This is a genomic window from Paenibacillus dendrobii, assembly GCF_009807035.1.
Classification (GTDB): Bacteria; Bacillota; Bacilli; order Paenibacillales; family Paenibacillaceae; genus Paenibacillus_AQ; species Paenibacillus_AQ dendrobii.
Genome location: NZ_WUBI01000004.1, coordinates 1 through 230,686 on the forward strand (window position 1 = coordinate 1; position 230,686 = coordinate 230,686).

At 47.9% G+C, this 230,686-nt stretch carries 198 protein-coding genes, 1 tRNA gene, 1 rRNA gene and 3 pseudogenes (1 of these 203 cut by a window edge); 151 read left to right on the forward strand and 52 right to left on the reverse strand.

Features of this window, described 5'->3' with window-relative positions:
* From GRF59_RS21375 to gyrA, 3 genes are all read right to left on the reverse strand, one after another.
* A 16S ribosomal RNA gene (locus GRF59_RS21375) occupies nt 1-96 on the reverse strand; the annotation flags it as partial.
* Nucleotides 97-410: 314 nt separating this feature from the next.
* Nucleotides 411-1,511, reverse strand: coding sequence for an HD-GYP domain-containing protein (locus GRF59_RS21380; RefSeq protein WP_160499767.1), 1,101 nt, complete (start codon nt 1,509-1,511; stop codon nt 411-413).
* A gap of 271 nt (nt 1,512-1,782) precedes the next feature.
* The gene (gene gyrA, locus GRF59_RS21385; protein ID WP_160499768.1) at nt 1,783-4,341 is read right to left on the reverse strand and encodes a DNA gyrase subunit A; all 2,559 of its coding nucleotides are present in this window, start codon (nt 4,339-4,341) and stop codon (nt 1,783-1,785) included.
* Nucleotides 4,342-4,816: 475 nt separating this feature from the next.
* On the opposite strand from gyrA, the gene GRF59_RS21395 reads away from it, so the two are divergent.
* Entirely contained in the window at nt 4,817-5,647 is an 831-nt protein-coding gene (locus tag GRF59_RS21395) for a YheC/YheD family protein (RefSeq protein WP_160499770.1), read from the forward strand.
* Nucleotides 5,648-5,717: 70 nt separating this feature from the next.
* On the opposite strand, the gene gyrB is transcribed toward GRF59_RS21395, so the two are convergent.
* From gyrB to dnaA, 6 genes are all read right to left on the reverse strand, one after another.
* Nucleotides 5,718-7,631 carry a DNA topoisomerase (ATP-hydrolyzing) subunit B gene (gene gyrB / locus GRF59_RS21400; RefSeq protein ID WP_160499771.1) on the reverse strand — a complete coding sequence of 638 codons (1,914 nt, stop codon included), beginning with the start codon at nt 7,629-7,631 and terminating at the stop codon, nt 5,718-5,720.
* Between the two features lie 69 nt (nt 7,632-7,700).
* The gene (gene remB / locus GRF59_RS21405) at nt 7,701-7,952 is read right to left on the reverse strand and encodes an extracellular matrix regulator RemB (RefSeq protein WP_127607229.1); all 252 of its coding nucleotides are present in this window, start codon (nt 7,950-7,952) and stop codon (nt 7,701-7,703) included.
* A 12-nt stretch (nt 7,953-7,964) separates the two neighbouring features.
* Nucleotides 7,965-9,077: a DNA replication/repair protein RecF gene (recF, locus tag GRF59_RS21410; RefSeq protein WP_160499772.1), complete on the reverse strand. Its 1,113-nt coding sequence runs from the start codon at nt 9,075-9,077 to the stop codon at nt 7,965-7,967.
* Between the two features lie 62 nt (nt 9,078-9,139).
* On the reverse strand, nt 9,140-9,358 hold the full coding sequence (yaaA, locus tag GRF59_RS21415; protein ID WP_160499773.1) for a S4 domain-containing protein YaaA: 219 nt from the start codon (nt 9,356-9,358) through the stop codon (nt 9,140-9,142).
* A gap of 36 nt (nt 9,359-9,394) precedes the next feature.
* Nucleotides 9,395-10,537, reverse strand: a complete 1,143-nt coding sequence (dnaN, locus tag GRF59_RS21420) for a DNA polymerase III subunit beta (RefSeq protein WP_160499774.1) — start codon at nt 10,535-10,537, stop codon at nt 9,395-9,397.
* 202 nt (nt 10,538-10,739) lie between these two features.
* Nucleotides 10,740-12,086 carry a chromosomal replication initiator protein DnaA gene (dnaA, locus tag GRF59_RS21425; protein ID WP_160499775.1) on the reverse strand — a complete coding sequence of 449 codons (1,347 nt, stop codon included), beginning with the start codon at nt 12,084-12,086 and terminating at the stop codon, nt 10,740-10,742.
* Between the two features lie 839 nt (nt 12,087-12,925).
* Here dnaA and rpmH point away from each other — a divergent pair.
* The 12 genes from rpmH (at nt 12,926) to GRF59_RS21485 (ending at nt 25,238) form a co-directional block, all read left to right on the forward strand.
* The gene (gene rpmH / locus GRF59_RS21430) at nt 12,926-13,060 is read left to right on the forward strand and encodes a 50S ribosomal protein L34 (RefSeq protein ID WP_039295761.1); all 135 of its coding nucleotides are present in this window, start codon (nt 12,926-12,928) and stop codon (nt 13,058-13,060) included.
* 456 nt (nt 13,061-13,516) lie between these two features.
* Entirely contained in the window at nt 13,517-13,867 is a 351-nt protein-coding gene (rnpA, locus tag GRF59_RS21435; RefSeq protein ID WP_160500261.1) for a ribonuclease P protein component, read from the forward strand.
* Nucleotides 13,868-13,940: 73 nt separating this feature from the next.
* Nucleotides 13,941-14,861 (forward strand): membrane protein insertase YidC, encoded by a 921-nt coding sequence (yidC, locus tag GRF59_RS21440; RefSeq protein WP_160499776.1) that lies wholly within the window; start codon nt 13,941-13,943, stop codon nt 14,859-14,861.
* Nucleotides 14,858-15,556: an RNA-binding cell elongation regulator Jag/EloR gene (gene jag, locus GRF59_RS21445; RefSeq protein ID WP_160499777.1), complete on the forward strand. Its 699-nt coding sequence runs from the start codon at nt 14,858-14,860 to the stop codon at nt 15,554-15,556. The genes yidC and jag overlap by 4 nt, the downstream gene beginning before the upstream one ends.
* Before the next feature lie 204 nt (nt 15,557-15,760).
* Nucleotides 15,761-17,137 (forward strand): tRNA uridine-5-carboxymethylaminomethyl(34) synthesis GTPase MnmE, encoded by a 1,377-nt coding sequence (gene mnmE, locus GRF59_RS21450; RefSeq protein ID WP_160500262.1) that lies wholly within the window; start codon nt 15,761-15,763, stop codon nt 17,135-17,137.
* Nucleotides 17,138-17,330: 193 nt separating this feature from the next.
* Complete coding sequence (gene mnmG / locus GRF59_RS21455; RefSeq protein ID WP_160499778.1) at nt 17,331-19,217, forward strand: tRNA uridine-5-carboxymethylaminomethyl(34) synthesis enzyme MnmG; 1,887 nt, start codon at nt 17,331-17,333, stop codon at nt 19,215-19,217.
* Between the two features lie 3 nt (nt 19,218-19,220).
* The gene (rsmG, locus tag GRF59_RS21460; protein WP_160499779.1) at nt 19,221-19,940 is read left to right on the forward strand and encodes a 16S rRNA (guanine(527)-N(7))-methyltransferase RsmG; all 720 of its coding nucleotides are present in this window, start codon (nt 19,221-19,223) and stop codon (nt 19,938-19,940) included.
* 581 nt (nt 19,941-20,521) lie between these two features.
* Complete coding sequence (noc, locus tag GRF59_RS21465) at nt 20,522-21,337, forward strand: nucleoid occlusion protein (protein ID WP_160499780.1); 816 nt, start codon at nt 20,522-20,524, stop codon at nt 21,335-21,337.
* Nucleotides 21,338-21,705: 368 nt separating this feature from the next.
* Nucleotides 21,706-22,467, forward strand: a complete 762-nt coding sequence (locus GRF59_RS21470; protein WP_160499781.1) for an AAA family ATPase — start codon at nt 21,706-21,708, stop codon at nt 22,465-22,467.
* Nucleotides 22,460-23,299, forward strand: coding sequence for a ParB/RepB/Spo0J family partition protein (locus tag GRF59_RS21475; protein WP_160499782.1), 840 nt, complete (start codon nt 22,460-22,462; stop codon nt 23,297-23,299). The genes GRF59_RS21470 and GRF59_RS21475 overlap by 8 nt, the downstream gene beginning before the upstream one ends.
* 197 nt (nt 23,300-23,496) lie before the next feature.
* Nucleotides 23,497-24,648 (forward strand): aminotransferase class V-fold PLP-dependent enzyme, encoded by a 1,152-nt coding sequence (locus GRF59_RS21480; RefSeq protein ID WP_160499783.1) that lies wholly within the window; start codon nt 23,497-23,499, stop codon nt 24,646-24,648.
* 89 nt (nt 24,649-24,737) lie between these two features.
* The gene (locus GRF59_RS21485) at nt 24,738-25,238 is read left to right on the forward strand and encodes a DUF4446 family protein (protein WP_160499784.1); all 501 of its coding nucleotides are present in this window, start codon (nt 24,738-24,740) and stop codon (nt 25,236-25,238) included.
* Here the strand turns inward: GRF59_RS21485 and yyaC are convergent.
* Nucleotides 25,213-25,818 carry a spore protease YyaC gene (gene yyaC, locus GRF59_RS21490; protein ID WP_160499785.1) on the reverse strand — a complete coding sequence of 202 codons (606 nt, stop codon included), beginning with the start codon at nt 25,816-25,818 and terminating at the stop codon, nt 25,213-25,215. The genes GRF59_RS21485 and yyaC overlap by 26 nt on opposite strands.
* A 106-nt stretch (nt 25,819-25,924) precedes the next feature.
* Between yyaC and GRF59_RS21495 the strand changes: the two genes are divergently transcribed.
* The 4 genes from GRF59_RS21495 to GRF59_RS21510 all read left to right on the forward strand — a co-directional run bounded on the left by GRF59_RS21495 (nt 25,925) and on the right by GRF59_RS21510 (nt 27,485).
* Nucleotides 25,925-26,179, forward strand: a complete 255-nt coding sequence (locus GRF59_RS21495; RefSeq protein ID WP_160499786.1) for a putative Se/S carrier protein — start codon at nt 25,925-25,927, stop codon at nt 26,177-26,179.
* 15 nt (nt 26,180-26,194) lie between these two features.
* A complete protein-coding gene (locus tag GRF59_RS21500; protein WP_160500263.1) occupies nt 26,195-27,115 on the forward strand; it encodes a mechanosensitive ion channel family protein in 921 nt (306 codons plus the stop codon).
* 2 nt (nt 27,116-27,117) lie between these two features.
* Nucleotides 27,118-27,336: a DUF951 domain-containing protein gene (locus GRF59_RS21505; RefSeq protein WP_160499787.1), complete on the forward strand. Its 219-nt coding sequence runs from the start codon at nt 27,118-27,120 to the stop codon at nt 27,334-27,336.
* 58 nt (nt 27,337-27,394) lie between these two features.
* Nucleotides 27,395-27,485, forward strand: a tRNA-Ser gene (locus GRF59_RS21510).
* Nucleotides 27,486-27,912: 427 nt separating this feature from the next.
* On the opposite strand, the gene GRF59_RS21515 is transcribed toward GRF59_RS21510, so the two are convergent.
* Nucleotides 27,913-28,107 (reverse strand): YjzC family protein, encoded by a 195-nt coding sequence (locus tag GRF59_RS21515; RefSeq protein WP_160499788.1) that lies wholly within the window; start codon nt 28,105-28,107, stop codon nt 27,913-27,915.
* A 472-nt stretch (nt 28,108-28,579) separates the two neighbouring features.
* Here GRF59_RS21515 and rpsF point away from each other — a divergent pair, with 472 nt between their 5' ends.
* From rpsF to GRF59_RS21670, 31 genes are all read left to right on the forward strand, one after another.
* Nucleotides 28,580-28,864: a 30S ribosomal protein S6 gene (rpsF, locus tag GRF59_RS21520; protein ID WP_160499789.1), complete on the forward strand. Its 285-nt coding sequence runs from the start codon at nt 28,580-28,582 to the stop codon at nt 28,862-28,864.
* Between the two features lie 50 nt (nt 28,865-28,914).
* Nucleotides 28,915-29,394, forward strand: coding sequence for a single-stranded DNA-binding protein (gene ssb, locus GRF59_RS21525; protein ID WP_160499790.1), 480 nt, complete (start codon nt 28,915-28,917; stop codon nt 29,392-29,394).
* A 21-nt stretch (nt 29,395-29,415) separates the two neighbouring features.
* The gene (rpsR, locus tag GRF59_RS21530) at nt 29,416-29,688 is read left to right on the forward strand and encodes a 30S ribosomal protein S18 (RefSeq protein ID WP_076172485.1); all 273 of its coding nucleotides are present in this window, start codon (nt 29,416-29,418) and stop codon (nt 29,686-29,688) included.
* Nucleotides 29,689-29,844: 156 nt separating this feature from the next.
* Nucleotides 29,845-31,674 (forward strand): cache domain-containing sensor histidine kinase, encoded by a 1,830-nt coding sequence (locus GRF59_RS21535; protein ID WP_237391964.1) that lies wholly within the window; start codon nt 29,845-29,847, stop codon nt 31,672-31,674.
* On the forward strand, nt 31,667-33,250 hold the full coding sequence (locus GRF59_RS21540; RefSeq protein ID WP_160499792.1) for a response regulator transcription factor: 1,584 nt from the start codon (nt 31,667-31,669) through the stop codon (nt 33,248-33,250). The genes GRF59_RS21535 and GRF59_RS21540 overlap by 8 nt, the downstream gene beginning before the upstream one ends.
* Nucleotides 33,251-33,435: 185 nt before the next feature.
* The gene (locus GRF59_RS21545) at nt 33,436-34,374 is read left to right on the forward strand and encodes an ABC transporter permease (protein WP_160499793.1); all 939 of its coding nucleotides are present in this window, start codon (nt 33,436-33,438) and stop codon (nt 34,372-34,374) included.
* Between the two features lie 24 nt (nt 34,375-34,398).
* On the forward strand, nt 34,399-35,310 hold the full coding sequence (locus tag GRF59_RS21550) for a carbohydrate ABC transporter permease (RefSeq protein WP_160499794.1): 912 nt from the start codon (nt 34,399-34,401) through the stop codon (nt 35,308-35,310).
* A gap of 112 nt (nt 35,311-35,422) precedes the next feature.
* Complete coding sequence (locus tag GRF59_RS21555; RefSeq protein WP_160499795.1) at nt 35,423-36,895, forward strand: ABC transporter substrate-binding protein; 1,473 nt, start codon at nt 35,423-35,425, stop codon at nt 36,893-36,895.
* Between the two features lie 137 nt (nt 36,896-37,032).
* Nucleotides 37,033-38,319 carry a glycoside hydrolase family 125 protein gene (locus GRF59_RS21560; RefSeq protein ID WP_160499796.1) on the forward strand — a complete coding sequence of 429 codons (1,287 nt, stop codon included), beginning with the start codon at nt 37,033-37,035 and terminating at the stop codon, nt 38,317-38,319.
* Between the two features lie 43 nt (nt 38,320-38,362).
* Nucleotides 38,363-41,506, forward strand: a complete 3,144-nt coding sequence (locus GRF59_RS21565) for a beta-galactosidase (protein ID WP_160499797.1) — start codon at nt 38,363-38,365, stop codon at nt 41,504-41,506.
* Between the two features lie 58 nt (nt 41,507-41,564).
* Nucleotides 41,565-44,309: an alpha-mannosidase gene (locus GRF59_RS21570; protein WP_160499798.1), complete on the forward strand. Its 2,745-nt coding sequence runs from the start codon at nt 41,565-41,567 to the stop codon at nt 44,307-44,309.
* An 870-nt stretch (nt 44,310-45,179) separates the two neighbouring features.
* Complete coding sequence (locus GRF59_RS21575; RefSeq protein ID WP_160499799.1) at nt 45,180-46,910, forward strand: peptide-binding protein; 1,731 nt, start codon at nt 45,180-45,182, stop codon at nt 46,908-46,910.
* 117 nt (nt 46,911-47,027) lie between these two features.
* Complete coding sequence (locus GRF59_RS21580; protein WP_160499800.1) at nt 47,028-47,999, forward strand: ABC transporter permease; 972 nt, start codon at nt 47,028-47,030, stop codon at nt 47,997-47,999.
* The gene (locus GRF59_RS21585) at nt 47,996-48,985 is read left to right on the forward strand and encodes an ABC transporter permease (RefSeq protein ID WP_237391965.1); all 990 of its coding nucleotides are present in this window, start codon (nt 47,996-47,998) and stop codon (nt 48,983-48,985) included. The genes GRF59_RS21580 and GRF59_RS21585 overlap by 4 nt, the downstream gene beginning before the upstream one ends.
* The gene (locus GRF59_RS21590; protein WP_160499801.1) at nt 48,952-49,971 is read left to right on the forward strand and encodes an ABC transporter ATP-binding protein; all 1,020 of its coding nucleotides are present in this window, start codon (nt 48,952-48,954) and stop codon (nt 49,969-49,971) included. The genes GRF59_RS21585 and GRF59_RS21590 overlap by 34 nt, the downstream gene beginning before the upstream one ends.
* Nucleotides 49,964-50,974: an ABC transporter ATP-binding protein gene (locus GRF59_RS21595; RefSeq protein ID WP_160499802.1), complete on the forward strand. Its 1,011-nt coding sequence runs from the start codon at nt 49,964-49,966 to the stop codon at nt 50,972-50,974. The genes GRF59_RS21590 and GRF59_RS21595 overlap by 8 nt, the downstream gene beginning before the upstream one ends.
* Before the next feature lie 618 nt (nt 50,975-51,592).
* Nucleotides 51,593-52,603 (forward strand): LCP family protein, encoded by a 1,011-nt coding sequence (locus tag GRF59_RS21600; RefSeq protein WP_160499803.1) that lies wholly within the window; start codon nt 51,593-51,595, stop codon nt 52,601-52,603.
* 154 nt (nt 52,604-52,757) lie between these two features.
* Nucleotides 52,758-53,183 carry a CBS domain-containing protein gene (locus GRF59_RS21605; protein ID WP_160499804.1) on the forward strand — a complete coding sequence of 142 codons (426 nt, stop codon included), beginning with the start codon at nt 52,758-52,760 and terminating at the stop codon, nt 53,181-53,183.
* A gap of 220 nt (nt 53,184-53,403) precedes the next feature.
* Nucleotides 53,404-53,706 (forward strand): MazG-like family protein, encoded by a 303-nt coding sequence (locus GRF59_RS21610; protein WP_160499805.1) that lies wholly within the window; start codon nt 53,404-53,406, stop codon nt 53,704-53,706.
* Between the two features lie 5 nt (nt 53,707-53,711).
* On the forward strand, nt 53,712-54,629 hold the full coding sequence (locus GRF59_RS21615; RefSeq protein WP_160500265.1) for a DUF2232 domain-containing protein: 918 nt from the start codon (nt 53,712-53,714) through the stop codon (nt 54,627-54,629).
* 10 nt (nt 54,630-54,639) lie between these two features.
* Nucleotides 54,640-56,643: a DHH family phosphoesterase gene (locus GRF59_RS21620; protein WP_160499806.1), complete on the forward strand. Its 2,004-nt coding sequence runs from the start codon at nt 54,640-54,642 to the stop codon at nt 56,641-56,643.
* Nucleotides 56,640-57,083, forward strand: a complete 444-nt coding sequence (rplI, locus tag GRF59_RS21625; RefSeq protein WP_160499807.1) for a 50S ribosomal protein L9 — start codon at nt 56,640-56,642, stop codon at nt 57,081-57,083. Before GRF59_RS21620 ends, rplI begins: the two co-directional genes overlap by 4 nt.
* Nucleotide 57,084: 1 nt before the next feature.
* Nucleotides 57,085-58,446, forward strand: coding sequence for a replicative DNA helicase (dnaB, locus tag GRF59_RS21630; protein ID WP_160499808.1), 1,362 nt, complete (start codon nt 57,085-57,087; stop codon nt 58,444-58,446).
* Between the two features lie 349 nt (nt 58,447-58,795).
* Nucleotides 58,796-60,079 carry an adenylosuccinate synthase gene (locus GRF59_RS21635; RefSeq protein WP_160499809.1) on the forward strand — a complete coding sequence of 428 codons (1,284 nt, stop codon included), beginning with the start codon at nt 58,796-58,798 and terminating at the stop codon, nt 60,077-60,079.
* Between the two features lie 195 nt (nt 60,080-60,274).
* Nucleotides 60,275-61,006 (forward strand): hypothetical protein, encoded by a 732-nt coding sequence (locus GRF59_RS21640; RefSeq protein ID WP_160499810.1) that lies wholly within the window; start codon nt 60,275-60,277, stop codon nt 61,004-61,006.
* A 286-nt stretch (nt 61,007-61,292) separates the two neighbouring features.
* On the forward strand, nt 61,293-62,849 hold the full coding sequence (locus GRF59_RS21645) for a M23 family metallopeptidase (protein ID WP_160499811.1): 1,557 nt from the start codon (nt 61,293-61,295) through the stop codon (nt 62,847-62,849).
* Nucleotides 62,850-63,093: 244 nt separating this feature from the next.
* A complete protein-coding gene (gene yycF / locus GRF59_RS21650) occupies nt 63,094-63,825 on the forward strand; it encodes a response regulator YycF (RefSeq protein ID WP_160500266.1) in 732 nt (243 codons plus the stop codon).
* Nucleotides 63,826-63,900: 75 nt separating this feature from the next.
* Nucleotides 63,901-65,652, forward strand: a complete 1,752-nt coding sequence (walK, locus tag GRF59_RS21655) for a cell wall metabolism sensor histidine kinase WalK (RefSeq protein WP_423802980.1) — start codon at nt 63,901-63,903, stop codon at nt 65,650-65,652.
* Nucleotides 65,649-66,929, forward strand: coding sequence for a YycH family regulatory protein (locus GRF59_RS21660; protein ID WP_160499813.1), 1,281 nt, complete (start codon nt 65,649-65,651; stop codon nt 66,927-66,929). The genes walK and GRF59_RS21660 overlap by 4 nt, the downstream gene beginning before the upstream one ends.
* Nucleotides 66,930-66,998: 69 nt before the next feature.
* Nucleotides 66,999-67,796, forward strand: a complete 798-nt coding sequence (yycI, locus tag GRF59_RS21665) for a two-component system regulatory protein YycI (protein ID WP_160499814.1) — start codon at nt 66,999-67,001, stop codon at nt 67,794-67,796.
* A gap of 6 nt (nt 67,797-67,802) precedes the next feature.
* Nucleotides 67,803-68,609: an MBL fold metallo-hydrolase gene (locus GRF59_RS21670; protein ID WP_160499815.1), complete on the forward strand. Its 807-nt coding sequence runs from the start codon at nt 67,803-67,805 to the stop codon at nt 68,607-68,609.
* Here GRF59_RS21670 and GRF59_RS21675 read toward each other — a convergent pair.
* On the reverse strand, nt 68,578-68,784 hold the full coding sequence (locus GRF59_RS21675) for a hypothetical protein (protein WP_160499816.1): 207 nt from the start codon (nt 68,782-68,784) through the stop codon (nt 68,578-68,580). The two genes, GRF59_RS21670 and GRF59_RS21675, sit on opposite strands and share 32 nt — an antisense overlap.
* 718 nt (nt 68,785-69,502) lie before the next feature.
* Between GRF59_RS21675 and GRF59_RS21680 the strand changes: the two genes are divergently transcribed.
* The 14 genes from GRF59_RS21680 (at nt 69,503) to GRF59_RS21745 (ending at nt 88,098) form a co-directional block, all read left to right on the forward strand.
* Nucleotides 69,503-70,750 (forward strand): S1C family serine protease, encoded by a 1,248-nt coding sequence (locus GRF59_RS21680; RefSeq protein ID WP_160499817.1) that lies wholly within the window; start codon nt 69,503-69,505, stop codon nt 70,748-70,750.
* 118 nt (nt 70,751-70,868) lie between these two features.
* Complete coding sequence (locus GRF59_RS21685; RefSeq protein WP_160499818.1) at nt 70,869-71,036, forward strand: CxxH/CxxC protein; 168 nt, start codon at nt 70,869-70,871, stop codon at nt 71,034-71,036.
* Between the two features lie 244 nt (nt 71,037-71,280).
* Entirely contained in the window at nt 71,281-71,760 is a 480-nt protein-coding gene (gene rlmH, locus GRF59_RS21690) for a 23S rRNA (pseudouridine(1915)-N(3))-methyltransferase RlmH (protein WP_160499819.1), read from the forward strand.
* A gap of 334 nt (nt 71,761-72,094) precedes the next feature.
* The gene (locus GRF59_RS21695) at nt 72,095-72,667 is read left to right on the forward strand and encodes a hypothetical protein (protein WP_160499820.1); all 573 of its coding nucleotides are present in this window, start codon (nt 72,095-72,097) and stop codon (nt 72,665-72,667) included.
* A gap of 74 nt (nt 72,668-72,741) precedes the next feature.
* Nucleotides 72,742-73,353: a hypothetical protein gene (locus GRF59_RS21700; RefSeq protein WP_160499821.1), complete on the forward strand. Its 612-nt coding sequence runs from the start codon at nt 72,742-72,744 to the stop codon at nt 73,351-73,353.
* Nucleotides 73,354-73,365: 12 nt separating this feature from the next.
* Nucleotides 73,366-74,376 carry a hypothetical protein gene (locus GRF59_RS21705; protein WP_160499822.1) on the forward strand — a complete coding sequence of 337 codons (1,011 nt, stop codon included), beginning with the start codon at nt 73,366-73,368 and terminating at the stop codon, nt 74,374-74,376.
* A 586-nt stretch (nt 74,377-74,962) separates the two neighbouring features.
* On the forward strand, nt 74,963-75,613 hold the full coding sequence (locus GRF59_RS21710; RefSeq protein WP_237391966.1) for a hypothetical protein: 651 nt from the start codon (nt 74,963-74,965) through the stop codon (nt 75,611-75,613).
* 37 nt (nt 75,614-75,650) lie between these two features.
* Nucleotides 75,651-76,217: a hypothetical protein gene (locus GRF59_RS21715; RefSeq protein ID WP_160499823.1), complete on the forward strand. Its 567-nt coding sequence runs from the start codon at nt 75,651-75,653 to the stop codon at nt 76,215-76,217.
* A gap of 62 nt (nt 76,218-76,279) precedes the next feature.
* Nucleotides 76,280-76,738, forward strand: coding sequence for an SMI1/KNR4 family protein (locus GRF59_RS21720; protein WP_160499824.1), 459 nt, complete (start codon nt 76,280-76,282; stop codon nt 76,736-76,738).
* A gap of 42 nt (nt 76,739-76,780) precedes the next feature.
* Nucleotides 76,781-77,287, forward strand: a complete 507-nt coding sequence (locus tag GRF59_RS21725) for a DUF4303 domain-containing protein (protein WP_237391967.1) — start codon at nt 76,781-76,783, stop codon at nt 77,285-77,287.
* 386 nt (nt 77,288-77,673) lie between these two features.
* Nucleotides 77,674-80,748, forward strand: a complete 3,075-nt coding sequence (locus GRF59_RS21730) for an AfsR/SARP family transcriptional regulator (protein WP_160499825.1) — start codon at nt 77,674-77,676, stop codon at nt 80,746-80,748.
* Between the two features lie 171 nt (nt 80,749-80,919).
* Nucleotides 80,920-86,157: an InlB B-repeat-containing protein gene (locus GRF59_RS21735; RefSeq protein ID WP_160499826.1), complete on the forward strand. Its 5,238-nt coding sequence runs from the start codon at nt 80,920-80,922 to the stop codon at nt 86,155-86,157.
* Between the two features lie 362 nt (nt 86,158-86,519).
* Nucleotides 86,520-86,867 (forward strand): YciI family protein, encoded by a 348-nt coding sequence (locus tag GRF59_RS21740; protein WP_160499827.1) that lies wholly within the window; start codon nt 86,520-86,522, stop codon nt 86,865-86,867.
* A 7-nt stretch (nt 86,868-86,874) separates the two neighbouring features.
* A complete protein-coding gene (locus GRF59_RS21745; protein WP_160499828.1) occupies nt 86,875-88,098 on the forward strand; it encodes an RNA polymerase sigma factor in 1,224 nt (407 codons plus the stop codon).
* 218 nt (nt 88,099-88,316) lie between these two features.
* Here GRF59_RS21745 and GRF59_RS21750 read toward each other — a convergent pair whose 3' ends face one another.
* Together GRF59_RS21750 and GRF59_RS21755 are read right to left on the reverse strand one after the other, a co-directional pair.
* The gene (locus GRF59_RS21750) at nt 88,317-88,793 is read right to left on the reverse strand and encodes a GyrI-like domain-containing protein (protein ID WP_160499829.1); all 477 of its coding nucleotides are present in this window, start codon (nt 88,791-88,793) and stop codon (nt 88,317-88,319) included.
* 24 nt (nt 88,794-88,817) lie between these two features.
* Nucleotides 88,818-89,297: a hypothetical protein gene (locus GRF59_RS21755; protein WP_160499830.1), complete on the reverse strand. Its 480-nt coding sequence runs from the start codon at nt 89,295-89,297 to the stop codon at nt 88,818-88,820.
* Nucleotides 89,298-89,411: 114 nt separating this feature from the next.
* Between GRF59_RS21755 and GRF59_RS21760 the strand changes: the two genes are divergently transcribed.
* Entirely contained in the window at nt 89,412-90,380 is a 969-nt protein-coding gene (locus GRF59_RS21760; protein WP_237391968.1) for a helix-turn-helix transcriptional regulator, read from the forward strand.
* A 42-nt stretch (nt 90,381-90,422) separates the two neighbouring features.
* Nucleotides 90,423-90,527: pseudogene (locus GRF59_RS29825) on the forward strand (NAD(P)-dependent alcohol dehydrogenase); the annotation flags it as partial.
* A 503-nt stretch (nt 90,528-91,030) separates the two neighbouring features.
* Here the strand turns inward: GRF59_RS29825 and GRF59_RS21775 are convergent.
* Together GRF59_RS21775 and GRF59_RS21780 are read right to left on the reverse strand one after the other, a co-directional pair.
* Nucleotides 91,031-92,545, reverse strand: coding sequence for an MDR family MFS transporter (locus tag GRF59_RS21775; RefSeq protein WP_341480121.1), 1,515 nt, complete (start codon nt 92,543-92,545; stop codon nt 91,031-91,033).
* Between the two features lie 83 nt (nt 92,546-92,628).
* Nucleotides 92,629-93,126 carry a MarR family winged helix-turn-helix transcriptional regulator gene (locus GRF59_RS21780; protein WP_160499832.1) on the reverse strand — a complete coding sequence of 166 codons (498 nt, stop codon included), beginning with the start codon at nt 93,124-93,126 and terminating at the stop codon, nt 92,629-92,631.
* A 286-nt stretch (nt 93,127-93,412) separates the two neighbouring features.
* Between GRF59_RS21780 and GRF59_RS21785 the strand changes: the two genes are divergently transcribed.
* Nucleotides 93,413-94,909 (forward strand): leucine-rich repeat domain-containing protein, encoded by a 1,497-nt coding sequence (locus GRF59_RS21785; RefSeq protein WP_237391969.1) that lies wholly within the window; start codon nt 93,413-93,415, stop codon nt 94,907-94,909.
* A 200-nt stretch (nt 94,910-95,109) separates the two neighbouring features.
* On the opposite strand, the pseudogene GRF59_RS21790 reads toward GRF59_RS21785, so the two are convergent.
* Both GRF59_RS21790 and GRF59_RS21795 read right to left on the reverse strand, forming a co-directional pair.
* A pseudogene (locus GRF59_RS21790) lies at nt 95,110-95,622 on the reverse strand (oxidoreductase); the annotation flags it as partial.
* A gap of 100 nt (nt 95,623-95,722) precedes the next feature.
* Entirely contained in the window at nt 95,723-96,604 is an 882-nt protein-coding gene (locus tag GRF59_RS21795) for a DMT family transporter (RefSeq protein WP_160499833.1), read from the reverse strand.
* Nucleotides 96,605-96,820: 216 nt separating this feature from the next.
* On the opposite strand from GRF59_RS21795, the gene GRF59_RS21800 reads away from it, so the two are divergent.
* The 4 genes from GRF59_RS21800 (at nt 96,821) to GRF59_RS21815 (ending at nt 100,760) form a co-directional block, all read left to right on the forward strand.
* Nucleotides 96,821-97,204 carry a winged helix-turn-helix transcriptional regulator gene (locus GRF59_RS21800; RefSeq protein WP_237392008.1) on the forward strand — a complete coding sequence of 128 codons (384 nt, stop codon included), beginning with the start codon at nt 96,821-96,823 and terminating at the stop codon, nt 97,202-97,204.
* A 215-nt stretch (nt 97,205-97,419) separates the two neighbouring features.
* Nucleotides 97,420-98,115 (forward strand): response regulator transcription factor, encoded by a 696-nt coding sequence (locus tag GRF59_RS21805; RefSeq protein WP_202128805.1) that lies wholly within the window; start codon nt 97,420-97,422, stop codon nt 98,113-98,115.
* Nucleotides 98,116-98,171: 56 nt separating this feature from the next.
* A complete protein-coding gene (locus GRF59_RS21810; protein WP_237391970.1) occupies nt 98,172-99,206 on the forward strand; it encodes a HAMP domain-containing sensor histidine kinase in 1,035 nt (344 codons plus the stop codon).
* Between the two features lie 51 nt (nt 99,207-99,257).
* On the forward strand, nt 99,258-100,760 hold the full coding sequence (locus tag GRF59_RS21815) for a serine hydrolase domain-containing protein (protein WP_160499836.1): 1,503 nt from the start codon (nt 99,258-99,260) through the stop codon (nt 100,758-100,760).
* 101 nt (nt 100,761-100,861) lie between these two features.
* On the opposite strand, the gene GRF59_RS21820 is transcribed toward GRF59_RS21815, so the two are convergent.
* Nucleotides 100,862-101,689, reverse strand: coding sequence for an alpha/beta fold hydrolase (locus GRF59_RS21820; protein WP_160499837.1), 828 nt, complete (start codon nt 101,687-101,689; stop codon nt 100,862-100,864).
* A 147-nt stretch (nt 101,690-101,836) separates the two neighbouring features.
* On the opposite strand from GRF59_RS21820, the gene GRF59_RS21825 reads away from it, so the two are divergent.
* Nucleotides 101,837-102,274 carry an Lrp/AsnC family transcriptional regulator gene (locus GRF59_RS21825; RefSeq protein ID WP_160499838.1) on the forward strand — a complete coding sequence of 146 codons (438 nt, stop codon included), beginning with the start codon at nt 101,837-101,839 and terminating at the stop codon, nt 102,272-102,274.
* A gap of 147 nt (nt 102,275-102,421) precedes the next feature.
* On the opposite strand, the gene GRF59_RS21830 is transcribed toward GRF59_RS21825, so the two are convergent.
* On the reverse strand, nt 102,422-102,874 hold the full coding sequence (locus GRF59_RS21830; protein WP_237391971.1) for a zinc-binding dehydrogenase: 453 nt from the start codon (nt 102,872-102,874) through the stop codon (nt 102,422-102,424).
* A gap of 415 nt (nt 102,875-103,289) precedes the next feature.
* Nucleotides 103,290-104,708, reverse strand: coding sequence for an MFS transporter (locus tag GRF59_RS21835; RefSeq protein ID WP_160499839.1), 1,419 nt, complete (start codon nt 104,706-104,708; stop codon nt 103,290-103,292).
* Between the two features lie 124 nt (nt 104,709-104,832).
* Between GRF59_RS21835 and GRF59_RS21840 the strand changes: the two genes are divergently transcribed.
* Nucleotides 104,833-105,693: a helix-turn-helix transcriptional regulator gene (locus GRF59_RS21840; RefSeq protein ID WP_160499840.1), complete on the forward strand. Its 861-nt coding sequence runs from the start codon at nt 104,833-104,835 to the stop codon at nt 105,691-105,693.
* Between the two features lie 159 nt (nt 105,694-105,852).
* Here the strand turns inward: GRF59_RS21840 and GRF59_RS21845 are convergent.
* Nucleotides 105,853-106,453, reverse strand: a pseudogene (locus tag GRF59_RS21845) (helix-turn-helix transcriptional regulator).
* Between the two features lie 184 nt (nt 106,454-106,637).
* Here GRF59_RS21845 and GRF59_RS21850 point away from each other — a divergent pair.
* Nucleotides 106,638-107,060, forward strand: coding sequence for a DoxX family protein (locus GRF59_RS21850; RefSeq protein WP_160499841.1), 423 nt, complete (start codon nt 106,638-106,640; stop codon nt 107,058-107,060).
* 575 nt (nt 107,061-107,635) lie between these two features.
* On the opposite strand, the gene GRF59_RS21855 is transcribed toward GRF59_RS21850, so the two are convergent.
* Entirely contained in the window at nt 107,636-108,088 is a 453-nt protein-coding gene (locus GRF59_RS21855; protein WP_160499842.1) for a MarR family winged helix-turn-helix transcriptional regulator, read from the reverse strand.
* Between the two features lie 150 nt (nt 108,089-108,238).
* Between GRF59_RS21855 and GRF59_RS21860 the strand changes: the two genes are divergently transcribed.
* Nucleotides 108,239-108,991, forward strand: coding sequence for an SDR family oxidoreductase (locus GRF59_RS21860; protein ID WP_160499843.1), 753 nt, complete (start codon nt 108,239-108,241; stop codon nt 108,989-108,991).
* 93 nt (nt 108,992-109,084) lie between these two features.
* Nucleotides 109,085-110,056 carry an aldo/keto reductase gene (locus tag GRF59_RS21865; RefSeq protein WP_160499844.1) on the forward strand — a complete coding sequence of 324 codons (972 nt, stop codon included), beginning with the start codon at nt 109,085-109,087 and terminating at the stop codon, nt 110,054-110,056.
* Between the two features lie 159 nt (nt 110,057-110,215).
* On the opposite strand, the gene GRF59_RS21870 is transcribed toward GRF59_RS21865, so the two are convergent.
* The gene (locus GRF59_RS21870; protein ID WP_160499845.1) at nt 110,216-110,689 is read right to left on the reverse strand and encodes an SRPBCC family protein; all 474 of its coding nucleotides are present in this window, start codon (nt 110,687-110,689) and stop codon (nt 110,216-110,218) included.
* 112 nt (nt 110,690-110,801) lie between these two features.
* On the opposite strand from GRF59_RS21870, the gene GRF59_RS21875 reads away from it, so the two are divergent.
* From GRF59_RS21875 to GRF59_RS21915, 9 genes are all read left to right on the forward strand, one after another.
* Nucleotides 110,802-111,215 carry a winged helix-turn-helix transcriptional regulator gene (locus GRF59_RS21875; RefSeq protein WP_160499846.1) on the forward strand — a complete coding sequence of 138 codons (414 nt, stop codon included), beginning with the start codon at nt 110,802-110,804 and terminating at the stop codon, nt 111,213-111,215.
* Nucleotides 111,216-111,704: 489 nt separating this feature from the next.
* Complete coding sequence (locus GRF59_RS21880) at nt 111,705-112,253, forward strand: TetR family transcriptional regulator (protein WP_160499847.1); 549 nt, start codon at nt 111,705-111,707, stop codon at nt 112,251-112,253.
* Nucleotides 112,254-112,425: 172 nt separating this feature from the next.
* Nucleotides 112,426-113,466 (forward strand): zinc-dependent alcohol dehydrogenase family protein, encoded by a 1,041-nt coding sequence (locus GRF59_RS21885; protein WP_160499848.1) that lies wholly within the window; start codon nt 112,426-112,428, stop codon nt 113,464-113,466.
* A 193-nt stretch (nt 113,467-113,659) separates the two neighbouring features.
* Nucleotides 113,660-115,042, forward strand: a complete 1,383-nt coding sequence (locus GRF59_RS21890; protein WP_160499849.1) for an FAD-binding oxidoreductase — start codon at nt 113,660-113,662, stop codon at nt 115,040-115,042.
* 362 nt (nt 115,043-115,404) lie between these two features.
* Entirely contained in the window at nt 115,405-115,977 is a 573-nt protein-coding gene (locus GRF59_RS21895; protein WP_160499850.1) for a hypothetical protein, read from the forward strand.
* A gap of 154 nt (nt 115,978-116,131) precedes the next feature.
* Entirely contained in the window at nt 116,132-118,384 is a 2,253-nt protein-coding gene (locus GRF59_RS21900) for an S-layer homology domain-containing protein (RefSeq protein ID WP_160499851.1), read from the forward strand.
* Nucleotides 118,385-118,705: 321 nt separating this feature from the next.
* On the forward strand, nt 118,706-119,380 hold the full coding sequence (locus tag GRF59_RS21905; protein ID WP_160499852.1) for a response regulator transcription factor: 675 nt from the start codon (nt 118,706-118,708) through the stop codon (nt 119,378-119,380).
* Complete coding sequence (locus GRF59_RS21910) at nt 119,377-120,747, forward strand: sensor histidine kinase (RefSeq protein ID WP_160499853.1); 1,371 nt, start codon at nt 119,377-119,379, stop codon at nt 120,745-120,747. The genes GRF59_RS21905 and GRF59_RS21910 overlap by 4 nt, the downstream gene beginning before the upstream one ends.
* A 212-nt stretch (nt 120,748-120,959) precedes the next feature.
* Nucleotides 120,960-121,898, forward strand: coding sequence for an alpha/beta hydrolase (locus tag GRF59_RS21915; RefSeq protein WP_423802981.1), 939 nt, complete (start codon nt 120,960-120,962; stop codon nt 121,896-121,898).
* 136 nt (nt 121,899-122,034) lie between these two features.
* Here the strand turns inward: GRF59_RS21915 and GRF59_RS21920 are convergent, their stop codons facing one another.
* Nucleotides 122,035-122,679, reverse strand: a complete 645-nt coding sequence (locus GRF59_RS21920; RefSeq protein ID WP_160499855.1) for a TetR/AcrR family transcriptional regulator — start codon at nt 122,677-122,679, stop codon at nt 122,035-122,037.
* Nucleotides 122,680-122,823: 144 nt separating this feature from the next.
* On the opposite strand from GRF59_RS21920, the gene GRF59_RS21925 reads away from it, so the two are divergent.
* The 4 genes from GRF59_RS21925 (at nt 122,824) to GRF59_RS21940 (ending at nt 129,020) form a co-directional block, all read left to right on the forward strand.
* The gene (locus GRF59_RS21925) at nt 122,824-124,275 is read left to right on the forward strand and encodes an MDR family MFS transporter (RefSeq protein WP_160499856.1); all 1,452 of its coding nucleotides are present in this window, start codon (nt 122,824-122,826) and stop codon (nt 124,273-124,275) included.
* 258 nt (nt 124,276-124,533) lie between these two features.
* Nucleotides 124,534-127,344, forward strand: a complete 2,811-nt coding sequence (locus GRF59_RS21930; protein ID WP_160499857.1) for a leucine-rich repeat protein — start codon at nt 124,534-124,536, stop codon at nt 127,342-127,344.
* Nucleotides 127,345-127,691: 347 nt separating this feature from the next.
* The gene (locus GRF59_RS21935; RefSeq protein WP_160499858.1) at nt 127,692-128,294 is read left to right on the forward strand and encodes a class I SAM-dependent methyltransferase; all 603 of its coding nucleotides are present in this window, start codon (nt 127,692-127,694) and stop codon (nt 128,292-128,294) included.
* Nucleotides 128,295-128,429: 135 nt separating this feature from the next.
* Nucleotides 128,430-129,020 carry a TMEM175 family protein gene (locus GRF59_RS21940; protein ID WP_160499859.1) on the forward strand — a complete coding sequence of 197 codons (591 nt, stop codon included), beginning with the start codon at nt 128,430-128,432 and terminating at the stop codon, nt 129,018-129,020.
* A 97-nt stretch (nt 129,021-129,117) separates the two neighbouring features.
* On the opposite strand, the gene GRF59_RS21945 is transcribed toward GRF59_RS21940, so the two are convergent.
* Nucleotides 129,118-130,470, reverse strand: coding sequence for an MATE family efflux transporter (locus tag GRF59_RS21945; protein WP_160499860.1), 1,353 nt, complete (start codon nt 130,468-130,470; stop codon nt 129,118-129,120).
* A gap of 137 nt (nt 130,471-130,607) precedes the next feature.
* On the opposite strand from GRF59_RS21945, the gene GRF59_RS21950 reads away from it, so the two are divergent.
* The 3 genes from GRF59_RS21950 to GRF59_RS21960 all read left to right on the forward strand — a co-directional run bounded on the left by GRF59_RS21950 (nt 130,608) and on the right by GRF59_RS21960 (nt 132,894).
* A complete protein-coding gene (locus tag GRF59_RS21950) occupies nt 130,608-131,294 on the forward strand; it encodes a TetR/AcrR family transcriptional regulator (protein ID WP_160499861.1) in 687 nt (228 codons plus the stop codon).
* A 223-nt stretch (nt 131,295-131,517) separates the two neighbouring features.
* Entirely contained in the window at nt 131,518-132,093 is a 576-nt protein-coding gene (locus GRF59_RS21955) for a LysE family translocator (RefSeq protein WP_160499862.1), read from the forward strand.
* Nucleotides 132,094-132,117: 24 nt separating this feature from the next.
* Complete coding sequence (locus GRF59_RS21960) at nt 132,118-132,894, forward strand: AraC family transcriptional regulator (protein WP_160499863.1); 777 nt, start codon at nt 132,118-132,120, stop codon at nt 132,892-132,894.
* A gap of 162 nt (nt 132,895-133,056) precedes the next feature.
* Here the strand turns inward: GRF59_RS21960 and GRF59_RS21965 are convergent, their stop codons facing one another.
* The gene (locus GRF59_RS21965; protein WP_160499864.1) at nt 133,057-134,349 is read right to left on the reverse strand and encodes an MFS transporter; all 1,293 of its coding nucleotides are present in this window, start codon (nt 134,347-134,349) and stop codon (nt 133,057-133,059) included.
* Between the two features lie 677 nt (nt 134,350-135,026).
* On the opposite strand from GRF59_RS21965, the gene GRF59_RS21970 reads away from it, so the two are divergent.
* Together GRF59_RS21970 and GRF59_RS21975 are read left to right on the forward strand one after the other, a co-directional pair.
* The gene (locus GRF59_RS21970) at nt 135,027-135,575 is read left to right on the forward strand and encodes a GNAT family N-acetyltransferase (protein WP_160499865.1); all 549 of its coding nucleotides are present in this window, start codon (nt 135,027-135,029) and stop codon (nt 135,573-135,575) included.
* A gap of 101 nt (nt 135,576-135,676) precedes the next feature.
* Nucleotides 135,677-136,678, forward strand: a complete 1,002-nt coding sequence (locus GRF59_RS21975) for a Gfo/Idh/MocA family oxidoreductase (protein ID WP_160500272.1) — start codon at nt 135,677-135,679, stop codon at nt 136,676-136,678.
* Nucleotides 136,679-136,784: 106 nt separating this feature from the next.
* On the opposite strand, the gene nspC is transcribed toward GRF59_RS21975, so the two are convergent.
* Together nspC and GRF59_RS21985 are read right to left on the reverse strand one after the other, a co-directional pair.
* Nucleotides 136,785-137,912: a carboxynorspermidine decarboxylase gene (nspC, locus tag GRF59_RS21980; protein WP_160499866.1), complete on the reverse strand. Its 1,128-nt coding sequence runs from the start codon at nt 137,910-137,912 to the stop codon at nt 136,785-136,787.
* A gap of 1 nt (nt 137,913) precedes the next feature.
* Nucleotides 137,914-139,152, reverse strand: a complete 1,239-nt coding sequence (locus tag GRF59_RS21985; protein WP_160499867.1) for a saccharopine dehydrogenase family protein — start codon at nt 139,150-139,152, stop codon at nt 137,914-137,916.
* Nucleotides 139,153-139,941: 789 nt separating this feature from the next.
* Here GRF59_RS21985 and helD point away from each other — a divergent pair.
* The 5 genes from helD to GRF59_RS22010 all read left to right on the forward strand — a co-directional run bounded on the left by helD (nt 139,942) and on the right by GRF59_RS22010 (nt 144,971).
* A complete protein-coding gene (gene helD / locus GRF59_RS21990) occupies nt 139,942-142,383 on the forward strand; it encodes an RNA polymerase recycling motor HelD (protein ID WP_160499868.1) in 2,442 nt (813 codons plus the stop codon).
* A 306-nt stretch (nt 142,384-142,689) separates the two neighbouring features.
* On the forward strand, nt 142,690-143,397 hold the full coding sequence (locus tag GRF59_RS21995; protein ID WP_160499869.1) for a DNA alkylation repair protein: 708 nt from the start codon (nt 142,690-142,692) through the stop codon (nt 143,395-143,397).
* A gap of 181 nt (nt 143,398-143,578) precedes the next feature.
* Nucleotides 143,579-144,088: a MerR family transcriptional regulator gene (locus tag GRF59_RS22000; protein WP_160499870.1), complete on the forward strand. Its 510-nt coding sequence runs from the start codon at nt 143,579-143,581 to the stop codon at nt 144,086-144,088.
* Nucleotides 144,085-144,528, forward strand: a complete 444-nt coding sequence (locus tag GRF59_RS22005; RefSeq protein ID WP_160499871.1) for an SRPBCC family protein — start codon at nt 144,085-144,087, stop codon at nt 144,526-144,528. The genes GRF59_RS22000 and GRF59_RS22005 overlap by 4 nt, the downstream gene beginning before the upstream one ends.
* A gap of 2 nt (nt 144,529-144,530) precedes the next feature.
* Nucleotides 144,531-144,971, forward strand: coding sequence for an SRPBCC family protein (locus tag GRF59_RS22010; protein ID WP_160499872.1), 441 nt, complete (start codon nt 144,531-144,533; stop codon nt 144,969-144,971).
* A gap of 140 nt (nt 144,972-145,111) precedes the next feature.
* Here the strand turns inward: GRF59_RS22010 and GRF59_RS22015 are convergent, their stop codons facing one another.
* Nucleotides 145,112-145,993 carry an aminoglycoside phosphotransferase family protein gene (locus GRF59_RS22015; protein ID WP_160499873.1) on the reverse strand — a complete coding sequence of 294 codons (882 nt, stop codon included), beginning with the start codon at nt 145,991-145,993 and terminating at the stop codon, nt 145,112-145,114.
* Nucleotides 145,994-146,281: 288 nt separating this feature from the next.
* Here GRF59_RS22015 and GRF59_RS22020 point away from each other — a divergent pair, with 288 nt between their 5' ends.
* The 11 genes from GRF59_RS22020 (at nt 146,282) to GRF59_RS22070 (ending at nt 158,889) form a co-directional block, all read left to right on the forward strand.
* Nucleotides 146,282-147,295: a Gfo/Idh/MocA family protein gene (locus GRF59_RS22020; protein ID WP_160499874.1), complete on the forward strand. Its 1,014-nt coding sequence runs from the start codon at nt 146,282-146,284 to the stop codon at nt 147,293-147,295.
* Nucleotides 147,296-147,567: 272 nt separating this feature from the next.
* On the forward strand, nt 147,568-149,070 hold the full coding sequence (locus GRF59_RS22025) for a malate:quinone oxidoreductase (RefSeq protein WP_160499875.1): 1,503 nt from the start codon (nt 147,568-147,570) through the stop codon (nt 149,068-149,070).
* 214 nt (nt 149,071-149,284) lie between these two features.
* Nucleotides 149,285-150,253, forward strand: a complete 969-nt coding sequence (locus GRF59_RS22030; protein WP_160499876.1) for an iron-hydroxamate ABC transporter substrate-binding protein — start codon at nt 149,285-149,287, stop codon at nt 150,251-150,253.
* 275 nt (nt 150,254-150,528) lie between these two features.
* Entirely contained in the window at nt 150,529-151,992 is a 1,464-nt protein-coding gene (locus GRF59_RS22035) for a protein adenylyltransferase SelO (protein WP_160499877.1), read from the forward strand.
* A gap of 339 nt (nt 151,993-152,331) precedes the next feature.
* Nucleotides 152,332-153,132: an SDR family NAD(P)-dependent oxidoreductase gene (locus GRF59_RS22040; RefSeq protein ID WP_160499878.1), complete on the forward strand. Its 801-nt coding sequence runs from the start codon at nt 152,332-152,334 to the stop codon at nt 153,130-153,132.
* A 56-nt stretch (nt 153,133-153,188) separates the two neighbouring features.
* On the forward strand, nt 153,189-154,457 hold the full coding sequence (locus GRF59_RS22045) for an MFS transporter (protein ID WP_160499879.1): 1,269 nt from the start codon (nt 153,189-153,191) through the stop codon (nt 154,455-154,457).
* Nucleotides 154,458-154,514: 57 nt separating this feature from the next.
* On the forward strand, nt 154,515-155,249 hold the full coding sequence (locus GRF59_RS22050; protein ID WP_160499880.1) for an SDR family NAD(P)-dependent oxidoreductase: 735 nt from the start codon (nt 154,515-154,517) through the stop codon (nt 155,247-155,249).
* 66 nt (nt 155,250-155,315) lie between these two features.
* Entirely contained in the window at nt 155,316-155,747 is a 432-nt protein-coding gene (locus tag GRF59_RS22055) for a MarR family winged helix-turn-helix transcriptional regulator (protein WP_341480122.1), read from the forward strand.
* A gap of 190 nt (nt 155,748-155,937) precedes the next feature.
* Entirely contained in the window at nt 155,938-156,795 is an 858-nt protein-coding gene (locus tag GRF59_RS22060; protein ID WP_160499881.1) for an MBL fold metallo-hydrolase, read from the forward strand.
* A gap of 259 nt (nt 156,796-157,054) precedes the next feature.
* Complete coding sequence (locus tag GRF59_RS22065; RefSeq protein WP_160499882.1) at nt 157,055-158,077, forward strand: ATP-binding cassette domain-containing protein; 1,023 nt, start codon at nt 157,055-157,057, stop codon at nt 158,075-158,077.
* Nucleotides 158,074-158,889: an ABC transporter permease gene (locus GRF59_RS22070; RefSeq protein WP_160499883.1), complete on the forward strand. Its 816-nt coding sequence runs from the start codon at nt 158,074-158,076 to the stop codon at nt 158,887-158,889. The genes GRF59_RS22065 and GRF59_RS22070 overlap by 4 nt, the downstream gene beginning before the upstream one ends.
* 246 nt (nt 158,890-159,135) lie before the next feature.
* On the opposite strand, the gene GRF59_RS22075 is transcribed toward GRF59_RS22070, so the two are convergent.
* Complete coding sequence (locus GRF59_RS22075; RefSeq protein WP_160499884.1) at nt 159,136-160,605, reverse strand: GGDEF domain-containing protein; 1,470 nt, start codon at nt 160,603-160,605, stop codon at nt 159,136-159,138.
* A 212-nt stretch (nt 160,606-160,817) separates the two neighbouring features.
* Between GRF59_RS22075 and GRF59_RS22080 the strand changes: the two genes are divergently transcribed.
* The 6 genes from GRF59_RS22080 to GRF59_RS22105 all read left to right on the forward strand — a co-directional run bounded on the left by GRF59_RS22080 (nt 160,818) and on the right by GRF59_RS22105 (nt 169,048).
* Nucleotides 160,818-165,896: an AAA family ATPase gene (locus tag GRF59_RS22080; RefSeq protein ID WP_160499885.1), complete on the forward strand. Its 5,079-nt coding sequence runs from the start codon at nt 160,818-160,820 to the stop codon at nt 165,894-165,896.
* 44 nt (nt 165,897-165,940) lie between these two features.
* A complete protein-coding gene (locus tag GRF59_RS22085; protein ID WP_160499886.1) occupies nt 165,941-166,603 on the forward strand; it encodes a response regulator transcription factor in 663 nt (220 codons plus the stop codon).
* Nucleotides 166,604-166,854: 251 nt separating this feature from the next.
* Nucleotides 166,855-167,856, forward strand: coding sequence for an SMI1/KNR4 family protein (locus GRF59_RS22090; RefSeq protein WP_160500274.1), 1,002 nt, complete (start codon nt 166,855-166,857; stop codon nt 167,854-167,856).
* A 132-nt stretch (nt 167,857-167,988) separates the two neighbouring features.
* A complete protein-coding gene (locus GRF59_RS22095) occupies nt 167,989-168,360 on the forward strand; it encodes a MerR family transcriptional regulator (protein WP_160499887.1) in 372 nt (123 codons plus the stop codon).
* A 2-nt stretch (nt 168,361-168,362) separates the two neighbouring features.
* Nucleotides 168,363-168,680 (forward strand): thioredoxin family protein, encoded by a 318-nt coding sequence (locus tag GRF59_RS22100; protein WP_160499888.1) that lies wholly within the window; start codon nt 168,363-168,365, stop codon nt 168,678-168,680.
* Between the two features lie 83 nt (nt 168,681-168,763).
* A complete protein-coding gene (locus GRF59_RS22105; protein ID WP_160499889.1) occupies nt 168,764-169,048 on the forward strand; it encodes an alpha/beta-type small acid-soluble spore protein in 285 nt (94 codons plus the stop codon).
* Between the two features lie 113 nt (nt 169,049-169,161).
* Here GRF59_RS22105 and GRF59_RS22110 read toward each other — a convergent pair whose 3' ends face one another.
* Together GRF59_RS22110 and GRF59_RS22115 are read right to left on the reverse strand one after the other, a co-directional pair.
* Entirely contained in the window at nt 169,162-170,478 is a 1,317-nt protein-coding gene (locus GRF59_RS22110; protein ID WP_160499890.1) for a sensor histidine kinase, read from the reverse strand.
* Nucleotides 170,478-171,155 (reverse strand): response regulator transcription factor, encoded by a 678-nt coding sequence (locus GRF59_RS22115; RefSeq protein WP_160499891.1) that lies wholly within the window; start codon nt 171,153-171,155, stop codon nt 170,478-170,480. Before GRF59_RS22115 ends, GRF59_RS22110 begins: the two co-directional genes overlap by 1 nt.
* A 300-nt stretch (nt 171,156-171,455) precedes the next feature.
* Between GRF59_RS22115 and GRF59_RS22120 the strand changes: the two genes are divergently transcribed.
* The 3 genes from GRF59_RS22120 to GRF59_RS22130 are packed head-to-tail and all read left to right on the forward strand — an operon-like array spanning nt 171,456 to nt 175,322.
* On the forward strand, nt 171,456-172,199 hold the full coding sequence (locus tag GRF59_RS22120) for a polyphosphate polymerase domain-containing protein (RefSeq protein WP_160499892.1): 744 nt from the start codon (nt 171,456-171,458) through the stop codon (nt 172,197-172,199).
* A complete protein-coding gene (locus tag GRF59_RS22125) occupies nt 172,196-172,876 on the forward strand; it encodes a DUF4956 domain-containing protein (protein ID WP_160499893.1) in 681 nt (226 codons plus the stop codon). The genes GRF59_RS22120 and GRF59_RS22125 overlap by 4 nt, the downstream gene beginning before the upstream one ends.
* Nucleotides 172,877-172,895: 19 nt before the next feature.
* Complete coding sequence (locus tag GRF59_RS22130; RefSeq protein WP_160499894.1) at nt 172,896-175,322, forward strand: carbohydrate-binding domain-containing protein; 2,427 nt, start codon at nt 172,896-172,898, stop codon at nt 175,320-175,322.
* A 120-nt stretch (nt 175,323-175,442) separates the two neighbouring features.
* Here GRF59_RS22130 and GRF59_RS22135 read toward each other — a convergent pair whose 3' ends face one another.
* Both GRF59_RS22135 and GRF59_RS22140 read right to left on the reverse strand, forming a co-directional pair.
* Nucleotides 175,443-176,888: a DEAD/DEAH box helicase gene (locus tag GRF59_RS22135; protein WP_160499895.1), complete on the reverse strand. Its 1,446-nt coding sequence runs from the start codon at nt 176,886-176,888 to the stop codon at nt 175,443-175,445.
* A gap of 151 nt (nt 176,889-177,039) precedes the next feature.
* On the reverse strand, nt 177,040-177,570 hold the full coding sequence (locus tag GRF59_RS22140; protein WP_160499896.1) for a GNAT family N-acetyltransferase: 531 nt from the start codon (nt 177,568-177,570) through the stop codon (nt 177,040-177,042).
* A gap of 204 nt (nt 177,571-177,774) precedes the next feature.
* Here GRF59_RS22140 and GRF59_RS22145 point away from each other — a divergent pair, with 204 nt between their 5' ends.
* On the forward strand, nt 177,775-179,013 hold the full coding sequence (locus GRF59_RS22145; RefSeq protein WP_160499897.1) for an ATP-binding protein: 1,239 nt from the start codon (nt 177,775-177,777) through the stop codon (nt 179,011-179,013).
* A gap of 112 nt (nt 179,014-179,125) precedes the next feature.
* Here GRF59_RS22145 and GRF59_RS22150 read toward each other — a convergent pair whose 3' ends face one another.
* The 3 genes from GRF59_RS22150 to GRF59_RS22160 all read right to left on the reverse strand — a co-directional run bounded on the left by GRF59_RS22150 (nt 179,126) and on the right by GRF59_RS22160 (nt 184,509).
* The gene (locus GRF59_RS22150; RefSeq protein ID WP_237391973.1) at nt 179,126-182,278 is read right to left on the reverse strand and encodes a hybrid sensor histidine kinase/response regulator; all 3,153 of its coding nucleotides are present in this window, start codon (nt 182,276-182,278) and stop codon (nt 179,126-179,128) included.
* A 101-nt stretch (nt 182,279-182,379) separates the two neighbouring features.
* Entirely contained in the window at nt 182,380-183,465 is a 1,086-nt protein-coding gene (locus GRF59_RS22155) for a hypothetical protein (RefSeq protein ID WP_160499898.1), read from the reverse strand.
* A gap of 18 nt (nt 183,466-183,483) precedes the next feature.
* Nucleotides 183,484-184,509, reverse strand: a complete 1,026-nt coding sequence (locus GRF59_RS22160) for an MBOAT family O-acyltransferase (protein WP_237391974.1) — start codon at nt 184,507-184,509, stop codon at nt 183,484-183,486.
* Between the two features lie 692 nt (nt 184,510-185,201).
* Here GRF59_RS22160 and GRF59_RS22165 point away from each other — a divergent pair.
* The gene (locus tag GRF59_RS22165) at nt 185,202-186,173 is read left to right on the forward strand and encodes a sensor domain-containing diguanylate cyclase (protein WP_160499899.1); all 972 of its coding nucleotides are present in this window, start codon (nt 185,202-185,204) and stop codon (nt 186,171-186,173) included.
* 120 nt (nt 186,174-186,293) lie between these two features.
* On the opposite strand, the gene GRF59_RS22170 is transcribed toward GRF59_RS22165, so the two are convergent.
* A complete protein-coding gene (locus GRF59_RS22170) occupies nt 186,294-187,211 on the reverse strand; it encodes an aldo/keto reductase (protein WP_160499900.1) in 918 nt (305 codons plus the stop codon).
* Between the two features lie 228 nt (nt 187,212-187,439).
* Here GRF59_RS22170 and GRF59_RS22175 point away from each other — a divergent pair, with 228 nt between their 5' ends.
* From GRF59_RS22175 to pdxA, 4 genes are all read left to right on the forward strand, one after another.
* Nucleotides 187,440-189,140: a sigma-54-dependent transcriptional regulator gene (locus GRF59_RS22175; RefSeq protein ID WP_160499901.1), complete on the forward strand. Its 1,701-nt coding sequence runs from the start codon at nt 187,440-187,442 to the stop codon at nt 189,138-189,140.
* A gap of 217 nt (nt 189,141-189,357) precedes the next feature.
* On the forward strand, nt 189,358-190,320 hold the full coding sequence (locus GRF59_RS22180) for a 2-keto-3-deoxygluconate permease (protein WP_160499902.1): 963 nt from the start codon (nt 189,358-189,360) through the stop codon (nt 190,318-190,320).
* A gap of 15 nt (nt 190,321-190,335) precedes the next feature.
* Nucleotides 190,336-191,634, forward strand: coding sequence for a four-carbon acid sugar kinase family protein (locus tag GRF59_RS22185; protein WP_160499903.1), 1,299 nt, complete (start codon nt 190,336-190,338; stop codon nt 191,632-191,634).
* A 1-nt stretch (nt 191,635) separates the two neighbouring features.
* Nucleotides 191,636-192,643 carry a 4-hydroxythreonine-4-phosphate dehydrogenase PdxA gene (gene pdxA, locus GRF59_RS22190; RefSeq protein WP_160499904.1) on the forward strand — a complete coding sequence of 336 codons (1,008 nt, stop codon included), beginning with the start codon at nt 191,636-191,638 and terminating at the stop codon, nt 192,641-192,643.
* A 56-nt stretch (nt 192,644-192,699) separates the two neighbouring features.
* On the opposite strand, the gene GRF59_RS22195 is transcribed toward pdxA, so the two are convergent.
* From GRF59_RS22195 to GRF59_RS22210, 4 genes are all read right to left on the reverse strand, one after another.
* Nucleotides 192,700-193,056 (reverse strand): DUF2752 domain-containing protein, encoded by a 357-nt coding sequence (locus GRF59_RS22195; RefSeq protein ID WP_160499905.1) that lies wholly within the window; start codon nt 193,054-193,056, stop codon nt 192,700-192,702.
* A 31-nt stretch (nt 193,057-193,087) separates the two neighbouring features.
* Nucleotides 193,088-193,426: a DUF4234 domain-containing protein gene (locus tag GRF59_RS22200; protein WP_160499906.1), complete on the reverse strand. Its 339-nt coding sequence runs from the start codon at nt 193,424-193,426 to the stop codon at nt 193,088-193,090.
* Nucleotides 193,427-193,652: 226 nt separating this feature from the next.
* Nucleotides 193,653-194,333: an LrgB family protein gene (locus GRF59_RS22205; protein ID WP_160499907.1), complete on the reverse strand. Its 681-nt coding sequence runs from the start codon at nt 194,331-194,333 to the stop codon at nt 193,653-193,655.
* Nucleotides 194,330-194,701 carry a CidA/LrgA family protein gene (locus GRF59_RS22210; RefSeq protein ID WP_160499908.1) on the reverse strand — a complete coding sequence of 124 codons (372 nt, stop codon included), beginning with the start codon at nt 194,699-194,701 and terminating at the stop codon, nt 194,330-194,332. Before GRF59_RS22210 ends, GRF59_RS22205 begins: the two co-directional genes overlap by 4 nt.
* A gap of 106 nt (nt 194,702-194,807) precedes the next feature.
* Between GRF59_RS22210 and GRF59_RS22215 the strand changes: the two genes are divergently transcribed.
* Genes GRF59_RS22215 through GRF59_RS22225 form a run of 4 tightly spaced genes read left to right on the forward strand, consistent with a single transcriptional unit; the run spans nt 194,808 to nt 197,699 of the window.
* Nucleotides 194,808-195,695, forward strand: a complete 888-nt coding sequence (locus GRF59_RS22215) for a LysR family transcriptional regulator (RefSeq protein WP_160499909.1) — start codon at nt 194,808-194,810, stop codon at nt 195,693-195,695.
* An 18-nt stretch (nt 195,696-195,713) separates the two neighbouring features.
* Nucleotides 195,714-195,887: a hypothetical protein gene (locus GRF59_RS29830; RefSeq protein ID WP_237391975.1), complete on the forward strand. Its 174-nt coding sequence runs from the start codon at nt 195,714-195,716 to the stop codon at nt 195,885-195,887.
* Nucleotides 195,884-196,696: an alpha/beta fold hydrolase gene (locus GRF59_RS22220; RefSeq protein WP_160499910.1), complete on the forward strand. Its 813-nt coding sequence runs from the start codon at nt 195,884-195,886 to the stop codon at nt 196,694-196,696. Before GRF59_RS29830 ends, GRF59_RS22220 begins: the two co-directional genes overlap by 4 nt.
* A gap of 25 nt (nt 196,697-196,721) precedes the next feature.
* On the forward strand, nt 196,722-197,699 hold the full coding sequence (locus GRF59_RS22225; protein ID WP_160499911.1) for a sensor domain-containing diguanylate cyclase: 978 nt from the start codon (nt 196,722-196,724) through the stop codon (nt 197,697-197,699).
* Between the two features lie 97 nt (nt 197,700-197,796).
* Here GRF59_RS22225 and GRF59_RS22230 read toward each other — a convergent pair whose 3' ends face one another.
* Nucleotides 197,797-198,348 (reverse strand): helix-turn-helix domain-containing protein, encoded by a 552-nt coding sequence (locus GRF59_RS22230; RefSeq protein WP_160499912.1) that lies wholly within the window; start codon nt 198,346-198,348, stop codon nt 197,797-197,799.
* A gap of 151 nt (nt 198,349-198,499) precedes the next feature.
* On the opposite strand from GRF59_RS22230, the gene GRF59_RS22235 reads away from it, so the two are divergent.
* From GRF59_RS22235 to GRF59_RS22245, 3 genes are read left to right on the forward strand one after another with little or no spacing between them, the layout of a single operon-like run.
* Nucleotides 198,500-198,910 (forward strand): DoxX family protein, encoded by a 411-nt coding sequence (locus GRF59_RS22235; RefSeq protein WP_202128808.1) that lies wholly within the window; start codon nt 198,500-198,502, stop codon nt 198,908-198,910.
* Nucleotides 198,911-198,927: 17 nt separating this feature from the next.
* A complete protein-coding gene (locus GRF59_RS22240) occupies nt 198,928-199,593 on the forward strand; it encodes a dienelactone hydrolase family protein (RefSeq protein ID WP_160499913.1) in 666 nt (221 codons plus the stop codon).
* Between the two features lie 3 nt (nt 199,594-199,596).
* On the forward strand, nt 199,597-200,367 hold the full coding sequence (locus GRF59_RS22245) for a DODA-type extradiol aromatic ring-opening family dioxygenase (RefSeq protein ID WP_160499914.1): 771 nt from the start codon (nt 199,597-199,599) through the stop codon (nt 200,365-200,367).
* A gap of 85 nt (nt 200,368-200,452) precedes the next feature.
* On the opposite strand, the gene GRF59_RS22250 is transcribed toward GRF59_RS22245, so the two are convergent.
* Together GRF59_RS22250 and GRF59_RS22255 are read right to left on the reverse strand one after the other, a co-directional pair.
* The gene (locus GRF59_RS22250) at nt 200,453-201,505 is read right to left on the reverse strand and encodes a bifunctional transcriptional activator/DNA repair enzyme AdaA (protein WP_160499915.1); all 1,053 of its coding nucleotides are present in this window, start codon (nt 201,503-201,505) and stop codon (nt 200,453-200,455) included.
* Nucleotides 201,506-201,613: 108 nt separating this feature from the next.
* On the reverse strand, nt 201,614-202,654 hold the full coding sequence (locus tag GRF59_RS22255) for a C40 family peptidase (protein ID WP_160499916.1): 1,041 nt from the start codon (nt 202,652-202,654) through the stop codon (nt 201,614-201,616).
* A 228-nt stretch (nt 202,655-202,882) separates the two neighbouring features.
* On the opposite strand from GRF59_RS22255, the gene GRF59_RS22260 reads away from it, so the two are divergent.
* From GRF59_RS22260 to GRF59_RS22270, 3 genes are all read left to right on the forward strand, one after another.
* Complete coding sequence (locus tag GRF59_RS22260) at nt 202,883-206,581, forward strand: S-layer homology domain-containing protein (RefSeq protein ID WP_160499917.1); 3,699 nt, start codon at nt 202,883-202,885, stop codon at nt 206,579-206,581.
* Between the two features lie 232 nt (nt 206,582-206,813).
* Nucleotides 206,814-207,875, forward strand: a complete 1,062-nt coding sequence (locus tag GRF59_RS22265; RefSeq protein ID WP_160499918.1) for an LLM class flavin-dependent oxidoreductase — start codon at nt 206,814-206,816, stop codon at nt 207,873-207,875.
* 320 nt (nt 207,876-208,195) lie between these two features.
* Nucleotides 208,196-209,152 carry a bile acid:sodium symporter family protein gene (locus GRF59_RS22270; protein ID WP_160499919.1) on the forward strand — a complete coding sequence of 319 codons (957 nt, stop codon included), beginning with the start codon at nt 208,196-208,198 and terminating at the stop codon, nt 209,150-209,152.
* A gap of 88 nt (nt 209,153-209,240) precedes the next feature.
* Here GRF59_RS22270 and GRF59_RS22275 read toward each other — a convergent pair whose 3' ends face one another.
* A complete protein-coding gene (locus GRF59_RS22275) occupies nt 209,241-209,504 on the reverse strand; it encodes a hypothetical protein (RefSeq protein WP_160499920.1) in 264 nt (87 codons plus the stop codon).
* Between the two features lie 353 nt (nt 209,505-209,857).
* Between GRF59_RS22275 and GRF59_RS22280 the strand changes: the two genes are divergently transcribed.
* The 13 genes from GRF59_RS22280 (at nt 209,858) to GRF59_RS22340 (ending at nt 223,203) form a co-directional block, all read left to right on the forward strand.
* Nucleotides 209,858-212,353, forward strand: coding sequence for an S-layer homology domain-containing protein (locus tag GRF59_RS22280; protein ID WP_160499921.1), 2,496 nt, complete (start codon nt 209,858-209,860; stop codon nt 212,351-212,353).
* Nucleotides 212,354-212,569: 216 nt separating this feature from the next.
* The gene (locus tag GRF59_RS22285; protein ID WP_160499922.1) at nt 212,570-213,547 is read left to right on the forward strand and encodes a ring-cleaving dioxygenase; all 978 of its coding nucleotides are present in this window, start codon (nt 212,570-212,572) and stop codon (nt 213,545-213,547) included.
* Between the two features lie 282 nt (nt 213,548-213,829).
* Complete coding sequence (locus GRF59_RS22290; RefSeq protein ID WP_237392010.1) at nt 213,830-214,336, forward strand: CatB-related O-acetyltransferase; 507 nt, start codon at nt 213,830-213,832, stop codon at nt 214,334-214,336.
* Nucleotides 214,337-214,409: 73 nt separating this feature from the next.
* The gene (locus tag GRF59_RS22295) at nt 214,410-214,583 is read left to right on the forward strand and encodes a hypothetical protein (protein WP_160499924.1); all 174 of its coding nucleotides are present in this window, start codon (nt 214,410-214,412) and stop codon (nt 214,581-214,583) included.
* Nucleotides 214,532-215,356, forward strand: coding sequence for an aminoglycoside phosphotransferase family protein (locus GRF59_RS22300; protein ID WP_237391976.1), 825 nt, complete (start codon nt 214,532-214,534; stop codon nt 215,354-215,356). The genes GRF59_RS22295 and GRF59_RS22300 overlap by 52 nt, the downstream gene beginning before the upstream one ends.
* Before the next feature lie 301 nt (nt 215,357-215,657).
* A complete protein-coding gene (locus GRF59_RS22305) occupies nt 215,658-217,256 on the forward strand; it encodes an ABC transporter substrate-binding protein (RefSeq protein ID WP_160499926.1) in 1,599 nt (532 codons plus the stop codon).
* A 147-nt stretch (nt 217,257-217,403) separates the two neighbouring features.
* The gene (locus GRF59_RS22310; protein ID WP_160499927.1) at nt 217,404-218,354 is read left to right on the forward strand and encodes an ABC transporter permease; all 951 of its coding nucleotides are present in this window, start codon (nt 217,404-217,406) and stop codon (nt 218,352-218,354) included.
* A 4-nt stretch (nt 218,355-218,358) separates the two neighbouring features.
* Nucleotides 218,359-219,204 carry an ABC transporter permease gene (locus GRF59_RS22315; protein ID WP_160499928.1) on the forward strand — a complete coding sequence of 282 codons (846 nt, stop codon included), beginning with the start codon at nt 218,359-218,361 and terminating at the stop codon, nt 219,202-219,204.
* A 37-nt stretch (nt 219,205-219,241) separates the two neighbouring features.
* Complete coding sequence (locus GRF59_RS22320; RefSeq protein WP_160499929.1) at nt 219,242-220,255, forward strand: ABC transporter ATP-binding protein; 1,014 nt, start codon at nt 219,242-219,244, stop codon at nt 220,253-220,255.
* Complete coding sequence (locus tag GRF59_RS22325) at nt 220,252-221,139, forward strand: ABC transporter ATP-binding protein (RefSeq protein WP_160499930.1); 888 nt, start codon at nt 220,252-220,254, stop codon at nt 221,137-221,139. The genes GRF59_RS22320 and GRF59_RS22325 overlap by 4 nt, the downstream gene beginning before the upstream one ends.
* Before the next feature lie 21 nt (nt 221,140-221,160).
* Nucleotides 221,161-221,595 carry a hypothetical protein gene (locus GRF59_RS22330; RefSeq protein WP_160499931.1) on the forward strand — a complete coding sequence of 145 codons (435 nt, stop codon included), beginning with the start codon at nt 221,161-221,163 and terminating at the stop codon, nt 221,593-221,595.
* A gap of 250 nt (nt 221,596-221,845) precedes the next feature.
* Complete coding sequence (locus GRF59_RS22335; protein ID WP_160499932.1) at nt 221,846-222,445, forward strand: sigma-70 family RNA polymerase sigma factor; 600 nt, start codon at nt 221,846-221,848, stop codon at nt 222,443-222,445.
* Nucleotides 222,412-223,203: a DUF4179 domain-containing protein gene (locus tag GRF59_RS22340; protein ID WP_160499933.1), complete on the forward strand. Its 792-nt coding sequence runs from the start codon at nt 222,412-222,414 to the stop codon at nt 223,201-223,203. The genes GRF59_RS22335 and GRF59_RS22340 overlap by 34 nt, the downstream gene beginning before the upstream one ends.
* Nucleotides 223,204-223,345: 142 nt before the next feature.
* On the opposite strand, the gene GRF59_RS30365 is transcribed toward GRF59_RS22340, so the two are convergent.
* Complete coding sequence (locus GRF59_RS30365; protein ID WP_480242980.1) at nt 223,346-223,471, reverse strand: WCX domain-containing protein; 126 nt, start codon at nt 223,469-223,471, stop codon at nt 223,346-223,348.
* Between the two features lie 91 nt (nt 223,472-223,562).
* On the opposite strand from GRF59_RS30365, the gene GRF59_RS22345 reads away from it, so the two are divergent.
* From GRF59_RS22345 to GRF59_RS22360, 4 genes are all read left to right on the forward strand, one after another.
* Nucleotides 223,563-224,432 carry a hypothetical protein gene (locus GRF59_RS22345; RefSeq protein ID WP_160499934.1) on the forward strand — a complete coding sequence of 290 codons (870 nt, stop codon included), beginning with the start codon at nt 223,563-223,565 and terminating at the stop codon, nt 224,430-224,432.
* 94 nt (nt 224,433-224,526) lie between these two features.
* On the forward strand, nt 224,527-224,844 hold the full coding sequence (locus tag GRF59_RS22350) for a hypothetical protein (RefSeq protein WP_237391977.1): 318 nt from the start codon (nt 224,527-224,529) through the stop codon (nt 224,842-224,844).
* 87 nt (nt 224,845-224,931) lie between these two features.
* Nucleotides 224,932-225,732, forward strand: coding sequence for a hypothetical protein (locus GRF59_RS29475; RefSeq protein WP_202128809.1), 801 nt, complete (start codon nt 224,932-224,934; stop codon nt 225,730-225,732).
* 74 nt (nt 225,733-225,806) lie between these two features.
* Entirely contained in the window at nt 225,807-226,853 is a 1,047-nt protein-coding gene (locus GRF59_RS22360) for a hypothetical protein (protein ID WP_160499936.1), read from the forward strand.
* On the opposite strand, the gene GRF59_RS29480 is transcribed toward GRF59_RS22360, so the two are convergent.
* The 3 genes from GRF59_RS29480 to GRF59_RS22370 all read right to left on the reverse strand — a co-directional run bounded on the left by GRF59_RS29480 (nt 226,794) and on the right by GRF59_RS22370 (nt 228,933).
* On the reverse strand, nt 226,794-227,060 hold the full coding sequence (locus GRF59_RS29480) for an epoxide hydrolase N-terminal domain-containing protein (RefSeq protein ID WP_237391978.1): 267 nt from the start codon (nt 227,058-227,060) through the stop codon (nt 226,794-226,796). The two genes, GRF59_RS22360 and GRF59_RS29480, sit on opposite strands and share 60 nt — an antisense overlap.
* A gap of 73 nt (nt 227,061-227,133) precedes the next feature.
* The gene (locus GRF59_RS22365) at nt 227,134-227,784 is read right to left on the reverse strand and encodes a response regulator transcription factor (protein WP_341480132.1); all 651 of its coding nucleotides are present in this window, start codon (nt 227,782-227,784) and stop codon (nt 227,134-227,136) included.
* A 3-nt stretch (nt 227,785-227,787) separates the two neighbouring features.
* Nucleotides 227,788-228,933 (reverse strand): sensor histidine kinase, encoded by a 1,146-nt coding sequence (locus tag GRF59_RS22370; protein WP_160499938.1) that lies wholly within the window; start codon nt 228,931-228,933, stop codon nt 227,788-227,790.
* A gap of 195 nt (nt 228,934-229,128) precedes the next feature.
* Between GRF59_RS22370 and GRF59_RS22375 the strand changes: the two genes are divergently transcribed.
* Nucleotides 229,129-229,980, forward strand: a complete 852-nt coding sequence (locus GRF59_RS22375; protein WP_202128811.1) for a CPBP family intramembrane glutamic endopeptidase — start codon at nt 229,129-229,131, stop codon at nt 229,978-229,980.
* 70 nt (nt 229,981-230,050) lie between these two features.
* On the opposite strand, the gene GRF59_RS22380 is transcribed toward GRF59_RS22375, so the two are convergent.
* Nucleotides 230,051-230,686: the 3' portion of a FecCD family ABC transporter permease gene (locus GRF59_RS22380; protein ID WP_160499940.1), read on the reverse strand. It continues 372 nt past the right edge of the window; 636 of the gene's 1,008 nt are visible here — the last part of the coding sequence; its start codon lies beyond the right edge, outside the window — the gene reads right to left on this strand; its stop codon occupies nt 230,051-230,053.

The window sequence follows — 230,686 nt, forward strand, 5'->3', positions numbered from 1 at the left end:
ATCAGAGAAGCAAGCTTCTCATCAAGTCCGCTCGACTTGCATGTATTAGGCACGCCGCCAGCGTTCGTCCTGAGCCAGGATCAAACTCTCCAAGAAAGTTTGTAGCTCATTTTGAAACTGACGAGATTATAAATCTCATTTGTGCTCCACAGTTCGGGGACCGAACTGTTTTGCGTTTCGACTTCATTACTGAAGTCTGTATCTCACTCGTTGTTCAGTTTTCAAAGATCAAATTCTTTCGTTTTCGAAGCCGCTCAGTTAGCTCAGCAGCAACTCTTATAATATATCATGTCTTTCGTTTAAATGCAAGCTTTTTTTTGAAGGAACTTTTAAAGCTGCATTCTATTCGTTTCACGCCCTCGTAAGGACAAGAAATAATATAACACAGCTTCATTAATTAAGTCAACTATTTAATTTAAAGATATCACTTCATCAATGTAAAGATGTCTTTGCTGTACCAAATTCACGATTTCTCCATTCACCGAGACCATAGGACGCGTCGGGTTGCTGCGATCTGTAAAGACAATTTCCCCGGCCTGATCATTGCTTAGACGGACGACCGTGCCGTTATGGAATTCCGTCGACTTTTGGATGAAGACCTGCACCAGAGTCGGATCCAGTTTGCCGAATGCTTCAGAATGGATTTGCTCCAGTACCAAATATGGGGATTGTGCCTTTCTGTAAATGCGGTTCAGGGTCATTGCATGGAAAATATCCGTGATACCCACAATCTTGGCATATACATGAATCTTGCTTCCCTCTAGACGCAGCGGATATCCCGTTCCGTCGACCTTCTCATGATGCTGAAGTGCAGCAAGTCTGACACCTTCGTTAATGGCTGTTGTATTCTTAAGTATCTGGTAGCCATAAGTTGTATGCCTGCGCATTTCCTCCACCTCTGCAATGGCTAGCGGCTGAGGCTTGAACAAGATGGCTGGATCAACCTTTACATTGCCGATGTCATGAAACAGGCCGGCAAAGGCCGCCTGCATCCAATCCTTTTGCTGCAATCCGCTCCACTTGGACAGCAGGTATGAGGACAGAGCACATAAAACGGCGTTATGAAATATGTAGTCGTACTCATTCATTGATTTTGGCGTAAACGTCAGCGGATTATAGTCCTTAATATGTGCAATTACCGATTCCAGCTGGTTGCGAAGCTCGTAGATTGGCAGGTCTGCGGCAATAACTGACTGATAGGCGCTTTTAACGAGCAAAATCAGTTTGTCATACTCTTCCTGAAGGTTAGAGATTTTACTTGTCGTAATCTGCTCGTTGGAAGTTGAATCGTTCAACTGGCTTTTGCGCGCTGCAGCCGGTTTTGATCCATTCTTCGCATCCGCTTCTCCTGTATCCACCTCCACATACTGCACCATAAAAGCCCGCAGAATGTCCAGGTCACGAGGAAGCAAAACGGTGCCCTTTTGCAGCAGAAGCCCTCCAAGGGGGGTATGTACGTCTTTTAACAATTTAATACCGGGTTTCAATTCCAAAATAGATATGCTGGCCATAACGATTACCTCGCTAACTTCCACTGATAAATAATGGCAATATACATCATTATATTACGTATGGTAGGCCTGTACAATCTATATTCCAATAAGAATTGCATATGTGCGTAATGTCATCATTAAACACTTCAACAAATGCTACAGTTCAATACAGTGTCTTCTAGAACTCACTCCACACCCGCCATCCTCCTCCAAAATCGCTTCTTCGTCCTTTTTCCACATAAAAAGAGCAGGGCTCTTGATTTCAAGAACCCTGCTCACAATCAGTATATTATTCTTCTTCCGAAGATTGTTCCGGTTCGCTATCAACAGCGCTCTCAGCAGCCTCTTCAGCCTCTGTACCTTCAGATGGAGGAGTCATGCCGTTCTCATCGAACTCGGCTCCTTCTTCGTCCTCCTCAGGCTCTTCACTCTTGTCCGCTCGGCATACCGTTGCTACGAAATCATCCTCACGGATATTAATGAGCTTCACGCCTTGTGTGTAACGGCCCATGATGGAGATTCCTTCGATGCTCGTACGGATTAGTGTTCCACTCGATGTGATGATCATCAGATCCTCATCCGGTTTTACAACCTTCAGTCCAACGACTGTACCATTCTTCTCCGTCACATTCATTGTCTTAATCCCTTTACCGCCACGGGTCTGGGAACGATAGTCGCTAAGTGGCGTCCGTTTGCCATAACCTTTGGACGTTACAATCAGGGTATCCAGATCTTTGTCGACGACATCCATACCAATAACCTGATCATCTTCATCAAGCGTAATCCCTTTGACGCCGGTAGCACTGCGGCCCATAGAGCGAACGTCGTTTTCCGAGAAACGAATCGACATCCCCTGAGCTGTACCCATGATCATTTCCCGCTGCCCATCCGTCAGTTTCACTTCGATCAGCGCATCATCCTCACGGAGATTAATGGCGATTAGCCCACCTTTACGGATATTCACATAATCCTCAAGCGGCGTTTTCTTCACAATCCCGCTCCGGGTAACGAAGAACAGATACTTGTCGCTTTCAAATTCCTCCACCGGAATAACGGCGTTAATCGTTTCCCCTTGTTCAATCTGAATCAGGTTAATGATTGCCGTTCCCCGTGCGGTGCGGCTCAGCTCTGGAATTTCATAAGCCTTGAGCCGGTACACTTTGCCTCGATCCGTGAAGAACATCAGGTAGTGGTGGGAGTTGGTTACAAACAGATGCTCGACAAAGTCTTGATCCTTCGTATCCATCCCCACGACACCACGTCCACCACGTTTTTGGCTACGGTAGGTGTTGGCCGGCAAGCGTTTGATATAGCCTGTATGCGTAATGGTGATGACCACTTCTTCACGCGGAATCAGGTCCTCATCCAAAATGCTTTCTTCACCAACCGTAATTTCGGTACGGCGTTCATCGGCAAAACGTTCTCTGATTTCAAGCAGCTCGTTGCTGATGATTTCCAGAACCAGATGATGGTTGGCCAAAATTTCTTTGTATTCAGCAATTTTGATCATCAATTCCTGGTATTCATTCTCGATCTTCTCGCGTTCCAGACCTGTCAGGCGCTGCAAACGCATTTCGAGAATTGCCTGGGTCTGCTCATTGCTGAGTCCAAAGCGTTCAATCAAGCGTTCACGAGCAATATCGGTGGTCTGAGATCCGCGGATAATCGAAATGACTTCATCCAGATGATCCAAAGCCACCCGCAATCCTTCGAGAATATGGGCGCGCGCTTCGGCCTTTTTCAAGTCATATTCCGTGCGCCGGCGAATAACCTCTATCTGATGCTCCAGGTAGTAGTAGAGCACATCGCGCAGGCTCAAAACCTTTGGTTCATTATTCACAATCGCCAGCATGTTAATGCCGAAAGTAGACTGCATCGCCGTATGCTTGTACAAATTGTTCAGCATCACGCTTGGATTTACATCCCGGCGCAGTTCGATAACGATCCGCATGCCGTTACGATCCGATTCATCCCGAAGGTCGGTAATGCCATCAATTCTCTTCTCGCGTACCAGTTCGGCAATCTTCTCTACCAGACGAGCTTTATTCACCTGGTACGGAAGCTCCGTTACGATAATGCGCGCTTTGTTATTGTTTTCCTCTATTTCCGCTTTGGCTCGCATCGTTACGGAGCCGCGTCCGGTTTCATAGGCTTGGCGGATTCCCGAACGACCAAGAACGTAGCCGCTCGTAGGGAAATCCGGTCCCTTAATATAATCCATCAAATCCAGCGAAGTCAGATCGGGATTTTTAATCAAGGCCAGTGTGCCGTCGATAACTTCACCCAGATTATGCGGCGGAATATTGGTTGCCATCCCTACGGCAATACCCGATACGCCATTTACCAACAAATTCGGGTAACGTGCAGGCAGCACAACCGGTTCCAGCTCTTCGCCATCATAGTTTTCGGTAAAATCAATGGTTTCTTTGTTAATATCACGCAGCATTTCCTGTGCGATTTTCGATAGACGCGCCTCGGTATAACGCATAGCAGCCGGAGCATCACCGTCAACAGAACCAAAGTTCCCGTGACCCTCGACAAGCATGTAGCGCATCGAAAAATCCTGAGCCATCCGGACCATCGTCTCGTATGCAGGCACATCACCGTGCGGATGGTACTTACCGATGACCTCGCCGACGATTCTCGCCGATTTTTTAAACGGTTTATCCGGGGACAAGCCAAGCTCCGACATCGCATACAGCACGCGACGGTGTACTGGCTTCAGTCCATCCCGCACATCCGGCAACGCCCGGCTCACAATGATGCTCATCGCATAATCCATAAAGGATTCGCGCATCTCGACACCAATGTCCCGCTCCTTAATCTGGGGATTATTTTCTTCAGCCATGGTGGACCTCCTCCATTTCACTACAAACGCATCTATATTCAATCCAAACTAAAGATACACAACCGCAGAGCCCCTTGAAGATCAAGCTTATCGGGGTTTCGCGATATACGAACTTCAGTTCCATGCAAGCATAAAACGGCACGCCGCAATCCACCGGTTACCGGAGGAGAGCAGTACCGTTCGAACATACATAATACGATAAATCCACTATTCTTTATTATATTACTTTCACAAAAAGAGCACAATTAAACGTTTGGCATTTTCTCCGTACATAACCGCCCAACTTCCTTGCCCTTGGGGATTCGCCCTACCTTCTTTTTCCTGCGGACATATACTAATAGGCAAAAGGAGCTGTTTTTCCGGTTTTGCTTTTAAAATCACAGCATCTTTATATTATACCATTCATTTGCTCCCTTGTCCTATGTTTTACGCATTCCTTTAACCGACTCTAGTTTCGCAGAAAGGATGAAATATCTTGGCCATACAGCGCGTTTCAAGCAAATGGGCTAAAACAAACGTTCTGCTGCGTAACAGGCAGGTCGCGCGATACATCCCCATCACTTTAAAATACTCGCGGGCTGCCCTTGGCGAAATGCTGGACCAACGCTCACTTGTATATATCAAGCCCGATATCGGTACTTACGGCAATGGCGTCATGTGTGTTGAACGGCTGCATGAAGTAAAAAAAAATATCGAACAGGATGCCCCGGACTCTATTTCGGAGCACTATAGGCTCCATTATGTGACCAGCAGCGAGGATTATCATTCACTGAATGATCTGCACGGCGCAATTCGCAGCCGAACGCAACAAAAGACTTACCTCCTGCAGCATGGCATTTCCAAATTAAAATATAGGAACCGTTCGTTTGATCTAAGGGTTTTGACGCAAAAGAATCCCTCCGGCAACTGGGAAACCACCGGCATTATCGGACGCGTGGCAGCCAAAAACAAAATCATCACCAATTATCACAGCGGCGGCTCCATTCAAATGCTGGATGAGGTGCTGAAGGAGCATGCCTCCCAAGAACAAATTAATGAACTCGAAAAGGAGCTCTATAATCTTGGCGAGAAAACAGCGCAGCAGCTGCAAAAGGACTATCCGCGGCTAAAGGAAATCGGTCTGGACATAGCTCTCGATACTGATTTGTATCCCTGGATTCTGGAAGTAAACACGCTGCCCGCCATCTTCCCCTTCAAGAAATTTTTCAAGGACAAAAGCGTCTATCGACGTATTGAACGATACGCCATCGCTTATGGGCGCATAACGGTGCCCGCAAAAGCAGGCCGCAGCAAATCTAAGGCCTAATCTCCCTTCATGTGAAAAAGAAGAAGGTGCCCGCAAAGGCACCTTCTTGGTGTTGAACAAATTAATCGTGTTAGATATCCAGGTTCTTTACATGCTTGGCATGCTCGTGAATGAAATCGCGACGCGGTTCAACATTGTCACCCATCAGAGTGTCAAAAATCATATCCGCCTGCATGGCATCATCGATGGTTACCTGCAGCATCGTCCGGCTCTCCGGATCCATCGTGGTTTCCCACAGCTGATCAGGGTTCATCTCTCCCAGACCTTTATAGCGCTGAATGTTATATTTAGCATTTTCTCCGAATTCGGCGATAATTTCATCGCGTTCTTTCTCGGTTCCTGCATAACGTATGGTTTTGTTCCGTTCGATCTTGTACAGTGGCGGCTGGGCGATATAGACGTACCCCGCTTCAACCAGCTGACGCATATACCGGTAAAAGAAAGTCAGCAGCAATGTGCGGATATGTGCTCCATCGACGTCGGCATCAGTCATGATAATCAGCTTATGGTAACGGGCTTTGCTGATATCAAAGTCCTCATCACCAATCCCTGTCCCCATTGCTGTGACCATCGCCCGGATTTCCAGATTGGAGAGGATCCGATCAAGACGTGCTTTTTCAACGTTCAAGATTTTACCGCGGATTGGCAGGATCGCTTGGAAATGACGGTCACGTCCCTGCTTGGCGGATCCGCCGGCGGAGTCCCCTTCGACGATGTAGAGCTCACTGATCGATGCATCCTTGGAGGAGCAGTCTGCAAGCTTACCCGGCAACGCACTGATTTCGAGCGCACTCTTGCGTCGTGTCAGCTCACGCGCCTTGCGTGCGGCTTCACGGGCACGGGATGCCTGCAGCGCTTTTTCCAGTACGCGTCTGGATACAGAGGGGTTCTCACCCATGAATTCCTGCAGCTTTTCGGAAAAGAGGGATTCCACGATACCGCGGACTTCGCTGTTACCCAGCTTTGTTTTCGTTTGTCCTTCGAACTGAGGTTCAGGGATCTTAACGGAAATAATCGCCGTCAGGCCTTCACGCACATCATCACCGGACAAGTTCGCATTACTGTCCTTAATCATACCGCTCTTACGGGCATAATCATTAATGATCCGTGTCAAGGCACTCTTGAATCCGGATTCATGCGTACCGCCTTCATGCGTGTTGATGTTGTTCGCAAAGGAGTAGATGTTCTCCGTGTAGCTGTCATTGTACTGCAGCGCGATTTCGACCTGAATCATATCGCGTGAGCCTTCGACGTAAATCGGCAGCTCATGGAGCGGCTCCTTCTTCTCGTTCAAATATTTGACGTACTCAATGATGCCGCCTTCGTACTTGAAGTAGTTGGAGGCCCCTGTCCGTTCATCAGTCAAAGTCAGAGCGATGCCTTTATTCAGGAATGCCAGTTCTCTGATCCGTGTCAAAAGGGTGTTGTAGTCATACTCAGTCGTTTCCGTGAAAATCTCCGGATCGGGCAGGAATGTAACCGTCGTTCCGTGATCATCGGAATCGCCAACAATTTTAACATCATACTGAGGTACGCCCCGATGGTATTCCTGTTGATAGATATGACCGTGCAGTCTAACCTGTACGACTACCTTGGTGGAGAGCGCATTAACGACAGAGACGCCTACACCATGCAAACCGCCGGAAACCTTGTATCCGCCACCGCCGAATTTACCGCCTGCATGCAGTACGGTCATAACGACTTCAAGCGTGGATTTTTTCAGCTTGGCATTTTCACCGACCGGGATGCCCCGTCCGTTATCAATAACCGTGATGCTGTTGTCTTTGTGAACAATGACCTCGATATGATCGCAAATACCGGCCATAGCCTCGTCGATACTGTTGTCCACCACTTCCCATACCAGATGGTGAAGGCCTTTGGCACTGGTGGATCCGATATACATACCAGGACGTTTACGGACGGCTTCCAGACCCTCCAGAACCTGAATCTGACTCTCATCATATTGCGGTTGATTCATAGACATGCCTGTCACCTACTTCTATAAATTCTATATCTGCTGTTACGTATCCTAATCGATAAAAATTCATATATGTCAAGCGTTGGCCACGAACACTTTCGCCCGCTTCTTGAGTGTGGAGGAGGAGATCGGGGAATAATAGACCGTGCTTTTTGTCACGACGATGGACTTGGCTTCCTCTTCGCCGATATATTCCACATTCTTTTGCTGACAAGCGTGGCTGGCAAACTGCTTGGATATTTTCGAGGATTTCTCGATCGATATATCAAAAATAGCGACCAATTCCGCGGAACGGATAATTTTTTCACCGCCCAGATGAATATACATAGTCCCAACTCCTTAAGAGCCAACATGTCCGTCATGGACCTGATAGATATTGGCATTCTTCAGTTTATCCACACTAAGGCTCTCGACTCCCGTCGCCGTAATAAAGGTCTGCACCTTGCTCTGAAATGTCTCGATCAGTTGTGTCTGGCGGTATGGGTCAAGCTCGGACAGCACATCATCCAGAAGCAGTACAGGATACTCTCCGATCTCTTCCTGGATCAGTTCAATTTCCGCCAGTTTAAGAGACAGTGCAGTTGTACGCTGCTGTCCTTGGGATCCGTAAGTATGAACTTCCCTGCCATTGATGTAAAAGGCCAAATCATCACGATGAGGCCCGGCAAGTGTCATACCGCGCCGAAGCTCCTGATCCTTCAGTTGTGATAATTTTAACATAAATTGTTCAAAAAGATAAGCTTCATCTTCCTCCGCCTCTTCTCCAAACGACGGAAGATAGACAAGCTTGAGGTCTTCGCTGCCGTTCGTAATGCCGTGATGGATGGTTTCCGCCCATCTTTGCAGCTTTACTATGAATTGTTTCCTCTTTTTGATGATTTTAACACCATGCTCCGCCAGCTGCTGGTCCCATACCTCCAAAAGCCCCTGCTGCGGCTTGTCCTTGCCCCACATTTGCTTGAGAAGGTTATTCCGCTGATTCAGCACCTTCTGGTACTGCTGCAAATGATACAAATACCCGGGCTGAACTTGGCCGATCTCCATGTCAAGAAAACGCCGGCGAATGCCTGGCGTTCCCTTCACAATCTCTAGATCCTCAGGAGCGAACATGACCACGTTCAGCGATCCGATAAAATCACTCAGCTTCCGCTGCTCAAGGCCGTTGAGTTTTGCCTTCTTTCCTTGCGGGGATAAACTCAAATCGAGCGAAAGCGGTCCGTACTTCTTCTCCACCATCGCCGACAGATGCGCGCTTTTTTCCTGAAATGAGATCAGTTCGCGGTCTCTTGAAGTCCGGTGGCTTTTGGTCAGCGCGAGAACAAAGATCGCCTCAACCAGATTGGTTTTCCCCTGGGCGTTTTGTCCGATCAGCAGGTTAACATCGCCGAAGGAATCCAACTGCAGCGCCTCATAGTTACGATAATGCTGCAGACTGATGCTTTTTACAAACACTTCCGTTTCCTCCTCATTTCCCGCCTATTGCCACATGTAGCCGCGGCTTCGTGAGGGGTATATCAAGACTTTTGGGCAACGGTAAATTCGCCGATCGTCTCGACCTTCACTTGATCCCCGGCATAGAGCTTGCGTCCGCGGCGCTCCTCCGGTTCACCATTCACCAGCACCTGGCCTTCCTGCAGCAGCGCCTTCGCCATTCCGCCTGTGGATACGCAGTCCGCCAGTTTTAGAAATTGATCAAGCTTAATATATTCACTGTGGATAACTATTTTTTTCATCGGTGACACCCTTCCTGTGCATAAGTTCAGGAGCCTTTAGTTCGTGGTCCGGTAAGGAAGAATGATATACGAGCTTTGGCTGTCATCCATCGGTTTAAGAATGATCGGACTCATCATGCCGGTAAAGGCAATCATCAGCTGCTCGCTTTCCACGATTTTCAGCACATCAAGCATATATTTGGAGTTAAAGGAGATGCGCAGCGGCTCCCCTTTGAAATCAATCACTTCAAGTTCTTCACGCACTTTACCGAGCTCGGACGAACTGGAGGAGATTTCAATTCCTCCGTTCTCCATCGTTTGCAAGCGAACAATATTCGTTTTTTCCTCACGGGACAACAAATAAGCGCGGTCGATCGATTCGCTTAATTTTTTTGTGTCCAAAACAAGTTCTGTTTTGTAGCTTGTCGGAATAATTCTAGAAGTATCCGGATAAATGCCATCCAGAATGCGGGAATAGAACAACACTCGGTCCAGCTTGAACAGAACCTGGTTATCTGCAACGACGATATCAACCAGCGTGTTCTGATCCGGTACGATTTTACTCAATTCATTCAGTGTTTTGCCTGCGATGACGACATTGCTGAATTTTACTTCTTCAGTCCCGTCCAAATGAGCGGAGCGGGTTGCAAGTCTGTGGCGGTCTGTAGCCGTGAATTTCAAATCGTTATTTTCGAGGTTCCACAGTACACCTGTCAAGATCGGAGTCGTTTCTTGGGTCGAAATGGCAAAGCCTGTTTGGCGGATCATGTTCTTCAGCAATGCTCCCGGAATGGAAATCGTCTGATTTCCTTCGATATCGGGAAGGACGGGGAACTCTTCAGGATCCAGTCCGACCATTTGAATTTCAGTGGCACCTGAAGAAATAAAGGTTTGGAATTGTTCCTTAACCTCCATTTGGACTTCTTGAGAAGGAAGTTTCTTGATGATCTCCACGAAAAATTTGGCTGGAAGAACAACGCTGCCGGTTTGCTCCACTTGTACGATCGTGCGGTTGTCATCCTCGACTGGAATAAATGATTGAATGGAGATATCCGTATCGCTGGCCGTTAAAGTGACACCCTGATGAGTCACATCCAACTTGATGCCACCAAGGATCGGAATGGTTGTTCTGCTGGATATCGCCTTGGATACATGCTGAATGGATTCGTTAAGGACATTTTTTAGAATGCTGATCTTCATCTTTTCACTCCTAGCAGGAATTTCGGGCTGATGAGCGAGCATGTTTTCGAACTCGCTGCGCGCAGCTCTTATGGTTATATATTTTATATTTTAAAACATAGTAATAGCAGTAGGGGCACTGAATATGTGGATAAGCCCGGAAAGCCTCAACAAATTAAGCCTATCCACATGTGTATAGATTGTGCATAGGCTTTGAACTTGTTCAGGTTGGATTTTTGATTTTTTCTATAATGTTATTGACCACTTTAAAGAGATCCTGGTCATTTTTCAGCGACTGGGATATTTTTTCATGCGCATGGATCACAGTGGTGTGGTCTCGGCCTCCGAAGGCTTCCCCGATTTTGGGCAGGGAAAAATCCGTCAGCTCGCGCGAGAGATACATGGCAATTTGCCGAGGGAAGGCGACGGCTTTTGTCCTTTTGCGTGCCTTGAAATCCTCCAGTTTCAAATTGTAGTATTCCCCAACTTTTTGCTGAATGTCCTGGATGGTGATCATTTTGGGACGACTGGAAGGTATGATATCCTTCAGCGCCTCTGCAGCCAGGTGCGTGGTGACGTCCTGATTGGTAAGTGACGAATAGGCGACGACCCGGATCAGGGCCCCTTCAAGCTCACGAATGTTCGTATCGATCTGATTGGCGATATACATCATGGCTTCGTTCGGGATGTCAAGATTTTCGGCCTTCGCTTTTTTGCGTAAAATGGCGATCCGCGTTTCCAAGTCCGGCGGTTGAATGTCGGTGATGAGTCCCCATTCAAAGCGGGATCGTAACCGATCTTCGAGCGTCGGAATTTCCTTCGGTGGCCTGTCACTGGAGATGATGATTTGCTTCTGTTCCTCATGCAGCGCGTTGAATGTATGGAAAAATTCCTCCTGAGTCGATTCTTTCCCAGCAAGGAATTGAATGTCGTCAATCAGTAGTATATCCACGTTGCGGTACTTGTTTCGGAAACTTTCCGCCCGGTTATCCCGGATGGAGTTGATGAATTCATTCGTAAATTTCTCGGAAGAAATGTAAACGACGCGGCTCGCAGGATTGTGCTCCAGGATGTAATGGCCAATCGCGTGCATCAAGTGCGTTTTTCCCAGACCTACGCCTCCGTATAAAAACAAAGGGTTGTAAGCTTTTGCCGGCGCCTCGGCGACGGCGAGCGATGCCGCATGGGCGAACCGGTTGCCGGATCCAATGACGAACGTATCGAAGGTGTATTTGGGATTCAGCATATGGGTAAATGCTTCTTCTTGGGTCACCTGAGGCATTGGAGTGGGCTGCTGGGGAACGATTTCTGCAGGCTTGTTCTCTTCGATGACGAATTTTACGTCAACTTGTTTGCCAAGTAATTCGAAGATCGTCGCACTGACGAGTTTGGTATAGCGGCTTTCCAACCATTCAACAGCAAAAGTGGTAGGCGCGGAAATGACAATGGAGTGGTCACTCATTTGGATCGCTTTCGTTGCTTTAAACCAGGTGTCGAAGCTTGGCTTGCTCAGCTTGGTATGAATAATTGATAGGATTTGCTGCCATAATTCGGAAGTATGGCTGTCCACAGACTGTCACTCCTTTAAATCTTCCAAATGCGGCTTTGCCTCCGCCACTTCAGTGGAATTGTCGAAAAAAAATGAATGCTGGTGAATTTTATCCCCATTTTCAAGGCAGGAGAAAATAAAAAAAAGTGGACAAATTTAAATTGTTCACAAGTTTATCCACAGCTTGTTGATAATATTAGGGGTGAAAACAGATATTCACATCCAAAAGTAATATAATCATAGCAAAAGAATCCCTTTTTATCAATGTGTGCGTCCAATTTATCCACAAATTCAATAAGTTGTGTATAAATGATATTCACAATACTATATATTGTTTATAAATTGTTTAAGTTTCGACAGCATCCTTAAAATTACCAAATGAGTTGTGCACAGCTTGTGCCAGAAAAAAGAAAGATGCGGCGATTCTTGTGAACAAGTGGATAACTGTGAATTGTGGATTTCTGCTGTATGTATTTTGCTTAGCCTGTGGAAAACCTATTCGGCCACCAGTGGGGGGTATTCCAAGGTGTTGAGTATGGAGATTACGGATATATCCCATTCAGAGAGGCAGCATCTAAATACGAAAATCGACTTTGATCTCTATAGAAAAAATGGCATGTGAGTAGATGTCTTCTTTATAAGAAAGGAGGACACCGAAGATTCAGTCTTGGATAAAATGAGGGAGGATGAATTTTTCAGTTATGAATTTGATGTTTTAGGTAAGAATTTGATGTTCATGAGGGAAGGGATCAGTTGACTTTTAGGCGATGGCATGGTTAAATGTATAAAGGCATTTTCTGTGTAAATGAAAATGAATTAACCATAAAGGTTATGAGATCCTGTAAGGGGGTGTGCAATACATGAGACCGACATTTAGACCGAATGTGAGCAAACGCAAAAAGGTTCATGGTTTCCGGAAAAGAATGAGCACGAAAAACGGCCGTAAAGTGCTGGCAGCTCGTCGCCTGAAAGGCAGAAAAGTATTGAGTGCGTAAATTTCGTGCATGAAGACCACTGCGGTGGTCTTTTTTTCTTCATTTTTGTAGGGATTAGGATATCTTTTTGGAAAATATAGAACGATAAATATAGTGAAGCAAAACGATACGATTTTGCATGTATGACAGCAATAATGATAGTTTTTCCTCTCAATTAGTGATCTGATCGCTAGTTTTTATTGGTGTAAAATGATGGATTGACTCTAAAATGAACAAAAAGAGGGAAGAACAAACTTGCTATAATGGTGGTTTATGATGTCTGAGGGATGACAATACTGTTTCTGATACTTTCCTTCTATTATATGAAGCTAAAATTTTGAACTCCCATTTTGGAGGTTATGAGGGTTCATCCTAACTGGGATGCCCTCTTCTGAATATGCAAGAAAAATAAAAGCTTTCTTATCGTCAAGAATTGACCGCTTGAACAAGAGAGCGGATGGCAGGCAGGGGATACGGTTGCACAGAAGTTTACGTTTACGAAACCGAGCGGACTTCAGCCGCGTATATCGGCATGGAAAGTCTTTTGCAAATCACCAGTTTGTCGTCTACTGGTTTCGCAAAAAAGAGGTTGAGAAATTTCGCGTAGGAATTTCCGTCAGTAAAAAGGTGGGCAACGCCGTTGTCCGCAACCGGATGCGTCGTCTCGTCAAAGAAATTGTCCGTCATCAGGAGGGCAAGTTGATCGAGCATGTGGATCTTGTTTTTATTGTCCGCAAAGGGGCACTGGATATGCCTTATAAGGATTTGGAAAAGAGTGTGCTTCACGTGCTTCGAAAAGCGTCATTACTGCGTCCTCCAGGACGGTGAAAGCTGGTTTCTTTGTCCAATTAATTATGGTATGATTTACGTTGAACGGAAGTGTTCAGAGAGGGGTTATGAAGTGTCGCTATTCAAGACGAGACGAGGCAGGAAATGGATCCTGCTCATTGCTGTCATGATGCTTGCAGTGATGGTATTATCAGGGTGCAGTTCTAATTCGGTACAATATACAACCGAAGATATGAGGAATAGCCATAGTTTCTGGCAGCGAAATGTCGTTTATTATTTCTCGTACGCACTAGATACGTTTGCACATTGGTTTAACGGCTCTTACGGTCTTGCCGTCCTCGTGATGGTGATTATCGTGCGGACGATTATTTTGCCGCTATCCATCAAACAGGTTCGCAGCTCCAGAGCCATGCAGGCCATTCAGCCTGAGCTGGCCAAAATTAAAGAGAAACACAAAGACAATCCGGAGAAGCAGCAGCAGGAAACAATGCGCTTGTTCCAGGAAAATAAGGTTAATCCGATGGCAGGCTGTTTGCCCTTAATCGTGCAAATGCCTGTATTCATCGCTCTCTATAACTCGATTATTCACAACAAAGATTTATATGGACATCCTTTCCTATGGCTCCAGCTCGGTAAGCCGGACCATACTTTCGTACTGCCGATACTTGCCGCAGCAACGACATTCCTGCAATCCAGAATGATGATGAAGATGAACCCAAGCCCGCAGCAGGGGGCGATGCAGTTCATGATGATGGTGTATCCGGTGCTGATTTTCTTCATGTCGTACCAGTTCCCGTCCGCACTGCCTCTGTACTGGTTCTTCAGTAACCTGTATACGATCATTCAGAACTATTTCTTGTACCGCAATCACAAGCCGACTGCCAATGTTGCTGCCGTTTCTTCAGCCGGAGGAAGCAGTAAAGGCGGAAAAAACAGTAACCAAGGCGGAAAGAACAACAGCCAAGGTAACAAAGGCAACAACAATAAAGGCAATGCGGGAAAAGGCAAAAAGGAGGCCAAAAAATCTAAATGAGCAAAGTCGTCGTATCAGGAAAAACCGTTGAAGAAGCTGTAAGACAAGGGCTAGCCCAGCTCGGGGTAAGTCAGGACCGTGTCACGGTCAATATCATAACACAGCCGTCAAAAGGATTCCTGGGACTGATTGGCGTCAAGGAAGCGAAGGTAGAGCTAACGCTGCTGCCAGAGCCCAAGCCAGTCACGACGGCGTCCATATTGCCATTAGATCCGGTTTTGCCGGAGGTCGCAGAAGAAAAGTCAGAGCTTGATCCTTACGAAGAAGCCGTACAGTTTATCAAGGACGTCGGCAAGAGCATGGGCCTGGACGTCACCGTAGACGTGCAGCATGCCAAGGATGTTACAACGCTTCATATATTTGGACCCGACTTGGGTCTGGTTATTGGCAGAAGAGGACAAACCCTTGATGCTCTGCAGTACCTGGCCAACATCGTGGCCAACCGCTACTCGGACAGCTACATCCGCATTGTGCTGGATGCAGAGAACTTTCGGGAGCGGCGCAAGAAAACGCTGGAGGATCTGGCGGACCGCCTCGCGGGCCGCGTCATCCGTTCACACAAAGAGGTTGTCCTTGAGCCGATGTCTCCACAGGAGCGCAAAGTCATTCACTCCAAACTGCAGGATCATCCGCAGGTGAAGACATACAGCAAAGGGGAAGATCCCAACCGGCGTATTGTCATTACATTAAAGTAGATGGGATCTATTGATCTCCTAGATGAGGAATGATGTGCAATGACTTTACTCAGCTTTTATAGCTGATGGAGTCATTGCTTTTTTCGTAGATAAGGGAGCTGTTTATTCAACCTAGTAGTTGAAGTCTTCGTATCCCATGAACTGGATAGGATAGGGATAAGGGGCTCAAAAAAGGAATGACAGCCGGAAAAAGAGGTGAGTAACGTGCTTAGCGATACAATAGCAGCCATCTCGACAGCCGTGGGGGAAGCGGGCATCGCGGTCATCCGCGTGAGCGGTCCCGAATCCATAGCTGAGGTGGAGAAAATCTTTCATAGCAAGACCAAGCTGACAGAGGCATCGACGCATACCGTCCATTATGGTCATATTCTTGATCCAGAGGGTGGAGAGCGGGTGGAAGAGGTTCTGGTCACGGTGATGCGTGCTCCCCGTTCCTTTACGACGGAAGATGTTGTAGAGATCAGCACACATGGCGGCGTCATTTCGGTAAAAAGAGTGATGGACTTGCTGCTTCAACAGGATATCCGTTTGGCGGAACCGGGTGAATTCACCAAACGTGCCTTTTTAAATGGACGGATCGATTTGTCGCAAGCGGAAGCGGTTATCGATTTAATCAGGTCTAAGTCCGATCGCGCCTTTTCTGTTGCATTAAAACAGGTGGAAGGGGCTTTGTCCGATCAGATTATGCAACTGCGGCATGTATTGGTGGAGACGATGGCGCATATTGAGGTCAACATTGATTACCCCGAGCATGATGTCGAGTCGCTTACAGCGGATTTTATTAAGGAGAAGAGTACCGAGGTGATGCAGGGCATTGCAAGGCTCCTCAAGACGGCAGAGCAAGGCAAGATCCTGCGTGAGGGTATTACGACAGCCATTGTCGGCCGTCCGAATGTCGGCAAATCCTCGCTTCTCAATGCTTTGGCGCATACCAATCGCGCGATCGTTACAGATATTCCAGGTACGACGCGGGATGTGATTGAGGAGTTTGTTACGATTAACAACATTCCGCTGAAGCTGCTGGATACAGCCGGAATTCGGGAAACGATGGATGTTGTGGAGAAAATCGGCGTGGAACGCTCCAAGCATGCAGTTACCGAGGCGGACCTGATTCTGCTTGTTCTGAATGGCAGTGAACCGCTGCATGAGGATGAATTGGAATTAATGGAACAAATCCGCGGTAGACAATCAATTGTTATTATGAATAAAATGGACTTACCTCCACAGCTGGATCGCGAGATCCTGTCGCGTTATTATGCGGAGGATTTGATAGTGCCGATGTCTGTGAAGACTCAGGAGGGAATCGACGCGCTGGAAGCTGCGATATCTCAGCTCTTTTTCAGCGGAAGCATTGAGTCCGGAGATTTGACGTATGTTAGCAATGTACGCCATATTGCATTGCTCAAGAAGGCTAACAAGTCGCTGCAGGATGCCTATGATGCGGCTGAGCAGTTCATTCCAATCGACATGATTCAGATCGATGTCCGTCTCGCTTGGGAGCAGCTGGGTGAAATTATTGGGGATACGGCGTCCGATACTTTATTGGACCAAATTTTCTCGCAATTCTGCTTAGGTAAATAAGGAATAACTTATATAGAATACAATGAAATAAAGCTTTGTTCTATTTTCATCAGAACGAGCCTACCCTGAGGTAGGATGAGTCTAAGAGCAGACAACCATATCGTGTATTCACAACGTGAATCAAGTAGATCTAGGATCAAATGTAATTCAGTCTATTAGACGACATTTTAGATATTTAAAGGAGGTTTTATTCATGAGTTTTGATGGCGGCAGCTATGATGTGATTGTCATCGGTGCGGGTCATGCCGGCTGTGAAGCTGCCCTGGCTGCAGCCCGTATGGGAAGCAGTACGCTGATGATTACGATAAATTTGGACATGGTTGCATTTATGCCCTGCAATCCTTCAATAGGCGGTCCTGCAAAAGGCCATGTGGTACGTGAAATTGATGCGTTGGGCGGCGAGATGGGACGCAATATTGACAAGACCTTTATTCAAATGCGCATGCTGAACACGGGGAAAGGGCCGGCAGTTCATGCGCTGCGTGCTCAAGCGGATAAATTCTCGTATCAGCACACCATGAAGGAAACGATGGAGAAGGAACCCAACCTGACGATGCGCCAAGGAATGGTGGAAGAGCTGATCGTGGAGGATGGCGTGTGTGTGGGTGTTATCACCAAAACCGGTACGGCATACCGCGCGAAGGCAGTTGTTCTAACGACGGGTACCTATCTGCGAGGCAAAGTGATCATGGGTGAAATGACATATGAGAGCGGACCGAATAACCAGCAGCCTTCGATTAGATTGGCAGAGAACCTGCGTGAGCTGGGCTTTGATCTTGTTCGTTTTAAAACAGGAACGCCTCCTCGTGTTCATAAATCGACGATCGACTTTTCCAAGACCGAAATCCAGCCTGGAGATGAGAAACCCAAGTTCTTCTCCTATGAGACGGAAGGCTCCGATAACGAGCAGCTACCTTGCTGGTTGACTTATACTTCGCTGGATACTCATCAAATTATTAATGCAAACCTGCACCGTGCACCGATGTTCTCGGGCATTATTGAGGGTACGGGACCGCGTTACTGTCCATCCATCGAGGATAAAATTGTTCGCTTCAGCGATAAGCCGAAGCATCAGATTTTCCTTGAACCGGAAGGAAAGAATACATCGGAGTATTATGTCCAAGGACTATCCACCAGTATGCCGGAAGATGTTCAGCTAGCGATGCTGCGTTCCATTCCGGGGCTGGAGAAGGTTGAAATGATGCGCAATGGTTACGCCATTGAATATGATGCGGTCGTGCCTACTCAATTATGGCCTTCGCTTGAAACCAAAATGATCCCTGGGTTGTTCACGGCCGGACAAATCAATGGTACTTCCGGTTATGAAGAGGCTGCTGGACAAGGAATTATGGCGGGCATTAATGCAGCACGCCGGGTGCAAGACAAGGAGCCGGTTGTTCTGGACCGTTCGCAAGGTTATATTGGCGTATTAATTGATGATCTGGTGACGAAAGGTACGAATGAACCTTATCGCCTGCTGACTTCACGTGCGGAGTATCGCCTGCTGTTACGTCATGACAATGCAGATTTGCGGCTGACACCGCTTGGCCATGAGATTGGTCTGATTTCCAACGAACGCTTTGCCAAATTCCTTGATAAGAAGGAAAAGGTAGAGCAGGAGATCGAGCGCTTGCAGGCTGCTAAAGTAGGCCCTTCCCATGTAAATGAAATGCTTGAACGCATAGGTTCTGCTCCAATTCAGGATGGAAGCAATTTGCTCACCATTTTGCGCCGTCCGGAAATTAGCCATGATCATATCGAAGAGATTTCACCATCTCCGTTTGATCTGACGGAAGAAATGAAGGAGCAGGTAGAAATCCAAATCAAATATGCCGGTTATATTGAGAAACAGCTTATCCACGTAGAGCGCCTGAAAAAGATGGATAAGAAGAAAATCCCCGAAACGATTGACTATAATGAGATTGAGGGTATCGCGATTGAAGCAAGGCAGAAGCTCACCAGTATTCGTCCGATTTCAATCGGTCAGGCTTCCCGGATTTCAGGCGTGACGCCTGCGGATATTTCAATACTGCTGGTTTACCTGGAGCACTACAACCGGGTAACGGCCGCGAGAGGTTAATGCATGGATCAAATTCAAGAGGCATTTACACAGCGGTTGCAGGAAAAGGGAATAACGATCAGTTCATCCCAACTCAGACAGTTCGAAATCTACTATCAAGAACTGGTCTCATGGAATGAAAAGATGAATCTCACGGGCATTACGGATCGCGAACAAGTGTATACGAAGCATTTTTACGATTCGGTATCCCTTGCCTTCTATGTGGATATGAATAAGATTCAGACGATGGCTGATATTGGGTCCGGTGCGGGTTTCCCGGGGATTCCCCTTAAAATATGCTTTCCGCATCTTCAGCTAACCATTATTGATTCTTTGAACAAACGGATTAATTTTCTTCAACATATTGTTCAGGGTACAGGTCTGGAGCAAGTTCAATTGCTTCATGGCCGGGCGGAAGATTGGGCTCGCAAACCAGAACATCGGGATCGGTATGATCTGGTAACGGCACGTGCTGTGGCTAAGCTTGCGGTGCTGAATGAATTTTGTTTGCCATATGTCAAGGTGGGCGGAATTTTCGCTGCGATGAAAGGAAGCAATCCGGATGAGGAAGTGAAGGAAGCTTCCAAGAGTTTGAAAGAACTTAAAGGGAAATTGAACCGTGTGGAACAATTCAAACTTCCCATTGAGGACTCGGAGCGGCATATTATTGTTATCGATAAAACAGCTCCAACACCCGCGAAGTATCCACGTAAAGCGGGGACTGCTATCAAGACACCTCTTTAATACGGGTGAATCTATGATAAGGTAATCTTCACAGTTTGATATAGAAATGAATGTTAGAGGAATGTTTCACGTGAAACATTCCTCTTTTTGTGCAATCCGGAAGAATGGTATACATGCGATTTACATCAACGATATGTGGTATGCTGTTAGGCTATAGATGAGATGAGCACGAAGGATTATTCGGAGTTTCTATAGATCTAAATCAAAGGGTTTTGATGAAAATATATGGATAATAACGGAATGTGCAGGATTAAAAAAGAATGTCATAAAGACCGAAAAAATAAGTGTACAGCAGGAAAAAAAGAGCACTTTGGAGAATAGGATTATATGAAAAAAAGTGGTAGAATAGAGAGAGTTGTTATTGAAAGTTTTAAATGTTGATTTGACGTAACGGTTGAACGGAGCGCAAGGCGCTAAGCATGTTTGTTCCATGGAAAAGTATGGAGTAAACATACGGCTTGAAAGCGGTATAAAGACATATTTTCAACATACGAGGTTCGAAGGAAACTTACTTACTGCAAATGATGCTAGCCAAGCGCTTTGCCAAAGTGCTATTACGAAATTAGGTGGTAATATACGGAATGAAAGAACAATTCTCTAAATTGTTTGGTTTGACGGAGAAGAGCAACGGCGATGAAGTGAAACAAGTCCCTGTGGGCGAGATCGTCAGCAGTCCTTATCAGCCCCGCACGATTTTTGATGATGAGAAGATTGATGAGTTGTGCCAGACCATCAAGACCCATGGTGTCATCCAGCCGATTGTTGTACGTGTCCGCAACTCCAAATACGAAATCATTGCCGGAGAACGGCGTTGGCGTGCTGTAACGAAACTTGGGATGGAAACAATCCCAGCAATTGTTCGCGAATTTAATGATTCACAGGCGGCCTCGATCGCATTAATCGAGAATCTGCAGCGTGAAGGATTAACCTCGATCGAGGAAGCGGTAGCTTACCAAAAGCTGATTGATCTCCATCAATTGACTCAGGAAAGCCTCGCTCAGCGCCTCGGAAAAAGTCAGTCTACCATTGCCAATAAAATCCGGTTACTTCATCTGCCAGAAGAAGTGAAAACGGCTTTGATGGAGCGGAAAATAACAGAACGGCATGCTAGGGCCTTACTATCTCTGGATACGGAAGAGCTGCAGCTAAAACTGTTATCTGAAATTATTTCCAAAGAACTCAATGTTAAGCAAACCGAAGCAAGAGTTGCTTATTATAAAGAAGCATCCAAAATTAAAAAATCCAAACGCATTTCCTTTACCAAGGATGTTCGTTTGGCTCTGAATACCATTCGTCAATCCATTGATATGGTTTCCGACTCTGGACTGGCTATTAAAACGACAGAAAATGACCGGGAAGATCATTATGAAATCGTAATACAGATTCCCAAGCGTTAATACTTGTTGCGGTTTAGGCGGCTGGTGAGGCCGCTTTTTTTCAGCCGATGGATGGAGCAAACAGCTTCTGTGATCTCCTTGGCAATGTAAGGGGAGGAGGCAGTTTGCATTTTTGCTGTATTGCGCTTTGAATCAGAAAATAATGAGAAATCGATGCTTGTGGTTCCAGACTCAGGATTTCCTTTTAGGAAAAATGCACTTGTGCAGGGCGAAGCCGCTTCAGCTTGTACCTGGAATTAAAGTTCCGATCCTAATCGGGACGGCTTCTACGAAGCTTATTTCAGGATGTATGCAGCCGATTGTTTTGCTGTGTAACACAATCCCGTGACCTACAAGAAGAGTTTTCATACACAATGAGGTGAAATTGAGTGTCCAAAATCATTGCCATAGCAAACCAAAAAGGCGGAGTGGGAAAAACCACAACCTCCGTCAATCTCGGTGCAGGTTTGGCTTCGCTCGGTAAAAGAGTGCTGCTTGTAGACATTGACCCGCAAGGCAATACCACGAGCGGTGTGGGCGTGAATAAAGCCGATGTTGCCAACTGCATCTATGATGTCATCATCAATGAAGTTCATCCCAAGGAAGCGATTCTTGAGACACAGGTCGAAGGACTGCACATCATTCCGGCTACCATACAGTTGGCAGGAGCGGAAATTGAACTGGTTCCAACCATTTCCCGGGAGCTTCGTCTTAAAAAATCGTTGCAGCTTGTTAAGGCGAACTATGATTATATCCTTATCGATTGTCCGCCTTCATTGGGGATATTAACGATCAATTCGTTGACTGCGGCTGATTCGGTCATTATTCCGATTCAATGTGAATACTACGCGCTGGAAGGTTTGAGCCAACTGCTCAATTCCGTACGGCTAGTGCAAAAACATCTGAATACTTCACTGCAGATTGAAGGAGTGCTGCTTACGATGTTGGACGCACGCACAAATCTTGGTATTCAGGTCATTGAAGAAGTGAAAAAATATTTCCAGGAAAAAGTTTACCGCACCATTATTCCTCGGAATGTCCGCTTAAGTGAAGCTCCATCCCATGGACAATCCATCATGACTTATGATCCTCGTTCAAAGGGTGCAGAAGTTTATTTAGAGTTGGCAAAGGAAGTGATTTCTTATGAGTAAACGACTGGGCAAAGGACTTGATGCATTAATTCCTTCCCTTTCCATCAATGATGATGACAAAATTGTGGAGATTCCACTCAGCCAACTGCGGGCGAATCCTTATCAACCGCGAAAAGACTTTAATGAAGAATCCATCCAGGAATTAGCTGAATCGATTCGCCAGCACGGTGTGATACAGCCTATTATCGTTCGAAGCGTGTTGAAGGGTTATGAAATCATTGCTGGTGAAAGACGCTTTCGTGCATCACAGTTTTGTGGGAAGGCAACGATTCCGGCCGTTGTTAGGGGCTTTAGTGATCAGCAGGTCATGGAGATCGCGTTGATTGAAAACCTGCAACGTGAAAACCTGAATGCGATGGAGGTTGCGGTTGCTTATCAGGGTTTAATGGATCAATACTCACTCACACAAGAAGAATTGTCGCTCAAGGTAGGGAAATCCAGATCTCATATTGCTAATTTTCTAAGATTGCTTTCGCTTCCAGAGGAAGTGAAGGATTATGTTTCACGTGGAACATTGTCCATGGGTCATGCTCGTGCCATTGTGGGATTGAAGGATGCGGCACTTATCAAAGAGCTTGCTAAGCAATGTGTGGCGAACGAGTGGAGTGTTCGCGAGCTCGAAGAAGCGGTTAAAAGTCTGGACCGCAAAGCAGTGGATAAAAACAAAGTCAAAGTAAAAAAACGTGATCCATATATCGATAACCTGGAAGAATCTTTGCGTGAGAGATTCAGAACAACGGTTAAAATAAAACAAAACAAAGAAAAAGGCAAAATAGAATTGAACTATTACAGCAAACAGGATCTGGAGAGACTGTTGGAGCTTTTGCAGTAAGAGTAATCTTATGATCAAGCCAAGGTGACATGTCCGGCTGTAACCCCGACAGGGGAAGGGGATATGTCATTCTCTATTTTATGGGAGGAAAGCGAAGAGGCCATCAAAGAGAATGTTTATGTCTTAACGCTAGGCAGACTTTGGCTGAAATCACGATCCGACTGTAGAATGAAGAAGATCTGAAGGGGGAACGCCCAGTGAAGCCACTTGTGTATTTGGATCATGCCGCTACGTCATGGCCCAAGCCTCCTGAGGTAATGCTGGCTATGCAGAAGGCGATGGATGAGGCGGCAGCTAATCCGGGGCGTGGAAGCCATCAAATGGCTGTGAAGGCGAGCAGAGTGCTGTTTGAGTCACGCAGGGTTCTTTCTCGGCTATTTCAGGTTCATAATCCGAATGACGTGGTATTTACTCATAACACAACGGAAGCCCTGAATTTGGCGATCAAGGGATTGCTCCATGAGGGTGATTATGTTGTGGCGACGATGGTTGAACATAATTCCGTGAGAAGACCGCTTGAGTTTTTGAAAAGGACACTTGGAATTCGTGTGGAGTATATACCGGTTGACAGCCAAGGCAACGTTGATATGCAAAAGCTAAGGTCAGCTTTGTCCAGACGCCCTAAATTAGTTGTTTGCACTCATAGTTCAAATTTGCTGGGAAGTATTCTGCCTATTGCAGAAATCGGGGAGATGGCACATGAGCAAGGCGCCATTTTTTTGGTGGATGCGGCACAAAGCGCAGGACGCCTTGAAATTGACGTGAATGCTATGCATGTGGATTTATTGGCTTTTCCTGGACATAAGGGCCTACTCGGACCACAGGGAACCGGAGGATTGTATATATCCCCATCCGTAGATTTGGAGCCGTTCTTGCACGGAGGAACAGGGAGCCAGTCCGAAGAAATAGAACAACCTGCTGTTCGTCCGGACCGGTATGAAGCTGGCACGCCCAACACGATAGGAATCGCCGGCTTGAAGGCAGGCGTCACGAAAGTGTTTGAATTGACGTCGCAGCGGATCTATCAGCATGAGTGGAGCCTGACACAGCAGATTATGGATGGTATAGAGGATATACCAGGTCTTCGGATCCTGGGCCCGGATAAGGGTGAGCCGAGAACAGGAATTGTGTCGTTCGTATCAACTGAAATAGACTCGAGCCGAATCGCTTTTCAGCTCGATAGGGAATACGGAATTGCTGTCCGTGCGGGTATGCACTGTACGCCGCTTGCACATGAGGCTGTTGATACACTACAAACCGGTGCGGTTCGTGCGAGTGTTGGAATAGATACCACTGCCGAAGAAGTGGAGCTACTGATTAGCGCTGTGAAAAACATTTGCGGCGCGTGAAAATTCATGTGAATGGATAAGTTGACGATGATCAGCAAAAATAAGGAATAACCGGTTAGATCAAGAATGAGGAAAAGGAATGAACAGCAATGTCGGACTTGAATAGTTTAATCATGGAACAGCTGCAGTGGTTTATCGGCGGGGTAATACTCCTCATTTTGATCTTGCTCGTTATGGTGCTTACGCAAGGTGCGAAGCTCAGAAAAATGCGCCGCAAATATGATTTGATGATGGAAGGAAGCGGAGTCGAGAACCTCGAAACCCTGCTGATTGATTTGAAAGTGCAAATGGATAGTATTGAAGATGAGCAGGAGCAGCAACGCAAATCTCTGGAAATACTTCTCACTAAGCTGCAGCAGGTGAAGGGCAAAGTGGGCATTAAACGTTACAATGCATTCAGCGATCAAGGAAGCGATTTGAGCTTTTCGCTTGCAATTGTGGATGAAAAGAAAAATGGAGTTGTCATTTCAGCTCTTTACAGCCGTGACAGCTCCTATGTGTATGCCAAGCCGTTAGCGGCTGGCGAGTCGACATATGCCTTGTCTCCAGAAGAAGTGGAAGCGATTAGTCTAGCCGTGCAACAAGGGTAGCGCGGGACTTCCATTCCTGAATCGCTGAGTGTAGACTGGTGGCAATGATATCAGATAAACGGACAACGAGACTTAAACGCGTGTTCTGCAATACAAAATATTCCATGAAGCCGCCGACATTAACGATACCCGTCAAATGGATATCGCCAACCGGCGGTAATTCTTTATGTACACCTGCACCGGGTTTTAAGGGGCCGTTTGCGACTTGGATACAACCCACACTGGCTGATTGTCCCAGACAGGCGTCGATGCCAATCACGAAAGGGTTATCATACAAGGCATAAATAGAGGAAAGAGTATCCTGCAAATTCACTGCATGGACAGGCTCCTCCAGCGTGCCGAATAAATGGAACCATGGGCTATTATAGCGTGCCAAAGCGGTACCCACCAAAGGACCCAGGCAATCTCCAGTAGAGCGATCGGTACCAATGCAGACAATAATGACCTGTTGTTTGTCTTCAGCTTGCGAGAGGTGAAACAAAAGACGGTGAATGATTGCAGAATGGATTTCAGGGTCCGTGTGTGGTATTTTTAAGCATGAAAGCTGCTGTTGCTGGGAAGGTTTGGGCAGCTGTGTCATAGAATCTTCCTTTCAAGTGCAATTGGTAGTATCTAGTATATGGACCGTTGCATGTTTTTATACTTCCTGAGACAAGCAATTTATTACGGAAGGCGGCCCTTGAAAAATGGAATCGTGGATGTTGATTGCTTTCGACTCGACGCAGCAGGCGCTAAGAGCTGAAATGCTGCTGGAGTATGCCGATATTGAAATTGACCTTTTTCCTACACCGAAAACCATTACGGCCGGCTGCGCCTTATCCATTCTGTTCCCGGAGGAGGAGCTGGCTTCGGTTCAGCAAATCATTGTACAAGAACTTGTGGAAATCAGAGGAATCTACTACAAAGACAACCAAGATAGATATATAAGCATCGAAGGATAGGGGGTAGAGGAATTGATGTATCCATACTGGCTGGAAGCAGAGACCAGTGAACTTGAAGGGGCTGTGGATAAAGCAGTGAAATTCAGTGATAAGATATGGGACTGGTTTACGAATGTGGATATGTGGACAAATGTTTTGTTCTCAGGGATCCGGATTATTGTGCTGTTTCTGGTTACCCGTGTCATTATCCGCGTTGTATCCAAATTGATAGACCGGACGTTGTCTCACCGAGAGCAGAGAAGAATCAACGTGAACCCCCGCCGGTTTGCAACGGTTGCAGAGCTCTTGAAAAATGTTACAGCGGTCACCTGTAATTTCGTCATGCTGCTGCTGATCCTATCGGAGTTCAATTTTCACCTGGGACCGCTCTTGGCAGGGGCTGGCGTGCTTGGTCTTGCGATCGGTTTTGGCGCTCAGAGTTTGGTCAAGGATGTGATTACCGGCTTCTTTATTATCCTGGAAGACCAATTTGCAGTAGGAGACGTCATTCAAACAGGGACCTACCAAGGAACCGTCGAATTAATCGGGCTTCGTTCCACGCGGATTGTCAGCATGAATGGGGAAACCTATATCCTGCCAAACGGAATGATTACAAGTGTAACGAATTATTCCTTTTCCAATGCGCTTGCAATGGTAGATTTGCCAGTGAAAAACGAACGAACACTTGAGGATACGGTAGGGTTGATCAAACAGGCACTAGCGGGCTTGCAGGAGCGGGATGGCAATATTATCGCTGTTCCGGATGTGCTTGGAATTCAGTCCATGAGCACCAGTGAGTATGTGGTTCGTATAGTGGCTCAATGTGTACCGAATACGAGATCGGAAGTGGAACGGACCATTCTGGAGAATATTAAGCAGGCAATGGAATTTGAAGAGATGCAAAAGCAAGCTTTAGCAGAGTTATCAGCTGCGGAAGAAAGCGAAGGGGGAGAATAGGGATGGAACGCAAGGTGTTTCAGCTCGGAGACGTCGTCCAAATGAAAAAAAATCATCCATGCGGAAGCAATGAAATGGAAATTATTCGTATGGGAATGGATATTCGAATCAAGTGCGTAGGCTGCCAGCATAGTGTGTTAATCCCTCGCGCCAAATTCGAGAAAAACATGAAAAAGGTGCTCCGTTCCAAGGAAGCAGGGGAAGAAGCAAACGATAAGTAAAATTTGTAAGGCTTGTCTTGCAAATATGGTAATCTTATGATATAATCAATTTTGCTGCGGAAAGGTACCCAAGAGGTCCAAGGGGGCTGACTCGAAATCAGTTAGGCGTCGCAAGGCGTGCGAGGGTTCGAATCCCTCTCTTTCCGCCACATTCCCTTTTTCATCAAATATACTTCATGGAATAACGTAAACGGATAAAACCTTTGGCCCGTCATCGCCAAAGGTTTTTTGCATTTTCTGAATGAAAAATCGCTACGTTTGATGGTATAAGATATATGCAAACCAAAGAAGGACCCGAAAGGTCCTTCTGTTTGGCAGACGGTACTTAAATGGATTTTGGAATTCGTTCTACAACTAACACGTCAGTTGAAACTTTGGATAAGCCGAGGAGCAATCTAGGACTGCTCCAGACAAAATGTCTTTGGCACGTCCCTCCGCTTCTGTAATGTTATGCTGTTTCTGACTCCCAGTGATTTGTTACGCAGCTCAGGCCCAACGGAACCACACCTCTCTCGTAACCGTCTAATTGTATTATCTGCAGCTTGTACAGAATTATGCATCGTTTCGGAAAATAAATTAATGCACCTGGGCTTTGCTTTTTTTCTTCCACTTGCGGTCCTTGTTCGTGGTTTGGGGGAACGTTTCCCCCCGCTCCAAAGTAACCATTTTCGGGTCTTGGATTTCCGTATGAAAGCTAGCCTCGCCAACCTCCATATATACTCCCGGGTTCGGAGCTTTATCTCCCGGTTCGAATTCGCTTTTTTCACCCATAGCAGGACAGACCTCCTTTGTAAAAGAAAATAAACTGCTTTTGTAGTGTTTACACATCATGGCGGATCCAACACGACTGTTCCATTCCAATAATTGCATTCATCCCATCGTCTTCTGTTGAAGTTCTCAAGACCATTACCTAACTCCATGCACAGTAGATCGGCTCTGTACGTCGGGGTGAAGGGAGACAGAGGTTGATCATAAAGGTCTGCGGTTTGTCATTCCACCTTCAGATGATTCGGATACTCCTTTCTATAGAAAGAAGAGAATGGAAGTAGGAATATATATGGGGGCGTAAGAGGGCATTATCAAGTATTCATATTGAGATGGAAGAACCCTCGTCGTAAAGACTTGGAAAAGCAAACAGCTTGCATCTGATATAACAATTTGTTATATTAATATGGTGCGAGTTTAGGCTCGCTCCTTGTTCCTGACTCGATCAGGGGCCGAAGTCCATAAGGAGGTGAAAGTTATGCGCAAATATGAAGTGATGTACATTATTCGTCCGGATATTGAACAAGAAGCTGTTCAAGCTGCAGTCGATAAATTCCAAGGCATCATGTCCAACGGTGGAGAAATCACGAAGCATGAAGTGATGGGTAAACGTCGTCTTGCGTATGAGATCAAAAAATTCCGTGATGGCACTTTTGTTCTGGTAAACTTCAGTGCAACACCTGAAGTCGTTGCCGAGCTTGAGCGTATCATGAAAATTTCCGACGAAGTCATTCGTTATCTCATTACTCTTGACGTTGCTTAAGACCAAACTTTTGGCGTAAGTGATGAATTCGTTCGAAGGAGGGGATTAGATTGTTGAACCGTGTAATTTTGATTGGCCGTTTAACCAAGGATCCTGAGCTTCGCTATACTCCTGCCGGAGTTGCGGTAACGCAGTTCACGCTGGCCGTAGACAGACCGTTTACGTCGCAAGGCGGGGAGCGGGAAGCGGATTTTATTCCAGTGGTGACTTGGAGACAGCTAGCTGAGACCTGTGCAAACTACTTGCGCAAAGGCCGTTTGACGGCAGTTGAGGGTCGCATCCAGGTACGCAATTACGAGAATAACGAAGGTAAACGTGTATACGTCACCGAAGTCATTGCCGATAACGTACGTTTCCTGGAATCGAACCGCGATGGCGGCGGCAGCGGTGGTCAAGCTCCGCGTGAAGAGTCCTCTTTTGGAGGCGGAAACCGTGGGAATAATAATTACTCCCGGAACAATTCCAATCAAGATCCTTTTTCCGATGACGGAAAACCGATAGATATTTCGGATGATGATTTGCCATTTTAATTAGGGAAAGGACTGAACAGCATGGCTTTTAAACAAAGAGAAGGCGGAGACAACGATAAAAGACCGGCTCGCCGCGGCGGCCGTAACAAACGTCGTAAAGTGTGCTTCTTCACTGTGAACAAAATTACTCACATTGACTATAAAGACACAGACCTGCTGAAGAAATTCATCAGCGAACGCGGAAAAATTTTGCCACGTCGTGTTACTGGCACGAGTGCAAAATACCAACGCATGCTGACGATTGCGATCAAACGCTCCCGTCAAATCGCGTTGCTGCCTTACACAACGGAATAGTCCGTTACGCGTACAAGACCAGCATTCTGGATAACCCCAGGATGCTGGTTTTTTGCATTGTTCAAAACTCCGACATTTGAATAAGGGGATAGGGAAGAGGTATCATAATATCTGTCATCATTAAGGTAGCCTTAAGGGAAGTGAGAAGTGAGAACGATGCTGAAGAGAAGCTACCAGAAATACATCAAGAATAAGCTCTTTAATAAAATGATTCTGATTTATACGATTATTACCACGACCACGTTTTTGACGCTGGCTTTCGTGATTTATTATTTTATTTCACAATCCTTTCAGGAAAAGGAACTGGCGGCCCAGCAGAAAACGGTGCATAGTGTATCCGAATATTTAGATCTGAAGATGACCAACGCAGAGCAGGCCGTGCTGCAAATCTATCAGGATAATGCATTGTCAGACGATTTCCTGGCATTTATGAAAAATGATTATGAAACATACATCAAGCATCATTTGGACGTGTATACAGAGTCCGGCTATTTTGCATCCCGGAGTGTGGATAGCTTTATTCGGGGACAGATCGAAAAGGACACGGACCTGTCCAGCATTATGCTTTACAGCAAGGATAAACGATTCGTATACCGTTATGAGCAAAATGATAACCAGGAGTACCAGCAGTTGAAGGAAGGCGAGGCAATTCCCCAGGAAATGGTTCCTTTGCTGGGCAAGGATCTATCAGGGGATATTAATCTGAAATTCAATACGGTGATTGCTTCACCCGAAACAGGAACGTACAGCATCGCTTACCGGATTAACGATCCATCAACGCTCAAGGACGTCGGATATATTTTGCTTGTGTATCCTACCCAAAATATTTTCAAAGCCATCGATAACATGAATCAGAATTTTACCGGGCACTTGCTGGTCATGCTGCCAAACGGAGAAATCATGTTCGACACAGCAGCGAAGCCAACCTCATCGAAATACCCCTATTACGAGCAGGTTATGTCCGTAAAGGGACAGGAGCGGTTGATGCTCGATGAGAATTCCTATGTTACCCGGCAGGATAACGGCAAGTCCAAACTGGAAGTGGTGCAGGTCGTTCATGTATCTGAAGTGCAAAAAAGCTACGGCCATCTGAAGCGCTTGATTATTAGTTTGACGGGGCTCAGCATTCTGGTGACTTTTATATTATCCTATCTGGCGGTGAAAAACGTATCGAACCGGACGCAAAATATTATCCGGGGGATGAGAGTCGTGCGAAACGGTAATTTATCGGTGCGACTGCCTGTTGTACGGGAAGATGAGCTTGGTGATATATCAGCCAGCTTCAATCAGATGTGCGAAGATCTCAACCGTCATATTCATCAGGTCTATATATCCGAAATAAAGCAAAAACATGCGGAGCTGGTGGCTTTTCAGGCTCAGATTAACCCGCATTTTCTATATAACACGCTAGAAGTGATCCGAATGAGGGCGATTGCCAAGGGAGCGGATGATGTAGCGGAAATGACCTATATCTTATCGTCCCTTTTCAAATATCTGGTGAAGAAAGAAACGATGGTCAAGGTAAGTGAGGAAATCGAGAATTCGCGGAATTACCTGGAAATGTTCCGGATTCGTTATAAAGAACGTTTTCACTTTACAATCGAGGTCGATCCTGAAGTGCAGCAGGCTTCCATTCTGAAGCTGTCGGTACAGCCGGCAATCGAAAATTATATTCTTCACGGCATCCGTTCTGGACGCACGGATAATGCCATTCGGATTCATGCGTATACCGATGAGATGGGAATCCGAATTGATATTGAGGATAACGGCAAAGGCATATCCAGCGAAAAGCTTGCTGAAATTCAAAGCCGTTTGAAGGAACCGGGAGAGTTCTCGTCGGGTTCGCTGGGGCTCAAAAACGTGGCGGAACGCCTGCGGTTGATGTATGGAGACCCGTATGGATTAACCATCGACAGTACACCGGATCAGGGAACGCGGGTCTCAATCTGCATCCCGATTGGAACAGAGGAGGGTCAGCATGTATAAGGTGTTTCTGGTGGACGATGAGCCGTTTATTGTGGAAGGATTGTATTCCATTCTGGACTGGTCCGATTATCAGCTCGAAATCATTGGTAGCGCAGAGAATGGCAAGGAAGCGCTGACTTTACTGCAGGAGCATCCTGCGGATATTTTGATTACGGATATAACCATGCCGGAAATGACAGGCCTTGAACTGATTCGGGAGGCGAGGGCTTTATTTCCGGATTTAAAAATCATTATTCTCAGCGGCTATAATGAATTTAACTATGTAAAAGAGGGCATGCAGTACGGGATCGAAAATTATCTGCTCAAGCCGATTAACGTGGAAGAGCTAAAGCAGACGTTAAAAAGTACGGTGGATAAGATCGAAAGCACGCAGGCACAGACCATAGGACATCAGGATATGGATATTTTACGGAGCAATATCCTGAACCGGTGGTTAATCGGGCAAATCGAACAGGAAGAACTTCTTGAACGCGGGCAACTGCTGAACTTAGGGGTATCGCTCCCTTACTATGAAACCGCTGTGATTAAGCCAATGATTCCGCCGAATCCTCAGCATGAGGATATGATCTTATACCGCAACGAAAAGCTGGAACAGGTTTACCAGCGGGTACGATCCATGACCGAACATGATGAAGCCGCACCGGGTATTTGTTTCGTGGATTGGGACAGCGATATTGTCGTGGTATTCGGATGCAGCAGCAAGGATGATCAGGACATGCTGGAAGAAGCTTTTGGCCAGTTGATTGCTCAGCTGCGCATCATTTATCCGTTTGAGCTGCTGGTATCGATGGGCGAGCTGCAGAGCGGTCTGGACGGGGCTGCGGAAAGTTACCGGGATGCCAAAAGAGTGCAGCAATTTTTCCTGATTAGCCCGCATCATCTGATCCTGACTAACAAACGCCTTGAGGAGCTGAGAAACCAACCGGGGAGCAGTATCCATGTGCCGGATTGGGGCGAATACTCCAGACTACTGCTATCTCTCCAACAGGAAGAGCTTTTGCGCCGGATTGAAGAAGACCTGGATCAATTATCGGGCACGGAGGGCATTACGCCACATCAGGTCCAGAACCGGGTGGTGGAGATGATTATTTGGTTCAAACAGGCTATTAAGGAAGCGAACCTTCCCGATCCGGAAGAGGCAGAGGGGTATAAAAGCATCTTCGCCGGCGTGTTCAGCTCCCTGACGATGGATGAATTAAAGCAGCAGGTGATGCTCGCTGCGCAGAATGTGATGAGTTATCTGAAGGAACAGCAATCGCTAAGCCCGGTGGTCAAACAGGTGCTGACGCAAATTCACGAGCATTATGGAGATGAGCTGTCGCTGAAACTGCTGGGACAAGAGTATAATATCAATCCCGTGTATCTAGGGCAGCTATTCCACCGCGAAACGGGCAAAACGCTATCCGATTACGTGAATTCCTACCGTATAGAAAAGGCCAAGGATCTTCTGAAGCGCTCGAACCTGAAGGTTCAGGAGGTGGCGCGGATGACCGGTTACCTGGATAACAGTTATTTTTTCAGACAATTCAAAAAGTACGTCGGCGTTTCGCCTGCGGAATTTAAAGGACTGGTGTGATCTCGTGGATCACATCAGTTTTTTTTCGTTTTAGTGGGAAAGGCTTACATTTACCTCTTATTTTCCGGTTACATGTGTCTATGGACTTATTTTGTATTTAATTTGTCCATCAATTCTATAGTATTTCAACTTTTTCAGAAAACGCTTTCAAATTATACTGAATGTACAGAGGGGGAGGGACGAACATGAAAGGCTTTGCCAACATGCTAAAAAACATCAGCCGGAACAAGTGGTTTTTGTTGATGGTTTTGCCGGCAACCATTTGGTTCCTGCTATTTTCCTATTTGCCTATGGTGGGTACGATTATAGCTTTTAAAAGCTATCGCTATTCCAGGGACGGATTTTGGGCAAGCTTGTTTCATAGCGACTGGGTCGGATTCAAGAACTTCAAGTTTTTGTTCGCTACCCATGATGCTTACATCATAACGCGGAACACGCTGCTATATAATCTGGCCTTTATTATCCTGGGTCTGATTTGTTCGGTAGCGATGGCCGTTGTATTAAGTGAAATTGTAAATAAAAAACTCGCAAAAGTGTATCAGACGGGGATGTTTCTGCCACACTTTTTGTCATGGGTCATTATCGGTTACTTCGCGTTTGCTTTCTTGAGTGAAGACAAAGGGGTTCTGAACCAGATTCTTACGGGCGTCGGATTGCATCCGATCTCTTGGTACTCGGACAAGACCTATTGGCCTGTCATCTTGATTGTCATGAACGTATGGAAGGAACTCGGATACACAAGCGTCATGTATCTGGCAGCGATCGTCGGGATTGACCGATCTTACTATGAGGCGGCCATGATCGATGGAGCGAGCAAATGGCAGCAGTTCAAGAACATTACGCTGCCGGCAATTTCGCCGCTCATTATTACTCTCACCCTATTGAACGTGGGACGCATTTTCTATTCTGACTTCGGTCTGTTCTTCCAACTGCCACGGGACTCGGGGGCATTGTATGCGGTAACGAACACGATCGACACTTACGTATACCGCGGTCTCACCGCAACAGGCGAAATTGGCATGAGTACCGCCGCCGGATTATATCAATCATTGGTCGGATTTGTTCTGGTCATGGCTGCCAACCTGATCGTTCGGAAGATCGACAAGGACAGCTCATTGTTCTAATTCGGAGAAAAGGGGGTAAAGGCGATGGCCAAAGCAAGAACTTTAAACCAGCCTTCACGGGCATCTAATACGATACTCAATGTAATCGCCGCAGTCTTCTCGATTGCCTGCGTGTTTCCGTTCCTGTTCGTCATCATCATTTCGTTTACGAATGAGAAGGCACTGTCCCGGGACGGATATCGGATCATTCCGAAAGAGTGGAGCCTTGAAGCATACAGATACATCTTCAAAACAGGAGATCAGCTGCTGCGCTCGTTTGGCATTACGGTTCTCATTACCGTGGTGGGGGCACTGCTGTCACTGGTTCTGATTTCGCACTTTGCATATGCGATTTCGCGTTCCAGTTTCCGTTACCGCAATTTCTTTTCATTCATTGCAATCTTTACGATGTTGTTTAACGGAGGGATGGTTCCTTCGTATATCATCAATACCCGCATGCTTCACTTGAAAGATACATTATGGGCGTTGATTCTGCCGCTTGCGGTGAACGCCTTCTACATTATGATTATGAGGACGTTCTACCGGACAACCGTGCCGGATGCCATCGTGGAAGCGGGCAAGATCGACGGTGCCGGCGAGCTGCGCGTATTCTACAGCGTCGTGCTTCCGATCTCGCTTCCGGGACTTGCTACCATCGGTTTGTTCAGCACGCTGGGCTACTGGAATGACTGGTTTAATGCCCTGCTGTACATCGATAATCCGAATTTGGTTCCATTACAAGCGCTTCTGATGCGTATTGAAAACAGCATGCAGTTCCTGGTGACGAACTCCGCACTGAGCGGATCGGGTCAAGGTATGGCCTTGCTCAGCACGCTGCCTCAGGATTCTGCACGAATGGCGATGGTCGTTTTGGCGACGGTTCCGATCGTACTGGCCTATCCATTCTTCCAACGGTTTTTCATTTCCGGTCTTACGGTAGGTGCGGTGAAGGGCTGATTCGTCAGCCTGCCGCCGGCTCCGGCCGTAGGTCAACCCATACCGGTTTGAAAATAGCATTATAAGCTTCGTAAGCAGTATACTTTGATACACAACGAAGGGGGATTTTCACATGTGGAAAAAGAAATTGGCCACCGTGGTCAGCCTGGTCACCGTATTCTCGGTTGTGCTTGCTGGATGCGGCGGATCTAAAGATGAAGGATCTAGCGCAAGCGGCGGAGACAAGAAGGATAAACCTTACCAACTGGTTTGGTACCAAATTGGTGATCCGCAGAAGGATACTAATAAGGTCGTTGAAAAGATCAACGAGTACACCAAAGAGAAAATTAACGCAACCGTTGACCTTAAAATGATCGGATTTGGCGATTACAGCAAAAAAATGCAGGTTATCACCGCTTCCGGTGAACCTTACGATATCGCATTTACTTCTTCTTGGGCAAATGACTACCTGCAAAACGTTTCCAAAGGTGCATTCGTAGAGCTTGACGACCTGCTGGACAGCAAAGGACAAGGAATTGTGAAAGCGCTCGATCCGAAGTTTATTGAAGGCGCGAAAGTAAACGGTAAAATTTACGGCATTCCTACCAATAAAGAAGTGGCAACGCAAAGAGTATTCCGCTTCAACAAGCAATTCGTGGACAAATACAAACTGGACATTTCCAACGTCAGCTCGCTGGAAAGCCTGGAACCAATCTTAAAAACATTCAAAGAAAAAGAAGGATATGCACCACTTTGGGGTGACAAAAACACATCTCCATACCTGGCATATGACTTCATCACTGAAAAATTGCCAATGGCAATTCCGTTTGATTCGACCGATTATAAAGTCGTGAATTTCCTGGATCAACCTGATACAATGAAGACATTCGAAACGCTGCATAAATATTACAAAGCCGGATACCTTCCAGCTGACATTGCAACATCTACCAACTCCGACTATCAGAAAAACGGCAAATGGCTCGTGGATATGGCTGACAGCCAGCCATACGCTGATCTGACTTGGTCCCGTAGCGCGGGTTATGATATCGAATCGAAGGCTGCCGGTGATGCCATTGCGACGAACACGTCCGTTCTTGGCTCTATGATGGCGATCTCCAGCACGTCCGAGAATCCTGAGAAAGCGATGGAATTCCTGAACCTGCTGAACACCGATCCTTATCTCCGCAACCTTGTGGATATGGGTATCGAAGGAACACATTACAAGAAAAACGCTGACGGAACTGTTACGGATCTTCCAGCTGCAAAAGATTATGACATGCCTTCCTTCGCACTTGGCAACGAATTTATCCTGAACCTGTACGACAACGATCCTAAGGATAAATGGGAACAGTTCAAGAAATTTAATACCGATGCAAAAAGCAGTCCGCTGCTTGGTTTCCACTTCGACCCATCGAAAGTGCAAACCGAAATGGCAGCTCTGAAAAACGTATCGGATGAATACATGCCTGCTCTGATGACAGGTACGGTGGATCCGAAGGATTACATCGCCAAAGCGAACCAGAAGTTCAAAGCTGCCGGACTGGATACTGTAATGGCTGAAGTCCAAAAGCAGATCGATGAATGGAAAGCGGCTCAAGGAAAATAAGTTTGATCCCATAGTAGTTCTAGAAGAACATTTTCAACAAAGAAAAGACCTGGACGGCACACATGCGCTTGCCAGGTCTTTCTATTCATGTACAAGCACTGATTTTATTTTAGAATACGAGAGAGGAAGATCCCGCTATGACAACAGTATTGCCGGATGCCATTCAAAAAGCGATGAAGAGGGCGGACGAAACGCTGCAAAACGAGAAGCTTAAAAAGATGTTCCGCCAGTGCTATCCGAACACGCTCGAGACGACCACGAAACGGCTGGAAGATGGCACGACCTTTGTATTCACGGGAGATATTCCGGCCATGTGGCTGCGCGATTCCAGTGCCCAAGTGCGTCAATACCTGCCTTTTGCCAAAGAAGACGAGGATTTGCAGCGTTTGATCGGCGGATTGGTCCGTCGTCAGGTTGAGTGCATCCTGATTGATCCTTACGCGAATGCGTTCAACGAACAGCCGAACTATAAGAGCTGGGATCAGGATTTAACGGAGATGGGTCCATGGATTTGGGAGCGCAAATACGAGATCGACTCGCTTTGCTACCCGATCCAGCTGAGCTATCTGTATTGGAAGGCTACAGGGAATACCGATATTTTTGACGCAAAATATAGAAAAGCAGCAAAATCCATTATTGCGCTGTGGAAAACGGAACAGAACCATTTTGAGGATTCACAGTATCTGTTTGCGCGTACCCAGGGACCGAAATCGGATACGCTTCGCAATAATCGTAAAGGGATGCCGGTCAACTATACCGGAATGACCTGGTCCGGTTTCCGTCCGAGCGATGATGCCTGCACATTCGGATATCTGGTTCCTGCGAATATGTTTGCGGTTGTTGTCTTGGGGTACATGGAAGAAATTGCCCGGGAAATTTATAAAGATGAAGACTTTGAAGAGGCAGCGGCGGTACTGAAGGAGGAAATCGACTTCGGTATCCAAACCTATGGTACCTATCGTCATCCGAAATATGGTAAAATCTATGCTTATGAAACAGATGGATTTGGCAATTATAATCTGATGGATGATGCGAACGTGCCAAGTCTGCTGTCCATTCCATACATCGGTTACGCCGATAAGAACGACCCGGTATACCAAAATACGAGACGTTTTATTCTGAGCGAGGAAAATCCTTATTATTATGAGGGTACAGCAGCGAAAGGCATTGGCAGCCCGCATACGCCTGACCGATACATTTGGCATATCAGTCTAGCCATGCAGGCGCTGACCTCGAATGATCCGGCCGAAGTGCAGGAAATCGTCGATACCATTTTGCGCACGGATGCGGATACCGGTTTTATGCATGAAGGATTTAACGTGGACGACCCTTCCCAGTTTACGCGCCCTTGGTTTGCATGGGCCAACAGTATCTTTGCGGAACTGATCTGGGGACTGATCGAAGAAGGACAAATAAAATTGTAACGCTGATCCATGGGAGCGGAAGGAGCGAACATTCTTGAGCGATATGTTGATATTTTACGATGGGTTATTTCCTTATGACGGAGCGCGCCCAGGGGAACAGGATCTGAACATGCTTCGTGAAGCGGGGCATGTCGTAGATGCTGAAGGGCTTGAAGCTGCACTGAGTGAACTTGCTGGAGGCACGCTTGTTATGCTGCATGCGCCTTATGTGCCGAAGCAGGCATGGGCGGCGGTATTGGCTTTTCTAAAACGCGGGGGAAATCTACTCAGCCTTGGGGGAGCACCGTTTAAGCGTCCGGTAAGGATGGCCGAGGGTAAGTGGAAGGTTGAAGCGGAGCAGACAGCTTATCACCAACAGCTCCATATCCATGAGGCGCTGCGGGTAGAGTCGGACCCGGTGAAACAGCTAAAGGCGGATACGCTGAATCCTCTGTTCGAAGGCCATGAAGCTTTGTTTGATGTGGCTGACACTTGGAACCTGGTACCGCATGTCACCAAAAATGTCGAGCTGCCCCATCAAATGGGTTCGGCCGGATCGATGGACACGCAAATATCGGCGATTCTAAAAGGTTATTCCGCAGATGGCCGCGAAGTGGCTGCACCTGTCGTCCAGTGGGAGAACAGCAGAGGGCCGTTTGCCGGTGGACGTTGGTTGTTCGTGAACCAAATCCTTGGACAAGGGTTCTGGGAGCATGGCGGAGCAGAGGCGCTGCTTGAATGGGCTGCTTACTGCAGTCACGGCGTTACGGAATGGTCGCTTAAACCGGGATATGCGGCATATCTCCCGGGAGAGCGGGCCGTACTCACGCTGCAGACGCAGGATCTCGGACGCGATCTCGGCGATGAGCAGACGGAATGGACCTTTAACATCACCGTTCGTCATGCGGATGAGCAGGAGCCGGTTTTCGCAACGGAGGTATCCATTCAGACAGGAAAAGAGATGGAAATCCTTCGCATTCCGGTTCCTGAGGACATTAAGCCGGGAATGTATAGGGTGGAGTGCCGGGCAGAGTCCGAACATGGGGAGACCCGTTATCTGAACCAGGGCTACTGGGGGCATGATGCCGAGCTGCTGAGCGAGGGCACGCCAGTATCCTGCGGACGTGATTATTTTATCAAGGACGGACGGCCGCTGCCTGTCGTAGGCATGACCTATATGGCATCCGATGTGGCACGGAAGTTCTTGTTCTTGCCGAATGCGGCTGTATGGGACAAGGATATGGCCCAAATGGCGCATGCAGGCATTAACTGGATCCGCACCGGCATCTGGACGGCATACCGCAACGTGATGCAAGCAGACGGCCACGCCTCGGAAGAGGTGCTACGTGCGATCGACGCCTTCCTGCTGACGGCGAAGAAACATGGACTGCAGGTTACCTTTACGTTTTTCTCCTTTACCCCGGAACCGTGGGAAGGTCTGAATCCGTATTTGGACCCGCGCAGCCTTGAAGCGCAAAAACGCTTCATCCGTTCTATTACGCTGCGTCACCAGGCGACGTCCAACGTCGACTGGGATCTCATTAATGAGCCGTCGATGTTTGATCCCGAGCGCATTTTCTCGGATGGACCACGTTCGTCGCGCGACCCATTTGAGAAGGCAGCGTTCGTGGAGTGGCTTAAGGAGCGTCATGGCGATATTTCCGCTCTGCAGGAGCGCTGGAATATGACGCCGGAGCAGCTGCCGGATTTCGCGGCTGCCGTGCCACCGGAAGCTTCGGAGATTAACTTTGATATACAGGACATCCATTCGGGCAAAAAGGGAACCCGTTGGCTGGACTATGTACTCTTCTCCATGGAGATGCATAACCGCTGGGCTTCTGAGCTCACAGGGGCGATTAAGAGAGATAACCCGGATCAGCTCGTTACAGTTGGGCAGGACGAGGCACTGGGCGCATCACGGCCGTCTCCGTTCTTTTACGGAAAAGTCGTTGATTATACGACCGTACATTCCTGGTGGCTTAACGATCATCTTGTTTGGGATGGTATTTTCGCCAAAACCGTGGACAAGCCGAACCTGATTCAAGAGACGGGGATCATGTACGTGGAAACGCCTGACGGACGCGCGAAGCGCTCCGAAAAGGAGCTGCGCTCCATCTTGGAACGCAAGTATGCCTATGCTTTCTCGACGGGCGGCGCGGGCGCCATCCACTGGATCTGGAACACCAACTTCTACATGGATAACGCCAACGAATCTCATATCGGCGCGCTGCGTGCCGACGGTACGGAGAAGTCGGAGGCGGATGTATCTTATGATTTCGGAAGCTTTATCGGCCGTACACGTGACTTGTTTGTGGACCGTCAGCTGGAAGATGTGGTAGCTATTTTCCCTTATTCCAATGACTTCTCCAACCGTAAGTTGGCTTTTGAGGCCACGACGCGTTTGACGCGAATTCTCTCCTACGAGCTGAAGGTGCCATTCCGGGCCATCGGTGAGTATCAGATCGATGATCTAAGACAGGATGCACCTCCGAAGCTGATTCTGCTGCCGAGCGCGCATAACATTGCTGATGAAGCCTTTGAGCTCCTGATCGACTATATCCGTGAGAGCGGGTCTACGCTGCTTGTGACGGGTCCGATCGGAATCGATGCCTACTGGCATCAGACCAGCCGCCTGGAGAATGAACTGGGACGGTTCGAAGACGGTACCCGCATGCTCAGCAACGTGGTGAGGGAAGAGGTGCTGGATCTGGATGGACAACAGCTGCCGGTCTCCTTCGGAAACCGCAAAATCGCTCAAGTCATGAAGGAAGTATTTGGGGGCATTAGCGGGGAAGAATCGGTGGAAACAAAGGCAAAAACAGAGCCAACCAAGCTCATTAAAATGTCCGTTGGTAATGGACAAATGTTTTTCTGTCCGCTGCCTGTCGAAATTAGCGACCGTGAAGAGGCTGTCACAGAACTCTATCGCTTTGTCCTAGCACAGTCGGGGTATACGCCTGAGCTGGAGTGGATTTCAGGTGAGAATTCTGGAATTTACGGCAGAAAGCTTCTATATAAAGAGGGAGCGCTTTTCGTTTTCGTATCCGAGCAGGCTATGAATACATCTGTAGCAATCAAGGACAAGGCAACCGGAAAGACATATGCGTTTGAACTCGAAAAGGAACGCTCCGTTTTGTTCGCCGTAGATGGACAGGGAGAGCTGCTGTCCGTATATCGGCCACACGAAGTAAGCATTGAAGTGAAGTAACTCTAGCGCGGCTGAAGCAATCATGATTTGACTATAACGGGAGAGGAGATCACCTCACATGACATCGAAGACACAATCCAAAAGAACCGCACATATCATTTCGCACACGCACTGGGATAGAGAATGGTATCTACCTTACGAAAAACATCACATGCGCCTGATTCGCCTCATGGATGTGCTTATGGATACGCTCGAAAAGGATACGGAATATAAAAGCTTTTATCTGGATGGACAAACCATCATTCTAGAGGACTATCTGCAGGTCCGTCCGGAACAGAAGGAACGTCTGGAAAAATACATCCGCGAGGGACGTATTTACATCGGCCCATGGTACATCTTGCAAGATGCCTTCCTGACAAGCGGCGAAGCTAACATCCGCAACATGCAGATTGGGCACAAGGATGCCAGCCGCTATGGTCAGATTTCCAAAATCGGCTACTTCCCGGATACCTTCGGCCTGGTAGGGCAGACGCCGCAGCTGATGCGCCAGTCGGGCATCGATAATGCCGTGTTCGGACGCGGAGTGAAGCCGACCGGCTTTAACAACACAGTAGCGGATTCCGATTATGAATCCTCGTTCTCCGAGTTGATCTGGGAAGGTCCGGACGGCTCCAAGGTTCTGGGCATTCTGTTTGCCAACTGGTACAGCAACGGTAACGAGGTTCCGGTCGATCCGGAAGAAGCTAAGATATTCTGGGACAAGAAGCTCGCCGACGCTGAAAAGTATGCTTCGACGTCTGAGCTTCTGTACATGAACGGCTGCGATCACCAACCGATCCAGACCGATTTGGCACAGGCTATGGAAACGACACGCTCCCTATATCCGGATACGGAATTCGTGCATTCGAATTTCCCTAAATACCTGGAAGCAGTGCGGGAAGCCAAGGAAGGCGAGCTATCCGTCGTACGCGGCGAGCTGCGCAGCCAACGCACCGATGGTTGGGGTACGCTCGTGAACACGGCTTCGGCCCGCGTGTATCTGAAGCAAATGAATCAGCATGGACAAGCGATATTAGAAAAAGTGGCCGAGCCGCTGGCTTCGTATGCACGTCTTGCTGGTCAGGAGTACCCGCATGATATGTTTACCTATGCCTGGAAAACACTGATGCAAAACCATCCGCATGACAGTATCTGCGGTTGCAGCGTGGATGAGGTTCACAGTGAAATGGTGACGCGCTTTGCTAAAAGCCGCAATGTCGCCGAATCGATCATTGATGAGAGCAAGCAGGCGATTGCCGATGCGGTAGACACTTCCGTATTCCGCACTTACGGTGAGGGTACGCTTCCGTTTGTCGTGTTCAACACAACCGGCTGGAAACGCAGTGGAACAGTATCCGTAGAGCTTGATGTGAAGCGGGCATATTTCCGTGATGGAGGCACGCTCGAAGAGATGAGCAACCGAATGAAGGAGCTTGATCTAGGAGTACGTGCTGTTATCGATGCTGAAGGCAAGCCGGTCGCATACACGCTTGAAGATCTGGGCCTGCGCTTCGGCTACGATTTGCCGGATGATAAATTCCGCCAGCCATATATGGCTCGTGCCGTTCGGATTACATTGCAGGCAGAACAGATTCCTGCGCTTGGACTCAAAACCTATGCACTGGTTGGCGGATCTGCAGCCGAAGGTCTAACGGTTAATACGAATTCGCTTGTAAAAGAGGGGTATGTCATGGAAAATGACAACCTTCGAGTGGAAGCGGCCGCAAATGGCAGCATTGCAATTACGGACAAGCAAACCGGCCGTGTGTACAGTGATCTGTTGATCTATGAAGACACGGGAGATATCGGTAATGAGTACATGTACAAGCAACCTGAGGGTGAAGAGGCTCTGACTACCCGAGATCTGAAGGCATCGATCCGTGTCGTAGAAGATACGCCTTATCGTGCCGTTCTGGAGATCGCTCATGACTGGGCCATTCCTGCCTCTGCAGACAAGCTGCTGGATCAGGAGCAGGTGGAGCTGGTGTATTATCCTGCCCGTAAGGCACAGCGAGTAAAGGAAACCGTCCCAATGAACATTCGCACCCGGGTTGTTCTGGAGCGGGGAGGTCGAGGCGTCAAGATCGAAGCCAGCTTTAATAACCAGGCTAAGGATCACCGCGTGCGTATGCTGATGCCTACGGATATCGAGTCGTCCAAGCATCACGTCGATTCTATGTTCGAGATCGCAACCCGTGACAACGTTCCTGCGAAGGAATGGGAAAACCCTAGCAATGCGCAGCATCAGCAGGCGTTCGTCGATGTTAGCGGCGAAGGCGCCGGCTTAACGGTGGCCAATCTTGGCTTGAACGAGTATGAAGTACTGCGCGATGGACGCAACACCATTGCCGTAACCTTGCTCCGCTCCGTGGGCGAACTTGGTGACTGGGGGCATTTCCTTACACCGGAAGCCCAATGTCTTGGAGAACATACCGTTCAGTTAGAGATCATCCCTCACAGTGGCGACGGCGTCGATGCAGGAGCTTATCAAGAGGCATACCAATTCCAGATTCCATGGACCGTCAGTCAAACGGGACTTCATGACGGAACAATTCCTGCCGAGCATACAACCATTGCGTGGGAATCCAACCACATGGCCTTTTCTTCTTGGAAAGTTAGCGAGGAGTCCGGAGATGACATGCTGCGCTGGTTCAACATGAAGTCTGAACCTTGCACATTGCGCCTTGAGGTTTCCAAGCCTAGTAGCTCGGTTTACAAAACGACCATACTCGAGGAATACAACGAAGACCAGCTTGATGCGAGCAGCTCCATCGAACTGCCGATCGGACCTTGTGAAATTGTAACGACTGGCGTTCGCCAATAACCTGTGATGATGTAATAGATCATAGGGAGAAAAGAGGACCCGAGGGTCCTCTTTTCTTATTGTTTATTTCAATTCTCATAAAGGATTTATTGGCTCGTCATCGAATAATAAAAGAATACATAGCGTAAACATTTTCATTGACAGATGATTTTGTATCGAGTACATTTTAACGTATTATATCAAATCGCCCTCCATGTCATATAACATGACACGGAAAAATGAATATTACTAATGTAAGCGATTTACAATTTTTATTGCTCTCCTAATTGACCATTTCTTAATACAGGCATCCTCTGCTTTTAACATTAAAATTCTTAAGGAAATTGGTCCCTATTTCGCAACAAATCCTTTGATAGCGCTGGTTTTTGATCATTAAAAAAAATTAATACATTGTACCCAAAAAAAATATTGACGTGATATAAATTTACACGTATCATTTACATTAAATTTATATTAGGAAGTTTTAACCAGTAAGGTCTATGGTCATTCTTGCTGAGTTCAATTGACCGATGGTCATTTAAAGCATTAATGCTTTATTGCGTTATTAGGATCGCGTAAAATTCGTCCGGTATGTTCACAATATTGGCTTGTGCTATACGTGAATTATATTGGGCGCGAATCTCCCAACATTTGGATATATTAATTTATAATATATTGCTTCACCTGTTTTCTCGTCTTGTTTTTACCAATGAATGAATACAAGAGGGGAATTGCTTCTTCGGGGGTCTGTAGAACGAATTCAACACAGGTGTACAACCTAATAGCCAGACGGACTTGTTTCGTTTGAACTGTTAGAAAGGTCTTGGGATGCTCCATGCAGCTACTGCAGGTATCCATCATTTTTATTTTCAAAGGGGAGGAATATGGTAAATGGCAAGTAAGAAAAAATGGTTGTCTTTGATGGTATCATTGTCTGTTGTCAGTGCTCTTTTCGTTGGTTGCGGTGATTCCAAAACTGCAGAAGCTCCGAAAGACGAGCCTAAGAAAGAAGAAGCAGTAAAAACGGATGACAAGCCGGCTGAAAGTGGAGAGCCTAAACAAGGTGGAACACTGACTGTAGGTACTTTCTCCGACATCGTTAGCGTGAACCCGATCTTCGTACAGGATACGGCTTCCGGTGATGCTGAACAGTTTCTCTATGCAAAATTGTTCGACTATGACAAAGAAGGAAATGTCGTAGCTGAGCCTTGGTCCCTGGCCGCTGAGCCTATGAAAATCTCTGAAGATGGTCTCACTTACGAGATTAAGCTGAAGGACAACCTGAAATGGAGCGACGGACAGCCAATTACAGCTGACGACGTGAAATTCACGCTTGAAACAATCATGAATCCGGAAACGGGTTCACCAGCAATCTCCAACTTTGACAAAGTATCGAAAATCGAAGTTGTAGACGCTCAAAACGTGAAAATTACGATGAAGCAAGTATATGCTCCATTCAAATACAGCCTTGCTGCGGAAGTTGCACCGCAACATGTGCTCAAAGATATTAAAGTTACAGAAATGCAAAAAAATTCCTACGGTACAGATCCTGCGAAAACCGTTACTAGCGGACCATGGAAATGGGCTGAGTGGAAACAAAAGGAATATCTGAAATTCGAAGCTAACCCGGATTACTGGGGTCCTAAACCAAACATTGCAACGGTTATCTACAAAATCTATGCTGACCAAAACACTGAGGTTCAAGCACTGATCAAAGGCGACATTGACTTGGTAAGTGGCGTTCCTGTAACTCAGTTGGATGCGGTTAAGAAGGTTGATTCCATCAATGTTGCATCCCTGCCAGGACCACAATACGAGTTCGTTGGTCTGAACCGCAAACCAGAAAACTTCAAGGACAAATTCGTTCCTTGGGAAGGCCAAAAAACAAGACAAGCGATGGCTTATGCCGTCAACCGTCAAGGTATGGTCGACAACGTTCTGAAGGGCGTTGGACAGCTGATGAACGCTCCGTTTATGCCTAACTCTTGGGCAGATCCTGGTGACGCGGCTGTAAACTACCAATTCGATCCTGAAAAAGCTAAGCAACTGCTTGCTGAGGAGGGATGGAAAGCCGGCAGCGACGGCATTCTGGTCAAAGACGGACATCGTTTCTCCTTCGAGTTGCAATATAACTCAGGCAACAGCCGTCGTGAACAAGTTTCGCTCGTTATGCAGCAAAACTTTAAGGATGTTGGTATCGAAATGATTCCTAAAGCGATCGACTTCGCAGCATGGAACGAACAGAACCTGACTCCTGGTAAATTTAACGCAATCCTGCTTGGCTGGTCCCTGAACAGCCCGGATCCGGACGGCGAATCTACATTCAGTTCCAAGTTCTTTGCTCCTACGGGACAAAACATGGTCTTCTACAAAAACGATAAGCTCGACAAGTTGTGGGAAGAAGGAACTAAAGTCGTAGACCAAGAAAAACGTAAAGAAGTTTACAAAGAAATCGCAACTGAAATTTCTACTGATCTTCCATACATCTTCTTGTACCAATACGGTACACCGCAAGCACACAGCAAGAAAATTAAGTTCAAGGAAGAGGATGCTCCAATCTCTAACTTGGCCTACGGAGAGTTCTTCCATGTGATCAACTGGTGGATGGACGACGCAAAATAATTCGTAAAACATAGGGCACAAACGGGTGCTGGAGGGGAATTGTTCTTCCCCTCCCCCTTTTTTGCGTTTTATCAAAGTCGCGGTTTTGGTGTGTAAATTTGTTAGGAGGATCAATTTATGACTGAATATCTCATCCGCCGCTTACTGCAATCCATACTAGTGCTTTTTTTGATTTCACTGGTAACTTTCGGACTGATTCATGCAGCTCCAGGCGGACCTACCCAGATGATGATCTCACCTGGTATGTCACCGGCAGCAGCCAAGGTGCAAATGCACAACCTGGGTCTGGATAAGTCGATACCAGAACAGTATTGGATTTGGATCAAAAACCTGTTGACAGGCGATCTCGGCAAGACATTCAAAAACAATACACCTGTCGGGGATATTCTGTGGCCGACGATGAAAAACACCTTTGTACTTATGGCCTTTTCCTGGGTACTCTCCATGATTATAGCTATCCCTTGGGGGATTTATAACAGTACGAAGCCTTATGGTATTTCTGATCAAACGGCAAACTTTGTATCATATATCGGATTTGCAATGCCGGCGTTTTGGTTTGGCATTATTTTGCAACAGATATTTTCGTTACAGCTTAACTGGCTTCCGTTATCGGATATGTATGCCATGGATAAGCAAGGCAACTTTATCGATTTGTTGTACCATTTGATTCTGCCGTGTTCGGTTCTTGTATTGGCCAACCTGGCGGCTTACTCAAAGTATTCGCGTTCCAGCATGCTCGAAGTATTGGAACAGGATTATATACGTACCGCGCGCGCGAAAGGTGTCCCTGAGCGCAAAGTAATTTTCCGACATGCACTGCGTAATGCCCTAATTCCGATAATTACAGTGTTAGGTATGGAATTGCCTGCTCTCGTCGTTGGTGCCGCATTGACTGAAAGTGTATTTAACTGGCCAGGCATGGGCCGTCTATTTGTTGACATGGCTAGAGCGAGAGAGTACTCCGTGTTGATGGCAATTACCCTGGTAACCGCCGTTGTGGTGGTACTGGGCAACCTGATCGCTGATATACTTTATAAACTTGTCGATCCACGTGTTCAGCTTGGACGTAAGGGAGGAAAATCCGCATGAGTGACATGAATGCAATGTCCGCACCAAGTGTGCAGCAGTCTGTTGAACCGCAGGTGCCGGAGAACACTCCACTTCCTCCGAGCGACAAACCACCGGGTCCATGGAAAACGGTGTGGACCAAATTCAGAAAAAATGGCTTTGCAATGGCAGGTCTTGTCGTATTGATACTGTTTATATTAGTTGCAATTTTCGCACCTTGGATAGCTCCTTACAAGCCAGACAGAATTGACTTTATGATCACCAATCTGGCTCCAGGAACGGATAATCACCTTTTGGGTACAGATGAAGTCGGAAGGGATATCTTTTCCCGCTTGGTTTACAGCAGTCGTATTTCCATGTTCATCGGTTTCTCGGTTGCAGCCATTACCGTTATTATCGGTTCCATTATCGGAGCGATTTCCGGCTACTTCGGCGGATGGGTTGACGCCATCTTCATGCGCGTTGTCGATGTTATGAACTCGGTTCCTACGCTCTTCCTGAATATTCTTGTTATGGCCATTTTCGGTACGAAGATATCGTATATGATCATGATTCTGGCATTTACCAGCTGGACCGGTGTCGCACGTCTCGTACGGGGTAACTTCCTCCAGCTGCGCGAAATGCAGTATGTTGAAGCTGCCAAAGCAATCGGTGTTTCCAACTGGGGTATCATCTTCAGACATTTGATGAGAAATGCAAGCTTTCCAATCATCGTTAACGCTACTTTGATGGTAGGCGGCGCTATTTTGTCGGAATCGGGTCTTTCTTACCTTGGACTCGGTATCCAGGCTCCTGCCACAAGCTGGGGTCTTATGCTGAGCAACTCTCAGGAGTTCATGCTTACCAATCCAATGCAGGCGGTTTATCCGGGTCTTTGCATCCTGATTGTCGTGCTTGCTGTTAGCTTCATTGGCGATGGCATTCGTGATGCCCTCGATCCAAGACAGAAAAATTCCCGGGGGAGGTTAGCTAAATGGCGGAAAAGCTTCTCGAAGTCCGGAATCTGACCACAGGCTTTTTAACGGAAAAAGGTTTTGTGAAAGCGACGGACCGTATCTCCATTAATATTGAAAAGGGGAAAACGCTTTGTCTCGTCGGCGAGTCCGGCAGTGGCAAAAGCGTAACCTCCCTATCGATTATGCGTTTGATCGATTACGCCGGCGGTGTCATTCTTGAAGGTAATATTAACTTTAAAGGACAGGACCTGGCGGCCAAGAAGCAAGAGGAACTGAAGGATATCCGCGGGAATAAAATCTCGATGATTTTCCAGGATCCGATGTCGGCACTGAATCCGGTCTTCACGGTCGGGGATCAGATTGCCGAAAGCCTGCGTCTTCACCAGAACAAAAATAGCGACGAAGCCTGGAAAGAAGCCATCGAGCTGCTTCGTATGGTTGGAATTCCTTCTCCGGAGATTCGCGCGAAGCAGTATCCGAACCAATTGTCCGGCGGTATGTGCCAGCGTGTCGTCATTGCTATTGCACTGGCTGCAAAGCCGGAGCTGCTGATCGCCGACGAACCGACAACGGCCCTTGACGTGACGGTACAGGCACAAATTCTGGAGCTGCTCCAAGATCTGAAAGAAAAACTCGGTACTTCCATTCTGCTGATTACACATGATATGGGCGTAGCAGCAGAGATGGCTGACCATATTGCCGTTATGTATGCGGGAGCAATCGTGGAGCAAGGAACCGTGGAAGAAATATTTACGAATCCTTCTCATCCGTATACTGTAGGACTTCTGCAGTCCATTCCAGGCTTTGAAGGGGAGCGCGGCGGTGAATTGTACACCATTAAAGGTACAATTCCGGCGCTTGGTAATCTTCCGCAAGGATGCCGCTTTAATCCGCGATGCCCGCATGTGATGGATAAATGCCGTCAAGTCGAGCCGGGAGACATTCAAATTGGCAGCGAGCATTTTACGAAATGCTGGTTGTTTGAGGATAAAGATCAAGCAGCGACAGCCGGGAAAGGGGACCGCATCCATGGCTAAGAATTTGGTTGAAGTCAATAACGTAAAGAAATATTTCCCTATCCATAAAGGCCTTTTGAACCGTGTTGTCGGTAACGTCAAGGCCGTTGATGATGTATCTCTGACCATCCGTGAAGGGGAAACCTTTGGTCTGGTAGGAGAATCCGGCTGCGGCAAATCGACGCTCGGACGCGTCATTTTGCGATTGCAGAGCGCTACGGATGGTTCGGTTGTCATTAACGGACGCGACGTTCACAGCTTGAACAACAAAGAACTGAACAAAATGCGTGAAGATATGCAGATTATTTTCCAGGATCCGTTCGGCTCGTTAAATCCGCGCTTTCTAGTTAAGGATGTTATCGGTGAACCGCTCAAGATTCATACGAAGATGTCCGCAAAAGAAATTGATGAGCGTGTTGTGGAACTGATGAAGCTGGTGGGTCTCGATCCAACACGCCGCAATCGTTATCCGCATGAATTTTCCGGTGGTCAACGCCAGCGGATCGGGATTGCCCGCGCCATTGCATTGAAGCCGAAATTCATTGTAGCGGATGAAGCTGTATCCGCACTCGATGTTTCGGTACAATCGCAGGTTATCAACCTGCTGATGAAGCTGCAAAAAGAAATGGGACTAACATTCCTGTTCATCGCCCACGGTCTGAATGTCGTACGCCACATTTCCGACCGCGTCGGCGTCATGTACCTGGGTAAAATGGTTGAAGTCGGTGAAACCGAAGCGCTGTACGCAAGCCCGCTGCATCCGTACACGGCGGCGTTGCTCTCGGCTATTCCGAAGCCGTCTCCTACCAAAAAGCGGAACCGAATTGTCCTGCAGGGCGATGTGCCGTCACCGGCGAATCCGCCATCGGGCTGCCGTTTCCATACGCGCTGTCCTTTTGCTCAAGAAAAATGCAGCCAAGTGGAGCCGAAGCTGGAAGAAATTCTGCCAGGCCGCCAGGTTGCCTGCCACTTCCCGATTGGTGTGGAAGGCGGCTCGGATCTGAGTAAGCTTGCAACAAAATAAGATAAGCTAACAGGCGGATTGGGGTCCTCCTGAGCGTTGAGTTAAATACGAAATGCCATTGAACAGCCTTGTGCCAAAGTTGGTCGCAGGGCTGTTTTTTGTTGACTCTAACATGGTATTTTTAAGTCAAATGACTTGATGTTCACTTTTGCTATTGTTCTCCGAGTAGATATAATAAGTTGATTAGAAACATTGGTATTCTAAGTACATAACTTGAAAAGGAAAGCTCTGCCGTTATGGCAGGTTTTTTGCATGGAATGAATGCACTATAAACTGCAAAAATTTAACACCAAAGGAACCATTTTTTTCAGGAATCGACACGGTTATACGGTTTCTTTTTATAAAATTAGCGTTTACAATGTTAATGTCGTTTGACAATGTCCCAAAACGGATCTTTCAAACACATCATGCGTCAAAAAATCCATGATCCGTTTATATAAAGGGAGGAGGCCGAAGAAAACCGTTTACTGTAAATAAAATGAATAAAATGAACTAAAGTTTGTGCCTTATCGTCCTGGAATCTACGAAGATAATACAGGAGAAGGCGCGCCTTTTTCTCTAGTTCAATTTATTGAGGAATTTAGGACTTTTATTCTAAATAAAAGAAGGAATCATGAAATGAAAAAGAGAACAAAAATATATATATCTTTAGCCGTGATTCTGGTCCTGGTTGCAGGGAGCGCTTTTGCTTTCCGCAAGCAGCTTGCGGTGATGGCATTTGACTTATTCCTTTCCAAGCGGGTCGAGAACTCGCTGCAGAAATCCTATCAGCCTCTGGAGTCCAAGGATAATACACCTACCAAGCCGGCTGAACCGGTAGTATACCAGAATAAGCCCTTTTCAGTGATGCTGCTGGGCTCGGATCAGCGCAAAGACGAACCTGCCCGTTCGGATACGCTGATTTATGCGGTTGTACGTCCCAAGGACTCTAAAGTACTGCTCATTTCTATTCCAAGGGATACGTATACTGAGATTATAGGAAAAGGAAAGAAGGATAAAATTACGCACGCGTATGCGTTTGGCGGACAGCAAATGTCGAAGGATACGATGGAAGCTTTCCTTGACCATGAAGTGGATTACTACGCTACCATTAATTTTCAGGGACTGAAGGATGCTGTTAACGCCCTTGGCGGCGTAGAATTGCCGATCCAGAAAGATATTGTCAACAAGGGCCGTGACCATGAGAAGTTTACGGTCAAAGCCAACAAGCCTATCTACACCGGTGAGGAAGCCTTGAATTACGTGCGCTACCGGGAGGATAGCGATTTCAATCGCACGAAACGCCAGCAGGTGTTCCTGGATGCGATTGCAAACCGGATGCTTCATCTGGACCAGATATCCAAAATTCCGGATTTGCTTGATATTATGGGAAATAACTTCCAAACCGATATGCAGCCCAAGTTTATCATTGATCTGGCGAAGCAAGTGCTTACGGGTACTGAAGCGCAAATCTCGAGCTATACGATTATGGGCGAAGGCATGAAAATTGATGGCATTTATTATGATGAGCCGATCAAAAAAGATGTGGATAAGGCCAAAGAGCTTATCGACAGCTGGAAAAATCCCGATACGCCTTCCGATCAGCTGATGTCGCCGGATGACAAGGCAGAGGACAGTACGGTAAAATAAGGGAAGCGGCGATTGAAGTTGAATGACATGAGGAAATGCTGATCGGCAGCCACAGGTGCGGCTGCTGATTTTGTGTCCGCCTGAAACAATGCCGGGATTGAAACGTATGAAGTTAGGAGAAGCTTGAAGAAGGGTAGAGGAGGATTAGTCCCACATGAATATTGCGTTTTTTCTGCTACCTAAACAGGAAGTCGTGACGGTTACGATGGACTCCACGCTACGGCAGACGCTTGAACGTATGGAGTACCACAGGTACACAGCGGTACCGATTTTAAGCAAGGATGGCGCGTATGCCGGTACGGTAACCGAGGGCGACCTGCTTTGGCATATGAAGAACTCGAACGGTAAAGTCAATTTTGAGAATGCTTCCAAATTTTTGCTCAAGGAAGTGCCGCTTAAGGTAAACAATAAGCCAGTGTCGATCGACGCCAATATGGAAGATTTGATTAATTTGGCCAAAGTCCAAAACTTCGTGCCGGTGGTCGATGACATGAACCGATTTATCGGAATCGTCCGAAGAAGCCAGATTATAGAATATTGCGAACGGCTTGTTTCGAAAGAGTCCTTGAACTCGCGTTGATACGGTTTGAAGTACTCAGCATCGTTTTTCGAAAATGTTTGCGATTACACGAGGAACAAGAGGCATAGAATGATAAAAGACCTGCTTTTGATTGGATAGAATACGCAGGTCTTTTTGCCGCAGTTATAAGAAGTTTGGCGGCGGGGGAGATTTTCGTGAGAGGCAGCTTTTTATGATATAATCGAGAATAAAGCTTTTTCAGGGAGTGTGACCTTCAGACATGCCAAAGGATTTGGATGTAGCCAAACGTGCGAAAGTCATTGAATGGCTAAAAACCGAAGTGGTTGACAACGTATCGAGGCTGTTTAGGGCATTATGGGAAGGCAGCACGACCCGCGTGGGTGACAGTCTCGCCAGTTTGATTATGAGTTCCTACATATTGGCTCGCAGGCTTGGGATGTCGTACCGGGATCTGGATGATCTTTTGATCGAGAAACTGAAGAAACATAAACAGGAAGGCCACCAGCTTGAAGACTGGTATCAGGATATTTCCGCGCTGGAAGAACATATGCGTAAGAGGTGAAGACATTGAAAATGCGCTGGACATCGGTAGTATGGAGTGTTGTGTATTTGCTTCTGCTACTTTCCTTAATTTCTCCATTATCCATCGTGACGGTATTTTTTCTGATATTACCCGCCACGATTCTTTTTGCTACGTTAAACTTCAAGTCGTTTTTGCTCCATGTCATTCCGGTATGGCTGATCGCTATGATCGTGCATCCGGTGAATTTATTACTGGCCATATACTTCGTAATCCCCGCTATTGTGATGGGTCGGGCTTATAAAAACAAGGCCCCCGCAATCCGTACGTTAATGATCGGAGCCGGTACGATTCTGGCCGAAATGCTGGTGTTGTTGTTGATTGGCACGGTATTTTTGAACTTCGACCTGTCCAGCTACGTGGATGACATTGTGAAAATGACGACGTCGCCGCTGAGGGATGTAGGCGGGAATAATCCCCTCATCAGTGATTTGGCCTGGACTGCGGAAGATCTGCAAATTTTAAGCAACGCCACGATGCAGATGATTCCGTTTGCGATGATTATCAGCTCCTTTATGATGGCCGTTATCACACATTCACTGGCCCGCCCGATCATCGAAAGCACCGGTTTCCACGTACCTAAACTGAAGCCTGCGCGCGAGTGGATGATGCCGCGTTCGCTGATCTGGTATTATTTGATCGGAGTCGTGATTGAAATGTTCGCACGCAGTTCCAGCAACTCGTTTCTGATCATGATTGCCGCGAACCTGGTGCCGCTTCTGCATATTTGTTTTATGATTCAAGCCATCGGGTTTTTCTACTATTTGGGACATACGAGAAAATGGCATCCGGTTATACCGCTGCTGATCGCGATTCCGATCTTGCTGTTTCCGCCGATGCGGATTATCGGAATACTGGATCTTGCATTTCCGCTGCGTCAATTTATGACTAAATCAAAACGTTAGGGTGGGAGTCATGCCTAAATTTTTACAACAGCGCTGGCACGGCTATTATACCGTCTGGGCGTTTATGCTGATGCTGCTTCTGGTCATTATCGTGACCCGGTATAACTGGCCGCTCGGGATCATAAGCCTCATCCTTGTGGCAGCGCTCTGCTACCTGTTGCTGAAGGCGGAAATGCGGTACCGAAAGAATCTGCTGGAGTATATCAATGGCTTGTCTTTCCGCGTCAAAAGAGTTGAAGGCGAAGCGATCAGCACCTTGCCGTTTGGGATCGTGCTTTATAGCGAGGATAAGGTGGTTGAATGGAACAACCGTTACGTATGTAAAATATTCGATCAAAAGTCGCTCGTGGGCGACTCGCTTCATGAGTTGTTTCCGTCACTGTCATCTGTCATGAACGAAAAGAAGGATGGGCATAAGGACGGACACAAGGATGGACATAAAGTTTTTCATACGGAGCTCAAGATCGATGAGTCGTACTACCACCTCATGCTGAATACGGAGGAACGGCTGATCTATCTGTATGACATAACGGAAATGGCCGTCCTCCGCGAGAAGTACGAGTCGGAGAAGCTGGCGATCGGCATTATTATGATGGATAACCTCGACGAAGCGGCACAGGGCATGGATGATCAGCAGCGTACTTCTCTGATTGCCAAAGTAACGACGGAAATCACGGAGTGGGCTAAGCATTACGAGGTCTACCTGCGCCGGCTGTCCTCAGATCGATATTTGATGATGCTCAATTACAGCTCGCTGCAGGAGTTGGAGAAAAGCCGATTTGTGATTTTGGATGAGGTGCGTGAAATGACGGCCGAACTAAAGGTTCCGATGACGCTGAGCATCGGGCTCGGCTTCGGTCAAGAAAGCATTAGCGAGCTCGGCGAATTGGCCCAGTCGTCTCTGGATATGGCGCTTGGCCGGGGCGGGGATCAGGCTGCGGTGAAAGCAGGGCAGCGTTTATCCTTTTATGGCGGTAAATCGAATGCTGTGGAAAAACGCACGCGGGTGCGTGCCAGAGTCATTGCCCATGCCCTGCGGGATTTGATCCAAGAAAGCGATAAGGTGTTCATCATGGGACACCGCATGCCGGATATGGACGTGATTGGTGCCTCCATCGGGGTGCTGAAGGCGGCTCAGATTTATAATGTAGAGGCTTATATCATCCTGCCGGGTACGAACCCGTCGATTGAACGGATGATGGCCCAGGTACAAAAGGACGAAAAGCTCGTAGAACGGTTCATTTCACCTGAGCAAGCGCTTGCGATGCTGAATCCGCACAGTTTGCTGGTGGTGGTGGACACCCATAAGGCATCGATGACGATGGAGCCGAAGCTGGTACAAAATGCAAGCCGGATCGTTGTCGTGGATCATCACCGCCGCGGCGAGGAATTTATTAACGATGCGGTGCTGGTGTATATGGAGCCGTATGCCTCTTCGGCATGTGAGCTGGTTACGGAGCTGTTGCAATATATTCATGAAAAAGTACAACTTACACCGATGGAAGCAACGATGCTGCTGGCCGGCATTGCCGTTGATACGAAGCATTTCGCTCTTCACACGGGTTCGCGTACTTTCGAAGCGGCAGGTTTCCTTCGCCGCAGCGGCGCCGATACCATTCAAATCCAGCGGATGCTGAAAGAAGACCTGCAGGAATATCTGGCAAAGTCAGATATCATTAAGCATGCTAAAATGGTATATGATCATGTCGCTCTTGCAGTAACCGAGCCGGGAACCGTCATCCCGCAGCTGTTGATTGCTCAGGCGGCAGATGCGCTGCTAAATATGACCGATGTCGTTGCATCGTTCGTCATCAGCGAACGGCCGGATGGTCTGATTGGCATTAGTGCCCGTTCACTGGGCCGAATGAACGTACAGGTCGTTATGGAAAGACTGGGCGGCGGCGGACATTTAACGAATGCTGCCGTACAGTTGAAGGGCAGCGTGGAAGAAGCCGAGAAGCAGCTGCTTGAGGTTCTTGCGCAAATTGAGGAGAAAGAGGGGTTGTTCGAATGAAAGTCATTTTATTGAAGGATGTAAAAGGTCAAGGTAAAAAGGGACAGGTTAAAGAGGTCTCTGAAGGGTATGCAAGTAATTTTCTGCTGCCACGCGGATTAGCCCGCCTGGCGACGGATGGAAATATGAAAACGCTGGAGAACCAAACCGCAGCGGAACAAAGACGCAAGGAAGAGGAAAAGGAAGAAGCAGAGCAGCTCGGCAAGAAGCTGGAGGAGATGATGGTACAGCTGAAAGCCAAAGCGGGAGAAGGCGGACGGCTGTTCGGCGCCATTACCAGCAAACAAATTGCTGAAGCCATGGCGGGACTTGGCGTGAAGATCGACAAGCGCAAAATTGAATTGGACGAACCTATCCGCCACCTGGGCGTAACCCAGATGACGGTAAAGCTGCATCCTGAAGTGAAAGCAACGCTTAAGGTTCAGGTTACGGAGGAATAAGATGGGCGGAGAGCTCTTTTTCGACCGGATTCCCCCGCAAAACCTGGAGGCAGAGCAGGCGGTTCTAGGCGCGATTCTCCTCCAGAGTGAAGCGATGATTACCGCGATGGAGCGGGTGCAGCCGGAGGACTTCTACGACGCGCCGCATCAGCTGATCTATGAAGCGATGATCCAGCTCGGAGAAGAGAATCAGCCTGTTGACCTGATTACCCTGACTTCACGGTTACAGGATAAAGGACAGCTGGAGGATGTCGGCGGCGTCAGCTATCTTGCGAAGCTAGCCCATGCCGTTCCGACAGCTGCCAATGTAGAATATTATGCCCAGATCATCGAAGAGAAATCGATGCTGCGGCGCCTGATCCGGACAGCTACGCAGATTGTCAGCGAAGGCTATACCGGCGGGGAAGATGTATCTGGTATGCTCAGCGACGCCGAACGGAAAATCCTCGAGATCTCCAACCGGCGGACAGGCAGCGGCTTCGTCGCGATCCGCGACGTGCTGATGGATGTATTCGACCGTGTCGAAATCCTGCATCAGCAAAGTGGAAGCACGACCGGTATCCCAACGGGATTCGTGGATTTGGACAAAATGACTAACGGTTTCCAGCGTTCTGATCTGATCATTGTAGCGGCGCGGCCTTCCGTTGGTAAAACGGCTTTCGCTTTGAACATCGCTCAGAATGTGGCTGTTCGGGCCAAAGAGACCGTTGCCATCTTCAGTCTGGAAATGTCTGCGCCGCAGCTCGTCAACCGGATGATCTGCGCGGAAGCTAACCTTGATGCCAACATTATGCGGACGGGTGATTTCAAGACCGACGACGATTGGGCCAAGCTGACGATGGGGATTGCCTCACTCGCTGAGTCTGAAATTTATATTGATGATACACCGGGGATTACGGTAGCGGATATCCGTGCCAAATGCCGTCGTCTGAAGAAAGAAAAGGGCCTCGGCATGATCGTCATCGACTACCTGCAGCTCATTCAAGGGCGCGGCAAAGCCGGTGAGAACCGCCAGCAGGAAGTATCTGAAATTTCCCGTACACTGAAACAAATCGCCCGTGAGCTAAGCGTTCCAGTCATTGCACTGTCCCAGCTCAGCCGGGGTGTCGAGCAGCGTCAGGACAAGCGTCCGATGATGTCCGACCTTCGGGAATCGGGTTCCATTGAGCAGGATGCCGATATCGTAGCCTTCCTCTATCGCGATGATTATTATAATCAGGAGACGGAGAAGAAAAACATCATCGAGATCATTATTGCCAAGCAGCGTAACGGTCCCGTAGGCACGGTTGAGCTTGTGTTCCTTAAGAACTTTAACAAGTTCGTCAATTATGAGAGGACCCACACGGATGCCTTTGCCATGTGACCGAAGCAATTATATATTCCGTATCTTTACCCGGAAGGCAAAACTCAAATATACGGTTCTATTTCCGAACAATCACACATGCGGGTGTGTGATTGTTCGTTTTTAATTTGACTTTAAAAATAGGGACTGGTACACTGGTAATGCTGCTTTAGGAATCAATTTCATAATGGATAATGTCAAGTTACTGAACCTATCTAGCTTGATTGTTGACGGCTAATGGAATTATGAAATTGGTTATTAGTGCAGTGAAGCTCCGTGCGAACATGCATAGAGTTTTGGATTTTCGTGCAAAATTCATAGGAATTATTAAAATGAGGTGCGACTAATAGCACCAAGCGGGGGAATGAAAATGTCAACTGTAGTCGTTGTGGGAACACAATGGGGAGACGAAGGCAAGGGCAAAATCACGGACTTTCTCGCGGAGAGCGCCGATGTGGTAGCCCGTTACCAGGGCGGCAACAATGCCGGACATACCATTCTGATTGACGGTAAAAAATATAAGCTTACGCTGATTCCATCTGGCGTATTTTATTCCGATAAAGTATGTGTGATCGGTAACGGTACGGTCATTCATCCGGCTGCACTCATTGATGAAATCAACTACATCCATGATAATGGATTTACAACAAATAACTTGGTTATCAGCGATCGCGCGCATGTTATCATGCCATACCATCTGGTTCTTGACGCGCTTGAAGAAGACCGTAAAGGTCAGAACAAAATCGGAACGACACGCAAAGGCATCGGCCCTTGCTACATGGATAAAGCAGCTCGTAACGGCATCCGGATCGTCGATCTGATGGACGCGGAGGAATTCGAACAGAAGCTGCGCCCTCTCATGCAGGAAAAGAACAACCTGATCCAGCAGGTTTATGGCGGCGAGCCGCTTGACGTCGAAGAAGTGCTGAAGCAGTATCTGGAGTACGCGGAAGTGCTCCGCAAATACGTAAAAGATACTTCGGTCATTCTGAACGAAGCGATCGATGCGGGTCAAAAGGTGTTGTTTGAAGGCGCTCAAGGCGTGATGCTGGATATCGACCAAGGCACCTATCCGTACGTTACTTCCTCGAACCCGTCTGCGGGCGGCGTCTGCAACGGTTCCGGCGTGGGTCCATCGCGAATCCAGCAGGTCATCGGGGTGGCGAAATCCTATACCACCCGTGTAGGCGACGGTCCGTTCCCAACCGAGCTGGACAACGAAATCGGTCATTTCATCCGTGAAAAAGGCCATGAGTACGGTACGGTTACCGGACGTCCTCGTCGCGTCGGCTGGTTTGACAGCGTCGTGGTACGCCATACCCGTCGCGTTAGCGGCTTGACCGGCCTATCGCTCAACTCGCTTGACGTGCTGACCGGTCTCGATACAGTTAAAATTTGTACTGGATACAAATACCGCGGTGAGATCATCACCCATTATCCGGCAAGCCTCAAAATGCTTGACGAATGCGAAGCGGTATATGAAGAAATGCCAGGTTGGCATGAGGACATCACCGGAGCGAAAACGCTGGAGGATCTGCCTGAGACGACTCGCAATTACGTAAAACGCGTATCCGAACTCACTGGCATCCCAATTGCCATCTTCTCCGTTGGCCGTAATCGTAACCAAACGAATCAAATTTTGCCAATCTACTAAGGCTCATTGCCTGAGATTATCTCATACTTTGCGTCATGACAGCCCATTTGCCGGGAATCCCCCGGTGGATGGGCTTTTTTTGTATCAGGGGATTTAAAGCTGCCTTAACCCGTCAATACTTCTAGTAATAGAAAGTTTCTCAACTTTCCGTACTAGCAATCATCCAGCATGGTTGGCATAAAGGAGGAAGACGGCATGAAAATTACACGGTGGCTGATCAAAGTGGTACTGACAGTAGCATTGATCAGCGGATTGACCGTAATGACGACCGGAGTTATCGTAAACAGCTATGTGCAATCCCTGCTATCAAGTTTTAATATAACGCTTGAGGGGCAATCTCTTAGCTTGGGCAGTATGATGAAAGGAATGCTAGGCTTCAAGAGCGGAGGCAGCGCTGACAAGACGTCTGAGACGAAAGACAATGCACAAACACCAGAGAAAAAGGATACAGCAGATCTGTCCGGTTCGAATGATAAAAGCTCACTTACCGGCGGCAGCGTCGGGACATCTGACAGCGATATTTCCAGTAGCGGGGAGAATAAACCTGCTGACGGCAGCACGGACGGCAGCAGGGGTACAGACGCTAACTCTGCGGAAAGCGGGGAAGCGCCGGATAACGCGGTGCCGGTCATGGGTCAGGGACTGATCGGGCAATCTGCTGCGGAAAGCCAATCGGCCCAGGATCAGCAGGTGTTAATCAGTCCGGATGATGTGGCCAAGAAAAAGCAGGAGCTGACCACCAGCGAGAAGGAGCAGATCTTCAGTATTCTGATGACGAAGCTGCCCCAAGCGGAGATGCAGAAAATTTCAAGCGCTATGGAGGATGGACTGACGGAAGATGAATTAAAAACGATCGAGGACTCCATATCCAAGTATTTGAGCACCGAAGAGTATAATGTATTAAAAGGGATGCTGGAGCAGGAATAGTATCCGGAATTGAATTAGGTCGACACTCGAAATATCAAATAAACACGGCGTTCATGGAGATAAATGTTATCTTTTTGTAATCAGCATGGATTAACCCTTACGAGTATATAAAGCCCAAAGCCCGCTCCCGGAGCGGGTTTATTTGCTAATTGCACAGAGTTGAATTGTTAACTGACCTTGTGTTAAAGTAGACGAGGGTGTAAAAAGGTATCAAAATTTTAACCTTTTTGTCTAATGATTTGTAAAATCTATGACCCCCGATACACATCGCACAAGGGAGAGTATTATGAAAGGTTTGAGTGATTTTCGCCAAACGGAAGAGACGCAGGCCGAAGAAACAGCGGCAAAGCATGCTTCCGGGCACGAAGAACATGACGGCATGAGCACTTCTACCCTGGGTGGGCCAAAAGGGCGAAGATGGAGTGCTGCCCGGAAATGGATCGTAGGCGCGGCTGGTGCAGCCGTGGTAATTACGGGTCTCGTATTTGCCGGCAATCAATATGTCGATGCCAAGACGGTTCCTTACTATCATGTCTACATACATGGGGAAGAGGTCGGAACGATTGATGATCCGGCACGCGTTGAACAATTATATAGCCAGAAACGGCAGGAATATCAAGATAAGTATCCGGATGTGGCGATGGAGCTGCATACCGAGGGAATTACAACGAAGTTGGAAAAGGGCTTTAAAGCTGAGCCCGAAACTCAGAAAACGATCGACAAGCTTAGCGGTATGCTAAAAGCTTACGCAGAAGGCGTAGAGTTAAAGGTGGACGGCAAAGTTGTAGGCATCGTTAAGGATCAGGCCACGGTGGATGCCGCCTTGGAAAAAGTGAAGCAGAAATACGCGCCGCAAGCCGCGGCAACCGCTGCAGCAAACGGTGCGGGCGTAAAGAAGCTGGCTTCGAGCAAAACGGCCAAGCCTCAATATATTGCAGCGAATCCGGCCGTGAAATCGGTGAACATCGAGGAGAAAGTGACCTTTGCTCCGGTAGAAACGGACCCGAACAAGGTTCTGACCGCTGAAGAGGCAGCCAAGCTGCTGCTTACGGGGAAAGATGCTCCACTGCTTTACACCGTTGATGAAGGCGACACGATCAGTTCGATTGCCGGCCAGTTTCATGTCAGCCAGAAGGAGATATTTGCGAATAATCCGCAGATCAAAGAAAAATACTTGCAAATTGGCGATCAGCTGCAGCTAACGGTACCGAAGCCTCCTCTGACCGTCACGACCGTAGAGAAAGTATCCGAGCAGGTGGCGACAGCGCCTGATATTGAAATTCGTAAATCCAAGGATCTCCCTGCGGGCAAAAGCAAGGTCGTACGTCCGGGTCAGGAAGGCCTAAAGGTTATGAATTATGTTGTCACAAAGCAAAACGGCAAAGTCGTTGATGAGCAATGGGTGGGGCAGAGCGTCGTGAAAGCTTCGCTCAAGGAAGTGGTGCTGCAGGGAACCAAGGTTCCGGGCAAAGGCTCTGGCAAATTCGCTTGGCCGGTGAGTGGTGCCAGAATCTCCAGTTCCTATGGCTCGCGATGGGGAAAGATGCATAAAGGCCTCGATATCGTCTCAGGCAACCGGACGATCAAGGCTGCGGATGATGGCACGGTCACGTTCACCGGACAGATCAACGGATATGGCAACGCCATTATCATCAGCCATGGCAATGGCTATGAAACACTGTACGGGCATTTGCAGAGCATATCGACTCATTCGGGCGCACATGTGAACCAGGGTGACAAGATTGGCGTTATGGGCAGCACTGGCCGTTCCACCGGTACCCATCTCCATTTTGAAATCCATAAGTCGGGTTCCATTCAAAATCCGATGAAATATTTGAATTGATTTTGATCATACACGTTCAGCAATCATACACGAATATCTTATAGACAGGCACTGCCTCTTTCCTTGGGGGTGGTGCTTTTGTTTTGAGAAATATGCATGGATGGTGGGAACAGGGAGGGCGTGATGGCAGTTTTTTTAGCGATATACCGGAAAATCCTTGCTAAAGCGCTTGGACAGGATGTGACGCGAAGTCAGGTATGGTAAAATAAAAGTACGAGTGACTGATGAACGGGGTGAGAAGCGGATGCAGGGAACCATTCTGGTAGTGGATGATGAACAGCCCATTGCCGACATATTAAAGTTCAATTTGGAAAAAGAGGGTTATGAGGTGATCTGCACCTTTGATGGCGTCAGTGCGGTCGAGATGGCGGTCTCTATTCGGCCGGATCTGATGCTCCTGGATTTGATGCTTCCAGGCAAGGATGGCATGGACGTCTGCCGCGAGCTGCGCGCCCAGGGCCTGCATATGCCGATTATCATGCTGACTGCCAAGGATGGTGAGATTGACAAGGTGCTGGGCCTCGAACTTGGCGCGGATGATTACGTCACGAAGCCGTTCAGTACGCGCGAGCTTCTTGCGCGGGTGAAGGCGCAGATGCGGCGCCAGACCAAGCCGGTGGGCACGGAGGCTGCCACAGTGGCCGCGCCTGAGCCCAAGCAAGGCATCCAGTTGTTTGATCTTTTTATAGATACCGATATGTACTTGGTGTACAAAGACGGCGAAGCCTTGGATTTGACGCATCGCGAATATGAGCTGGTGTATTATCTGGTGAAGAATGCAGGTAAAGTCATGACGCGGGAGCATCTGCTCCAGGCAGTATGGGGCTTTGAATATTTCGGCGATGTCCGAACGGTGGACGTGACGATTCGGAGGCTGCGGGAGAAGATCGAGGAGAATCCGAGCAAGCCGGAGTATATTTTGACGCGCAGGGGTCTCGGGTACGTGATGCGCAGTCCCAAAAACGGAGGCCTGTAAATGAAATGGACCTCCTTTTTCCGCACCATTCAGGCGAAGCTGATCATTATTTACGTACTGCTGATTTTGATCGCTATGCAGTTGATTGGTGTTTATTTCGTGAGCGCCATGAAAAACTCGCTGACCCGAAATTTTACGCAGGACCTGCAGGAGAGAGCTGAGCTTTTGTCCGTACTGGCCGCGGAGAAACTGGAGAGTACCGCCGATACAGGAGAGAATAATTCCGTCGAAAGTCTGGGAGCGATCGTAACGAATTTGTTCAACATGGACGGAGCGGAGATTCAGGTACTTGATGCGAGCGGCAAAGTGCTGATCACGTCCAACCAATCGCACGCGGACTACGTAGGCCGCAAAAATACGCAGACCGTGGTCAGCCGCGCGCTTCAGGGCAGCAAGGACAACGAGGAATACGTCATTGACGAGGATAATATCCGCAAGAAAGTCGTGGCCAAACCGGTCATGAACAAAGGTAAAATTGTCGGCGCGGTATACATTGTCGCTTCTATGAAAGATCTGTACACGACGATGGGCCGGGTCAACAATATTTTCATATCCGGCATTTTGCTGGCACTGGGGCTTACCGCCGTTCTGGGCGTGATTCTGGCGCATACCATTACCCATCCCATCAAGGAAATGACCAAGCATGCCACGGCGGTGGCAGAGGGGAATTTCGACCAGAAGATGCCTGTTTTCGGCAATGATGAAATCGGCCAATTGAGCGAGGCCTTTAACTATATGACGACCCGATTGCGGGAAGCGCTGCTGGTGAATGAAGAGGAGAAGGAAAAATTAGCTTCGATTCTGACCAACATGAGCGACGGCGTGATCGCCACGGATGAGGCGGGGCGTATCATTCTGATGAACCGCCGTGCCGGCGCTATTCTGGGCGTGGATGAAGAGGAACTGTCCGGCAGCGGCATCGCCGAAGTACTTGGACTCAGCGATGAACAGACGCAGACGTTCACGGAAGGCACGTATGTCACGATGCTGCTGCAAATGAGCGCGGAAGCGGAGCACTCTTACATGATCCGGGTGACGTTTACCCCGATCCATCGCCGGGAGTTCGGCATTACGGGTACAATCGCGGTACTTCAGGATGTGACCGAGCAGGAGAAGCTTGAAGCATCGCGGCGCGAGTTCGTGGCGAATGTCTCGCATGAGCTGCGGACGCCGCTGACGACGATCAAGAGCTATACCGAGGCGCTGGATGACGGCGCACTGGATGATCCGCCGCTAGCGTCGCGCTTTGTTGGCGTTATTCAGAATGAGACCGGCCGAATGATCCGGCTTGTAACGGACCTGCTGCATTTGTCGCGGCTGGATAACAAAGAGGCCCTGATCCGCAAGCAGCCGACGGATGTACTGGAGATGCTGGAGGATGTGGCGGATCGGTTCTCGTTTCAAATGCAGCAGAAGGACATCCGTTCCGAGGTCAAGGTGGATGCCGGGCTTCGTAAGGCGCTATGCGATCGCGATCAGATCGATCAGGTGCTGGATAATCTGGTGTCCAATGCCATGAAATACACGCAGCCAGGCGGAAGCATCGCCATGGGCGCGGCATGGGCTCAGGGGAGCATGCTGGCCATTTCCGTTCAGGATACGGGCATCGGAATTCCGAAAAAGGATCTCGACCGGATCTTTGAGCGGTTCTACCGGGTCGATAAGGCGCGTTCCCGCAGTATGGGCGGAACGGGGCTTGGCCTGTCCATTGCCAGAGAAATCGTGCTTGCACACGGCGGTACGATTTCGATTCAGTCCGAGCTAGGACAGGGCACAAAGGTGACGTTTACCCTGCCGATGGCAGGGGATGAGGGGGTGGCAACATGAAGGAACGGATGAAATCACTCCTCCTGCTGCTGCTTGTGGTGGGCAGCCTCATACAGAGCTATTACCTCATCTATCGCCTTCCGGGCAGCGATACGGCTGCCAAAGCGATGAACAATTATATCAAGACAGACAACATGGGTCCGCAGGACAAGGTGGAAAATCTGCTCTACCCGGATAAGATGCTGATTCATATGGGCGAAGGCAAGCATACCGTCTTCTATCCGAATTCGACGTTCTATAAGTTGATCTATACCCGCCTGAAGGGACGGAGCTTCGAAGGCTTCCAGCGGCGGTCCGTGGAAAATATGGATTGGAACAAAATACGTAACGAAAATCCGGGGATTGAGCTCACTTTCGGCTCCGGGATCCCGGTATCGCTGCTGCAGAGGGTGATGCAGATTCAGCCAGATTCGCTTTTCGAAGCTGAACAGATTAACCGGATCTGGATATATAGCGCCCCAAGCGACTCGAAGGCGCATGCTCTCTTTTTCAGTACGGAGGGCGATGTGGTGTACGAGGCAGGCAAAGTCGATCTGACCATGCAGGATGTGCAGCAGCATGTCGACTTCGGGAAGAATTGGATTCCATATGCGATACAGGGCAACGGTTCTTATTATCTCCCGGAGAAGCCCGTGGATATGGTAGAGGCGGATCTGGATATTAGTTCTTATACGATTGCGCAAATGCAGCAAAGCCTGTTTTTCGATCCGGGAATTACCCGTTATATTCAGGAAAAGGATGGCTCGGAGATTTATACGGACTCCAAGCGCAGCCTCCAGGTACGTCAGGAGCAGAAATGGATGAGTTACACCGATCCGGCAGCTCCGCCGGCAGGTGAGAGCACGGACAGCAAGGATATTTTGGCGGCCGTCGATTTTGTGAATGAGCATGGCGGCTGGAACGGCACATACCGTCTGGACTTATCGGGTATCGGGACAGAGCAGAGCCAAATTATGTTCCAGCAGTATTACGGCTCCTATCCGGTGCTTGATACGATGAACTTTCATTACGGCACGATGAAGCTGGATTTGCAGCAGGGCAATGTCTCGACGTATGAGCGTTCCCTGATCTATATGAAGACGGGGCAGCAGACGAAACAGATGAAGAAGCTGCCTGCAGGCGATGACCTGAAGGCGCTGCTGACGGCCTTTAGCAAGGAATCGCCGATCGTGGATCTTTATCCGGCCTATTTGCCGGAGCTTGTGACCAAGGGGCTGAAGCTGACGCCGGTCTGGGCCGTGAAGCTGGCGAACGGACAAATCCGGACGATTCGGTAAGCCGCGATCGGACGAACAATCCGTGATCACAGCGATCAACGCGAATGATGAGCAAAAGGAGGCAAAAGGATGGATTGGGGAAGAGCTAAAAATGTGCTGATATACGCTTTTTTGCTGCTGAACCTCGTGCTTGGCTACCAGCTGTGGGCGGACGTGCGCGAGCAGGCAGACACCAGTCTGGACTTTGCCTCCTTGTCCGAGAGCACGCAGAAGGTGATGAAGGAGAAGTCCATCCAGTTGCTGTGCCAGATTCCAAGCATGACGCCGCAGCTTCCCAAGATCATATATCAATATGTGAACGGGGAGAGCATTGGCGGGCAGGTTGTACTCAAGGATAAAATCGAAAGTCAGCTTGTCTTTAGAGATAAGGAATTGGTGAGCGCCCTGAAGGGGGCCATCCCGGAAATCGGCAGCTACCGGTATGATCCGCTGGCGAGCGAGTATACGAGCAAGAGTGAGACCGAACGGGTTAAACAGGCTGGAGCAGCCGGACGGTTCGTGATGCATGCGCTGGTAGATCAGAAATGGCCGCTCTTTAACGATCAGCTGGAGCTGTACTATAGTGACCAGCGGATTATCTCATACCGGCAGTCGCCGATAGAGATCACAACCTCGGGTGAAGAGGAGCAGCAAAAAATGATGCCGGCCAGCAATGCACTCAAAACGCTGGTAGAGCGGCATCTTCCGCCAGGCTCCAACATCAAGGACATTCAGCTCGGGTATTACGGGCAGGTATATAATTCGGAAAGCCAGGTAGCCGCGCCATCGTGGCGGTTTACGCTGGAAAGCGGAGAAATGTATTACGTGCAGGGGATCAGCGGGGACGTGACCGTGAGCAGCCCGAAGACCGAGAAAGAAAGGGAGTAGTGTGAGATGGGAATATCTTTTACCGTGTTATCCAGTGGATCGACCGGCAATGCTACCGTGGTCAGAAATGAAGACACAACACTGATGATTGACGCGGGTTTAAGTGCCAAGCGGATTGATGAGCTGCTAAAGGAGCGGGATGTGACGGGCGAGGAGATTGACGGCATTCTCGTTACTCATGAACATTCGGACCATATCAAGGGTCTTGGCGCCGTGGCGCGCAAGTACGATCTGCCGATCTACGCCAATGAGAAGACTTGGGAGGCGATGGAGAAGTCCATCGGCAAGATCGCGGAAGAGAACCGCATTGTCATGGACAGCGGCGAAGTCCGGGATTTCGGCTCGCTACGCGTGGAGTCTTTCGGCATTTCGCATGACGCGGCGGAGCCGGTGGCTTACTGCTTTTATGACGGGAATGAGAAGCTTAGCGTGGCTACAGACCTCGGCTACATGAGCGATAAAGTCAAGCAGGCTATCAGTGACTCGGACGTGATGGTACTGGAATCGAATCATGATATCGAGATGCTGCGGATGGGCAGATACCCCTGGAATATTAAACGCCGTATTCTGGGCGATATGGGCCACTTATCCAATATCGCTGCAGGTGAAGCACTTAGCGAGCTAATGACGGGCGATTTGAAACGGACCTATCTGGCACATCTCAGCCGCGACCATAATATGATGGATCTGGCGAAAATGACGGTTCGTGACAGTATGGAGGAACGCGGCTGTTTTTATAAAGACAGTGAATTCAAACTATGCGATACGTATTATGACCGCCCTACACCGTGGGATAAGGTGAGTGAACCATAAACTGGTCGAGTTCGGCCGCCTTCCTCTCCACTTCTTCGCGGGTGAGGATGCCCTTGTCTACCAGCAGCTCGATGATCGTGCTGAGGGCAAGGGTATTGCGGTAATGCTCGTCTTTTAAATCTCCAAGCTTGGCCATCATCTGCACATAGTCCATACCGGACGGAAATCGTTCCATAACGTTCTACCTCCTCAAAAGTTCTATACTATACGTAAGCTCTCTACTACTATGTTTTCCAAAAATACGCAATCAAATTCCACAACTCACCAGCATTTGTTACCCGAATAAAATTGGGCCGAAGGGCCTTGATATGTTACAATAGTCTGTACCGGAAAAAACCTGAAAAGCCTTGTGGGAACTGGGTTGAGAAGAAGCATGAGCCCTTCAAGATTCAGGAAATTAACCGGAAGAACTTTGCTTTGAACAGGGCTGATTTCTGCCTGCCTGCTATTATTCTAGTGACTTGCCGGCGAAAATATGCCTGTTTTTTGAGAGAATCATGAATAAACTGAGCTTTGGAACAAAAAGTTTTAAGAAAAATGGATTTTTTTGCTTAAGAGTGGCTTTTTTGTGGTGATTTAAAATAAAGGATATGTCAAACGCAACCTTTAGGGTCATCCAGCAGTTTATATAAATGAAGACTTTTGTACTACAGAAAAAGCAGCACCAAAAAGGTAATCTTTAGGTAGATCGAACAACTGAGTTGAAACAACATGCAGATGATTTTCCTGGAAGATATGTCATGACGATTTTGACAATGGATGCATAAGCTTTATTTTAATTCAAGATAACGATACGGAAGAGGACCGGACGGGATTACATACCTAATGGGGTATTGAAGCTGCAATGATGGCGGATGGTTTTGGGTGCGTGACAACAAAGGGGAGAGGATCACATGGGGCTGTTTCAAGATGATTTTTATTCGACCAAGGTGACGAAGCGCAAACGCGGATTCCGCAAAGATCGCAAGGCGCAGGAAGTCTGGCCGAGATACAGGCGCAGCCGGGGTCTGACGACGCTTCAGATCGCTACGATCAGCTCGGTCATCAGCGCATTTGTGGCGGTGCTGTTGTTCAGCATGATCACGGGTCTGCCTTCCTCCGGGAAAGAAGCGGCCGCAGTGAGCGCCATAAACTCCAAGCAGCTGGATAGCAATGTAGATCCATACGACAGATTGGTGACGGCTGCAGCGAAAGTACGCCCTACCGTAGTAAGTATCGTAAATTACAAGGATGCCAAGAAGGATAAGAACAACCTGGAGGACTCGGCTCTGGGTTCCGGCGTGATTTTCAAAAAGGACAAAGGCCAGGCTTTTGTGATCACCAACAACCACGTTATCGAAGGCTCGCAGGAGCTTGAGGTGGTGACGGTCAGCGGTGAAATGAAAAAAGCGAAGCTCGTGGGCTCGGATAAGGTCAATGATATTGCTGTGCTGGCCGTGAACGACAAGAACATTAACGAAGTTGCGGAGATGGGCGATTCCGGCAAGCTGCGGCTTGGCGAGACGGTGTTTGCCATCGGCAACCCGCTTGGACTCGGCGACACGCTGACTTCCGGCATTGTGAGCTACACGAACCGCATCGTGCCGGTTTCGCTCAACCAGGATGGCGTTTACGACTGGGAGCAGGAGGTCATCCAGACCGACGCGGCGATCAATGAAGGCAACAGCGGCGGCGCGCTCGTGGACCTGAACGGCAAAGTAATCGGGATTAATACGATGAAAATTGCGGATACCGGCGTGGAGGGACTTGGCTTTGCCATCCCGGTGGACCAGGTGATGAAGACCGTCGACGAGCTGATGACTCACGGCAAAATCGCCCGTCCGTATATCGGCGTGTATTCCATGGATCTCGGCAATTCGTATGCCGCGATGGATGAGGATCAGCTCAAAGAGCTGAAGCTGCCAAGCGACGTGAAAGAAGGCGTCGTCGTGCTCGATGCGATCGGCCCGGCACAGGAAGGCGGCCTGAAACTTAATGACGTGATCGTGAAGTTCAACGGTGATCGAATTACGACGACGCTGGAAATGAAGAAGTTCTTGTACGATAAAGTGAAAATCGGCGATACCGTGAAAGTCACGTTCTACCGCGACGGTAAGGAGCAAACGACGAACGTGAAGCTGGCGGAGAAGCCGGACCAATAAGAAAAAACAAGTGTGCGAAATGTCTAAAAAAGGGCTATAATTTGAGTAAGACATCAGCATTTTGCAAAGAATGGACTTATGACAACCGTGTGCAGCACTAGAAGGGATGCTTTCATTTATGTATGTAGTATGCAAAGAACATTTGGAGCTTGCCATTGAAACGTTTGTGGACGAATACGAGGACGCTCCGGACGTGGTGGACCTGAAGGATACGGAATTTTCCGACTGGGACCCACCCGTGCAGTGCGCGCACTGTGAGCAGGCCGGGAAGTTCCTGGTGGTCTAATAACGAAGTGCATAGGGTAAGGAAGGAGCGTGCAGGCACGCTCCTTTTTAGTTGTTGCCAAAGTGTAGAGCGGCGGTTTCTGTGATTTTTGCGGCAGCTATAAGGGATATAGAATCCTGAAAATGAGAGAGATTGAGTCTGCTTAATCTAAGCAGCACACTCGACCCGGAAGAACGGGATGTAAGGCAAAGTCATTTGCCATAATAGAGTACATCAAGAGGTTCGAATGAACGGAGGACATCACATGTTGATTCAATTGATCGGCGTCGGCAAGCTGAAAGAGAAGTATTTGGTGCAGGGCATCGCGGAATACGCCAAGCGGCTGACCCCTTACATCAAGTTCCAGATGATCGAGGTCGCGGACGAGAAGGCCCCGGACACCTTGAGCGAAGCCGAGGTGTCGATCGTGAAGGAGCGCGAGGGTGAACGCATCCTCGCGCAAGTGAAAGAGAGCGCGCATGTGGTCGCGCTCGCCATCAGCGGCCAGCTATGGAGCTCGGAGGAGCTGGCCGCCGAACTCGACAAGCTCGGCACGTACGGGACGAGCCATGTCGTGTTCGTGATCGGAGGGAGCCACGGGCTATCCGATCAAGTGCTGCGCCGCGCCCAGCAGAAGCTCAGCTTCGGGCGCATGACGCTGCCGCATCAGCTGATGCGGCTGGTGCTGGTGGAGCAGATTTATCGGGCGGTGAAGATCAATCGGGGTGAACCCTACCACAAGTAACGGCGAAAAATTTTGTTGTGGACAGTTGGAGAGTGTTGTAGGGGAAGTTGAATAGTTCGACAGAGGGTGTCCCAAAAGTCATAAAATGACGGAGGGACACCCTCTTTTATTTTAATGAGGGAGCGGAGCGCGTAGGGAAGGAGCTGGAGATTGTGCTGAAAGGACAAGACTATATCTCTACCCTTGCCATTTCCAAAATTCAGGCGAAAAGTAGGTAGACTCATGACAAGCGATTAGATTACTATAATGGAAATAAGAGACATACATTGAGCAAATCTGTAGGATATATTCAAGATTCAGGCTGAGTAAGTAAGCGATTAGAGGAGGCCATTTCGTGGGAAGATCATTCGCAAATTTGCATATCAAGTCGAAAAACCTTGAGAAGACTGTCGAAGCATTAAGAGAGCTAAGCGATGGGCATGCCAAAGTATTAGGCAAGCCAAATAATGAGGCTGAAGAGACCAAAGATGTCATGTACGTAAGCAAAAGCAACGAGAACTGGATCAGCGTGCTCCACGATTATTTTGTATGGGGTACGGTGAAGGAGATCGGCAAAACGTTGACCCGGCTTATCGAGGAGCCAGTGATGACCACCGGATATATGAATGAGGAAATATTCGAGTTGTCGTTTTTCGAGAATGGAGACATTCAGGCCGAAAGAATCTTTTGTGAACAGTGGACGAGGGATGAATATGAACAACTCAAAGAAGAGCGTCTTAATGATGACTACTTGCGGAAAGCGTTGGATATCCGTAATGAGGATTTTGAAGACTTAATTAGCATCACGAGTCCGGAAAAAGCCGTAGATAAGCTGTCAGAACTCATAAGAATGTCTTTATGGAGTGATTCGGAGTGGATACCGCACGAAGAAACGCTCAGAAAACGATTTGAGAAATATGAATTTTGAAAATACATGAGCTGTATAGGCACGCTTCCTTGCTTTAAATAGAGATGATGAAGAGCGGAGGTGAGAGAAAAGAAATGGACAAATTAAAGAACAGCGGATTTTATAAACTTAAATTCTTCATAAGTCCGGAAGAGTTTAAAAGCGTTTTGAAGCTTTTTGAACATAAGCAAGCGCAATTTCATCTTACTAATTATGCCCACACAGAGCATGATCAGAATCAGGTGTATGAGGCGTATCAGACATATTATCAGTATTTTGCGGCAGAGGAGAAAAGGAATGATTGTCACCCCTTCTTTGTTTATTCCATTTCTGTTGCGTTTGATGATGAAAGCTCCGGATTTTTTGCGAGAAATGAAGGTGTCCATTTTTCATATTGCGGACAATGGGCAGAGGATGAACTGCCGTGTATCTTGCTTTCATTTCCTAAAGGCTTTCAAATAGATTTGGAAGATAAAAAAGGGAAGTATTATATCTATGAGGATATCCGGGACCATAAGCCGTTAACATATACGTTTTTTGATGAAATAACGGGCGCTATTAAAAAAGTGACAAAGCCGCTTCGCTTCTCGGCGCATGACGTAGATGCTATGAAGGAGCAAAAGCCCTCTGTGCGTATAAGCCATGATGCGATTCACGACTTGAGCAAATCGTGGATTTTCAGTAAATATGGACTTGTGATCAAATAGGAGGATTTACGAATGCGCAAAATATGGAAAAAAAGAATACTGATCAATAATCCTATTGCGCTGGACCGGGTTCAGATCGAGCAGGACTTACGTGGCGGCAACCAAGTAATTGTCCAGTTCTCTCACCCTGAGTTTTATGGCTCCATCTTGGAAGAAGTGGATGAGCTTTGCGCGCGCTGGGATGAGGATTTCGGAGTACGTTTTTACGCCCACTATTCCCTGTCTTTTGATTGTCAAAATCTCTTGCGGATTCCCCATGTCAAAATGCTGCAGCTCAATAGTCTCGTCCAGGCCCATAACACCGAAGCATTGGCCAAGCTGGATAACCTGTACAGTTTGAGCTTAGGCATATACGAGCTGGAGAATTCGGAAATTTTGGGGATTGATACGTTGCGATCTCTAAAAATTTTAAACATTATCTCGGATAAAAAGATCCTTAACCTGCAATATTTTAAAGAGTTCTCTTATCTGGAAGAGTTGCATGTAGGGGGCAAGGTTAAAAACCTTGATGCAATAGGTTATCTGGAGGACTTGAATTACCTCGCGCTGCATTCGATCAGCAAACTGCCGTTACATTTTATTAACCGGCTGAGGAAGCTGAAGAACCTTCGCATTTTGCTTGGAGGCCGAGAGCATATTCAGGAAATTGAAGAGAATGAAATCGAGGACCTGGAAATCAGTAGAGTCCGCGGTTTTCATGATCTGACCAATATTACGGCCTTTCAAGCCCTGAATAGACTTGTTATTGAGGATCAAATCCAGCTGCAAGAAATCAGCTTTAACCAGGAAATGAAGGCACTGGAGGAGCTATCTATCAGGAATTGTAAAGGCTTGACTCGTTTGATGGGAATGGAGCAACTGCCTTTGCTGCACAAGCTTCACATTTTCAAAACGGCAATCGATTTTGATTCCTTTATCAATCAAAAACTTCCAAATTCTTTATCTTCAGTGGAGTTTGCAACTTTCAAAAGTAAAGCAGACCAGGAAATACAACAATCTTTATTAAAATTGGGTTTTCAATAAAAGGGAGTAGTCTTGGCGACCACTTCGTTTCTCCAGAATCCCTCTCCCCCTCTACCTCGTCTGCCTGTGAAGTCAACCCTAATTTTAAGTTACTCGGAGCGAGTTCTGTTGTGAAATTTAATTAGCTGTCAATAAAGTCGGACCATCGTGCGGTAGAAGACCTGTTGACTTGAACCTATGTATAATTAAGGATAATGGAGGAATGCCGAAATAATGTTTGCGATAAAGTTTATCTGTACCTGGGTATTGCTCGTTGCATCATGTTCGGCGGTATGGTGGAGTTTCAAAACAAAAAAGCTTATAACCGTCTCTTGACTGGCGGTCACCGCTAAACTTCTAAACGAAAGCCTCGGTACAGATTATACCAATTATGGTAACTTCTGCTCATATTTGTATTTTGCTGCTTCATTCCAAAGCGGAGTGCAGGTCCGTTTCATTTCAAACCGAGCTATGCCTATTGATCATTATGGTAACAGGAGGAGTATTTATGTACATTGTATCTCGACCAAAACCGCTGTCTGATGGCCGAAACCAAGCACTTACGAAGAAAGACGCCACTGTTTATCCACCGGGCTACCTCCGGTTTTTGCGGCGATTCGGCGAAGGGACTTACAGAGGGTGGTTGAATGTCCAGTTTCCAGATACGGAGGTGCTTAAACCTTTTGCCGAGTACGGGTTATGGGAGCATGACGAAGACAGCCCCATTACTGAGCAACAGATCGGCGAGTGCATCGTAATAGGTACAACGGTGGATGGTGATTTTCTGGCAGTGCATCCCCAGACGGCTGGGCTGCTCTGGCTACCTCGGCACGCGGTACACGTAAAGGCGATTTCTTTGCAGGTACGCGAGCAGGAAGACGATGGAATGTACGCCTTGGTGCTGGACGAAGTATATCGTCAGGTGTATGGAATCAGTCAAGAGGAGGCTGTCTATTATGAACCGTGGACGGGCACTCGGAGCCATCTCTTTTTGCGTTTACCACAAGGGCAGGACCAGCTTTCGCTGCCCGATCTTGCCGGAATGTGCCAAGCGGATTTTCCACCTGATTTGTCCATTGAGACCCAATATGCTTGCTTCCTGTTCTACCGGCAACTAGGTGGCTATGTACGATTGAATTATGCCTACCAGCAAGAGGTGGCCGTCTTCTATGAACAGGATGCGGGGCAGGCGTTTGCCGTTATGGAGCAGTGGCTCTTGTCGAAAGGGTGCGAAGCGATCTCAGGAAATAACAGATGATCTGGGTGCTCCTGAAGTGTGGGAGAGGGAGGTATGCATGAAACTAGTTTTTGCTCTGGATACACATGGAACGTGTGTGGGTCAATTGAGAGATGAACTGCTACCGTTAGAGGAATTAGCAAATACATGGAAGTTTCCCTATGATATCTTTTTTGTATTGCGTGTTTTACCTGAAAGTTATGGTCGAAAAACATCCAGACGTTTTGATAGCAGGGATCATACCCTCGATTTAGATATCAGCATTAGTTATGAGCAGTATCAACGGTTGTCCAAGCATGAGCAACGTGAGGTATTAGGTATTTACCTCTATAACTATCTGTCAGAGTCCGTTGCTAAATATAAACAGCATGCAGATAAGGAAACCCAAAATCAACTACTGGACCTGGTGAAAAAATGGATGCTTAAAAACAATTGGCTAAATGGAAAGATAAATCAAGCACGGAAACTTCTTTCGCAAGACATGGGTCTTTATGAAGTCAGCCAAAAATTGCAGATGCCATTAGAAGAAATTGAGTATATCCTTCTCCGCATGAATGACTATGAGCCAACTGACGTTCATCCTGACAACCTTGTAGTAGGAAAAGCGCTGCCATATCATTTGTAGAAGGCAGGAGAGATATTCAAAACTTACAATAAACTCATGAATAGGAAGAGAGGATCGAACTCATGTATGAGCGTTTGGCAGAAAAACTGAAAACGACTTCCGCTTTAAAATGGTTTCCTGGTCATGGTGCGGAAGAAAGCTGGATAGCAGAAGCCGAAGAGGAATTAGGATTCCGCCTGCCGCCATCTTATCGCTGGTGGTTGATTCATTATGGTTATGCCGGGCTAAATGGCGGGAATATTCTAACGATTGCTGCTCCGGAACACAGAGAGTATTACGACGGCGACCTTCTTTATATACACAGACTGAATATAGCTGAAGAATGGTGGGTAAGCCGGTTTCCCCACAGACTGGACTTGTTCGTGCCGGATAGCGACGAGCTTTATTTTTTTGATACGTCTGCTAGAGATAGTCAGGGAGAATTTCCGGTCATGTGTTATGATCTCATGAATGATTTGATCGACGAGTATGCTTCAACGTTTGCGGAGTTTCTAGAACGGCTGATTGACGAGCGTTCTTAAATAATCTGAGCTGATCGACTAACGGAGAGGAGGGGCGTTGTCATGAAGCCGATGCAAGAAATAGAGACGCTGGCGATAGAGATTGCCGATGCTGCCAGAACGCCTTTTCGCGCTCTTTTTGAAAATGGTGAACGTTACTATTACTGTACGCTATATACTACTGGCGAGGGACATGCGCCAAGCATCTCCGCCTGGTCGTGGGAAGCTTTGGAGATAGAATCGGCCAGGCAAGGAGACGAAAGTGACACACCGGGATCGACGATTGCAGAACTCATCAAATGGTCCTACGCCGATTCGCACTATTGTTGTTTTGGGGATGAGAACTTCGATCACGTTAAACAACGATTTATCGAGCGTCCTTTCAATGCGGATCTTGAGAATGATGAAGGGAGTCACGAGTTTGATTTGAGACTGAAGGCCATGGAGCTGGCGATGAAAATGCTCGATGATGAAGGCGTGTTTGCCTTGAATCAACTGCGAGAGTCAGTATGCGTCCTTGTCGAAGTCATGCCGCCGGATGAGATAAAACCGAAATCGTCCTACGTTTGAATCGGGCAGAATCTCCGGCTATGCAAGTATGGTTGGCGGAAGCGGCGGAGTAGAAGCATCCGCTTTCGGGAACTCTGACCGTCTACTATGTTCCGATTTAATAAAATGGTCGAGATTAAGGAGGATGTAAGCCTTGCGGCCTCTAGGGGAGCATGCTTTTCGTTACCGTTCATAATCTAATTCGCCCTATAGATGTTACGGAGAACCGTATCACAAATAGGGCGATCTATAACGGTCATTAATAACGAGTCAACCTTCTGCCCAATTGTCATCCCACGCAATTCGGCTATGGGGCATGTGTTGTGCAGCCGAAAGCACAGGAATTTACGACTTGAATGTCGAAGTTACTCCTAATTACTCATTTGTTGTCTTATGGAGGGCTATCGATGATTACCGCAACAAAGATGCACATCCCTTATGTACGGCACACCTTGGTTGCTCGTACGGATCTGCTTCGTCTGCTTGATGAGGGTATGGACGCGAAGCTTACGCTCTTATTCGCTCCATCTGGTTATGGGAAAACGACGGCGCTAAGCGAATGGGCCAAACAAAGCGGCAAGCTTGTTGCATGGGTGTCACTGAGCAAGCAGGACGATGATTGGAGCACCTTCTGGAACATGGTCATCGTTTCGATCCAGAATCATGTCGAGGACTTTGGCCTGACCATTTTGCCTCTGCTGGCGGAGGGGTCCTCTGCATCTTCCACATCGATGGAGACGGCGATGAACGTGCTACTAAACGAGTTGAATCAACTGCCGGGTGAGCTGGTCGTCATGGTTGACGATTATCATCTGGCGACGATGCCAGCAATCCAGAATTCGATGAGCTATTTGCTTGAACACCTTCCAAACCACATTCATTTATATATCGCAAGTCGCAACGACCTCCCATTTCCGACAGCAAGATTATTTGCGAAAGGCGAGATGCGGCGGATTACGATCGAGCAATTGAGGTTCCGACCAGAAGAAGTAAACGATTTCTTCCGAGAGACGACGGAGTTGAAACTGTCGACTGAGCAGCTCAATATGCTGTATGACCAAACCGAGGGTTGGATTTGCGGCTTGCGGCTTGCGGCCATCTCACTGAAACGAAGCGGCAATGTGACTGAATCGATCCGTCAATTCAGCGGCCATCAGCAGCACATATCCGATTACTTGCTAGAGGAAGTCATTCGCGATCTGCCAGAGGCGATGCGCGATTTTTTGCTGCAAACTTCCGTGTTAAGCCAAATGAATTATGCATTGTGCGAGGCGGTGACCGGTCAAGCGAGAGGTCAGCAGCAGTTGGAACAACTGGAACAGCTTCAGCTATTCATCATTCCTATGGACGATCAACGCAACTGGTATCGCTATCACCATCTGTTGTCTGATTTCCTGCAGTCGATGCTTGCTCGAACATGGCCTGAGCTATGGGTTCAGGCGAATGCGCGTGCCGCGCAATGGCACGAACATAACGGGTTTATTGTAGAAGCGGCGGAACATTATTTGGCGGGACGGCAGTATGAAGATGTAGCTCGCCTGATCGAAGCGCATCTGTACGAACTTCTTGGAGGCAAGAACACCGTCGTTGCTCGTTGGGTGATGCAAGTGCCTGAGCAATATGTAGCGAGCCGACCGCTTGTTGAGCTTTTTTATTTGCTCGTGATGGTCGGCGTTCGGCAGTTTCATAACATTCCGGATCGAGCGGAACGGCTTCGTGTTCGTTTCGAAGCGTTGAAGGATCATATAGATGCTGACGTATGGCGCATGACCATGGGGGACATCTATTATCTCTGCGGTACTGCTGCCTATGTGAAGAAAGACCTTCTGAGCACTGCTGACTATTTTATCCGTGGAGATACATTTGCACTCGAACAAAGCTTATTTATTCAAGGAGGCAACAATAAGCATTATTCGGTCGAAGAGTTTGAAGACCATCTGGGCTACATTAACGATTACCATGGTGCAGCACAATTTTTCATTCGGATGATAGAGTATTGGAGAGATCGCGTTAACCATCCGTATGCGACACCGATGTATGCTTCCTATGCCAAGGTATTGTACGAGTGGAATCGGCTGGAGGAAGCGGAGGACTGGCTAAACCGCATTATGCATGTAGATGGATTCGCGCCGGTGTCTCGCAATCGGTATCAGCTCTTTGTGGCAGCTTCTAGAATTCAGCAAGCAAAGGGGAACTCACTAGGAGCAGCGACACTGCTAGAACAACTTAAGCTGAAGATCGATTCACCCGATTATGAGATATTCATACGCAAAATCGAAGCGGAACAGGTGAGCTTAGCGGTGCGTCAAGGCGACATTGCGTCTGCTCAGCGATGGTTGGAGCAATGCGGGATGTCGCACTCGGACGAAGCAACGCTGGACCAAGTTTCCGAACAATTGGTGCTCGTTCGTGTACTGGCCGCTTGCGGACAATTCGAATCAGCACTATCTCTCGCAGAAAGACTGTATCATCTGTTGACGAAGGAAGACCGTCTGCGGGACCGCATTCACATTCTGAATTTACAAAGCATGACGTTATATGGCGACAATCAAATGGAGCCGGCGCTTGCGAAGCTGGCTGAAGCTTTGCGTCTCGCCAAACCTCAAGGGTTTATTCGCAGTTTCGTGGACGAAGGCTCGGCGATGGCAGAGCTGTTGTCTATTTATGTGCAGACGTATGGAGACAAAGGTGCGGGATCGAAGGATGCATTAAGTTATGCGCGTCTCGTGCTGCAAGCGTTCCATGTTTATGACGCACATCCACGAGTTCATATCCGATGTTTCGGGCGGTTGCGCGTAGAGACAGAGAATGGCTCTGCGGTCAAATGGCGGACTTCCAAAACCGAGGAATTGATGGCATTCCTCATTTACCATCGTGGCGAGGCGGTAAGTAGAGATCAAATTCTCGATCGTTTGTGGGGAGAGGTGGAGGTAGACCGGGCAGGTGCCCAGTTTAATACAACGACTCACTATTTGCGAAAAGCTTTAAGTCAAATCGGAATTGACGGTATCGTCCAGCATGTGGAAGGCGGTTATCGAATCGATATGAGCCAGTTGTACTGTGATCTCGATGAGTGGGATCGTTTGCTGGCCGCACAGGCGCAAATCGACGACTTAAAGCTGCGTGACTATGCCGGTGAGATTGTCCAATTATACGGAGAGGGCTTTATGGCAGGCACTTCGTACGAATGGGCAGAGCCGACGCGAGTTCGCCTGGAAAGCGAGTACGTCGCAACGTTGCTTCGCCTTCATGAACGTGAGGAGAAGAAGGGGCAATATGATGCGGCTGCGGAACTGCTGCGGCAGGCGCTTGTACATGATCCGCTGAATGAGTCCATTCATGAACGGCTCATTCGCGTGCTGGTTATGGCGGATGACCGCATCTTGGCGATCAAGCAATACGAGGTATTAAGAATGCTGCTTCTGACGGAGTTCGGGATTAAGCCGAAGGAAACGGTCAGGAGATTGCTGGATATAAATTGACGCATATTCCTCCATAAAGGGAGTGTCCCAAGGTTATCAAAAATAACGGAGGGATGCTCCCTTTTCACTAGCATTTGTTTAGGATTTGTTTAGACTGACTGTGATATGGTGAAGCAGAAATCGACATTATTCTGCAGAAAGTTTAGACAAATTGCGGGAGGGGAAACACGCTTGTATAAACGTATTATAAATTTATCGCTTTTGATTTGTATGCTCGTATCCTTAGTATCACCAGGGTTCGCGGCCGCTGAACGGAGTGCTGACGCACCTGCAGCAGTACTGGAGCAAGGATCTCCAAACTCATCGAGTGCTCCGATAAATTCGTTTCAAGATGTTAAACCGACGGACTGGTTCTATGATGCTGTCACGTATGTGAAACAAAATGGAATATTCGGCGGTACGGATAATGACAGCTTCTCGCCCAAAGGCACAATGACTCGTGCCATGTATGTCACTGCACTTGGGCGAATGGCAGGAGTGGATATCAGCCAATATTCAATTTCCTCCTTCTCAGATGTACAAGCAGGCACTTGGTATGCACCTTATGTGCAATGGGCAATTGAAAAAGGCATTACAAGCGGTACAGGTGACCATGATTTTTCGCCGAACGCTGCTATATCAAGGGAACAGATGGCAACGCTGGCTTTGAGGTATTTTGAAAGCTATAAAATACCTTATCAGACCAACGCCAGCCTGACCTCTAAACCTAACGACACAGTCGATATTTCGCCATGGGCGGTAGATGCGGTCGTAAAGCTTTGGCAGGCAGGCTTGCTTCATGGAGATGCAATCGGTAATTTCAATCCAAAGTCAAATGCATCTCGTGCGGAAGCATCCGTTTTCTTCATGCGAAACAACGAAGTTGTGAAGACATGGATTACCCAAAATCGAGTCGTTCCAACACCAACGCCAACACCAACATCACCAACATTAACAACATCAACACCAACATCAACTCCCGACTCAGGCAGCGGTAATGGCGCTAACCCAGGTGACACGAACGCAGGTCCATATATTATTACTTTTGAAACAAACGGCGGTTCGGCCATTAACAGCCTGTCTCTCAAGCAAGGAGCGACGCTGAATCATCTTCCAGATCCAATGAAGTCAGGCTCTATTTTCGTGGGCTGGTATAAAGATAGCGCTTTGTCGGAGCCAGTATATCCAGATGCTATCGTCAACAGAAATATGACGTTATACGCCAGATATGAAGAACCATTCGAAACTCAAACTATTCCTAGTGTGACCAAGTTGGATCAGGACAAAAGCTTTACGATTGGAGTAATCGATGGCACAGGCAGCATGACAGCAGATAGTGTTAAAGCTGGGATGACCTTTGAAGCGCTAACCCATCCTGATTTTGCAACTCATGTGGGTATTCGGGTAGAGGGCTCCAGTGGCGAATTTACAGTAGGTGCAAATAGTGGTGCATTTGAAGAAGGCGGCACCTATCAGCTCAAGCTGAATAACGCCAATCTATCTTTTGCAGGACAAGATAAATCCACTACAACTTACGTATTTACCATTGCTAAACAAGAAGTTCAGCATGTGACTCTGAATCCTGACTTGATTTATATTCCTTCTTCGGAAGTCACGAATATGACCCAGAATGGTAAGGTTGTTACCCCTGGTACGATTCCTGTTATAGACTTGAATGCCGGTGATGGCGGAGCCGTTCAATCGGTGGGTAACGCTACAGAGGGTATATTCCAATATCATGGGAATCAGAATATACAAGTCGGCAATACCGTTGCTATTTATAACGGAGTTGCACCGAATCAGCGTAATCTGGCAACAAGCGCCGACGATGACGGTGAAGTGGCTTATGTAACGATTCGGGCGATCGACGGCAGTACATACACATACGAAACGGCAGACGCCAAAAAAGTTCTCTTTACGCCGGACGTCCTGCCGGTCAGCGATACAGCAGATATGGATGGGGATTTAAGCAATCACTCCATCACGGTAAGCGAGAATACGATGAACTATAGCGACAGCAAATATGCACAATTGGGTCTTACTGCAAGCACCGTTGTACAAGCAGGTGACTTCATCGCCTTCTACACAGGTGTATTCGGTGATGCTTCGTCCCAGCTTGCCGGCTATGCTCAAATTACTGGAGTCAGCTCTTCGGGAACTAACGATGTCATTACTTATACAGATGTAACGCTTGAGCAAATAACGGCTTCGATGGATTACTATACGCAGCAAAATGTAGAAGGAAGTCAGTTGCTGCAGAACACCGATGTAGCGGTTATGGAAGCTCAAATCGAGGATCAAGCTCTGGAAAGCGGATTTGTGAATAAAGCTACGCAGTATTTAGCAGCTTTGGCAATCGATACGGATAGCTTCAAAAAGCTTGACGGCGACTTCGATATGAAAAATTACTCTATTACGTATGCCGATGGCTCATCTGTCTCCGATCGCAATGTTATGCGGTTGAACGGAAATAGAGTACAAGTAGAAAATGTGAGTGTTAAAGCCGATATTGGTACAGAACTGCAACATTTTGCTGATAAGTCCGGTTTAAGCGCTTCTCTTCAAGTGAGTTGCGATATTGTAGTTGACGCAGGCGGCCAGCGCAACATCGTGATTCATTTGACCGGCACCTTCGAGCAAGAAGTACGTGTTTCTCTTTCTGCCGATGCCAATACCGATTGGGGACTATTTCTGGGGTTCATCCCTTATTTGAGAGAATACGAGGTTTCCCCAACCGTAGATACCTATACCTATACAGCGATTAATTTCGACGCTGAAATCGGCACATTTGAGAAGGGTGAAGAATGGAATTGGAATGATAACAGCAAAGTACAAAACATCGCCAAACAAATAAAGGCTCTAATGGACGCTAAGGAAGATTTGGATGAACATTTTAATGGCATAGATTCATTAGATAGCTCATTGCCGGCTCTATATCAGAATATGCTTAATAACGAGACGGACTGGGTCGACCTATTTGATGTAAATCTTGTTGATATCAACATGCGTCTTTTGTTGGGTATCATCCAAGTGGAATTTAAAGGAGATTTTGTCGTAAGCGCAAATGCGAATCTCTCAATCGGTTGTACGTTCAGTTATGAGAATGGGAAGAGATATATATTCAATGTGAAACTTTTTGCTAGAGAAGCGACGAACAAGACCGTAAGTCTGCTAGATGAGAAGTATCAATTTACGTTCTACACCATGGGTACGTTGGGCTTACGGGCAGGTCTTCGGCTGGAGTTGGCAGTAGGTCTATTCTCTACTGAGGCGAATAGCGTAGGTGTGCAAGCGGACGTTGGCGCTTACGTGAAGCTGTGGGGCTACTTCTATTACCAGCTGACCTATCTATCTTCTCAGGGCAAGACCTCCCATTATGCCGGAGCCATAGATCTGGAATTCGGCGTGTTCACGGAAGTGAAATTCAAGGCACAGCTGTTTAAGGGTACCTTCTCGTACGAGCCAACCTTGTATGAGGATGAATGGCCGCTCTATACGGTAGGTTCCCGGCAGAACATTCTTGATTTTGCCTATTCACAAGATGATGCGCCTAGAGTTAATCTGCACGGTCAGTCAACAAAATCGACCATTTTACCGTATAGCATCTTTGATATGAGCTCGATGGATCTGCAGACAGGCGAGGTTACGGAACAATCTTATGACAGATCCAAGGATTTCACGGTAAGCATATCCAACAAAAATTTCATATACGATACTAGGACCAACCAAGTGCTCTTACAGAACTATAATTACGATCCGACTGGCATGGATGCCACCATGACGATCACTTGGAGAAGGGCGCCTTTAACTTTCGGTTCTGCTCCGATTGCGCGTACGATTCCATTACACTGGGACGATCTCAAGGGTAGTTATAGTCTCTACTTGTACTCGCATGAAACGAATGATGGGAAGCTTACGCTATTAAAGACAATCAGCGGGAAGTACAATGATCCAATTCCGGCAGAGCCCGTTCCTACAAGAAAAGGATATAAATTCGTTAATTGGTATAAGAATGATTCCGATGCTGGGCCAACTGCCCTACCGGGTAGAATGCCGTCTTACGACAGCATGTGGGTTGCAAGATGGACTCCGAAGACGGACACCCCTTATAAGGTGGAAGTTTACTTGCAAAATGTCTCTAATGATTCCTACACGCTTAGCGACGAATTCACCTATAAGGGCACAACAGATTGGCCTGCAGCCGCGCGGCCCCCTGCCTATGCGGGTTTTGCTACACCGGCCGAACAGTTCACTACGGTTAAAGGCGACGGGAGTACTGTCGTAAAGTATTATTACGCTCGCAATGTGTACAAACTGACCTTTGATCCAGGCCATGGCGGAACGCCAATCACATCTTCGCTTAAGTTTGGTGCCCCTATTACCGCACCTATCGTGAACATGCCGGGCTATGTGTTTACTTCTTGGCGCGACACGAATCTGAGCGAGAACGTTCCTGCGTCAGCCAATGTTGTTGCGCCTACTATGCCGGCTATCAACACGACTTATAAAGGGATATATAGCTTAGATTCACATGTGCCTATTACAGTGGAGTATTATCTTGGCGATAACACAGGTTCTAACTTCCAACTCATGGAGGCAAAAACCAAGTATGGCACGGCATTTTTAAGATTCGATAATAGAGATATAGGGACAATGGATGCGAGGTGGATGTCACCCTACTCGAAACTCACAACAACGGTACCTTCGCCTTTATCGATTTACGTAGATCCAACCCTGGATCTTCGTATCAAGTTGTACTTCGTTCCTTATTTGTTTAACCTGACATTCGATGCCAATGGAGGCGTGGGCGGCACTGTATCACAGCTTGCATATGGGTCGCCGATAAATCCGCCTACGGTGACAAAACCAGGCTATACGTTTGAAGGTTGGTCACAGTCCGTTCCAAGTACAATGCCCGGTAACGATCTGACCTTCACGGCCGTTTGGCAGGCCACGGGCTATCAGGTATTGTATTATCAGCAGAATCTGGACGATGACGGCTACACAGAAGTGGAAGCCGTTGCCGGCAGCGGCGGAATTGGATCAACAGCTACGGCAACTCCGAAGGATTATACCGGCTTTACCTATGACAGCAGCAATCCTAACAACGTTACCTCGGGTACGGTAACCGCTGACGGAACGCTCACCCTTAAGCTATATTACACACGTAACAGCTACACGTTATTATTCATTGATTCAGTGACGAGTACTAACTATTCGACAGCTCAAGTCAAGTATGGGGCGACGATCGTACCGCCTGCTGATGTAATACCTTCAGACTTTTATCCCCCAGGCTTTGTACTAATAACTTGGGACCCGTTGGAAAATGATACGCCGTCGTTGGAGGCGCCAGAAGGAGCAACCATGCCGGCACACGACGCGAGCTATAACGCAAGGTTTGGATTTCCGGGCGGCCAGCTCGGACTATAGTTTTGGTGAGTTTCGTTATTACCCCGCTGGGAGCGTTTGTCGGTCGAGCCACCGCGGCCGCGGAACTAAACTAGTTGAAGAAGTGGGCTCTATTGGGCTATTTCCGGTCATTTGTACAAGCAGATGATTCGGTCGGAAGATGCCGAGATCGAAATGAAACAGCGATAAGGATTATTGAAGGGCACCCGCTTAGGGTGCCTTTTGAATTTTGAATTCGCTCTATAGATGATACGGTGAACCGTATCACAAGTAACGGCAAGTTATTAAATATTAAATTTTCTTGTAATGTAGAAATCAGAATAGCTGATACGTCATTATAGCGAAACCAAATTCCAATACGGTTTAAAGGGAGGAGTTTTTGTATGAATTACACTTTGATGTTTTACGAGAGTCAGGAGGACTTTGCGGCAAGAATGGATCCAGCCCGACAACAAGAATATTTGGCAGGCTGGACGCACTACGTGCATGCTTTGCGGCAGTCTGGAATTGTGGTATTCGGTTCGGGTCTCCATGCTCCCGAGACAGCTGCAACGATGAAGAGGCGTGGAGGTGAGGTGGTTGTTCAGGACGGACCTTTTCCCGAGACGAAAGAGCAGCTCGGCGGGATATTCGTGATTGATGTTCCGGACCTGGACACTGCATTAGAGTGGGCTGCTCGAGGTCCTGTCGATACGGTGGAGGTTAGACAAAACCTTCCCGCGTTGAAGTAATCACTCTATGGAAGCCCATCAAGTCATTGAACAAACAGCCCGTAACGCTTACGGACGATTGCTCTCCTATTTGGCTGTGAATTGGCGGGATCTGCAGGCTGTTGAGGATGCCATTGGAGATGCTTTTCTCGCTGCGCTAGAAACTTGGCCGAAGATCGGTATTCCGGATAAGCCTGAAGCATGGCTCGTTACTGCCGCCAGGAGGCAGCTTATCGACCGTGCACGCCGTACCCGCGTTTCCGAAAGTGCGCTGCCGACACTCATTACCATGTCAGAGGATGCACAACGGTTGGCTTCTTCTAGTGCTGGCTTTCCGGACGAACGACTGAGGATGATGTTTCTTTGTACTCATCCGGCAATTGATCCTGCAATGCGTACACCGCTTATGCTGCAGACGGTGCTTGGAATCAATGCAGCCCGAATTGCGTCTGCATTCATTGTCAAGCCATCCACCATGAGTCAGCGTCTTACCCGGGTAAAGGCAAAAATTCGTGCCGAACGCATTACTTTTGAATTGCCTGATGAAGAAGAAATCTCGAATCGTCTCGGTTCCGTTCTGGAGACCATTTATGCTGCTTATGGAAGCGGGTGGGACGAAGCAGTTATAGCCGACTCGCCTCGCAGAAGATTGGCGGAGGAGGCGATTTTTCTAGGAAGGTTGCTTCTCCAATTCGCTCCACGCCAACCGGAGGTGAATGGTCTGTTGGCGCTCATGCTGTACTGTGAAGCACGGCGTGAGGCCCGGCATGATGGTAAGGGGGACTTTATTCCCCTCTCTGAGCAGGATTGTGCCCGATGGGAGCAAAACTTGATCTTGGAGGCGGAGCGTTATCTTCATATCGCCTCGCAAGCCGGCGAAATCGGACGCTTTCAACTCATGGCCGCGATACAATCGGTGCATGCACAGCGTTTACGGACTGGGCGTACAGAGTGGGAGGCGGTTGCTCAGTTATACGAGGGCCTCACTCATATATCCCCCACACTGGGCGCTTTAGTCAGCCGAGCCGCTGCGGTGGCGGAGGCTTATGGATCGGAACACGGCATCGCTCTTCTAGAAGCCATTCCATCTGCAGAGGTGGTTAGCTATCAGCCCTATTGGGCACTTGCGGGCCATTTGTACAAGCGGATGCAGCGAAAAGAAGATGCCCATTCGGCTTATAGCCGTGCCATTGGACTAAGCACAGATGTATCGATTCGGCAATTTTTAAGTCGTCAAGCTACTGAGATATAAAACACACACTGAGATAAATAGAAGGCACCCGAGAGGGTGCCTTAAAACTTGCCGTCACAGACAGAGCGGAGAACTCGAAATTGCTCTGTTCCGATGGGAATGAAAAAACTGCAACGGAGAGCGGTTTTAGGTTATCAATGATAGGCGTATTTTTCGCCGTAGACCCCGTTAAGCTGAACCGTACCAATAAGTAACGGCAAGTTTTATGTCGTGGCCCCTTATTTTTTAACCACAGGCACCCAAAATTCCCCGTAGAAAGTGCCGTCCCCGTTATCATTGCGGTAAGTCGCATTTGGACCGCCGATGTAAGCATAGTCGGTGACTTTGGCCAAGACTTCGTTAAAAGCGCGGTAAGTCAGTTGATCAAACAAAGTTTCCTTGTCGCCATTTCCTGCGACCACGATATAGTCGCTCTCTGGAAACTCGATGATTCGCGTTGCGTCAGCCACTGATTTGCCAGCCTCTACCGCGAAATAATTCCACGGCTTGCCTTGATAAACCTCATTGACTGACCATTCGCGATCGTTCTTTGCGGCGTCTTTGAGCTTATTAAAACGGCCGTCAGCCTTGAGTCTGCCCCAAAACTCGGCTTTTTCCTTTTGCAAAGTCGGCATGTCCTGAAAATTCGACTGGATTGAAAAACCATAAGCGGTCAATGTGAATGATTTTTTGTGTTCAAGCGTGTAATTTTCCATGGATTACTCCTTTGATCCGAGATATTAGTCCTCGACTTTTTGTGCACGAAGCCACATTTCGCCGTAGAAGCCACCGTTTTCAGCTGCTTTAACGAATGTTGAGTTACCAGGCCCAACGTATTTGTAGTCCGTGATTTCTTGCAACATGCCGCCAAAAACTTTGCCCGTGATTCCGTCGGCAAGGTGGTCTTTGTCAGCGCCCGTGCCAGATACGACGAGGTAATCGCCAGCGAGGAAATCGAGGACGACCGCGCCTTCCACGTCGAACTCGCCCATTACGCCGAAGCCGCGCCAGGCCTTACCGTCTAAGACGTAGTTGATTTGATATTCTTGCCCGTCAGCGAGCGCGAGCAGTTCAGCAAGCTTGCCGTTTTCAGTGATTTCGGCTTTTCTCGCTGCAGTCTTTGCAGCATTACCTGCCCAGTCGTTGAAGTCTTCAAAAGAAACACCGAAAGCAGTCATTTTGTAGTTATCTAGAATTGTCTTGATGGAGTAGTTAGACATTTGATTCTCTCCTTAGTGGATTTACTTCTTACAGGTTTGATTCTATTTGCTGAATGTATCAAAAAATGATACTCTTTTTTGCAGCATCAGCTACATTGTTGATACAATAAAGTCATGAAGAAAACAGAACGAGTGAACCTGATTATGCGTTACATCAATAACCGTGCGCATTTTACGATTGCCGAGATCCAGCGGGAGTTCAAGATTTCCCGTGCGACGGCAATCCGCGATATTAACGAGATCCAGGCGATGGGCTTTCCTCTAACGACCGAGCTTGGGCGCGGTGGCGGCTACCATGTCTTGCAAAATCAGTATCTGCCCGCCACCCGCTTCACGCCGGATGAGCTAAAAGCGATTTTTATCAGCTTTATCGCCTCGAAAAATTCGCAGCTGCCGTATCTGCAGAACCGCCGCTCAATCACTGAAAAGCTCATCGGCATTGCGTCGCAGACCCAGCAAGATGAGCTGATCGAGCTGAATAACATCTTGCTTTTCGAAAACACAAATCCTGGGAACCCGAATCTCTTGGAGCTCGACGACGCGGCGCCTGCAGAGCTGAATCAGCTGATTTCGCTTGCTGTGCGGGACAAGCATTTGCGCATGACTTATGAACAGAGTCTTGGCTGGCCACAATTGTTGGACGTTTTTTTGCTGCATATATTTAACTCCAACGCTCAGTGGTTGGTCGAGGTTTATGATTTTGATACGGATGAGTTTCGCTATTTGCCAGTTGATATGCTCCGTGACTCGGCAATTTCCGAGCGGAAGATGAATTGGTCCGAGCAAGAAATATTAAGTGAAAAACGGAATCGTGCACGTGAGTCCAATCTTGTTGTGAAGCTTGATACGACTGGGATTCAACGCTTTAAGCGTATGCACCCGCCGGGGATTATCTTGTATCTTACCGGGATGTTTCAGTCGAGCGGAATGTTCAATGTTCAGCTGGATGTGACAGATGTTGAAACGCTTTCGTACTATGCAGATTGGCTTTTGTTCTTGGGTAAAGGGGTCGAGTTTGAACGGATTCCCGAAGAACTGCGCGTCATTTTGGAGGAGCGTTTAATATTATGGAAAAAACGGTAAGGACCATGAAACATGAGAAAAAGGTCAATTAGTGGTTCAGAAATGAAGGTCCTTGTTTATGGAGCCTCTGAAAGTGTAGGTACTTATGCGGTGCAGCTTGCCAAATATTACGGTGAAGATGTAACAAGGGTATGCAGTGGTTGGAACAGACTCCCGATGCCCACCATTATGTTGAACAAAAACATAAGAAGGGGAGTGTCGTCGTCACTGTAAGAGAAAACTAAAGATGGAAGCAGGAACAAATGTTTGTGGTTTTCCTTTTCTTTTGAGCAAATACTTTACTCTTTCGCAATTTGAGCGACTGACCGCGCAAGACCTAATGGGTCTTGCGCATTTTTTGGTTACAGCGAATGAATTCATGTTCAGTTCATAATAGCATGCCAATGTATAGATAATGATTCGCAACATTATTTTGAGGAGGTGGTTTGTGTGGCAACGAAAGAACAACAACGTATTGCAATTATCGGTGAAAGTCCGGGCGGGTTAATGCTGGCGCTTATTCTACAGAAAAGGGCGCCCGAACTGGGTGCCCTTGATTTCGCTCAATAGATGATACGAGGAACCATATCACAAGTAGGGCGAAATTTTTGGCCTTAGCCGCGAAACATGTGGAGTGATACTACTGATGCTTAAGCAAACCGCCCTTGATCTTAATCGGTTTGTCCATATGGCCGACTGTTGGCAACTTGTTTCTCCTTGTTCATTCGAAGAGCAAAGACCAATATTAACGCCGCGGGAACAAATAACCACATAAACATGTGAGTGAGCGAGTAGGCAAACGCTCCGCTCATGCTTCTCAATAAGTCATCAGGGATTTGCGAACGCCCTCCAGGCGTCAGCAGAGCTTCCGGATTCAGGTTTTGCAGATGCCCCTTTGCATCTTCATTATCGGATAGCAACTTGCTTATCTGATTGGTCAGCAAATTCTTCTGAATGATGCCAAATACGGTAATGCCGACGGTCATGCCGAATGCGCGCAGAAACGTTAGAATGGAGTTTGCGGCTCCCCGCTCAGCCCCGTCGACGCTTCGATTCGTCCCAATGCTTAGCACAGAGAAAGAAAAGCCGACCCCAATTCCGATAACGATCATGTAGAGAGCGGACAACAACGGAGTCGTGTCCTCGGTCATTCGAATCAGAAGAAAAATGCCGCACGCGTAAACGCATCCAGATATGAGCATAGTAACGCGATAACCGATTTTCCTAATGAGCGTCGAACCGGTCATGCTGGTTAGGATCGAGCTAAGAAGCAGAGGTATCAAAATGAATCCAGAATTGATTGCTGGTCGTCCCATAACACCTTGTACGAATAAGGGCATATACACGATTACAACAATGTAGGCTGCTCCATATATAAATGCCAATAGGAGGCATGTGGAGAGGAGTCTGTTCTTGAACATTCGGAATGAAATGATCGGCTCCGGCACTTTCTTTTCGGCATATAAGAAGGTACAGAATAGCAGTACGAACATGAAAAATAATGTAACGATGACAGGAGAAGTCCATTCGTATTCACTCCCTCCCATCTCCAAGGCAAAAGACAAGCAAACAAGAGAACCTACAAGCGTAAACGTTCCCAGCCAATCAATCTTTTGATTGGAGCGGGTATGGGTTTCCCGATAAAAGAAAACGACCAAACCCAGGCTGATCAGTCCCGGGATCAAATTGAGATAAAAGATCCAGCGCCAACCAAGCATCTCCGTTAAATAGGAGCCCAATAGGGGCCCCAGAATGCTTGCCAAGCCGAATGCCGACCCGAATAATCCTCCGATCCTTCCTCTTTTTTCATCCGGAATAATACTATAGGCAATGGTGAAGACAATAGGTTCTACAACACCACCCCCGATACCTTGAATAGCTCGATAGATACTAAGCTCAACCATATTGTGAACGAGTCCACAAAGAACCGATCCAAGAAGAAAGATGAATACGCCGAACACAAAAAAACGTTTGCGTCCGAACATATCCGAGAGTTTACCGTAAATCGGCATGCCTGCGAGTTCCGCGATGAAGTAAGCGGATGATACCCATACATATTTATCGATTCCGCCAAGATCAGCAACGATCGTTCCCATGGCTGTAGACACAACAGTCTGATCTAATGCAGCAACGAAAAGACTTATCAACAATCCGGTTAAAATCAAGCCTGTATTGCTTTTTGCCACGTTAATTCACCTTCTCATTAAATTTGTTTGTGTTAAGCAAATATGAGTATAAAGAATCAGGCAGAGCCTGTTCATTTACTTCATTACGGCTTTTCCGTTCTCCAGGATTGACTTATTTTTCTGCGATGGGCTTTTTTATCGCTTATGGGGTATTTCGCCTTCCAGCTTGTTAGCTCATTTGAGAATCTGGACATGAAATTCGTTATATCTTGGATATCATCCGCGTCCCAATGACCGATTATTGAGGAGAATAAATGAGTAGCCTGTTCAGTCAAAGTATCTAATAGCCGCTTGCCATCGCTCGTAACGCTAATAAGAACGGAGCGTTGATCGGCAGGGTCTTTGGTCAAACGAATGACCCCGTCTTGCTCCATGGCTTGAATTCGACGGGTAATGGAGGACGGGTTTACTTCAAGGACGGCTGCGATGTCGGAGGCGCGAACTGCCTCGTGCGTATGACAATAATCCAAGATGAGAGCCGTTACCTGGTCGATCCCTCTGGACTGCAGATCTTTAATTTCATGAGCGACAGTCAACATGGTTAGAGCCAGTTCTTTCATCATTTCTTTATTTGCATTCATTGATTGTACTCCCTCCAACAATTTGTTTGCTTTAAGCAAATTATAGAAGGTTGAATTAAAATTTTCAAGCCCAAAGATAACTCCACTATTATATTCGGGCGTGTGAGATGCCTGCATTGTTTATAAGTAACATCGAGACGGCCCAGATTCGTTCTGAATACGCTCTGCTGCAGCACGAGTGGATTCCTGATCTGTAACGTCTAGCTGAAGAGCGTGGGCACTTTAGGCTGTTATTATCCAAATGCCCGGGGTAATATTAAGTAATACAGTCATTGGAGGAACGCTCATGATGAAGAAACGTATTGCTGCAGGCTTATTTATTTTTATTTTTGTCCTAGGTTGGGTCCTTCCAGGACAAGCTTCAATGGAATCGTCTAACCAAGAAGCGGTTATTAAAGATGGAAATCTCGAACAAGCGATTCATTCGTGGTTAGGTAAAAAAGGCGATGAACCCATTACCAAAGCGGATTTAGAATCTCTCACCGTTGTATCTCTATCGGGTAAGGGAATTAAAGATCTGCAGGGATTAGAGTATGCGGTCAATGTCACGGAACTCAATTTAGACAATAATGAAATTACGGATCTTGCACCGCTAAAGAAGCTTTCAAAGATCCGTGATCTCAGCCTCAAAGCAAATCAAATCTCATCCATTGAGGCATTGTCAGCCCTGAAAGAGATGAAATATCTGGAGGTAGGCTCGAATCGGATTTCATCCTTGGATGTAGTGAAACAATTGCCTAATCTGATCGAGTTGGGCGCCGACCACAATCAAATTTCGAATGTTCAAGTGCTCTCTAGCGCCGCAGAATTAAAGTATTTGAAAATGAGCGACAATGCAATCGAAGACATGGCTCCCCTCGGCAGCATGAGAGGTCTGACATATCTGGATGTATCCAATAATAAAATCAAGGATTTAACGCCGCTGCGGATGCTGTCCAAAAGCCTGACGTATCTGGGGATTAACGGAGATCAGGTTACGGATCTGAAGATATTGGAGGGATTCAGCAATCTTGGAGGTCTCTCTGCTAGCAACAATAACATTGAGAGTCTTGCTCCTTTAGCGAAACTAACGAACTTGACTACACTAGATCTATCTTCCAATAAGATTAAAGAATTAGAACCGTTACAACATTTGAACAAGTTGAATACACTCTACTTGGATAACAATCGAGTGTGGAATTTGGAACCGTTAAGAAATCTGAAATCCCTAAGCATCCTCTATTTGAACAACAACCGGGTGTGGAATCTGGAGCCGATTCAAAATAATAGCTATGATTTTCATTGGGATACGGGGGCGGAGCGATATGGGCTGCAGTTGAACGATAACAACTTGGACTTAAACCAGGGAACCCCAACGTATAAAATATTCAAAAAATTGAATGCAGATTCTTATGGAATTAGTTCTCAGCGTAAGACTCAACGCTTGATGATCGGCAGCAAGACAGCCTATTTGGGGGATAGTATCTACAACATAACAGCAGCGCCATTCATTCAGACAGATCGTACCTACGTGCCTATTCGTTTCATTTCCGAGAAGCTTGGGGCAAATGTAAGTTGGAACCAGAGTACGAAAGAGGTAACGATTCAAAAGGACGGTAAAACGATTCATTGGCGTGTGGGGAATAAGCAGGTTAAGGTAAATCAGCAAACCGTGATATTCGACGCCCCTTTACTGCAGAAAAGTAACAGCACTTTCGTTCCTGTACGCTTTGTGTCGGAACAGCTGAATACTTCTGTTGAATATTTGGGCAGCAAAAAAATGGTCATCATATTTGAGAATTAGACCGTATAACAGATTCAATCTTATATCAACATGGTACAAAACAGTTTTCAACCACATTTTTCGAATAAAAAACACATTTGGCCCCTCCACCGTTAAGACGGGAGGGGCCAATTCAATTTTTTGAACAATGGAATCCAGCAAATCGTATTTAACGACCTAGTGCGGATAAATTGTCTTTCTGCTAATATCGGCTCTTTCAGTTAACTCAAAGTTTGCGCAGCCTCGGGTGTAAAGGGGATCAGTTCATCCCACCGGCCATCGCGGATCTTGATTGCCCAATAGGGATCGACCAACAGGGACCGGCCAACGGCCACGAGATCGAACTCGCCGCGTTCCACTCTCTCGGACAAGCCTTCGATTTTGACGATGCCTGCTCCTTTGCCCTCGGAGATGAAACTCATGAATTCCGTGTCCAGGCCAACCGATCCCACCGTAATCGTTGGTTTGCCTGTCAATTTTTTGACCCAACCTGCCAGGTTCAGATCAGAGCCTTCGTACTCGGGCTCCCAGAAGCGGCGGGTAGAGCAATGGAACATATCGACACCCGCAGCGACCAGAGGTGCCAGGAACTGTTCCAGCTATTCAGGGGTTTCTGCCAATTTGGCGTTATAGTCGATTGCCTTCCATTGCGAGATACGCAGACCAATCGGGAAATCTGGTCCGACGGCTTTACGGCAAGCCTCAATAACCTCGACCGCGAAACGTGTACGTTTCCATAGGATAAAATGAAATTTTTTCGTTATTATTGACTTTGTGGTCAAGAAAAGGGCGAATAAACAGCCGTACGATAGATCTCTAAGCCTCTTTGCTGAACTACTTCGTTTCTTTGATTCGAAAATTCCCCGACAGATACAGTCCTGACAGCACAACAACGGTGGCGATGACAGCATACCATGTAAGAGGTTCACCCAGTACGATGGCAGCTAGTATATAGCCTGAAACAGGATTTAAAAGCAGCCAGTTATTTGCTCTGACGGCATCTTGTTTCAGCAAACGAAACCAGAGACCCATACTAATTATAGAGAGAACGATGACAGACCAAAGAAGATAGACTACAAGGTGAACATCCACATGTAACGGCTTCCCAGACTCTAAGAATAGGGTCGGGATAATTAAAATGACCCCCCCAATGAATACCTGCCATGCGTTTATCACAAGAGTAGGCAACTGAAGATTTGCCTTTTTAAAAACAAGACTTCCAACAGCCATTGAAAACATTGCTAGAACAAGCAATAAAATTCCGCTTAAGTTGGCGTGGCTTTTTGCCAATGATGGGTAGGTTGCAATGAATAGACCTATAGCGGATACAATCATACCCATCCATTCTTTTGCGCGAATGTTTTTTCCCATGAAGATTAAGGAGAATATCGCAAAGACAAAAGGATTTATGGGTAAAAAGAGATTGAATATCCCCGCCGAAATGTTTCGAAGCGCTAAGTTGCCCAGTCCAACAAACAACGAGGTATTCAGCAAACCCAGAAGAATTAAAATGCCCCATTCTCTTTTGTTAGGCAATGGGTATTTGCCCTTTCTAAATATATAAATAAAGATTAGCAGCAGCATCCCGGCTATCAGAAAACGTAATGTTGCTAATGTTAACGGAGACGCAGAATGTAAACCGATTTTCATGATAATAGCTCCAGATGAATATAGAACAGTAAAAAGTATACCTGTTAGCAAGCCTTTTAAACTCATGACACTTCTCCTTCTCTCTTTTGTATGTTTTGCTTCGTGTGTCCTCTCAAGGTTCTCCTGTTAAAGTGCCTCCTTCACCTGATGAATGATTAAACTACACCTTACCAGAGAGCGTTCTTGGTTTACCCAAATAGTATGTTGTATACTTTATTTAGTAAAGTACGCATATTTTTATGGTATAGTATTAAAAATCATACTATTGGAGGGGATAAGGCTTTGGGCGAACGAAGAAACAAAAACATCATTAGTCCGGGCGTGGAAGGGTGTCCTGTAGAAACAACTTTGGAGGTTATCGGAGGGAAGTGGAAGGGGCTCCTTCTCTTTCAAATGATCGATGGCCCGAAAAGATTTAGTGAATTCCGCCGCCTCTATCCGGGAATAACGCAATTCATGCTTACCCTGCAGCTGCGTGAACTTGAGAGAGACGGCATTATTCACCGCGAAGTTTATAAACAGGTACCTCCCAAGGTGGAATATTCACTGACTGAATTTGGAAGAACGTTGGAGTCGATCATCTTGTCCATGAGGAATTGGGGAGATGCTTATAAAGATACACTAAATGATTTTCGAGTTTTATCACATCAAGGGGAAGATGTTTGAATGGATCCTATAGGTGTTACAGAATTACAGAAATGAGACTGGAATAAAAGCCATTCCCGGCGGAATGGCTCGTTGAATGCGCTTTGTTAGATGGCGCCAAGGAAATGAACTTGCGGTAATCAGGCCGCCGGTTACTTCGGCTGTCCATGGTCTATATATACAATTTCGGACCGTATCTCTTTCGGGGTGGGATGGTTACTAGGGGGAACGATTCAATGGAGAAGCAACGGAGGCATATTTATAAGATTCTGATTGTAGACGACGAACTCGATCTTCGCAAATTGCTTACTGATTATTTTGAAATGAACGGCTATGTTGTCATGACGGCCAAAAACAGTCAGGAAGCGCTTCGGCATATCGAAAAGCAACCGGATCTTATTTTACTAGACATCAACATGCCGGAGAAGGATGGTCTTGAATTGTGCAGGGCAGTCAGGAACTTCATTTCTTGTCCAATTTTATTTCTAACCGCCCGCGTGGAGGATGCGGATGTCATCTCGGGTTTTCGAGCGGGAGGGGACGATTATATTCAAAAACCGTTTAGCATTCATGAACTAGGCGCGAGGGTAGAGGCTCATTTGCGTCGGGAAAACCGAAGCCAACATAAAACGTCGATCAAGTTCAGCGAAGACTTGGTGATCGATTATTCGGCTCGTTCTCTTTATTTCCGCGACGAACGAATTTCTTTGGCCAAAAAAGAGTTCGATATTATCGAGTTGCTGTCTACGTATCCCGGCATGGTATTCGACAAAGAACGTATTTTCGAGAAATTATGGGGAATTGGCGACGAGGGCGATAGCGCTGTCATCGTGGAACATGTCAGGCGAATTCGTTACAAATTGAAAGAGCATGGCTGCGAAGACAGGATCGAGACGGTCTGGGGAGTAGGTTACAAATGGCGAAAATCATAAACGGGCTACGATTGAAACGGATGAGTTTACTCAGGTCCTTCATCTTCATATGCTGTATGACACTAATCGCGGTATTAGCCGTTATCGTATTGGAGTTTCAATGGGCCGAAAACATACGTCAGCGCAATGACGCGCATTCAATCTCAAACGGCTGGATACTGCCTTCGCTCATAGCGTTGGTGATGTTAACCGTAGCCGTTGGTATCGTTCTAATGGCTAGCCTTTATTACCGTTGGAAGTTAAGAAAACCGCTTGATCTCTTGATGAAGGCATCGGAGAAAATTTCTGCGAACGATCTGGGATTTCGGATTTCATACGACAGCAAGGATGAGATGGGCGAGTTATGCCGTGTTTTCGAAATCATGCGCGGCCAGTTGGAGAAGAACTATCACTCATTATGGCGATCGGTTGAGGAACGAAAACAATTGAACGCGATTTTTGCACATGACTTGAGAACGCCTTTGTCTGTCCTGAAAGGAAATTCTGAGTTTCTGAGCGCCTATCTGCCCCAACGCAAAATCTCCGAAGAAAAGCTTTTGGACGTGATTCAGACGATGGGTGTACATATCGAGCGTCTCGAAAAATACACCGAGGCGATGGGTTCCATACAAAAGTTGGAGGACATGCCGGTTAGCAGCCACCCTATTGAAACGGATCAACTCATTGCTTTGCTTCATGAGAGCGGACGCCAAATCATCGGAAATAGCGGCAAATCTTTCAACACGTCTGTTGCGGCGGATGCGAATAGCATTGCTGTTGATGTCCATTTGGTGCTGCAAGTCTTCGAGAATATAGCTGCGAACGCAGCGCGTTTTGCATTCGGACATGTAAGTATTCATTATTGCGTCAACAAGGGTAAACTGTCCATTACGGTTTCGGAGGATGGTACCGGCTTTACGGAAGCGGGGCTTCGTAAAGCGATGCTGCCCTTTTATCGCGGAGAGGTATCGGATGCCGACGAACACCATGGGATGGGCCTTTATATCTGCAAAATCCTGTGCGAGAAACATGAGGGAAGTCTGCAAATAGACAACGGTCCCGATGGCGGGGGGCAAGTCACGGCCAGTTTTTTGAACGGCGTTGATAAATAGTTGATTATTATCGATTAGCATCTCCTTATCAAGCGATGAGAGGTGCTAAACATGTTAATTGTACTAAAGAAAATGAGTTTGAGCTTGGGCTGCTTGTTATTGTCGGCAACCGCCTTCCTGGCTGAGCCGGCCTCAGCTGCCGAAGTCCATAACAAGGCAGACATACAGCAGAAAATTGATGATTTTGTAACGAAGACAATGAAAACGAACCATATTAAGGGTGCGGCCCTTGCGATCGCCAATAACGATGAGGTTTTCTATGCGCAAGGCTTCGGAGAACGATCCGATGGCAGCGAGATAGACGGTAGCGCCCTCTTTCCCATCGCCTCGCTAAGCAAACCGTTTACGGCGCTGGCCGTGCTGCAGTTGGTGGGCAAAGGGTTGATCGATCTAGACGCCCCCTACGCAACCTACTTTCCCAATCTGTCCCCCAAGGACGAACGCGTTCGCGAGATTACGATCCGGAACTTGCTCAATCAGACGAGCGGTCTGAATGATAAAGTGAATCCGGACATGACGAGATCCTCTCAATATGAGTCGTTGCAAGAAATTAACCGTTCGTTGGATGCGGTTAAGCTTGCTCATGACCCGGGAACGGCGTATAACTATTACAATCCGAATTATGAATATTTGGCTTTGCTTGTGGAGCAAGTAAGCGGACGGAATTTCTCCGATTACTTGACGAGCGAAATATTTAAGCCATTGGGCATGGATCATACCTTTAATGTCAGTTCTACACAGCAAATCAATCATAACTCCGCTATTACGCGGGGACATTACCTTGTGCTGGGGCGCCCCGTCAGTCAGAATGAACCCTCATGGTTTGTCGACGGTCCCGCCGGCATCGTCTCCACTGCCGAAGATATGGCGAAGTGGATGCTTTCCCAATATAACGGCCGTCTTCTTTCACCGGAGCTGCTGGAACAGTACCATAAAGCGGGACAGATAAGTCCTTATGGAATGGGCTGGCTTGCTGAAGAGGATGATCAAGGGGGACGGACGATTTCCCATAGCGGAATTTTTTGGACGTATAAGTCGGAGATGACGATCTATTTGGACCAGCGGTTGGGCATTGCGATGATGTTTAACTCGGGATTAAACGCTTTTATCGATTATGCGGCTTTTATCGACGGGATTGCAAAGATCATGCACGGCGAAGAACCTAGCGCTTCCATCCTCAACGGCGGAAATTTGGAGATCATGATGGTTCTCTTGATCATGGTGACGATTTGCTGGGGGACATATAGATTTATTCTTATAGGGAGAAGCAAGAAAGGCATCACAACAGGGAGATTGATTTTTTCAACGATGGGAAGGGTAATTCCAATTTTAATTCTCCTGTTTTTGCCGTCAATCGCTACATTTATTGGCGGCGGACGAGTATTGCCTTGGTTTGGACTGTGGACCACCATGTCCTCTCTGATCTTATGGCTTGTCGTATTATCACTCATTAATATAGCGAATTTGGTATACCGGTTTAGAATGTATTACCTCTTGAAGAAGAGGCAACATTTTGTAAACGAAGGCAGAAATTTTTTGTCCACGAACCGATAGGGTAGACAAGAGGGGCGTTCCCAAGTCATTCATGATGACTTATGGGAATGCCCCGTACTTATAAGGCAATAGACAAGCATTTGGGCTACTGATGTTTATGCTTAATTTGATTGCAAGAATTTTAATACGGCACTCATGAATTCCGTTTGATACTCGATATTCGAGAGGTGAACGGACGGCAGCAGGACGAACGTTGTGTTCGGTACCGAGTCAGCAATCAATTTGCCGTGGCCGGGAAGCGTCACGGTATCATATTGGCCGGCAATGACCAATGTTGGGCTATTGACGAGGGAAACAGTCCGGCGCATATCCATGTCGCGGATCGCAGCCCAGCTTCCTGCGATTCCTTGCGGACGAGTAGCAAGCACCATCTTGCGGAAGGAGTCGACGACCGCTTTCTCCTCTTCCAGCATATGCGAAGGAAACCAGTTCTTGATGAAGCTTTCGGCGAATTCGGGAAGGTTCTCCGGCTGCAGCACAGAGTTGATTAGGCCTTGCCATTGTTCGGCCGGTCCCAGGTAGGAGGATGTATTGCTTAGAATCAGCCGGTCGATCCGCTCTGGAGCGTGAATACCGAGCCATTGGCCGACGGCACCGCCTAACGATAATCCGAGGAAATGCACCTTTTCAATGTGAAGAGCATCCAGGAGTTCGACGACATCTCGTCCCAGTCTGTCAAACGAATAGGGGCCGCCGGGCGTATCCGAGTCGCCATGCCCTCTATAGTCATAGCGAAGGACGTGGAAATGCTGAGAAAATTCAGCTATTTGGCCGTCCCACATGTTCATCGTGGTGGCAATGGAGTTCGCAAGCATCAATACTGGCTTTTCGGTTGATCCATCGATTCGATAAGCAATTCGAACGCCATCAATGGTCGTGAAATATTTTAACCCATCTACCTCTTGCGTTTTGTTCAAAGTCGTTGGCATATGTTCGCTCTCCCTTACTGGTTTATAGTGGAATCTTATTGGATTTGGCATACAATTTAAATTGGATTATTAAGAAGTAAGGGGCCTGAAAACTTAATTCTATCGTTGTTTTCGAAACTAACTTTAATAAAATGAGGTGCACGGACTATGGACCGGATAGACAATCAGATCTTGTCGATCATTCATGAGAATGCCCGCATTACGGTCTCTGAGATGAGCCGGAAAATCGCGATGTCGCAGCCTGCCGTAACGGAACGACTTCGGAGGCTGGAGGAGCAAGGAGTCATAACGGGCTATAGGGCAGTGCTTTCTCCATCTAAACTTGGCAAGTATACAACGGCGTTTGTTTTGTTTAAATCGAAAAACTGCAAGGAATTCGAGGAGTTTGGAGAGGCGGCGCCCGAGATTGTCGATTTCTACAGAACAAGCGGGGAGTATAACTATTTATTGAAGGTTGTAACTGAAACAAGCGAAACCTTGGAAGCCTTCCTTGAAAGCTGCAACACATTTGGATTCTCATCGACGCTTGTTGTCCTGTCCACGCGTTTTGAGGATAAAGGTCTTATTACAAGCCAGGATGCATGAAACTTCAACGTCATTTCACGGATAGCGCCGTGCGGAATGCGCTCCCAAAAAACGCGGCGGTCGCGCTCTGCCCTCAATCGGTTAGGGAGGTTCGATATAATAAAGAAAACAACACGTAGTGTACAATGCACTCGTGTTGTTTCGTTTTTAGATGGAGTTTGCGTTCAGCAAAATTCTTCCCCGTCCATGTCTTGCTTCACTTTTTTCCAGCGCTTTATCCGCTTGGCTTAAAGGGAATATAGAATCAATCTCTGCCTTAATCACGCCTTCGGCCATTAATTCCGTTAAGCTCTGCAAGTTCTCGCGGGTTGGAAATTTGGTATTGAATTTAGCTGTTACGCCATGCTTCTGAGCGTTCTCTTGGGATGGATCCTGAGTCAAAGAGACGAGGATTCCGCCCTTCTTCAGAACGGACCTGGTCTCCGTCTCGCCTCCAACAGAATCGACGACCAGATCGACTTCTTTGGCGACGTCTTCAGCTGAAGCGTTCAGGCAATTATCAGCTTTTGAAGATATTAAGAATATTGTATTTAGTGCTTTCAACGCGGGCATTAAAGATGTGGATTTGTTCATTGCCGTCTTTTTGCTTATTGGATCCATTTCAAGTGCTGTCTTCATTCACAAGAAAAAGAAACCTGATTCTGAATAAGCAGTCACGGGTGTTCGGAGTTTTTCACGTACTTCACTGCTAATGTGAAAAAATAATTATTGAGTAAGTATTTAAAATCAGGCCGCCGACTACCTCGGCGGCCCTTGTTAATATTTATGAGAGCTTGATTATAGTCCAGGTAGTGAACAAGGAAAGACCGGCCCCTATGCACGGTGGAGACCTTTTCGCCGATAGATCCGTTAAGCTGAACCGTACCACAAGTAGGGCGAAATGGAGTACTAACAGCTGCAACTGTGCGAAGTCTGGTCGGCGTTTCAAAGCGATGCGACTTTTGTCAAATTTCCTGAATTTTTTCAATATGCGCAATCCCGTTTATTCATGCTAGAACTTGAGATAGGCTTGCTCCTAACTTGGCTTACGGCTGATGAATAAGAACGTAATCACTCCTCCGCCAGCAAGTACGAAGGCCGAGATCATTAGCGCCGAATTGAAACCGGCTGCGGATTCAGCATGCGCGCTGCCAACGTTCATGCATAAGCTAAGAACGGCAACGCCTAGAGCGGCTCCGAGCTGGCGGATTGAGTTCAGAGCACCGGAGGCGACGCCGGCATGGCCAGGGGGAGAAGCGGTTACGATAGATGTCACCAGCGGTGGAATGGTTAAAGAGAGCCCATAACCGATCAAGAATAGACCGACGAATAGAAGCCAGTAGAAGTCCCCGTTTGAGATCGTCAGCATGATCGTGCCGATAGAGGTGAGGAAGAAGCCGCATATCATGGGCAGCCTCACGCCGACGCGGTTTACGATACGGCTTGTTATCATCGGATTTATCATCATCGGCAAGGTGAGTGGAAGGAAAGCGAGTCCGGTCAAGAGAGCGGAATAGCCTTGGCTTTGCTGAAAGAAGAAGGTGAGTACGAACAAGCAACCGGATAACCCGAAGTTAACTGCCAATCCGGCGGCGAGCCCCGCCGAAATGCTGCGTCGCCGAAGCAGCTGAACGGGCAGCATTGGCGATTTGCTTCGGGCCTCGACGACGGCAAATAGAAGCAGGCTAATAATAGCCACAGTAATAGCAGTAATCACGGAGAGGGAGCTCCAACCTAACGAGCCTCCTTCGACAAGTGCAAAGGTCAGCGTAAGGAAGAATAAGGTTGCTGTCAGTTGACCTGTAAGGTCAAGGGTGCGGTCCGTATTGCGCTGTGTCTCACTGGCGTTTAGGACGATGAGGAACAGGCTCAAGACTGCGATCGGAATATTCACCATAAAGATGCTTCGCCATCCGAACCAATCGACAAGCATCCCCCCCATGACAGGTCCTGCAGCTAAAGCTACGCCGGAGATGGAAGCAAAGACTCCAAGCGCTTTCGTCCGTTCTTTCGGATCCTGATAGATGGAGGCAAGTAGCGCTAGTGAAGCGGATGTCATTGCCGCGCCACCGATGCCAAGTAACCCTCGTAGCACGATCAATAATTCTAGTGAAGAGGCAGCGGATGAAAAGGCGGAAGTAATTGCGAAAAGGATAAGTCCACCGCCGAAGATGCGTTTGGCTCCATACCGGTCGGACAGCGATCCCATACTGAGCAACAGGCTGGCGAACAAGACGGTATAGGCGTTAACCACCCACTCGAGAGATGTAAAATGGCCGCCCATATCGGTATGAATGGCAGGCAGCGCAACCGTTACAATTGTCGTATCGAGCAACACCATGAAGTAACCCAGAGAAAGCCCGAACAAAGCGAGAGATTTCTTTTTGGTTGTTATTAAGAAATCTGCCGTTGAAGATGGATCTGTTGATGAATTTGATTGAGTCGGTATTGGCATACCGCACCTCCTATTTCCCTTATTTTCTCAAAATAAGTGTATAATTAAGGAAACAGGTTAACGAGATGATGGTTCATCATAGGATTCTTACTCCTACAATGGCGGATGTTCTGGTGGATAGGAGATGGAGCAAACGATGGATATGACCAGGCTTGAGCAACTGGGGCAATTCCTGCGTACGAGGCGAGAGCGGCTCACACCGGAGGCATTGGGATTACCTAATGATGGCAAAAGGCGGACTCCCGGCCTTAGACGTAGTGAGGTAGCGATGGTCGCTAAGGTTAGCGTCGATTGGTATACATGGATGGAGCAGGGAAGGAATATTCAGGTCTCTGCACAGGTGCTTGATAGCATCGCCAGAGCGTTGCAACTGGATGCCAGCGAAAGGAAGCATCTGTATTTGCTGGCGACGAGGCAGTTTCCCGCGGATGTTTTGCATACGGAACTAACCGAGGTAAGTGCTACGCTGCAGCATGTTCTGGACCGGCTCGAATACAGCCCGGCCATCGTAACCGATGCGCGCTGGAACGTTGTCGCATGGAATCTAGCGGCGTGCGCCACTGTCGGCGATTATCGCGTCATGCCGGAGAGTGAACGAAACATGGTATGGAGGGCATTCACCTCACCGTATTTGCGGCAACTACTGCGGGACAAATGGGAGGAACACGCCCAAATAAGACTCGCCCAGTTTCGAGCAAGCTACGGAACGTATGCCGGAGACCCTTGGTGGGAGGAATTCATCATCGGGCTTTCCAATGTAAGCTCCCATTTTCGGGAATGGTGGGCGAAACATGAGGTGCTTCCGGTATCGGAAGGGAACAAGGTATATTTCCATCCGGAAGTCGGGGAACTGACGTTAGAACATATTACGTTCCAACTGAGCGATGCTCCCGGCCTGCGGGTGATGGTCAATACGCCGATCGGCGAAACGGAAGGAAAGATCAAACGGTTGACTGAGAACCTGAAGAACATCTCGCATCCATAATTGGCGTTATTACACAGCAGTTCAAGTAGAGAACAACCAGTGTAAAGTTTGACCGTAGGCAAACGATAGTTAAAACACTGGCAATCAGGCCGCCGATTTACTCCGGTGGCCTTCGTGCATCACTATATAGGCATAAATGTCATTTTTGAAGAATCGAAACTATGCGATCGATCGCTCCTCCAACACATCCACTCTCTCCTGCAATCCATCTACAACTTCCTTCGGTATTTCCCTGACCGTGATATCTCCCCTAAGAAAAGCAGCCAATTTGTTATTTCGGCCAATCCATCCGGACGATGAACATTGACGAAGGTCTTTAAAATGGCCGTAGTTTGATAAGGATTGGTGTATGAAATTGTAATTTTAATGGATGATACTTTTTGAACTAGGCAATCGCCGTGGGACCGAGCTCGAGGACCATGTTGATGGCTTCTTCCTGCTTGCTTAGTTCTTCTACAATCTTCTTTTTTTGCTTATTCTTTTTTTCTCGGGGGATGGTTTGACATTGGTGAGATTATGATAAAAAGAACTTTAATTTCATTATAGGTAGAGCGGGCAGTGGGCAGGACAGAGTTGTTCATTACAAAGTAACCCCCGTCTCTCCCGACTTCGGCGACCAGAGGCTTCCTGTTGCTTCAATTTCTCTGATGTCTCGAATCGCCGTCGATCGCGAGATGTTAAACTCATGCATAATTTCCGATATGGTGGCGCGGTTGTTGATGTACCGCATGATGATGTTAATCCGTTCTACTTTTTTCATCGGGCCCTCTAAACAGTACCATATTTTGACATGATTTATCGTTATTATAAACCCATCAAGTGGAAAACAAATGACTTGATCAAAAAATAGGAGCTTGGACAATGGCCCTTGAAGAGAAAGAAAGCTTTAGCGAAATGTGAATTCCGGTTGTGAAGAAGTAAACGATACCAGAGGAGGAATGGAAATGAGTTTAATTACCGGTAATGAAAAAATTGTGAAGGCTGAATCCCGCCCTATTGGAAGGATGGCCGCTTATTGGACCGTCACAATAATTCTCGCATTCTCTATTACATTAAGCGGGATCGGGCAATTAATGCGGTATGGTGGCAATGTCGATTTAGTGACCGATATTGGTTTCCCGCTATATATCACGAAAATTCTCGGAACTTGGAAATTGCTTGGAGTCATTGCGATCGTAATGCCAGGTTTCCCCCGGCTTAAGGAATGGGCTTATAGCGGTATCTTTTTTCTAATGACGGGAGCGGCCCTATCTCATGTGTTCGCTCATGATTACGGCAATGGCGGATTCCATGTTATTCTTCCGCTTTTCTATGCCGCGCTTGGCATCGCTTCTTGGGCGCTGCGTCCGAAAAGCCGCACACTTTAATCGGCAACCCTCTAGACAGTACCGCATTTTGACATTGATCCATTCAGAAGAGGAGCTGGAATTATGGCAATGTATACCTTTGAGGAAAAAGACAGCTTTATCGTTCAGCGAGACGGCTCCGTATATGGCGAAATGTGGATTCCGGTTGTGAAGAAGTAAACGCTCCGTTCAATTGAAATGAGAAAAGCCGCCTTCTGGGCCTCATCAGGTCCATCGGACAGCTTTTGGGTTATATGTTTACGAAATGCGGCTAACCAATCACTGCGGGCAATCATTCCACATAACGTCCAAAAAGCTTTCTTCTTCCTAAAGATGAGCCTAGAGATCGTATTAAAAGTAAGAAGAGTTAAGGCGCCGAGTAAAACCAGCACCCCGTAGAGGGTTCAAACATCTAACAGGCCGTACATTGAATGGCCCAACATGGGACTCGTACCCACTGGAAAGGGAATATGTTACTGTATAAGAAAATAGCTGTTGTAATGGGCATCCCTATCAAGCATAAGGGATGCCTTTATATTCGCTCTATAGATGATACAGTGAACCGTGCCCTGAAAAGCGATCAAGTCAACGAGGCCTTATCGGAGGCTGGGGTCGCCTTTTGTTCTTTCCGCCAGCTTCGTAATCGATTCAATGTCTTGATCGGTTAGTTGATCCAGAAAATACTTGCGTATTGCCATTGAGACGATGGGTAGGGCCTCATCCAAAGCTGCTTTTCCGGCAGAAGTAATGATGACCTGGACACCACGATCTGCTTCTAATGGACACCTTATAACAAGGCCCCGTTTTTCCATCCGCGTCAAATGATGGGATAATCTGCTTTTATCCCAGTTCATCGAGTCGGCTAGTTCCTGTTGGCGAAGCTTGCCTTCTCCGAATTGGACTAACCGATCTAGTATTCCAAAGTCTCCTTCTGATAGTCCTGTATGTTCAGAAAGCTCCTTAACAACACGACCGAAGATTCGCTTAAAGGAGCCTTTCCACATATTCCATATGCGCATTTCATCTTCGCTTACTTTGTTGATATCCATGCAAGTATAATATCATGGTTGACACATCAACCACAAGGTGTTATCCTACATTCAAGTTGACATGTCAACCACCGAAGGAAGCTGATGAGTGCTAAGTTGATGTATCAACCTGTATCGAGCAGGAAATCCCCAACAAAGGAGTTATTTCTTATGCAGGATAAACCCGTGGCCTTGGTCTCCGGGGCCAATAAAGGAATCGGTCTTCAAATCGCGAAAGACCTCGCGGCGCACGGCTTCACTGTGCTCGTCGGCTCGCGCAATCTCGAGAAAGGGGAGACGGCCGCGAAGAGCATCGGAGCGGATGCCCGCGCCCTCCAACTCGACGTAACCAATCAGGATTCCATCTCTGCCGCTGCAGAGCGCACCCGCAGCGAGCTCGGTCGTCTCGACGTGCTCGTGAACAATGCAGGAATATCGCACGTAGGTCAGCCGGGCAGGCCACTCGAGGAGATCGGGAAGTCGGGGCGCCCAAGTGTCGCTTCTCTAGATGAGGTGCGGGCAGTGTTCGAGACGAACGTGTTCGGCGTCATCGCCGTCACGCAAGCAATGCTGCCGCTCCTTCGTGAAGCGCCGGCAGCGCGTATCGTCAACGTATCGAGCGGCTCGGGCTCGCTAACGTTGAATGCGGATCCGACTAATTCACATCGCGAGATGTTCGGTGCCGTTTACAGCCCTTCGAAGACGGCTCTCAATGCGATTACGCTCGCCTTCGCCATCGAACTCGAGTCGACAGGCATTAAGGTCAATGCGGTATGCCCAGGCTTTACCGCGACGGATCTCAACAACTTCGAGGGCACGGGGACCGTCGAGCAAGCCGCGCGACATCCCGTGCGCCTTGCGCTCCTCGACGAGGACGGTCCGACGGGCACATTCTCAAACGAAAGACGCCAACTCCCGTGGTGATGTAGTCTCGAGTAGCACGGACTCACCGAGATATATGTAGACAACCTGAAGGCGTGAACGCCTTCCCAATATCCTTAAGGAGTGTGTAATCAAATGGAATATGTAAAACTTGGACGTAGCGGTTTAGAGGTATCAAAGTTAAGCCTTGGAACCATGAGCTTCGGAGTACCTGAACGCGGCAATACCCCATGGTCTCTGGATGAGGAGCACAGCAGACCGATTATTAAGAAGGCACTCGAATCGGGCATCAACTTTTTCAGTACCGCCAACATGTATTCCGACGGAACAAGCGAAGAAATTCTCGGGCGTGTCTTAAAGGACTTCGCTCATCGGGACGAAGTCGTCATAGCTACAAAGGTATTTGTTCCGATGCGCAAAGGTCCGAATGCTATGGGACTTTCCCGTAAAGCTATCATGACCGAAATTGATAACAGTCTAAGACGACTCGGAACAGACTATGTCGATTTGTACCAGATTCATCGCTGGGATCCTAATACGCCAATTGAGGAGACCATGGAGGCTCTTCACGATTTAGTTAAGGCGGGAAAGGTCAGATACATCGGAGCATCCTCCATGCTGGCATGGCAGTTTGCGAAAGCGCAGCATGTCGCAGAGCGCAACGGTTGGACACGGTTCGTCTCTATGGAGAATAGATTAAACCTGCTCTACCGGGAAGAAGAAAGGGAAATGCTCCCCCTTTGCAGAGACGAGGGAGTTGGCGTCACTCCTTACCTGCCTTTGGCTGCAGGCCGGCTAACCCGGGATTGGAATGAGCAGACCGCGCGATCAGAGAAGGACCAGATAGCAAAGGCCTTGTTTATCAAAACGGAAGACGCTGATCGCAGAGTCGCGGAAAGAGTTGCGGAAATTGCCGCTAACAGGGGGATTTCGCGTGCACAAGTTGCCCTAGCATGGTTGCTGCAAAAGGAAGAGGTCACATCGCCGATTATGGGTTCGACCAAGATCAGCCATCTGGAAGATGCGGTTTCGGCGTTGTCGGTTAAATTGACATCTGAAGAAATTACCCGTTTAGAAGAACTGTATATTCCACACCCATCCGTATGAAATTGACGGAAGCAAGGTGTGTATATGGTGAATTCTATTTGAGAAGAAAACACGCAGGAGTCTGCGTTGACTATTGTTATTACTTTGCTCGGCGCTTTCAGAAGAGGCAGCAAAGCCTCGGTTGCTAAGCGCCGAGCTTCGGTCAATGGTATGGGGCTTCTAAGAGTTCTCTATGCCGTGTTTGCTTGCAATTTGTTCGCCTTGGTTGGGTTGGCCCTTACCCTTGGTAATCAAGTCGCGAAGGCTGCCGTTTATGTAGATGCCCCAGGAATCCGTACAGACGGCGTAGCACTCATACGCGGGAACGAGGCCTACGTGGGTAAATCGAACTTCTGTTTTGCCGTCCTCTTCGGTGATGTCAAAGACAATGTCTGTACCTGTCCACTCGCTCTTATCCTCTACGAAGTTAAAGTAGTTGTCTGCAATGTGCCAAACAACTTTTTTACCTGGAACAAGCTCGGTGATCTGGATGGTGCAGCGGTGAATATCTTGGTGGTGGTACTTAAATTGACCGGGTTCGTCGGTATTGCCCTCAATTTCCTCAGACCACCATCCACGGACGTTATTGATGGCGGCGAAGACTTCTTCGGGGCTTTGGTCTACCTTAAAAAAAGTACTGTAACTTTGCTCCATGCAAGTTATCTCCCCTCGTTAATTGTTGACTACACACAGAGTATAAATTACGTACTTGCAAAACACAAGTACAAACTTGCAAAATGCAAGCACGAATTGTATAATCATTTTCATGAAAAAGCGACCTTCCACAGTTTGTCCAATCGTATATGCGCTTGACATATGGGGTGATCCCTGGAGCCTAGTCATACTTCGTGACGTCCTTATCCATAACAAGCGGTATTACCGCGAGTTTCTTGCTTCGCGCGAGCGCATCTCAACGAATATTTTGAGCGCACGGCTCCAATCGCTCGTTGAAGCAGGCCTGCTCGTCAAGATCGAAGGGGAGTCAAACCGCGCACAAACCATGTACCGACCAACGCAAAAGGCACTTGACCTGTTTCCGGTGATTTTTGCCATTATGCACTGGGGTCTGAAGTACAACCCCAATACCGATATGACTATTCCGATCATGCAAGAACTATTAACAAATGAAGAAGGGCTGAAGCTGCGCCTTTTGCAGAATTTCAGCGATATTACATCATAAAAAATCGCGGCGCAACAAAGCTGATAACAGCGGGTTTTAGCCCGGGGGCACTCTAATGAGTGCCCTTGTTTTAGTTCAAAAACTTGCCGTTACAGATAGCGCAGTGAACCGTACCACAAGTAGGGCGAAATGTTGGCTTTTACTGTGCGGAGTTCAGAAGGTTACTCGAGCCAGTGGAGTGAAATTGTCTAGGAGTAGGAGGAAGGTAACTGCGCAACCTTGAAGGCCGCCGCTAATGATTCTGACAGCAGGTCAACGACTTTTTGCTCGAAGGCAACGCCGCCGATTCCAGCACCTCCAAACATTTGATTATATTTTGGAGTATAATGTTGGTGAAAATGAGTTGAGAAGATGTACGTTCAGCTAAATGAATGCCCGATATCTGCTGTTTGAAATCGCCCCAAGCTCAGTCATCCGGATAAGTTCGCTTTGCTACCGATGAATTGTTCGGTATACTGCATATATATAGGATTAAAGGTAGGTTAAACGATGTCCGAAGTTAAAACGAAAATTATCCAAGCAACACTCGATAGTATTGCTGAACTAGGCGCATCACAGTTATCGCTTCGTGATATATCAGCGCGCGCCTCTGTCGCACTTAGTCAAATTCATTATCATTTCCAAAGCAAGGAAAATCTGATAGCTGTAGCCGCGAATACGCTGATTGACCAGTTAGTTGAGGAACTGCTAGCCGAACTTGAAGGTATTCAGGATCCATTGGATCGAACCATTCGAACCATTGATTTCATTTATCAAAAACAGATAACAAAATCTCCGTTTGTTCGCATCTATTTTGAACTTGCTATTATGTCTTTTTCCAACCCGCTGCTTAAAGACCATGTCAAACAAATCCATCAGCGCGTAATCGACTGTATGACCGGTAAAGAGATCAGCCTATCTCTTCGCCATCCCGAACTCGGTATCTACATGAGTATATTTCTTGACGGCGTGGCTTTCCAAACCTTTCATGAGACCTCGCCTGAGGAAATCAATTTTTCTTATCAATTATTCTTGGAAACGATAAAAAAACACTTTTAAAATCTGGGCCAGTTGGCAGGTTTTAAAAGTGTTTTTTTATGCCACGCTCTTGCAAGAATGGTTTGCATCTTGTTATTATGAATTAGGTCGGACGTACGTCCGAATTATAAAGCTATTTATATTCTCCCATTATTTGATGCAAGCAAAAACAAAAATAAGGAGTGTTTTAACCATGAAAGCCGCTATTTTAGAAGCTTATAGTTCTCCGCTTATTGTCAAAGAGGTTCAAGATCCATCTTTAACACCGGACGGTGTCATTGTTAAGATTGAAGCGAGTGGCGTTTGTCGCAGTGACTGGCATATATGGGCAGGCCACTTACCGGTAAATGAACTTCCCCTTATTTTGGGTCATGAGATTGCCGGAGTTGTAGAGGAAGTCGGCAAAGATATCAAAAATTTCAAAAAGGGCGACCGGGTTATTATTCCGTTCAGCCAGAGTGATGGCGTTTGTCCGTATTGCCAAGCCGGGCACCACAACGTTTGCGACACACGCACAGTCGTTGGGGCTGATTTTAATGGCGGCTTTGCTTCGCATATTCATATTCCCCGCGCCGACCTTAATCTCATTGCGTTGCCGGATAGCATCAGCTTTTTAGAGGCAAGCGCGATGGGATGCCGGTTTGTAACGGCGTTTCATGGCGTGATGACTCAAGGCCGCGTACGCGCAGGCGATTGGGTATCTGTTTATGGGTCTGGCGGCGTTGGGCTCTCCGCGATTCAAATCGCTTCTACCGCAGGCGCGAATGTGATTGCGGTTGATATCGGCGATGACAAGTTGGAGATGGCTAAAAAATTCGGAGCCGTTCATATCGTAAACAGCAAACGCGATAACCCTGTTGAAGCAATTAAAGAAATTACCAAAGGCGGATCGCATGTGTCAATTGATGCCCTGGGTATTACCGATACTTGTGTAAACTCGATTCTGAGCTTAACTAAAAAAGGCCGTCATGTTCAAATCGGCGCGAGTTCGAATGAAAACTTTGGCGCAACGCCGATTCCAATCAATTTAGTGACGGTTAACGAAATTGAAATCGTTGGTTCTGCTGGCATGCCAAATCCGGATTATCGAACGCTATTGCGCATGGTGGAAACAGGACGTCTTAATCCCGGAGCGTTGGTGACTAGCGAAATTTCCCTCGAGGATATCAACAAAACATTTGAGGAAATGAATGCATATGCGGGCTCCGGAATGACGGTTATTACGAAATTTTAAGAGCATAAAAAAGGACTTCACCCCATCTTGAAAAGTTTTTGGGTAACGACACCAAAGTACTCAAGAGGAGGAAGTCCTTTTTGATCTCTGCATCAGTTCACTACAAGGCGAATGCCGTTACCGTGGCTAATGTCCATGCATAGGAATAATCTGATGAGATGAGCAACGCCATAAATGAGGATGGTGGGCATAAATGGCATTAAGCCGAAAAAAAGCTACTACTCAGTTGACCGGAAGAATTGTATTCCCAGGCAACCCGTCATACAATGCAGCTCGGATGGAGTACAATAGGCGGTTCTCCAAATTTCCGCGGGTAATCGTCTTTTGCAGACGAACGCAGGATGTCATTAACGCTATCAAGTGGGCACGTGAGAGGGGAATCCCACTGAGGGCGCGGAGCGGGCGGCACAGCTATGAAGCTTTTTCGGCAATAAACGGTGGTATTATTATTGATGCAAGTGAGATGAATAAAGTAACGGTTGACCGCAAGAAGATGGTGGCACACATCCAGACAGGCAATCCACTGGAGCGGGTGTACCGGAAGTTGTGGAATAAACGAGTTGCCCTCCCTGCCGGAACTGCACCCGATGTGGGTGTTGCCGGACTCACCTTGGGAGGCGGGATTGGGTTATTGTCGCGAAAGTATGGTCTTACCTGCGATAATCTGGAACAGGTCGAGATGGTAGTCGCTTCAGGACGGTGTGGAGCAAAGGCGATCATAGCGAACAAAAATCAACATTCCGACCTACTCTGGGCATCAAGAGGCGGTGGCGGAGGAAACTTTGGAATTGCTACATCGTATAAGTTTCGGGTTCAGCCTATCTCAACCGTCTCCATCTACAGTATCACTTGGAAATGGAGTGATCTGGATAAAGTGTTCCCAACATGGCAGCACTTTGCGCCTTCCGTAACCAATCGGTTAACCTCAACGATTGAGGTATCTTCCAAGAAGGTGGGGAAGATTGAGTCTACTGGACAATTGCTGGGGAGTGCTGAAGAGCTGCGACAATTAATCAGGCCATTGCTACAAGTAGGGACTCCGGTGAAAGTCATGGTAAGGACGGTATCTTTTATTGAAGCAACCAAGTTTTTTGCCGCGTCTGACCTGAACCTGGAGCCGAAATTCAAAATAACTGGGGCGTACGGATATCAGCCTTTGCCACGTGACGGGGTGCGGATTATTCGAGACTTTCTTGCAAAAGCGCCAAATCAGCATGCAACCGTGTGGTGTCAAAGCTTGGGGGGAGCAGGTAGTACAGTTAGTCGGATAGCTCCGACAGGGACGGCCTATCCTCATCGGAATGCAGAGACGATCTATGAGCTGTCCGCTCGATGGAGAAATGATAACGAGCAGCCGCGAAATGTTCAGTGGGTGAAGAGGTTCCGCAGAGCGCTCCGTCCCTTTGTGATTGGGGATTATGTGAACTTTCCTGATTTGCAGATTAAGAACTGGCCAAAGGCGTATTATGGTGCGAATTTTGCTAGGTTGAAGCAGGTCAAGCGGAAGTACGACCCACATAACGTGTTTCATTTTGCGCAGAGTATTCCAGTGGGTAACAAGTTAAAAAAAAAGTGAAGAAGCGAAATGTGATAGGTAGTGGATGACACTCTCTGCCACCAAGTTCGGTAATTTTGAGGGTACAGCGAGTTCAAATGCCATCAATTTATTCCGAAGACCACCCGCGGACGTAATTGATGGCGTCGAAACTTCTTCGGGGCTTTGATCTACGGTAAAAGAAGTACTGTAATTTTATTGTGCTGAACGGACAAGACTATATCTCTACCCTTGCAAAGGTTATTTCCAAAATTCAGGTGAAAAGTAGGTAGACTCAGGACGAACGATTACTATAATGGAAATAAGATACATACATAAAACCGATCTATAGGATATATAGAAGAATCAGGATGAGTAAGAAAGCGGTTAGAGGAGGCCATTTCGTGGGAAGATCATTCGCAAATATGCATATCAAGTCGAAAAGCCTTGAGAAGACTATCGAAGCATTAAGAGAGCTAAGCGAAGGGCATGCCCAAGTATTAGGCAAGTCCAATAATGAGGCTCAAGAGATCAAAGTCGTCATGTACGTAAGCAAAAGCAATGAGAACTGGATCAGCGTGCTCCATGATTATTTTGTATGGGGTACGGTGAAGGAGATCGGCAAAACGTTGTCCCGGCTTATCGAGGAGCCAGTGATGACCGCCGGATATATGAACGAGGAAATATTCGAGTTGTCGTTATTCGAGAATGGAGACATTCAAGCCGAAAGAATCTTTTGTGAACAGTGGACGAGGGATGAATATGAACAACTCACAGAAGAGCGTCTGAATGATGACTACTTGCGGAAAGCGTTGGATATTCATAATGAGGATTTTGACGACTTCATGGGTATTACGAGTCCGGAACAAGCCGTAGATAAGCTGTCGGAACTCGTGGGAATGTCCTTATGGAGTGATTGGGAGTGGATCCCGCACGAAGAAACTCTCAGAAAACGATTTGGGAAATATGAATTTTGAACAATATTGCCCAGCAAGACTGCGGAATCGTCGTAGCTGATCTGTTCAACATCACGATAGAACCCCCATAAACTCCCTTTCTTTGACAGCGCGAGTCCTTTCCCAAATTATGCGAATGATTATAAAATGAAAATTTGAAGTAGAGGTGAATGAATTGTACAAGCAGATAAAGAATAAGTACGCCAATATGTTAGCTGTAATACTTAGCATTGCTATTGTATTCGGCTCATTTAGCTTTCCGTTAGTTCCTACGGCGTCGGCGGCTGGTCCGTTACCTGCTCCGCAGAATGTGAGGGTTACTGGCGTAACACATACATCCATAACGTTACAGTGGGATCAGGTAGCAGGTGTCGATCAGAACGGCGGCTATCATGTATGGAATTCTAACGGAGTTTGGGCTGGGTGGACTTCAGCTCCTACAATGACCCTTGAAGGTCTGAGTCCGAACACGACCTACTCTTTCTATGTAACGGCTATTAGTGAAACAAACGATAGAAGTGCTATTGTAACGGCAACCACGGGTGCTGTGCCATCTGTACCGCAGGTTAGTTCTGTAAGTGTGCCGGCGAATGGGACCTACTCGTCGAGGCAAGATCTCGACTTCGCGGTAAATTTTGATCAGGCGGTCTATGTGGATCAGGCGAATGGTACACCAACTATTTCGCTAGTGATCGGAATCAAGACGGTTCGAGCCGATTATGTTTCCGGTTCGGGAAGCAGCGCGCTGCAATTTCGTTACACGGTTCAAAGAGGGGATTCTGACTTGAACGGTATAACTGTCGGAGCGTTAGTTCTCAATGGAGGTACAATTAAAAATTCTGGCAACATGGATGCCTCATTAACATTAAATAGCGTAGGCAGTACGGCAGGCGTGCTCGTCAACGCTCCTGTCGATGCTGCGACGGTATCAACGGATTCGGTAACGAATGTTACTTCAACCTCGGCAGACGTGGGCGGGGATGTAACTAACGACGGCGGAGCGGTGGTAACCGAACGCGGAATTGTTTATTCGGCGAGCAGTAATCCAACAATAGCGGATACGAAAGTTATCGTTGCTGGCACGACAGGGAAATACACATCGAATCTGACCGGGCTTACAGCAGAAACAACCTATCACGTCCGCGCATTTGCGACGAACAGCGTAGGGACAAGTTACGGGAATGATGTCAGCTTTACGACGCTTGCAAGTACTCCTCCAACGGCAACAGTAATTGGGATGTCTTTAGACAAGCATACTGGAACAATACAAGTTGGAGATACTCTCACTGTAGTAGCTACTGCTACTATGAGTGATGCGACTACTCAAGATGTAACTTCTCTAATGACTTGGACAGTTGATGATCCCTCCAAAGTTGCCATTCATAATGGGGTGATCACAGCACTGCAGTCAGGCACTGTAAAAGTACAAGCAACGTATTCAGGTGACTCAGTCATCTCGGATTATATTAATCTCACAATTACGAACCCAGCTAGTTCAAATGGTAATAATAGTTCTAATAGTTCTACTCCTTCAATTCCAGTAACGAGTGTGACTGTAAATTCAGTGACAGATTCCGTTTACAAAGGGAGCACGCTTAGTTTAGTTGCAGTAGTACTACCCAAATCGGCTACCAATAGTCTGGTGGTTTGGTCTGTAAAGCCAGATACGGGCATGGCTACGATTAGTCCTTCTGGTTTGTTGACAGGTGTTGCGAACGGGACTGTAACCGTAGTTGCTACTTCGACGGATGGAACCCAAATTCATGGTAGTAAAGTAATTACTGTAGAAGAGCCTCCAGCTAGTGCTTCTCCAATCTTCACTACGGTTGTCAATATTGCAAAGGTTATCTCAGAAATTACTAAGAAGTTAGAAGACAACAAGGGAGTTGCTGTAGACTTTAATGACACGGATTCCCACTGGGCAAATCAAACGGTTAAGTTATTTACGAAGCTTGGAGTTGTAAAAGGCTACGAGGATGGTTCATTCCGGCCTAATGACAGTATTACCCGAGGAGAGTTTGCTGCTGTCATTGATAGAGTGTTTGGATTGACAGGTTCTGCTTCTACTGAATTATCAGATGTTAAAGGTCATTGGGCTGAAGAAGCTATTATAGCATTGTCCTCTACTGGTGTTATCTCAGGTTACCCAGACGGAACATTTAAACCTGACAGACCCATTACTAGAGCTGAAATTATTTCAATTATCTCTAAATTAGTCGTTCTCAAGCCAACTCCTAGTCAGGATATTTTCAAAGATATTGATGGGATCTGGAATCAAGATCAGATTAAGGCGGCTGCTTCTACGGGACTAGTAAAGGGGCAGGATCGCTTTGCACCACAATCCCATGCTACTCGAGCAGAAGCACTTACAATGGTATTGCATGCATTAGAATTGGACCCAAGTCTTAAATCTTTATTTGAACAATAGTAAAGAATGTCACCTATAGTTCTCGAACCACCTGTTTAACTACGAGGGTGGTTCTTTTTTTGTTTGAGGAACAGCATCATAAGCTGCCGTATCCTTGCGACCAACAGACAAACGTACCTTTTTTTCTTGTTCACATGTATACCATACCAAAAAGTCTTACAGCCAGTTCGGGGCAAACATAATGAATGGAGTACGATGGTATACTCGTCTATTTGTGCTTTTTAATATACTCCTTGATTTGAGAAAGAATAGGGGAATTCCATTTTTTTATCTTATAATAGATACTTAACATGAGATAGAAACAGGGAAAAGAGGGAAGAGATGCCTACGATACTGGTTGCTGATGACGATGCAAACATTCGCGAACTGGTCTGTTTATTTCTGCGCAACGACGGATTTGCAACAGTCGAAGCCGCGGACGGCAAGGAAGCGCTGGCCATCTACGCCTCGACGCATGTCGATCTTGTCGTGCTCGATATTATGATGCCGATGATGGATGGTTGGGCGTTATGTAAGGAGCTCAGAAGAGCCAATCCGGATCTTCCGTTACTGATGCTGACTGCGCGAGGCGAAACATGGGAGAAAGTGAAGGGCTTCGATCTGGGGACGGATGATTATTTGACGAAACCATTCGATCCGTTGGAGTTGACGGTTCGTGTCAGGGCATTACTGAAACGATACCGGATTGGCTCCACGCAGATGATCCAGTTCGGCAATGTCACCCTTGATCGGCAGACCTATAAGGTGATGAGAGGGACGGAGTCGTTCACGCTGCCACTCAAGGAGTTCGAATTGCTATATAAGCTGGCAGGAACACCCGGACAGGTCTATACGCGCGAGCAATTGATCGATCAAGTGTGGGGGATCGATTACGCTGGAGATAGTCGAACGATAGACGTCCATATTAGACGCCTGCGCGAACGGTTCGCAGCTACACCCGATTTTCAGATCGAGACGGTGCGCGGGCTTGGCTACCGGCTTGAGGTTTGCGAATGATCAAATCCTTATATACACGAGTTGTCCTGACATTTCTAGTCTCCGTCATCGGGGGGACGGTCATTTCCTTTTTTGTGGCAACTTGGGTGTTTAGAGATAAATTAAATGAAAATTTGCAAATCCCCTTGTTTTACTTCGGTCAGGACATCGCCCGGATTTACAATACACTCCCGTTACATGAAGCGGATGCATTCGTAAGCGGAATGGATCAGCTCAAATACTATCATCTTCGAATTTACGAAGAATCAGGCAGGCTCCAGTCTTATGGAACAACACTCAACGGACATCAACCAGCCACTGTGACGATGGAACAAGTGAAGAAAGTACTGGCCGGAGAAGTTGTTCAAGTTAATCCGAGTGGGATCTCTACGACTCTCTTAGGGCTGCCGTTTACAACTGATACGGGCACGAAAGCCATGTTTATAGAACCGATCGGCCCCCCTTCCGCCCCTTTTATCATAAAGTGGATTTGGAACTTTTTAATCTTTTCGTTGGCAACAGGAAGTTTATTGATTCTGGTTGCTGCCATGTTCCTGGTCCGACCGATCAAAAAGCTGACAAAAGCGACCAGGCAAATAGCAGGTGGTGATTTCAACGTCAAGCTGAACATTAAGCAACAGGGTGAATTGGGTACTTTGGCTCGAAGCTTCGAAGAAATGATGCATGATCTGCAGCAGCTTGAACAGATGCGCAGGGAATTTGTATCGAACGTGTCGCACGAAGTTCAATCGCCGCTCACCTCGATATCCGGTTATGCTCTGGCACTCAAACAAGCAGATATCACAGATGATGAGAGGAGCCGTTATCTCGATATTATCATCGCTGAAGCAGACCGGATGTCCAAGATGAGCGACAGCCTGCTAAAGCTGAGTTTGCTTGAATCGCAATCTCAGCAGTTGCGGTTGGTCACGTTCAGCCTGGATGAACAGATCAGGCGAGTCATCGTCGCGATCCAGCCGCAATGGTCGGCTCGCAACATCCGTTTCGAGCTTAATATGAGGGCTATTCGGATCATGGGAGATCATGATCAATTAAACCAGGTATGGACGAACATCATCGGCAATAGCATAAAATTTTCCGCTGATGGCGGCGTTATTAGCATCAGCATGAAACAAGATATCAAAAACGTGACAGTTCGAATATCCGACACAGGCATTGGTATTTCTTCCGAGGACCAGAAGCGTATCTTCGAACGGTTCTTTAAGGCTGACCGCTCCCATAGCCGCAAGTTTGGCGGCAGCGGTATGGGATTGGCCATCGTTAAACAGATTGTGTCGCTTCATCAAGGTGACATCCGAGTGGAGAGCGAACCTGGGCGAGGAACGAACGTCATTATCATCTTGCCAATCACAATGCTGACAGAGTAATTCATTCTCCGTGTTACGGCATCATGTGCAAGCTTTTGCATGTGATGCCGTAACATTTTTTTTGCTTGTTCATACTGCGTTAATATTGTCGTCACAGGCAGTACATTTTCGTCGTGTAAACTCTCCTTAGCAGACGATAAGATAGCCGGAATAAACGGCGAGAACAGGAGAAGATACGAATGGAACGAAAAGAAGAGGCAACGAAAAAGAGGATGAGTAAACCGCTTCGCATGATCCTTAAATCCTTAGCAGCTGTAGCTATAGCCATTTTACTTTTTATAGCCGTTGTTTTTATCGTTGATAAGATCAGCAGCAAAATAGAGCAAGGAAAAATACAATCCTATGGCCAGTTCGTACCTGTGGATGGGAAAAAAATGAATGTTTTGATTCAAGGAAAAGGCGATGAAACCGTCGTGCTCCTGCCGGGTTATGGAACAGCTGCACCAGCTCTTGATTTTAAGGGACTAATCGAGGGGCTGTCTCCCTATTTCAGAGTCGTCGCGATTGAGCCTTTCGGTTATGGGCTAAGTGATCTAACGGATAAAGAGCGGAATACGGACAATATTGTAAGTGAAATTCATGAAGCTTTACAGCAGCTCAATATTGACTGTTACACGTTAATGGGCCATTCTATTGCGGGCATTTACGGGATGGCTTATGTAAACAAATATCCGGACGAGGTGCGTGCATTTGCCGGAATCGATAGCAGTGTTCCAACGCAAGCGGGTATGGATGTCGAATTCCCGATAACAACGTTTAAATTACTTAAACAATCAGGTTTCGGCAGATTGATGCTGAAACTGGGTTCTGACCCCTATGCTGGACTGCCGTTTGATGAAGAAACCAAAGAACAAATGAGAATGATTACGCTTAAAAATATGTATAATGAATCTACCTTGAATGAATTGGGGAATATTTCATCCAATTTTAAAGGGGCCGGGCATTCAACATTCCCAAAAGAACTTCCCCTTATTTTATTTGTAGATGCGGGTAATACAAGCAATGAAGGATGGATACCGCTCCATGAAGAACAAGTCAAAAATTCTGTACAGGGAAAAATGGTGACATTGGAAGGCGGACATTATCTACACCATCTCCGGTCAAAAGAAATCGCTGAAAACTTCAGACAATTTATGCAAGAAATCAAATAAGTGTACTAGAAGGTTCATGAAAACAGAGGGTGTCTCAAAAGTCATAAAATGACGGAGGGACACTCTTTTTTTCGATGATGTTTGCCGAAGCCAATTCCACAACTAAATCAAACAAGGATGAACCGATGGTCTCCGTTCATCCTTGTCTGTTAGGTTTTTGCACGAGAGGCAGGAAGATCGCGTCCACGATCTCGACAACGGCCTCATCGGTCAGCGGTGTGTGAGTCGTAAGCAGCTCGAATCTTATCAGGTCAACAGGAAGGGTGATGACGCGATCCGGCAGCTCCTCGAGCTTCACCTCGCCTCGCCGCTCCGCGTTGAGCAGGATACTTTTCATGGCTATGGCGAGTATATCCTCCGATCTCGGAGGCAATGTCATCTTGGAATGAATCTCGTCCCCGTGGAATTCGCCCATCAGTCCGTGAATCGTCTCAGCCCCGATCATCTGTATGGGCTTAATAATTCTCTCCAGCAAGGTAAGCACATCTTCTCTCAGATTCCCTGTATCTGGAGCTTCAAGGGAAGGCTTGGGCGTATGTTTCATAAGAGAAGCGACGACCAGCTTTGCCTTGCTTGGCCACCTTCTATAAACGGCATTCTTATTCGTCTTCGCCCGTGCGGCGACAGCTTCCATCGTCAATCGAGAATAGCCGGTTTCCCTCAATTCCTCCCACGCGGCTGAAAGGATGGCATTCTCCAGAACGTCTCCGCGCCGCCGCGACTTTGTTGTATGTTGTTCTCCCTCAGTATTCCCCTTGCGATCTTTCGATTGTTCCGCCATATCGTATTCCTTCTTCCAAGCTGAATTTCATTCGGTCATGTGGGCTCTTGTAAATAGTATATTGCATTTTCATCCGAATGATAATATTATAACCAAATAAGGTACGGTACGTACTGTACCTTAAATGATGAGAGGTGGGTAACAATGGCTAATATTCAAGCGAAGGCAACAAAGCCACCCAAAGAAAAAATAGATCGCGGAATTTTGAAAGTTGCACTTATTCTGGTATTCGGCGCTATCGCATCTCAGCTGGATTCAACAATGGTCAATGTGGCGATTAATACGCTTGCAACTAACTTGCACAGTACGGTGTCGGCAATTCAGTGGGTGATCACGGGTTATGTACTGACGATGGGGCTGGCGGTTCCGATTTCGGGTTGGGCGATTGGGCGGTTTGGCGGGAGGAACGTGTATATGTTCTCCCTATGGGTGTTTCTCATTTCTTCCCTTTTATGCTCCCTGGCTTGGAACACCGGCAGTCTGATCGGCTTTCGGTTGATTCAAGGGATAGGCGCGGGACTGCTTATCCCGACGATGCAGAACGTGCTCGTTCAATCGGCAGGAGGCCGCAGCCTTGGCAGGCTGATTTCCATTATTAGCATTCCGGCGCTGCTTGGTCCGATTCTCGGCCCGGTCATTGGCGGGCTCATCATGGACAATCTGAGCTGGCGCTGGATCTTCTACGTGAATATTCCAATCATGATGGTTGCTCTCTGGCTGACTTGGAGACATATTCCGAGAGATGAGTCTTCCCAAAACAAACCGAGACTCGACGTGATTGGGTTCCTTCTATTGTCCCCCTCGTTCGCGGTTCTGATTTATGGCATTTCGAAAATTAGTTCTCAGGGACAACTAATCTCGGCGGGAGTGCTTGTTCCACTGGCAGCCGGACTTCTCCTGTTGGCTGCATACATCGTATATGCCTTGCGTTCAAGCCGCCCTCCGCTGCTTGATTTGCATTTATTCCGTTCCCGGCATTTCCTGGCGTCGAACGTCACCTTGTTCCTCTCGGGTATGGTGATGAACGGGGTGCTTCTGCTGCTCCCGCTCTATTACGAACAGGTTCGCGGCGAAAGCGTGCTGATGACGGGACTTCTATTAATCCCTCAAGGGGTAGGGATGCTGATCACACGAAGCTGGATTGGGGGATTGGCCGATCGGGTTGGACCCCGAAGTATCGTACTCTTCAGCTTGGCGGTGACGTTTGTGGCCAGCATTCCCTTTGCCTTCGCGGGGGCGGATACAAACCATTTCCTGCTGGGCGCGGCGCAGCTTGTGCGGGGTGCGGCGTTAAATGGTATTCTGATTCCAATTATGGTTTCCGCGTATAAAGGATTACGGAAGGAACAAATTCCACATGCAAGTATCTCGACGCGCATCTTTCAGACGATCGGAGGCGCATTCGGCTCAGCCGTCTTGGCGACCGTTATCGGACAACAATTGAAGGGAGGAGCGGGAGCGAGCCTTTCTTCACTATCCCATGCGTATCAAACAGCTTTCTGGTGGTCGGTCGGGTTTGCGGCGGTATCCTTTTTTCCCGCCATGTTCTTGTCTGGTCGAGAAAGTGGAAACGGCGATGCTCAAACTAAACAGTGAATGGTAGCAGAATACTCCACCGTGTTTGTCGCAATGCAACTGGTGATTTCCGTTCTAGCATTTTGCCTCATTCGACGCCAATATAAGCATTCATATGGGCTGGAATCCATAAGGGTTTCCAGTCTATTATGCTTAAATACCAACTTTAGTTGTCTTGATTGCGCCGTTGCTTGAATGGTAGATTGAGGAATAGTGCTGAATTGAGGTAGGGATATAAGGGTGTAACCCTAAAAGGAATGAAGGATGTGTGATTATCCAATGAACGAGTATGTATTGAATTGGCGGAAAATATGGATCTCCATGATCGTTCTGACTGTGATTTTACTGGGAGCATGGCCCGGTGCGGGGATTCGGGAAGCGAAGGCTGCCGAAGTGTTCGGTGATTATGAATATGTTGACAATGGAAACAGAACGGCCACGATTACGGGTTATAAGAAGTCTGGCGGAGCCGTTGAAATTCCTTCATCGATTGGATTATTAAAGGTAATCAGTATAGGGAATTATGCCTTTTCGGATAAACGTGTAAGCAGCGTGATCATCCCGAATAGTGTAACCAGTATAGGTGATTATGCCTTTTATCATAACCAATTAAGCAGCGTGACCATCCCGAATAGTGTAACCAGTATAGGTGAGTATGCCTTTACGAATAACCAATTAAGTAGCGTGACTATCCCAAATAGTGTAACCAGTATAGGTGAGTATGCCTTTACGAATAACCAATTAAGTAGCGTGACTATCCCGAATAGTGTAACCAGTATAAGTGATTATGCCTTTACGGATAACCAAATAAGCAGCGTGACTATCCCAAATAGTGTAACCAGTATAGGGGATGCTGCCTTTGCGTATAACCAAATAAGGAGCGTAAACATCCTGAACGGTGTAACCAGCATAGGGGATGCTGCCTTTTTATCTAATCAATTAACTAGCCTGACCATCCCAAATAGTATAACCAGCATAGGGAATGCTGCTTTTGCGGTTAACCAAATAAGCAGCATCATTATTGAAAGTACATCTCTAACAACGTTTGGAGTTGATGCATTTTCAAGCAATAAATTTCCAACGTTTATTGGTTATGACAATGCAAGGAACTACGCTAAAGCTATTGGATATAATTTCAAAGATATATGGACTGTTTCAATCGATCCTAACAGCAACTCGACATGGGCACAATCTCATTCAGGTGTTGTGACGGCCTCGTCTTATATCGATGGATCGCTAGCATTTAAGTGGGCTCAGTCGGTAGATCGCCCGGATTCTAGCGGTTGGAAGGCATTCAAGAGCGGAGATTCGATCGTTACGCCTTTGGAGACGGGGGAATGGTATCTGCATGTTCGATTTACGGATCATAACGGATTTGAATCTTACGATCATTCGAATGCCTTTAAAGTCGATCAGACTTCTCCCGACATTCAAATAAGTGTGGATTTAACCGATCCTACGAATCAGTATGTTATGGTTACGGCGGCTGTTAATGATGCGCAGAGCGAGATTGAAGTGACGAAATGGGCAAGTGGCGATTATCCAGCAGCTTATTTTGGAACAGGTGGAACCTTGTTTAACGAGAGCTTCGAGGTAGATGAGAACGGAACCTATACGGTGTATGCGAAGGATGCCGCAGGTAACGAGAGCGTAGCGACGATTCAAGTTACGAACATCTATACGGATAAACCTACGATACTGCTGACGATCGCACCAAAGGAACCGACGCAAGGAAATGTCTCTGTTACTGCTGCCGTGTATGCCCAGAGCGGGATTGAAGAGTTAAAGGTGGGGCAAGGTCAGCAGGACATAAGCTATTTTGCTGCTGGAGGAACGCCGCTATCGATCACGGATGGTGAAGCAGACATCGTTGTACCGGACAATGGCTGGATTAGTGTATATGCGAGCGACCATGCCGGCAATCAAGTGGTGAAACAGTTGGAAGTGACGAATATTGACCGTGAGAAACCCGTTATCGTCTTGAAAGGCGATGCGGTGGTCGAAGTTCGTCTTGGAACGTCATATACGGATCCCGGCTACAGCGCCATGGACAATTATGATGGTGATGTGACCGCGCAAGTGATTGTATCCGATGGCATTATAGATACGAGTAAGCCGGGACAATATACGATTAATTATGACGTTAGCGATCGTGCGGGGAACGCGGCTGAGCGCGTCAGTCGTACGGTGAAGGTGATTGCTGCTGAGGGAATGACTGTAGGGGGAGGAGGCAGGCCGTCTCTGTCCAACAATACGGATCTCAGCAAGCTGGAACTATGGGCGAATGACCAGATGATTCCACTTATCAAGTCAGGGACAACATCCTACACGACGGAAACGGAAGCCAGTCAGATTGAATTGAGAGCTATAACGGCGCAAGCATCAGCGAGACTATCGTTGAAGCTTAACGGAGAAGCGCTGGGTAGCGACAAGAACCTGAGCTTGAAGGCAGGCGGTAACCTGCTTGAACTGATCGTTCAAGCGGAAGACGGGACGACAAAGACGTATACGATCACGATTCATCGGAATGTGGTGAAGCGGGACGAAGCGATCGAATTGTCCGATATCTCCGGGCATTGGGCGGAGAAGCAGATTCGACAAGCCATAATGAGCAACATCGTGAGTGGCTACCCCGATGGAACGTTCCATCCGAACGCATCGGTGACGCGGGCGGAGTTCGTCGTGATGCTGATGAAGGCGATCGGGCAAAGCGAGAACAAAGGCGGTGGTCACACCTTCTCCGATGCGTTCACGGTTGGAGATTGGGCGAAGTCAGCGATTGCGCAAGCTGCGGCAGTGAATATCGTGAGTGGTTATCCGGACGGCAGCTTCCGACCCAATGAGCGAATTACTCGCGCAGAGATGGCAGTTATGGTCGCCAAGGCATTCGGGGTTGAACCGTCACTGACGAACTCCGGGTTCGCAGACGACGCGAGTATACCGACGTGGGCGAGAGGTACAGCGGAAGCGCTTAGACAGGTGGGTGTGCTGCAAGGACGCAGTGGCGGCAAGTTCGCGCCGAGCGCGGAAGCTTCGCGAGCAGAAGCGTTGACGATAATCTTGCGTTTGTTGGATATGAAACTGACCTGATTACATTTGAATCGTAGAATTAGCGAGAACTGGACAAGCGTCAGATCGGATATAGACCGTTCTATGGAGCCTACAAGAGACCCCGAAAGCTTCATTTTCGCCTGAATGAGGGATATGGTTAATATGTTCATGCATCATGGCAGAAATCATTCATGAATGAGCTTTTTTGGGGTAAGAATAATGCAGAACTACGGAACTCACACTCAATCACCTTGACGACAGCTAAGAGGCACCCGGACGAGTGTCTTTTAATTTCGCAATATAGATGATACGATGAACCGTACCCTAAGTAACGCAAGTTTTATTGTACTCAACATTCTTTATTAAGGCAGATTGGAGAGGTTAACATGGGAAATACGGACAAGTTTGAAATGATAGCGAACATATATGACACTCCTGAAAGAATTCAAATCGCAAAGGTATCATCTGATGCCATTCGTGAATATTTAATTGACACCAAAAGTAAGAATGCGATTGATTTTGGGTGTGGAACGGGTCTTGTCGGAATGAACCTGTTAAACGATTTTAATTCTGTGCTTTTTCTGGATACTTCACCAAACATGGTTAATCAAATCAAGCAAAAAATTTCCGATTTCAATATTCAGAATGCCGATACGCTATGTTTTGATTTTGAAACGGAAGGTTTATCCGATTTACGGGCTGATTATATTTTTATGGCTCAGGTTCTACTCCATATTGATGATGTTGAATTCGTTCTATCAAGATTATTTGATGTTCTTAATGAAGGAGGACATTTGCTAATCGTAGATTTTAATAAAAATGAAAATATCGTTTCAGATATCGTTCATAACGGATTTCATCAAGAGGAGTTAACTGACATTATGAAGAAAATTGGTTATGGACATATTCAATCCAAAACTTGTTATACTGGAAGTAAAATATTCATGGGGCAGGATGCATCGATGTTTATTCTTGATGCTCAAAAATAAACGTTTAGACAAAAATCGTCCCGTTAATAACTTTAGACGATCTAGATAGCGAGACTCCAAAAAGGCCACCCGTTAAGGATGGCCTTTAAACCTGCCGTTACAGATAGCGCGAGAAGCGAGAGAGGGTGAGACATAATGAAAGCGAATCGGATGGAAGCGTTCAGCGATGGCGTACTGGCGATAATCATTACGATCATGGTGCTGGAATTTAAAGTGCCGGAAGGCCATGACTGGAATGCGCTGATCGCGCTCGGCCCCAAGATTCTTAGCTACATCTTTAGCTTCGTGTATATCGGCATCTACTGGAACAATCATCATCATCTGCTGCATATGGTTCGAACAATGAACGGACCATTGATGTGGCTCAATTTGCTGCTTCTATTCTGGTTATCCCTTATCCCGTTTACGACGGCTTGGATGGGGGAAAGCCACTTTGGAGCCACTCCTACAGCACTGTACGGTATTATACTACTACTCGCAGCATTTTCGTATTGGCTGCTTCAGCGGGCGATTATTAACCAGCATTCCAGCGATTCCTCATTCTTTTTGGCGATGGGAAGAGACTGGAAAGGAAAGGTATCCCCCATACTCTACCTGGCAGCGGCCTTGACCGCATATGTGAGTCCTTGGATATCTGGCTTCTTTTTTGTACTCGTTGCCGTAATCTGGTTTATGCCGGATAAGCGAATCGAGCATGCTCTGAAAGGGCACGAAGAAATACTCTGAGTGCAACAAAAAATAGGGTATGGAATTTTCATTTGTACCTCAAAAAGGCAGGATCGGGGATTGCCCCGATCCTGCCTTTTTGCCTGTGATAGGTTTCTTACTGTACTAAACTATCCAAATCCGGCTGTAATTTGGATCGCAGAACATACAGCATGATGGCACCCACAAGGAACGCGACGGCATCGGCAATGACGAGCGACCAGACCACCCCGTGGAAGCCGTTCATGTGATTGGCGATATAGAGCACAGGAATCAGCGTAATTCCTTGAATAATTGACATAATAAATGCGGCCGTTCCTTGCGCTGTTGCTTGAAAGATCCCTGTGAACAACGTGGTCATTCCTGTAATGAACAAGGATAAGAACGTCACATGCAGAATGTAGCTGCCCATTTCGATTAATTGCGGGTCATGCGTAAATAAACCAATTAAGTGGTCGGAAATCAGATAGACGATGACGCCGAACACGACGGCTAACGCCACAATCGTTTTGATCGTAAATCCAATGGTGTGCTTCATGCGTAATTTATTCGCTGTAAAAGAGAAAGCAATGAGCGGCACGACTCCCTCGCATAATCCCATCAGAATAAACTCTGGAAATTGCAATAAACGTGATGAAATTCCGTAAGCCGCTACGGCCGGATCTCCATATTCAACAAGAAAATGGTTAAAGATGAGCGACATGGCGCCCAAGAAGATACTCATAATAAAGACGGGAACTCCGATTTTGAATACATTGCTTAGAATCTCCTTGGTGGCCTTGAACCACTTGACGGAGACAGTTAAGAATGGGCTCTTATTTCTCATATGGAAGGCGTAGAATACACTTGCAACCAAGTTAGAAATGACTGTAGCAGATGCAACGCCGATCACATCCCAATGGAACACGAAGATGACTAACGCATCGAGAATAATATTGACAACAACACTGAGAATCATACCGATCATCGATGTGATGGCTGCACCCTCCGAGCGCACGATATTCTCCAGCGTGAAGAATAATACGACGAATGGTGAACCCATAAGCATAATCGTGACATAGTCCTTCGTAAATCCGAAGGAGTCAGGCGTTGCCCCCAGGCCATGAACGATGGGATCGATCAACGGGAGGCCAACGGCCATCACAATAAGTCCGAGAACTAAGCTGCTGTAAAAGGCGAATGAAGACACATGCTTTACATCATCAACCTTTTTCTCTCCTAGCAAACGGGAGATGAATGTACCACTACCCATGCCAATCAAGTTGCCAAGCGCCATAATGATCGCGAATAAAGGCAAGGTTAGCGCTAGTGCGGTTAACATGGCTGTATTGTGGAGTGTACCAAGGAAATAGGCATTCAAGATGGAATAGATGACGCTCATTGACGTGCCTAGCATCATCGGTACAGCGAAGTGAGCGACGGCTTTTGCGACCGGTGCTTTTTCAAAGTAATGGAGGTTTTCTGCATCCATGCGGGTCACTACTTTCTTTATTTATTTTGGACTCTAATCTAACGGTGTTAGGTTGTGCCTTACAGTGTTAGATGATATCATGAACTTATGAACCTGTAAAGCACAAACTTACACTGTTAGATAAAAGGGCGGATACGATGAAAAAACAGCAGCCTCAGATTTCGGAGGATAAGATTTTGGAAACCTCGTGGGAGCTTCTTGGGGAGGAGGGCATCGAGAAATTCAGCATGAGGCGATTGGCCGTCAGGCTAGGAATTCAGGCTCCCTCTCTATACTGGTACTTCAAGAGCAAGCAGAATCTATACCAGCGTCTAGCCAACCAGGTATCGAAGATCATTCTGGAGGAATACCACTCCGAGGGGGACTGGAAGGAGCAGCTGAGGGGGCTTGCGGTAACGGTGCGAAGCGTGCTCGGCCGGTATCCTTGCTCCACGCAGCTCATGATGTCGACGCTGCCCCACGAGCCGGACATCATCCGGTTCACCAACCGTATGCTTCTCTGCGTGGAATCGACGCCGCTCGAGCAAGAGCAGAAAATGCAAGTGGTTCTTACGCTAATGAATTATGTTTTCAACTTCGTTCTGGACGATTATGAGCACCAACGCAATGTTTCCGCGATTCTTAAGGACCAGGGAGCAGAAGCGCTTCCGGGTGAGGAAATGATTCACCTTCTGAATTCCATGAGCGAGACGGATGCGGGACTGTTCCGGAGAATGTTCACGAACGGGCTGTTCGAACTGATGGGGACCGACAAAGCATTCGAGTTCGGCTTGAAGCTGATTCTGCTAGGGATTGAGCAGGTGATCAAGGAGCAGGAGAAGTAAAATGTAAAAGACCGCTCATCCGGTTCATGGAGGGGCGGTTTCGATTCGATCTACCGTTTATACACGTCAAAATTCGCACGGAGAACTTTATATAAGCCTGTCAAAATCGCCGTCACGGACAGCGCGCTCATGGCGGAAGAAATTCATGATCAGCAATAATATACTATATTGCACTTCATTTTAAGATGTAGGATATGGGAACAGCTAGAAGGGGGTTGTTCTCATGGACATTACGTCTTTTTTGATTTACTGTATAATTGCTACTTTTACGCCGGGACCTACGAATATCGTCATTTTGTCCACCGTTCATCAGGATGGGGCCAAGAGAGCAATGAAATATACTTATGGAGCAACGGTTGGTTTTGGTTTATTACTGGTGATTTCTGCTGTATTGAATCATTTGTTAATCACGATCATGCCGAAAATATTCATTACCATGCAGGTAATCGGGAGCATGTATATGCTCTATTTAGCTTATCTGGTCTGCAAAACGAACTCGTCGGACCCAACCGTCAAAAAGACGGGCACCTTTTTATCCGGCTTCGTTATGCAATTTCTAAATCCCAAGGTCGTATTATTTACATTGACTGTAATTCCAACTTTCATTATGCCCTATTATAGCGATGCGCCTTCTGTGACGCTAAGTATTATTGCGATAACGTTCATCGGCTTTTTGGCTTTTACAACGTGGGTTCTTTTCGGGACGATCTTCAAATCGTTTTTGCAGAAGCACAATAAGATGGTTAGCTTCATTATGGCCATACTATTGGTTTACGCTGCCATCATGATCTGGATTTAGTTAAGTTTATATAGAGGTGCGGCAATGGATAAATTCATCTATAAAAAATCAGCAGGTATTACTGCTTTATCAGCAAGTATGATTGATTTTAAATATAAAAAGCACGCTCACAAGGAGTATGCCATTGGCGTAACATTGCGCGGTATTCAACATTATCACATGGACGGCAGCTTGCAATTGTCTCATCAGAATGGCGTGATGCTCTTCAATCCAGAACAGGTACATGACGGTATGGCACACGATAAGTCGGGTCTTGATTATGTGATGCTGTATATTGATCCGCAATTGCTCTTAGAGGGTATTGGAAAAAAGGAGATTGTGCGATTTTCAACTCCGATTGTGTACGATCATCGACTTGGACAGCAGGTTTTAAGCCTTTCTCAAGCTATATTAGGCGAAAAGGATGAGGCGTTATGCAGTGAATTGTTCTTATCCCTGACGGATAACCTTGGCCAAACCCATCTTTCTTCGGACGACAAGAAGGATAGCACGATAATAGGAAAAGCCAAAGAAATGATTCATGCAAACTTAGAGCACGTCCTCAAGCTTGATGAGATCTGTAAGGAGCTTGATTTATCGAAATTTCAATTCATCCGACTATTTAAGGCGAATACGGGAACTTCACCATACCAATACTTCCTTAATTGCAAAGTAGAACGTGCCAAGCAGTTGATCGAAAAAAATAGAGATATTTATTCAGCAGTAGCTGCATATGGTTTTTTTGATTTAGCCCACTTAAATAAACACTTTAAAAGTGTATATGGAACAACAGCCCTTGAATATATTTCACATTTAAATTGAGAGGGTGATGTATGATTTCGTGTGTAGAAGCAAATTCAATAAAAAGGTCTTATCCAAAGCAAAAAAAGGTCGATGATTCCTTATCTCAGGAAAAATCGACCTTTTTGTTTTGTCTATGTCATGTTTTGTACGTTGTTTGCAAGATCCCCACAATGAATGAGATTATAAAGCATTTTCTTCTTTAGTTTTAATTAACATTTCAGATTGAGTTGTATTTTTTGGAGCTTTTTCCGGTTCATCCAAGAAGTTCGTTAGTATAGCACCTGCAAAATACAATCCTGCAATCACCCAAGTAACACCACTTGCTCCAATGGAATTAATAAGCAAACCGACTAATGCTGGGCCAGCAAGAACAGATAAGCCTGTTCCCAAGTTTAACACGGACATGACGGCCCCTTTATCTTTTTCAACCGTATTCGCTGACATGGCATCCAGAGGTACATAACCACCCAAGCCTGCTCCCCAAATGATCGAAAGTAGAAGTAAAATCGGATAGTTTGCCCCAATATATTGCGGAGCGAAGAAAAGAAGAAGACTTGATACGCCGGTTAAGACCCCACCGCACCAAATGATCGTTCTTTTGCATCCGATTTTGTCTCCAACGATCCCCCAGATCAAAACGAAAAAGATATTACTGGTAAAAGCAGTACCCCATATACTTAACCATTGGGTGGTCGTAAAGCCCTGAGATATCATATACATCGGCAGATACACAGGAAAAGCAAACTGAGAGATGGTATTGATTATTCGAATAATACAATTAAGAAGTAACTTAGGACGTTCTTTAAGAATAGTGATTCCTTTTAGAACGCCTTTAATATTTTCCTTGGTACTCTGTTTACCTTGAGGCTTAATGTTATCGCGATTGATTACTAACGCAAAAAAGGAGCCAGAAATGATGAAAATGAGAGTAGTCCATAGTGTATTAATATGGCCCAATTGATTGATGGCCCAGCTAGAATAAAAAGTAGCTATTACACTCATTCCACCCGAGAAAACAAACCAAAACCATCCATAGGCTGTGCTCACTTTTTCTGCTGGGCTTCTATAAGCAATCCAAGTTGCTAACGCATATACGAAGAGAGGATAGCCAAAGCCTTTGATGGCCTGTGTGATCAACAAGAACGGGTAAGACATGTCACGTAGTCCCAGGCTTACGAAACCGGTCATGCCAACAACACAAAAAATGGAGCCAATCAGCATGGTACGTTTAGCACCAATTGTTTCAAAGAACACTCCAGCAAACCAGGATGATAATGCCACAGTAAATCCATACATCCCAAATAAAGTAGACACTTGTTGTATGCTTAATCCGTTATCCTCTAAATAAGGGCTTAGCCACCCTACTTCAACTCCATTACCAATCATAAAGATCATAACGCCCAAGTAACTCCAAGATAAGACGCTTGGTATACCAATTCTATCTAAAAAGTTCCCTTTGTTCATCTGCTTCATGCTAGCTTCACCAACCTTTTTTATTATCAGCCACAGTTGTTATTGAAAGTAACCCTCTAGAATAACTTAATTTTCAATAATGAGTTGAGAAACCACTTTATCAATAAACAAGAAATGTTACATATTCCTCTGTTTTCCCTCCTTGATGTATTAAGTAAAATCATATGTTCATTTCTTGTTAACAAAAAAGTAGCTTCAAACATATTAGCTTTTTGGAAGAATATAAATTTCCCATTAGTTATTATTGGCAGATTTATTCTCCTTTAATGCCCAAAAAAAATTTGTTCACCTGGTAACCTAATCACTTGACAACGCTTTCTTTCCAAAAGTATATCACTGCAACTATTCCTTTTCAATAAATAAAGAGAAAAAAACCGGATTATAATATTTTTCTGGTGGAAATATTCCTTTTTTCTTGCTACAATCAACGTAGGTAATTTATTGGCTAACGCCATACAAGTAAAAGTAAATAAACGAAAGGAAAACATGATTGCTGGATGATCGAGCTCTTTGAATGCCTTTACAAAAGAAACTACTGTTCTCTCGTTTTGTTGGAAAAATGGGTTTTAAAGATGCTCGAAATGAGAATAAGTAATATTACTGTCCCATATGGTCACTGCCAAAGCGATTCGCTGGAAGCTTACTTATATTAAAACACGATAAAGGAGTTGATAATAATGAAAAGAATTCCACTGAAAATGGTGAGAAAAAACACGCTGGAAATTCCTCAGTTTTCCCTTCCTGATGGTTTTCGAATTAGGTTATTTGAAAAGGGTGATGAACATCATTGGGCTAGAGTTGAAACAAGCGTAGATGAATTCAAAACCGAGGAAGCTGCACTAGAACACTTCAATAAAGAATTTGGTCCTTATATTGATGAGATGACCGAGCGTTGTCTTTTTATAGAGAACAAAGATGGAGAAGTCATCGGTACAACAACAGCATGGTATGGCGACTTGAAAGGCGATGGAGAAATATCCGGTAGAATTCATTGGGTTGGAGTTGCTCCTGAATACCAAGGGAAAAAACTTTCAAAACCCTTACTCAGTGCAGCTATGAATATCTTAGCCCAACATCATTCCAAAGCGTATCTCACATCACAAACGACGAGTTATCAAGCAATCAATATGTATTTAAACTTTGGATTTGAACCTTTCATCGCAGAACCAAGCTGTTATGAAGCATGGAACCTACTGGAAGAAGTATTAAATCGAAAAATTCTATAACTGGTAGTTATCAATACAATGATATCTATTGGAAATTGTTAACGTGCAATAATCGGGTATTCGAAAAATGTCGAATAGAATTTTTATCATTTGAAAGGGTGATTAGTGTGTCAATTAAAGTTGGAGTTATCGGAATGGGTCAAATGGGAACGTATCATGCCCAAATATATTCAAAACTACCCATGGTGGAACTCGTTGCGGTGTGTGAATATAATGATCAACGTCGTAAAGAAGTTCAAGAGCAATTTGGCTGCAAAGCTTATAAGGATTACAATGAACTACTAGCCGATCCGGAAATCGATGCCGTTAGCATTGTTTTGCCTGATAACATGCATAGACAGTGTGTAGAAGTTGCCGTTGCAAACAAGAAACATATTCTGCTTGAAAAACCATTGGCAAAAACATTAGAAGATGGAAAAGCATTATATGAGATTACAAAGGATTACGACAAAGTATTTACGGTAGGATTCCTTTTGAGATTTGATCCAAGATTTAATATGGTAAAACAAGCATTGGATCAAGGAGAACTTGGAGATATCATCCATCTGTACTGCAGAAGAAATAGTCCTATTACAGGGCCAAAAAGATATGTCGGTGCTTCCGATTTAAGTATGCATGTAATGATACATGATATCGACTACATCAATTGGTACATGGGCTGTGAACCTGTAAAAGTATTTGCTAGAGGCAGAAGCGTATTGCTCAAGGAACAAGACATGAAGGATGTCATTTATGCCATCGTCACTTATGAAAATGGAGCAATTGCATGTCTTGAAGCGTGCTGGGTACTGCCAGAAAACTCACCTACCATTATTGATGACAAGTTAGAGCTAGTAGGTACAAAAGGTGTGGCATATGTCGATTCATGCGATCATGGCGTTCGCTTTGTAAGCGAAAAAAGAATCAGTTATCCTGACTCAAGACATTGGTATTACACAAATGGCGAAATTTCAGGAGATCTTGCTGAAGAATTAATGGCTTTCATAAACAATATAGCCAACGGAACGAAATCTATTATCACTCCGAAAGAAGCATTTGATTCGCTGCGCGTGGTGGATGCTATTGAACGTTCGATGCAAGAAGGAAAAGAAGTCGAACTCTAATATCCATTCGATAGCTGCTGATGCTCTGAAAATAGACAGAGACGCAGAATGAACTTAACCAAAAAAACCTTAACCCTTACTTACAGGGTTAAGGTTTTTTTATTCATTAAGCCAGTCTCATCTTAAAATCCTGATAGCCGAACTCGCGCACGACGCGGCAATTGCCGTCTTTGTCCTGCACGGCGATGGCCGGCAGCGGCATGCCGTTGAAGGTGTTGGTCTTGACCATGGAGTAGATCGCCATGTCTTCGAACACCAATCTGTCGCCGTTCTTCAGAGGCTGGTCAAAGGAATAGTCTCCAATGACGTCACCCGTCAGGCAGGTTGGACCGCCGAGCCGGTAGGTGTACGGCTTCTCCCCGGCTTCGCCCGAACCGATAAGCGGCGGACGATACGGCATTTCCAGAACATCCGGCATATGACAGGTTGCCGACGTGTCCACGATCGCAATCTCAATACCGTTCTTATGGATATCCAGGACGGAGGTGACCATATAGCCTGCATTCAGCGCGATGGCTTCTCCGGGTTCAAGGTAGACTTCCAAGCCGTATTGTTTCTGCATTCGCGAAATGCAAGCTTCGAGTCTTGGGATATCATAGTCGTCTCTTGTGATATGGTGACCGCCGCCGAAATTGATCCATTCCATCTGCGGCAACCATGGCCCAAACTTGTCTTCGACGGCATTCAGCGTGGTCTCCAAGTCGTCCGAGTTCTGCTGGCACAGGGTATGGAAGTGCAGTCCCGTGACGCCTTCGAGCAGCTCCGGCCGGAAATCCTCCCGTTTGACGCCGAATCTGGAACCAGGCGAGCAGGGATCATAGATTTCATGTCCCTCTTGCGTCGAGCATTCCGGATTGATGCGAAGGCCTACTTTTCGACCTGCAGCAAGAGCTTTCGTTTTATACTTTTCCAACTGGGAGAAGGAATTGAAGATGATATGGTCGCAAATGGATATAATCTCGTCGATTTCATCTTCACGATAGGCAGGGGCAAAGACATGATTTTCTTTGCCCATTTCTTCGTGACCCAGCCGTGCTTCGAATAAACCGCTCGCGGTCGTGCCGCTTAAGTATTGCCCGATCAGAGGATACATGGCGGTCATGGAAAAGGCTTTTTGCGCCAGCACGATTTTGGCTCCCGTACGCTGCATGACGCCGTTCAAAATATTCAGGTTTTTTTCGATGAGTGCTTCATCGACTACGAAACAGGGTGTCGGCAATTCCTCGAACCGCATATTAGCGAACGAGCTCCGGCTGTTTAGCTTCTTCAGGCAATGCGTCAACCAGCACAGGGTTGAAGTCTTCTACCCATGGCAGTCCCCATTTGTTCAGCTCTTCCATGAATGGATCTGGATCGAACTCTTCGATATTGAATACGCCCGGTTTATTCCATTTGCCAGTCATGACCATCGCCGCGCCGATCATGGCAGGTACGCCGGTTGTATAGGAGATGGCTTGGGAGCCCACTTCTTTATAGCACTCTTGATGGTCGCAAATATTGTAGACATAGTACGTCTTGTCTTGGCCGTCTTTTTTCCCTTTGAAGATACAGCCGATGTTCGTTTTGCCTACCGTACGAGGTCCCAGGGAAGCCGGGTCCGGGAGTACGGCCTTCAGGAATTGAAGCGGAATGATTTGTTTTCCTTCGTATTCGATCGGTTCGATGGACGTCATTCCTACGTTTTCAAGCGCCTTTAAGTGCATGAGATAGCTTTGGCCGAAAGTCATGAAGAAGCGGATGCGTTTCAGTCCAGGCATGTTTTGCGCAAGGGATTCAAGTTCTTCATGGTAGAGCAGATACATGTCCTTTTGGCCGACTTCAGCAAAGTTATACTCGCGTTTGATTTCCATTGGTTTCGTTTCGATCCATTGCCCGTTTTCCCAGTAGCGTCCATTAGCGGACACTTCGCGGATATTGATTTCCGGGTTGAAGTTGGTTGCGAAAGGATAGCCGTGATCCCCGCCGTTGCAATCCAGAATGTCGATATATTCAATTTCGTCAAAATAGTGTTTTAGCGCATATGCAGAGAATACACCGGTTACGCCTGGATCGAATCCGCTGCCCAAAAGAGCTGTGATCCCTGCTTTTTCAAAGCGCTCACGGTACTCCCACTGCCATTTGTATTCGAATTTCGCCGTATCTTCCGGCTCATAGTTTGCTGTATCCATATAGTGCGTTTTAGTAGCCAGACAAGCATCCATGATCGTCAAATCTTGGTAAGGCAGAGCCAGGTTCATGACGATATCCGGTTTGACTTCGTTGATCAGAGCGATCAGTTCATCTACGTTGTTAGCATCGACCTGTGCAGTCGTAATTTTAGTTTTGCCGCCGTCCAATTTGGCTTTCAGCTCATCGCATTTGGACTTCGTACGGCTGGCGATGCAGATTTCTTCGAATACCTCGCTGTTTTGAACGCATTTATGAATGGCTACAGATGCTACGCCGCCGGCGCCGATGATTAGTGCTTTTCCCATTTTTTCGATCTCCTATCTCAGATAAATTTTTTCAATGTAAAAACGGCAACAAAAAAAGCAAGCGAAACACGCACCATGCGCATCACACTTGCTTTGATATAGTCAAATAATAAGATCGTCCCCATAAGCATGACCGGACAAACCTCTTGCGTGCTCGTCAGTCAGCCATAAAACGCAGCGTTTTATGAAAGGCGCTTCATATTCAAATATATCATGTTAGGATCAGAGTCTATATAGCAAATAATTACTTTTACCACTCTTATTGACCGTTTCACAAGTTGTGTGCATATGCACTGGTTGTAAAGTAACCAACTTATAAAATTTGAGCTTTTAACTCAATCAATAAGGCAACGAAAGTTGCCAATCGGCATTTGACCCGGCTGTCCGTATGGCCTTAACTTCTTCATGGAAGTGGTCAAAGATTATCTGCTTGGAAAGATCCTACATCTATATTGAATATTCGCTTTCCAAAAATCATACTTCTCCATAATAACAGGATAGGAGTTATTGAACAAGAAAAATTTTTAAATAAACGGATGCGTTGAAACCGGAAAAGATTCCTTCTGCATAAATGAAAAATAAAAACCCCGGCAAATCTGCCGGGGGTACATATGCATAAATTAAAGTTGCGTACAAAAAAGCACTATGGTATGATGGAAAAACCAGTATCAACTTTTGAAAAACTATAAATTTATCCCATCATATTTACATTCTAATCTTATCACAAAAAAATACGGTTTGTCAAACGCTATTTTTCAGCAAATTGAAATGAGGGAGGGCATTTAAAAAATGGTGAACGCGGAGGATTGGAAACAGGAACAGGAGCGGCTGGACCTGGTTACGGAAAAGCTGGAGGAGAGAATCGCCGAACTGGATCCGGAGGTGACTGGGCTGCAAGGTCAGGTGACGGACATCCGCAAGCAATTTTGGGAGGAAGTTACCGTCAATACAAGCACGGACGAAGACTTTGAAGAGACCTTTTACAGTATCAGGCAGCAAGAAGCGATACTATCCGAACGGGAGCGAAGCTACCGCGGGCGCGTGCAGCAATGGAAAAACATGAAACGGCTGCTGTCATCCCCTTACTTCGGGCGCATCGATTTTCATGAGGATGGCTTGAACTTTACCGAGCAGGTTTATATTGGCGTAGCATCCTTCGTTGATTCGGACGGCATGAGTTTTCTGGTTTATGACTGGCGTACTCCGGTCGCGAGCATGTACTACGACTATTCACCGGGAGCGGCTGGATATGATACGCCAGGTGGAACCATCACAGGAGAGATGAAGCTGAAACGGCAGTATCAGATCCGCGGGGGCCAACTGCAGAATGTGTTCGACACAAGCTTAACGATCGGCGACGAATTGCTGCAGCAGGTGCTCGGTAAGGGTGCGGACAATCAGATGAGGAGCATCGTCGCGACCATCCAAAAAGAGCAAAATGCCATCATCCGCGATGACAAAAGCCGGATGCTTATCGTGCAGGGGGCGGCTGGCAGCGGGAAGACCTCGGCGGCACTTCAGCGGGTGGCGTACCTGCTGTATAAGCACCGCGAGCGGCTTAAGGCTGACCAGATCGTTCTTTTCTCGCCGAATCCGATGTTTAACAGCTATGTATCTACCGTTCTTCCTGAGCTTGGTGAGGAAAACATGCAGCAGACGACCTTCCAGGAATATCTTGACCACTCACTTGGCAGAAAGTTCCGCCTGGAGGATCCCTTCGATCAGATCGAATACGTGCTGGCAGAACAATCGACGCAAGCGTATAAGGCCCGGCTGACAGGGATTCATTACAAGTCATCCGTAGACTTCCTTCAAGCTCTGCGGAATTATGCACAGTGGTTGGAGCAGGAAGGCATGTTATTCAAAAGCATTCGGTTTCGGGAACGCGATTTGATCTCTGCGGGGCAAATGGAGTCCAAATTTTACAGCTATGATCCTTCCATTCGCATGACCAATCGTATCGCTATGCTGCAGGAGTGGCTGCTGCGTGAACTGACCTTGCTGGAGAATAAGGAGCGGGAAGCGGTTTGGGTGCAGGATGAACTTGATTATCTCGACAAGGATCAGTATGCCGAAGTTTATCAAAAACTCCATAAAGAAAGAGGCGTCTTTGATTTTGCCGAGCAATATGAAGAAGCTCGTGAAATAATCCAAGGCGAGCTCAGGTCGGATGAAGGCGATTTTGACTATGCCGAGCGGGAAGAAACACTGCTGCGCCGGATGATCGTGAAGGAGCAGTTCATACCGCTCAAGCGAAGCGTGAAGCGGATGTTATTCATTGATATGGCTCAGTTGTACGTGCAGCTGTTCGAAAATGGGGATGCCTTCAAAAAGATGACAAATGGGGCCGACATCCCTTCACTCTGGCCGGAAATCTGCGAGCAGACCAAGGATAAGCTCGGCCGGCTTGAACTATTCTATGAGGACGCAACACCGTATCTGTATTTAAAAGAGCTCATTGAGGGCGTTCGGACCAACACGGAGGTACGGCATGTATTCGTCGACGAGGGTCAGGATTATTCAATGTTTCAATATGAGTTTCTCAAAAGGCTGTTTCCCCGTGCCCGCATGACGGTGCTCGGCGATTTCGGTCAGGCCATCTTTGCCCAGGCCACGGAACTGTACGGTGAAGATTCGCCGCTCATTCGGCTGTACGGCGAGTCTGAGACGACCTTGTTTCGCCTGGTCCGCAGTTACCGGTCGACCCGCGAGATCGTGGAATTCACGAAGTATCTGCTGCCGAACGCTCAGGAGATCGTACCCTTTGAACGACGCGGCAGGAAGCCTCTCTTCTCTAATGTGGGAAGCGGCGAGAAGCGGGCAGCGAGAATAGCTGAGCACCTGATGGCGCTTCAGGCTGAAGGCCTCACCTCTATTGGCGTCATTACCAAAACGGCGGCCGAAGCCAAAGATGCTTACGAGATCTTGACGTCTCAAGGATGCCAGGGGCTGAAGCTCGTGACGAAAAACACGCCCACCTTCGAGAAAGGGATATTGATTATCCCGGTTTATCTCGCTAAAGGCGTTGAATTCGATGCCGTACTAATCTACGATGCATCTTCACAGACGTATCACCTTGAGAGCGAGCGCAAGTTGTTTTACACGGCATGCACGCGTGCCATGCACCGGCTTCTGCTTTTCGCGACAGGAGAGTGGACCCCATTCATTCAGGCGTTGGATACGTCTTTATATGAAGTAGAGGACATTCCATCAACTTTTCAAGATAAATAGGAGTTTGAACAAGCTAAGCTGTACGGCTTAGAAAGCGCTGAACAGAACCTTGATCAGCTGCTAACATTGTCGCCGTTCACGTTCTCTACCTGGGGATTGGACGGCGATTTTATTTATAATTCGATCATAAAAAAGTCTGACGAACAGTACGTATTTGGCTGTGCGGAATCCGTTTCAGGTTGCTGTGTTTTAGCACTATTAAGGATCTTGGCCCTGATTTAATGGGATGAACGCCGCTTTATGATATATTCAAGTTAAGATGGCTTAACCCCGAAATGAAAAATCATGATGAAGGATGTGTGAACAATGGATCTAGAAACGGTTATGCAAGAGCTTGAAGCTCTCGGCAAGGAGCGAACCAAAAAGATGTACCAGTCCAACGGCGCGCAAGAACCGCTTTTTGGCGTGGCTACCGGTGCGATGAAGCCCATTTTTAGGGAAATAAAACGCAATCAACCTTTAGCCGAGCAGCTCTATGCCACGGGGAATTACGACGCTATGTACTTCGCCGGGGTCATCGCCGATCCTAAAGCCATGTCTGAGGCGGATTTTGAACGGTGGATGGATGGAGCTTATTTTTATATGCTATCGGATTATGTAGTAGCCGTAACTTTGGCAGAAACGGATATTGCGCAAGAAGTTTCCGATCAATGGATTGCAAGCGGTATGGAGCTGAAAATGTCCGCGGGCTGGAGCTGTTACTGCTGGCTGCTCGGGAATCGTCCGGACAGTGAATTTTCCGAAGGGAAAATGGCTGAGATGCTGGAGCTTGTAAAAAGAACGATTCATGAGGCTCCTGAACGTACGAAATATGCAATGAACAATTTCATATATACTGTGGGCGTATCCTATTTGCCGCTCCATGATAAGGCGGTAGCCATTGCGAAGGAAGTAGGCCCGGTGGAGGTCAATCAGAATACCTCAAAGAGCAAGTTTTTGAACGCTTCCGTTAATATTCAAAAGGCGGCAGATAAGGGGCAGCTCGGTTTTAAACGAAAATATGTAAGATGTTAGTCAATGAATCTGGCATGATTCCGATGCAAAAAACAATTATTAATGAATTACGAATATAAAACGGATGGAACGATCGCCGCGCAAAAAAATTCCGGTAGAATTTCGCTTGCACCTTACGTAACGTCATGTTTTACAATGAAGCTACCGGTACATAGCTAGCGCCAAAGAGTGGGGATGGTTAATGAAGAGACACTGGAAGGTCGGGGACCTCGCCAAGCTGACGGGGCTTACCGTGCGAACCCTGCGTTATTATGATCAAATCGGTTTGCTATCTCCCTCTGACCAGACGGAATCGGGCCACAGGCTATATGGTGAATCAGACTTGTCACGCTTGCACCAGATTTTATCGCTTAAGGAGTTAGGCTTATCTCTTGAGGAGGTTAAGTCGGTCTTAAATGGCGGGCAGATCAGTCCGCTTGAGATCGTGGGCCTGCAGATAGGCCGAATCCAAGAGCAGATCAAGTTGCAGCAGAGGCTGTTGGAACAGCTCAGACATGTATCCAAGCTGATGCAGGGCAAAGCGGAAGTATCGGTGGAAGATTTCACGAGCCTTCTGCAAGCGATGAAGATGGAATTTGAGAAACCGGTCATTGAGCGGCAATGGGGTTGGGAGCGACATTTGGACCTGTTGGGAGACTTTCTTGCCGAGGAGGAAGTACAAATTTCGAAACATAAGGAGGAAAATCAATGAAAGAACGATTCGTTAAGCACGCCACCTTCGTCGTCGAACGGACTTATGCAGCATCGCCGGAGCGGGTTTATCACGCCTGGGCCGATCCGATAGCCAAAGCCAAATGGTATTCCAAGCCAGACATCTTCGATTTCCGGGTTGGAGGGCGCGAGTACAGCAGCGGCGGACCGCCGGAAGGGCCGATCTTTACCTTCGACGCGATCTATCAAGAGCTTGTTCCAGAGCAGCGCATTGTCTATACGTACACCCTGGATTCGGGCGACACACGCTTCTCCGTCTCGATCACAACGGTCGAGCTTATCGAGGTTGATGGTGGCACGAAGCTGATTTTCACGGAGCAAGGTGCATTCTTTGACGGGCACGATACGCCGGAAGTGCGGGAACACGGTACAAACATCATGTTGGACACACTAGGCAAGGTATTGGTAGGAGAGGTCTGAACATGACAATAGGCGAAAGTGAACTTGTGGCTATGCGTGAGTACGATGTCCCGCGGGAGCTTGTGTTTCGGGCATGGACAACCCCTGATTTATTAGCAAGGTGGTGGGGACCGAAAGGCTTCACCCATACGTTTCACGAGTGCGATATGCGGCCGGGAGGCACGTGGAAGTTCACCATGCACGGACCGGATGGCGTGGATTATCCTAACCATAACGTCTTTGTGGAGTTCGTGCAGCCGGAGCGGGTCGTGATTGATCATCTAAACGTCCACGAATTTCGGGTAACAGCTACATTCGAGAGCTTCGAAGGGCGTACGAGGGTCACCTTCCGTCAACGTTTCAAGAAAAAAGAGGAGTTTGAACAAGCTAAGCCGATCTGCATCGAAGCTAATGAACAGCAACTTGACCGGCTTGGCAAGGTGCTGGCGGAATTGGCCTCCTAGCTGAAAGAACTGCCACTTAATTGATGACTCAAAAATTGTCGCCGTTCACGTTCCATGTCGGGAATTGAACGGCGAATTTACATACGAGCTTTGGCAGGAGGTTAACCATAAATAGCAGCAAGTACAGCAGAAGCCATACGTTAGCGCCTTCGTTTATAGTCTTGGATAATGACATCCATCACATGCCTTCCCCAGTTCGAGAGCTCCGAGCCTTTCTCATTCCAAGAGTAGGTGATGAGTGCTTTCCATAAAGCCCAACCTCGCGCACGATCAACCGTATCCTCATCCATATTCATGCTGTTCAGGAATATAACGCGGCTGTCATCGTCAAAAAAGTTCCAAGCCATCACAAGGTCGCTTGAAGGATCGCCCACCCCCATGGTCCCGAAATCAATAACGCCGCACAACCGTCCATCCTGGACGAGCAAATTGCCTACTGCCACGTCACCGTGCAGCCATAATGGCGCAGACTGGTATTTTGTTGAGAGGGAGCGTTCCCATATTTCAAGCAAGAGTTTTTGATCGTATTGACCTGATAGTGCTTGGATGACAGACCTTGTATCTTGATCGTAAACTGCCAAATTTCCCCCACGATGAAAGTTTTGGACACCCGCCGGTATGCCGAGGCTTGCATCGATCGCTTGTAATTCCTTCAGAAAGCCTGCGAGGTCTTCGGCAAATCCATTTAAATCGGCTATGTTGCCGCGTGTGACGGTATCGCCTCCAATCCATCGGTTGACGGACCATGGAAGGGGATATTCGTTCGTGGGCTCGCCTTTTGCAACGGGAACCGGAATCGGCAAGGACAGATGAGGCTTGAAAATAGGAAGCCATGTCTGCTCTTTCTCAATAGCCGAAGCATAACGTTCATGGCTTGGAAGTCTAACGGTCATCTCGTTGCCAAGCCGATAGGTGCGGTTATCATGCCCGGATTGTTGAACAGGCTTAATTGTCAAATCCCTCCACTGTGGAAACTGCGTATCTATTAATCTGCGTACCAACTCAGTCGTAAATGCAATCATCTATTTCACCGCTTTCTGTATAAGTCTTCCTACATCACACTTTAATTATAAACACTTCATCATAGCTACCCAAAGGATATAAAAGTTATAAAAAAACTTGCTGTTACTGCTTTTTTTCGATTTGCAAAACACGAATTTCCTTTTGAAACGATATGCGTTGGGCTTGATTCAAATTCCGCTTGAAGATGATAAAGCGTTATTCATAAACATTGAGGGAAATGAGCAACTGTGGGATATTGGTTTATGAAGAAAAAATATCTCCGAAGTTAAGCTGAAAGGACATGCTATATGACAAAACTGAGATTGGCCGTGATCGGCCTGGGCCATATGGGAAAGCACATGATTCACCGCTGGATTCCCCAATTTGCTGGACAGGTTGAATTAGCGGCGCTATGTGATAATGAGGAAGACAGGTTGCACAGGGAAGCAGAAGCAGCCGGAGGCAGCCCGAAGCTGTACACAGACTATCGGACAATGCTCGAGGAGGTTCAGCTGGATCTGGTGTATATCGCAGTTCCGCCGTCCATGCATTATGATGTGGCGCGGATTGCCTTTCAGAAAGGCATTCATGTCTTCTGCGAGAAGCCGCTTGCGAACAATCTGGAGGAAGCCAAGCATCTGATGGAACTGGGAGAGCAGTCCGGTCGACTGCATGCCATTCATTTCTCGTTCCCGCTGGACCCGGAAGTCCTGAAATTAAAGGAACTGATCGATGAGCAAGCTGTTGGACCGATCAAGAGCATGAACTTATACCTGGAATTTCCGCAGTGGCCCCGTGCCTGGCAGCACAACCCTTGGATTACGACAAGACATGAAGGCGGCTATCTGCTTGAAGTAGGCATTCACTGGATTCATATGATTCAGCAGGTGTTCGGACCGATCACCCAGGTGATGAGCGAGATCGAATACCCGACGGATGGACGGCAGTGCGAGAGCCGTGTGAGAGCAATCATGCGGTTACATAACAATATTGACATCCATGTATCGGGTACGGACCACCGTGTAGGGGAAGAACGTGTCTCCCTGGTTGTTCACGGGGAAAAGGGAACCGTTGCGCTGGAGAATTGGAGCAATCTGTACATGGGCGCGACTGAAGCCGAAATGAGTCCCGTACCTCCTGCTGAGGAAGAGGGAAGGCTGCCTATTTTCAAGCAAGTGCTCCGAATCCTGAATGGCGAGCCGGGACAGATTTATGATTTCTGTGACGGATATAATGCGCAGGTTGTATTGGAAGCGCTGCGCAAGCCTGGCGAAGGCTTCACGGATATAAGGGCTCAATTGCTTCAGGCAGCGTATAAATAATGGTGATGAAGGCCGGGTTCTCTCTGTGGGGGGACCCGGTTCATCCATCTGGCGTTTATTTTCCAACGTTTATAGCTGCCCCAGCATATTCCCATCACAATGTTATCAGCTTTGAAAAGCCGTTTAACAATCATTTAATAGTCCATAAAATAGTGGTATACTAGGATAAGGTTATAATTCATCTAGAAAAGGTGTGTGACCAGGTCGTACTTTGGCTGATATGGGAGCGCCTACATCTTTTCTTCAAATATTAGCGTGTAAGGACGGTAGACATGAGTAACAGACAAACCGAAACAGACGTTATTTTAATTGGTGCCGGAATCATGAGTGCGACTTTGGGAACAATGCTGAAAGAATTAGTGCCTGACTGGAACATTAAAGTGTTTGAGAAGCTGGCAAGCCCAGGTGAAGAAAGTTCCAACGAATGGAATAATGCGGGAACGGGGCATGCTGCGCTGTGTGAGCTTAACTACACAACTGAAAAACCTGATGGATCAATCGATATTAGCAAAGCGATAAACGTGAATGAACAGTTTCAAGTCTCCATGCAGTTTTGGTCTTATCTTGTCAACAGCAATCTGATTCACAATCCGCAAGACTTTATCATGCCGTTGTCCCATATGAGTATGGTGCAAGGGGAAGCCGATGTAGCGTTTTTGAAGAAACGTTTTGAAACGATGTCGAGCAACCCTTTATTTAAAGGGATGGAATTTTCCGATGACCCGAACAAACTGAAGGAATGGATTCCGCTGATTATGAAAGACCGCCCGTCGAATGAAGCGATAGCGGCAACAAAAATGGACTCCGGAACGGACGTAAACTTTGGCGCTTTAACGCGCATGCTGATTGAACACTTGAAAAATAAAAACGTCGGCGTCCATTACAAGCATAGTGTGGATGACATCAAACGCACGAGCGATGGCGCGTGGGAATTGAAAATACGGAACGTCGATAGCGGTAGCGTCGAGCGCCATACGGCGAAATTCGTCTTTATCGGCGGCGGGGGAGGCAGTCTTCCGCTGTTGCAGAAATCCGGTATTCCGGAAGGAAAGCATATCGGAGGCTTCCCGATCAGCGGACTGTTCATGGTCTGCAATAATCCGGAAGTTGTCGCGCAGCATCACGCCAAAGTATACGGCAAAGCGAAGGTTGGTGCGCCTCCAATGTCGGTTCCGCATCTGGACACCCGATTTATAGATAATAAAAAATCGCTGCTCTTTGGGCCGTTTGCAGGCTTTTCGCCAAAATTCCTGAAGACCGGATCAATGTTTGATTTGATCGGTTCCGTAAAACCTAACAATATTTTCACGATGCTCGCGGCTGGCGCCAAAAACCTTTCGCTCACCAAATACCTGATCCAGCAAGTGATGCTGTCGAAGGAAAAGCGCATGGAAGAGCTGCGGGAGTTTATCCCGAACGCCAAAAGCGAGGATTGGGATATGCTGGTAGCCGGCCAACGCGTGCAAGTGATCAAGGATACGGCCGCCGGCGGTAAAGGAACGCTTCAATTCGGTACGGAAGTGGTGAGTGCCGCGGATGGATCCATCGCCGCATTGCTCGGTGCTTCTCCAGGGGCTTCAACCGCCGTTTCCGTCATGCTGGAAATCATCGAAAAGTGCTTCCCGCAGCATCTCAAAGCATGGGAACCGAAACTAAAAGAAATGATTCCTTCTTATGGCGTGAAACTATTGAAAAACCCGGAGCTTATCCAAGAAATTCATACTACAACCGCGCAGGCGCTTGGTCTCAGCAAAGAACTGCGCCACGCCAAGTAGATCGTTTACCCATAATATGCGTTGAGTTGCCTTCGTCCTGATTTGCAGGATGAAGGCTTTTTCGCTTTGGGGGTATTTTGCATTGTTGTTGGAGTCTATGGATAGAGATGGCATGGTCTGAAAGGTGATTTCTATTGACAACCGGAAAAAGAAAGGATAAAGTAATCATCATCATATGAGATTGATAATCATTATCATTATAAGGGGATTGAACATGAACAAAAAGCTGCTCCTGCCATTGCTGTTGCTGATGATTGTAATCAGCGCGTGCGGCAACCAAGCTGTTAACGACAATAAAGCCGCCTCGGCCTCGTCTAATGAGGACCAAGCGGCCAATTCTGCAACGAACGCCGACACGGCGTCTGAATCGAATGCCGGTACCAAGACCTATCAGTCCGAGTCCGGTCCCGTAGAGGTTCCGGCCAATCCCAAGCGAATCGTCGCACTGACGAATGCGCCGAACGTGCTTTCGCTTGATGGTACGCTGGTGGGCGTTGACGAGTGGACGTATAAAAATCCGCTATTCACCGACAAGCTGTCGGGTGTGAAGGTCGTATCGCCAGACGATCTTGAAAAGATTATTGAGCTGGATCCTGATCTCATTATTGCTAGTTCCGACAGCAAAAATATGGATAAGCTCAAAGAAATCGCGCCAACTGTCGCGTATACGTGGGGTAAGCTGGACTACCTGAATCAGCAGCTGGAAATCGGCAAGCTGCTGAACAAGGAGAAGGAGACCCAGGCCTGGATCGATGACTTTAAACAGCGTACTGCTGAGGTAGGTAAGGAGATCAAGGCGAAGTATGGAGACAACGTGACCGTGTCGGTTCTCGAAACCGACTCCAAGAGCTTCTATGTGTTAGGCAATAATTGGGCGCGCGGAACGGAAGTGCTGTACCAAGCGATGGGGCTGAACATGCCGGAGAAGGTCAAAGCCGACGCATTGGGTCCTGGCTATTATACGCTTTCACCGGAGGTGCTGAGCGATTACGTCGGTGATTTCCTTGTACTGAGCAGAAGTTCACAGGGCGATAATTCGTTCATGAAAACGGCAACGTGGAGCAATATCCCGGCCGTCAAAAACAAGCATGTCATCGAGATCGACTCAGAATCTTCCTCGTACAGCGATCCGACGACGCTCGAGTACTTGCTTGGCATTTTCAAGACAGGCTTTCTCGGATAAGAGGCGAACCAAAACTTGTCAATAGGGCGGCGGAATTCACCGCAGTAAACAAGGAACCCAGCGTTATACGCATGGGTTTTTTGTTTGTTTAAGGGGGCTACGGCAGAACAGCACTTAATAGATATAAAAATTGGATATCAATTGCTTAACCGTACTTGTGATCTGCCCCCTGATTTCGGCAAAATCTTGCTGGAAACGGTATAATGAACTGGAAGAAGTGTACATTAAAAAGCGATGGGACCAATATTATACGCCAAAAGAAATAAGGAGAGTTCATGACAAATCATAAAGAAACAGGATGGAATTTCGATAATAGCTACGCCCGTTTACCGGAATCATTTTTTTCCCGGATTCAGCCCACTTCCGTACGATCGCCTAAGCTGATTATTCTTAATCAACCGTTAGCTGCATCTCTTGGTCTGAGTGTTCAGGGATTGCAAAGTGAAGACGGCGTAGCCGTTCTTGCCGGGAACAAGGAGCCGGAGGGGGCCGAATCTCTTGCTCAAGCCTATGCGGGGCATCAATTCGGATATTTGAATATGTTAGGGGACGGCCGTGCCGTGCTGCTTGGCGAACAGGTGTCTCCACAAGGCGAACGGGTGGATATTCAGTTGAAGGGTTCGGGCAGAACGCCGTACTCTCGCGGAGGAGATGGCCGTGCCGCGCTTGGACCGATGCTGCGCGAATACATCATCAGCGAAGGCATGCATGCGTTAGGCATCCCAACCACCCGCAGTCTTGCCGTTGTGGCAACGGGGCAGTCCATCGCGCGTGAAAAGGATCTTCCGGGTGCCATTCTGACACGTATAGCTGCCAGCCATATTCGCGTCGGAACCTATCAATACGTTGCACAATTTGGCTCTGCCCAGGACCTTCGTATCCTAGCCGACTATACGTTAGAGCGCCATTATCCGGAAGTTGCAGCGGGTGAGAACCGTTACCTTGCACTGCTTGACGAAGTGATCAAGCGTCAGGCTTCGCTTATTGCCCAATGGCAGCTTGTTGGCTTTATTCACGGGGTGATGAACACCGACAATATGACGATAAGCGGGGAGACCATCGATTATGGTCCTTGTGCTTTCATGGATACGTATGACCCCGCGACAGTATTTAGCTCCATCGATTCGCAAGGCCGCTATGCGTATGGCAATCAGCCGTACATTGCCGGATGGAATCTTGCTCGGTTTGCTGAGACGCTACTGCCGCTTTTGCATGATGATCAGGAGCAGGCCGTCAAGCTGGCTCAGGATAAGATTTCGGGCTATATAGATTTGTATGAAGCCAATTGGCTTGCAGGCATGAGAGCCAAACTGGGGATTTTTAATGATGAGGATCAGGATGAAGAGCTAGTGAATGACCTTCTACGTTTAATGGAAAAATATCGTGCGGACTATACCAATACCTTCCGTGCATTAACCTTGGATGCAATCGAGGGTACGGATCTGTTTGAGGCTCCGGAGTTCGCCCAGTGGAATGAGCGTTGGAAGACGAGACTTGGCAGACAACAGGTAACAGAAGCCTCTTCAAAACAGCTGATGCGAAACAGCAATCCTGCCGTCATCCCAAGGAATCATCTGGTTGAATCGGCACTGGAAGCTGCAACCGATCAAGAAGATTACGGCGTGATGGAACGTCTGCTTGCGGTACTGTCCACCCCGTACGCATATGCTGCCGAACAGGATGAATACTGTGCAGTACCGGAGTCGATCACACCTTACCGGACATACTGTGGCACGTGATACGGTGGATTTCCGCCGCGGAGGCCTCTCCGAGAGGCAAAGCATCAACAATTATCGCTGGAAGCAAAAAGCAGCTTGCCGACGTCAACGGTGAGTTGCTTTTTTGCATAACAAAATAAGATCAAGAGCTCCAGATTTGGGGCATTGAATGACAATATTCGCCGTCCCGGAATGCCGGAGCGGCTTTTCGCATGTGGCCAATCCAATATCAACCTAATTCATTTTCCCCGTTGCGCTGGAATTAATATTCTGATATTATTTAGACGCCTAATATTTACATGTCTAAATATTAGGCAGACTATATGTAATAATGTAAGTGTCGAAAGGAGCCTGGGATAAATGGCGAAAATGAACGACAAAGTGGCGCTGATTACTGGAGGCGCTTCTGGAATAGGCCTGTCTACTGCCAATTTAATGGCGGAAGAAGGGGCTAAAGTAGTTATTGCAGATTTCAATGTCGAAGGGGCTAAGGAAGCGGCAGAGCATATTAAAGCCAAAGGCGGCGATGCGGTGGCCGTATTTCTTGACGCCGGAAACGGAGATTCGATTAAGGAAGCCGTGGAATTTACCGTACAACAGTATGGAAAAATCACCACCCTGTTCAACAATGTGGGCTTGACCAATCTAAAGAAGGATCTGGATGTCGTTAACGTAGATCTGGATGAATGGGACCGTCTGATGAACGTGAACCTCAAGAGCGTTTTATTGGGCTGCAGATACGCTATTCCCCATATGATCCAAGCTGGCGGAGGCTCGATCATTAATACGGCTTCCATGGCGGGTTTTGCTAGTGATGCGATTCGTGTTGCTTATGGGGCTTCCAAGGCGGGGGTTGTTAATCTTACGAAATATATTGCTACCCAGTACGGCAAACATAGCATTCGTTGTAATGCCGTCGCTCCTGGACTGATTTTGACGCCGGCAGCCAAGAATAACATGTCTCCGGAGCTGCTGAATACCTTCGCGAAATATAATGCACTGCCTTACCACGGAGAACCGGATGATATCGGACATACCGTTCTGTTTCTGGCTTCGAATGCTTCCAAGTTTATTACCGGGCAGACGATTCAGGTCGAGGGTGGGCACTATATTGCCAATCCAACCGTTCCGGATTTCGAGCAAATGATGAACATGGCGTAGGTCAATAGCAGCTGGAAGCTGTACGGATATGAGAGAATGGGGGATTAACAAACATTATGAGCCACGACAAACGAAAAATTCACTATGCTTGGTGGATTTTGCTGGGTCTTTGCTTGATGGTTGGCTTGGGAAAAGCTGAATTAAACAACTCTGCGGGTCTTTTCTTGAAACAAGTATCGAGTGATCTGGGAGTGGGGATGGGCAGTTTGTCCCTATACTTCAGCGTATCGGCCATCATTACCATGATCTTTTTGCCTATAGGCGGCAAATTGATGGCGAAGTACGATACCCGGCTTATCTTGATCATTGCTATCATTTTGCAGGCCGGAGCCTTTGCTGCGTTCGGCTTCATGCACTCGGTATGGGGTTGGTATATTCTAGCCATTCCACTGGCCGTGGGCGGCGTATTTATTACCGTTATCGCGGGTCCTGTACTCATCAATCAATGGTTCAAAAAAAGCAAAGGCTTGGCGCTTGGAATCATGGGTGCGGCAGGCGGCGTACTTGGCGCGATTACCCAACCTGTTGTTGGGAACCTAATCGCGGGTCAAGGCTGGAGAGCCTCCTATATGATTGTCGGCATTGCGGTCATCATTATCGTAGTGCCCATCGTGCTGCTGTTGATCAGAAGGTCGCCTCAAGATAAGAAAACGCTTCCTTACGGCGCAGAATCGTTGGGGGGCACCAATGCAGCCGCAGCCAGTACATCAGCGGATGATAAAGGCGTAGCGTTGGCTGCAGCAAGAAAGTCTTCTGCTTTCTATGCCCTTGTCGCTTTTTTCTTTTTGATTACATCTGCCGCAAGCTTTTCGATGCACATTCCGACTTATCTGATGAACAAGGGATTCGATGTTTCCTTCGCAGGCAATGTTATGGCAACCAACATGATCGGCGTGCTGATCGGCTCACTGTTGATCGGATATGCGAGCGATAAAATCGGTACCCGAAACACGGCGATTGGCGCCATGCTTCTGGGTATGCTGTCCATCGTGCTGTTATTGTTCGCGGCATCGAGCACGGTCGTTATATCGATAGCCGTGTTGCTATTCGGCTTGGTCTCTGCCTCCATCGGTACATTGGGCCCGGCTCTGACATCGAGCTTATTCGGCAACAAGGAGTATAGCCAGATTTATTCCAACGCTTCCTTGGGGCTGGCCATTTCGTCGATCGTTGCTTTGCCGGCTTACGGGTTCGTGTTCGATTACACGGGAAGCTACACCCCCGTTTTGTATGCCATCGGCGTCATGATGATCATTAATATCGTCTGCATCGGCATTGCTTTTAGAGGCAAGAAGAAGCTGGAGCAAGCGGGTTTGTGGAATTAACTCATTCGTTAAGCAGATAGCGGTTCAATTCATTTACGTTAGGAGCATGTGATTAATATGGGGAAATTGGATAATAAAGTAGCAATTATTACTGGCGGGGCCTCGGGGATCGGCGAATGTATGGTTGATCTGTTCGCTGAGGAAGGCGCCACCGTGATTGCCGCAGACATTAATGAGGCAGCGCTGGAGAAGGCAAGCCAGAAACAGAATGTCTACGGAATGAAACTGAATGTCGCTTCGGATGACGACTGGCAAGCACTGGCCAAAGAAGTGAACGATCGCTTTGGTAAAATCGATATCCTGGTTAATAACGCAGGTATCTCTTCTGAAAAGCCATACGAGCAAATCAATGCAGAGGATTGGCAGAAAATGCTCTCCATTAATGGTTTTGGTCCTTTTGCGGGCATCAAGCATGTGGCCCCTTATATGGCAGACCAAAAGAAAGGGTCCATCATTAATATTTCCTCTTACACGGCGATGATCGGCCAAGGCTTTAACCATTACTCGGCATCCAAGGGCGCGGTACGCGCATTATCCAAAGCGGCTGCTACAACGTTTGGACGTAAAGGAGTTCGGGTGAATGCCCTTTTCCCGGGAATCATCGAAACGCCAATGACCCAAGCTTTAAGTACCTCGAAGGAATTGCTGGGCCACTTAATTCAAGCTACGCCGCTGCAGCGTTTAGGACAACCTGATGATATCGCCAAAGCGGCTTTGTTCCTGGCTTCCGACGATTCTTCATACATTACAGGCTCGGAGTTGGTTATTGACGGTGGATACTCTGCCCAATAGCGTGTAAAATTGATGACAGCCCTTCATTCCATTGGGGGGCTGTCGTTTTTTTACAAGGAGGATTACATGGAAGACTATATGGAAGAGCAGACTATTTTTGAACTCATTCACAACATGGAGAGTTTTACGAATAAATTGATCGTTCAGTGGAACAAAACATTCAATGAAGACCTCGGTGTCTCCCATGTTCTCGTGCTCGGCCACTTGAAGCAAAACGGACAAAGCCGTCCGTCGGACATCGCCAAAGCATTGGGCCTTACCCCGCCTACGCTCAGTTATTTATCGGACAAGCTTGTCGCGAAAAAATTAGCCGTCAGAAATGTAGATGAGTCGGATCGCCGAATTATTTATTTGGAGATCACTGATCAAGGTGCTGAGGTGTTGATGAGAGCGACACTGGAAGGGCAAAGGCTGAAAAGAGATTTGTTTGAGAAGTTATCCGAACAGGATCGGACACAGATGACGGAAATTTATAAAAAGCTGAATCTTTTAGAGTAGTTTCCGGACCCTATGGATATCATGAAGCCGATTAGACCGGGGGATATGAACTTATATACCTTTAACTGGAGGGTATAATATGAAGAAGTCTGCCTCAGGTTGGTGGACTTTTTCTTTTTATTTCCATATTTCCGGCTTCGTGGGAAGGATCACAGCCACCTAAGAATAAACAGAAGAGAAGGTATTTCAAATGCTGAAGAAAATCGCAAATCGAGTATACTATATGCCGCATGTTTCCGAGACCGATCGCCCGACGCTGGGGCTCATCTGTGGGGACAATTACAGCTTGATCATTGATTCGGGGAACTCACCTGCGCATGCAAAGGATTTCCTGAATTCTGCTCAAAAGATGGGTATCACGCCAGCGAAGTTCGTTGTGATCACGCATTGGCATTGGGATCACATTTTCGGCATGAAAACGATGGATTTACCAACCGTTAGCCATGCAGATACGAAGGAAAAAATACAATATTTGAAGACCTTGAAATGGGACGATGCCTCGTTGGATGCGCGGGTTGCGACGGGTGAGGAGATCGAATTTTGCAGAGATATGATCAAGCGTGAAATGCCGACAAGGGATCATCTGGAGCTTAAGGCGCCAGACTTCACGTTTGACGGCAAAATCGAGATGGACCTGGGCGGCGTGACCTCTATCGTTGAGCATGTCGGCGGGGTGCATGCACAGGATTCGTCCATTGTATATATTCCGGATGCCAAAGTGATGTTTCTGGGGGACTGCATCTATCAAGATTTTTACAGCGGAGATTGGAGCTATGACCAGAACGAACTCACCATCCTGCTGGACAAAATCAAAAAGTACGATGCGGATTACTATTTGACAGGACATCAGGATCCTAAAACCCATGCGGAATTGTGGAGCGAGCTGGATGAACTGTCTCTGATCGGGGAACTGGTGGGCAGCGAGATTTCCTTAGATAACGCGGTTGCCAGATTTAATGAGGTACGGAAGACCGCACCTAATGAGGAGCAGCTCGAGTACATCCAAAATTTTGTGAGCGGCAATCAGAAGATACGGAATGAAGCTTAGGAAGTTATCGAAACCACTCCATCAGGAGTGGTTTTTTTTATGCGCTTTGAATATTTTATCCATCATTAATTCTTTGCACTCTCGTTCATATTCAGTTCATAAAAGTGTTTTATTATCCTTTAAGTAAACAGTTCACAGCTCACCTTACAGTCGAATGACATGGAAATATCGGTCTCCAGACGGAGGATGTATTCCGGCCCAGGTCCATGTTAGAAATAGCGAATGCACATTACAGTAATGAAGAAGGGGAGGGTTCTTAATGAACAATATGAACGGAATGGAACGAAAAACGGCCCAAGGCGAATGGGCTGTTGAAGCACGTGGGCTCGTCAAAAATTTTGGGGATAATCGTGCGGTAGATGGCGTGGATTTGAACGTGCGTGCGGGTACGATTTACGGCGTTCTGGGTCCTAACGGGGCTGGGAAGACTACCACAATCCGGATGCTGGCGACCTTGCTGCGGGCAGATGAAGGGACGACGCGCATCTTCGGGTACGATGTGGCGAAGGATCCTAATATCGTACGCCAGTTGATCGGAGTCACCGGGCAATACGCCTCGGTGGATGAGTCGCTCAGCGCGACCGAGAATTTGATTATTTTCTCCCGGCTGTTGGGTCTAAGCCGTGCGGAGGCGAAGCGCAAAGCAGCAGATCTGCTGGAGGAATTCAGCTTAACGGAGGCCGCGAAGCGTCCGCTTAAAAATTTCTCCGGGGGTATGCGCCGCCGGCTGGACTTGGCAGCGAGCCTTATTGCCCAGCCGCCGCTGATCTTCTTGGATGAGCCGACCACCGGTCTTGATCCGCGGACACGCAACCAAATGTGGGACACGATCCGCCGATTGGTCAAGACGGGGTCCACCGTGCTGTTAACGACGCAATATCTGCAAGAGGCGGATGAGCTGGCCGACCGGATCGCCGTGATTGATCACGGCCGAGTGGTTGCAGAGGGCACGGTGAATGAATTGAAAGCATCCGTGGGTACTTCATCCTTGCACTTAAGCATCCAAAATCCGCAGGACATTCAAAGCGCCCGCCGCACGGTGGAACGGGTGCTTCAAGTCCAGTCTGCGGTATCGCCGGAAGGCGGGAAAATTACGGCGCCGATGGCCGATGCCGACCGGGTGACGGACCTGCTGATCGCCTTGCGCGAAGCGAGAATCCCACTGGCGGAGATGAGCGTGCAGAAGCCGACTCTGGACGAAGTTTTCTTAACCATTACCGGCCACGGGGCCGACGGAGACGCTACTCAGGCATCCGATGAAGCGAAGGAGGTAGGAGCATGAACAGCACTTCAATGAAACAAACGGTCAATCGTCAGCTGCGAAGCAGAACAAGCTTCAGCCAATCGATCCGCAATTCGCTAACGATGGCTTACCGCGGTCTGTTGAAGATTCGGCGCACGCCTGAACAGTTGTTTGACGTTACGCTGCAGCCGATTATTTTCACTTTGATGTTCACCTATATTTTTGGCGGGGCCATTTCAGGAGACGTTCAGAGCTATCTGCCCATTATCATTCCGGGCATCCTCGTCCAGACCGTCATTACCACCTCGATTGTCACCGGCGTCCAGCTTCGCGAGGATATGGATAAAGGCGTATTCGACCGGTTCAAGTCGCTGCCGATCGCGCGTATTGCCCCGCTTGCGGGAGCGCTGCTGGCGGATACGGTTCGGTATACGATCGCAACCGTGCTTACGTTTGGCATGGGATATGTCATGGGATATCGCCCGGATGGCGGACTCGGATTCGTCGCCCTCGCAGCCCTGCTCGTGATTGTATGCTCCTGGGCGATCAGCTGGATCTTTGCCTTCTTCGGCGTCATTGCGCGTACGGCTTCAAGCGTACAGGGCATTTCGATGATCGTGCTGTTTCCGCTGACGTTTCTCTCCAATGCGTTCGTGCCGGCGGATACCTTGCCGAGCTGGTTGCAGTGGTTCGCGAAGATCAACCCGATCTCGCATCTAGTCACGGCCGTGAGGGATTTAACGAATTCGGGCACCGCCGGCTGGGATTTAGGCATCTCCCTAATCGGGGCAGCCGTGATCGTGGCAATCTTTGCACCCATTACGGTACGTGCGTATATGCGCCGGACGTAATGATACTGGATTAATCTGGACTATGTTGTAGGCTTATCATCGCCAATTAGAAAACTCTTAGGGAGCCTCGGCTCCCCGAGAGTTTTTTTGTCTTTCGTACATGTATAGGGCGTGCACCGTTATGGGGGACTTGGAATTTACAAAATGACGGTGGAATTTGATCTTTTGGAGTGATTTCTATTTTATGTAAAAATGTCATATGACATATGCATGACAACGCTCACTATCGGCGCTGATCCGTAATGATTATGATAAAACTATATCTGGCGAGGGTTTCCGGCTTCTTTTCATCTCGTACATGGCATGATCGGCAATATTGATCAGGGCTTGCCCATCCCTGCCATCGGCGGGGTAATAGCTTACGCCGATGCTCATTCCGACAGGATTATCTCCGTATTTGGACAAGAATTGCAATAGGCTAAGCCGCATTTGATTCAAGATGCGCTGAACCTCCTTTTCCGACGGAGAATGAGGGACGAACATGATGAACTCGTCGCCCCCCATTCTGGCGGCCATCCCGCCTGGAGACGCTGCGATCTGAATAATCCGGGCAGCTTCCTGCAGCAATTCATCGCCGGCCAAGTGCCCAAGCGTGTCATTCAACCATTTAATCTTGTCCAGGTCGATCAGAAAAAGAGCCAGCGTTTCGCCCGAGCGCTGCGCTTCTCGCAGAGCTTTATCCAGTTTCTCGTGGAAATACCTGCGGTTGGGCAACCGGGTCAGCGGATCATGAAACGCCAGAAACCGGATCTCTTCTTGATACTGCTTCTGCATCGTGATATCCCGAAGAATGAGCAGCACGTGCTGCTCATTATCTACCCACACATAGTCCGCATCCACGAGCAAGGTATGCCGCTGACCTTCTATCAGGATCTCCGTTTCCTCCTGGCGGATCACCTGTTTTGCTTGAATGTCAGCATGGATCCGGCTGCCCAGCAGATCAAAAAACGAAGCGGAGCGGATGGAACCAGGCCCCAATAGATCGGTCGCTCCGGGGTTCGCTTCCTTAACCGTCCCATTCAGGCCGGCAAGAACGATCGGATCCGGATTCATATGAAACAGTTTCTCGTATCGTTTATCGTAAAGGTTGAGGAAGTCATGTTTCCTCATCGTATGGCGCAGGAAATAGCACCAGATGATGCCGCTGTACAGATAAGGGTAGGGAGGTAATTTGTTTCCGTAGTCGATATAGCCGAACGCAGCATGCCAGAGCACGGCGGCGACGATTCCGATCATTAACAGGTTGTAGATGGATTTTTGTTCCGCCGTATCCGCCTTCGCCTTGGCGAAGCGGAGGAGAAGGATGATCAGGAGATCCGTGGCGACGCTGGCGGTCATGGCGATGTAATATCCGGCGTTATATACGGGCATCTTCCACATGCCGAGCTGTACAAATTGCTGCGCGGAAATCATGTCGGCTCCCGTAGCCAGATTGATGATTACAAAAACCAGCGGCAGGTAAAAAACATACGGGTAGATCAGACGCGGCATTTTGGCATCCAGACGGGTGAATTTGAGCAGGAAATGAAAGCAGAGACCCGGAATGACGATCCCGACGCTGCTTAACCATCCCGACGACAGCTCCGGACTGTATTCCACGGAGACCTGATTTCGGACATACTCTTCGGCGAAAAGAAGGAGATAGCACAGGCAGATGAGACTCAGCAAAATATGTTCGGGCTTGCGTTTATTTCGCAGCAATACGTCCGTTGCCATATAAGTAAAAAATAGAATCGGCAATCCGTGCGTGAGTAAAAGGATTAGAGCATCCTTCACATTCATGTAATCACCATGACTTTCTATAAATGAAGTATCTAATTCTAGCTAATATGATGTTATTTTAACTTATTTTGAATAACCTGTGTTTATCGAAAATTCAAGCTTTGTTATGATGAAGTGAATACATAGCTATGGGGGCGGACGGGGTCATGTGGGGCCAAGCAGGATACCAGGTTATCGAAGAGCTGGGGAGTAATGATGAAGTCAGCTTATATCGAGTGCAACGTATAGAAGATCATTTCAGAATGATCGCCAAGACGACAAGCGATTCGTACGCCGGTCCGAGCAGGGTGGATTCTTTTCAGCATGAGTATGAACAGCTGTTGAAGCTGAAAGGGCGAGCGGCGCTGGAGCCACTTCGGCTGGAGATCATCGATCATAAACCCGTGCTATTTTGCCGGGATTTTCGCGGAACCACGCTTTTGCAGCTGATGAAGTCCGAAAGACAGGTCTTGAAGCTTCCGGCTCTGATTGAAATCGCGACGGCTGTCGTAGAAGCTATTCGCCATATTCATCAGGAGCATATTTTGCTTAATGAAATCACGCCCATGCACCTGCTGATTGGCGATAACTTTGCGGAAGCGAAATTCATCCATTTGGAAGCGTGCAGTACGAAAGTGGATGGGGGCGAGCAGGATCCCGCGCTAGCCAAATCGGGCAGATCGGACTCCGTTCTTCCTTATCTGTCACCGGAGCTGACGGGAAGGACCGGGATGGCGGCCAGCCAACGTTCCGATCTATACACTTTAGGGGTCATCCTATATGAATGGTTTGCCGGCGTTCATCCGTTTTCGTCGCTCAATGCGCTGGATTGGGTGCACCATCATTTAGCCGTTACGCCAGCACCGATCCATGAAGTTAACAATTCCATCCCTAGGATCGTTTCGGACATGGTTCATAAATGCATGGAAAAAATGCCTGAGGCCAGGTATGCAAGCGCGTACGGCCTGAAATCAGATTTGGAGGATTGTCTCATTCAGCTGAGAATTACGGGCAGAGTGCAGGCATTTCCAATAGCGAGCCGCGACGTGTCGGAATCATGGATGATGCCGGAGGGGTTATTCGGCAGGCAACGAGAACAACAAGTCTTGATTCAAGTCATGAATAAGGCGCTTGCGGGAGCTGCAGCAGCTGTCTGGGTGAGCGGAGAAGCCGGAATCGGCAAAACGGCTTTGATCGTCGAAACGCTCCGCAAAGAAATACCTCCCGAGGCCATATTGGTTGTCGTACAGGCCGATTCTGCGGCACTTGGGCAGCCTTTTGCGCTTTGGAAACGGGTCATTGAGCAGCTGGTATCGCTCTTGCTCGCGTCCAATCAGCTTGAAGTGGAAGTATGGAGGTTAAGGGTCATCGATGCGCTGGAGGGATACGGCGGACAACTGTTGATCGATTGGGTTCCGCGGTTGAAATTGCTGATGGGCGAGCAGGCGGCGGCATCTGAGGCTGTAAGGGAGATGCCGCGGGCGAAGGATGAAGCTGCGCTTCATCTCGCACTGGATCGCTTTTTCCGGCTGTTTTTCGCGAACGATCAGCCGCTGGTCGTGTTCTTGGATGATTTGCAATGGGCCGATGAAGCCTCCTTCCGGTATTTAAGCCATCTGCTGATTGGGAAGACCAAATCTTTAATGATTGCAGGCGCTTATCGGGATCATGAGGTAACCTCGCAGCATCCGTTAAGGCGGTTGATCACCATGCTCCGGGACCGCCGTACGCGCACGGAGATGGAGCAGCTCCATCTGGCAAGATATGATCATGCCGACATCAAGCAGATGCTTGGGCCCATGATACGCGATACGTCGGAGCGGCTCGACCCCTTCATTGATGTACTGCTGCATAAGACGGAGGGAAATCCTCTGTTTCTCAAGCAATTTTTACAGGAACTGCTGGAAGTGAAGCTCATTTATTTCGATGAGCGGAACCGGATATGGGAGTGGGACTTAGGACAGATTGCGGAATGGAATATTCCGGATCAGGCGGCAGCAACGTTAACGGGCTTGATGAGGGAAATGCCGGATCGGTTGTTGCGGATTCTCGCGCAAGCATCGATGCTGGGGAAGCGGTTCGATTTGGAGGCTCTATCCATCCTTACGGGACTTGGAGCCGAGGAGGGCCTGGATTGGGCACGGCATGTCGTGGACATGCGGCTGCTTGAGCCGGTGCCGGGAGCCAGAAAAAGCTATATTTTTCAGCATGACCGCATTCGTCAGTTGTCGAAGGGGATGCTCTCCGACAAGGAACGGTTGGAACTGCATTACAATATCGGTTGGTTGATGAATCACCGGAAAGATTCTGGCGAAGTGATCGATGTTTTCGAGGTTCTGGAGCATTTAAATCAAGCTTCGGACATGGTCATTTACCAGGGAAAAGGACGGGAGCTCGTTCATCTGAATCTGGAGGCCGGCCTTAAGGCCAAACAATTGGGAGCGTATGAAAGGGCGCAGGTTTACTTGCGGCTGGCGACGGAGCTTCTGGATGCCTCATGCTGGTCGTCTTGTTACGATTTAAGTTACCAAGTCTATAGTGAAAGAGCCGAAGTGGAATTTCTATGCGACCAGCTCGATTGCGCCCATGAATTATATCGCCTGCTGCTGGAAAAAGCGCCTGGCGATCTGGACCGGGTGCAAATTGGCGTTATGCTGATTCGGCTCGAGCTGAATCGGGATCAGTATGAAGAAGCCCGAAATTTAGGCTCACGATGTTTGGAATGGCTCGGCATGACTTGCAATTTGAGACCAAGCCCGCTTCAGCTGCTATCCCACGGCCTCAAAATCCGCAGGAAGCTCCGCAAGCATCCTGTCGATGCGATGGCATCGCTTCCGCCTATGATAAATGAACGCCATAAGCTGGTGATGTCCGTGCTCGTCTATATGTCAACTGCCTGCTTTTCCTTGAATGAGAGCAGCTGGCTATCGGCGATCTTCACGATCCTTGAGATGACGATCGACGAAGGGCTGACGCCGGAGGCCTCGATCGGATTTGCGGGTTACGCCATTTTGCTGAATTACCAGTTCCACCGATATGAAGATGCCTACAAATGGGGGATACTGGCGTGCGAGGTTTCGAAGCCCGATCCAAAGTTATATGCGCAGGCAAGCAATTCATTTTCCCTTTGCTATCATAGCTGGATGAGGTATGAGCCGAAACTGATGCTTCGTTTTGCCGAAGATCTAAACCAAAGCGTTTTGCAGAAAGTAGATTTGTGGCATGCCAATCAGAGCGTCCTGATCAATGGTGCGCTGTTGTTTGAATTCGGGCATCCGCTGAACGAAATTTATGCCAGACTCATTTCCCATTCGGCAGATTCTATGCGGAATGAGCATCGTCTTCATTGGAAACAGGCAGCCATATTCAACGAGCTGATCTCGCGGTTAACGGGTTACCGTCCCAACGATAATCCCTTTCAGGGAACGGATATAGAAGCACCGTCCTTCTATGATCATCTGAGTGAAGGTTCCCGGATGGTTTTGCAGGAATATATGGATATCTATCGATATATTACGAGATATTTATTCGGCGATATTCAGGGGGCATATGAGGCGCTAGAGCACAACTCGCATAAGAAAATGAATGAGGGGGACCCATCCGGGTTCTGCTTTTACCGCGTCTTGGTGATGAAAAAGCGCTATGAAGCAGGAAGTCCGCAGGAGAAACGAACGATTCTGCCTACCATACGCCAATGCGTGAAGAAGCTGAGAGGCTTGGCCCGTAGGTGCCCGGAGATGAACGCGCACAAATATTTGCTGGCCAAGGCGGCGCTATCCGAACTGAAACGCAATCATCGCACGGCCGAGCGGCAATATGAGGAAGCCTTGGCCGCCGCCCATCGGCGGGGTTATCTGCATGATGCGGCCATCATAGCCGAATGCTTCGCTCAGTATGGTATTCGTAACGGCAAATCCATGATCGCCAAGCTGTACATGAACGAATCTTACGAAATGTACCTGAAATGGGGGGCGCTGGCGAAAGCGGAAGATTTGCAGGGGAAATACGGGCATTTGCTAAATATCAAGCAGGATACGGACTTGGAACGCATGGACTATCTATCCGTGGCCATCTCTGCCCAGGCGTTATCCAGTGAAATGGAAATGAACCGATTGATGGACAAGCTGCTTGGCATCATGCTGCAAAACGCGGGGGCCGAGTATGGGGCGCTTATTTTTGAAAATGAGGATCAGTGGTTCGTCGAGGCATATGGGACCATGGAGAAACTGTATGTGGAATCCATCCCGCTTGAGGCAGCCGGTCACCTCGTCCCGACGTCGATTATTGGATATGCTGTCAGAACGCGAGAAGAAGTGGTGCTCTCCGATGCCCAAGGAAGCGATGCGTTTAAACGGAGCGAATATATTCGGGGTAGGGATATCCGGTCGGTTCTGTGTCTACCCATCATGCATCAGAACAAGCTGATCTGCCTGCTCTATATGGAGAACAATTTATCGACGGGCATGTTTACCAAGGCGAGGCTCGATGTACTCCGGCTCCTGAGTTCGCAGTGCGCTATTTCCATTGATAATGCCAAGCTGTATACAGGAATCCAGTATTTAAAAAATAACCTGGAGGCTGAGGTGGAAGAGCGGACGCGAAGTTTGGAGAAATCGATGCAAATTACGTCTGAAGCCTTGGCGGAAGCGACGATTTACGCTGAACGGACAAGGATCGCCCAAGAAATTCACGATATCGTGGGCCATACGCTGACGTCGACGATCCTGCAGATCGAAGCGGGCAAACGGCTGTTGGATCGAGATATGGACAGTGCACGGGTGCGGCTGCAGGAGGCGCAGAATTCGGTCCGTCACAGCCTGAGCGAAATTCGCAACTCTGTCCACATGTTGAAGGAGGATAAATATTACGAGCTCGAAGACGCGATGCACCTGATGATCTCGGATACGGAGAGAAATGCGGGCGTGAGCATTCATGCGGTCATCGATCCCGTGGAGCATTTATCCCTTATGCAAAAGAAGGTCATCTACCATGCGTTGCAGGAGGGACTAACGAATGGAATACGGCACGGAAAGAGCAGCGAGTTCAGCTTCAGCCTGCGCGACGACGGTGTTTCCGTGCAGTTTCGATTGGCGGATAACGGCTTGGGCGCAAGTCGGATCGACATGGGATTCGGCCTCAAAATGATGCGTGAGCGTGTCAAGCAGCTCAAGGGCACGCTGTATGTGGATTCGGAGCCGGGCAAGGGCTGTCTTCTGCGTCTGAATTTGCCTTATTCCATGCCTTGAGGCTTGGATGCATTGAATTGCGAGTGAATGGAGATGATCCGAGAATGATACGGATTCTGATAGCGGATGACCAAATGATGATTAGAGAAGGACTCAGAACCATTTTGGATTTGGAAGAGGACATGGAGGTCGTTGGCGTAGCCAACAACGGAATAGAAGTTTGCGGATTGGCTGAGGAACTAAGGCCGGATCTCGTCATGATGGATATTCAAATGCCTCAGATGGACGGGATTGCCGCGCTCAAACAAATTAAAGAAAGCCGTCCCGATATCCATATTTTGATCCTGACCACCTTTCTTGATGACCATTATATTATTGACGGACTGGCGAGCGGGGCGAACGGGTATATTCTAAAAGACATGGACACGGATAAAATGCTCGCCGCGATCCGCGATACGGTGTCAGGACAGTTTATCCTGCCGATGGCTGTGGCTTCGAAACTGGCGAAACGAATGTCGCAGATGGAAATGCATTTTCCATCCCGCACCTTGGCGAACCAGCAGAAAATCCGACTGACCGAACGTGAACGGGATATTGCCGAGCTGATGATCGAGGGGAAGAGCAACAATGATATTGCCGCGGCGCTGTATCTATCGGAGGGAACGGTTCGCAATTATATCAGCAACCTGTACCGGAAGTTAAATGTGACGGATCGCATGCAGGCGAGTTTACGACTAAGGGAATGGTTGGAAACCGGAGAGGGATAGTAAAGCGTAAGGCAAGCAAAAAGGCTGTTTCGAAGGAGGCCGTACAGGGCCGACGGAGGAAGAGTCTTTATTTATTTTGTTAATAAATGGATTTGTTATATGACAAAGTCATGACAGACCATAAAAGCGCTGGAACTGGATCTTCTTGTACTGCAAAAATGCATATGCATTCCGCAAAAACCTCCAAGCTGGAGACCGTCCTGCGGTTAATGTTATACTTGAAAAAAGGCTTAAAGTGGGAGGCATGCATGTTGAGAGAAGATCTTTTGGCACAGCTGGACACGTGGCATGAGGAAGATGAATACGGCAAAACCGTCGACGCGATCATGGAGATCCCAGCGGAGGAACGAGATTATGTGCTGGTCAGCCATTTGGGAAGAGCGCTGAACAACCTGGAGCAGTACGAAGAAGCGGTTGAACAGTTCTTAACGATTGCGGAAGAGGGAAAAGAAGACCCGCTTTGGCACTACCGAATCGGACTGGCCTACTATTATCTGGACCGGTATGAGGAAGCGCTTAGAGCATTCGAAGCCGCTCATGAACTCGATCCCGGGGATGAGGACACACAGGAGTTCCTGGAAGATATCCGGAGCAAGCTTTCCGATGAAACGGACGAAGAACATGAAGAAGATCATGACGAGGAAACTGCCGACGATCCGTCCGGTGATTCTTCCCTGGAAACGGATGCTGTGATCCCTGCAGAGTCGCCAGTGATCGCTGCCGATTTGGACACGCCGGTTGAAGGTTCAGGCTTTTGGAATGACAATGCGCAAGCGCTGGAACGATATGTATCTGCACCGCCTACGGACGAGATGATCTCCTCCGTGGAAGAAAAGCTTGTATTCAAGCTGCCGGCTTCCTATATCGAGCTGATGAAGGTACATAATGGGGGCATTCCCCATAACCGATGCTTTCCTATAGCTAAAGCTGCTGACGAGGGAGCGACTTTTATTACGATTTCCGGCATTCTAGGGATCGGATTCGAGAAAAAGCACTCCTTGTGCGGCGAACTCGGCAGCCAGTCTGTCATTGAAAACGGCGGCTATCCCGAAATCGGCGTCATGATTTGCGACTGTCCTTCCGAGTCCGGCATCGTGATGCTGGACTACCGTGAATCCTTGAATGACGGGGAGCCTGAGGTTGTTTACGTTGACAAAGGGAATAAAAAGATCGCGAAGCTGGCTCCGAATTTTGAAGCTTTTATGAGCGGATTAGTGAATGAGCGCCAGCTGCGGGCAGAAGAGCTGACTTAATAAAGTTAAAAAAATCCACTCCTGATTAGGGTGGTTTTTTTATTGTTCCAAACTTTATGATTTTCTCTTGACCCTCACACTAATGTCACGGTTTATAATGATTGCGAAACGAAAATTCAGGAGGCATGAACCATGAAGATCGGAGAGCTATCGACATGTACGGGAGTCAGCATCCGCTCACTTCGTTATTATGAGCAGCAAGGCTTGCTTACGCCGGTTCGGCTGGAGAACGGGTACCGGGAATACTCGCCGTTTGCGGAAGAACAGGTACGGACGATTCAATTGTACCTCAATCTCGGCCTGTCGACGGAGCAGATCGCCGGTTTTCTGCACTGCGTCCTGAAGAACAAGGAGTCGTTCTGCGAAGAAATCGTTCCGGTATACCGCGAAAAGCTGAAAGAGATCGACGAGCAAATCAAATTGCTTCAGAGCATCAAGTCTAATCTGGAGGAGCGGATGCAGTCGATTTTGGAAGAACAATCAAGCCAAGAGAGGGAGGAATGAAAATGAGTGTGCAGACCATCGACGCTTCCAATTTTAAGCATGCGATTCAAGAGAAGGAAGTGACGTTCGTCGATTTTGTCACGCAGTGGTGCCCGCCCTGCAAAACGCTGCTCCCCATTCTGGAAGAGATGGAGCGGGAAGAGGAGCATCGTCTGTCGGTCGTGAAAGTGGACTGTAGCGAGTCGCCAGAGATTGCCGCGCAATTCGGCGTCATGGGTACGCCGACCGTCATCGTGTTTCATAATGGGGAGCCCGTGGACAAATTGGTTGGACTCCGGCCCAAGAGTGTATACCAAGCGGTTCTTTCGCGGTATGCATAACGGAATGTAAAGATCACCTGCGGATGGATGCTGCCGACTCTGGGCATGTTAACTGAAAACATGTTTGGGGAGTGTGCATAGCCATGTCCAGAAGAAACCGAAAATACGCAGTGCCGGGAGCCGAGCGCGGGATGCAGGCCTTCAAAACCGAAGTGATGAAACGCGAGGGCTATGACGTGGATCCAAGCCGTCCGGATGACGTGAAATACGAAGTGGCCAAGGAATTGGGAGTTCCGCTGAAGCCGGGCGGCAATGGAGAGTTGACGACCGAGTCAGCCGGGCAGATCGGCGGCAAAATCGGCGGGTCCATGGTGCGCGAAATGATCCGGCTTGCCCAGCAGCAGATGGCAGACCGGGAAGGGCAGTAATTTAATTCAAAGGATTCACTATCGTTGGAGAAAAGGAAAAGGGCACCCCTTAAGGTGCCCTTTTTTGGCGTCGGCTAGCCGGAGTGTCTGCGGGGAGCGGCTGCTTTTCTACGTCAACCCAACTGCACGTAAAAACTCGTCTTTTCCTTGGGCACGCTTTTCGCGTAAATTTTCCCCTTATGCTGCTCCACGATCGATTTGGCGATCGCAAGTCCCAGTCCGTAGCCGCCGTTCTTACGCGAACGGGCCGAATCAATCCGGTAAAAGCGGTCAAAGATACGGTCCAAGTGTTCCGGAGCGATTCCCTCGCCCGTATTGCTCACGGTCATCAGCAGATGGTTATGCTGTTTTTTCAAATCGAGATGGATAGAGCCTTTCGGATTGGCGTATTTGATGGCATTATCCAGTAAGATCATCACGACCTGTTTGATCTGCTCGCTGCTCCCCGTCATTCTATGATTCGGTTCAATATCGTAGGTGAACGAGATATCCTTTTCGAAAATAACGGCCTCCATGGTCAGAATTATGCTTTCCACAGCTTCGCTCAGGTTAAACGGAACGAATATTCTCTGAGTTCGGGCATCGTCCATTTGGGTGAGGTACAGGAGATCGTTCGTGAGCGTCTTCATGCGTTCGGTCTCCGACTTGATACGATGCAGCCACTTGGACTGCGACTGGATGGTCTCCTCGCTGTTGGCCAGAAGCACGTCGGCATTGGTGTTGATGACCGCCAGCGGCGTTTTCAGCTCATGAGAGGCATCGGCGATAAATCGCTTTTGTTTATCAAAGGCTTCCTTGACCGGCGTGATCGAGCGATTGGCGAAATAGCGGCTCGTCAGATAGATGACCGCCAGCATCACCAGGGCAACGATGGAAAAGGCGTAGATCAGGGTAGTGATTATTTTCAGCTGCGCGGTGATGTCCAGAAACACGATCGTATAACCTTCCGCTCCCTTCTTCACGGTATAGGCCCACCGTGTGTCTTCAAGCGTGAATTGGCCGTCATTGTCCGGGTCCTGGACGGCTTCATCCCTCGCATCCTCATAGAAGTCATCATCCATATCGAACCGGGAATTGACCGACAGCAGATTCCATTTCCGATCCGTTTGCAAAGCAAAGGAAACCGACAGCTCGGGTGGAGGGTTTTGTCCGCCTGTCCGCGGCTTGGACAAATTGGACCCCTCCTCGGGCAGGTCTTCGTCCGAAGGTTCGCCGACCGGAGTTCGGGAGGATCCATTCCCAAGCGCCCCTTGACGGCCGGGCCCCCCATCTTTATGGTAAAAATCCGATACTCGCTGCAGGTTCATCTCGATGTCGCGGCGCACATTTTGATACGTAATCGTGTAGATCGTCGCGAAGGCCACCAGCATGATGATCGAGATGATGACCATGTTCATCAACAGGAAGCGGTTGCGCAGTTTTTGGAACATTAGAGGCCAGCCTCCAGTACATAACCCACGCCCCGGATGGTGCTAATCCGCACCGATGCATTCAAAAAAGCCAGCTTTTTCCGCAGAAAAGAAATGTATACCTCCACGTTGTTGTGTTCGGCCTCCGAATCAAAACCCCACAGCTTCTCGATCATCTGCTCTTTGGACGTTACCGCCTGCTTCCTCGTGATCAACAGCTCCAGCAGCTCGCTCTCCTTCAGAATCAGCTTCAGCTCTTTACCTTTGCAGCTCAGCTTCAGGGTCGAGGTATTCAGCTCGATATCGCCGAACTTCAAGCCGTCTTCCGGGATCACCTCACCCTTGCGCCGCAGGGCTGCCCGGATACGGGCCAGCAGTTCTCCCGTCGAAAAGGGTTTGGCGATATAGTCGTCCGCGCCACAATCCAGTCCGGTAATGGTATCTGAGATCTCGCCTTTGGCGGTGAGCATAATGACTGGAGTCGCGATGCCTTCGCAGCGGAGCGTCTTCAGCAGCGTAATTCCATCCATTTCCGGCAGCATGATGTCGAGCAGCAGCAGATCGTAGATTCCGGTGAGGGCGTTGTCCAGTCCCGACTGGCCGTCGAGAACGGCATCTACGGAATAATGGTTTTTTTTCAATATTTGGGTCAGTGCCTCCGAGAGATGCACCTCGTCTTCAACGATTAATATGCGCATGGCTTTATTCTCCTTCATCCCGTCATGAAACGGTGTTGCATGCCCATTATAGGAAGCGAACCTTTAATCAACCTTAATCTTCCCGATTATCGGCACGCTTTTCCATGAAAAGCAGCTTCTTGCAAAAATAAAATTTGGCTCTTCTTTTCCGTACATATCAGGGTGTGTGCGTTATATCATCCGAATGTTAACGGAGTGTTATCCCTGTGTTTAAGCTTCGTTAAAGGTTCGGGCTTTAAGCTACAGACATGGAAGGGCAATAAGAACAATCCGTATCAGCGAAAGGAGCGTCAAGAATCGATGGCGATTGAAGTATTCAACCGTTATGAAAACAAGTATTTGATGGACACGAAGGCTTTTTACAACATTTACAATGACTTGATGGCATATATGGAACCGGATGAAAACAACAAGGATGACAAGTTCTATACCATCAGCAACCTGTATTACGACACGGAGCATCACTCGCTGATTCGCACCAGTTTGGCCAAGCCCAAATACAGGGAGAAGCTGCGGATCCGGTCTTACGGCGTGCCGGGCAGCGATGCCAAGGTATACCTGGAGCTGAAGAAAAAGGTGTTCGGCCTGGTCAACAAAAGAAGAACGTCGCTCAGACTAAATGAAGCCTATGAGTTTGCTCGGACCGGAGAAGCCCCTGCGTACCGCAAAGGCATGAATCAGCAGGTGATCCGCGAGATTGAGTATTTTCTGAGCCGGTACGAGCTGCAACCCATGGTTTACTTGGCGTACGATCGCATCGCATTGTTCTGCAAGGGCAACCGGGATCTGCGGATTACCTTTGACACCAATATTCGCTCGCGGCGCTATGATCTGAGGCTCGAGGCCGGCGATTATGGCGATCAGCTGATAGAGCGGGGCCAGTGGCTGATGGAGGTCAAAGCCGAGAAGACCATTCCGGTGTGGCTATCTAAGATGCTATCCGACCATCAGATGTACCGCACGAGCTTCTCCAAGTATGGCAATGAATATAAAAAATCGATTCGAAATGCACCAATCGTTGAAAGGGAGAGAGTTGTTTTATGATTGAATCCATTTTTGCTTCGTCCGCTGCGGACACGAGCCTATCTTTATCGCATGCGCTTTTGACATTGGCGGTTGCCATCGTGCTCGGTGCCATTATCAGCTTTACGTATATGAAAACACAGCCGGCCTATTCCCCGAGCTTCACCTTGACGATGATGGTGCTTCCCGCGATTGTGGCGATCATCATCATGCTGATCGGCAGCAATATCGCAAGAGCCTTCAGCCTGGCCGGAGCGTTCTCGATCATCCGTTTCCGGAGCGCGCCTGGGGACTCCAAGGACATCTCTTACGTGCTGTTCTCCATGGCGGCCGGACTGTCTGCCGGCGTCGGCGCGTTCGGTTATGCCGTGCTGTTCACGATTATCCTCTGCGCGTTGATGTACGTTCTGAAGCTGATCAATTTCGGGGCAAGAAAAGACGCCCTCAAAACGTTGAAGGTTACCATTCCGGAAAATTTGGGGTACGAGGAAGCGTTCGAAGAGGTGTTCCGCACGCATCGCGTCGATTATGAGCTGAAAAAAGTCAAAACGACCGAGCTCGGCAGCCTGTATGAAATCGTGTATTCGATCAAAATGGGGCCCGGCACGAACCAAAAGGAATTTCTGGATGACATCCGGACCCGTAACGGGAACCTGGACATTACCCTGACGATGAACCCTGCGGTGCAGGAATATTAAACGAAAAGAGGTTATACGAATGAAACCATCTTATAAAACAAAATTTGCGTCGATTCTGATTTTGTCGGCTATGCTGGCCTCCGGCTGCACGACCAATGCAGCAAGCAGTACGACATCTGAAGGCACGGCGGCGACGGGGGCCGAGACAGACACGGCCACGGTGGATGCGAGTGCGGCCAATGCCAAGCTGGCAGGGCTCAAAATCAAGGATTTGGTGGAGTATGATAACGATGACACCACCGCCGAATGGAAAGCCGACGACTCAACGACGATTACGCTGAACGGTACGAGTGCGACTGTTACCGGGGATGGCGCGAAGGCCAGCGGCGGCGATGTGACGATTTCCTCGGCGGGAACGTACGTGGTCAGCGGCAAGCTGACGGACGGCAGCATCGTGGTGGATGCGGGTAAGGATGATCTCGTGCACTTGGTGCTGAACGGCGCGCAAATTATTAGCTCTGACGGCCCTGCCATTCAGGTCAAAAAGGCCGGCAAAACCGTGCTGACGCTGAACAAAGAAACGAACAACACCCTGTCGGACGGCAAAACCTATGCGGACACATCGGAGGATGCCCCGACGGCGGCCCTCTTCAGCAAGGAAGATCTGACGATCAACGGCGCGGGCAAGCTGACCGTGCAGGGGAATTATAAGGACGGCATTACGAGCAAGGACGATCTGAAAATTGTCAGCGGCACCCTCAACGTCAATGCAGCCGATGACGGTATCATCGGCCGCGACCTGGCTGCCGTCAAGGCGGGTGCCATTCATGTGAACGCTGGCGGGGACGGCTTCAAGACGACCTATGACGGCGACAAGGACAAAGGATACCTGCTGATCGAGGGTGGCACGTTCCAAATCGAATCCGGCAGCGATGGATTCCAGGCGTCGGCTTCACTCCTGATCGATGGAGGTACCTTCGACATGGTGAACGGCGGCGGAAGCGCGAACGCGGAGCCGCATCAGGAGGAGATGCCGATGGGGCGTCCTGATTTCGGCGGCCAGCCCGGAACCGGAACGCTAAGCGGGCAGAAGGAAGCGCAGGGCACGGGAAGTGGTTCGGCTGCGGATTCAAAGGACGCGGCAGCGGCCAAGGATTCCGCGGGTTCTCAAGGGAAGGACAAGACAGCGGCTGAAGACAGCGCTACTGCAACCGGTACGGATGCTGCGCAAGCAGGCAATGAGGAGAGCGATTCCAAGAGCATGAAAGGGCTCAAAGCCGAAAAGGGCATTGCGGTTTCGGACGGAACGTTTAGCATCGATTCGGCTGATGATACCGTGCACAGCAATGGCAGCATTCTGGTTTCCGGCGGCCAATGGGCTCTTACCACGGGCGATGACGGCATTCATGCCGACGTATCGATCGTTATTTCCGGCGGAACCGTGAACGTCAAGCAAAGCTACGAAGGCATTGAGGCCGCGGATATCAACATCTCCGGCGGAGAAGTGCACGTCGTTTCCAGCGATGACGGCGTGAATGCGTCGGATGGCAGCGGCAGTGAGGAGGGACCGGGCGGCATGTTTGGCGGCGAGCGGCCTGAAGGCATGCCGGGACAAACGCCGCCTGAAGATCAGGCTCAAACGAACGGCAGCAAGACGCAGTCTAACAAGACGCAATCGGGAGCGGCTTCATCGCAGACGAATCAGGCTCAATCGGCTAATCAGACCCCATCTGGTGACCAAGCCCAAGGTCAGCAACCACCGGCAGGGGGACAGGGAATGCCTGGCGGACCGGGAGGAAGCGCCGGCACCGCGAAGCTTACCATCAGCGGTGGATATCTGACCGTCGATGCGGAAGGGGACGGACTCGACGCCAACGGCTCCATCGAGATGACCGGCGGGACCGTACTGGTGAATGGCCCAACGATGGGCGGAAACGGCGCTTTAGACTATGACGGCACATTCGAGCAGTCCGGCGGTCTGCTGGTCGCAGCCGGAAGCTCTGGCATGGCACAGGCGACATCCGAATCTTCTTCGCAAAGATCAGTAATGATGACGTTCCCGAGCACGCTGAAGGCCGGCACGCTGGTTACGCTGGCAGACAGCAAAGGTACGCCGGTCCTGAGCTTTGCTCCGGCCAAATCCATCCAGAATATCGTGGTTTCCACGCCGGATCTGAAGGCTGGAGAGACGTACACCTTTTATACGGGCGGGACGTCCACGGGTACAACGAAGGGTGGACTGTATGAGAAGGGCAAGCTTACAGGCGGCACGAAAATCGTCAGCTTTAAACTGGGTGACACGGTCACTTACGTCAATGAATCCGGCCTGACAACCGGCGGAGGCGGCTTTGGCGGCGGACGTGGGCAAGGCGGGCCAGGTGGAGGCCGTGGTAAGGATGGATCAGCTGGAAACGGTGCTGCCGGTCAAAGCGGTTCAACCAGTCAAAATGGAGACAATTCAGGTTCAGACAGCGCTAATACCTCGAAATCGGATACTTCCAAGTGAGGATTGGGTAGGAGAAAAGGGAATAGAGCGATATGAAAGAAGAGCCCCTGCATGATGCGGGGGCTCTTCTCTTTGCGCTACGTATACTTCTTCATACGCAGGGCATATACGACATGAAAATTACCTTTTTCCTTTGCGGACTTTTAACTGCTTGCCTTTGACCGTGGTGTTTTGCATCAGCTCAAGCACAAGCGGCCCTTTGCCGTTCAGAATTTCCACGTCAGTCACAAAATCAAGAATCGTTATGATTCCGATATCGTCGGCGGTTACCCCGTCTAGCTTGGCGATGGTGCCGACGAAGTCCACGGCTCTAAGCTTCTTCTTCTTACCACCATTGAAGTTAAGTTTCATAATCTGCTTGTTTAATTGCTCGCGCTTATCCTTTTTCGGCTCAGGCTTAAACTTGAGTTTCTTTTCAAACTCTTCTCTATGGCGATCCACTTCCTCTTCGGAAGGAGCTTTCACCTTCGGAATCTCAAAGCCAATATACGCTTCAATCTCAGCTAATCGCTTATCATCCCTCGGCGTGACGAGCGTGATCGCTCTACCTGCTTTGCCTGCACGTCCCGTACGTCCTGTACGGTGAACATAGCTTTCCTTCTCAAGCGGAATATCATAGTTGATGACATGGGTAATGTTCGTGATATCAATACCTCTGGCGGCTACATCGGTTGCAATCAAGTAACGGAATTGCCCTCTTCTGAACGCATTCATGACCTCGAACCGCTCTTCCTGCTCCATCCCGCCATGAATACGGTCACATGGATAGGCAAGTTCGGCCATTTCTCGGAATAGTTGATCGACATGCTCCTGCGTCCGACAGAAAACGATACAGCTGTCGGGGCTCTCCACGATGAACAGATCCTGGAGCAATACCAGCTTGTCCGACTCCTTCACCTGAATCAGAGCATGCTCAATCGTCGCTGTCGTCAGGCCGCTTGCTTGAATCTCGATTTGGACAGGGTCGTCCATATAGTTGCGCGACAATTGAGCTACATCCTCCGGAAACGTAGCGGAGAATAACATGGTAACTCGCTCACGGGGCAGTGCTTGTATGATCGTCTGCACCTGCTCGATAAAGCCCATATTCAGCATTTCATCCGCTTCGTCAATAACGAGATAGGCCATCCGATCCAGCGAAAGCGTGCCGCGTTCAATATGGTCCAGCACACGTCCGGGTGTCCCTACCACGACATGCGTTCTTTGCTTTAACTCGGCTTTTTGTATATGAAAAGGATGTTTTCCGAAAAGAGGCGTCGCCTTGATCCGCTTGAAGCGCCCGATATTCGTTATATCCTCGTTGACCTGCAACGCGAGTTCGCGGGTTGGGGTCAGGATTAATGCCTGCGGCTTGTTCTCGTTCCAATCTACCAACTCGCAGAGGGGAATACCGTAAGCGGCCGTCTTGCCGCTGCCTGTTTGCGATTTGACAACAAGATCCTTCTTTTCCAGCGCAACAGGAATGACCTCTTTCTGGACCTCTGTAGGAGTCTCATAGCCCAAACTATGCAGTGCTCTCACAATCTCTTCACTTAATCGATAATCTGTAAAATGCTTCTCGCTCATCTTTAACCTCTTCTACGCTATATTCGAAATGCTATACATACAGAGCTTCGCCGTGCATCTATCGTATACTTGTCTATTATACTCGAATCCAGTGATCTGTATCGGGTACATGCCATGCATGCTTTCTATATAAGGATGAATACAGGCTTTTTTAATAGGTCTTCAACAAAGAATAGATATGAGTATCGTAGGGGACTTCATTTTGGTACATATAATTTCTCAAAGTTCCCTCTTTCACAAAACCTGCATTCGTTAATAAACGATTGGAAGCATGATTCTCCACGAAAACAACCGCTCCGATGCGTTTCAAGCGAAGCTCATCAAAACCGAATGATATGACTTGGCTCACCGCTTCCTTGGCATATCCCTTGCCCCATGCTTCCGGAAAAAGCGCATAGCTTATGTCTGCTCTCTGATGCTCAGAAGACCACTCTTGAAGCCCGATGGTCCCGATGATATTCCCTTCGGCTTTGAGCTCGATGCCCCACTTGATTCCCCGTTTTTCTTCGAAACTTCTCGAAAAATGCTCAATGATTTGTTTGACCTGTTCAATGCTGGTCAATGGTTTTTGCCCATAGTAACGTAAAACTTCGGCATCGGAAAAACAATGCAAAACCGCTGGCGCATCCTCGTCGGATAATTCTCTAAGCCGTAATCGTTCCGTTTCTAATGTAGGAAACATAGGTCACTTCCTTTTTCATGTTTGCGATGGTGAGCGACAACCCTTAGTGCATCCACCGATGCTTTTTTTGCTTTTCAAAAAGGGTCAGAATATTCCATAAGGTTTAACTTTACTTATAACGCTCGATTAGCGTAATCTTCTATAGTATAGCCTAAAACCTGACAAAGATTTTTCTGCGTAATGGGGCCGAAAGGAAGTTATCTCTTGTTTGAAACTTTGCTTTTGAATTTCTTGTTTTTACTGTTACCGGTAGTCGCTTTTCTTATTTTCTTTGAGCACAAAACGCAATCTTATAATCAAAAGATTCTTGTTTTACTATCGGCAGTGACGATGAGTCTCTGCATTGCCAGGCCTATTAAACTCGAAATCGGATTTATATTTGATTTAAGATACATTCCGTTTATTATCGTGGCTCTTTTCGGAGGATACAAGAACGTATTCCCGCTTTATGTGATTCTCAATATCTACCGTTTCTATGTGGGCGGGGGAGGCACGGTGCAGTCTTTTCTTTTCTCGACAACGGTCATGATCATCGTACCTTTTTTCAGCAAAAAATTTGTGAAGCTGCACTCCAGGGATCGAATCCTATGGGCAACCCTTGCTTCTTTCCTTACCATCGGATTTTATCTGTTTACATTAAGCTTTGCGAAAGGCGCACTGGACAAACAATTCTGGATGCTCACCCTTAATGCCTTAACGACGCATGTTGGGGTGATGAGCATTATCATGATTCTAATAGAAAAGATCATTACCAATATTCAGAACCGCGACCGGATCATGCAATCGGAAAGATTAAATGTCGTCAGCGAGCTGGCGGCGAGCGTATCACACGAGATCAGGAATCCGCTTACGGTGACAAGTGGTTTTCTGCAGCTGTTAAATAAGTCAAAAACCATCACTCAGGTGGAAAAAGAATACGTGGAATTATCTTTACAGGAACTCCAGCGGGCGGAAAAAATAGTCAGTGATTATCTCTCATTCGCTAAGCCGCAGTCCGAAAACATGGTTTATTCCAACATGAGTGCGGAGTTAGAGTATACCAAGAATATTATCATGCCATACGCCTCCATACATAAAGTGGAGGTCCAGTTCAGTTTTAATAACTCGCTGAATAAACACTATGACCGTAACCAAATCCAGCAATGCTTCATCAATTTATACAAGAACGGCATTGAAGCGATGAAGGAAAAGGGCGGAGGGACCCTAGTCATTGATATATCGGAGAGGAAGCAAAACATTATGATCCGTATTCAGGATACGGGAATCGGCATGACAAGAGAGGAAATATCGCGTCTAGGCAAGCCGTATTATTCGACCAAAGCGGAGGGAACGGGCCTGGGTATGCTCATGGTCTACAGTACCATTAATAAAGTGAGAGGGACGATCGAAGTCGAGAGTGAAAAAGGTAAAGGCACGACGTTTCTCATCACCATACCTACGTAATAACATGTACCACGCAAGGGACGGCAAGTTTTGAACCGATTAAGGGATTGCATTTCAATAAACAGACGTAAAAAGAGCCCAATAAGGGCTCTTTTTTGTTGAGGGTATGTTTCTAGCCAGCGCTATAATGAACAGACAAATCTGCCGTTTGGCTGACCGGAATGATAAACGATATAGTCGTACCTTGGCCCGGTTTACTGGAGATGGATAAGCCTTGACCGTACAGTTGTATCAACCGACGGTTCGTATTGGAGATCCCGATACCACCCTTGCCCTTCATGGTTGGACTGAGGAGCTGCATAACCCTTTCTGGCTCCATACCCTTGCCGTTATCTTCGACTTCTACTAGCGTGAAGCCTTCTCGGCTGGCAATGCGGATCTGAACCGTACCGCCCTTTTCCTGGCTCATGAGCCCGTGCCGGACGGCGTTCTCGATCAGCGGTTGAATCGTCAGCGGTGGTAGAAGCAAGGTGATGTCCGGTTCAACTTCCCACACGACGGATAATCTGTCTTCGAACCGCTCTTGCTCGATATACAGATAAGCTTCGGCTAACTTTAGTTCATGGGACAGCTCCACCAGTTCACCTGTATTCAGAAAATCAAAGCTGATTCTTAAATACGATGCGAACGCGTCACCCAGATCCTGCATTTTTTGCGTATCAATCTCGCTCAGGGCCATGATGGAATTCAGCGTGTTGAACAGAAAATGCGGATGAATCTGCGCCTGCAGATAGGCAGCCTCCATGCGCAGCCGCTCTTGAATGGACTGTTTCATCGCGGTTAATGCCCGAATACGGTATTTCAGCTCCAGGGCGTCAACAGGCTTGGTTACATAATCGCTCGCCCCCGCCGAAAATCCGGCGTAAATGTCGGCAGCCTGGCTGCGCGCGGTCAGCAGCAGAATCGGAAGCTCCGATATGGAATAATGCTCCCGGACTTTCTGCGTCAACTCGTAGCCGGACATCTGCGGCATCATGACGTCGGCAATCAGCAGATCCCATGGCTTCGTGCCCAGCAGCTTGAGCGCTTCGCGGGCGGAATGGGCAGTTGTAATCGTGTACGGCTCCGTCGAAAGGATGCCGACAAGTACATTCAGGTTCACAGGGTCGTCATCGACCACAAGGATATGCATCGTGCCTTCCTGCAAAAGCGGGGTTATCACGTCCGTTGCTGCGATTTCGGCTATCGCGGGTTCCGGTACAATGAATCCGGCAGACTGATCTGCCGTCATGAACGCCATTTCTTGCGATGGAAGGTATTCTTGCTGCAGATCGGTACAGTCGGCGTCAGCGAGCGGGAGGACAAAGCTGAATTCGGAGCCTTGCCCATGCATCGATTTCACGCTGAGCGTACCTCCGTGCAATTCTACCAACTGCTTACATATGCTCAGGCCAAGTCCAATGCCTCTTCCATCGCTGATTCCGTAAGTCCCTTGTTCATAAGGGAGAAAAATGCGGGATTGCGTATCCTTATCCATGCCGATACCGGTGTCGGAGACGCGAATGACGGCATGCCCGTCCACCATCTCGGCGGAAACCGAGATGGTCCCTTCTTCCGTGAACTTCAGGGCATTATGCAGCAGGTTATGCAAGATTTGCACGAGTCTCTTTTCATCGGCCCATACGGGAGGCATGGATTCCGCAATATTCACGCGCAGCTCGACGGGCTTGCCGGCGGACATGAATTTGAGCATGCCGATAACTCCGGGGACAACCGACTGAATCCGTAACGGCCGCTGTTGCAGTACGATCCGATGTTCCTGGAGCCGTGCGACATCCAGAAGGTCTCCAAGCATCAGAGACATGCGGCGGCTGATGGTAATCAGAAGCTCCATATCTCTCAGGCTGCTTTCGTCCAGCTTGCTTTTCTCTTTCGCGGCAACGGTCTGCGCAATGTTCATGATGCCATGCAGCGGCGTTCTCAGCTCATGCGATGTATTGGCAAGAAATTGATCCTTCAGTTTGTTGGCTTGTTGTAACTGTTCATTCAATTGAGCGTTCTCGTTGGCGTTACGATAGAATTTCTTGAACCAGTATGCAGAGAAACAGACAATGGCCGCAATGATATCGATTGGATAATAGACATGCGTGACCCCCTGAGTAGAATCCCAAAAGCTCCACAGTAAATTGGAAGCGATGCATGCCCCGGACAGCAGGAGGAAAATGGCGTCAGGGTCGACTTGCTTCCTGAAAATCATCGTTCCGGCGACATATAGAAACCAGACGAAAGACAATCCGCTGATTAAGGCGAATGCTCCCAGGGTGGTTGACGCATTTACGAGCGGAACGGGAGCAGCCAGTATAAAGATGGTATAACCGATGATCCCCGTGGTATACATCTGGAGCCATATGCTCTTCAAAGGAGCTGACGTGAATCTTCTGAAAACAAGAAGAATGAAAAAGGTTTGCCACACCAAAGAAAGCAGTTGAATTTTCACACCCCATGTATAGTTGATCGGGAGCCACAGCATGAGCAGGTTGTCATGTTTGGCGACAATCGATATTCCGACGAAAAGCGTCAGCAGTCCGACAATGAACAACGTCCGTTCACGGCGGTTGAACAGGTAAAGAATAAGGGCATAGATGCCATGAATCAGCAGGATAATAAAAGCTACAAGCTGAAACCCGATGGAGTACCAGCGCACGTAATCTATGGCAGCTTGGGAACCGATGCGAAGGGATTTCAGCATACCGCCTGTGTATCGATTCTCAAAATTGGCGACGCGAATGAGTATCTCGATTTCTTGCGTCCCTTTTAGATCATAAGAGGCAGTGTAAGAAACATTATTTGGCGTATATTCATTGGCGTTCGCAGCAGGATTGCCCACTTGGCTTTGCACCAGCCCATTGATTTCCACTGTCGATGATGCTTGTATTCCCCGTAACCAAATCGCGACAGGCTGATCCAGAGGATCCACCAGAATGCGAAGGCGGTATGTCCCGTATCCGTTGGCCCCCGATCCTTGGGGAAACGCACTCCGCCAGTTTCCCGGGACCTGAAGCTTCCGGGGCTGATTTTCGGCTTGTTGCCCATTTTGCCGGGAGACGAATTCGCCGGGATAGAACTGCCACTCGCCATTCAAAGAGAGCGTGGACGTATTATTGAATTTCCAGCCGCGCAAATCAAGGACGCCCCCGGCTGCGTGGGGATGCGCCTTTGTCTCGAAAACTTGCGACCAGGCCGATCTCAAGCCAAAGAGCGCACCGCAGAACAAGAGCACGGCCGCAAGATATTTTAAGGTGGTTTTATTCAGTATTCGTATCATACAGAACAGATTCGTCATCAGGAAAGGCGAATCCTTCATTTGATCGGTCCGGAAGTAGGTGGTAGATGGCTCGAACCCGCGGATCTATACCGACCTCAATCTTAGTAGTTATCTAAAATTTCAGACATGTTTTTATCTCGCTCGGGCCAGTTTTCTCTACTTAATCTTAGATCCGTCAGATGCTTCTCTATATTGTCAGGAGTCATATATACACCGAAATAAGAGGGGACTTGTTTCATTTCTTTGTTTAGCATTCGATATAGTATTAGATTACCTACTTTTTTCGAAAAGTGGGAAAGGTCATTATAGTTTTTTTCGTTTCGTAAAGAACTCATCGATATCTCATGATATCCCGAAAAGTCCCAGACAGGAGCAATATCTACTAATTCTCTTTTCCAATCTTCAAACTTCCCCCACAAGTTGTTCTGCCAATACGTTTCTAAAATAATGGCATGAACGGGACTAATGTATATGTATAATTTAAGACCATTTTGTTCGCATAATTCCTTCATCTTTTTTACGTACAACATACTGCTCGCAGATAATTGAAAGGAGGTTGGAAGAGTCTGTAATGTATTTTGGTTCGTATAAGGAGGATATACAAGGTTTTCATCAAAACTACCGTCACCTAAATATCTGGTCTCTGTAAAATCAGTTGTTTTGTTTAAGTTATCCATCACGACTTTACGGCTTTCCTTTAGAGCAGTTTCAGATAGTAAGGTTGTAAATAAATCTTGGGTATAAAAAGAGGAATTCAATCTTTTCTCATTAAAACTTACATGGTTGGGATAATTATTATCGAAGACTTCAAAATCCAGCCCAAGGAAAACCGTTTTCAGGTTTTGATCGACCTTAATAACATATTGCAAGTAATTTAAGTCGATATAAGGAGTAGCGGCAGAAAGTCCTAAGTTGTATGTATTATCTCCAGTTAAAGATTTAATTAGCGGAGGGTTTAATCGCATTGCTCTGGAGGTACCTAATACGAGAGCTTGAGGCTGATACTTCCTACTCTGAAAAGTTTTGAACAGATAGGGATCGCTATTTTTGCTTTTCTGAACATTATAGTTCCTACCTGAGAAGTGATAGATCCCGTATGGATCAACTACGTAATTTACAGTTACGATTGCTAACAGGACAAGAGCTGTGAAAAGGAGTGTTAGCAGCGTCCATTTTTTGTGAGTCATCGTCGGTCACCTTAATATTTAGAATTTGAAATATAAGAATTCGGAAACTTTTGTTAAATTTATAATAGAGTAGACTAGAATAATAGCAATAAAAAGGGCGTAAATTAAAGTGGGTCTGAATGTTTTCATTTTCTCAGAAGTATTCTTAAACCCTAAAACAATGAGAAACCCTAGAATGATGAAATTTAAGGCTCGAACCTTATTCATTAAGGGCGTACTTTCAAATTGTATCCCCAAGGTTGAAAGCGGACTTAAAAATTCAGATAACTGTTCAGGCAAAATAAAACCATTACATCCAAGCATTGCTTTGATAAGCCATAGAGCTTGTTTCAGTTCACTAATCCTGAAGAAGACGAGAGTTAAGTTTAAATAAGCAAATGTGATGCCCCATGCCAAGAGTGAAGGCAGTTTTATATTCAATTTTTTCCAAAAACGATATATAACAACGCCGCCCCCTACAAGTAGACCCCAAATGATAAAATTCCATCCAGCGCCATGCCAAATTCCACTTAAGAGGAAAAGTATGATGACATTAATTGTAGTGATGGTACTCGTACTCAGTTTATTAAGTTTTTTTGACTGATAACGATTCATCGGAACATACACATATTCATATAGGAAACGTGTTAACGTAATATGCCAACGCGAGATCATCTCTTGAAAGTTGGTTGCTTTATACGGCGAGTTAAAATTGATAGGTAACATGATGTTAAACAATAACGCCAATCCGATAGCCATATCAGAATAGCCGCTGAAATCGAAGTATAGCTGAAAAGTGTAGGAAAGGATGACAGTCCATGCATCAAAGAAAGTGATGGATGCTAAGTAGTTCATGCCATCCAGCACGGTTGTAGAAAAATTATCGGCAAGGATCACTTTTTTGAATAATCCAACAGAAAAAATAAAGACACCTAATGCGATATTGTTAAAATTGATTCTCAGATTCTTAGTACTTTGGAATTGAGGCATCATGACCCTGTGATGAACGATAGGGCCTGCAATCAGATGAGGGAAAAAAGTAATAAATAATGTGTAGTTGATCATATTATAGTTATTCACTTTCCCCTTATAGCAATCAACCAGATATGAAATCTGTTGAAATGTAAAGAAGCTGATAGCTAATGGAAGTACTAGGTTTAATAGAGGTATGTCGGTTGAAAACAGGAGGTTAATATTCGTTAGAAAAAAGTCGAGATATTTAAAATATCCTAAAAATCCTAAATTAATAACAATCCCCAAAATAAGAAATGCTTTGTGCTTATATAAAATAAGAACCCTGCCTATTATAAAATTTACTGCAATCGATAATAGGATGAGAGGTAAGTAACGGGGGTTCCAAAATCCGTAGAAAAAGAGTGAGCAAGCAGCAAGCCATGCTCTAGAAACATAAACAGGAAAATAAGAATTAAGGAGAAAATAGCCTCCAAAGACAACAGGTAAGAAAAAAAGATGAACTGAGGGGAGTTAAAAAGCATATGTACACATCCTATAAGTGTGCCACAAGGCAGGTTTCCTCGTAGGCGAATATGTTCTGCAGAACTTACAATTTTTTCAAGTTTGTCATGTGACAGAAATCATGACAATACTCACTAGGCAACGACATGAAAGTTCATTAAAGTTGGATGTAGGAGAAGCGGAGCAAGCTCCGATATTACAACGCAATCATTCGTGAACCATAATGAAATTCTTGGAGTGAATATGGACTGATGTTATATGCATTGAAAGGGTACTCGGAAATGGACGACCGGTTAAAATATGCTCCTTGCGGATACGTCTCCATCACGTATGATGGCATCGTTACGGATGTCAATCAGACCTTTCTGAATGTGATGGGTTATACATATGAAGATTTGGTGCAAAAGCATTTTGAATCAATCATGACTTCTGAGAATCAGCAGGTTTTCCAATCCGGTTTCTATCCGCAAATCAATCAGACCGGACAAGTGGAGGAACTGTTCATCTGCTTAACGGACTGCAACAAACAGTCGATTCCGTTTATCTTAAATGGAAGAAGGTATACGAGTGACGGTGTGGAAATGATCGACTGCGTGCTCGTACAGATGAAAAAGCGAATGGATGATGAACAGGGGCTGCGTTCTGCGAAGAAGCACATGGATTACTGGCAGATGGATCAAGCCCTGGTGAAGCTGGAGCAAATCCACACCGAAATTGAACGGAAGCAAGCCGAGCTTATGGAGATCAACGCGAATTTGGTTGAACTGTCGATTACGGATAAACTGACCGGACTTCGGAATCGGCGTTATTTTCAAGAGAAGTTGGAAGAGCAAATGAAACTTTACGGCGAAACGGAGCAGCCCTTTTCCCTTATTATTATTGACATTGATTATTTTAAAAAGGTGAATGACACATGGGGGCATCTGACGGGGGACGACGTACTCGAGACTCTGGGAAAAATCCTGTCCTCCCATGCCCGTAACGGAGATGTGGTGGCGCGGCTTGGCGGGGAGGAGTTCGTGCTGATTTTGCCACATGCAGACGGTCCTCAATCCAAGAAAGCTGCAGAGCGATTGCGCCTCGCTGTTGTAGGATCTCCTTGGAAGACGGGAAGCATCACCGTGAGTATCGGGATAGCCACATTTACCCCTGAGGATACAGGTGTGACCCTCTTGCAAAAAGCCGATCAAGCGATGTACGCCTCCAAGAAAAATGGAAGAAATCAAGTTACGCATATCATGGATGTACAGTAAGGAATAAGTGAATACTTTTCTCAGTCAAAAAAACCCGGAGCCAGTGATCATAAAGATCGCTTGGTTCCGGGTCTTTTTCGCTTTCATCTGAATCCGTTGTTGCAGAAGCTCCGCAAGGGTTTATGGAAGAATATTGCCCGCTGAACGGAAAATATCGTACCATTCTTCACGCGTGAGGCGGATGTCGGATGCTTTGCAGCAATCCTTCAGGCGCTCGATATTCATCGTACCGATGACCGGCTGCATGTTGGCCGGATGGCGGAGCAGCCACGCGACCGCAATGGTCGTGTTGCTGACGCCGTATTTGGCGGCAACCTCGTCGATTTTTTGATTCAATTCAGGGAATTTCTCGTTGCCGAGGAATACGCCCTCAAAGAATCCATATTGGAACGGAGACCAAGGCTGAATGGTAATGTCATGCAATCTGCAAAAGTCGAGCACGCTGCCGTCGCGGTTCACGGCCGAACCGTTCTCCATGTTCACATTGAAGCCTTGGGAGATCATGGTGGCGTTCGTGATGCTGAGCTGAAGCTGGTTGGCGACGATCGGCTGCTTCACAAACTTCTGGAGCAGCTGGATTTGCATGGGATTCTGATTGGAAACGCCGAAATGGCGCACTTTTCCAGAGCTTTCGAGCACATCAAAAGCCTCGGCAACCTCTTCAGGCTCAACGAGCGTATCCGGACGGTGCAGCAGCAGCGTATCCAGATAGTCGGTTTTGAGACGTTTCAGAATACCATCCACCGAGTTCAAGATATGCTCCTTGGAAAAGTCGAACATACCGGGCCGGATACCGCATTTGGATTGCAAAATGATGGTCTCGCGTACGCTTGGGCTCATATGGATGGCCTCGGCGAACCGCTCTTCGGATTTTCCGCCTCCATAAATATCCGCATGCTCAAAGAAATTGGCACCTTCTTCAATCGCGGTCTGGATAAAGCGTTCGGTTTGCGGGATGTCCAGCGACTCGATGCGCATGCAGCCGACTGCGACAACAGGCACCTCAAGCGAACTGGTACCCAGTTTAATCGTTCTCATGCTTATGTACCTCCGTTTGGTATAAATAGAAAACGTAGAATGGCGCCTAGACACCTTCCCGTATATTGTTGCACACGCAGAGGATGGTTTCAACATCGGCGGGGAATGGAAAATGAAGTAACTTGTCCCCGTCTCACCGGTTCGGCCGTTCAATGGCTCGTCAATTGCATACCTACGAATAATATGCTATGACTGAACTACAAAATAAGGAATATAGGTGTGGTTAAGATGACAATCAAAGCTCTATTCGTGGCCCCATACGCAGCAATGGAGAATTTAATAGATGAATGCCGGGAACAACAAAAGGAATTAGATCTTACGATCCGGATCGGGAACCTGCAGGAGGGCGTCAGCCTGGCGAGGCAAGCGGAGGCGGAAGGCTTCGACGTCATCATCAGCCGGGGCGGAACGGCGAAACTGATCGGTGAAGCAGTCGAGATTCCCGTGATCGATGTCCATGTTTCCGGATACGACATGCTTCGGGTGCTCACGCTGGCCAATGATTTTCCCCGGAAGAAGGCCATTGTGGGCTTCCCTGCCATTACAGGCGGAGCCAAAGCAATCATTGACCTGCTCGACATTCCAATAGATATGTTCACGATCCATGATGAGGATGAAACGGAAGCTCTTTTGAGAAGACTCAAGCAGGATGGATACGAGTTGATCATGGGAGACGTGGTCACTTTCGAAACAGCATCCAGGCTTGGACTGCTGGGGATTTTGATCCAGTCGGGGAGAGAGTCCATCTTCGATGCATTTACGGAAGCTAAGACGGTTTCCCGGTGGCTCTCGCAAAGCAGACAGGAGATCGACCGGTTCAAAGGCATTTTGCAGGCAACCGCCGAGGATGTGATGGTTCTGTCGGAACAAGGAGATGTTGTCTATGAACAGTGGCAGGATTTCAGTTCCAGAACCATACCGGATATTCGGTTTGAAAAGGGTACGCCCGAAGACGGCGGAGCGAATCGCGAAGTAGTCCATGTTGCCAACTCGGACGGACAAACCGTGAAGGTGATAAAAACCAAGATCATGATTAATGGAACAGCTTATCTGGTGTGTGAATTTTTCCGTCAGCCCATTCATCAGACCGCCCTGGATAAAGTGAAGGTACATATGCAGCCAGCTCCTCTGATCATTCACCAAAGCGAGGCCATGAATACATGTCTCACAATGATCAACCGGTGCCTGTCATATGATCTGTTCGTTTTTATCGGCGAAAGGGGTACGGGGAAGGACATGCTGGCCCGCTATGTTCACGTCCAAAAGAATCATGGCGAGGGCTTATATGCGTCCGTTAAAGCTTCCGATCTTATGGATTTAGGTCCGGAAGAGATCGATACCGAGATTAGGACCCTCTATATTCACGCTTTCGACCGGGTGGAGGATGGATCTGTAAAAGTGTATTGGCGGATGATAGAGGCTCTGAAGGAACGAGGCATAACCCTTATTTTTGCCATGACTGAAGAGCAGCCTTTTGGGGAAAATAGGATATATGATGACGAAATGATCCGTATTCATATCCCTGCGTTGGCGAATCGGAATGAGGACCTCAAGGAACTGGTGACCTCGTTTTTGCTCCATTTCAGCCAGACGCTGGGTACCTCGGCCATTCGAATGACCGAAAAAGGCTTAAACCTGCTTGCAGAATACAGTTGGCCGGGTAATGTCTCCGAATTAAAGGCGCTGCTTCAAGAGGCGGTGATCTTGGAAAAGGGGTATGTCATTGAGCATCCCTTGATCGAGCGTTTGCTGAACCGGAAAGGCATGGAAACAGGCGGAACGTCCTCCGGGCTTCTGAGAGGAACCCTGGAGCAGATCGAGAAGAAAATCATTGAAAAGGTGCTGGAGGAAGAGGGATTCAATCAGACCAAAGCCGCAAAACGGTTACAAATTAATCGCTCCACCTTATGGCGCAAATTAAAGGATTAGTGATACGAAATAAGCTAACGGCGGTTCTCTCTTCTGTAGTTCGATTTATCCTTGAAAACAACATCAATAGTGTTTAATAATGCAACAGTTTGTGTCTGTTACTATTTTACAGCCCTAAAACTGTTGCATTTTATTTTGTAAGCGATTAATATAATGAGCGTAAACGCAATCATTACTTAATACTGTTGAAAAATACAACACAGGAGATGAGACAGCTATGAAAATCAAGGCAGCCATAGACAAAGTTCCCGGCGGAATGATGTTGATCCCATTGTTGATCGGTGCCATTATCCGTACGTTTTTTCCGGGTATCTTTGATACGCCTGAATTTAAAAGCTCTTTTACGGGCGGGCTCCTGACAGGGACCTCCGCGCTGCTTGCAGCTTTTTATATTTGTTTGGGTTCGACGATTCGCTTCCAGGCAACCGGTTACATTCTGAAAAAGGGCGTCAGCCTATGGGTGGGTAAAATCGGTACCACCTTTATTATCGCCCTGTTAATCAAACTTATTTTCCCGGATCAGAACAACCTGTTCCTTGGATTGTCCGCTTTGGCCATCATCGCCGCCTTCTCGGATACGAACGGCGGGCTGTACATGGCGCTTATGGGCCAGCTCGGTAAAAAAGCCGAAGATGTTGCCGCCTATTCCATTATGTCGCTTGAATCGGGTCCGTTCTTCACCATGCTGATTCTGGGCGTGGCGGGTCTGGCAAGCTTTCCGATTATGGCGTTCGTCTTTGCGATTGTACCGCTCGTGCTCGGCATGATCTTGGGTAACCTGGACGAGAAAATGCGCGAGTTTCTCAGTAAAGGCCAGGACGTGATGATTCCGCTCTTCTCGCTGGCGATCGGGGCAAGTATTAACCTTGCCAACGTCGTGAAAGCCGGCGCTTCCGGCATTATTTTGGGCATTGGCGTCGTTGTCGTTACGGGCGTCGTGCTGTTCCTGATCGATCGTCTGACTGGCGGCGACGGCATCGCCGGGATCGCGGCATCGTCGACAGCCGGTAACGCGGCTGCAGTGCCTGTAGCGGTAGCAGCCGTGTACAGCGGCTACAGCAGCATTGCGGCTACGGCCACACTTCAGGTGACTGCGGCCGTCATTGTAACAGCCATCTTAACACCGCTCCTGACCACATGGCTCGCCAAACGGGCACAGCGCCGGAAAGCACAAGTATAAGGGAGTCGTTCAGATATGCAGCATTTTTACATTATTGCAGATGATTTGACAGGAGCTAACGATGCCGGAGTGCAGTTATCGAAAATCGGTATTGCCTCTACGGTCTTCCTTGATTTCAAGGCGGCACCGGTGCAGCATAGCGGCCATGTCGCCATTATAGATACAGACAGCCGCGGGATCAGCGATCAGGCTGCCTATGATCGGGTGTCCGAAGCGAGTGCTATTTTCCATGGACAAGGGTATGAGCATGTATATAAGAAAATGGACTCTACGCTAAGAGGCAATGTAGCTGCAGAGCTGGCCGCGGTCGTCTCGGTCCATCAACCGGAGGTGGTTGTCATTGCTCCCGCCTATCCGAAAATGAACCGCGAAACGATTGCGGGTTATCAATACGTAAACGGTCAGCCGGTATCCGAAACGGAATTCGGACGGGATCCGAAAACCCCGGTCAGAGACAGCTTTATTCCGAATCTGTTTCAGCAATATGTGGACGTGAACCGGATATGCCTGATCGGACAAGAACAGTTAAACGGCCCGTCAGAGCAGCTCATGAATGAGATTGCGGCGAATATAGCGGAGGGCCGAACATGGTTTATCTGCGACGCCAAGACGGATGACGACTTGATCGTCATTGCTGATGTGTTTTCAAGAGTGAAGAAAAGAACCGTCTGGGCCGGATCGGCCGGACTGATCGAATATTTGCCCGATGCCCTTCAGCTGGATAAGGCCTCCGACCGTGCGAAGGAGCAGCTAGCGATCAGCAAGACATTGACCGTGTCAGCGAGTTTATCGCATGTGACGAAGCAGCAGCTGGAGCTGGTGCGGACCATGCCGGGAACTTGTTTTGTGGAAATTGACCCGGTAGAGCTCATCCGCCAAACCTATGTCGTGCAGGACGTGTTGGATGCGCTGGCCGATGAATCGGACAAAAAGCATTTTGTATTATTCGTGGATGCGTCGGAAAAGAATAGAAAGGCAACCAAGGTACTGGAAACAGAGCTATCTTTGAGCAAAACGGATATCAGCGAAGCGATATCGAGAGAGCTTGGGAAAATCGCCCATGAAATCGTAAACTCCTTCGATGATATCCGCGGGTTAATCCTAACCGGGGGTGACACGGCAAAGGCGGTATGCAACCAGCTTGATATGAATCAGATGCAGCTGTATACCGAGGTTGAGGTTGGACTTCCGCTGGGGAAATTAAAGAATGCTGCAGGCACGAGCATGTATTGGACCGTGACGAAGGCAGGCGGATTCGGAAACGAAGATTCATTGGTGAATGTGTTGAAATATATGAGTGGAGAGGATGAATGACATGAGTCAAGCAAAACCGATCATTGGGATTACGATGGGGGACGGCGCAGGGGTCGGACCGGAAATTATCCTGAAAAGCCTGCAGAACCAGGAGATTTATGATCTGTGTAATCCGGTAGTCATTGGTGACAGTAAAATTCTAAGCCGGGCACAAGCTTATGTGAACAGTCATTTACAGATCAAGACGATTACGGATGACCAACTGGATCAGTTGGCGTTCGAGTTCGGAACCGTCTACTGTCTGGACCTGGATTTATTAAGTGCCGATTTGCCGATTGGACAAGTTTCCGCCGAAGCGGGACATGCTGCGTTCGAATATTTGGCCAAAGCGATCGATTTGGCAAAAAAACAGCAGATTGATGCGATTTGCACGGCTCCCCTGAACAAAGAGGCGCTGCATAAAGGCGGCCATCAGTATCCTGGGCATACCGAAATTCTGGCAGATTTAACGAATACGAGCGAATTTTCGATGATGCTGTCCGCCCCGAACCTCAAAGTGATTCATGTAACCACGCATGTGGGCATTATTGATGCGGTAAAAATGATTAATCCGGATCGGGTCTATCGTGTCATTCAACTGGCTCATGAAACGCTGACGAAGTCAGGCATCGAGAACCCAAGAATCGCCGTCTGCGGCATCAATCCGCATGCAGGCGAGAATGGCCTGTTCGGCTACGGCGAGGAGGACGAGAAGGTTGTGCCGGGCGTCAAGAAGGCGCAAGAAGAGGGCATCAACGTGGTTGGCCCATTGCCGGCTGATACCTTGTTTTTCCGTACCGTGCGCGGTGACTTCGATATCGTCGTTGCCATGTATCATGACCAGGGCCATGGACCCGTGAAGGTACTCGGCCTGGATGCGGGTGTCAACATTACCGTTGGATTGCCGATTATACGGACCAGTGTCGACCACGGAACCGCATTTGATATCGCCGGCAAGGGCATCGTTGAAGAGAAAAGCATGATGGAAGCGATCCGTCAGGCCGTTGAGCTTGCACCCAAAAGAAAATAATGAGTTCGGATGATATATACGTGAAAAGACCACTCCATGATGGGGTGGTCTTTTTGCTACAGCAATTCCGTAGGCGCCAAATAATGAAACGTCGGCAGATTCCTCAGCAGTCCGAATGCTAGCGTCAGGATGAGCATAACAGCCATGATTGCGTTGCCGATTCGTTTTCGTTTTCTTTTATGGGCAATCCCGTACATCGTGTACAGGGGAATCAAGGTAAATACCAAGGGGTTATACCGAAACGCCTGAACCACATCCAGGCTGAGCAGTGAGAGGACAACCCTCGTTATTCCGCATCCCGGACAATACAGCCCGGTCAGCTCATGAAAGATGCAGGGAACATGGATGTGGGTCACGGGCAGCCACACTTTCAGATAGAGCAGCCCTGCGGCGGCCAGAGCGGCACCCCGCATGAGTATAGGGTGTCTTCTGGGATCAAGCCTATTAAGCGAGTTGGTTGACATCGTTTTGTACCAGAGCATAAGTTACGATGGACAAACCGAAGAACGTGAGGATCACGTACAGGATGGAATTATCCGACACCGCTTGTCCGCGCTGTCTTTGCGCTTCAGCCACATGCTGACCGATCTGGTACGCCCAAATGAAGGTCCAAATACCGCATGTAATTAAGGTTAAAAGGAAATGCTTTCCGCCTGTGAAGGAATAATCTTTACTTAGAATACCGACCTCGTTGGTCATGACAATAAACCAGTAGATTCCGTAAAGTCCGCAGGTTACAAGAGATAAAATAATGGCTAATACAATGTTGCGTTGACCGATCATGAATACACCATCCCAAAATAATTGATTGTCAAACGGACACAGGGTGATAAAACGACAATAAATAGCCAAATTTGACAATAATATATTATTGAACCATGGATGAAATCACAAGGTAATATTAACCATTTATTCATAAGGTTTGATCCAACCGGGTGGCGAGGTTCGCTTTTCATCAATAAAATGACCGGGCAGCTAAGGCTGCACCGGTCTTATTAAGCGAGGAGTCCTACTGAAACAATGCAATTAGCCAAGGGACGATCAGCAGCGTAACAAAGGCGGTCAGCATCATGGCGATGCTGGCAATGGAACCTGCCACCGCGTCATATTCAAATGCTTTGCTGATGCCGGCCGAGTGTGCGCTGGTTCCAAACAACGTTCCTTGACCGATCGGGCTGTGGATGCTGCACCATTTTACGATGAGCGGTCCCACAATCATGCCGATGAGTCCGGTAATTAAGGTGGCTCCGGCTGTAATGGTCGGGACGCCTCCGATCATGCCTGAGATGGATACGGCGATTGGGGTCGTTGCAGTCCGGGGAGCCAGACTGGCCAGCACATCGCTTTTCAGACCGAACAGATGCGCCAATTCGGCTGTGCTTAGGAAAGAGATGACGGCTCCGCAGCATACGCTGAGAAGGATGGCTTTGACATTTCTTTTCAAGACATCGATGTGTTTATACAGCATGACGGCGAGTGCGATTGTGGCGGGCTCGACCAGATCGGACAATACGACAGCCCCTTTGTTGTAGGTATCGAATGTGACTCCGCTCATGATAATGATGGTGATAACGACAAGCGGCGTAACCAGGAGGGGGGTAAGATATACCCTTGGAAAGGCCCGGTATATCCGTTTGGCGGCCATGTATACGATAATCGTGCACAACAGCCAGAAGAGTGCTTGTATCATGCAGCGTCACTCTCTTTTCCCTTGGATATCCGCTGACCGATCAGGCCTGCGCACAACATGACGACGATGGTGCTGCCCGCGATCGTGGCGAGTACTTGGAGTCCGCTGTTCATAATCAGCGTTTTGTAATTAATGATACTGACCGTGGCGGGGATGAAGAACAGAAGCATTTCGGACAGCAGCCACTGCGACCCCAGCTCGATCCAATCCAGGCGAATAACCTTGAGCTTCAGCAGCGCATACAATATGATAATGCCGACGATACTGCCCGGGACAGGCAGGTGCAGCCAGAGGACGAGCATATCGGAAAATTGGGCTATGAGGATAAAAAATAAGACTTGAAGAACGATTTTAAACAAAGATTTCATTGAGTTAAGGCTCCTTCCAGACTTAAATATACAGAGCCGCTTTTCATAAGTAAAATGAATATATGGAATTCGTTTCATTCCTTTGATCTATGGAAGAGGGTTAATCATGGATATTCATCACATCAAACAAATCTCGGAAATCATGCGCTGGAACAGCTTCACCAAGGCCGCAGAGGCCTTGCATGTCACGCAGCCGACGATTAGTAAGGCCATCAAGAACCTGGAAAATGAGCTGAACACGGAGGTGTTCATCCGGGAAGGGAATCAATTCAAGCTAACGGAGGCAGGAGAGACCATTATGAAATACGCGGCTCCCATTCTCCAGCTGTTCGATCAATTGTCGGCGGAACTGGATGATCTGGCATATTTGAACAAAGGCACCATCCGGATCGGTATGCCTCCCATGGCGGGGCCGAGTTTCTTTCCCGGCGTCATCAAGGCTTTCCAAGAGCGCTATCCCGGCATTTCCGTCAGCTTGGTCGAGGATGGAGCGAGAATGGTCAAGGAGTATTTAGAGGGCGGATCGCTGGACGTCGGCGTCATTCTCTTGCCGGTCGAATCACGGATTATCGATTCGTTTCCGATCGTCGAGGACCGCTTGAAGGTAATCGTGCCCGCGGCTCACCCGCTCGCGAAACAGCCGCAGATCTCGTTGAGAGAATTATCAGAAGAGAGGTTTATTCTGTTCAGCAGCGGGTTCGCCCTCCATGACCGAATCATTAATGAATGCCGGAACGCCGGGTTTGAGCCCCGCATTGTGTACGAAAGCTCGCAATGGGACTTTATCGGAGAGATGGTTGGGGCGGACCTTGGCATCGCAATGCTGCCGGATACGATCTGCCGCGCGCTGGATTCCACTAAGGTGCTGGCGGTGCCTTTAATTGACCCGGTCATTCCCTGGCAGCTTGCGATCGCCTGGAAGCGGGACTGTTATTTGTCCCGCGCAGCCCAGGCTTGGATTGCCTTCACGAGAGAGATCTTCAAGGCAACCTGAGAATGGGCCTGGCGGTAGATGCAGGCGGACAAAATCACCTCTACGGTTCGCGAAACAGTCTATTCAGAGCTTACGGACGATCGTGCCGCCAGTCAGGGAAGCATCGCCTCACTCTTGGTGAATTCGCTTGATATTTCCAGCACTTCCCTTCAGAATGGAAAGAAAGCTGATAAAGGGAGTTATACGAAATGATCGATGTGGCTGAACGCAATAATGTGACCATGATGGGTGAGGGCGACCGCACCATTATCTTCGCGCATGGATTCGGATGCGACCAAAGCATGTGGCAGTATATTGCACCCGCTTTCGCAAAGAAGTTTCGGATCATTATGTTCGATTACGTGGGGTCGGGACATTCGGATTTGAACGCATATTCATCTGGGAAATACGGAAATTTCCGCGGCTATGTACAGGATGTACTCGATATTATTGAGACTTTTAACCTTGAAAAAGTTATTTTTATAGGCCATTCGGTGAGCTCGATGATTGGAATGCTCGCATCCATTGAGCGGCCGGACGCCTTTGATAAATTGATCATGATCGGTCCTTCCCCGCGTTATTTGAATGACGGGACAGACTATTACGGGGGCTTCGACCTGAGTGATATTAACGAACTGCTGGACATGATGGAGATGAATTTTGCCGGATGGGCCAGCTTCTTGGCACCTCTGGCGATGAATGCCCCTGATTCCCCGGCATTAACTAAGGAGCTGGAACGGAGTTTCATTTCAGGCGATCCGGTGATTGCGAGGGAATTTGCGGAAGTGACCTTTTTATCGGATCACCGGCAGGAACTATCCAAGGCTACCATCCCCACGCTGATCATGCAGTGCTCGGATGACAGCATCGTACCGATTGAAGTAGGGGAATATTTACATCGGCATTTGAAGAACAGCACGCTGTGTCTTATGGAGGCCAAGGGCCACTACCCGCATATCAGCCATCCGGAGGAAACGATCCGTGACATTAATCAATACCTTGGAGTGAATCTGAACGGATAATGCGCATGGAAAGGACTATTTGATCATGGATGAGCGGTTGAAATATGCACCCTGCGGGTATGTCTCCATTACGCACGAAGGGATCGTTGCGGATGTAAACCAGACTTTTCTGGATCTGATGGGTTACTCCCATGAGGACTTGATACAGAAGCACTTGGAATCGATCATGTCGACGGCAAACAAGCTTATTTTCCATTCCTACTTTTACCCGCAGATCAATCTGAGCGGACGTGTGGAAGAACTGTTTATCAGTTTAAAAGACAAGGACAAGCAGTCGATTCCTTTCATATTGAATGGTAGGCGGTTCGTGAGCGACGGCGTAGAAGTTATTGATTGTGTTCTCGTGCAAATGAGAAAGCGCATCGATTATGAGCAGGAACTCCGGTCTGCAAAAAAGCAAATCGAAGAAGCCTATTGGCAGAAGGATCAGGCGCTGGCGAAGCTGGAGCAAATCCATAGGGAAATTGAGCAAAAACAGGCCGAGCTGATGGAGATGAACGCCATTCTCGTAGAGCTGTCCGTGACCGATAAATTGACGGGGCTTAAGAATAGAAGGTTTTTTCAAGAGAAGCTGGATGAGCAGGTCCATGTGTATGGCACGAGTCGGAAGCCCTTTTCTCTGGTTATCATAGACATCGACCATTTTAAAAAGGTGAATGACACATGGGGACATCAGATGGGGGATCAAGTGCTTGAATCGCTGGCGAGAATCCTAACCTCCCATGCCCGGGGCGAGGATGTGGTAGCAAGGCTTGGCGGGGAAGAGTTCGTGCTGATTCTGCCGAATACCGATGGGCCTGACTCCAAAAAGGTTGCGGAGCGCCTGCGGCTTGCCGTTGCCGGGTTTACTTGCGAAATCGGAAGCTTCACGGTCAGCATGGGCATTGCAACGTTTGCACCGGGGGATACGGATGCGTCCCTTCTGAAAAAAGCGGACGAGGCGTTGTATACCTCAAAAGAGAACGGCAGAAACCGCGTTACACATATCATGGATTTGAAATAGAATACGGTACAAAAAAGCTCTTCGCCGAATGGGGAAGGGCTTTTCGCTATTTATGATCCGCTCGCATTTGTTCAGGACGATGTTACTTTGTCCCCGCCTACAAAAAATCTCCAGCCTGATCGGATTCCGTATATACCGCGATCAGGATAATGGCCAGCTCATCTCCAATATTTTTCACTAAATGAGGTGTGCAGGCATTCCACGAAAATGAATCTCCTTCGGAAAATTCAGCCGAATCTTCTCCTTGCTCGGCGTAAATCTTTCCTTTGATCACCACATGAACTTCTTCACCCTCATGAGCGTGCGGAACCAGCCCGGTTGAAGCTCCAGGAGGGGCCTCGACGATCATCATTCTTACGTTTTTCGTAGCGCTCAGATGTTCAACCTTTAGCTTTTCGATGCCGCTGGTTGTTATTTTTCGTTCGTCTTTGCGGACAATATGCATACGGTCTTCTTTTTTGAGCAGCAAATAGGCCAAGGGCACCTTCAGTGCTTGTGCGATATTCTCCAATGTGGCAATGGATGGCGATGTTTTATTGGTTTCAACCTGACTCAAGAATCCTTGGGAAAGTCCGGTTTCCTCGCAAATTTGGGCGATGGTAATATTTTTTCGTTTCCGGATGGCCCGGATATTGGAGCCGATGTCCATAGATTTCACGCATCCTCTAAAATATTTGTAATACTAATTTTATATTCATATTAACAAAAATTCAGTTGACATGCTAGTGTGCTGTGCGTTAAATTACTCATATGAAATATATTTTATTATTACTAATATTTTAGGAATGGAGATGATCTTTATGATTAAAAATACATGGGTACCGACGTTACTTCGTGTGGTGCTTGGAATTATATTTCTCGCACATGGCATCAGCAAGTTTCAAATGGGTCTTGGCAACGTGGAGGCTTGGTTTAGTTCCATGGGCGTTCCGGGATTCATGGCTTATGTCGCGGCGATTGCCGAAGTGGTTGGGGGGATCATGCTGATCATTGGTTTGCTTACCCGTGTGGTATCCGCGCTGTTTATCGTATTGATGATTGGGGCTATCGTGACGGTGAAGCTGTCTGCGGGTCTCTTGGGCCATGACCAAGTGGCCGGATACGAGCTGGAACTGAGTCTGATTCTAATTTCGGTCTATCTACTTGCATCGGGGCCGGCGTCTTTGTCGGTCGATCGGCTTATTTTTAATAAACGGAGTGCTGTTCAATAAAATAGGGGGCGATTCTTGTGGTGCCAGCTTACGAATATGACGTTCAACTGCCTGCGAACATGGAGCCGGGCAAAGCATACCCTGCGATCTTTACGCTTCACGGAAAAGGTTCGGACGAAAGGGATATGCTTGGACTAACGGCTCCGCTTGCGGATCATTTTATCCTGATTCATATCCGGGGAAATCTCTCGATGGGCGCAGGATATCAATTTTATGAACTTAAAAGTTTGGGGAATCCGGATCGTGAGGTATTTGATCAGGCGGTGCAGCAGTTGGAAGCATTTATCCGTTATGCGACGGAGAAATATCCGGTTGATCCGGGCAAACGTTACTTGCTTGGCTTCAGCCAGGGCGCGATTTTATCGATGACGCTTGCGCTTACGATGGGGGATCAGCTGAAGGGAATCGTTGCGTTAAACGGGTATGTCCCGGAATTCGTCAAAACAGAGTATGCTCTGCAATCCGTCAGCGGCGTCTCGGTATTTATCTCTCATGGGGAGTTTGATCCGGTATTTCCGGTACGAATCGGGCATGAGACAGCAGCTTATTTTGAGCAGCAGACACCTCATCTGACGTTCAGGACTTATCCCGTAGGTCATGGCGTTTCGGCTGATAATCAACGTGATTTTGTGATATGGCTCGAGCGAGATGCCGGTGTGAACATGAATAAAGGAGTGAATTAAACGATGATGCCATCTTACTTTTTCGCGCATGGTGCGCCTTCGTTGGTGCTCGAAGAACATGCATATACGAATTTACTTAAGGAATTTGCGGCAGGGAAGCCCAAGCCGAAGGCGATTGTGATTTTTTCCGCCCATTGGGAGGAATCCGTTCAAACCGTGAGCTCAGTGGATCAGTACAGCACCATTTATGATTTTGGGGGATTCCAGGATGAGCTATACCGGATGACCTACCCGGCTCCTGGCGAACGCTCGCTTAGCGAGCAGATCCGGTCCTTATTCACCAAGCAGGGAATCAAGAGCAAGCCGGATGAGGAGAGAGGGCTTGATCACGGCGCTTGGGCCGTACTGAAGCTTATCTATCCAGATGCGGATATTCCGGTAGTGGCGCTCTCTGTTAATCGTTATCTGAGCAACGAACAGCAGTATGAAATCGGTAAAGCCCTGTCGGAACTGCGCGAGCAAGATGTGCTCATTATCGGCAGCGGGGGTACCGTCCATAACCTGAGAAGCGTGAATTGGCGTGCACAAGGGGTTGATGAATGGGCGGGAGCATTCGATAACTGGCTGCAGAGCAAGCTGGAGGCATGGGATACGGATTCGCTGTTTCATTACGAGGAGCTTGCTCCTTACGCCCGCATGGCGGTACCGACAAGCGAGCATTTTATTCCGCTGCTAATTGCGATGGGGACCGGGGACGCGAACCGCAAGGCCAAACTGCTGCACCGCAGTTATCAGTACGGAAACTTAAGTTTGAGCTGTTGGCAGTTTGATTGAGATAGGGTAAACGGAAAAAGGCCATTCAAGTGCGATGACTGCACTTGAATGGCCTTTATTCATGTCTCCCTATTTGTAAAAGGGCCTATTGGGGAGTCAGGGTTTTCTCATGCTGGAGCAGCCAGTTTTTTCGCGTTAAGCCGCCGCCGTAACCGCCCAAATCACCATTGGAATTAATCACGCGATGGCAGGGTATTACAAGCGCAAGCTGATTTGCGCCATTGGCCTGTGCCACGGCCCGGTAAGCCGTAGGCTTGCCGAGGGCATGGGCAATATCCGCATATGAGCGCGTTTCGCCAGGAGGTATAGCCATGAGCTGCTCCCAGACGCTCTTTTGAAAGGGGGATCCAATCATCATCAGTGGCGATGTGAAACGGCTTAGCTTTCCGTCAAAGTATAGCGTCAGCTCCCGTTCGATGGAACGGATCGGTTCAGTCATCCCTGGAATAATCGCTGATTTCGTCCTTTGCCGCAAACGTTCCACTTCACGCTCCAAGCCCCGGCGATCCACGAATTCCAGAAGATACAGGGACTGCTCATCCCCTATGGCCATCATCGGGCCAAGACGTGTATCGATCCAGGATGCTTTGAGTACGTTGCTGCCTTCCAGCAAGGTAGGTGCTGCGCCCATGATGCGCGAGAATGCGTCTCTGAAACCACTGCTCGATTCGTAGCCGGTGGAGAGCTGCGCATCCAGGACCGTTTGCCCGGAACGGATGTTTTTCATGGCAAGCCCCATGCGGCGGGCACGGGCATATTCAACGAAGGTCATGCCAAATCTCTTTTTGAATTGTCGGCGCGCCGTGGATTCATCTACCGAAAGTTCCTTGAAGTCCGCTTCCCGCCACCTTTTTTCGGGATGCTCCTCCACGGCTTCAACCAGCAGCCGTACCATGTCGGAGACGTGATTCGGATGCGATAACGGTCGACAGCGCTGGCATGGCCGGTAAGAAGCCAAGAGAGCCTGCTGAGCATTGTCAAAAAATTCGCAGTTTTCAAACTTGGGCTTTCGAGCCGGACAAGTCGGGCGGCAGAAGACCCCCGTCGTTTTGACTCCAACATAAAATACGCCTTCATATTCCGTCCGTTTTTCCAACAAGGCTTTGTAGTATTCTTCATTCCGTTCGGCTGTCGCCATGTTCCCACTTCCTAACCTCGTATATTGTCCTTATTATATCCTCTCCTTTTCACTCGCGTGGCCGAAAATCAGGCATCTATTTTTAAAATGGAATGCATGATGGGTCTGCTAAAATACGCGGCGCGCGGTAACGAACCGCTTCTTCCATTGTCCGTCAAAAGCTTCCACATGAACGCCAAGTTCCTTGGAGTAGGTATGCAGAATCTGATTATTGCCCGCATAAATGGCTACATGTCCGATATCCAGACCCCGTGCGCTGAAGAAGAGCAAATCTCCCTTACGCAGCTCGTTGAGACTGACTTCCTTGCCTACCTTCGCTTGATCGTAGGATACGCGTGGAAGTTCGATCGTCAGGGTATCTTGGAATACGCGCTTCACGAAAGAAGAGCAGTCAAAGGTATTCGTTTGGTCGGGGGAGGCTCCGAACACATAAGGCTTGCCTAAATATTTTTTACCGTAAGCAATGAGCGCATCGCCTTGCAGTCCGGCGAGGGAAGGGCTGGTATAGTCGGTATATTTCGGCTTGGCCGATATGTATCCGGTGCGGTTATCCTGGGTCTGCACTTCGAGCCATGAAGCGTTAACCTCCCGGGTCACATGGACTTTCGCGCCTGCAGACAGCATTTCAAGAGAAGAGCCTTTCTCGGCATCCGGCAGGCTTCGCAGGTTGACTCCCCACAAAATGGAGGTATCGTAGCTGACCGTTGATGTGATACGCACGGTACGGGTATCCTGATCCCATTTCACGGCGCTGCCCAAGGCTTCACTGACAAAACGCAGAGGAATCAGCGTGTAACCGTTTGTAATTTGGCCCGGAACATCCACGCTGACTGCTTTACCATTTAGCGAAGCGGTATGTTCTCCAATGCGGTAGGTTAGCGTTGTACTTCCCTTGATTGCCGTAACGGTCTTGTTCATATTGTTCCAGGTGAGCTTGGCGCCCTCTTCTTCAAAAATTCCACGCATGGGAACGAGTACGGTGCCGTTCAGGTTAAGAGGTTCGACTTCCGTCTGCAGCTCGCGTCCGTCGATGTAGATGGTTACCGGTTTGGCCGTCGCATGCCCTTGAGGAGCGGTTTCTGCATGTGTTGGTGCCGCATATAACATAGAAGCGGTCAATAGAAAAAGGAATGCTTTACTTTTCGTCATCGATTCATCACCTTGCTGTCGGTATAGTCTTACATATAGTTGGACGGTGTCATGCGTAATAGGTTTTGTACCAAATAATGGGAAGGTAATGGGTAGATCATGGCAAACGACCGAATCGGGGAATTTTCTACGGATATGTTTTTTTAATCATCCGATAACGTGGAGTTAATACAACCAAAACGCTTCGCTGATAGGATAGGACCAAATCCTATCCGTGAGGTGTACATAATGCATAGAATAAGAAGGCCCAAATGGTTCGTGGTATGCATGGCGATTTTCATTGCCATCGCAGCGGCTTTTCCCGGGACAAGGATACAAGCCGAGGCCGATCCGTCCTCGGTCGGAAGTGTGCCCGTTGAGTTGATTCCCCAGGGCTCAAGCTGGAGCTACAGCGATGAAGGCATCGACTATAGCAGCGCGATGACCAGCATATTCGATTTTTCCAATTGGAAGGTCGGACAAGCTCCATTTGGCTATAAAGTGAAAAACGGCGTAACAACGAACGAGGTGGCGCCGGACAAAGAGTTTGGCAAGGTTGCCACGGTTATCAGCTTTGGCAATGACGTGAATCAAAAGCATACGACTTCCTACTTCAGCAAGATCGTTCCGATCGCGGACGTTGAAGCGTATGAAGCATTCCAAGGCACCTTCGGCGTCGATGACGGCATGATACTCTACGCTAACGGCAAAGAGATTTATCGGACGGGAATGCCTGTCGGCGAAGCCGTCTATGGCACGTTGGCAACATCCAACAAGGATCTTCCCGTGGTGACTTCGATTGACTTGACGAGTGCACTGAAGGGACTCCTCAAGAACGGCGACAACGTCTTTACGGCGGAAATACATAATCAAAGCCTGACCAGCTCCGACCTGTACTTCGATATGAAGCTCACTGCTAGTCTGGGGCAAGGCGGATCGGGCAACGGCGGCAATGGAAGCGGCAACGGAGGTAACGGTAATGGGGGTTCAGGTTCCGAAGCCGGTAACATCAAGCTTCTGGCGCCGAACTCGGCATGGAAGTATCTCGATAACGGGTCCGATCAGGGGACAGCATGGCGAGCAGCGGGTTTTGACGACTCGGCGTGGAAGGCAGGTCAGGCTCCGCTAGGCTATCCTGCTTCCAAGTCCACGTCTCCGTTCGGCAGCATCAAGCAGACGATCAGCTACGGACCGAGCAGCAGCATGAAATACCGTACATCGTATTTCCGGACGACGGTCAATGTCGCGAATTTGACCGACTACAAGAAAATAGCGGGAACGTTCGGAATGGATGACGGAGCTATCGTGTATGTGAACGGACAAGAGGTCTATCGTTACAACATGCCGGATGGCGAGGCGAATTACCAGACGCTTAGCGCAGCAACCGTAGATGAACCCGTTACAGAGACGGCTGATTTGACTCAAGCCCTTCAAGGCGTCCTGCATGAAGGCATCAATACGGTTGCGGCTGAGGTTCACCAGCGCAGCGACAATAGCTCCGATTTGTACTTTGATATGCAGCTGATCGGGAATCCTACAGATAACGGGTCGGGCGGTTCCGTGACAGGGCCGCAGACGCCGACTGCCATCGCGCTGACATTCAATGGCGATGCTCAGACATCGCAGGGATTCGCCTGGTACACCGATCCGGGCATCACCGGAACCAGGCTGGAGATCGTAGAATCATCCTTGGCTTCTGGAGGGAAATGGCCAAACGCAGGCGTGGTTTCCTTCGAGGGCAGTTCCATGCCAATCGAAGTATACCAATCGAGTTCAGATAAAAGCGCAGGCAAAAAGACCTCTTATGCCGATCACAAGGTTACGGCGACCGGCCTGCAAGCAGGTACGGAGTACAGCTATCGTATCGGGGACGGCCAAGAGGGACATTGGAGCGAGATCGGGACCTTCAAGACGGCAGATCAGGATCCCGAATCCTTCACGTTCCTCTATACAACGGACCCGCAAGGCACAACGGAAAGGGAATACGTCACCTGGAACCACACCCTGGAGGAAGCCTTCAAAAAGTTCCCGGATTCACGCTTCATCACCATCACGGGTGACCTTGTCGACAATGGAGATATCGAGAATCAATGGATGTGGCTGCTGAATCAGCCAAAGTCGATCTTGAAGAATACGCCTCTCGTGCCGGCACTCGGCAATCATGAGAGCAAGTCCAACAATAATTTCTGGTATCATTTTAATCTTCCTAATATTTCTTACACCGGAGCCAAGCCGGATGGATCGGTATATTCTTTCGATTACGGTCCGGCGCACTTCATGGTGATCAACACGGAGTACAATGAAGCCAAGGGGCTGGATACGATATATGAGAAGCAAGAGGAATGGCTAAGAGCGGAGGCGGCCAAGACGGACAAGAAATGGAAAATCGTCCTGTTTCACAAGTCTCCGTATTCGGTTGCGAATCACTCCTCCGACAGCGACGTTCTCTTCTTCCGCGACAAGCTTGCCGCTTTGTTTGACGAAATCGGCGTCGATGTCGTGCTTAGCGGACATGACCATACGTACACCCGATCCTATCCGATGTATGATAATGTACCTCAAAAGGATGCGATGGACGAGAATGGCAATATGAATAATCCGAAGGGCAGCCTGTATCTCGTCAGCAATGCAGCCGGGGATAAAAGATACAATCCGAAGTCCGGTCCGTTTCCGTACGCTTTCAAATACGGCCAACCGAACCAGGAAATGTTCACGGGCATAACGATCACCAATGACAGCATTTCGTTTAAGACATATACGACAACCGAAACAGGGACAACGGATTTATATGATCAGTTCGGTTTGACCAAATCCGATGCCAAGCCGGGTCCGGTGCTGGATGCCAAGCTGGGTTCCGTACAGGATGGACAGGCGTTGTTAACGTGGAAGAAACCTGAAAGTGGCCCTGCAGTCACGGCTTACCGAATTTATGAGAAGAATGGTCAGCTCGGGCCGAACTGGAACATGCGTGTTGTTCCTGCAATGGGCGAAGCGGTAAATAACTATTTGGTAACAGGACTGGATCCGCTGAAGACCTATCAATTTGCCATTAAGGCCGTGAGTGACAAAGCCAGCTCCGAGGAGGTCATTGCCAAAACCGGCGATGGAAATAACGGCGGCGGTGATGGAGGCAGCGAAGGCGGAAATAATGGCGGCAATAACGGCGGCGGCAACAGCGGTAACAATGGCGGTAACAATGGCGGCAATAATGGTGGAAATAATGGTGGAAATAATGGGAATGATGGCGGTGGCAACAGCGGCAACAATGGCGGAAACTCAGGTAGCAATGGGGGTAGCCATAGCGGCAATAACGGAAATTCAAGCAGCAACAACAACAATAGCAGCACTGGTAGCAATAACAGCAACGGCACGAATAACGGAAATGCGGGCAACAGTGGCACGAACAGCGGCAGTGCGGTTCCATCTGTGTCGGATATCGGCAATCATTGGGCGAAGAGTTCCATTGAGAAGGCGTTAGCGCAAGGAGTCGTTACGGGATATGCCAACGGTCAATTCCGCCCGAACCAGCAGGTAAGCCGTGCGGAATTCATCACGATGCTTTCCAGGGCAATACCAATGACAGGAGCGACTAAGAATTCCTCGTTTGCGGATCAAGGGCTAATTCCAGACTGGGCGCTTGATGCGATCAAGAAATCGTTCAGCGCAGGCCTGATCAATGGTTATACGGATGGAACATTCCGGCCGAATGAGGGGATCTCGCGTCTCGAGATGGCGGTTATCCTCGTTCGGGCAGCTGGAATTAGTGTGGATCCGGCGGCGAAACTGGCCTTCGACGATACCGACCAGATTCCTTCCTGGGCGGTTCCATATGTGGCAGCCGCAGCCCAAGCAGGATACATCCACGGTGTTGGCGGTAATCGATTTGCGCCAAGCTCCAAAGCAACCAGAGCAGAGGCAGTCACAGTGATTATGTCGATCCTCAAGTAGAGGGAAATGTATCAAAGAAACGAAAAGGCCCCACCGGAAGTGTCCGGTTGGGGCTTTTTACGTTGATCATGCAGGCCGCAAGCCATCTTTTGATATAAGCCCGAAATACGTAAAACACCGCATTTAAGCTTGAAAAATCTCTTATAATAGTTCAATATAAAGATATCAATCATTAAAATTTACACTTTTATAAAGTTGATTACAAAAGAAAAGCATATATAGGAGGCTGAATATGGAGATCGGGATCAGTACATTTGTAGAAACGACGCCGGATGCTCATACCGGTGAAGTGATCAGTCATGCACAGCGTCTTCGTGACGTTGTGGAGGAAATCGTGCTTGCAGATCAGGTGGGACTGGATATATTCGGCGTGGGTGAGCATCATCGCAAGGATTATGCGGCCTCATCACCGGCTATGGTACTCGCAGCGGCTGCGCCGCAAACGAAGCGTATCCGGCTGACCAGTGCGGTAACGGTACTTTCGTCAGCCGACCCCGTACGTGTCTTCCAGGATTTTGCGACGCTGGACGGCATCTCGAACGGCCGGGCGGAAATTATGGCGGGCCGGGGTTCCTTCATCGAATCATTTCCGCTGTTTGGCTATGACTTGAACGATTACGATGAGCTATTCGATGAGAAGCTAGAGCTGCTGCTCAAAATCCGGGAATCCGAAAAAGTCACATGGAAGGGCGGGCACCGGCCTGCCATCAACAATCTGGGCGTATATCCGCGTCCGGTTCAAGATCCGCTGCCGGTATGGATTGGAAGCGGAGGCAACCAGGAATCTGTCATTCGGGCCGGTCTCCTGGGGTTGCCGCTGGTGCTAGCGATTATCGGAGGCAAACCGACGCAGTTTGCGCCGCTTGTTCAGCTCTACAAGAGGGCTGCTGCTCATGCGGGTCATGATATTACGAAGCTGCCGGTGGCATCCCATTCCCACGGATTTATTGCGGAAGAGACGGAACTTGCAGCCGATAAATTCTTCCCTTCGACCCAGGCAGCCATGAACGTGCTTGGACGCGAGCGGGGTTGGGGGCAATACGACCGTTCCAGCTTTGACTTTGCGAGAAGCTTTGAAGGGGCGCTGTATGTAGGTGATCCGGAAACGGTAGCTCGTAAAATCATTCATCTTCGCAAAAAAGTGGGCATTACGCGCTTTATGCTCCATGTACCTGTAGGCTCGATGCCGCATGAGGATGTCATGAGAGCCATAGAACTGCTCGGAACTGAGGCGGCGCCGATCGTGCGCGAGGAAATCGCGAGATGGGAAGCAGCGGGAGAGCCGCAGGAATAAGTTTATATATGAGCAGAGAGGGGGCCTTATAAAGGCCCCCTCTTGCCGCTTATTCGTAAGCTTGAAAGCCTTCCAAGGATAGTGCGGCAACCTCGCATCTGCTCAGCAGCAGAGCGGTATATTGCAATGGTTTACGAGTACTCGGAATATGGAGCAAGGATTACAGATTAGTAGAGGTGATTGTCTGCGAAATTGAAAGGCCAGCCGATGATTAGCAGCACGAATGGGGAAGAAACTCCCATTGTCGTACAAGGCGACTAGGCGTAGAATGACTTTTAATATACAGCTAGGTTATTACATCAGAAGTGAGGTTTGATGCGATGAACACCGTTGCAAAGGTAAGCCGTTTTGTAGGAGGGACCTTTTCCCTGTGGGTTATTTTGTTTGCAGGATTGGGCTTTTTTTTACCTGAAGTCTTTAGCCATTTAAAGGGATACATTTCTCTTTTTCTCGGAATCGTCATGTTTGGCATGGGACTCACGTTATCCTCGGCTGATTTTCGCGAAGTCTTCCGCCGCCCGCTGGAAGTACTGATCGGCGTTGTGGGCCACTTCATCATTATGCCGCTGCTGGCTTATGTGCTGGCGCTAGTGTTGAACTTGCCTCCTGATATCGCCGTAGGCGTCATTCTTGTCGGCTGCTGTCCTAGCGGCACATCCTCGAACGTGATGACGCTGCTTGCCAAAGGGGACGTGGCGCTCGGCGTATCCATCGCCTCCGTATCGACAATCATTGCTCCGCTGGCAACTCCGGCCTTGATCAGCCTGCTTGCGGGTCGTTGGATGCCTATTGACGGCGGCGCATTGATTAAAGACATTCTTATGGTCGTGATCCTGCCCATCCTTCTGGGCGTCATTGTGAAGACATTGTTTAAAAAACAGGCAGAAGCCAGCACGCAGGCTCTTCCGCTCGTATCGACGCTGGCCATTGTGCTGATCGTGGCGATCGTGGTCAGCGGCAGCAAAACCAAAATCATCGAAAGCGGCATGCTGATTTTTGCGGTCGTGATTTTGCACAACGTACTCGGGTATGCCCTGGGGTATTTGTTTGCCAAACTGTTCCGTATGAATGAGGGGAAACGCAAGGCGGTTCTTTTCGAAACGGGCATGCAGAACTCGGGCCTCGGCGCTGCGCTCGCAGCCGCCCATTTTAACCCGGTGGCCGCGGTTCCAAGCGCGATCTTCAGCGTCTGGCACAATATTTCCGGATCTCTGTTGGCTACATGGTTCGCACGCCGGGCTGAGAAGGAAAGCCTGGAGGCAAGCAAGGTAAGCTGAAGGATATTCGCAAGGAATGATTCGCAGGAAATGAAAGAAAGGCCATCCCGGCACGGGGTGGCCTTTTAAGGTTGGAGCTTGAGGCGGATCAAAGGTTGATGGCCCGGTGCGGCTTGCTGTAATGACTTGTACCTCCGCCTCCGACCAGTACTCTCCCGCCTTTGTTAAAGATCAGGCGTTTACTCAGTCCCCCGGCCAGAATCACGTCGACTTTCGCGTTATTCGCTGTTGCGATATAGATGACGTAGCCGGCGCTGGAGAGGACGGTTCTCCAGTTGCGATCGAACTCCGACCGGAGCACCCGATTGGAATACACCTGATTTTCGACTCTTCCCGGTTCTGATTTTGACATTCTATCGATCCTCCTCTCTACTAACTTATGCGTCGGCGGCAAGAAGGTATGGACATTCCGAAGATGCCTCATAACCTGGTAACGGAAGCAATCTATTCTGGATTTCCCTCTTTGGTTTGCGAGATTTAGAAAATTTATTTTTGCATGTTTTCATCTGGATGCTTGGTTGAAAGATAGTACTCGATGCCTCCAGAAAGCATTCGAAAAAGAGTTTGCGCATATTTGCGAAAAAGATATGACCTATAAACTCACTCGAAATGAAAATATTGTAAATCTATGTCGATCATGCTATCCTACTACGAAAGAACCAAAATACATAGTTCAATAGACTCATCGAAGTAGGGGGAGAAATCATGAAGAAATGGTTAGGCACAAGCTTGTCCGGGTTGCTGCTGTTCGGCATGCTTGCAGGTGGCGTATCGGCAGAAAAAAATGAAGTTTCGTCCGTAGCGGATGCTGCGGTTAAATCAAACGCGGTTGAAGTTAAAAAAGCCACATTCAGCGACATGTCAACTCACTGGGCCAAGGATGCGGTTCAACTTTGGAGCGGCAGAGGCATCGTGCAGGGGAGCGAGGACCGTTTATTCGCTCCAAACCGCGAAATCACGAGAGCAGAGTGGACAGCCATGATTAACCGGATGTTTCAATACCAAGGGAAGTCAGCAACTACTTTTAGCGATGTCCAGCCAGAAGCCTGGTATGCAAAAGATGCAAGTGCTGCTTTGGCTGCCGGATACGCTACAGGATATAGCGACGGAACGTTCCGTCCAAACGGTACTCTGTCGAGACAGGAAGCAGCCGTAACGGTTTCACGGATTCTGAAATTGCAGGGCGGAAGCGGAATCACGTTCAACGATGCTTCATCGATTCCCGCATGGAGCAAAGAGGCGGTTGCTGCTGCTTCAGCCAAAAAATTGATAGAAGGATACACAGACGGATCCTTTGTTCCGGGTAAGGCATTAACACGAGCCGAGGCAATTCAGATTCTTGACCGCACCTTTAAAGAGTATGGAGATTGGTACGGCGAAGGCGCTGTATATGGACCTGAGAAAGGGCTTGAGAAAAAAGGCGGCAGCGTCGTCGTTAATTCGGCGGGAGTCACGCTGCAAAACATGGATATTGCAGGGGATCTGATCATCGGGAAGCAAGTTGGAGATGGCGATGTATATCTTCGCAATGTGAACGTTCATGGAAAGACGTATGTATACGGTGGCGGGGAGAATAGTGTCCATTTGGAAGATTCCGTCCTGTTAACCGTCATTGTCAATAAGCAGGACGGTACGGTTCGTCTTGTAGCGTCGGGGAAAACGACCGTTCAGGAAATAACAATTCAAACCGGAGCGAAGCTGGAGGCAGCAAAGGGTGCGGATATCAGTAAAGTATCGTTGTCTGACGAGCTTCCGGAAAAATCAAGAGTATACTTGACGGGGGATTTCGAGACGGTTGACGTATTGGCCAAAAGCATCAGCATCCAGGTCCCTTCAGGCTCCATCGGGGAGTTGAACGTAGCCGATTCGGCTGACGCAACTTCAATTGAAGTCAGCAAGGAAGCGAAAATATTGAACGCGATCCTGAATGCAGCCGTGAGTATTCTGGGCGAAGGCAGCATCGAAAAGGCAGTTGTCAATGCAAGCGGCATTACGATGGATAAGGCACCGGGAAAAGTGGAGCTTGGAAGTGCAGTACCCAAAGATACGAATATAAAAATCGGCGGTATTGATAAGCCTGCCGATCAATGGACAGCCAAAACGCCGTCTGTTCCTTCCACAGGAAGCGGCAGCGGCGGCGGCGGATCAACGCCTAATACTGGCGGAGGAAGCGGCGACCCGGGGAATGGCGGCAGTACCGATCCTGGAAACGGCAATGGCGGTGGAAATGGAGGAGGCAGTACACCGGGCGGTGGATATGACGGCGGCACCTGGTTTTCGATAGGCATTGAGTCGGATACGGTCACGGTCACGGAGTCTGTCTATATCAACAGTCCTCGCACCGGATACGCTTATTTCACCGATAGCAGAGTAGATGGGAACAATCCAGTCATGCTGGAAGCGGCTGTAGAGGCGGGAGCAGCGAACAAGGTGCCGGTAACGGCATTGACGCGGACCGAGCTGCCGACGACGGGAGTGGCTAAAGGATTCGGGTCCTCCTACAGGGCATTCGTTGTCGATGAGCAGGGCAAAGTCTCCTATGTAATAACGGTTACCGTATTGGATGGAGCAGATAGCCCTCTGAAGCAAAAAGGAATGATCTTGAGCGGAAGCTGGACGGATAACCAGGAGAGTTACTTCATTTATTTCAACAGGGCCATTCAGGCTGTGGATGGCTTCAATGTTCGTGATTATATCCAGTATTCGGCCAAATCAGCCTTGCCTGACTTTAAGGCTCTAGATCCGAATGACAAAGTAGAAATGAAGACCAACGGGATTTTGATAACACCTCAGATCGCCAGTCTGGGCAAGTCAACCTATTTCCGTTTGCTGCCTGGAGCCGTTGAGACATTGGATGGGGCTTATAAGAACGAGCTGTATACATCTACCGCATATTCGTCCTTTACACGGGCGGATCTCATAGATTACCCGGGCAAATGGGATATTACGGTCCCTATTGGAACTGTGCTGAATTTCAAAGTCAATTACAGTGGGGATGTCTACTTTGTATACCGGGATACGTATGGAACTCAGACGGATTTTGATAAGGAAGTAACGGATGGACACGGTCTGAAATTGTCGGTATCGGATGATGCCATTGATGAGGTATATGCATTTGATACGAAGGACCTTCAAGAAGGAGAGTATAAGTTGTATCCTTTTGGCGGATATACGATTCAGGTTACGTTAACCAAGCCATAAATCCATAAAAGGTTACCTGCCGGTCTTAGAAGACATGGCGGGTAACCTTTTAACTATGGACTGCGGTTGAAATAAATGCCCATCAAGGTATCGTTGACAACAGAAAAACATCGTGCTATATTTATCTTAAATTAAAGAATCTTTATAAAAAGTTATATGTGCCATTTCATTTTCAATAAGCTTTTGGGGAAGCTTAAAATACAAGGAGGAATATTCATGAACGGATTAAAAGGAGTACACCACGTAACGGCGATTACAAGCAGCGCAGAGAAGAACTATCAGTTCTTCACATATGTGCTTGGCATGCGCTTGGTCAAGAAGACGGTGAATCAGGACGACATTCAGACCTATCATTTGTTTTTTGCAGACGATAAAGGCAGCGCGGGTACGGATATGACGTTCTTTGACTTCCCGGGCATTCCGAAAGGGGTTCACGGTACAAATGAAATTTCAAAGACTTCGTTCCGGGTACCTAGCGATGCAGCTCTTGCTTACTGGGAAAAGCGGTTTGAGCGCTTGAACGTGCAGCATTTTGGCATCAAGGAAATGTTCGGAAAAAAGACGTTGTCCTTCGTGGATTTCGATGATCAGCAGTACCAGCTGATTTCAGATGAGCATAATGAAGGCGTTCCTTCCGGCACACCTTGGGAGAAGGGTCCCGTTCCACTCGATTATGCCATCACCGGGCTGGGGCCTGTGTTCGTGCGGATCGCAAATTTCGATTATTTCAAGGAAATGCTGGAGAAAGTGATGGAGTTCAAGGAAATCGCGCAGGAGGACTCGTACCATCTGTTCGAGGTTGGTGAAGGCGGGAATGGAGCGCAGGTCGTCGTGGAATATAACGCAGTGCTGCCTCCAGCCCGGCAAGGCTTTGGTACGGTTCACCACGCGGCGTTCCGTGTGGAGGACCGGAAGGTGCTGGAGCAATGGATTACCCGCTTTGATCAGTTCGGATTTTCGACTTCCGGCTATGTGAACCGACACTTCTTCGAGTCGTTGTACGCCAGAGTGGCTCCGCAGATTCTGTTCGAGCTTGCTACAGACGGACCTGGCTTCATGGGCGATGAGCCTTATGAAACATTGGGCGAAATGCTGTCCCTGCCACCGTTCCTCGAGCCTAAGCGCGAACAAATCGAAAAGCTGGTTCGTCCGATTGATACGGTACGCAGTACGATTGAATTTACCAAGGAATAAGGGAACACCTAAGAGGGGAGTGCATTCATGTGTACTCCTCTCTTTTTTAATATCAAAATGAAAACGCCCTTGCATGAACCAGAGGGCACCTTAATATACATGGCGGGAGGAAATTCAAATGAGTAGATAGGGGGATTCGCGATGACGGCATCCCAAAATAAGGGTGGATTCATTACGGACACAAGTTTAGCGCAAGGAATTCATATCGAACGTCTACGGGGTCAATTTCCAGAGCGGAGAGATGAATGGGGGAAATATTGCATTGGCGAATTTACCTACGGCATGCCGGTCGTCCGTTCCTGGGGAGAGGATGCCATGCTGAGGGTAGGAAAGTTTTGCTCCATTGCAGATCAGGTGACCGTCTTTCTGGGCGGTGAGCATCGGGTCGATTGGGTGACCACGTATCCTTTTAGCGCCCTGCTGCCGGAATTCGCCCATATCGAAGGCCATCCCAAAAGCAAAGGCGACGTTATCATCGGCAATGATGTATGGCTAGCGCATGGAGTTACCATTTTGTCGGGGGTTCGTATTGGGGATGGAGCTGTCGTCGCCGCGAAAGCGGTGGTGGCAAGGGATGTTCCGCCATACGCGATCGTTGCGGGAAATCCAGGAACCATTATGAAGCATCGATTCGAGCCGGAAGTCATTGCTCGTTTGCTGGATATCCAGTGGTGGGATTGGGAGCCGAAGTACCTCGAGGAGGCTGTTCCGTTGCTTTTGAGCCAGAATGTTCCGGGGCTTATTCATTATGCAGAGCAGCATGGCTTAGGTCGTAATCTTTCATTATAAATAAACTTTATCGGGAGCTCCATGCCCTCCCTCGGATACAATCCAAGTATGAATTGGGGAGAGGGGCAGCATAATGAGCAGGAAAGAAGTACCGCCAATAGAAGCTGTAAGATCTTTTATAGATGGAAAATGGCATTCGGACGATTACCGGATCGCAAGGGAACGAAGTGGTGTATCCACCTATGTATACCGCGTATGGAACGACAAGGAGACCTTTTATCTGCGGATTCTCCCGGAACAGACATGAGCTTCGGTGTGGAAGTGCATGTACATCAGCTGCTGCTGCAAAAGGGAGTGCGGGTACCGGAAGTGATTTTCTATGAAAATCATCATGAAGCGTTCGGTATGTCCGTGATGTTGGTTCGCGAAATACCTGGTTCGTTGGTGGGAGATGACTTGTCCATGGGCGAATTTGAAAGGGTTCTGCGGGAGGCGGGGAAGCAGCTTGCCGTTATCAATCAGGTACCGGTGGAGGGTTTCGGCTGGGTCCGGAGGGGACGGAATGAGGGAGCGAGGAATCTGGTGGGGGAGAAGAACGGAATAGGCGATTTCATCGCTGAGCATCTCACGGAAGATTTGCATTTCTTATCCGGGAACCTGTTGTCCATAGCTGAAGCTGCCCGAATACAGGATATTCTGAAGCTTGGAGCTTCGCTTATGAGCAGGCATGAATCCAGGTTGGTTCACGGTGACTTTGACGATTCTCATATCTTTCAGCAATTCGGGAAATATAAGGGTATCATTGATTTTGGAGAAATTCAGGGAAATAGCCCGCTATATGATTTGGGACATTATAAATTGCATGATGGACAGCGCTATAGCGGATTTAAGGCATTGTCGGAAGGGTATCAAGAAGTCGAATCGCTTACTGCAGAGGATCTGCTGGAAATTGAATTATGGGCGCTGTGGATTGGGGTGCGACGATTGGGGATCGTAGGAAGGCGTTCTTCCGGAAAGTACGTGGAGATTTTACTGCAGGCAGTCCGAAGGGAAATGGGCATCATCCAGGGCAGGTTATAGCATCATAATCGAAGGCAGTAAATTCGTTTCGCTGTAACAAAGTATAAACATGGAAACGGGAAGTTCCTGCTTAAACAGCGGGAACTTCGTACTTGTTGATTTCGACAGCAAATTTCGACAATTTTCGAAAAACGTATAGCATTTTAAACCGATTGCTACTAAAATAAAGTTAGTAGGAAGTTTTAACTAAGTAACATGTTAAACCGGAGAAACCTTGTAATAATTGGATTCTCATTGCAATTCCGAGTAATCCGATATACAATGTAAAACAGTTTTATAGAGAGATGAGGGATAAGACATCATGCGTAAATATTTTTCAGGAGTCATCATTTTGGCATTGCTGACGATGTTGGTCAGTGCATGCGGAGGCACGACGGACAATTCCGCATCATCTTCCGATGGATCGCAGACATCCAGCGAACAGCCGAAAGATGGTGGCAGTTTGATTATCGGCGTTGCAGCCGATCCGGTTATCCTGAACCCGAACTACGCGGGCGACCGTGTCAGTTTGACGATAGACCAAGCTCTTTATGCACCTCTTTTCCAAGTGAATAATGGTAAAAAGACGTTTTATCTGGCGGACAGCCTGGAGCCGTCTGCAGATAACTTGACGTATACACTGAAGCTCAAGAGCGGGCTAACTTGGCATGATGGAGAGAAGCTGACGGCGGATGACGTCGTGTTCACCATCGACAAGATTTTGGACGAGAAGCAAAACAGCATGCTAAGAGGTAACTTCATCATCGGCGGCAAGCCGATCAAAGCGGTGAAAGTCGACGATACGACGGTGGAATTCAAGCTTCCTCAAGTCAGCCCGGCTTTCGAAGCAACGCTGGTACAGGTAACGCCGATTCCGAAGCATATTTTCGAGAATGAAGCGGATATTGAGAAGAGCCCTAAAAACAATACGCCTGTAGGTTCCGGGCCGTTCAAGTTCAAGGAATACAAAACGGGTGAGTATGTAACCCTGGAGCGTTTCGACAATTACTTTGGCGGCAAACCGCATCTGGACTCGATCACGTACCGGATTTCCAAAGATGCAAACGCGTCGAACCTGGCCTTGCAGAACGGTGAGATTAACGTGAAGTATGTTGATCCGCAGGATGTTGCGACCATCGAAGCGAACGGTAATTTCGAAATGAAGAATTACAGCGAAGGACGCTTGTCCTACTTGATCTTTAACCAGAAGAGCGATACCGGCCTGATGGCCAAGAAGGAAGTCAGGGAAGCATTGTCGTATGCCCTGAACCGCGAGGAACTGATCCAAGTGGCTTACACATCCGCTGATTATGCCGACCCGGCCAAATCCTTCGAGACACCAGACGGTTTGTACCACGACAACAACGTCACAACGTATGACAATGACGTGACTAAAGCGAAAGAGCTTCTGCAGTCGAGCGGTGCGGCAGGCATGAAGCTGCGCTTCATGGTATCAGGCGGCAACAAGGCGCAGGAAGCCATTTCCCTCTATGTTCAGCAAAAGCTGAAAGAAGTAGGGGTTAACGTGGAAATTCAGTCCATGGATGCTTCCGCCTATAGCAACAAATTTACCGATCCGAACGCAGCTGATTATGAAATGACCGTAGGCGGGTATATTATGGGCTTTGATCCTGACGCATACAGCATTCTGTATGCATCGGGCAGCGATTCCAACTATTCGCACTACTCCAACAAAGAAGTGGATGAGCTCTTTGCGCAAGGCGCCGGCGAAGCCGACGATGCGAAACGCGGGGAAATCTATAAAAAGCTTCAGGAAAAAATCGCTTCCGACGCCGTCATCTATCCGATTGCCTATACGAAAACGATCGTGGCCGTAGACAAGAAATTCGGCGGTCTGGATGAAGCGGTGCTCAAACCGGTCGTGATCTTCGAAGATCCGTCCAAGCTTTATCAGAAATAATGTTCACGATTCGAGATTCATAGGCAGAAACGACAGCTGCGCCCCCAGGGTGCAGCCGTTTCTGTTCTGTTCGCTAGGATCGAAACTGAGGCATATGAAAAGGAGTCATCTCCTGATCTTGCCGAATTCAACTAGGAGACTATGAGCATGAAAAGACTGATCGTCAGAAGATTATTGCAAACTGTGCTACTGCTGTTTTTTGTGTCGATCGTCTGCTTCATTTTGGTGAAAGCGGCGCCCGGGGATCCCGTGCGTTCTTTTGTTACACCGAACATGCATGCGGCGGACATTGAGCGCATTAGGCATAACCTCGGCTTGGACAAGCCTGCATACATTCAATATTTTATTTGGCTGAAGGAGTGCTTGACCGGCAATTTCGGTTACTCTCTCGTGAATCATCAACCGGTGCTCGGGCAGATCCTGGACCGGTTGCCGGCAACGGCAGGCCTCATGGCTTCCGCCATTGCGCTGGCGGTCATTTTGGCGATTCCAATGGGAATGGTGGCCGGGGCAAACCGCAGCCGCTGGGTGGATAAGCTGGTCAACATGATCGCATACATCGGGATTTCGCTTCCGCTCTTTTGGCTCGCGATCCTGCTGGTATACTTTTTCTCGATTCAAATGCACTGGCTTCCGAGCATGGGGATGCGAACCATCGGTAAAAGCTCCGCGCTCGATGTGATCAAGCATGGCATTCTGCCTTGCTCCGTGCTCGCTATCGGCTTCCTGACCGTATACGTCAGGTATATTCGTTCAAGCACGATCAGCCAGTTGAAGGAAGACTACGTTCAGATTCAATATGCTTTTGGCTCTACGAAAAGAAATATTTTATTCCGGCACGTCATGAAGCACGTTATGCTTCCCGTCATTACGCTGCTTGGCATGTCAATGGGCGACCTGGTCGCCGGGGCGATCGTGACGGAGACGGTATTTTCCTGGCCGGGCATCGGCTCGCTTGGCATGACGGCGGTACGGGGGATGGATTACCCGGTCATTATGGGCATAACCTTATTCTCCTCCGTACTGCTGATCCTGGGTAACCTGCTCGCGGATATCCTGTACGGCATCGTAGACCCGAGAATTAAAACAACGAGGTGATCTCATGAAACGGAGTAAATGGGTTAATGTTGCCCGCGAGCTGAAGGGGAACAAGCTGGGGATCGCCGCCGTTATTCTTCTGCTTATTATTGCCTTGGCAGCGATTTTTGCATTTCTGTCCTCGAAGGACCCCAACCAGCTGAATGCGTTGGAGCGGCTGAAGCCGCCGAGCAAGGACCACTGGTTCGGTACGGATGATTACGGCCGCGACACGTTTGCGAGAGCGCTGTACGGGGGCCGGATTTCTCTTATGGTCGGCGTGCTGTCGATGCTTTTCGCGACGGTGATCGGCGTGACGGTCGGCGTGATCAGCGGCTACTTTGGCGGTTGGATCGACGGACTGCTGATGCGTATCTTGGATATCATCATGTCCATCCCGTCTTTCCTGATCCTGCTGCTGCTCAGCGTTTACCTGAAGCCAAACGTCAGCAGTATCATTATGATCATTTCACTGCTCATGTGGATGAGCATTGCCCGGGTTGTCAGGGCGGAGACGATGACGCTGAAAGAGCGGGAGTATGTCCTGTACGCGAAGGCATCGGGACAGAGCACCTTCGGCATCATCCGCAAGCATATTCTGCCGGGACTTATATCCGTCGTGATCGTCAGCGCAACCAATAACATCGCTTCGGCGATCATGATGGAATCATCCCTCAGCTTTCTGGGCTTTGGCGTGCGTCAGCCGCAAGCGACATGGGGCAGCATGCTGAACGGAGCACAGGGATATATTGCGCAGGCGCCTTACATGGCCTTGTTCCCAGGGCTGCTTATTTTCTTAACCGTGCTTTGCTTTAACATTCTCGGCGATATTTTGCGCATCGGGCTTGAACCGAAGCTTGGCAAAAGATAACACGCTAGCGCAGGCGATGAAGGAGTGAGAAACCAATATGACAAAACCACTACTGAACGTCGATGAGCTTAGGGTCTCATTCCAAACCAGGGACGGACAAAACCAAGCGGTACGCGGGGTGAGCTTTCATGTCGGTGCAGGCGAGACGGTCGGCATCGTCGGCGAATCCGGAAGCGGCAAGAGCGTGACGGCGAAAGCCATCATGGGGCTTATTGCTCCGCCAGGGAAAATTACGCACGGCAGCGTTGATTTTAAGGGAGAAGACTTGGTGAATATGAGCGATAGCCAGTGGCGCAAGCTTCGCGGCAACCGAATCGCCATGGTGTTCCAAGATCCGATGACGGCGTTGAATCCGGTCAAAACAATCGGATACCAGATGACGGAGGTCATCCGCCGTCACCGGGGGCTTGGCAAGAAAGAGGCACTGCAGGAAGCGGTGGAGATGCTGCGCAAAGTAGGCATTTCTGAACCGGAACGCCGCGTGAAGCAGTATCCGCATGAATTCAGCGGGGGGATGCGCCAGAGGGTCATGATTGCGATGGCGCTCTCCTGCAGTCCGGAGCTGCTGATCGCCGACGAACCGACGACGGCGCTCGATGTGACGATCCAGGCGCAAATTCTCGATCTGCTGAAGCAGTTGAAGGATGAGTCTGATACCGCCGTCATGCTCATTACCCATGACCTCGGCGTCGTGGCGCAGGTATGCTCCCGCGTCGTTGTCATGTACGGGGGCATGGTGATGGAAGAAGGAACGGTCGAAGACATTTTCTATCGGACCGGCCATCCATACACCCAGGGACTGCTGCGCTCCCTGCCGAAGCGCGTCGGTGCGAACCGGGAGCGGCTGGTGCCGATCGAGGGTTCGCCACCCGATCTGATCGACCCGCCTGCCGGCTGTCCGTTCAGGGACCGTTGTCCGTATGCGTTCGAGAAATGTTCGGAGCTGCCTCCCATGGCCGAGCTCGCTGAAGGGCACCGTTCCTTGTGCTGGCTCGTGCAGGATAAGGACACGCTGGCTGAGGCGCTGGCGGAAGGAGGGACAAGCCAATGAGCGAACAGATTATGGTCGACGTGCGGGATCTGAAGAAGCATTTCAAGAAGGGATCGGAAGTCCTGAAGGCCGTAGACGGCGTCAGCTTTCAGATCCGCAAGGGCGAGACGTTCGGGCTCGTGGGCGAGTCCGGCAGCGGTAAATCCACGGTTGGACGCTGCCTGATCCGGTTGTATGATTATACCGGAGGCGAGGTTTATTTTGACGGTCAGAACCTCTCGAACTTCGGCGACAAGCAGCTTAAGCCGTATCGCCGGCGGATTCAGACGATTTTTCAGGATCCGTATTCGTCGCTGAATCCGGGCATGAACGTGCTGGAGCTGATCGGGGAGCCGATGGATATCCACGGCATTCATATGAAGGCGAACGAACGCAAGGAATTCGTCGCAGGCCTGCTGAAGAAGGTCGGACTGAAAGAAGAGCATCTGTACCGTTACCCGCATGAATTCAGCGGCGGGCAGCGGCAGCGCATTTCGATTGCACGGGCACTATCGGTGCGTCCGGACTTCGTCGTCTGTGACGAGCCGATCTCGGCGCTGGACGTGTCGGTGCAGGCGCAGGTCGTGAACATGCTCGAGGATTTGCAGGCCGAATTCGGCCTGACGTACCTGTTCATCGCGCATGATCTGTCGATGGTGCGCCATATCTCCGACCGCATCGGGGTGATGTACAAGGGACGTCTGGTAGAAGTGGCGGAGAGCGACGAACTGTACGACAATCCACTGCATCCGTATACGAAGGCGTTGCTTTCCTCGATTCCGATCCCGGACCCGCGCACGGCAAGCCAGAACATGGCGATCAAATACGAGGTGCCCACAGCGGGAGACGGCGCGGTGCCGGAGCTGCGGGAAGTTAGCCCAGGCCATTTCGTGGCCGATCATTAAGTTACGGGAGGCGCTTTAAACATGGAAGAGAAACAACGCGTCAAGCTATCCCAATGGGATGCATTAATGCTGGAAGGATTGCGTGCGTACGGCTGGTCCAACGAAGAACTGCTGCAGCGGGTCCGCGAGCGGAATCTGCCCGAGGACCACAGCATGTACGAGTTCGATTATCAGGCACTGGCCGAGTTTGCAGCCGCTAATCCCGACTTGTTCGAGTCTGCGGTCAAGGACGGCTATTCCATCAAGTACAACACACTGGGAGGCCTTCGATCGTGGATCGCGGTCGCCTATGGCCTGGAACCGGTGATCGTGCGCGATCCGGGGCAGGAAGCGGTCTTCGCCGAGCTGACCGAAGCCCAGAAGGAGCGCCTTGAGTCGATCATTTCGTTCGGCTGGGCTATTCATGAAGAAGCAGGCAAGCCTGGCGTGTACCGGATGGAGCCGATTCAGCGGTAAGCAGGCATTACACGGGTGCACACTAAAGATTTTTGCTGCGAAATAAGAATATGCGCTTTCCACAAGCATCGCCAGATCCGAGAGGGTCCAGGGTAAGCTTGCGAAAGGCGCATTTTTTTGCTGTCTTAAGCTCGTATAATCAGAACTAATGGCAAGATCGGCCGAAAAATAAAATAATAGGAATTTTAGTGAACGATTCTGATCCAGAGAGCCAATACATCATGTATACAATTTCAGGAGGCCTTCGCAAATGAACGATCAAGAGCTGGAACCATGGTTGGACCGACTGATCGCCGGCGATCCGGAAGCGCTGGAAGTCGTGTACGGGCTGACGAAGAAAAAAGTGTATGGGACGGTCGCGCTGCTGGTTCGAAATCAGGAAGATGTCAACGATATCGTGAGCGAAATTTATGTTCAGCTGTGGCGCGCGCTTCCCGGTTATGACCGTAAACGCCCCTTTCTGTTCTGGTTGAACGGCATCGTCATCAGACAGGTCCATAACTGGCGCAGGCAGGTGTGGAGAAGATTCCGATTGCATGAACGGAATGATCGTCTTGGCGAATTTCCGCAGGTGGAAATGCCCGATGAAGCCTTGGAGAGGTCTGAATCCCACCGGAAGATCCGTGAAGCGATCAACCGGCTGCCCTATAAACTGAGGACGGTAGTTATCTACCGTTATTATTACGATTACACTTATGAGCAAATTGCCGAACTGCTGCGTATCCCGCCGGGAACCGCGAAATCCAGGGTACATCTGGCCATCAGGCAGCTGCGTAAAGGGTTCGATGCAGAACAAGACGAGGGGGAGTTTCCGGCATGTTTCAAAAGCACGAAATTGAAAAGTCGCTAACGAAGTACGTCGACGGGGTACATGTTCCCGCAGAAGTCGATCGGCGCGTCAGACAGTCATTTGAACAGTTTCATCATCAAAAGGAGAGACGACAACCCATGAAAAAAAGAATCGCCGTTTTGAGCATAGCCGCTGCGATCCTGGTACCTACCGGCGTGTTTGCATCTACAGGTGGGGCATCTTACTTTTTTAACGGCAGCGCCAATATCAACGGACTCGTGGACGACAGCATGAAACAAGCATTATCCGAAGGAAAGTCTGTTCCGATGGATGAGAAAATCTCGGATCAGGGCATAACCGTCCACTTGAAGGAAATGTATGCTGACGGGCAAAAAATCTTTGTCCATTACAGCTTGGAACAGTCCGACGGCACACTCGTGCCTTATGAGTTTGATACGAAAGGCTTGGATGTCTTATCAGATGGGAAGAAGGACGGCAAGCAGGTCGAGAATCCGACCTATCAGGAATCCGGAGTTGACGGCTTCAGCGTGCTGAATTTTATCGGAACCGGCCAAGAAGACAGATTGCCATTCTACCTGACGGACGCCAAAGGAGATAGAATCGACTCGGGCGTGGCGGAGAAGGATCTGCCTGAGGGCGTGTTTGCCTTTGTAACGGACGGCACCAAGCTGCCGACTTCGGTTACTCTGCATGTGGACATTAACCGGATCGGCAAAACGAAGGGCAACTGGAAAGGTGAGTTTTCCGTGGGTCAGAGCCAGGTGAAACAGGAAACGGAAGCCGACAGGAATAAATAGGGATGAAGTAAGGGAGATAAGAATCGCGAGAGTTTTATCAACATTAAACCTGCCCAACCGGGCAGGTTTTTGCTATTTGACACGAGAGGATTGTCCCTTGTTTACAAGCCATATTTCACGGCCATCGCCGCGATATGCTTTTTCAGCTCCTTTCGATTACTTCCACCGGTTCAATTACCGTGACGCTGCGGCTGAAGCTCAGTATGTTTTGCATGGCTTTATCCATGGAGGAATAATGAGCAGTGACCGAAACCGCGCCATCATTCATATATGTAACTTGTTCTGAGTTGCTCTATTGGTTGCAACCAGAACATCGTCTGTTATTAGCGAGAAGAGGGAAATAAAGGAGGAAACGATGAATGATAGAGAACACAAGAATGAGAGACTTGAGGTTATTATGGATAACAGCAGGATTTGTATTCATTGCTGTAAACCTTCTTTTGTTGTCATTCATTCTTATATCGGGTTACTTATTTGACTCTATTATTACCAAAACCATGGGAGTAGCTATCATTTGGGGAGTTATTATATTGTATTTAAAGGTAACAACCCGCCAAATACCCTGCAAAATGCAAATAAATAACAGATATTATGTAACTTTATTGAATTCTGGGTGTTATATAAAATGTACAAAAATTGAGGTTTTGAAAAGGCAATTGAAATCAGGATTTTTAGCATTATTCTCAGTAATTTTACTTCTTGGATTTAACTTAAGTGCATTTGCAGCAGATGAACGGACTACTACAGAAAACAGTAAGGATGAGGGTACTACTGTTGTAACGGGAGGGTACATAACACATTTAACACCAAGCCAAGCTGAAGAGTATGAAAAAAATCTTGTTTTTGGTGAATCCAGATTGGTTGAAGGAACTATTCCTGGAATCACAACATTTGATGCTGTTGTTTCATTGCAATGGGAGAAATTAAATCAGTATGATCTTGTATCTGCATATAACACTCTTACTGTAAATAAAACATCAACTATTAACGTTACATTGGTACAATGGGCAGACTCTTTTACATCTCTCAGAAGTCCGGAAATGACTTACGGACTTATGAGTGCAGACTATCAAACAAATAGAAGTATCGCCGGAAAATACGATAATACCAATGCAACAATTCAGTTCTTCAATGTACCGCCTGGTGAATACCGATTATCAGCTTATAATGCAAGTAGTTACACTGTCTCCGGGAACTGTTATGCAAAAAGAGATCAAGGTGCAAACTAATTAATCTATTGATTAAAATGAAATTGCTCTTGACTACGCAGAGAGAAGGGAATTGACACAGATGAAAAATACACGAAGAAACCTACTCATAATCGTGGCATGTACATTACTTTTAATCGGTTGTATAGTGATCACTTGGCCATTTATTGAAGATGCAATGAATAATGGTCAAGTGAGTAATCCAAGTGCAAACCCAAATCTTAGGCATTTAACGGAGGCAGAAAGGCAACAAATTTTAGATACCACTGATGCAATTGTAACTAAGTACGGAACTTTTAAACGTACGACTACTACACAACCATTGCCTGATAAAGGTGTAGTTTATGATACAAAATATGTTAATAAAAATACCAAAGTCATTATAAAAGATGGTAGGAGATTCGACCGAGTACCAGATGGCTCAAAATTTTAAAAAAATACCCGCTTAATGAATTAAAGCATTTTGCGGGTATTTTTTATAAGATAAATTGTAATATATTATAAATTATGGAAATAAATTATGAAAATTTTAAGTTTTGGTAAAATTGCTGCAGTGTTTTTAGTCGGATCACAGATTTTTGCTAGCCCAATCAGTTCTTTTGCTGATCAAAGAAGCTCTATTCCTGACAAAATGCTTGCAGGAACTGTAATTCAGTATGACGAGAATAACAACCCAGTTTATTTGAAAACAGGCACAACTCTACCATTACAGATATCTGCAAATACAACATTGCACAAAGCACTAACTCCTGAGGAGCAATCAGTTTTAGATGAAGAAAATAAAATGGTACAAGGAATTCTAGATGAGGCTAAGTCTCTACCTTTCATCCATATCGATAATCCGGAACCTCAACCTGGAATGAAGGTGATTTATGATGGAGAAGGGTATCTTAAAGACATTATTTATCCACAAGATCAAAAGACGATCGAAGTAATGAGCGCTCTTCCACAAAACAGTCGGAAAGCTCCTGGAACGTATACATATGGTGCACACAATAATTCAATTACTATAACTGGAACAAGTGCTGGTAAAGTACTGGGGACAGGGCGTGGTACCACATTTACGGATACTATGGGGGATAACGATAATAATATGAAGAAAGGAGATTGTGCAACTAAGGGTGAAATTGATAATCCACGATTTAATACAGTAATTAGTGTAAGAAATTTGGACAATAATATTGTTTACGATTTTAAGAAAAATGATAACGGAACCCTTCCAGATGCTGTTATAGATATTTGGAAGGACGGAGTTTCATATTTAGGACTAACATTTAGTTCAACTCTTTCGTTTTCAGGAAGATACTATTATGAATTTTAAAATATGAAAATAAATAATATGGGTAGGACAATCCTATCCATATTATTTATTTTATACGGAGGAAGAGGTTTATATTGAAAAAAAAACATAATCAGATAGTTTTATTCCTATTGCTTTGTATTCTCTTTTTATCATCTTGTTCAAACACTTCCGATCCAATTAATCAGACGACTACAGGAACTGTAGAAGAAAAAAGCACCATGTCAGTTTCTCCATATTTATCAATTACTTATACTGAATATGTGAATGGCAAAAATACAGACAACGGCATGGTTATACGGTCTATGATTTATGATTTAATAACGAAGGAAACGAAGACATTAGCAAATATCCCTTACACTTCACAAACCCCACTATCAGTGATTTCAAAAGCTGAAAATAAAGTATATTATTCTGCAGGCGAAGGTAATAAAGGAGATCAGTTGTTCTCTTATGATTTAACTAGTCATAAAGAGGAGAAATTAACAAATAATTTATTTGCAATTAATTATATTGTTCCAACCTCTTTTAAAGGTGAACTTGTGTTAGCAGCTGTAAAGAAGAACGAAGGGAATTTAAAGACGATTTTTCTTAGTAAACAAATGAATTCTTTGAATTTCTTGCATGACACGGATACTGATACTAATACATGGTGCTTAACTTATAATGATAAAAACAAATCAATTTACACGGCTGAATATTCAGAAAAGGCACAATTCGAAGCACGAGAGCTTGCTGGAAAAAAACAGAAGCCAACTGTTCCTCCCGATTATATTATAAACGAAATCAACACGGAGACTTTAAAAGAGAGGGAAGTTATTAGATTACAGAATGAACAGGTCATATCATTAGCTAGTAGTGACGATCAATTATTTGTGGTTACTTCACGTTATTATAATCGTGGCGAAAATGAGTATAATTTCGTGAATATTCAAACAGGAAAACGTACCAAATTGAAGCTTCCAATAATTGCAGCCAGCTCTACTGCTATTACACAAGATGATAGTGAATTATATTATCTCGGAGGACCATCAGGTATTGACAAAAGGGGAATTTACGTTTTTGATTTTAAATCTCAAAAATCAGTACCTATTTTTATACAGGGTGATGGTTTTATTAATGAATTCTCTTTGATTCAGTAACTCAACATTCGCAGGCAGGTGTGGAGAAGATTCCGATTGCTTGAACGGAATGATCGTCTTGGCAAACATCTGCAGGTGGAATTGCCCGATGAAGCTTGCAGCCAGTTCTTTAACATAATCAAGGGAAATGCCGTACTTCCACTCTGCTTCGGGCAGTGCATCGACCCAGCGGGTACGGGAGAGACGGTACTTCAGATCATCCAACACTTATATATCCATCTTAAGCCAACCACCCTGACAGCCTTATGTCAGAGTGGTGAGGAGTCAAAAAATTTTCTGTTTATTTTTGCAAATACAAAATCAGCTCAGCCCGGCTGCCCAGCTCCAACTTATCGAGAATATGCGAAACATAGTTTTTGACCGTACCTTCAGCCAAAAATAACGCCTCACCAATCGCTTTGTTGCTTTTTCCTTGCAAAATCTGTTCCGCAACCTCGATTTCTCTCGGTGTCAGCAGCTCCGTTAAGTCTTTATGTATAACCGCCTCATTCAGAATCGGGGCAGGTGGATTGTCGGCCGCATGAAGCGCATGGATAATCCGGTTCGTAATTTCCGGCTGGAGCAGCAAATTTCCTTCATAGGCGGCGCGGATTGCCTTGATCATTTCCTTGGAGCTTGTGTCTTTCAAAATATAGCCGTCCGCACCATTCTTCAGACCGCTGAAAATATACTGATCCTCATTGAAGGTCGTTAGAATAATGACTTTAACATCCGGGTACTGCTGCTTGACGAGCTTAGTCGCCTCAATGCCGTTCATAATCGGCATTCGAATATCCATAAGAATTACATCGGGCACATCTTTTTGCAAAAGAGCCAGAAGCTCTTCGCCGTTCCCTGCCTCTGCGATGACTTCGATCTCATCATATAAGCTCAAAATCATGTTCAGCCCGTCTCTGACGATTCCTTGGTCATCGGCTATCATTACACGAATCATCTAGTTCATCTCCGTACCTGTGGAATATGGAATATCAGCCGTAACAGCAAATCCGCGGCTATCAGGAGAAGAGAAATGAACCGTCCCCTGCAGCGCCGCGATGCGTTCTTCGATTCCGCGAAGTCCATGTGATTTATGGATATGCGTGCAGCCAGCGCCGTCATTTTCAACGGCAATATGCAGCATCGAGCCTCTTTTTTCCACGATAATGTCGAAAGACTCAGCCCCTCCATGCTTCAGCCCGTTTGTTACGGCCTCGCGGACTGTATTGTAGATCCCTTGTTTCGTGTCCAGGCTGGCAGCCTCGATGGCTTCATCGAATTGCAGCTTTATGTTCAGCCGCTCAGCAAGTTGAATGCTGTCGATCATATCTTGGATGGACTCCTGCAAATGCATGACGGGAGGCGGCGTATGGGCTTCTTTCAGAACAGAGACGGCCTTCCGGAGATCCGTGATACTTTTTTGGGAAATGGCAAGAGCTTTGCCGATGACCTCTTTGGATTGCTCCGGCTTCTTCTCCACGGTATTCTCGGCAAACTCTAGATGCATCCGAATCGCAACCAGCCCATGACCGATGGAATCGTGCAGCTCTTGGGCGATCCTGGTGCGTTCCCTGACGATGGTGATTTCCTTCAGCTTGGCATTGGCATCGAGGAGCTCCGCGCTGAGAGAGACGTTCTTCTTACGCTGCAGGCTGTTGTTGCGGAACAGATACACCAGCATGAGCATGGCCATGTAAGGGATGACAGAGCTCACGACACTGGCTCTCAGCGTAATCATGGCAGTCAGAAAAACCGCAATATGCACCATTATTAATCCGGTCTCCAATCGTGTGCTGTACAGAAACATCTCGGCCAGAGGGAAAAAATAATAGAGATCGGCTGCAGGACTGTCAAAGAAAATCATGTAGAGACCGATGCCGACAATGCTGGCAACCATGGATAGGGCATACCAACCCCGATTACCTTTAAAAAAGGGAAGGGTCGCTCTCCCGAAATCATTCGCCTGAATAGCGAGAATGCCCGCAATGGTTGCGGCTTTAACGGCCGTTGAAAGTTCGTAGCGGGTCACAACGTCAATGGCGACAAAGAGAACGATCACAATTCGGAAGAGCAAAAGAAGAAACAGGGGTTTATCTTTAACCATCGCATCACTTCCAGAGTGGTTTGTATTTCCTAAATTATACTATTCAATAGGAAGAATGGAATAGATTACTAAAGTCATATTCCGAATACTAACGAAAGTCATGCCAAACGGATGACTTTCGTGTCTTCAGACGGCTTCATGACTGCTCTACAATGGGAACTGTAAGCAAATGAATCCATGAGGAGAGTTATGATGATGACAAAAGAGATGTCCCCGAATAAAGCAGCCCTATCTTATATGTTAACAGTACTTACAGCCTCTTGGCTGATCACGATTATCCTGTTTATCAAGCCGGAGGTCGGCATCAAGACTTTTTCCATCATCATGTTTATCCCTGCGGTGGCTGCCATCGTATTTAGAAAAATGCAGGGAAGAAAGCTAAGAGACCGTCATCGCAAAATGAACGCAAAAGCACTGGGCTTTGGCATTCTGTATCCACTCCTTCTCATCGTGCTGTGCGCCGCGGCGTCCATTCTTTCAGGAACAGGTGCGTGGCATCCAGAGCAGCCGGTTGACTTGAAAAGCATCATTACGGTACTTGTGACGATCGTCGTCAACCTCATTGTGGTATGGGGTGAAGAGTATGGCTGGCGCGGCTATTTGCTTCCGGAGCTCACCAAGCATTACGGCAAATTGAAAGCGACCTTCTTCGTGGGCATCGTTTGGGCTTTATACCATATGCCTGCGGTTTTCCTTCTGGCCAAAGCCACAGGCATGAGCCATCCGTTGCTGCTATGCGCCATTCAAGCTTGCGTTGTGTTCGCGGTAAGCTTTCCATTCTCGTATTGTTACTACTTGTCAGGCAGCCTCATTCCCGTACTGTTCTTCCACTCCGTATGGAATGTGGTTAACACAAAGGTCTTGGGCGATATCTATACCAATACATCAGGCCTGCTTCAAGGCAATCTGTTCATAATGAATGGAGAAGGTGTCATGGGGCTTATTGTGTGTGGCGCGCTCATGGTGTGGTTCATTTGGAAGCTGAGACGTAATGGCGTGGAGCGGAAGACTATTGAATTGAGGTCGGTACACCAGTCGATTCAATAATAAAAAAGCTCAAGCATGCCGCGGAGAGGTCCGTGATTTGCTTGAGCTTTTTGACACTGTAGTTAACATTTTATTTCTTCAAGAGCAAATAGATAAAGTAAGGTGCACCGATCAGAGCGACCACAATTCCTGCTGCGAGGCCATCCGGATCGGCAACTTGGCGCCCGATGGTATCGGCAAGCACGAGCAGCCAGCCTCCAATCAGGATCGACACAGGAATGAACATCTGATTGCGGGGACCTACGAGTGCCTTCGCGATATGCGGAGCCATGAGGCCGATGAACGCAATGCCTCCTGTCACCGATACAGCGGATGCCGCCAGCGCAACTGCCGTTAGCAAGAGAACAATCCGCTCCTTGTTCAGCGATATGCCCACGCCGATGGCTACAGGCTCATTCAGGGACAGCAGATTCAGCCGATTGGCCTTGTACATGGTAAAAGGGATGAGAATGACAAGCCAAGGCAGAATCGCCCAAACGAAGGGCCAATCTGCGCCCCAAACGCTGCCAGCCAGCCATTTGGAGATAAAATTGACTTTCTCCCTTTCGGCGGAAGAAATAAGCACGACCATGACGCCGGAGAGAGCCATGGAGAATCCTACGCCCATGAGCACCATCTTCACCGGCTGCAAACCGGTTTTCCGGTTATAGGAAAATAAATAGATGAGACATGCGGTAATCACGGCTCCGCCGAATGCCATCAGCGG

What these genes read in the sequence shown, in the direction of transcription:
- GRF59_RS22075 (WP_160499884.1), bottom strand. Translation starts at nt 160,605, where the DNA reads ATGGCAACGGACGTATTGCTGCGAAATAAACGCAAGCCCGAACATATT.
- GRF59_RS21960 (WP_160499863.1), top strand. Translation starts at nt 132,118, where the DNA reads ATGGATAAATTCATCTATAAAAAATCAGCAGGTATTACTGCTTTATCA.
- GRF59_RS21620 (WP_160499806.1), top strand. Translation starts at nt 54,640, where the DNA reads ATGCCTAAATTTTTACAACAGCGCTGGCACGGCTATTATACCGTCTGG.
- GRF59_RS21815 (WP_160499836.1), top strand. Translation starts at nt 99,258, where the DNA reads ATGTTAATTGTACTAAAGAAAATGAGTTTGAGCTTGGGCTGCTTGTTA.
- GRF59_RS22000 (WP_160499870.1), top strand. Translation starts at nt 143,579, where the DNA reads ATGAAGAGACACTGGAAGGTCGGGGACCTCGCCAAGCTGACGGGGCTT.
- GRF59_RS22330 (WP_160499931.1), top strand. Translation starts at nt 221,161, where the DNA reads ATGGAAGAGAAACAACGCGTCAAGCTATCCCAATGGGATGCATTAATG.
- GRF59_RS22155 (WP_160499898.1), bottom strand. Translation starts at nt 183,465, where the DNA reads ATGACTCACAAAAAATGGACGCTGCTAACACTCCTTTTCACAGCTCTT.
- GRF59_RS21935 (WP_160499858.1), top strand. Translation starts at nt 127,692, where the DNA reads ATGGGAAATACGGACAAGTTTGAAATGATAGCGAACATATATGACACT.
- GRF59_RS22040 (WP_160499878.1), top strand. Translation starts at nt 152,332, where the DNA reads ATGGCGAAAATGAACGACAAAGTGGCGCTGATTACTGGAGGCGCTTCT.
- GRF59_RS21945 (WP_160499860.1), bottom strand. Translation starts at nt 130,470, where the DNA reads ATGGATGCAGAAAACCTCCATTACTTTGAAAAAGCACCGGTCGCAAAA.
- GRF59_RS22020 (WP_160499874.1), top strand. Translation starts at nt 146,282, where the DNA reads ATGACAAAACTGAGATTGGCCGTGATCGGCCTGGGCCATATGGGAAAG.
- GRF59_RS22060 (WP_160499881.1), top strand. Translation starts at nt 155,938, where the DNA reads ATGCTGAAGAAAATCGCAAATCGAGTATACTATATGCCGCATGTTTCC.
- rpsR (WP_076172485.1), top strand. Translation starts at nt 29,416, where the DNA reads ATGGCTTTTAAACAAAGAGAAGGCGGAGACAACGATAAAAGACCGGCT.
- GRF59_RS21730 (WP_160499825.1), top strand. Translation starts at nt 77,674, where the DNA reads ATGATTACCGCAACAAAGATGCACATCCCTTATGTACGGCACACCTTG.
- GRF59_RS21715 (WP_160499823.1), top strand. Translation starts at nt 75,651, where the DNA reads ATGAAACTAGTTTTTGCTCTGGATACACATGGAACGTGTGTGGGTCAA.
- GRF59_RS22210 (WP_160499908.1), bottom strand. Translation starts at nt 194,701, where the DNA reads ATGAAATCTTTGTTTAAAATCGTTCTTCAAGTCTTATTTTTTATCCTC.
- GRF59_RS22340 (WP_160499933.1), top strand. Translation starts at nt 222,412, where the DNA reads ATGTTTCAAAAGCACGAAATTGAAAAGTCGCTAACGAAGTACGTCGAC.
- GRF59_RS22125 (WP_160499893.1), top strand. Translation starts at nt 172,196, where the DNA reads ATGATTGAATCCATTTTTGCTTCGTCCGCTGCGGACACGAGCCTATCT.
- GRF59_RS21595 (WP_160499802.1), top strand. Translation starts at nt 49,964, where the DNA reads ATGGCTAAGAATTTGGTTGAAGTCAATAACGTAAAGAAATATTTCCCT.
- GRF59_RS21475 (WP_160499782.1), top strand. Translation starts at nt 22,460, where the DNA reads ATGAGTAAACGACTGGGCAAAGGACTTGATGCATTAATTCCTTCCCTT.
- GRF59_RS21610 (WP_160499805.1), top strand. Translation starts at nt 53,404, where the DNA reads ATGCCAAAGGATTTGGATGTAGCCAAACGTGCGAAAGTCATTGAATGG.
- GRF59_RS22110 (WP_160499890.1), bottom strand. Translation starts at nt 170,478, where the DNA reads ATGTTCCAAAAACTGCGCAACCGCTTCCTGTTGATGAACATGGTCATC.
- GRF59_RS21580 (WP_160499800.1), top strand. Translation starts at nt 47,028, where the DNA reads ATGACTGAATATCTCATCCGCCGCTTACTGCAATCCATACTAGTGCTT.
- GRF59_RS22255 (WP_160499916.1), bottom strand. Translation starts at nt 202,654, where the DNA reads ATGACGAAAAGTAAAGCATTCCTTTTTCTATTGACCGCTTCTATGTTA.
- GRF59_RS22300 (WP_237391976.1), top strand. Translation starts at nt 214,532, where the DNA reads ATGGAACGACAAGGAGACCTTTTATCTGCGGATTCTCCCGGAACAGAC.
- GRF59_RS21575 (WP_160499799.1), top strand. Translation starts at nt 45,180, where the DNA reads ATGGCAAGTAAGAAAAAATGGTTGTCTTTGATGGTATCATTGTCTGTT.
- GRF59_RS22185 (WP_160499903.1), top strand. Translation starts at nt 190,336, where the DNA reads ATGCAGCATTTTTACATTATTGCAGATGATTTGACAGGAGCTAACGAT.
- GRF59_RS21940 (WP_160499859.1), top strand. Translation starts at nt 128,430, where the DNA reads ATGAAAGCGAATCGGATGGAAGCGTTCAGCGATGGCGTACTGGCGATA.
- GRF59_RS22245 (WP_160499914.1), top strand. Translation starts at nt 199,597, where the DNA reads ATGATGCCATCTTACTTTTTCGCGCATGGTGCGCCTTCGTTGGTGCTC.
- GRF59_RS22180 (WP_160499902.1), top strand. Translation starts at nt 189,358, where the DNA reads ATGAAAATCAAGGCAGCCATAGACAAAGTTCCCGGCGGAATGATGTTG.
- GRF59_RS22115 (WP_160499891.1), bottom strand. Translation starts at nt 171,155, where the DNA reads ATGCGCATATTAATCGTTGAAGACGAGGTGCATCTCTCGGAGGCACTG.
- GRF59_RS21985 (WP_160499867.1), bottom strand. Translation starts at nt 139,152, where the DNA reads ATGGGAAAAGCACTAATCATCGGCGCCGGCGGCGTAGCATCTGTAGCC.
- GRF59_RS21660 (WP_160499813.1), top strand. Translation starts at nt 65,649, where the DNA reads ATGAAGGAACGGATGAAATCACTCCTCCTGCTGCTGCTTGTGGTGGGC.
- GRF59_RS22375 (WP_202128811.1), top strand. Translation starts at nt 229,129, where the DNA reads ATGACAAAAGAGATGTCCCCGAATAAAGCAGCCCTATCTTATATGTTA.
- GRF59_RS21560 (WP_160499796.1), top strand. Translation starts at nt 37,033, where the DNA reads ATGACAACAGTATTGCCGGATGCCATTCAAAAAGCGATGAAGAGGGCG.
- GRF59_RS21780 (WP_160499832.1), bottom strand. Translation starts at nt 93,126, where the DNA reads ATGAATGCAAATAAAGAAATGATGAAAGAACTGGCTCTAACCATGTTG.
- GRF59_RS21920 (WP_160499855.1), bottom strand. Translation starts at nt 122,679, where the DNA reads ATGGCGGAACAATCGAAAGATCGCAAGGGGAATACTGAGGGAGAACAA.
- GRF59_RS21830 (WP_237391971.1), bottom strand. Translation starts at nt 102,874, where the DNA reads ATGGATCCAATAAGCAAAAAGACGGCAATGAACAAATCCACATCTTTA.
- GRF59_RS22345 (WP_160499934.1), top strand. Translation starts at nt 223,563, where the DNA reads ATGATAGAGAACACAAGAATGAGAGACTTGAGGTTATTATGGATAACA.
- GRF59_RS21685 (WP_160499818.1), top strand. Translation starts at nt 70,869, where the DNA reads ATGTATGTAGTATGCAAAGAACATTTGGAGCTTGCCATTGAAACGTTT.
- GRF59_RS21705 (WP_160499822.1), top strand. Translation starts at nt 73,366, where the DNA reads ATGCGCAAAATATGGAAAAAAAGAATACTGATCAATAATCCTATTGCG.
- GRF59_RS21745 (WP_160499828.1), top strand. Translation starts at nt 86,875, where the DNA reads ATGGAAGCCCATCAAGTCATTGAACAAACAGCCCGTAACGCTTACGGA.
- rpmH (WP_039295761.1), top strand. Translation starts at nt 12,926, where the DNA reads ATGAGACCGACATTTAGACCGAATGTGAGCAAACGCAAAAAGGTTCAT.
- GRF59_RS22200 (WP_160499906.1), bottom strand. Translation starts at nt 193,426, where the DNA reads ATGATCGGTCAACGCAACATTGTATTAGCCATTATTTTATCTCTTGTA.
- GRF59_RS21495 (WP_160499786.1), top strand. Translation starts at nt 25,925, where the DNA reads ATGGAATCGTGGATGTTGATTGCTTTCGACTCGACGCAGCAGGCGCTA.
- GRF59_RS21950 (WP_160499861.1), top strand. Translation starts at nt 130,608, where the DNA reads ATGAAAAAACAGCAGCCTCAGATTTCGGAGGATAAGATTTTGGAAACC.
- dnaN (WP_160499774.1), bottom strand. Translation starts at nt 10,537, where the DNA reads ATGAAGATCAGCATTCTAAAAAATGTCCTTAACGAATCCATTCAGCAT.
- GRF59_RS21875 (WP_160499846.1), top strand. Translation starts at nt 110,802, where the DNA reads ATGAAAAAGCGACCTTCCACAGTTTGTCCAATCGTATATGCGCTTGAC.
- GRF59_RS21505 (WP_160499787.1), top strand. Translation starts at nt 27,118, where the DNA reads ATGGAACGCAAGGTGTTTCAGCTCGGAGACGTCGTCCAAATGAAAAAA.
- nspC (WP_160499866.1), bottom strand. Translation starts at nt 137,912, where the DNA reads ATGCGGTTCGAGGAATTGCCGACACCCTGTTTCGTAGTCGATGAAGCA.
- GRF59_RS21600 (WP_160499803.1), top strand. Translation starts at nt 51,593, where the DNA reads ATGAAAAAGAGAACAAAAATATATATATCTTTAGCCGTGATTCTGGTC.
- GRF59_RS21970 (WP_160499865.1), top strand. Translation starts at nt 135,027, where the DNA reads ATGAAAAGAATTCCACTGAAAATGGTGAGAAAAAACACGCTGGAAATT.
- GRF59_RS21885 (WP_160499848.1), top strand. Translation starts at nt 112,426, where the DNA reads ATGAAAGCCGCTATTTTAGAAGCTTATAGTTCTCCGCTTATTGTCAAA.
- rlmH (WP_160499819.1), top strand. Translation starts at nt 71,281, where the DNA reads ATGTTGATTCAATTGATCGGCGTCGGCAAGCTGAAAGAGAAGTATTTG.
- GRF59_RS21860 (WP_160499843.1), top strand. Translation starts at nt 108,239, where the DNA reads ATGCAGGATAAACCCGTGGCCTTGGTCTCCGGGGCCAATAAAGGAATC.
- GRF59_RS21640 (WP_160499810.1), top strand. Translation starts at nt 60,275, where the DNA reads ATGAAAATTACACGGTGGCTGATCAAAGTGGTACTGACAGTAGCATTG.
- GRF59_RS22335 (WP_160499932.1), top strand. Translation starts at nt 221,846, where the DNA reads ATGAACGATCAAGAGCTGGAACCATGGTTGGACCGACTGATCGCCGGC.
- GRF59_RS21890 (WP_160499849.1), top strand. Translation starts at nt 113,660, where the DNA reads ATGGCATTAAGCCGAAAAAAAGCTACTACTCAGTTGACCGGAAGAATT.
- GRF59_RS22025 (WP_160499875.1), top strand. Translation starts at nt 147,568, where the DNA reads ATGAGTAACAGACAAACCGAAACAGACGTTATTTTAATTGGTGCCGGA.
- GRF59_RS21755 (WP_160499830.1), bottom strand. Translation starts at nt 89,297, where the DNA reads ATGTCTAACTACTCCATCAAGACAATTCTAGATAACTACAAAATGACT.
- yyaC (WP_160499785.1), bottom strand. Translation starts at nt 25,818, where the DNA reads ATGACACAGCTGCCCAAACCTTCCCAGCAACAGCAGCTTTCATGCTTA.
- GRF59_RS21570 (WP_160499798.1), top strand. Translation starts at nt 41,565, where the DNA reads ATGACATCGAAGACACAATCCAAAAGAACCGCACATATCATTTCGCAC.
- GRF59_RS21805 (WP_202128805.1), top strand. Translation starts at nt 97,420, where the DNA reads ATGGAGAAGCAACGGAGGCATATTTATAAGATTCTGATTGTAGACGAC.
- rplI (WP_160499807.1), top strand. Translation starts at nt 56,640, where the DNA reads ATGAAAGTCATTTTATTGAAGGATGTAAAAGGTCAAGGTAAAAAGGGA.
- GRF59_RS22055 (WP_341480122.1), top strand. Translation starts at nt 155,316, where the DNA reads ATGGAAGACTATATGGAAGAGCAGACTATTTTTGAACTCATTCACAAC.
- GRF59_RS21485 (WP_160499784.1), top strand. Translation starts at nt 24,738, where the DNA reads ATGTCGGACTTGAATAGTTTAATCATGGAACAGCTGCAGTGGTTTATC.
- GRF59_RS21750 (WP_160499829.1), bottom strand. Translation starts at nt 88,793, where the DNA reads ATGGAAAATTACACGCTTGAACACAAAAAATCATTCACATTGACCGCT.
- rpsF (WP_160499789.1), top strand. Translation starts at nt 28,580, where the DNA reads ATGCGCAAATATGAAGTGATGTACATTATTCGTCCGGATATTGAACAA.
- GRF59_RS21500 (WP_160500263.1), top strand. Translation starts at nt 26,195, where the DNA reads ATGTATCCATACTGGCTGGAAGCAGAGACCAGTGAACTTGAAGGGGCT.
- pdxA (WP_160499904.1), top strand. Translation starts at nt 191,636, where the DNA reads ATGAGTCAAGCAAAACCGATCATTGGGATTACGATGGGGGACGGCGCA.
- GRF59_RS22015 (WP_160499873.1), bottom strand. Translation starts at nt 145,993, where the DNA reads ATGATTGCATTTACGACTGAGTTGGTACGCAGATTAATAGATACGCAG.
- GRF59_RS22135 (WP_160499895.1), bottom strand. Translation starts at nt 176,888, where the DNA reads ATGAGCGAGAAGCATTTTACAGATTATCGATTAAGTGAAGAGATTGTG.
- GRF59_RS21825 (WP_160499838.1), top strand. Translation starts at nt 101,837, where the DNA reads ATGGACCGGATAGACAATCAGATCTTGTCGATCATTCATGAGAATGCC.
- GRF59_RS22270 (WP_160499919.1), top strand. Translation starts at nt 208,196, where the DNA reads ATGAACACCGTTGCAAAGGTAAGCCGTTTTGTAGGAGGGACCTTTTCC.
- GRF59_RS22070 (WP_160499883.1), top strand. Translation starts at nt 158,074, where the DNA reads ATGAACAGCACTTCAATGAAACAAACGGTCAATCGTCAGCTGCGAAGC.
- gyrA (WP_160499768.1), bottom strand. Translation starts at nt 4,341, where the DNA reads ATGGCTGAAGAAAATAATCCCCAGATTAAGGAGCGGGACATTGGTGTC.
- GRF59_RS22370 (WP_160499938.1), bottom strand. Translation starts at nt 228,933, where the DNA reads ATGGTTAAAGATAAACCCCTGTTTCTTCTTTTGCTCTTCCGAATTGTG.
- GRF59_RS22280 (WP_160499921.1), top strand. Translation starts at nt 209,858, where the DNA reads ATGAAGAAATGGTTAGGCACAAGCTTGTCCGGGTTGCTGCTGTTCGGC.
- GRF59_RS21725 (WP_237391967.1), top strand. Translation starts at nt 76,781, where the DNA reads ATGAAGCCGATGCAAGAAATAGAGACGCTGGCGATAGAGATTGCCGAT.
- GRF59_RS22100 (WP_160499888.1), top strand. Translation starts at nt 168,363, where the DNA reads ATGAGTGTGCAGACCATCGACGCTTCCAATTTTAAGCATGCGATTCAA.
- GRF59_RS22035 (WP_160499877.1), top strand. Translation starts at nt 150,529, where the DNA reads ATGACAAATCATAAAGAAACAGGATGGAATTTCGATAATAGCTACGCC.
- GRF59_RS21675 (WP_160499816.1), bottom strand. Translation starts at nt 68,784, where the DNA reads ATGGAACGATTTCCGTCCGGTATGGACTATGTGCAGATGATGGCCAAG.
- GRF59_RS22260 (WP_160499917.1), top strand. Translation starts at nt 202,883, where the DNA reads ATGCATAGAATAAGAAGGCCCAAATGGTTCGTGGTATGCATGGCGATT.
- GRF59_RS21995 (WP_160499869.1), top strand. Translation starts at nt 142,690, where the DNA reads ATGGATCTAGAAACGGTTATGCAAGAGCTTGAAGCTCTCGGCAAGGAG.
- GRF59_RS21870 (WP_160499845.1), bottom strand. Translation starts at nt 110,689, where the DNA reads ATGGAGCAAAGTTACAGTACTTTTTTTAAGGTAGACCAAAGCCCCGAA.
- GRF59_RS22215 (WP_160499909.1), top strand. Translation starts at nt 194,808, where the DNA reads ATGGATATTCATCACATCAAACAAATCTCGGAAATCATGCGCTGGAAC.
- GRF59_RS21840 (WP_160499840.1), top strand. Translation starts at nt 104,833, where the DNA reads ATGGAGCAAACGATGGATATGACCAGGCTTGAGCAACTGGGGCAATTC.
- GRF59_RS22080 (WP_160499885.1), top strand. Translation starts at nt 160,818, where the DNA reads ATGTGGGGCCAAGCAGGATACCAGGTTATCGAAGAGCTGGGGAGTAAT.
- GRF59_RS21635 (WP_160499809.1), top strand. Translation starts at nt 58,796, where the DNA reads ATGTCAACTGTAGTCGTTGTGGGAACACAATGGGGAGACGAAGGCAAG.
- GRF59_RS21850 (WP_160499841.1), top strand. Translation starts at nt 106,638, where the DNA reads ATGAGTTTAATTACCGGTAATGAAAAAATTGTGAAGGCTGAATCCCGC.
- helD (WP_160499868.1), top strand. Translation starts at nt 139,942, where the DNA reads ATGGTGAACGCGGAGGATTGGAAACAGGAACAGGAGCGGCTGGACCTG.
- GRF59_RS21590 (WP_160499801.1), top strand. Translation starts at nt 48,952, where the DNA reads ATGGCGGAAAAGCTTCTCGAAGTCCGGAATCTGACCACAGGCTTTTTA.
- GRF59_RS21700 (WP_160499821.1), top strand. Translation starts at nt 72,742, where the DNA reads ATGGACAAATTAAAGAACAGCGGATTTTATAAACTTAAATTCTTCATA.
- GRF59_RS29830 (WP_237391975.1), top strand. Translation starts at nt 195,714, where the DNA reads ATGCAGGCGGACAAAATCACCTCTACGGTTCGCGAAACAGTCTATTCA.
- GRF59_RS21545 (WP_160499793.1), top strand. Translation starts at nt 33,436, where the DNA reads ATGAAAGGCTTTGCCAACATGCTAAAAAACATCAGCCGGAACAAGTGG.
- GRF59_RS22225 (WP_160499911.1), top strand. Translation starts at nt 196,722, where the DNA reads ATGGATGAGCGGTTGAAATATGCACCCTGCGGGTATGTCTCCATTACG.
- GRF59_RS22175 (WP_160499901.1), top strand. Translation starts at nt 187,440, where the DNA reads ATGACAATCAAAGCTCTATTCGTGGCCCCATACGCAGCAATGGAGAAT.
- GRF59_RS21955 (WP_160499862.1), top strand. Translation starts at nt 131,518, where the DNA reads ATGGACATTACGTCTTTTTTGATTTACTGTATAATTGCTACTTTTACG.
- remB (WP_127607229.1), bottom strand. Translation starts at nt 7,952, where the DNA reads ATGTATATTCATCTGGGCGGTGAAAAAATTATCCGTTCCGCGGAATTG.
- GRF59_RS22265 (WP_160499918.1), top strand. Translation starts at nt 206,814, where the DNA reads ATGGAGATCGGGATCAGTACATTTGTAGAAACGACGCCGGATGCTCAT.
- gyrB (WP_160499771.1), bottom strand. Translation starts at nt 7,631, where the DNA reads ATGTCTATGAATCAACCGCAATATGATGAGAGTCAGATTCAGGTTCTG.
- GRF59_RS21515 (WP_160499788.1), bottom strand. Translation starts at nt 28,107, where the DNA reads ATGGGTGAAAAAAGCGAATTCGAACCGGGAGATAAAGCTCCGAACCCG.
- GRF59_RS21880 (WP_160499847.1), top strand. Translation starts at nt 111,705, where the DNA reads ATGTCCGAAGTTAAAACGAAAATTATCCAAGCAACACTCGATAGTATT.
- mnmG (WP_160499778.1), top strand. Translation starts at nt 17,331, where the DNA reads ATGAGTTTTGATGGCGGCAGCTATGATGTGATTGTCATCGGTGCGGGT.
- GRF59_RS22320 (WP_160499929.1), top strand. Translation starts at nt 219,242, where the DNA reads ATGACAAAACCACTACTGAACGTCGATGAGCTTAGGGTCTCATTCCAA.
- GRF59_RS21865 (WP_160499844.1), top strand. Translation starts at nt 109,085, where the DNA reads ATGGAATATGTAAAACTTGGACGTAGCGGTTTAGAGGTATCAAAGTTA.
- GRF59_RS22195 (WP_160499905.1), bottom strand. Translation starts at nt 193,056, where the DNA reads ATGCGGGGTGCCGCTCTGGCCGCCGCAGGGCTGCTCTATCTGAAAGTG.
- GRF59_RS22305 (WP_160499926.1), top strand. Translation starts at nt 215,658, where the DNA reads ATGCGTAAATATTTTTCAGGAGTCATCATTTTGGCATTGCTGACGATG.
- GRF59_RS21820 (WP_160499837.1), bottom strand. Translation starts at nt 101,689, where the DNA reads ATGCCAACGACTTTGAACAAAACGCAAGAGGTAGATGGGTTAAAATAT.
- GRF59_RS22220 (WP_160499910.1), top strand. Translation starts at nt 195,884, where the DNA reads ATGATCGATGTGGCTGAACGCAATAATGTGACCATGATGGGTGAGGGC.
- GRF59_RS21795 (WP_160499833.1), bottom strand. Translation starts at nt 96,604, where the DNA reads ATGAGTTTAAAAGGCTTGCTAACAGGTATACTTTTTACTGTTCTATAT.
- GRF59_RS21670 (WP_160499815.1), top strand. Translation starts at nt 67,803, where the DNA reads ATGGGAATATCTTTTACCGTGTTATCCAGTGGATCGACCGGCAATGCT.
- GRF59_RS22310 (WP_160499927.1), top strand. Translation starts at nt 217,404, where the DNA reads ATGAAAAGACTGATCGTCAGAAGATTATTGCAAACTGTGCTACTGCTG.
- walK (WP_423802980.1), top strand. Translation starts at nt 63,901, where the DNA reads ATGCAGTTGATTGGTGTTTATTTCGTGAGCGCCATGAAAAACTCGCTG.
- dnaB (WP_160499808.1), top strand. Translation starts at nt 57,085, where the DNA reads ATGGGCGGAGAGCTCTTTTTCGACCGGATTCCCCCGCAAAACCTGGAG.
- GRF59_RS21905 (WP_160499852.1), top strand. Translation starts at nt 118,706, where the DNA reads ATGCCTACGATACTGGTTGCTGATGACGATGCAAACATTCGCGAACTG.
- GRF59_RS21585 (WP_237391965.1), top strand. Translation starts at nt 47,996, where the DNA reads ATGAGTGACATGAATGCAATGTCCGCACCAAGTGTGCAGCAGTCTGTT.
- GRF59_RS21930 (WP_160499857.1), top strand. Translation starts at nt 124,534, where the DNA reads ATGAACGAGTATGTATTGAATTGGCGGAAAATATGGATCTCCATGATC.
- GRF59_RS22250 (WP_160499915.1), bottom strand. Translation starts at nt 201,505, where the DNA reads ATGGCGACAGCCGAACGGAATGAAGAATACTACAAAGCCTTGTTGGAA.
- GRF59_RS22065 (WP_160499882.1), top strand. Translation starts at nt 157,055, where the DNA reads ATGAACAATATGAACGGAATGGAACGAAAAACGGCCCAAGGCGAATGG.
- GRF59_RS21785 (WP_237391969.1), top strand. Translation starts at nt 93,413, where the DNA reads ATGATGAAGAAACGTATTGCTGCAGGCTTATTTATTTTTATTTTTGTC.
- GRF59_RS22275 (WP_160499920.1), bottom strand. Translation starts at nt 209,504, where the DNA reads ATGTCAAAATCAGAACCGGGAAGAGTCGAAAATCAGGTGTATTCCAAT.
- GRF59_RS21645 (WP_160499811.1), top strand. Translation starts at nt 61,293, where the DNA reads ATGAAAGGTTTGAGTGATTTTCGCCAAACGGAAGAGACGCAGGCCGAA.
- jag (WP_160499777.1), top strand. Translation starts at nt 14,858, where the DNA reads ATGAGCAAAGTCGTCGTATCAGGAAAAACCGTTGAAGAAGCTGTAAGA.
- GRF59_RS21380 (WP_160499767.1), bottom strand. Translation starts at nt 1,511, where the DNA reads ATGGCCAGCATATCTATTTTGGAATTGAAACCCGGTATTAAATTGTTA.
- GRF59_RS22230 (WP_160499912.1), bottom strand. Translation starts at nt 198,348, where the DNA reads ATGGACATCGGCTCCAATATCCGGGCCATCCGGAAACGAAAAAATATT.
- GRF59_RS22030 (WP_160499876.1), top strand. Translation starts at nt 149,285, where the DNA reads ATGAACAAAAAGCTGCTCCTGCCATTGCTGTTGCTGATGATTGTAATC.
- GRF59_RS30365 (WP_480242980.1), bottom strand. Translation starts at nt 223,471, where the DNA reads ATGAATGATGGCGCGGTTTCGGTCACTGCTCATTATTCCTCCATGGAT.
- yycF (WP_160500266.1), top strand. Translation starts at nt 63,094, where the DNA reads ATGCAGGGAACCATTCTGGTAGTGGATGATGAACAGCCCATTGCCGAC.
- noc (WP_160499780.1), top strand. Translation starts at nt 20,522, where the DNA reads ATGAAAGAACAATTCTCTAAATTGTTTGGTTTGACGGAGAAGAGCAAC.
- GRF59_RS22165 (WP_160499899.1), top strand. Translation starts at nt 185,202, where the DNA reads ATGGACGACCGGTTAAAATATGCTCCTTGCGGATACGTCTCCATCACG.
- GRF59_RS21720 (WP_160499824.1), top strand. Translation starts at nt 76,280, where the DNA reads ATGTATGAGCGTTTGGCAGAAAAACTGAAAACGACTTCCGCTTTAAAA.
- GRF59_RS21965 (WP_160499864.1), bottom strand. Translation starts at nt 134,349, where the DNA reads ATGAAGCAGATGAACAAAGGGAACTTTTTAGATAGAATTGGTATACCA.
- GRF59_RS22105 (WP_160499889.1), top strand. Translation starts at nt 168,764, where the DNA reads ATGTCCAGAAGAAACCGAAAATACGCAGTGCCGGGAGCCGAGCGCGGG.
- GRF59_RS21555 (WP_160499795.1), top strand. Translation starts at nt 35,423, where the DNA reads ATGTGGAAAAAGAAATTGGCCACCGTGGTCAGCCTGGTCACCGTATTC.
- yycI (WP_160499814.1), top strand. Translation starts at nt 66,999, where the DNA reads ATGGATTGGGGAAGAGCTAAAAATGTGCTGATATACGCTTTTTTGCTG.
- GRF59_RS21835 (WP_160499839.1), bottom strand. Translation starts at nt 104,708, where the DNA reads ATGCCAATACCGACTCAATCAAATTCATCAACAGATCCATCTTCAACG.
- GRF59_RS21535 (WP_237391964.1), top strand. Translation starts at nt 29,845, where the DNA reads ATGCTGAAGAGAAGCTACCAGAAATACATCAAGAATAAGCTCTTTAAT.
- GRF59_RS22205 (WP_160499907.1), bottom strand. Translation starts at nt 194,333, where the DNA reads ATGATACAAGCACTCTTCTGGCTGTTGTGCACGATTATCGTATACATG.
- GRF59_RS22160 (WP_237391974.1), bottom strand. Translation starts at nt 184,509, where the DNA reads ATGATCAACTACACATTATTTATTACTTTTTTCCCTCATCTGATTGCA.
- yaaA (WP_160499773.1), bottom strand. Translation starts at nt 9,358, where the DNA reads ATGAAAAAAATAGTTATCCACAGTGAATATATTAAGCTTGATCAATTT.
- GRF59_RS22150 (WP_237391973.1), bottom strand. Translation starts at nt 182,278, where the DNA reads ATGATACGAATACTGAATAAAACCACCTTAAAATATCTTGCGGCCGTG.
- GRF59_RS22295 (WP_160499924.1), top strand. Translation starts at nt 214,410, where the DNA reads ATGAGCAGGAAAGAAGTACCGCCAATAGAAGCTGTAAGATCTTTTATA.
- GRF59_RS22130 (WP_160499894.1), top strand. Translation starts at nt 172,896, where the DNA reads ATGAAACCATCTTATAAAACAAAATTTGCGTCGATTCTGATTTTGTCG.
- GRF59_RS22120 (WP_160499892.1), top strand. Translation starts at nt 171,456, where the DNA reads ATGGCGATTGAAGTATTCAACCGTTATGAAAACAAGTATTTGATGGAC.
- GRF59_RS22140 (WP_160499896.1), bottom strand. Translation starts at nt 177,570, where the DNA reads ATGTTTCCTACATTAGAAACGGAACGATTACGGCTTAGAGAATTATCC.
- GRF59_RS22005 (WP_160499871.1), top strand. Translation starts at nt 144,085, where the DNA reads ATGAAAGAACGATTCGTTAAGCACGCCACCTTCGTCGTCGAACGGACT.
- GRF59_RS21855 (WP_160499842.1), bottom strand. Translation starts at nt 108,088, where the DNA reads ATGGATATCAACAAAGTAAGCGAAGATGAAATGCGCATATGGAATATG.
- GRF59_RS22170 (WP_160499900.1), bottom strand. Translation starts at nt 187,211, where the DNA reads ATGAGAACGATTAAACTGGGTACCAGTTCGCTTGAGGTGCCTGTTGTC.
- GRF59_RS22325 (WP_160499930.1), top strand. Translation starts at nt 220,252, where the DNA reads ATGAGCGAACAGATTATGGTCGACGTGCGGGATCTGAAGAAGCATTTC.
- GRF59_RS21910 (WP_160499853.1), top strand. Translation starts at nt 119,377, where the DNA reads ATGATCAAATCCTTATATACACGAGTTGTCCTGACATTTCTAGTCTCC.
- GRF59_RS22010 (WP_160499872.1), top strand. Translation starts at nt 144,531, where the DNA reads ATGACAATAGGCGAAAGTGAACTTGTGGCTATGCGTGAGTACGATGTC.
- GRF59_RS21540 (WP_160499792.1), top strand. Translation starts at nt 31,667, where the DNA reads ATGTATAAGGTGTTTCTGGTGGACGATGAGCCGTTTATTGTGGAAGGA.
- GRF59_RS21550 (WP_160499794.1), top strand. Translation starts at nt 34,399, where the DNA reads ATGGCCAAAGCAAGAACTTTAAACCAGCCTTCACGGGCATCTAATACG.
- GRF59_RS22235 (WP_202128808.1), top strand. Translation starts at nt 198,500, where the DNA reads ATGATTAAAAATACATGGGTACCGACGTTACTTCGTGTGGTGCTTGGA.
- GRF59_RS22085 (WP_160499886.1), top strand. Translation starts at nt 165,941, where the DNA reads ATGATACGGATTCTGATAGCGGATGACCAAATGATGATTAGAGAAGGA.
- GRF59_RS22285 (WP_160499922.1), top strand. Translation starts at nt 212,570, where the DNA reads ATGAACGGATTAAAAGGAGTACACCACGTAACGGCGATTACAAGCAGC.
- GRF59_RS21810 (WP_237391970.1), top strand. Translation starts at nt 98,172, where the DNA reads ATGACACTAATCGCGGTATTAGCCGTTATCGTATTGGAGTTTCAATGG.
- GRF59_RS21605 (WP_160499804.1), top strand. Translation starts at nt 52,758, where the DNA reads ATGAATATTGCGTTTTTTCTGCTACCTAAACAGGAAGTCGTGACGGTT.
- GRF59_RS22045 (WP_160499879.1), top strand. Translation starts at nt 153,189, where the DNA reads ATGAGCCACGACAAACGAAAAATTCACTATGCTTGGTGGATTTTGCTG.
- GRF59_RS21915 (WP_423802981.1), top strand. Translation starts at nt 120,960, where the DNA reads ATGAGTAAACCGCTTCGCATGATCCTTAAATCCTTAGCAGCTGTAGCT.
- GRF59_RS22095 (WP_160499887.1), top strand. Translation starts at nt 167,989, where the DNA reads ATGAAGATCGGAGAGCTATCGACATGTACGGGAGTCAGCATCCGCTCA.
- GRF59_RS22315 (WP_160499928.1), top strand. Translation starts at nt 218,359, where the DNA reads ATGAAACGGAGTAAATGGGTTAATGTTGCCCGCGAGCTGAAGGGGAAC.
- GRF59_RS22050 (WP_160499880.1), top strand. Translation starts at nt 154,515, where the DNA reads ATGGGGAAATTGGATAATAAAGTAGCAATTATTACTGGCGGGGCCTCG.
- GRF59_RS22290 (WP_237392010.1), top strand. Translation starts at nt 213,830, where the DNA reads ATGCCGGTCGTCCGTTCCTGGGGAGAGGATGCCATGCTGAGGGTAGGA.
- GRF59_RS21565 (WP_160499797.1), top strand. Translation starts at nt 38,363, where the DNA reads ATGTTGATATTTTACGATGGGTTATTTCCTTATGACGGAGCGCGCCCA.
- GRF59_RS21760 (WP_237391968.1), top strand. Translation starts at nt 89,412, where the DNA reads ATGAAGAAAACAGAACGAGTGAACCTGATTATGCGTTACATCAATAAC.
- GRF59_RS21925 (WP_160499856.1), top strand. Translation starts at nt 122,824, where the DNA reads ATGGCTAATATTCAAGCGAAGGCAACAAAGCCACCCAAAGAAAAAATA.
- rsmG (WP_160499779.1), top strand. Translation starts at nt 19,221, where the DNA reads ATGGATCAAATTCAAGAGGCATTTACACAGCGGTTGCAGGAAAAGGGA.
- GRF59_RS21740 (WP_160499827.1), top strand. Translation starts at nt 86,520, where the DNA reads ATGAATTACACTTTGATGTTTTACGAGAGTCAGGAGGACTTTGCGGCA.
- GRF59_RS21680 (WP_160499817.1), top strand. Translation starts at nt 69,503, where the DNA reads ATGGGGCTGTTTCAAGATGATTTTTATTCGACCAAGGTGACGAAGCGC.
- GRF59_RS29475 (WP_202128809.1), top strand. Translation starts at nt 224,932, where the DNA reads ATGAAAATTTTAAGTTTTGGTAAAATTGCTGCAGTGTTTTTAGTCGGA.